Origin of the sequence: Candidatus Uabimicrobium helgolandensis, assembly GCF_041508025.1 — a bacterium.
In the GTDB taxonomy this organism is placed as follows: domain Bacteria; phylum Planctomycetota; class Uabimicrobiia; order Uabimicrobiales; family Uabimicrobiaceae; genus Uabimicrobium; species Uabimicrobium helgolandensis.
The window spans coordinates 8,260,245-8,490,930 of record NZ_CP165719.1; the positions used below are offsets into that span (position 1 = coordinate 8,260,245).

Below are 230,686 nucleotides of genomic sequence, written 5' to 3' on the forward strand. Positions count from 1 at the left end.
TCATTTATGTGTATTTTAAAGATATTACTACAAAATTTAGTGCTAGGGGTTAAAATGTTCATTCGATTTTTACTGTGTTTTGTGTGCTTTTCTCTACTATATTCTCAAGAGAAAAACATTATTGTTGATGCTGAAAGTTTGGCTAATATAGTAATGGAAGTCAATGAACTTAAAGAAGATAACAAAAAACTTACGAAAGAAATTTCTTTTTTAAAACAACGAGTGCTAGGAACCACTAAGCCCTTTTCTGTCTTAAAAAATGGTCGCTATATCTTACCACTAGTAATTCGCACACCTAAAATTGCCACAAAAGGAATAATTGACCCACTAAAATTAAGACAATTTCGCGAAAAAATAAGCCCGCACCTGACAAATGCAAAAATTATCGATCACAAAGAGCTAACAAAACCAAACAGTACAGCTATACTACAATTCTTAACTACCTACACAAAAACTTTGCCTTATCATTTTTGGTATTCTCGATTTTCTTTTTCTTTGCTTCGTCGAGATTGGGAAAATGTGCCTTTTCGCACAAAATTATATACAAAAAACATGGCAAATAAAAGTCGCGTTTACTTAGCAGTTAAAAATAGCGGTAAATGGCACGAATATTACAAAAGAGAGCAAAGAACAACAATCAAAGCATCTGAAAACTACAACCTTCGCGAATTTTATATAAACAACACATGTTTGTACGCCGAATTTCCTTACGATATCAAAACAAAATATCGCTATACATCTCTTTTTTATGAAAAAGAACAAGGGCAGGAAGCTATTCTTGAAAATCCTTTAGCACTTCCTGGTTATGCTCTCTCTAGCGTCCAGCTACACCCTCAAAGCATTGTTTTATTGGAAATAGAAAAAAATAATCGATCACTACAAAAGTATATAGAAAACATTCCTAACATTACTGTTGGACCATGTTTTATTTTGCCAACTCAATATGATGAAACTCGAAAAAAAATGTTGTGTTTTACCTTAGAAAAAAATCGCGGCAGAATTGATGATATTTCTTATCAGTACACATTCGAAATAGACGGATTTCCTGTCGATAAAAAAAATATTACCGTACAAAAACACCTCAATTATTTCATATATCGAATTTGGATCCCGCAAGATGGAAAAATACTAACAATTCGCTCAGGCTTCTTATATAAAAAAATGGAATGTAACAAAATATGGCCAAGCATTCACCTTGGAAAAGCAAAAACAATATCTTTACCAAAACTAACAATCCACATATCTCAATTTACAAAAGTTAACAAAAAACGCGATGTACTTCTTCGCCACTTAGGGATGTCAAGATCTACAAAGAAAATAGACACTAGTCGTGTTGAAGAAATAAAAGAATTTATCATCTATCTAAAAACCTGGAATATAGCAGACTCAAATGTCAATGCGATGATCCAAAAACTTACACAAGTAATAAAATAGAGATTTTACTCTCAAACAGGAGTATTTAAATGAAAAACCTATTCATTTTATTGTTATCAACAGTTTTTATTGTACAAATTGCTGCAAAAGATTTTAGTAAAAGCGATAAAAAAAAATTAGATAAAGCTTTTTCTGGAGCAGAGCTAGCTGCAAAAGGCAAAACTTCAAAAGACTTTAAAAAAGGATACAAAACTGTAAAAAGTGCCTTAAAAAGCCTAAAACGCAAATATGCAAACCACCCACAAGTAATAGAACTCGGAAAGAAATTCACAGAGTTAGAGAAATTAGTTCCAGATGAAAATTCTCGAGCAGATCTCGAAAAGAATTTAAAAAAAATGCAAATAAGCCTCAAAAAAGTGAGTAATGGTGTTGCGTCTGCAAAAAAGAGGCTACAAAAGGATGCAAACACAGTGCAAATGAAAATGGTTGCTCTCAAAATGACCAAAAACAATCGTTTTTCGCAAAATATCACAGTAGCAGAGGCAGCTTTAAAACAAGCCAAAGAAAACGGTATTGAGCTGCGGTCAGAAGATGAAATTGTTGAGGAAATCAAATTACAACAAGCAATGCTCGGCTTAACAAGATCACAGCTAAAAACAATCGCTAAAATAGAAAAAGCTATCAAAAAAGCTGAACAAAAAGATCAATTTTCTCAAATTAAAAAAGAAATGGAAAATGCCCAGAAGTTGCTAGAACCTATCGCAGAAGTGTTAGCCGAAAACCTCAAAGTAGTAAGCCTACAAAAAAGATGTGAAAACTTAGAGGGAAAATTAGCCAAGAGTAAAGTGGCGTTTGATCTACGAGATGATTTAAAAATGCTGGAATCAAATCTCAAAGCCGCCGATGGAGCAAAAGATTTCAATAAGATGGAACGTGCAATGTCAAGCGCAAGATCTATTGTAGCAAAAATTTCGCGCCAAGACTTAAGCGATAATGAAGAAATAGAAAAACAAGTAAATAAGTTAAGGGAACGAACTGAAAATTTCGAAGAAAAATACAAAAGTTTACAGGTAGTTGCCGAGACAAAAGACGATCTTAAAAAACTATCTTACAGAATACCGTTTTCTGAGGAATCTTACGACTATCGCAAAATAAAAAAGGCAATGGAAGATGCAAAACCTGTCTTAGGTAAACTAAATAACAAAGAAAACTTAAGTGACAACAAAGAGATTTTTGCAAAAGTCAAAGATTACAGTGAGCGATTCGAAAAACTAGAGGAAAAGATTGTTTTTTGTAAAAAAGCTTACGATTTAGATGAACAAACAGACTCACTTGACCGCGAAATGAGAGATCTATTTTATTCTGCTTTGAAAGGGAATGAAGCAAAAGAATTGCCAATCACCGCAAGTACAGATAAATATCAAATAATGGGTAATGCCAAAACTCTTAGTAAAGCAATAACAGTCATCCCTGAATCAAGAAAAAAATACCAATCAAAAATAGATAGTGTTAAAGCAGAAGTCGAAATATTAAGCAAAAGAAATGCAGATGCCTTTTCAAAAACAATTGAAAATAGTGAAGGACTTTTAAGTAAATGGCAAAATGCCTTAGAGAGCGAAAAACCGCTACACAATCATTCACTACAACAAGCCAAACAACTTTATAATGAACTCGACAAAGGGATAAATGCGATATATACCAAAATAAACTCTTTTGCGAAGTATCCTAAAGAACACCACCAAGAATTCGAAACATTCCAAAATGAAATATCTACAAATGTATGGAACTACATGACCAACTTTAAAGGTCAAAAAGATTTCGAAACTTTGGTAAAAAATACAAACAAGTATCATGAAGATGGCAAAAAATACTTAGAGCTTGTCCGCACGACAAGATATATGCATTCTGATCTAGAACGCGGAGGCAATCTAGGAACTGCAAAACATCGCCTGAGCGAAATACGCAATACCAAGCATAAGGAGTCCCTAAAAATTATCGCTTTCTACGATAAATATTTAACACGTTGGGATTCTGCCGCAAGCGATTTGAAAAAAATACGCAGTCAAATGCTAACAAATTTAGCAAAGTCATCATCGCAACTACACAAAGATTTCGAAAAACACAGCTCAAAATACACAATAGTTGCTGCCAACCGCGTTAGTATACTTAAAGACCTAAACGCGAATGTAGGCAAAGCAATAAAAGACCTTACTCGTGAAAAATTGACCTACTCCTCAGCATGGAGACTAAACCACGGCAATGATCTATTTTACTACGCTCTAAAAAATACTATCGTCGAACGTATTGATGCTTTTTACGAAGACCTAAAGGCACAATTCAACAAATACAAGCAACAGGTAGCAAAAAAATATGATGTAGAACAGGACGGTTTACCATACTGGAGTTTTCCACACTATCTAAGTATGAATATGCTACCAGTCATAGAAACATCGGTAACCTATACACCAAAAGTTGCGGTACGCGATCAGTGGGGAAGTGTTAAGGCGTGGATTGATGGTACTCCAATACAAATTGTAAAAGTACGCGTGGTAGGATTTAAGAGCAAATACTTTACAATTTGGGAAAACAGTCCTCAACAAAAAGTGGAAATGACAGGACTTTATAAATAAACTTAACTAAGCTATTTAGACTTCACAGCAGAGCTTACTCCATTGACCGAACTTTTACAGCGCTCTGCTGTATTTTATTTACTTGAAGATTCGTTTATACAGGAAAATATCTTTCACAAATTACCTTAGAATAATTTTAGCAATGTTTGAACTTCTTCATTTTATCAACAATTTCCTTATACTCAGCTAAATGCCTTATACCAGCAAGATCCTCATCTTCTTCGATAAATTTCCAATTATTATATCCTAATCCAACCACTTTGTCTAAATGCTGAACAGATTCAGATAAGCGATTTTGAAGTGCATATAAACAAGAGACATTATAATGTGCATTTTCAAATCCAGGATCTATGTCTATTGCCTTTGTACAGTCACTTAACGCTTTATCATATTTCTTTAAATTCAAATACACAGTGCCCCTATTGTCGTACGCTTTTGCAAATTCTGGATCTAATTCTATTGCCTTTGTGTAATCATCTAATGCCTTGTCAAACTCTCCTAACTCCCCATAAGTAACACCACGGTTACAATATAAATCCGCACCTTCAAGATCAAGCTCAATGGCTTTTGTTTGATCAGATAAAGCCTTATCATATTCTTTTAAATAAGAGTACACAAGACCACGGTTACAATATGCTGATACCTTGTCATCACAATCAAGTTCGATTGCTTTTGTGTGATCCATTAGCGATTTGTCATATTCTTCGAGATTTCCATACACAACTCCTCGGCACGAATAAGCATGAGAGTTTTTAGGATCAAGTTCAATTGCCTTAGTATGATCAGCTAAAGCTTTTTTGTAATAACTTAATTCGTTATATACAGTGCCTCGACCATCATATGCGTATGCATCATCAGGGTCAAGTTCAATTGCTTTTGTGTAATAAACAACAGCTTTATCATACTGCCCCAAATCACCAAATTCCAAACAAGAGTTACAATATGCATCTGCAATAGCATTAAATTCCATCACATTTTTTAATTTTTCCACTTCGCTCTCAATCATATCCGCTATTTTTGCAATTTCTTCAAAACCACACCCTTCAGATATCATAGATTTAGCTTCAGCTTTTTTTATACAATCCAACTCATTTATCATACCTTGCTCCAAACTATCTAACTCCACTAGGAGTAATTTCAACTATCCACCATTCCTAATCGAAAGTAAACTACCCAAATCTGCTGTGCATGTAAAACCCCCATAACAAGAACATTAATAGAAAATATATTGCGCTAAAAAAAACAATTTTCTTGGAATAACCAATCTGAGGATAATCGTTGGGTAAAAAAATAGCTAACATTACAGGTGGATATTCTTCTCTAACTTCAGATATCATTGCTAGTTTCATTAAATGATAACCCAAAAAGAACATAGGAATATTTAAAAAGATTGCCATTGTAATGTCTACTATATTTGTTGGAATGCCAAACACAGTACTGCCAAAAATATTAATCATAAACTTCTGCATATCGGCAGTAAAATGAATACTTACAAAAGTAATATATAGCATAGCTCCCATAAGCAAACCAGGCACATAAAATTGATCATTCATAATTCCTTTTATTTGTGCTTCTTCTGCTTCTGTGAAATTTTTTGCAATAGCTTTTCTCTCTGTAATTTTCACTATAATTCCATGCTCTTCTATTTTCAACAACAGCGCCATTATTTCTTCACCACTAAAAAGAGATGATATTATCCCATTCTTTTTACCTGCAGCATCAATAACTTCAAATTTTATATAATCGTAGTGAATTTCTTCAACCTCTTGTACAGAGAAGCTCATATCGGTAACACGGACGAAATTGGAACTCGAAAAACTTAATTCTCCACCATCAAATTTAATATAGCAATTACGATGCTTAGCAAAAATAAAAGTCCAAAATAAGATTCCCAAAAAACCTGTTGTAGTAAGCAGTACTATTACACTAATTTCATCGTTACCTACCAGAAAAGACAATAACCAATTCATTAAAATTAATGCGTAAACAAAGAATAATAAAATCACTGAACATAGTTGCGGGTCTTTTAACATATTTAACCAGTACCGTGGTTTACTCTGTAGTTCCATAATCTGTTCCTCGATTAGAGCTTTACAAAATAAGAATTAAACACAAGTGGGTTTTAGGCCATTTTCAAAGTCTTTTCACTATAGACGTCAAAAATATATATGTGTTTGCACTTTCCCTTAGAAAGGGAGTGTAAAGTCAGTACTTGTAAGTATATTCAACCTAAACAAATCTTTTATATAACGAAAAAATCAAAAATTTATAGTAGTTTACTACTGGTGGCTATAGTATCTAAAACTTCAAAAATTTTTGAGGCTTGGTCGTTAACAGGCGAGAAATTCAGAGCTACTCTTGCCAAATTAATTATTTCTAAATCTTTTGCCGAGCACTGGCGACATACGGCAAAAAACTGAGCGACAATAGCGGTTTTAAGTACTTGTGCTCGAGTACGAAAAGTGTTGGGAGAAAAGCGGCCTGGATGAGCATGAATAAATTGCTGCGGATTATCGGCAAGTCTTAAAGTAATTTCGGTGTTATCACTTAATGATAGCATTATATAATAACCAATGCGTTTTATTGTGCCATGCGCTTCCAAATATTTAGTATATTCAGTGCAACTCGTAATGTTTTTTCCATGCACAAATTGTAAAACTTCTTCTTTGATTTGAGCAGCGCTTAGTTTTCCAGTATAAACATCAACAGTTCCTTTATAAACCTCCCGAAGCCCAGCATCTTCTAAATCTTGGCAAAATTGTTCGGTTGCGATTTCACCTTTTTGTGCATAGTAATGAATTTGCGCAATCATAGCTTCCAGATGGTGCTTTGTTGCATTAAACATCACATTTTCGTTACTAATCATAATTATCCTCTTAATTGTATTTTACAATTTACAAAGTTTTGTACTACTAATTAAAGTACTCTAGAGAATTTATTATCAGAAAATTGCCAAAATTAGAATACAAAAAAGTATTATTTTAAATAACGTAAAAAGACAACACAATTAGGTTTTCTCATAAAAATCTTGGAACTAAATAAACACTTCAAACTCTAAAACTCAAAAAAATAAAAACTATTAGGAGAAACACTGTGAAAAAAAATAATTCAGAACTAATTGTAATCGCAACATTTATCTGCTTATTTCTATTGTATGCAAGTATATATATACTACAAACAAGATTTTATGCAGAAAAAATTCATCCTAAAGGAGGAGCATACACAGTAATGCGATTACTTAATCCAACAAAAATGAACAAGATATTTCTCACAATCTACAAACCAGTGGTATGGCTAGAGCAAAAATGCACTAATACCACAGTGACAACTGGTGCAATATACCTTAACGGTAAAAAAGAATAATTTCCGCACCATCGCTTTGATTCCGAAATCATTATAAATGAGGTTATAATGAATCGTTTCGATCATGAACGTCTTGATGTTTATCAAATAGCTCTCCAGTTTGTTATCCTTGCACATAAAATTGTGGAGAATTTCACAAAAGGCCACTCTCGCCTTTGTAATCAAACTCCAGCGCCCTGCTTTGTTAATTTCTTTAAATATAGCAGAAGGCGCTGCTGAGAAAGCTCGTTTTTATAGAATTACTCGTCGATCTGCCACTGAATGTGTTTCGATTATTTATATCTGTCGATGTTTAAAATTCGTAGAAAAAAATCTTCTAGTTAATGAACGAGAACTTCTTTTGCGAGTTGCAGCAATACTTACTCGTATGATCAAAGTTCAAGTAAAAATGGAAGATTCAAACTCTTAGATTAGGTTGGACTCGGACTCGAAAAAAAATAGACAATACTTTGAATGATGACAGGCTCTAATCACAACTTATACTTTAATATACAAAAAACACAAAACGGTACAAACTATTCGTGATCTCTGACCGAAGACAAAGATACATTTTGAAAATATCGTTAACGATGATACAATGAATTTCGAGCATACTACATACAAAGAGCCAAATAAAACAAACAATTGAAAAACCTATTTTAAAAAAAACTATACGCAACAAAAGCTTAGTTAAATTTTGTATTTTAAAGCCACTTTAAATCCAACGAAGTCGCTTGGATTAATTTCCAGATAAAAGTAGAAATTAAAATGAAAAAACATAACATTTTGCAAATTATATCTGAAATACAGAAAATGTATATTGATGAAACTAAACCAAACATCCTATTTGACAAAATGCTTAGTTATCTTCTTGAGATGACCGAGTCAGAGTATGGATTTATTGGTGAAGTTAGATATAACAAAGATGACATTCCTTTTTTAAAAACCTATGCTTTGACAAATATTGCCTGGAATAAAGAAACCAGAGACTTTTACGATAAAAATGCACCTACAGGTTTAGAGTTTCATAATTTAAATACTTTATTTGGCTACACATTGATTAATAAAGTAACTGTAATTAGCAACGACCCAGCAAATGATAAAAGAGCTCAGGGAATACCTCATGGACACCCACCACTCAATAAATACCTAGGGATTCCTTTTTTTTTAAGAAAGCGCTTTGTTGGAATGATTGGTATTGCGAATAGAATCAAAGGTTATGACAAAACAATAGTCGAATATCTGGAGCCAATTACAAACACATGTTGCCAGTTAATTGCAGGTTATCAAGAAAAAGCAAAACTCAATTTATTAATTGATGAGCTACGCATAGAAAAACAAAAAGCTATAGAAGCAAATAAAATCAAAGATAACTTTATTGCGAATATATCACACGAAATTCGTTCACCTTTACAATCAATTATAGGATATGTTGATCTTCTTTCACTCGATACTACTGTACAAGAAAATAAACAAATAAAAGACAAGGTTGATGTCATAGAGTCATCAAGTGAACACCTTTTAAAAATGGTCAATAACATACTTGATTTTTCAACAATCAATAGCGGTAAAGTTGACCTAAACATAGAAAAAATCGACCTAAGTGAATTTACGAGTAAAATAGAACTATATGCCCAAACTTTAAACCGAGAAAATAAAAACAATTTTATAGTAAAAAACCAAAGCCAATATAAAAAATTCGATTCAGATTACACAAAACTTTATCAAGCAATTATTAATTTAATATCCAATGCAATGAAGTTCACAAAAAATGGAGAAGTAATTTTTCAAATTAAGTCAAAAGAAGAAAATGGTCTACCATACATATTGTTTATTGTTCAAGACAATGGAATAGGAATCAAAAGCAATTATTTAAAAGACATATTCAATGAATTTTCACAGCAGAACGATACTATAAAAAAATCTTATGGTGGAACAGGTTTAGGGTTGGCTTTAGCTAAAAACATTATAACCTTGCTAAAAGGAGAGTTATATGTACATTCAGAAGAAGAAAATGGCTCTGTTTTTACAATAAAAATGCTGGTAAGTAACTAAAATTAAAGGTATTAAAATGAATATTTTAATTGTAGATGATGATAATTCCACAGTAAAATTGTTTGAATATTACTTATTGCAATTTCACTACAGCAATTTTGAGTCTTTTACAGATTCTTCAAAAGCCATAGCATCATACTCATTGAAAGAATATGACATAATCATTACCGATTTACAAATGCCGCAGATAGATGGCATTGCATTCCTGCAAAAAATAAACGAAATAAATATAGAGCTCAAAAAGAAACAACCTTACATCATTGTTGTAACAGGTAGTATTGTAGAATCACTAAAGCAAAAATGCATGGAGCAAGGGTGCAACGAGTTTCTTGTAAAACCTGTTAGAATAAATAATTTCATAAATGCTGTTCGCAATCACTCGAAAATTTGAAAAATTGCTCTATTTTATACTTTTCGTAATAAAAAGAATACTCAGCATCTACGAACAAAATCTGTCTTATCTATCAAATGAGAAAAATATTACTTACCTTAACTACAATTTCCTTACACTGACTTAAGGAAAATTAGATTCCTATAATAATCGTCAATCAAAATAATTTATTTAAGGATTTATATTGTGAATAATTTTGCTCATTACAAAATAATAAGCCAAATAGGCTCAGGCGGAATGGGCAAGGTCTACAAAGCTTATGATTCCAAATTAGAACGAACTGTTGCTTTAAAAGTTTTGATTTCACAACACTGTAATAAACAAAGAGAACGATTTTTGCAAGAAGCAAAATCTACAGCTCGTTTGTCACACCCTAATATTATACGTTTGTATGAAGTTGGTGAATATAATAATCTCTGTTTTTTTTCAATGGAATTTATTGACGGATCAACTCTAAAAAGTTTTATTACAGACAACAAGATTTCTTTGCGTAAATCGTGTAAAATTCTAAGCAAGATCGCATATGCTTTGCAATATACCCATAAAGAAGGTATCATTCATCGTGATCTAAAGCCATCGAATATCATGGTTTCGCCAAAAGGCGAACCAATATTAATGGATTTCGGCATTGCAAAAGATTTTCGTAAGAAAGCGCACACAAAAACAGGAGAAGTAGTAGGTACTTTATATTATATGTCTCCTGAACAAGCTGGCGGCAGAAAACGAGAAATCGATTATCGCACAGATATTTATTCTTTAGGTGTTATATTATATCAGGTTGCCACAAAAAAACTTCCATACCACGCAACAACACAATACGAAATCATCACAAAAATCATCCAAGGAAAATTAAAAATACCTTCCCTTATTAACCGCCGTTTACCTAAAGCTATCGATGCGATTTGTCTTAAATCAATGGCAAAAAATAAAGAGCGACGTTACGCATCTGCAGAAGCATTTGCTCTAGATTTGGAGAAAGTATCGAAAGGAGAAAATGTCTCAGTTTCTGCCCGCAAAAACCAAGCTAAGTTTTATCTAGGTGGACTTATTGTTCTGCTATTACTAGCTACTTATTTTTATTCGAGCGATGTTCCGAAGAAAAGAGAAAGTCCCAGCGACAAAAAAATGCGACATTTGCATTCAAAAGTAAATACACTGTCAAAAGAAGTTGACAACATCTACAATCAGCTAAAATGGACAGATGTTCCTGGGTGGTATGTAGAAAGTTTTGTTTTAAGAGCTGAAAACCTCTCGGAATTGAAACTTGTTGGAGTAACGGGTTTGTCCCACCTAAACAAAATCGTTGATCTATATGAAAACATATTGTTTACACTAAACTCTATAAAAAAACTATCTCCAAACGATATCGAAATCAAGAGACAAATAGATCACTTTACCTTGCAAAAGAAAATAACAAAAGCAAACTCCTTACTAATCCAAAGAAACGATAATTTACTACATACGCGAAAATTATATAAAAAAGCGGAAATTATACTAACCCAAACCCCTCACCAAGACGTACGCAGTTTATGGATGCTCGCTTTTTTTGTTTATGCTGCTCTTGATGTCAATTATCAAAACGAAGAAAAAGAAATACTTAAAGAATCCTTGGGTTATCGCGAAAAAATAGAAGCAAACAGACGTTATCAAAGAGAATACATAGAAAAAAGTACTAACGCATTATACAAATTAGCACTTGAAGTAAAAAATGTCGATCTTGAGAGAGGATGCCTGCAAAGAAATGCTTATCAGTGGCTACGTTTTGCTATGTTAATGAGAAAACATAAAAACAAAAATGAAATAAAAGATGCTTATATCCAATCATCTGAATATTTTCAACGAGCATTTGCTTTGACTCGTCAACATAAGATGCTTAAATCTAGCGGAATTTTATTTAATCACGTTTTTGTTTATACTAACCTATGTGCTATTGATAAAAAAGAAAATTTAAACAATAAAATTCAATATATAGAAAAAGCGTTAGTGCTAAATCTTGGAGCCATTTTTTTATTTTACCAAGAAAACAAAAACGATAAAGAGCTCCCCAAAGATTACCATGGTCCATATCTTTATATATACCAACAAATTCTTCCTCGAATAAGTAAACATATAAAAGGAAAGAATAAGACTTTTGAGATGATAAGCCAATCAATTCTCTGTATACAAGATAGAAAAGTATTAAAAAAATATAGAAAAATTGAAGAAATTCCTGGTTTACCTCAACAGATTATTTTAAAGGTTAAAGAATTACTCAAATCTTCCTGAATCATAACGAGGAATCAAAAATGAAAGACAACTTAATCATATTCGATCTAGACGGGACAGTAAGAAAAAGTAAATCGGGAAATGTAGCCCCAAGAAATAAAGATGACGTAATAACGTATCGTTTTTCATTAGATAAAATAAAACTTCTAGCCAATGAAAATGTTTTAGTTGCTGCAAGTAACCAAGGCGAAGTTTCTTTTGGCTATCTCTCCGAAAAAGACGCATGGGAAGCCGCACACGAAACAAATAAACAACTGGGCAATCATTTCCAAGAAATATTATTAGCCTTTTATCACCCAAATGGAAATATAGCTCATCTCTATAACACTCAGGCTCATATGAGAAAACCAGATACAGGAATGATTGACTATTACAAAGAAAAATATAAAGGATTGTATAACAAAATCGTGTATATAGGAGATGGAGAAACAGATAAAGAGTGCGCTAATAATTCTGGTATTCAATTTATCTGGGCACACGATTTTTTTGGTGTTTCGGCCCGAAAAACATCATGGGGATATAAATACCTAGACTAAGTTTTTCAACACTAAAGTCGGCCACATAATCCTAACGATTTTGCTCTGACACGTTTTTGCTCTGTCCATTTTTATGCTCACAGTTTTGTTTTAGAGCAGTTCGAATCGGCAACCTTAGCTCCTAGAAAAGAAAAAATGGGAAAAACAGATAGACCGCACAACAAAAACCATGTTGGATGAGGAATAATTATTAGATTTATAATGGTTGCCAATAAGAAAAAAATACCGACAGTAATTCCAGATATCATTTTATTTTTATTAACTTTTGTCGCAACAAAAGAGCCAAAACCAACTCCTGTAGCCCAAGCCAATAAAACAAATAAGAACGCACCAAATGGTAGATTTTTAACATATTCTTTCATTTGTTCTTTATTGTTTAGATCCAAATCCGTAGGTACAGGATACACTAAATGACCAATATATTCGACTAAAGCAACTGTTGCTATTCCAATAATCAATCCTAAAAGAATTCCTCCGATTAACCTTTTCATCATTACCTCTCTTTCGATAAACTCATAATTTTTTGTAAATTCAGCACAGCGCTTTTTTCTATATCATGAATCGTCAGAATTTTGTTTTTTAATTCCTGCAACATCATCTCTACTTCTTTTTTCCTAAGAGGAAAGTGATTTTTTATTTCTTTTTTTATATTCGCCAATTTGCAATCCATTTCTTGGATTTTTAGCAAGGCTTTCTGCCCCTGTTTGCGAAAAAGCGTATGTTTATTGAGTAATAAACATCTTGTCTCTCTAAAAATTTCTACCTCATCTGGCAATAACGAAAAAGCTAAAGATTTCCACATTTCGGCACTTTTTCGAAACTGTTTGGATACTTCTTTGAGATCCGGTTTGTTTAAAATAAGACTTGCTTCTTCTAAAAATTGAGAATATAAAACTCTTTCCGCATCAAATTTTTTTCCATTCTGACCAAAAAGAGCAATCCTATTAAAAGCAGATTGCAAGCCGCAATACATCTTAATTCCTTTTGGAAATTCTTTGGCCCAGCTCATTTTTTTGTTCGGTTGAGTTAGTAAATCAGCCCACCTTTTAAAGGCTAATAAGCCAAAATTATGTCTAGAACCTTTTGGCGGTTTCTCCAGATAAAGTTTTATACAATCCCAAATACCTTTTTGAATTGCCGCAATAAACTGCTCTTCATCAGGAATATCTAAAATGGCAAGGCGAAACTTCATCTTTTTTACCCGAGCCCTTGCAACCTCAAACTCTTGAACAGAAACAACAAGCGGTACTTGAGCACGATCAGCGATCCATACTTTGTCTTGCTTTTCATTATAACCATAAACAATCAAAGGAAACATTGCCCAATTACTTTCATCATATTCGCAGTTATTATAAGATAAACTAAACGAATCAGCCCAAACTATTGCTGGTATTCCTTCCTCCAAAGTCGATAACAAATTTTGAGTAGCCTTTTTATTTTTTGATGTTTGAAAAATTTCTTCTACCATAGCTAAGCGATTTATAATCGTGTTCCAAGGCCGAAAAGTATTTCGAGTTAAAAGTGCAACAAAGGGATCATATTCTTTGTAAGCAAAAGAAAAATACCCCATGGTAATCCCGCCACTTATACCCAATAGCATTGCTTCAGAATAAGGTTTATTGGTATGAGGAGCATTAAATTTGCGATAATGCAAATAATTATGTAAAGTGCCCGTTTCCCAATGAATTCCAGCAAAATGTTTGTAATCTTTCAATATAGGCATTTCAATTCCCCGTAAAAATCCAACGAATTAGAAAATTTTATTAATAATACCATAAGAAAAAATAATCATTAGAAAAAGGAGACATACTATTCCATAAAATTTTTTATTATTTCTTTTAGTCTTTGTTTGGTAAATTGTTATGCGTATTAAAAATCAGTTTTTTTACAGGAATTCGTAGGCATTCGCGCCATCAGCGTCAAGGTATAAAAATACACTCAAAGAAGCTTAACAACATTATTTCTTTATCAAACTTTGTCTCATACTTCTATCAAGACTAATGAGTTTTGGATAGTTACTAAGCTTTTTACTATGACTGGCTAAATTTTTTGCTTATAGAGAGCCTGCATGAGAAAATCAGAACGTTAAATATCAAGTAGTACCCATAACTCCCTAAGGAAAAGAAAAAACAATTCACAGGTAATCACTCATAGTTTTATGATCTGTACATTTTATAAACGAAAGCCACGACATAGGTCTAACGATTACCAATCTGAAACAGCGAATATGACTTTGTTTTACAAAAGTACTCAATACAAACAGTATAGAATATAGTTAAAGAAAGATAAGGATACCACAAATGGAAAAATCTCTAAATTCAAGATATACAAAAATAAAAACACTTGGAGAAGGAGGAATGGGAATAGTATACAAAGCTTTCGATAATAAATTACAAAGGCATGTAGCTTTAAAAGTTTTGATAAATAGTCAAAAAAATATGACAATTGAGTCAAAAGTAATGTCGAAACTTGAACACCCTAATATTGTAAGGCTATATGAATATAATGAACATCCGGTATGTTATATTGCAATGGAGTACATAAAAGGTATTACTTTAAAGCAATATATAATCTCTGCAGAGATGAACGAAAAAAAAATTATTGACATGATAATCCGGATATGCAAAGGGGTATCTTATCGCCAATTGGGACACAAAAAAAAGCAGACCTCCATTTTTCCTTATTTAAAAAACATCAGCAAAGAGATATTCGTTCAAAAACTTTCATTTTAAAAGAATCTAAAGAATAAATTCAAATGGTACTGTTAGCTTTAGTTTTTTGCACTCAGAATATATTTCAACAGTCAAGAAAAATGACGAAAAATCTTAATAAAAACATTTGACTGTCCTTACCAAAAAATCACAATATCTGCAGAAGCTAAAGAAATTTTGAATAAATATGTTAATGTTATCTAGGATTTTTATTATCTAGAAGGAATTGATAGAAATCATTAGATACTGACTTATAATCTACCTATTTTGACTTGTCAGAGTTATATTTTGTCTGCAGAAAAAGGAAAATAAATGATACATTATCGTCGTGGAAAATTCAAAGCGTTTTTAGTGAAGTATGACTGGAATAAGATGTTTCAGGCAACCGCTACTATATTGCTTGGTATAGGTGTGGGCCTATACCAATATGAGCAGGGGGAACTTCTTCAAAAATCGCGTCCATTTTTTATTGTTGGTGGAGTACTTTTAGTTGCATGTTTACTTACCAAGGCTACTCTTTATTTGGGGTTGTGGAATGCCAATAGTCTAAAAGGCGCAGTGACTGGAAAAAAACAACAAAAAAGGAAACGAGGTATTGATATTAATGGAATTTTGCAAGAAATTTTTACAGTTCTTTTAGGTCTCGGTATCGGAATGTGTTCTACACCAGTTGTCAATAACGCGGTTATCTTTGAGAGTACAGAGTACCCCGATCCCACTCCTGGACTTATTCTTATTGTCTCTTGTGTCTTTTTAAAAATTATTCTTTATTCTGAAGCTCTTAATTTTAGCCAGGAAAATTTTATCCAGTTGAGAAAGGTTAAATCGTTTTTAGCTCGCTATAATTGGAATAGTGTCACTCATGAAATCTCATCTACGATGATTGGTATTGGTGTTGGTTTTTACATGTACGAAGCTGGATTTAAATTGATTTTTGATAAATGGTTTCCAGGTCTAACCAAAGAACTTTGGGGAAGTGGAGTAGCGCAATCTTATTTATCCGACGAGTTAGGAATCTTTGGTCTTTTTGCCACAAGTTATTTAGACAATATGTTGGAGACGCAAAAACCATTAGTGATTACTGGTCTTATAATCATTGGGGCATGTATTCTCGTTAAAGTTCTGTTGTACCTGCGACGGCTCAATATGAACAATGTACGCGATAGTTTATTGGGACAGCGCTCAACAAAAAAAGCAAGTAGTGTAGACTATAGAGGGATTGCTGATGAAATTGTTAGTTTGGCTTTCACTTTATTTCTTGGCGTGCTTATAACACCTTATATTAAAAATGCAGTAGGAGAAAGCGATCCCTATGGATACCAAGTTTTCGCCATTTGTGGTACAATTCTTTTTGGATGGATAAAGTTGGCGCTTATAGTAGATGCTCTAGAATTTGGTCAACGTCGAAAGTCTAGAAGCAAACGTTAAAGATTATTGAGTTTTTGAAATTATGTTACAAGCATACAACAAAACATATGGAAACAACAGCGCATTTTTGCATAGGAAAATACCACTCAATTACTATTTTCGCCACTATTCGCTTTTTCTTAAATTACATTGATTATCCAATCAACAAAATCTTTATTTATGTATATGACCCTGTCTTCGTGGTTAAGGTCTGTCCCTTTTAAAAATGAGCAAAAAAATGATGTTTCTAGAACAACTTTACTCTACTTTATTAAGACGAGAGGAATTGACTGAGAAGCCATTTATAGCAAGAAAATACTCTATATTGTTGAACAACACATTCTCCGAAAGAATACGCATTAAAAGGATGATATTATGTTGCCTAAAAAACTTACTATGAAATGTAAAGATTGTGGTATGTTAAATGAAAAGATTCCGAAATGTCAGATGTGTCAAGGAATCCTTTTTGAGCATTTATATGAATTCAAAGTTATAGAAGCTAACGAGAAGAAGTATGTTAAGCACTTTTTCTGTCAAGATATCAATACAAAAGAAAAATATACAGTTTACCGAGGAATTTTCTATACTTGGGCTTTTAATGAAGTTATAAGTCAAATTCGTTTTGCTTACAGTCAACAAATACATAAAATTGCCAAATTAAAAGGTTGGTACTATGGTCATTATAGTAAATATAACGGAACGGACCTGTTTTTAATTCAAGAATATATTCCTGGTATAAGCCTTGCTCAGGCTGTAAATCCATCGCATCTATTTGAAATAAAAAAATCTGTAAATGTTATTTGCGAACTTAGTAAGATAGTCGAAAACACCTGGAAATATAATGATGAATATTTTAGCTTGAAACCTAGTCATATTATCGCTAACAACAGTGATCTATATTTAATAAACCCATATTTTAGTGAAATATTTAATAAAGCCAGCTACAAAGATCCTACTTCTAGAATAATAACAATTAACTATTGCTGTGCTCCTGAAGTTCTTGAATGTGGTGAAGAGGATGTACTTTCAATGATATACTCTCTAGGAGCAATGTTATTTTTTCTGCTATGTGGACACCAACCTTTTTCTGAAAAAAATGATGATGCTGTTGGTGTTATAAATGTGCTTGAAACAATACTTGATAAAGAGTCAAAATATATTTCTCTACACGAAAGAAACAGTAAGCTTCCCATAACATTGGTTGATATAGTTGAAAAAGCAATGGCTCATAGTAAAAACAATCGTTATAAAAATCTCAAAGAAATGAGAGAAGAGCTATTATGCTTTTTAAATCAGAAGTCTGCTTAGAATTATAAATGGAAATGCTCAGAATAATAATAGGTTCATGGCCACTTTTGGTGAATGTCTACGAAGGCTATATTGGAAGGATAAAAATTTCCTAAAAAGTCTTATCCTATCCTATACCGGTTGAACGGACTACCCTATCAGGTAAGTGTTCACCCTTATCGAACAACCATGATTTTACCAATTGAAATGTTTGTTCAAGATCTAATAAAGTACCAGTTTCATCCCAAAATCCTCTCCAAATAGCAGCTGATTTTTTATACTGGGATGGCAAGATGCTTACTTGTCCTTGTAAGTTATAATGAAAGATACCATTTTTTTTGTAAATGATGATAAACCGACCATCTTTCACAAAGAGACCATGTTTCCCTATTTCACTCCAATCGAAACCTTGTTCAGCAGCATAAGAGATGAGTTCCTGATGTGTTTCCAATTTATTCATATAGTTTCCTACAGATTTATTCCTGTTGATATAAGACTCTTTTTCTCAACAGATCAAATTTAGCTCTTCCAAACATCATACGTTTAATCAGCTTTAGTTTGTTAATGTGGCCTTCTGCCAATCCGTTGCTATATGGGTAAAGAAAAGCATTTTCTACTTCTGTAAGATTTTCCTTTATACCTGTAGCAAAACGAATTATTTCAGTAATATTGCTTTCTAACGCCTTGGATAACCAAGGATTCAAGGAGCTATGATCTTTGTCCCTAATCATATTTCTAAACTCAAGAATAAGTTGATACATTACTTTTATTACGGGAAGCCTTTGAAAAATATCATCTCTGACTTTTTTATCTTCCTGGCAAAGTTTATCGCTGTAAGTCCACAAACATTTGATAAATTTATCATGCGGCATCCAAATAATTTTTTCTGATGGCTCAATATGTCTCCGCTTTGAAGGCTCATCAATATTTTTGTTATTTTTGATTTCTGCAATCCACCTCCTCAAAGTAGATTTTCCTCCTTTAAAACCACGTCGCCTTAATACAGATAGTATTTCTATCGAGTTCTTTCCTTTTTTTAATAACTCATAGATGTTTTTTTCGTATTGGTGGTAGCTGATAGATTTCCATCTTGATTTTCGACGAACAATAGCAACTTCCTCATCTAATTCAATATAACGTTTCGCAGTAGCCCAGCCTATACCTAGCTGATTAGCTATTACCATGATAGGGCATTTTTCTAAATGTAATTTTTTGGCTTTCCTTACTAATTGCCTTTTTTCCTCACGTATTTTGAATCGTTCTTCTATTTGCCTTGCTGAAAGATGTTTTTCGTCTGAAATTTCTCTCTTTTTTACCATTTCTTTACTCTGAGGTTTTGCAGGTTTTTCAAAACCGACAGGTACTTTGGTTTTGAAAATTCTTTTGACAAAATCTCCTAAAGAATCTAGTAAATTTTGCACTAGATGAAAGCGGTCTGCGATCTGAATAATCTTGCTATTTGCTTCTGATAAAGCTTGCCGGTAGCTATTTGAGCGATCTCGGGTTGCAATGACAATGGAAGGATATTGCTTTAACCATTTTTCTAAAGCTTCTGATGTTCTTTCTGGAAAGATATCTATCACTTGATGAGTCTCATGATTACAGACAATAGTTCCGTAGTTGTTGCCTTTACGAAATGCCCAATCGTCGATCGCAACAACTCTGACTTTATCAGCAACTTGTGTAGGTGTTTTTCGGACGATTCTTAAAAAGGTGTTTCTACTTTTTGGTAATGCCAATTTAGCCGATAATCTCTCACTACCTTTAGCTGTTGTTGAAAATACCAATGCTGTTAAAGACATACTTAATCTACAAGTAGTCCTGGCATAACTTTTTAACCTAGTATTGGTGCCAGGCTCAGTAAACAAAATTCGCGATCATCTTGCGCTCTCGAGTATTAATCAAAACTTCGTATCGTTACACCTACAAATATGCTTTAACATTTCAGCACTTGAAATCACTCGAATGAAACCAACGGAAGTATCTTGGTGTTTTCCATTCAAAGCAAGCCGTGCCGCTTATCCGAGAAGCCGATGGATTTTGCGAATCGGGCAAAAATTATAGTATAAAAATATTTATTATTATCAATAGTTATCACTTTTTAATAGAAATACTATTGAGGATAATCCTTTAATGAAGCGGCACTACTAGAAAGAATGCTTCCCATTCCCCTATTATTTCAAAAAATGATTTAGTACCCGCGAGTATACATAACATCCGAACGAAGTACATATTTTCGCCCTGAAACAATTGTGGCTCCTTCATGAATAATCTCATGTTTAAACAATAATGCCATTCCAGTTTGCGGTTTTATAATAAGTTCTTCTTTTTGATCCAACAAAGGCATAAAGAAGAACTTTGTTTCTCCTCCTTCACAGTCTTCATTTAAATAAATAATGAAAGTAAAAAGGCTATGCTCACCATTTTCTCTAGTGTAAATATCATCACTATGAGGAGCAAAGCGCTGCCCTAGATCATATCTATAAAAACGAAATCTCTCATTCAGTCCGAGAGATTCTCTTCCTTCACATTTTTCAGGAACAAATACTTTTACGCGTTCCCATAGTTTTTTCGCCATATCTTCATCATTAAGTATTACCCGAGTATTGTTGCGAATTTCAGGGCTAAAGCCCATGACTATTTATAGGGGCATCAGCAAAACCAATATTCTCAGTATAATCGATATATTTTCGGCACTCTTCTTCAGAAAAAACATTGGTCACTGTAAAAATATTACTAGTCCATTCTTTTTTTTCCACTGTATTTTCTCCTAAAATAAAAACTAAGTCGTTGTAAGAAAGCAATCGAACATTTTGACGCTGAAATTTTGAATTTTTAGTAGTACTTCAGTAAGACGTATTATAAATATGAACATGACAAGCGTATGCTTTTACTTAAATTCCACAAAATTGACAAAAATATTTTTTTCAAAACCAGTATTCATAAGAAATACATGAGATTTGTTAGGACTTTACACGAAGTGCGCCCATGCGCTAAGCAATGGCAATGCGCTTGAGAAAAGCCTACCTCGGCGGCCATTTCGGTTATTGCTATTTTCTTTTTTCCCTCTTTTTCAGCAATATTTTGTCTAATTTTTCCAAAAAAGAACCAAAAGTATGACTTGTCTTTTTTGCCATTGTAGCCTCGATAACCATGTAATGAAATTTAAAAAATTTGTTCACTTTTCTTTCACTACTATAGTGGTTGAGATTTTATTCACAAAATGAATAATTTACCATCCGCTTTTATAACATTCTTTTTGAGGTAGTATAAAGTTGCTTTGGTAATTTACAAAAAGGAGAAAATGAAAATGAAAGAGTTACTTCAAGCAATAAAAGAAGCTTACAAAGAAGATTCAACAATGAGTGTTATTAGTGACACTGAAATCGAAATACATGTTCGTTGTGAATGGGTTTTTCTTATATTGAGTTATTCCTTTTTTCTATTTTTTATTACGATTGCACTATTAAATATTAGCCAAAACATAGCGCTGGTTCCCTCATTTCTTTGGCTAGGTATCGTATTTTTTTTTGTTAGAGGGTCTATTTATTATGAAGGATTAAAATCTTTTTTTTTAGGGCACATAAAGCTATTAGCAACAAGACATTTTCTTACAATTGATCATAGCAATGAAAAGCCTATTTTGCAGTTCGGTTATGAATTGTGGGGAAAACGTTTTTATTGTTTTCAAACAAGCGTAGATAATCTTGCTATTGTTAGCTGGTCTTATGGGCAAGGAAGTCACCGCTTAGGCTGGGATTGCGGAGATTGGGGAGTAACTTTTTGTATAAATACATCTGCATGTGGCGAAAAAAAATCTCAAGAAGTTTTTTGTATTAATGAACATGATTTATCACGTAAAAATTGCTTTAAACTAGGAATTGCTATTGTCATTTTTTTACAGAGAAATGGAGCGCAGCTTACACAAATAAGTGAAAATAAATGGGCATCGATTGATTGTCCAAGTTATAAAAAAACCGAAAATAATAATGATTTAGACAAAGAAGTGATCTGTAGCGAAATAATGCTGTTTCAAGAAGCTAACGGAGTTTTTCCTTTAATAATAAACTTGGTCTTTTTTTGGGCGATAGTTTTTAGTTTTTCTTTAGGAGATCAAGAAGTGACTAAAATTTTTATATGTATGCATCTATTGTTTATTGAATATCCGTTATCTAAAGGATGCGTATTTAAAATTTTGGTTTTGTTTTTTCTCTTTGCCATTACTTACACAAATGTTTTGTTGATCTTATGTACTGCTGCGATTTATTTGTTTTTAGTCTATTGCTTTGCCTTAAAATATAAAGAGAAAAGCCATACATGTTTGGTAAAAGCATTTGCAAGAAAAATTATTTTGTCTATAGATAATAACGCGCCCCAAGAAACAATTTTATTCCACTACAAACTGTGGGGAAATCGTTATTTCTATCATGCAGAACAAGCGAGCAATGTTGTTGCTATTGAACAAAATCGGGATAATCTATATCTGAAAATGTGTATATTAGATAAAGAGAAGGCAACTTCAAATTCTGAATACCCAGAGAAGAAATTGTTTTTTGTTTTAGGGAAACAAAAGACATCAAACGTTATTGCTTTTTTGCGCAATAATGGAGTCAATCTTGTAAAAAAAAGCTCATACTGTTGGCAAGTTACACATCGAAATCACGACATCACTTTTATTCGTGATTTTCAAAAAACCTTGGGATAGGACACTGTGAATACTTGGTAGATTAAAAGCTAGGGCGATCTAACACAAATAATATTAAAGTTACACACGTTATCCATATGATTATTTATTTTTAGTATCAGGTGTTCGTGCCAGACTACTGACAGCAAAACATACTCATATAAATTCAAATTAATAATTGTAAATCAAAAAAGTCATACAAGCCTTTCTATTTCAAAGAGAAAATTTTGTAAATCATTTTTGGCAGAGTAAATAAGTGATCTTCTTTCTAGATCAAACAACAATTTCTTTTGAAAAACGATCTCACTATGTGGAAAATCAATACAAGAAGAAGGAGATAGTTCTAAATCAGAACAAAGAGCATAAGAAGCAGCAACTCCTGATGAAAAAAGAAAAAGATGTTATAATAAAGTGTCAGACTCGTGTCAGACTCGAATGTCATTCAGTTAAGCTTATGAGCGAGTAAAAATTAGGTATACAAAGGTAATTGAAAAAAGAAATCTTTCTTCCTAAAATGGTTAAATCAGAAAAAACAAAAACCAAGAAGGAAGAAAGAGATGAAATTATACAGAAGAAACGCCTTTGAAAAAATAGAAAAAAAATTTGCAGAAGAACAAGGCTTACCATTCATAAAACTACTAAGAAAAAATTTAATAGAAGAAGTGATAAAAGAAGAGAAAATCAAGTATCGAAGTAGAGTATTTACACCAGCAATAACATTGTGGGCATTTCTATCGCAAATATTATCAGATAACAATAGTTGTGAAGAAACGGCGGGAAGAGTGAGGGCATTTTTTACGAAACAAAATAAGAAAATGAGTTCAATATGCGCAAGCGCTTACTGTCAAGCAAGGCAAAGGCTACCTAAAAATTTGATATCGAAATTAGTGAGTAAAGTTGTCGCAGAAACGAGGGAAGAACTACCAAAAGAAAGATTATGGAGAGGACGGCGAGTAGCGATAGTTGATGGCAGTTGTATCAATGCACCAGATACAATTAAGAATCAAGAAATGTATCCTCAAATCAAAAGCCAAAAAGAAGGTTGTGGCTTCCCAATTATCAGAATAGCAGTGGCTTTTTGCTTAGCAACAGGAATGGTAATTAAAATTCGTTTTGCCAATTATTCTATTCATGAAAGAGTTTTATTTCGCCGTTTATATGAAAACCTTGAACAAGGAACAGTTGTTTTAGGTGACAGAGGATGTTGTTCTTATTGTGATTCTGCCTACCTTCAATATCTTTATAAGCATGATTTTGTTTTTCGTGTTAGAGGTAAAGCCAATACTCGCTTAGCAAATACTACTTATATTGTTGAAAAACAAGAAATAAAAAAATGGCATCGCCCTAAGAGACTACCTGATTGGGTTGAAATGCCATATTTAATTCCTGAATCAATGGAAGTTCGCCTTGTTCAGTACAAAGTTAATACTCCTGGCTTTCGTTCCAAAGAGTTTATCATAGTCACTTCTCTACTTGATTTTGACGCATATACTTTTGGAGATATTGCGCAGTTGTACTTTCTTCGATGGAATGCAGAGCTTTATCTACGTACTTTGAAAACTAATATGTGCATGGAAAAACTAAAAGGCAAAACGCCTGATATATTGTATAAAGAAATCTATGCCTATGTTTTAGCCTACAACCTTATCCGTCTTGTTGTTTTTCATACTGCTGTTGCACACAACCATATTCTTTATTTAGTTAGTTTTAGGCATTCTCAATACTCAATTCTTTCTTTCCTTGAGCAGATGAGATCTAGTTCTATCGCGGCGCAAAACTTTTTGTTTAAAGCACTTATTTTGGATATTTCAAAAAAGCTTTTACCTGTCCGTACTACTATGCGTGTAGAACCTCGTCGGATTAAACAACGAATGAAGAGATTTACTTTACTTACTAAGCATCGTAACGAGTACAAAGTCCTTATTATTCAAGGGATTAGTACTGAAAAACCTTAGCTTAACTGAATGGCATTAGTGTCAGACTCATTGAGATCTTATGAGATCTTAAACTAAATAATATTCCAAGATAAGTGAAATTAGGCAATTGCATGGTATATGTGTGAGTCTGGCCCCCATTATCTGGCCCCCCATTATCTTGTCCTCTTAAATCCAAATGTTTTGACGGAAAATACAACAAGTGGAGAGGACGTTCTCTCAGAGTCCGCGAAGGCGAATTTTTTCAAGATCAAAAAAGAAAAAAAATGCGAACTTCACAAGGCCGAGCAGAGATCAGAAAAAGAAGTCTTATTGAGCACCGCATCTCTCATCAAGTTAAAAGTCAGGGACGTAAAGCTCAATACAGTGGTTTGCGCAAAAATCAATTTGATGGCCGATGTCACGCTGCTATTCTTAATTTGCATCTCGCTCAGCAATATTGGGAATCTCAAAATCTATTGGCTGTGGCCTAGATAAAACTATTCAGTGTTCTAGTACTACAGTTGTAATTAAAATAACAAATAGGTAGCTATAAAAATTAGACACTCTGTAGGTCTTATTTTATCGATAGCTCTTCTCAAATAGCAAAAAACACTGTTATTTGTAAACAGCTAGAAACACCGAAAAATAAGGAACTGTACTTAGTTACAACTGTAGTACTAACAGAGGAAGAAATTTGTATCATTTTTGCAGAAAAAATATCTAGTTGACAGCTTCCTATTTTGATTTCATAATAAAAACATATAAAAAACTGAATGGCGTTTGATTTGGGGAAATTTATTAAGGTTTTTCGATGAAAATACGAAATAAATCTCTAAGAGAAGTAAAAAACAACGTAAAATATTTCGCGTGTGCTTTTTATTTAGACAAAGATATAAAACACAAAATAAGTAATTCTTTTTTTGATAACTGCAGCTTTAGATCTAGGTTTAAATTAGGATATATAGAAAATTGTACATTTCAAAATTGCACATTTCCAAATGGACTAGAGTTCTCTTGGAATCACCGATCAAAAATACCAGAAGAAGTATGGCACCTTTATAGTCTTACTCATTTAGACCTAGAGTATGAACCCGAATATACAAACCAAAGTTCTTACGAATTGGGTCCGTTTTATACAGCTAATAGAGAAGAATTACCAAAAGAAATAGAGCAACTTTCCAATCTTACTCACCTAGCTATACGTCAGAACGGATTAATAAAAATATCAAAAGAAATAGGACAACTTTCTAATCTTAGGTTTTTAGATTTAACTCATAACAAAATAAAAGAATTGCCAAAAGAAATAGGACAACTTTCCAATCTTACTCACTTAAGCCTAAGTAACAACGAACTAGAAAAGCTACCAGAGGAAATAGGACAACTTTCTAACCTTGAATTTTTAGATTTATCCCGTAACAGATTAGAAAAATTACCAAAAGAAATAGGACAACTTTCTAATCTCACTTACTTAAGTCTATATAGCAACAAACTAGAAAAGTTACCAGAAGAAATCGGACAACTTTCTAACCTTACTACACTGGATATGATCCGCAACAAACTAGTAGAGTTACCGAAAAAAATAGGACAACTCTCCAATCTTAATCGTTTATGTTTATCCTCTAACAGATTAAAAAAACTACCAAAACAGATAGGACAACTCTCCAATCTTAATCGCCTGTTTTTAAGCTACAATGAATTTAAAAAACTGCCAAAAGAAATAGGACAACTCTCCAATCTTACTCACCTGTCTTTAAGGTACAATGAATTTAAAAAACTGCCAAAAGAAATAGAAAAGTTTCCGAAACTTGCTAACTTAGATTTGAGAAAAAACTACATACAAAAAAGGCCAACGAAAATTCATCGTGGGATTAAGTGGCTGCCGCAAAGAATATAATGCACCTCCAAATTTAGACCAAAAAATGAAAGTCTAGACCAAAAAATGAAAGTCTAGACCAAAAAAGTCCTGTACGTTCGAAGCTGGCATTCGTGTCAGCTGGCATTCGTGTCAGCGGTAGCTAATGAGACATTAGTTTTTTTTGGTATGAAACTGAATCAACAATAGAATAGTTAGTGCAAAGTACCTCGCTGTATTGTTAAAATTTAAATTTTAACCCATAAAATATAAGCGAGGCACAACTATGAATCCTACAAAAAAAGTTGGTGAGAAAAAAGCTAAAAGCATAGAGACATTTGATATTATTAATCCTGATGCGGCAGGAATAGACATAGGATCAAAAGAACACTGGGTATGTGTACCATCAGACCGAGATTCAAAAAATATTAGAAAGTTCTCTGCCTTTACGTATGTGTGAGTCTGGCACGAATGTCGTACATTCATTTTCAACTATTACTCCAAGAGATACACCTCTCGGATATGCCAAGTTTTTTATCATATTTTTATTCTCTATAATATTTATTTCAAGGTATTTCTACGACAAGATTTTCATTGAAACTTAAATTCGAAAAGATTTTTCCTGCTGGATTACACAAAATACGAGTACCATTAGGCCTAGTTATATCTACACTATCATGTAAATGACCATGAATCCATAGAACTATCCTACCCGTATCAGTCAAATTGGATAAATCTGAAGCAACATTTCCTGCGATCCAAGTATTGTAAAAATTTTTAGGTAAACAGTCGAAGTGCGGAGCGTGGTGTGTTACCATCACAATTGGAAGGTTTAAATCAGTATTGTTAATGTGAAATTCTAATTTATTACGAGCTTCTGTATGTAATGCAATTGAATCCCCTATAGTGAAACAGCGATTCTTTATTTCTATCTTTTCTCCTGTTATAAAATCATTTTCTACCTTTTCTGCAGAAAATCGATAATCACTCCAAAGGGTGCCACCAATAAAGCAACACTCATGTATTACTTTACAGTTATTGTTTAAAAGATTAATACCGCGCTCTTGAGCTAGAATTTCGGCGCAGTGTAAATTCTTATGAAATTCACCATTCCAATGCTCGTGGTTTCCCATAACGAAAACTACAGGCTTGCCCTTTGCAAGATTTTTTACAAAAGCTAGTCCTTCCACATAGTTTCCTTGCCACACATCGCCTGCTACAACCAAAATATCAAAATCAGAGCATTTAGGCTTGAATCCATATGGATAAGGAACACTCTCAAGATGCAAATCAGATATAATCCAAAGTCTTGGCAATTCAATTCCTTTCTTTTCAACTGCTATAAAGTCCAAGTAAATAAAAAATTTATTCTTGTAAAAAATGAGGGATGTTTCAAGAAGTAGCAGAAAGAAAAACCCCCCTGTAATTATCCATTCTAATTGTATCTTTCCAAAATTCATATCAATTTTTTATTGAAATCAATTTTTAACATTTTTAACTTAGTTAACATTTATTATAATGTCTAATAAATTAAAGAAGAACATATACACATGTCGTTTAGTATCGACTCTGAAGAATCGCGTACAAAAATAAAAAGGAAGATTTTTACGATGCAACTATCGCCTCAGCAAATGGAAGAGCTAGCGGAGAAATGCCTAAAAAGCCTAACAAAAGAAGATGCTAATTTCGCAATGCTAGCAATTAATGTACAACCAGAGGAAGTTATTCAATCACTTCACCTTAAAACCTATTTCCTAAACATTGTTAGGTTTTTACAAGCACGAGATAAACTGAAAAACTGGTTACTACAACTTAGTACTGTTAATCAACTTACATTTGCAAAAGAATGGCTACAAAGTTACGAGGAGAAGAAAACAGAAGGTAAAGAAAGCAATAAGAACCAAAAAGTAGACACAAGTTACCAATTAGGTATCTTTGCCTCTTACGTAAAATCAGACGATAGCAAAAATACAGCCGGTTATCACAACTACTGTGGAGTAGTTAATTCTTTATTAGAGTTATTAAAATTAGATAACCTTTCTTACAAAGATATTCAACATAACAGTCAAGTTACCTTTGCAACGATTATAACTCTTTTAGAACAAAAATATGATGAAACTTGCTCTCAATCTTTTTCCATTGCCATATTGTTAAGTGAATACATTTTAATTCAGAATTGTTATGGTTCAAGTGACGAAAGATTAAAAAGCTATAGTAAGCAAATTTTTTCTTTTGACAAATCTCCTTATTGGGAGGCATCTACAGAAATTCTAAAAGAGATAGATATATATTTCACAAGAGATACTTCTGATAATGGTGTACACAAACTTTTAGATAAGGTACGGACACTATCCAGAAAAAGAAAAACTAGGCGCGTACACCAATTTTTAGATAAAGTACCTAAAAAAAGAAAAATCAGAGGGCGCAGTCATAGCCAAGTTAAAACCGTGAAAAAAAGTATTTTTATAAAAAGTTTTCGGTTTCTTTTTATATTTGTTCTGACCACCTCAGCTTTTTTATATCTTTCTGAATTACACACCCAAAGCTTATTAAAAAATAAACTTGTGGTAATAAAAAAAATGAAGGAACCATGGAAGAGAATTTTGGCATTAAAGTCATTGTATAAAGAGCATCCAGATAATCGACAAGTCAAAGATTTTCTAAAAAAAGAAGAGTCTGTTAAGCAAAAACAACTTGCTGAAATAGAAGAAGTTGAACACATTTGGAGTAAAATTAAAGCATTAAGAAAATTTATCGAAGATTACCCAAATGACAAAAATGCTAAGAAAAGCTTTCAATACGCTCAAGAAATTTATAAAAATCAATCAGAAGGCTTAATAGGGTATTGGTCAGGAAATAACGAATTAGATTCTTCAGGTTTCAACAACCACGGAGAACTTATGCATGGAGCAAAACTAACAAAAGGAAAATTTGGTTCGGCCTTTATTTTCGATGGCGTAAATGATGGTTTTTATATAACAAAGCAGCAACAAAATTTTGACAATCTAAAAGATTTCACAATTTCAGCATGGATAAAATTTTCCAGCTTACAAACCGCTCGTAACTCAGCTATTTTATACAATTATTCAGGAAATGCATTTTGGGGATTATTTATCGACCAAAAGGGCAAAGCAATGGGAGCTATCCGTAAAGGTAGCGACCTTAATACAATATACATTAAGGGACAAAGAGCACTCAACGATAATAAATGGCATCAATTGGTCCTTGTACGAAACGGTAGTAATATAACGCTATTTGTAGATAATCGATCTGTAGCAAAAGAAAAGTTTTTCACAGGATCTATCGATATCAATATACAATTCCTCACAATAGGAGGAGCATATACTAGTTCCGGTTATAAAACTTTAAAACAATTTCACGAAACGCCCTTTAAAGGTATAGTTGATGAAGTTAAAGTTTATAATAAAGCACTCAAAAAAATACGCGATTAGATTGAGTATCGCCAGACTGCGAAAAATCCTATAACCTTTACAAATATTGTCTTCACAGAATAGGGTTAGATGAAGATTTATCAAGCGTATTAATCTGATGGGTTTGGTAAGGAAATAAAACGAAATATCGTAATGCAGTATATCTCTATTTGTTAGTTGCAAATAGCCGTGAATTGATCATTTGATGTTGAATTAGTTTTGCGGTATGAGTATCTCACAACGGTCGGGACCTTCCAACTTTGCGTTTCCAACTTATTGCACCTACGAAACTCTTTATCGATCTATTTTTTTGTTTTCTAACCGCGCTTGCATTTTTCACATCTTGGCCAAGCACACTTTACTTTGTTACGCTCTAACAATTCCATCCCTAATAATTTACATGCTTTATCTTTTCTAATTTGTTCTGGATCTTTATTTCATTTTCGCTTATTATTTTTTTTAGACACAGCATTTTTGACTCCTTTGTTTGTGGTGGGGCGGAGATATCATTTTTGTGCCGTATTCATATTATTTTCCATCTTCTTTTTTAACCTTTACCATTAGGTATTCGTAACTTTACCGTCCCGCCTTTTGTTACATGCTCCCGCGTATCATTTTAGAGAGGTTTTTCAATGAAAATAGTAAGTGTTATTTGTTGCTTTATTGCAATTCTCACTGGATGCGATCAAGAAGTGGATATAAGTAAATTAAATATCCAGTTTATGGCTTTACACCAAGATAACGGAGTAAGTTTGTTAGATCCAAAGATCGATTATGCTTTAAATGTAGATACAGGAAAGTTAACTAATGCAAAAAGTCCGCAGTCCGCAGTATATGGAGAGAAGTTTTTTGCTATTGCTAATTTGAATAGCAACAACATCACATTACTTGATCCTACTAATCCGCAAACCCCAATGGAAGTAGTTGTTCCTCATGCTACGAAACCGTATGAGATAGCTTATGGCAAAAAGGTTTTTGCTATTGCTAACCTGCATAGCAATAACGTAACGCTTCTTAATCCTCAAAATCCGCAAAATCCTACGGAAGTAAAATTTGCTCGTGCTAAATCGCCACAATCTATTACATTTGGTCATAAATTCTTTGCTGTTTCTTGCGGATATAATGGATATATCACTTTTATAAATCCAGATGATCCTAAGAATCCCATAGAAATAAATGTTAGAAAGCGTATTGAAGCTAAGTCGCCTAATCAAGTTGCTTTTGGCGATGTTTTTTTTGCTTTTACTGATGATAAAATTTTGATTTTGGTCAAAGAAGACAACCTAGAAGATGTTATTCAAATAAAGTTACCCGGAGATACATCAAGAAGTGTTGTTTTTGGCAATGGAATTTTCGCTGTTTCAAACTATCATGACAACCATGTTACATATGTTAATCCAAAAGACCGCAGTACAGTTACGTTAAATATTGCCGGTGGTTCGAGTATAGGGTATGGAAATGGTTTTTTTGCTTTCGCAGATGAAATAAAAGCTGTGGTAACATTTGTTAATGCGAAAACGAAAAAGCCAATTATCATGAATCTTTCTAAACTTATTGGAGCCCAATTGATAGGAACTCCAACTTTCGGAAATGATTTGTTCGCAATTCCAACAATCAATAAAATTATCTTTGTTAATCCACTTAAAATAAAAAAATTCACACAAATTCGCGTAAAAAAATCTATAAAAATCGTCGCAAAATAAGTTCGCAAAACAAAAAATTCAAGACCTACATTAAAATTTGAATTACAAAAAAAGAGGACAGACCTTAACCGCGAATCACGAAGAGCGCGCATCTTGAAAAAAAAGGGACGGACCTGAATGCCATTCAGTTAAGGACATTCGTGTCAGACTCGTGTCAGACTCATTGAGATCTTATGAGATCTTAAACTAAATAATATTCCAAGATAGGTGAAATTCGGCAATTGTAACAAAAAAAGTATGCGGAATAAAAAATTATAAGTGTGTATAAAGTTACAACTAAGCCAAGTAAATGAGAAATGTTTTTCTCACTTGGGAAATAGAGACAGACTTTCCTGTAATTATCGCTATAGAAGATTTAAATATAGGTGAATTAGGTAGAATTTAGGTTTTAAATTTCCTCAAACAAGATGTATTTTGGTCTAAGATGCAACTTTTAGAAATAGTATAAAGTGTCAGACTCATTGCCAGTTATCAAGCAGTTGTCAATTTAAGGATAGTCATATTTATACCGATGAGTTTGGTATGAAGTTTGAGGATAGTCATATTTGTAAATTTTACCATCGATAATAGTTTCTGGGAGTAATGCCATTATCAAATATTGTTCATCATTACTTATTAGATTGTCACTTATTCCTAGAGAAACTAAATGCTTTTTTAGATTCATAATTTCTATTGGTAACTTTTTTAATTTGTTATTACAAAGAGATAAATGTGCTAATTTTCCCAAGTAACCGATTTCGATTGGTAAGTCTACTAATTTGTTTTTGTCAACAATCAAAGAATGAAGAGAACTTAAGTTTTTGATTTCAATTGGCAATTTTTCTAATTGATTATTGCTTATACCTAAATGACTTAAGTTAGTCAAATTTCTAATTTCAGCTGGTAATTCTTTAAGCTGGTTGCTTTTCAATTCTAGCAAAAAAAGAGAGGTTAAATTCGTTATCTCTTGTGGAAGTGTACTTAAATGATTATTTGTAAGAACAAGGCATGTCAGAAATGTATATTGGCAGACTTCTTTTGGTAATCGACAGAGCTCATTAGAGGATAAATCTAAAATAAAGCAACCTGAATAATTGCAATTTACAAATTTAGAATTCTTTAATAGTTTAAAATTTCCCCCATTTGTAAAAGCACAATTGTAAACTGCACTATTTTCTACTTTGTAATATTCTTCAGGTGAAAGCTCAAAAGTACAATTTACATATTGTGTATTTTTTTCTATTGTGCTCAGAGTTTGGTTTATCATCTTTTCCAATTTTATATTCCGCTTTTACTATTGTTGATAGAATTGTCCTTTAAACTACGACAAGTCTGGAAGCCAGGCATTCCATGAGTTGTTGTAAACAACTTTTCTGTGCTAAAGACTCTATAACTTTTTGTAGTAGCTCGTAATTTGAGACTTTTAGAATTTTTGTTAATGGACTGTGACAAGTCTGGCATATTCTTCACCACTGTTTACTCTAATTATAGAAAATCTGAAAAAGAGGGACAGACCTTTATAAAAAGAGTAAAAAGAGGGACAGACCTAAAAAAAGAGGGACAGACCTTAACCACGAAGACAGACTTAATAAAAAGAGGGACAGACCTTTATAAAAAGATAAAAAGAGGGACAGACCTTTATAAAAAGAGTAAAAAGAGTAAAAAGAGGGACAGACCTTAACCACGAAGACAGACTTATATACAGAAATAAAGATTTTGTTGATTGGATAATCAATGGAGTTTAAGAAAAAAAGAATAGTTGCGAAAATAATAATTGAATAAAAATTCAATTATGAGGATATTGTGTGCAGGAAATGTCACATTAATGAGCGATTGACAGACTTTGAGCGTTGTGAGTTTTCGTAGTCATTTTGCTTTGGGATTGCCGTATAGTAGCTTGCTAACTGGTATCGATATTCGTTTTTCTTAGAGTATATATATCTTTTTCTTGTGTTTTGTAATTTTTGCGTTTTTCATAGTATTTATGATTGGCATGTTTCTGAATGATGTTTTCTACAAATTGTTTTGAACCGTATATAATGCCATAAGTAATTGGTTGCTGCTTTTTTAGTAAGCCTTTTTCTTCCATCGCTAACTGCATTATTTGTCGATATTTTTTTTGTCTTTGTTTAGGTGAAGACCCTAGTTGTAAATATTGATCATGATAATCTATTTTAAAGATACTTTTTCCATATGCATGTTGTTTATAACTAGAGTATTTCCAATCTTTAGGATGTTTAGTTACGCCGTTTCTGGTCATGTTTAATTCAACATAAAACAGACAGTTCATGTAATATTCTTCTGACTCTATGATTGTTGAGTGGTATCTTCCTGTCCAAAAATGTCCTGTTTTTCCATGTTTTTTATTATATGCTTTTGCGAAATTACCTTGGCTATACTGCATAAAAAGAGATAAATTTTTGTTTCGTGGTGTACCTAAAATCAAATGAATATGGTTATTTGTCATACAAAACCCATAAATACTTACATCGTATTTATTCCGGGCTTTATTTAGCATTGTCAGATAGAGATCAAAGTCTTCGTTGCTGTCGAAAAAGTGCTGGCGATTATTACATCGTGCAATCACATGGTAGACCCCGCCAACATAAATTAATCTTGGAGCGCGCATTTTTTCTCCTGTTCTTAGTTATCGAAATTTTAATCTCATTATATCACTTTTTTCGACAATTTTTGAAAAGGAGTAAACTGTGCCAATAAAAATACAGTAAAAAAAGCGAACAGAAATTAAAACAACATAGAATTTTCGCGCTATTATTTGGATTTTTGTTGATTAGGTTGGTTTGTTAAAGTGTAGTTATCTCGGGATTGAGGAGGAAAAGAGCAGGGGTACCAGGATTCGAACCCGGACTATTGGTTTTGGAGACCAGTGTGCTAGCCGTTGACACCATACCCCTGTAAGGTATATATACGCTCGGCGGGATTTGAACCCACAACCCTCGGTTCCGAAGACCGATGCTCTATCCAATTGAGCTACGAACGCTGCTTTCGCTAGATAATACTAGAAAGTGTTTTTCTTTTCAAGAATTATTTCAAAAAAAACATTGTTATTTGTCATTGAAATTTTGGCTTCTTGGTTTAGGGGCGTTTCTTTCTTGTATTCTATCAGTTTATCATTTACGTAAATATTGCTATTTTCTTCGCTTGGTTTTATAAAATATTGATCGTTTTTGTATGTTATTGTTGCTTGATTGCGAACGCTTTTTTCTATAAAAATGCAACTTTCAGGTGATGTTCCTACTGTAAAGTCTTCGTAAAACAAAAAGTAAGATTCTTGGGGGGTGTTGCCAATGCGTTTTAGTAGCATGTTATTTTTACGCATACTGATTTCTAAGTCTAGTACTCCACCAACGTCTAAAATTTGTTTGTCATCAAGACTTCTTTCGCGGTTGAGAACAGCTAAGCAATCAACGCTTGTTCCGTTTGTGGAACCGTCATCTTTTATTGTATATTGCGAATTTTTTCGTTCTATTACGAAATGTTTACGGCTGATATCAGTCGTTGCCCACTGGAAAGAAATTTCTTCAAGTGGATACAATGCTAATTTTACATCATTACTTTTGTCACGTCCAAATTCCACAGTACTACCAGGAAGTAACAAAATTTTATGGCTAATATTTTGTTTTTTAAATCTTAGATAAGCATTTGTCATTGTTTGCCACTTTTGTTTAGGTTTGTGGTCTCATTTTTTAAAGAGATCCTGTTATTTTTGTATTTTCTACTTTTTTTTGCATTGTAATTTGATTAATATGCATTTGTATAACACAATTAGATGTATCGAAATTTATCTTAAGAAAATAATATACTCAGTATACTTTCCACCATGAATAGGAACACCCTACACGCCAGTACTCTGTGAAGATAGTTTTGATTACTTTAAGTCTGACTTAAATATTAAAAAAGGTAGTTTAATATTTCAAGAAAATTTTATAACAGTTATTTCTAAGCAGCTTCATCGCTTAAAATCTGTTAGGCAAGGAAAACAAAATGTTAAAACGATTATTTATATTTTTATTTTTTGCTGCTTTCCTGCCAAATTTATTGCTAGCAAAAGGTAACAACGCAAAAAAGTTACCAACAATGCCTGTTTTTTTGACTGTAAAAAAGATTTGGATCGAAGGAAAAGCAGGTAACTTGCAACCACTTTTATCTCACAAAGTTTCTCTCAACTTAGGAAAACAAAAGGGTCGATTTTCTAAAGGACAAGCAACAGCTATTTTAAAAACATACTTTCGAAAAATGCAAGTTACGGAGTTTAAATACTACCAAAAAAAGATGCAGTTAGCAAAAGCAAGCGCTCTTTGTTGTTATAAACTAAAGCGCTCTGGCAAAAAACGGCAAAAAATCATATACATCTATCTTGTGCTCGATACTAAAAACCGGAAATGGTTGATTAGTGGTATTAGTATTATTGGATAGGAAAGCAGCGTCCATAACCTAGTTCTTCCACTAAATGCTCTATGAAATTAGTTTTATTTTTAAAATATTGTAATTTCACAATTTTAAACTAGCGGTGTTCAAAGTAGCCAACCACAATGAAGATTAAATACGGACACCCTAATACCGTTCAAATTTATCCTTACGCGCTCTGTTTAAATTATTGACCAACAAAGGAAGATGCCGAATGAAATATATAAGTATTTTTTTGTCATTCCTGATGATAAACACTTTTGTTTTTGGAAACCAAACATCTGTATCAGGTACAAAAGGTTTAAGATTTCCTAATATTTCACCTGATACCAACTCAATTGCTTTTGTACACAAAAGTGATATTTGGACAGTCAATGCCAAAGGTGGGCAAGCAAAACGCCTTACAACACATCCACAGCATGATACACGTCCAATATGGTCTCCCGATGGAAAGTGGATCGCGTTTGCTTCTAAACGAGGCGGAGATTTCAACGTTTGGGTAATTCCATCTCAAGGTGGAGAGCCAAGACAAATTACTTGGGACAGTACTTGGGACTCTCCTTGTAGTTGGAGTAAAGATGGCAAAACATTATATTTTTGTTCTTACCGCGATGGAAAACCAAACATTTGGAAAATACCAATCATTGGTGGTTTTGCAGAGCAATTAACCTTTGATGGTGGACGATATGCCGCGCCTTTGCAAGATCAAAAAAATATGATATTTGCGAATGGGAGTGTCACTTTGTGGCAGCAAGGATATCGTGGTAGTAGTAATTGGGACCTCTTTCAAAAAAAGAATGGCACAAAGTCAGCAACTGCTATTACTAATTTTGAAGGCAATGATATTCGTCCCATTGTCGTTAAAAACGAAATTTTTTATTTACGCGAAGCAACACACAAAACAGGAAAAAAGAGTTTTCCCGTTTACAATATATGGAAAATGAAAATAGGGGAGTATAAATCCAATCCTGTAAGCAATGTTTCTATAGATATCCATTCTTTTGATATTGCAACGAGCAGCAAATTTTGCGTTTTTGAGATGAACTTTGTTTTGTGGAAATTAAATTTAGACGGAACAGGGCCACAACGAATTTCAATACAAATAGATGACAAACAGCACGAAACCAAGACAAAAAACATAAACATAACATCGGGAAGTGAAATGGGGCACTGGTCTCCGGATGGCAAGTACATCACTTTTGCTGTAGATGGCGATTTATATATTATGAATTCCTCTGGGGGTGCAGCACAACAAATTACAAATACTACCGAAAAAGAGGAATGGCCGCGATTTTCTCCAGATGGTAAAAAGATCGCTTATTGCGTAGCAAAAAATGATAATAGTGATATACACATCTATGATATTACTCGTAAAAAACACAAACAAATTACTCACCACGCTAGTAATGATTTCTACCACAGTTGGTCGCCAGATGGACGCTTTTTAGCATTTACTTCAGAAAGAAGTGGAAATCGCGACATTTGGAAGCTGCAACTAGAAGATGGTTCCGTACAGCAAGTTACTCATGGTAAAAAATCAGAAGACGATGCGGTATATTCTCCCGATGGGCGCTGGTTAGCATTTGATTCAGGAGAAAGTGGAACACAAGAAATATGGGTTATGCCAACAGATGGCACTTACAAAGAAGCAAAACAAGTTACTAAACACAAAAACTTAACTCAGGTGGCTTCTTGGTCAGCAGATAGTAAGTGGCTGGTGTACGAAACTCACGACAAGGATAACAACAGTTTCATCCGAATGATATCGCGTAACGGTGGAGAAAGTATGCTCGTCGAAGCCGACGCTTCTGTCCCTTGCTGGTCTCCTCTGGGAGATAAAATACTATTCGAATCTCGTCGTCATGGAAAAGTGAATATTTACCAAATAGAAGCTCCTCAATACGTAAGATTTGGTAAAAGAATTCCATTTCTCATCGAAAAAAAAATTAGCGAACTAAGTGAAAAGCAACAAGTATTCAATCAAGCTCTCGATTATATCAATCGAGGATTTTATGATCCAAAGCTACATGGGAAAGATTGGAAAAAACTTGGCGAATCTTACCGAGATGTGTCAGTCAATTCCGCTACAGAAGAAGAAATGTATTTTTATATGAATCGTATGCTTGGTGAACTAGAAGCTTCGCATCTTGGTATTTCAAGAAGTACAAAGTCATCGATAAAAACAGGACAACTTGGTTGGACACTACAAAAAATACCTGGGCAAAAAGGATTACGTGTAGTAAATGTTGTAAAAGATGGACCAGCCGACAAAGCCTGGGTTCGTAAAGGAGATTTTGTATTTCAAATTGAAGAAACAATCTTAAGTGATGCAACAAATTTATCCAAATTGCTAAACAATAAAATTGGAAAATCTATACGAATTTTTGCAAGTCCGCGGTACAATGTTGAAGATGGTCGTTATATTAAATTAAAACCTGTTTCAATAAACAAAATTTTATCATTGAAATATAACGAACATCTGCGAAAGCGTATGGCATTGGTGCGTAATCGCACCAATAACAAAATTCTGTATTTGCATTTGCGAGATATGAGTGCTGCTACTTTACAACAGTTTAGGCAGGTCATGCAGCGCTATAGTAATTCATCTAAAGGTATGATAATGGACTTAAGAGATAACGTTGGCGGGAATATTCACCAGCAACTTCTAACTATCTTACAACAAAAACCTTATATTACAGTGCAAACAAGAGAAGGAAAACCACAATCTCAACCTGACGTATACTGGGGGAAACCAGTGGTTGTCATTATTAATGAAAATTCTTTTAGCGACGCCGAAGTTTTTGCGCATGCTTTCAAACAACTAAAACTCGGTGATGTTGTTGGTATTCCAACTTCGGGAGGAGTAATTGGAACAAGAGATATTCGCTTGAGCAATGGAGCTACTTTTCGTATCCCTGTGGTAGGCTATTATACTACGGACGGTAAGAATATGGAAGGGCTAGGTGTGAAGCCCAATCATGTAGTAAAAGAAACTTCGCAAGATCGTTTACAAGGTAAAGATCCGCAATTAGATCTCGCTATTAACTTGATTCTCAAACAAATAAAAGGAAGTAAATAAAGTGACTGAAGGACGTTATGTTTTAAAAGTAGCCAAGGATAATCACGAAAAAACTTTTATCTTGAAAAGTAACTTTACAGTCGGCCGCGACGAAGAAATGGATCTTTTTATTGAAGATCACAGTGTATCTGGACAGCATGCAGCAATCTATGCAAATGAAGACCAAGTTATTTTAGAAGATTTTGGATCTACAAATGGTACTTTTGTAAACGGAAAAAAAGTCGAAAACAAACAAGAACTCCATAACAAGGATGTTATCGCTTTTGGAAATTTCAAGTGCCGTTTTCTAGATACACATGTTAAACAAATCAAAAAATACATTACAGTTTGCTCTTCAGTTGTGCATACAAAAGAGCATAATGTAAAAATCGCGATTACTGACAAGAAGTTATCTCTAGAAGAGATAGCAAAAGTACAAACGTCTTCAGAACCAACTGAAAAAAGCGATTTCAAAATTGTACCTATTTGCCCTAGTTGTGTATATAGCCCTGGTTATATCAATGCTAATGTATTAAAAAACGTTTTTTCTACCGAAGTCTTTATTACACCTCTTTCGCGAAAAGTCAACGAGATATCTCTTTTATTTCAGCGAGAAAATATAGTAGTACAGAAACTAACTATGCGTCTCAACCACAGTAGATATTACGCTAAAAAATTAATTATGTTTGCTTGGTTGATACCAGTATTATGTTTTTTTATCGATGGCATTGCGTTTAAGTCTGTAGGTATCTCTTTTATTACAAGCTGCATATTAAAAATTGTAAACCTCGTTGGAGGATTTACGGTTTTTGGAATACTGTGCGGAATTACTTTATCAGCGTTTGGTTTAGTGATGAATGCTCGTTCACAAGTAATAGATTTATACTACAAAGATTTAGAATTCGAACTTTAAAGACACATTTCGATTTAGGCAGTACTGGCGTTCTAACTAAGCATAAGTGACCTGACAAAAGTAGTTATCTCTTGGATGCAGAGCTTGAAATTTTTAGTTTTGGTAGGTCACTTAGCAAAGTTGCGATCTCTGAAAATATTCACAGTTTTTATAAACGATGTGCCTAACCCAATACTCGTCATTCGTTTTGTTAAATCATCGAAGTTATAAACAATTATAACATTTTTTGTATTTCTCCAAGTCGCAACTTGGGTTAATTTATATTGCAACCATCAATGCCATAGGCTAGAGTGCAAACCTCATAATTGCGTAGATGGGTTTACGTTGTACAGCACAAACTTAAAAATGATGTTTCTTTTACACAGTTATGGGATTGTATTCATTCACTTTATTAAAACATGTATTGATAAGGAATATGATGGATAAAATAAGCGAGGAACTCAGTACTTTTAACGAAGCTAAAATTTTCGAGCAAGACGGAGATTATAATGCCGGATCAGAGATATACCAGCATCTTGTAACTCTAGAAAAAATAAAAGACGATGCAGATTATTCTATCATCTTAGATTATTTAAACCGCGCAGGTTACTGCTATCAAAAAAGTAATGATATGAGAAGCGCGCAAAAATGTTTTGATGAAGCTCAAAAAATAAAACAAGAGAATCCTATCCTAGGAAAAGAAATTTCAGCAAACCTTGATTACAACCCTGGCTTATACGAATCGCTTAGTGATTTTGATAAAAGTTTTGTGAATAAAAATGAACTAGAACTCATTGATCTCGTTTCACCTTTACAAGCAAAAGCACAAAATTTTCATGAAAAGAAAAAGCCGAACTTAGCGGCTGCGCATTATGCAAAATTAGCAGAACTATTAAAGCGTATTCGTCCAATCAACGCAGAAAGTCTTGCAAAATATACAGAGCAGGCAGCTTTTAATTTTCAAAATGCAAAGTGTTATCGCCAAGCTTTATATTATTACAGTGAAGCGGTCCGCTTAAATATCCAACAAAAAAAATATAACAGCATTGCAATGAATTACAATAATATGAGTTATTTGTACATGCAGTACCAAAACTTTGGAGCCGCTCTTAAGTATTGCCAACAATCACTTAAGTTTAATAAAAAAGTCAATAACACATATCAAATTTCATTAAATTTAAGTAACTTAGGTCAAATATATCGTAAACAAAAATGTTATGAACAAGCATTAAACAGCTTCGAACAAGCTGTCGCCTTAAAAATCAATCTTGGTAAGAGAAAAGATATTGCCCATGAAATGTACCATATTGCAGCAGTATACCGCGATCAACAACAATACAAAGAAGCAATTGCAAAAATAAACAATGCTCTTAGTTTAGTGAGTGATATTGAAACTAGAAAAATAGCCATTTATAATGATTTTCTTGGAGATGTATATGCTAAACAAAAGTTACCTGAAACGGCCATTCAATATTTATCGAAAGCATTAGATACTTATGCTATTCATAATAAACCCAAGGCATGCGAAGTATTAGCTAAATTATGCACTATCTACCAAACGCAAAATAATCAAGAAAAACTAATCGATTCTTTACAGCAAAATTTACAATTAAACATAGAATTACAGAACGACAGTGAAATAGATCGCTTATATCGCGAAATAGCAATTGCTTTATACTCTCAGGGCAAAATAGAAGAAGCAGTAGAATACTTTACAAATATTGTCTCTTTACGAGAAAAAAAAGGGCGTGCTAAGTCTTTTTCCCTATATTACCAAGATTTGCATTTACTTGCGCATTGGCATCAAGAAATAGAAGAGTACAATGAAGTTTATAGTTATTTACAAAAAGCTTTAAATACCGCCCAAAAAATCGATAACGGTTATGTGGAAGAAACTCTCCATCGTATAGGTGATGTTTATTTCATTCAAAAAAACTACACTCATGCACTCAAAATGTACGAACAAGCACTACAAGAAACACAACAGTGGTATATGAAAGGTTTGCACTCTATAGCTATTGCAGACGTTCATGTTCGTTTAAAAAACACAGAATTAGCTTTCAAACATTATGATATAGCTCAACAAATACATATAAAAGAGCGCCAAACTCAAAGTATTTTATTTTTAGGAACTTTAAAAGACGAAGAACAACGATGTGTTGAGTTCAAAAGTTATTATTTGCAAACGTATATCGATGCTAAAATTGCAAATGTTTACAGCGAAGATAATAGCGATGCAATCCAATTTTATCTAAGAGCAATTAACCTACTAAAAGATATTTGCGCAATCGACGCTAAAGACATCTACGAAAATCAATGCCAAAATAGCAAGTTGAGCATTGATATTACAATCGACAAAAAACGCCACTTGATTGAGCAAATAAACCAACTAACAACAACATGTCAACTTTTAATAGAGAAAAAGGAAACTTCTACAATAATTGAAGCAGCCAAGCAATTGTTCGATACAAACGACAGTATTTATGGTATTGAATACTGTTCAGAGTTATTAGAACTTTGTTGCGATATACTTCCTCCAAGAGAATTAGGTAGTTATCTTTCACAAACAGGCTTACGATATTACCAATTACAAGAATATGAAAAATCTATTGTTTTTTATACAAAAGCTCTCGATATATTTAAAGATATTGATAATGAAAAAATCAATTACGGCTTAAGCAAAGTTAAATTAATACTCGATAAATCTTCTTTAGTATTCACATCCGAAGTTATAAATAGTTTGGAAAAATGCGTTGATATTACTAGAGATACAGATATAGATATAGATAATGAAATTTTTCATGCATTACTAATGGCCCTTTGTCTATTTTATAAAGACAGTGAAACCCCTGAAAAAGGAGCTTACTGTGTAGAAATAGCTAGCAAAGAACTCATCGATAAAAACAAAGACTTTGTCATAGAGTTACTACAAATTTTAAGTAATCGCTATGCTGTAATAGGAAACAAGAATAAAGTTTTGCAATACCAAGATACAATATCACTTTTGCAAGACCCAAAAGACAATATTTCTTTCTTAGAAGAATTGGACTGCGAAAAATTAGAACGGATGGCTCAAACATTCTTATCATTAAATGATTACGATAAAGCACTAGAAAATTTTTCGTTGTTATTGGATGAGTACGAAAAAAAGAAAAACCCTTCTTCCATTGCAAGAACTTATTCTTCATTAGGTTGCACTTACAACTTTATGGAAAATATCCAAAAAGCACTCGAAAACTTACACAAAGCTCTTACCATTGCTCGCGAAATAAATCATTATGAGTTAATTGGCGATGTGCTTCAAAAAATAAACGATGTATACATCAATAACAAAGATATTGATGGAGCACTTAATTATAATTTATCGATGCTAGATCTAGACCGCCGTTACAGTATCGTACCTCTCATCACCCTAGACTTGTACCATATAAGCAAAGTCTATTTTGTAAAACAAGAATTAGCGCAAGCGACTTTTCATGCAGAAGAAGCATTACAAATAGCACAATCTTCTAAAGAATGTTTGGCAATAGATATCATTGCTATTTTAAATCATTTAGAAAGCCTATATATACAAACAGATAACTCATCCAAACTAATAAGTACTTATACCAATCTCATATTGATATATGAAAAAAATAATGAACAACATCTTGTAACAACATATAAGGATCTACTCTTTAAAACTTGTCAAATTTATTACAATAAAGTTCAGAAAATGACTCCTGTTGAAAAAAGTTTAGAACAGCAACAAGATTTATTTAATGCTTTTATTTATTTGGCTCGTACAAAATCTAAAGAAGGACTTGTTGAAAGTAGTTCATATGAAAATTCGGTTTCTCATCTTCGCGAAGCTTGCCAAATTTACCAAGAATTAAAAAACTACGTTTCTTCGCGAAACAAACAAGCTATTTATGAAGAAATGATACAATGCCAAGAAGGCCTGAGTCAATCACTTCTAGCATTAGGTGATTACCACATGAATTTTAACTCTTACGAAGACTCCACCTTTTTTTATAAGGAAAATATCCAAATACGCATACAAATGCAAGATAATAGAAGTCTCATCGAGGGATTTTTGCGTTTAGCAAGCGCTCATGAAAAACAGAAAAAAATACAATTGGCCTTGGACGCACTACTAAAAGCACTTGAGTACTGTCAAGATAGCAGTGTTGAGCAAGAAGAAATGAGACTTTTGAATAACATATCTCAATTATACCTAAGTTTGGGCAACGAAGAACAAGCTTATATTTACAGCGAAAAAGTGGTAAATTTTTATAAAGAAGTAGCGCAAACTGCTCCACTACACGTCAACGAAGAGTTACTACTAGAGGCAAAACAAGTCACCGCAAGTATTAAAGAAAATACTCAGAAAAAAGACCGCGACTTTACACTGAGTATTGAGGGAAAATTACCAAAAAGAGATTAAGGTGTTAATTCATGGAAGAAGAAGCATTATCGCAAACAACGACATACAATAAAAAGCTTGCCAAGACTTTAAAAAATAAGGGTATTTTAAATGAAAATACTCTCAGTAATTTTTTAAACAAGTGCAATCAAACAGGTATTAATCTTGGTCAAGTTCTTGTACAACAAAAAGTAATTTCTGCCCACAATCTTGTTGAAGTAATCCGCGACATGAATACTGGTGGTGGTAAAAACTCTCAAGAAGTAGTACCAACCAAAAAATTCGGTAAATACAAAATAATAAAAGAACTTGGCCGCGGTGGAATGGGAGTTGTTTACTTAGTAGAACAACCAGACATAAAAAGAATTTTGGTTTTAAAAACACTTTTACCTGCTGTGGGAAGCGATCCTGTACAAGTTAAGCGTTTTTACAAAGAAGCGGAAACGGTTTCAACGTTACACCATCCAAATATAATTCCAATTTATGAATTTGGTAAAGAAAAAGAAATGCCCTATTTCACAATGCAATATATTGATGGAATTGATTTTCAACAACTACTTGACAAGGAAGAACAAGATAGAGACTTATATCTAAAAATATTAGAAAAAGCTTCAAGAGCTCTACATTATGCGCACCAAAAAGAAATTGTTCATCGCGATATAAAACCAGCTAATATTATGTTAGACAAGAATAACGAACCTTATCTTGCAGATTTTGGCTTAGCAAAACATCAAAATAAAAAATCTTCATTGACACAAACGGGAGCAGTTATTGGTACTCCTTTTTACTTATCTCCTGAACAAGTAAGAGGAAGTAGAAAAGCAATAGATCACCGCACTGATATATATAGCTTGGGAGTTATTCTCTATAAAATCCTCAGTGGACAATTTCCCTTTACTGCAGGTGAAATGCCTTCTTTGTATCGAAAAATACTCAAAGAACTGCCTACTCCACCAAAAAAGATAAATACATCTATTCCGAGTAATCTCAATTATATATGTTTAAAAGCAATTGCCAAAAATCCTGAAGATAGATATCAATCCGCTCAAGCACTAGCCGAAGCACTCAAAAACTTCCGTCAAAAAAAAGCCATAAAAAACGAAGAGCGCATAAAAATTTCTTTTAAGTACTGGTGGGCAAAATATCACAAGTTAGTCTCAAGAGCCCTGATACTTGTTCTCAGTACAATTATTGCAACCACGATGTGGATGTATAGTAGCAGTAGTTACTCTTCTACACTAAAAAAGCATCAACAGATATATTATGATGTCATTGATTTTGTTCGCGAAAATCAATACCAAAAAGCTATTCACAAGCTTAAGTCATCCAAAGAAAACACCCCTTTTATTCTCGCAGCAAAAGCACAAATCGAATATGAATGGTTTAATAACCCTCAAAAAGCACATAAATACTTTTCTTTAGCTATAAAGCAAGACAAAAATAACAACGAAATTCTATATGCTTTTAGTAATTTCTTCTTCCAAGTTAAAAAATACAGCAAAGCCCTGTCCATGGCAAACAGAGCTATTGAAAATAGCACTCCAAATTCAGAGTACTACCGTTTTCGAGCGCAAATACATCGTAAAATGCGTCATAATAAAGAGTTCAAACAAGACGTTGCAATTGCAACTCAAATAGAAAATTCCAGCATAAATAATAGCCTGGAAAAGCTTAAAAACCATAAGAAAAAAAAGAACTGGACAGGAGCATTGGTGGTTTTAAACGAAATAATAGGTAACTATCCTCATTGTGAAATAGCCTATTATGAACGTGCGCAAATTTATAATTTGAGAAAAGAAACAACAGCCGCGATCAACGATATAACCCATGCTATTTCATTAAATCCTTCTTCGGCAAACTATAGATTGCAAGCGGAATGGCTCTTAAAAATTGGCCAAAAAGAAGATGCCCTAAAAAGTTACCAGTATTTACTATCAAAAACTTCAGAATCATATATATACCAAAAAATACTACAATTGCAGATTGCCACGCAAAAATTCAATGAAGCAATAACTTTTTATTACGGTATACCAAAACAACTACAAAATATCGATAGTAAGTTACATCTTGCAATTGCATACTATCACAAACAGAAATACAAAAAAGCATCTGAGTTTTTACAACAAATTCCTTCGCAAAAAACATTAGTAAACTACTATTTAGGTATCTCTTTATATCAACTAGGAAAACATAAACAAGCAAGCTCTATACTAAAAAAGCTTCTTAAAATTGCTAGTGATAAACAAAATACATCTTTAACAGTAAGTCAACGAGTAGATATTTTTTATTTTTCAGCAAAGATACTACAACAAATAAAGAAATACAAACTATCAAAAAAATATCTATTAAAAGCGCTAGAAATAGACAGTAGTAATGTACAGATAAATTTCTCATTGGCTCAGTGTTACAAAGAGCTTTCAGAGTATAAGTCTTCACTAAAACACTACTCTATCTGTATTGACTTACAACCCTGGAAAACTAACTTTTATTTACAACGGGGTTTAGTATATCGACAAATGAAAAAGTGGGCTTTGGCAAACTATGACTTTTTAAAGTGCGTGGAATTAAAAAGCAACAACGTCGATCTAATTTCTTATATTTATGAATGTGGCTATAGAGAAAAAGACCCTTTCAAAAAATTCACAATACAAAATACCTTGAAAGGGCGACTATTAGATATCTATGATAGGGTCAATCTCGATCTACTCCAAGACATTAAGCACGAACTAGCGGCAAAATTACTTGATGTTACTCTACCTCAAGAGAAAAAATACGACCAAACAAAAATTTCCTTAGCACGGAGTTTCCTAAAAACTATAGTAAAAAATTCATCGGCTGACGTCATACAAATAGCGAGCAATGGATTACAAGGACTATACTATATCCATCAAGTTCAAGAGCTTGTAAAATTGAGATCCGAAGACAAAATGCTAGGAATGAAAACGCGTCTTTATCTTCAAGAACTTTATCAAAAACTACGCCAAAAGTATTTCAAAGATAGCGAAATCTATGTAAAACAAATATTGGCGAGATATTTTATCGCGTTAGACCAAAGAGCATTACTTGAATTATATCAAAAGCGCAACAAGATGATCGATGTTCTTAAATACCTTATCTACAACGAAAACAAAGAAATTGCGATTCGTTTTTACGCTGCAGAAGCACTAGCCTTACTAAAAACCCGTAATGCAATTAATCTTCTTCATGAAGGCAAAAATAGTGAGCAGTCGTCGGTTAGTCTCATATGTAAAATAGTTTTGGCAAAATTAAAGTTTATAGCTAACCCAAACATACTTTACAAAGAAATCAAAACACAATCTTATTTTCTTAAAATAAAATGCATTGATCATGTAGACTTGAATAAACAAATTATCAATAACTTACTAGAAGACTCAGATCCAAAAGTACAACTAAGTAGCGCTAAAAAAATGTGGCTGGCAGGAAATCAAAAGCCTTTACGATTATTATTGCGTTCTTTAAAATCCCAAAACCCGCTATTACAAAAATTCACTCTCGATACATTCTGGACAATGGAAAATCACACGCGCGCTTTTCGGAAACAGTTAGTTGATCGTTATTTACAAAGTCTATTTCATTTTGCCGATAACAGTGACCCTATTCTACGCAAAATTGCTATTGCTAAAATGAAAACAATATCTTCCCCCTTGATAATACCCAAAATTCGCAAGAAACTTCAAGACGAGGATAAAGATGTGCGCGCTCAAGCTATTTCAACTCTTGCAATACGTGGAGAGATTATTCCACTTCTAAAAATTACTCAAGATTCCACCAAAGATATCACAATGCGCTTAGCACCTTTTTCTTATTTCGAAACAGGACAAAGTACATCAAAAATACCTATTTTTAAAGTACTTACATTTGTTAGTAAAATACTAAAGGATCCCGACCCACGTATTCGCTTTATTGTTATTACTTATCTCATGCGCGCAAATGATGGCAAAGGAGCACGTTATTCTATTTCCCTTATTAATCTTAAAGATAATAATGATCGTTTTGCTGTCGCTTTAGGGATAGCTCAAAGTGGTCCACAAATGTTGCCTTATGCCGAAAAGTTTCTAGAGACAGATAAAGATCGCGATGTTCTTTTAGCATCAGCAGCATCAGGTATTTATATACTACTGACCTGCAACGACATGAATAAGCTACAAAAATTTCACGCAAAAGTTAAGAGCTACAGTCCCTTCGTTCAAACGGGAGGTGCTTTTGGCTATTCTTATTACTTATACGAACGCTATTACAGGATATCAAAACTAAGCTCTTCTATCTTTCATGAAGTTAATAACGAATATTATGACAATTATCTTCTCAATATCGAAACAGAAGTTCCCGCGTTAGTTCCAGAAGAAAAGCGTATTATGCTTATGTGTGCGCAAAGAGCACATGAGTTCAATTTGAAAAGTAACCGTTGCTTGCTAGAACGAGCAGTAATGGAGTATACTTGTGGAAAGCACGCACAAAGCAGTAAAACGCTTTCTTATATTACCGGAATGGAAAAAAATCCGTCTTACTTATATTGGAAAGCAAGAATCTACTTCAGTAATGGAGAATTACAAAAAGCACAACAACAAATTATAAATGCCCAAAAACAACGCCCATGGAATAAAAAATATGTTTTACTTCACGCAAATATTGAGAAAGCTTTAGGGAATTCGAAAACATACGTTGAATTAATGGACCGCGTTAAACTGTTAAATTAGAGGAAATTATGGACGAATTAACTACTCACATTTTCAAAATTACTTCATCTAAACCATATAACGACAATCATAAATACTATTGTATAGAATGTCCTGACTGGGTAAATATAGTTGCAATTGCAACAACAGGTGAGATTATTTTGGTAAAACAATATCGTTATGGTATTAACGATATGACTTTAGAACTACCAGCAGGTATGGTTGATAACGAAGATAACAATCCACTCGAAGCGGCAAGAAGAGAATTATTAGAGGAAACGGGATATGGTAAAGGTCAATGGATTTCATTAGGTTGGATGCACCCCAATCCAGCAATTCAAAATAATCGTTGCCATAGTTTTTTGGCAAAAAACGTGGAAAAAATCGCTGATATTAAAAACGATTTGCATGAGAATACGGAACCAGTACTTATTTCACCAACAACTATGGAGGACTGGATTTGCACAGGGAAAATAACTCATAGTTTAGCAATAAGTGCTTTTTATTTGTACCAAAATTTACGTAAGTAATTCTTAATTCAGACTTTTAATGACAAACCAAAAGTTTATCAATTAATGAGCTTGGCGTTGTTGTTTTAATTTTCGAAAGTCCCAAAAACACAAAACAGTTTCACCAATAAGAAAAGAAGTCCCACTTTCTATTTTGCGCTCACTTATTTTTTGCTCGTTTATCTTTGTACCGTTACTGCTCCCTAAGTCTTCTAGAATACATACACCATTGTCTAACGTAATTTTTGTATGTTGACGCGATATTCTATTATCTCCTGGTATATTAATATCAGCAGTACGACCGATAACAAAAGTTTTATTATCCTTGAGGGCACAAATCTCACCACGAATAGGTTTTACTGAGGAAATAACTTGAAGACCGTAAAAAACATTTTCTTCATCCATATTGAGAACATTATGCCATAATTTGATATCATAAATATCTTTTAGCCAATCAAGTACCCCGCTAGGAGTCGGCCTCTTTTGAGGATTTAAAGACAACATTAATTCTAAAAAACTAGCAATTTGAGGGGTTATATAGCTAGATCCTTGTTCAATATTTGACTTAGAGAGAGAGACTCCGTTTTTTATATGGTTCCTATATTCTTCAATATCCTGAAAAGGAAATTTTCCACTAATTAAACGATAAGTCATAATGCCAAGAGAAAAAACATCCGTTGGGAAAGAAAGAGTCTCTTCTCTAATATATTCAGGACTTAGATAAAAGAAATCACCTTTTTTTTCTGGTAGAACTGTATCCGCACTACCAAAACCAATAAACTTTATTTTTTTACTTCCAGCACACAAAATATTGTTAAGCGATAAATTTTTGCAAATATAATTTTTTTCGCGAGTATGTTTTAAAAATTCGGCTATTTTTTTTATGACGAGAAATGTTTCTCGATATCCAATACGCCCTTTTTTTGCGAGGTAATTGGCGAGAGTCTCTCCGGGAAAAAATTCTAATAGTACATGAGGTAAATCAGCGTAAGCAGCCTTAATCTCGCAGAGTAATTCATCATTGATATCACTAGTAGCCTTTGCTACTTGAAAAAAGTAATCAATTTTCACTTGATCTTTATTCTGGTAAGGATGAAGAATCTTTGCAACCCTATCTTCATTTATTTTGTAAATCAAATGGCGATCATTTTCGCTAAGTTTTCTTACTTCACCATATTTTGTTTCTAAATAGTTTTCTATACTTTCCTTTTCTATACCCTCTTCAAGAGTTACCTTGCCTGAAATTTCAACATAAGGATGAATAATGATTTTCCACTCTAAAAGAGTATAAAAATCAATCAATTCATTAGGATTAAAAGGTACAGTGTACAAATCACCTTCTTTTAACAAAATTTCTTTATCTTCGTACATTAAAACAGTTTCGCCTATAGATTTTATAAACAGAGCGTCTTGTTGAAAATTAAAAGAACAATGAGCAGAATCAATATTATCAATAATAATAGACGATTTACTACCACTACCGATTGTGATAAAAGAGGTGGGTGTCCGCGTAAAAAAATTATCAAACGTACTTACAAAAGTATCGCGATTTTTAATACTATCAGGTACATTGCGAACAATGTCTATTTTGCAGTGAAAAGCATTGTAATCCATATTTTCCCTATTTTTTTTGTAGATCTAGGTATAGTTGTGCATGACGAGGAGAAATAGGTGTATTAATTAACATTTCATCCTGTTTTTTTAACATACCCCATACTTTTTTACGATGAAAGTAGTTGTCACTCGTAAGAAACTGAGCCATAAATTTTTTATTGTAATTTTCGCCTAACATATATAGTGAATAATTAGCTTGAAAAGCGATAGAGCGAGCTAAAGAATAAATTTGGCTATTTGCAGGGTTGTAATACTGCTGACATTTTTTCATAATAGGTATAGCAGGCTTATATTTTAATTCGCCAAGTTTCCATAGTAATAGGTTGATAGTTATATTGTCATTGCGATACTGCATTTCTGAATTTAATTTTTGAAATAATTGCGCCGCATCGTTTGTTTGGATTATTTTTTGCCATTTTGCCATTGAACGTACATAACGACTAAGTAATTGTTCCGTTGCGTAAGAGATCTTGAAGTCTCCAGAGAGGACCATTCCATATTTTTCACCACGACGAGTAACATGAAGAGCATCGTGTTCAACAAGAATAGGAATATTAAAAGGTACATTATTGTTTAAACTAGCTAAATAGGCGTACGGAGCACCGTTTAAAGGTGAAGATGTAAACTTTGTCGAATTAGATTCTAATTGAGAAAGATGTTGCGGAAATTTCCCTTCTTTTTTAGCATATTGTAGTAAAGAAGTTCCTAGTTTCTGTAAATTTATATAACAGAGATTGTTAATTTTTCGTCGGGCACTTTTTTCTTCAACATTAAAAAAGATAGGAGCTACAAAAAGAATCATAAATCCAAACATTGCCAATGAAGTCCACAATACTTTTTTGTTCTCAAAAATTGATTTTTTCATTATGCGGTCTCGAAATTTTACATATATTTTGGAAATTGCTAGAATGCGTCAATCCTTAAATATATAGCATAGATTTATTTTGTACGCAACGGTAAAGTTACCAAGCAGATTTTTTTAACCACTGTAGATGTGCTAATACAACAGGCGCGTCCTTAACAAAATTTTGAACGAATGTGAAAGGCTTTATATGAAACGACAGTTAATATACTTGTTATGTATACTTATTTCTGGAATTAGTGCCCAGAATTTTACGCCTCAGGATATCGCAGTAAAGGTTTCTCCAGCAGTCGTAGGAATAAACTGTGTCCTTGTAGATAAAAGCGGCGAAAAAAATCGTCCCAAACTTTTGTATTACTACGGTACGGGGGTAATTATTTCCAAAGAAGGTTTGTTGTTAACAAACTTAACAGTGGTTCCCAAAGTGCCATACAGCATAACACTATACTTTACTGATGGTCGAATTGTTTCTGCATCTTGCGTAGGTATACATCCTGAGCTAGAGACAACAATTCTTAAAGCTAACGGTAACAATTTTCCACATATTCCCTTAGCCGACTCAACAAAAACAACTATTGGTGATCGCGTTTATACATTTGGAAATCCTTTCCATTCCATTGAAAATGACAGTGAAGTTGCTATTTCAAAAGGAACAGTTTCTGGAGTATACCGTGTTACTAAAAATGTGGAAAGCGAATCGAAATACACAAATACTGTGATTGAGACAAATGCAGCACTTAATCCTGGTTCTGATGGTGGTCCTTTAGTAAACCACCGCGGCGAACTGTTAGGTATTCTATCTTTAGCAATGCAAGAAGAAAGAAGAATGGGAACAGCAATTCCTGTTCACTTAATGCTGGAAAAGCTTTTAGATTTAAATAGTTTTGTTTTACAACCATACGAAAATAGTATGGAGAACGACGAAAAAACTATAGCAAGTAAAGGAACTGAATATTCTGAAAATGTCATTTCCCTAGAAATAGTTCGCAAGGATGTAAAAGTAAAACAAGCCAGACAAAATAATCAAAGAATGAGCGCGCAACGTAAAGCTTCAATCATGAAACGACCAAAAAGCTGGGTGACAGGAACGATTATCGAGGAAGGCCAGTATGTATTAACCAGCGCCTACCAAGTTACTAGCCAAGAAGGCGAAGGAGCAATACAAAAAATTACGATTCATACTCCTAAACAAAAAATAGACGCAGAACTTATTGCTATTCATAAACCTTATGATATTGCACTTCTTAAACCACAACAACCAATAAAGTGCGCTAAATATTTTTCTATTGGTTCTACAACTAATCTGAATGTTGGACAATGGATAGGAGTTTGTGGTAAATTGCAGGCTAGTTTTGATATTACTTGTGATATTGGTATTGTCAGTACAATAAAACGCAACTTAAATTTAATTCAAGTATACCAAACACAAGCTTTCATCAATTACGCCAATAGTGGTGGACCTGTTATCAACACTCTAGGGCAACTTGTAGGCATTGCAGGACATATATATCCTCAGGCTACGTGGGGGTTAAATTCGGGCGTTTCAATGTTCACAGGAATTGAAACTTTACTCCAAATCCTTCCAGACTTAAAAAAAGGTAAATCAACCCAGAATCCATCACTACCATTTCTCGGAGTTAGCTTTTGGGAGAATAAAAATGTTCCCCAAGGAGCGATCATATCAACTGTAAGTATGGATTCAGCAGCGTATAAGGCCGGTCTCTTACCAGGTGATATACTTATCTCCCTCGACAATACATCTGTCGGAGAATGGGCAGATTTAGTTCGCTTAATTACCTCGAAAAAGATTGGGCAAAAAATCGAATTTGAAATCATTCGCAATAACGAAAAGAAAAAACTAACGGCTACGCTAGGGGAAAGACCATGGTAAAAATATTCCAAATAATGTTGCTACTGCTCTGTACTGCTTTTTCGCAAGACATAAAAGAAGTCCAGGAAACGCAAGACTTACAAGATATAAAAGAGGTCCAAGAAACACAAGACTTACAAGATGTAAAACAGGAACCTAAACAAGCAGAAATTCAACAAAGTAAATCACCTCTAGAAGAGGCTATAGCAAAAGCTTTGCAGTCTTACGTATTTGTTGACGCAAGTGGTTCAGGAGTAGTGATTAGTAGTGATGGTTATGTCATTACTAATGATCACGTTGCTGGAGACGCAGCAACATGGCGCATCCGAACCACTGATGGCACAATGCACTATGCTGACTTAATAGGCACAGATCCATATGGAGATATCAGTTTATTGAAAATACGCAATGTCAAAGATCTTCCTCACATAAAAATAGGTAATTCCGATCTCCTCAAAGCAGGCCAAAAAGTTATTGCGATTGGCAATCCTTTTGGAATGGGTAACCTCGATGAGAAACCAACTGTAACTGTTGGTATTATATCCGCACTTCGCCGCTTTCATTTTAACTATACAGATGCGATAATGACCGACGCACCTTTGAACCCAGGGAATTCTGGAGGCCCTCTTATTACAATGGCTGGAGAGTTAGTTGGAATTAATGGGCAAATTGACAGCCGTTTTCAGATTCGCGTAAGTAGTGGAATAGGCTACGCTATAACCAGCAACCAAATCAAACGCTTTCTACCGTTTCTAAAAAGCGCGAAAGGTGGTTTTGTCTACCATGGACACCTAAAAGGTGTTCGACTTCCACGAATTAGCGGTGAAGAAAAGAAACCGTATGTCCGTTACTTAGATAAAACAAGTGGTCTCTACGTAGCAGGTATTCGCAAAGGAGATCTCATTACTCATGTAAACAATTATCCTGTGGCCACTGTTTCGCGTCTTACAGGACTGGTTCGTAGTTATCCAGCTTACAGTAGTCTTACATTTGATATTTTGCGACAAGACAAGAAAAAAACATACAAAACAATGCTCAATATTTACAATATACGCGGACGAGCACAACTCGAAATTTCATTTTATCCTTCGCGTGGGTTTAGAAAATATCAAGCAAAAACATTGCTTGTTAAAAGCGTTGTTCCCGAAAGCGCTGCTGCAAAAGCAGGTATTTTACCAGGAGACATAATTGTTTCTTTTGCTGGTAAAAAAATTACTCCTAACATCATACAACGTTTTCCTAACTACTTCAATTTACTATTCTCTTTGTACTCTTCTCCACGTAATAAAGGTGCGCTTGTTGAGATTTCAGTTATCCGTAAAGGCATCGAAAAAGTTTTAGTGGTTACTATAAAAGAAGGGGTCAAAACATTTGGAATTGAACTACAGAAAACGCCAAGTATTACAGAAATGAAAAAAGATGAAAAAGAATTAACCATCTTAAACGTACAAAAAGGAATGTTGGCATATCGCGGCGGACTAAGACGCGACGATGTTTTACTTGAGATAAATAAATATAAATTGCGTAATAAACGCTCTTATCATTTACTACTCAATCGCCTAAAACCAGGCGAAAAAATAGACATCAAGATACTGCGTAACGGAAAAACACAAAATTTACAAGTAACTCTCGGGTTAAAGAGAAACTATGGTGGAGGATTTTAATTGGATATACGTTTTGACACTTACTATAACTTTTCCGAAATAACCAGTCGTATAGATTGGCTCCAAAAGCAATATCCTCATATACTAGAAATTGTTGAGGTAGGAAAATCATACGAAGGGCGTAGCATTCCTCTAATAATAGTGAGTAATAAAAATAAGAGTTGCCATAAAAACAAGCCAGCATTCTGGATAGACGGCAACATTCATTCTATCGAAATTACCTCGTCAGCGATGGTTTTATATTTTATACATCGCTGCACAAAAGAGTATGGTCAAAATAAGTTCATTACAGAACTTATAGATAACCTTACTTTCTACTGTGTTCCCTGTATTAACCCTGATGGAATGACAAGAGCCCTCGCGGAAAAACCAGCGTTTTATCGCTCTGGTGTGCGAAAATATGGCGAAGATGGAAATTACCTCTACGTAGAAGATATCAACGATGACGGTCGCATTTTACAAATGCGTATAGAAGATCCAACAGGAGACTGGAAAGTCTCCCCTAAAAATCCCAACTTTATGATAAAGAGAACACCTACCGATTTTGAAAGTGCAGGTCCTTTTTATCGTTTATTCGCTGAGGGAACCGTCCCTGAATACGACGGATGTAACATACCAAGTATCTTTCCACATCAACTAGATTTTAACCGTAATTTCCCAATAAAATGGCGTCCAGAAGGTGAACAGCAAGGGGCAGGTGACTTTGCAGGCTCTGAGGTCGAGATTCAAAATATTGTACGCTTTATTGCTGAGCATCCCAATATTTTTGTTGCAATAACATACCACACGTACAGTCGCGTTTTTATACGGGCATTTAGTGATCGTCCAGATAGCGACATGAACACCTCTGATTTGTGGATATTCGAAGCTTTAGAAGACATAGCAAGTGACACAACAAAATACCCTACAGTATCAGGCTACCACGACTTTAAATATCACCCAAAAGAAATCATTTCAGGAGCATTTGACGATTGGGCATATGAACATCGCGGTATATTTACATTTACTGTAGAACTATGGGACCTTCCTACTGCTGCGGGAATAAGTGAAAAAAATGACGAAAAAAACTTCATAGATTGGTTTCGTAGACACCCAATAACTGACGATGACAAAATTCTTTCATTTATTGAAAAGAATGCACCTCACACCTTAGTGAATTGGGAAAAATTCGATCATCCTCAGTTAGGGGAAATAGAAATTGGAGGACTAGAACATTTATTTTCTTGGCGAAATCCTCCGCAAAATCTACTTGAAGATGAACTAGCTCCTCATTTTGACTGCATTATGCAAATGGCTTCTTTGGCACCAAAGTTAGAAATATATAACCACAAAATATCTTTGCTAGGGGATGGCTTGTATAAATTTGAAGTTATCTTGCAAAATAGTGGTTACTTCAGTACATATGTGTCACACCAAGCAAAGAATATGCACATTACAAAACCAATATACATTGATATCGTCCTTCCTGAAAATGCCACACTTTTATCAGGGCAAAAACGCGTAGAAATAGGACATTTAGAGGGGCGCTCAAATAAAAACAGCATGACTTATTATCACTCTCCTACAGATAATCGCAAAAAAATCGAGTGGATTATACGCACTGTTAACGAAGATAAAGTTACAATAACAGCTACATCTTGTAAGGCTGGCAATATCGAACAGTCGTTTTTTTTACATAAGGGACATGATCATGTCTCTAAAGATACATAAAGGAAATCTTCATGAAATTTTTAATACTACTAGGTATTTTTATAATGCCTACCATTGCCCAAGTTTGGCATCCATCTCAACAAACAGTAAATATTGACCATTACACATTAGACATACGTGTAGATGAAAAGCAAAAAAAAGTTTGGGGCAATGTAACATACACTGTTTTTCCTCTTTGGGAGAATGTAGAAAAAACAACTCTCGATGCTGGAGATATGACCGTAAATAAAGTTACATCAGGCAGTAAAGACCTGCGTTTTTCGCATGAAGGACGTAAACTCACAATTCAATTTTCTCGTAAATACCGTCGCGCTGAATCAATTAACTTTACCATTCATTATACCGCTTTCCCAAAACGAGGAACCTATTTCGTTCAACCTAATCATAGTTATCCTAACAAACCATACCAAGTTTGGACACAAGGGGAAGCAGAAGAAACTCATTACTGGTTCCCATGCTATGATTTCCCAAATCAACTGTGTACAAGTGAAACAATGGTCAGCGTTCGCAAACCATACACTGCGATTTCTAACGGTAAATTACAAAAAATAATAGAAGAAGCTGATGGTTGGCGCAAATTTCACTGGAAAACAAGTGTCCCTCATGTTTCCTACTTAGTTAGTTTAGTTATTGGCGATTTTGTAGAACTCAATGATAACTTTGAAGATATTCCCCTTCAGTATTACATGCAAAAAAAAGATGTTCCCAATGCTTTGCGCTCTTTTGGAAAAACACCGAAAATGATGGATTTTTTCTCAAAGCTCACAGGCACAAAATATCCTTATGAAAAGTACGCACAAACCCCTGTTGAAGAATTCACTTTTGGTGGAATGGAAAACGTATCAGCATCAACATACAATCAAAATACGATTCATGACAAGCGCGCACATTTAAACTGGAGTAGTGATTCTCTTGTTGCACACGAATTAGCGCACCAGTGGTGGGGCGATCTTCTGACTTGTCGCGATTGGTCACAAATATGGCTAAACGAAGGATTTGCAACATACTACACTGTTCTATGGCTAGAGCATGATATGGGCAAAGATCAAGCCAAAGAGGAACTATTAGGCGAATACGAATGGTATATTGGTTCTGATCGTCACCCTATGGTATGGAAAACATTTAAACATCGCGACGATGTCTTCGACTCTCATGCATATGCAAAAGGGGCATGGATCCTACACATGCTACGCAAAACATTTGGCCACGACTCTTTTGTACGCGCAACACAATTGTATTTAAATCGTCATCGTGGACGTGCAGTAACTACAATCGATTTACAAAACGCTTTTGAAGATACTTTAGGCAAGAATCTCGATTGGTTCTTTAAGCAATGGATTTATGGTATTGGTCACCCACAATTCCAAGTAAGTTGGAAATGGGATAACAAACATCAAATGGCTGTTCTTCATGTTAAGCAGACGCAAAAGCAATCGCCATTTCGCGTAACACTCCCTATCGAACTTACCACTAAATCAGGAAAAAAAGTATACACTGTAGATTTAGAAGGTCGCGAGCAACGTATCTATTTACCAAGCAAAGAACAACCTCTTTTCATCGCTTTTGATAAAGATGGTACAATATTAAAAGAACTAAAGATGGAACAAACTCAACAACAATGGATAGAACAATTATCAAAAGATTCGGATTTTTATGGACGACTAAACGCTGCCAAAGCTCTTGTAAAATACCCGAGTGATAAAGCAATCACTGCTTTGGGCAAAGCGCTAAAGAACGATAGTTTTTATGGAGTGCGTTCACGTATTGCAAGTTTACTAGGAAGTGTCCACAGTAAAGAAGCAGCAAGCCACTTAATTGCCGCAATCGCAGACAAAGATGCTCGTGTACGCGCAAGTATTGTAAACGCTTTAGCTAAAAATCGTTTCAACCGCAAAACAGCAGTTCCTGCTCTCAAATCAATGTTCCACAATGACATGTCATATCGCGTACAAGCAAATTCAATTAAAGCTTTGAGTAAATACACCAAAAATGGCACTGACTTAAGTACCAAAGACATGATGGAACTATTAAATGAAGCTCTCAAGATGGATTCACATTTGAATGTCATTCGTCAAGCAGCATTAAGCGTTGCAACAGATGTAGAGAAACATGAAGGTCTTGAGATACTACGTAGTTGGGTAAAACCTGGAAAACCAATACGTTGCCGTACAACAGCAATGAATGAAATTTTCAAAGAAGAAAAAGGCAAAAAAAGTTTAATGTTAAATAGTTTAATAAAACAACTTGGCGATTCAGATCATCGTATCCGCAGTGCGGCTATCTCTCTTCTAGAAGAGCTAGGCTCAAAGAAAGCAATACCAGCTCTTATTAAAATATCAGAAAACGATGACTTACTTAGTCTTCAAAATAGTGCGACAAAAGCAATTACTAACTTAAAAAAATAATTCTTATAGCGTACCAAAAATTGGTACGCTAAATTTTCTAATTTAGTGATTTCGCAAACAGTTTTATTGATTGTACGTAAAACATAGTATAGAACTATACTTTAACCACAGAAACTGCTTTGTTGAGAAATAACAATGACATCTAATTTTTTTTCTGAAATAAAAACCGAAACACCTGTTCCTAAACATTTTGGGAAATATGTAATTGAGAAAGAACTTGGACGTGGTGGTATGGGGGTTGTATATAAAGCTTATGATCCTCAATTACAAAGACACATAGCCTTAAAAATTATTTTAAAAGCTAGTCAAAAAAGTATTGAACGATTTGAAATCGAATCAGCAGCTATGGCGCAATTAACTCATGTTAATCTAGTAAGTATCTATGAATTTGGGAAAATTCCTCAACCATATTTTGCAATGGAATACATCGAAGGTCAAACCTTAGAACACTTAATAGAACAAAAAAAAACTAAGCCACTTTTTGTTGTAAACATACTAATAAAAGTTTGTAGTTGTTTACAACAAATGCACGAGCTAAACATTATTCATCGCGATATAAAACCCGCAAACATAATGATTGCAAAAAACGGCGAACCAAAAGTTATGGACTTAGGACTTGCAAAATTTGTAGAACACGATAATGCTTTATCTACAAACGGAGAACTTTTAGGAACGCCTAGTTATATGCCCCCTGAGCAGATTTCAGGACGGGTATCTAGTGCAACAGATGTATATGCTCTTGGTGCAACGATGTATGAAGCTCTTGTTCATGAAAAAATGTATAAAGGTAGCTCCTATCTTAGTCTACTATTTAAAGTGCTCAACGAAGATCCTATCCCTCTGCACCAGATAAACCCCAAAATATCCCCAGTATTAGAAAAAATCTGTTCAAAGTGTCTACAAAAAGATCCTGAAAAACGCTACAAAAATTGCACAAGCTTGAGTAAAGCTTTGAATAATTTTAAAAACGCACGTAAAACTATGCGTAGTGAAATTAAAAAAAAATCAGAAAATAATTTACAAAAAACAATTATTGCAGGCCTTACGATTTTAACTTTTATGTTGAGCGGTTTTTCGTGGTGGCTTTATTATTCCTACAGAAAATTACAAAATAAAAACAATGTAGTAACGCAAAGTAGTAAAATTGAAATAGACAATAAAACGAAAATAGACGATAAAATTGTAGAAAAAACTAATGCGCGTACAACGAAAAAAATTGACAGTTACAACAAAGCGAACAAACATTTCAATAAAAAAGAATACACCTTAGCCTTAAAAAACATCAATCACGCAATAACACTTAATTCTACAAATGCAAAACATTACGCTTTACGAGCTCGTATTTACATAAACATGCAAAAATACAAAGAGGCAAAACTCGACTACGACAAAGCTATTAACATAACACCAAAAGTAAGTTATTATTTTGAAGGTAGAAGCCTAGCATATCGCTGCCTGAAAGAATACCCACTTGCCTTAAAAGACATAAACAAAGCCATAGAGCTTGATAACTCTATCGACGAGTATTACATCGCCAAAGCTAAAATATTTGAAAACACTTATCAAAACAAATTAGCCTTGGAAAGTTATAATAAAGCAATAAGAATATCTCCAAAGAAAGGCGAATATAGAGATGCAAGAAGTTTTCTTTACAGTCGTCTTGGTAATTATCCAATGGCACTCCAAGATATCAACATTGCGATAAAAATCGATAACACAAAAGCTAAGTACTACGAGACAAGAGCTACCACCTACAGAAAGATGCAAAAACACAAACTAGCACTACAAGATGAAAATAAAGCCATTGAAATATCACCTAAAACAAGCATATATTTTAAAAATAGAGGTTTAACCCAGTACCGCCTAAAAAACTACCGAGCAGCGATAGATGATATAAATACTGCAATAAAACTCGATAACACTAAAGCAGAGTACTACTCAGTAAAAGGTGCAATACTTCTTTATCAAAATAAACACAAAGATGCGATGGAATGTTTAGACAAAGCTCAACAGCTTAATAATGAACTAGACAATGTTTATTTTTACAAAGGAGAAATATTCTTTGTAGAAGCGCAGTACAAAAAAGCACTGGTTCATTTCCAAAAAGCATGCCAAATAAATCCTAAATACCACAATGCCTACGATAGTATGGGGAAATGCTATTCCGCTTTATCTGACCACACAAACGCAATTGTAAGTTGGAAAAAAGCAAGAGAATTGAACTACAAAATAAAAGAAATGACAGCTAACATTGCAAAAGCTCAAACGCTAATAAAAACGGAGGCGAAAAATCAAAACACTCAAAAAGCTAAAGAATACTTTTTACAAAGTAAAAACTTATACCTGCAAAACAAAACAACAGAGGCACTTCATTACTTAAACAAGTCTATCGCAGAAGACATAAACTACACTGCTTCTTATAATCTTCGAGGAGTTGTGTATAAACGTCTAAATAACCTCCCAGCTGCTATTGAAAATTTCAGCCGTGCTATAGAATTGAAACATCAAAACCATAATAGTTATTACAATCGTGGTGTAACCTACAGAAACGCTAAGAAATATAAACTATCTATGTTAGATTTTAACAAAGCTATAGAAATATCACCACAAAACAGTGAATATTTAAACGGTAGATGTTTACTATTTTACCACTTAGGAAAATATTCTCAAGCGCTAGAAAATATCAACATCGCAATAAAGTTAAATCCTAAAAAAGCCCTCTACTATGCCACAAGAGCAAATATTCTTCACAAAACAAAGCAGCATAAACAAGCACTTTCAAGTAATAATAAAAGCATTGAACTTGCACCAAAACTAAGTCGATTTTGGCACGAAAGAGGTTTAATATACTTAGCCTTACAAAAGAAAAAATTAGCGCTAAAAAATATAAATCGTGCTATAGAACTCGACAACTCTCAGGCAATATACTACACCAATAAAGCGGTAATTTTACTACAGAGTGATCAATTTCCAGAAGCAATTAAAAATTTAAATATCGCAGAAAAACTCGATAACAAATCGCATATCATACCTTATCGAAGAGGAGAATTTTTTTTAAAATCTAAAAAATATACATTGGCTCTAAAGAATTTACAACATAGCCTAAAACTAAATAAAACACACTCTTCAACATATGCGCTTATCGGCGACTGTTATTATTCTTTACAGAAATACAAGCAAGCTATTGACAATTGGCAGCAAGCTATTAAATTAGGACTTGCAGACACAAAGAGTACCTTACAAAAAATAAAAAGTTGTAAAAACAATTTACAACAGCAAAATTAGTCACTTCATTAAGGTAGGATATCTTTTACTTTATTAATGGGATTGTTTTCTAAGTTTAGATATCCTATCTCTTTTGGTAATACAAACCTTCAAGAGAAGAAATATTCTTTCTCGACAAGTCAACGGAAAGTCCACTCCCACGAAAAGAACAATTATCAAAACTAACTCCTTTGAATTCGTCAGGATCTAATATGTCAAGATAAAAACAACAGCGAGAGCTTTTTCATTTTTTTACTGTAATTTAGTATTGACAAATTAAGATATTGTGCATAAAATAAAAATGAACATTCATTCATAAGGTATTTATTTTGGCAATTAATAAATTAGAAAAACGATTGATTATATTTGAAAAGACACTAGAGCTAATATCTGAAAACGGCTTTCATGGGACTCCTGTGTCAAAAATAGCTGACGCGGCGAATTTAAGTGTGGGAACAATTTATCGTTACTTCAAAAATAAAGATGAGTTAATTCGAGAACTATATAATCACATCAAACAAAAAAAATACCAAGCACTTATGACTAATGATACTCAAGAAAAACCAATAAGAGAGCGGTTTTTCAATTTTTGGTTTAATCTAACAAACTACTATCTCTCTAATCCTAAAGAGTTTTTGTTTATAGAACAATACATTTATTCTCCTTATTCACAAAACAATGACGAAAAAAATATACAACTAGAGAAATTTTTTCAGTATGCACAACAACAACAAGTTTTAAAACTCATTCCTATAGATGTAATGATTTCTTTCATTCAAGGTTCTATATCATCATTAGTAAAAAGACATGTTTCAGGAATTGCGCATGCTGACTCAAACGCAAAACAGTGTGCAGTTAATTGTTGCTGGGATGCTATTAAACTATAATATTTTTTTTGCCAATAAAAGGAATGAACGTTCACTCCTTACAGAAGAATCAAAATAATTTGTTAATAACAATTTAAAAGGAAAAACACATGAATAAAAAGACCGTTATAAGTATATTTGTTATAGTATTTTGTTTTACTTTAACGTATGTTCAGATCGCAAATGCACAAGAACAAGAACAGACTACATACAACAAAAACCTAGTATCAAACTTCTTTGAACTCCTCAGTAATGGAGAAATAGACAGAGCATTTTATTTAGTGAATGATGATGTATCATGGTGGGTACCAGGTGATTTACCATTTTCTGGTACAAAAAATAAAAACCAATATCTACAGATAGTAGGAAATATCCAAAAAGGTTTTCCGCAAGGTTTAAAGTTAAAAGTAAAAAGTATGATTTCCGAAAACAACAAGGTAGCAGCAGAGGTAGAATCCGACGGAGTTCACATAAATGGTAAAAAATACAACAATAAATATCATTTTCTAATAACAATTGAAAATAATAGCATCATTGCTGTTAAAGAATACATGGATACTTTACATCTATACCAGCTAATTCAATAAATTTCCAACACCTTTGCCTTCAATTAAAACATTCTCTATAGGTAAAAAATGCGCACCAAAAAGGAGTGAGTATTCACTCCTTTTTGGCGATATATTTTAATTGTTTTGTAGATTTTTTGCTATCGCGCATACAACAATAACTTTGTAAAACATTAGCTCAGAGATGTCTTTTTTCGTTTTCATTGGTTGCCGTTTCATACAACAACTCCCCTCGCTGAGAGTTATTTTACGTTTGACGCCATTTATTCTAAATGTTATTATCCCTCTAATAATCCGAGACGCGTTATCTCTTCTATTGCTCCATTTTGTAAATAACTGAGCGTATTTAAATTCTGTTTATCACTTATAAATACCAAATTATAACGTTTTTCATCCACATAATTATTTCTACCAAAAACACTATACTTTTAGGGGACCATGTCATGTATAAGTGCTTTCTATTCTTGTTTTTTTTCATCTGTTCGTCTTTAACTGCATCAGAACTTAGTAAAAAATCCTATAAATGGGAAGATACATTGGAGAAATTTATTGAAATTACAAATACATTCCTTTCCGATAATAGGAAAGTTACGAGTGCTTATGCTCGTTTACTTGTAGAGATTAAAGATTTTAATGACACGCTTGATGAGGGTGAAAACTTGTCTAATAGAGATATTGATGAGATTGAAAATATTGAAGATATTAGTGATCTTAAAGATTTTTTAAAGATGAAAAAAAATATGTCTTCTTATTTAAAAGAAATCAAAATCGCAAAAAAGAAACTGCAAAAAAAAATGTCTTCTTATTTAAAAGAAATCAAAATTGCAAAAAAACCTGACAAAGATACAAAGGAAAAATATCAAGAAATCGAAAAACTAGCAAAAATTTTTAGTACTCTCGAAAACAGCATTCAAAAAATTCATTCCAAAAACCTAAAGTTACTAATAAAAACTTTAAAGATATCTAAAAAGCAAATTAAAGCAAAACAAAAGTTCGAGGAAGCTCAAAAAAAAGAATCGGATATATATGATAGTTTCGTAAAACTTAGGCTCATTAAATTTAAAAAGAATTTATCTAAATTTGACAGGATGTTAGAAGCTATTGATAGTGTCCTAAAAAAATTAGATAATATGGAAAGTGATGAAGAAAAAGTAGATTACTTTACTAAGGAAATGAGTTCTATAAAAATAGGAGAACATATTTTAAGTACGTTGGAGTACTTTATGAATACTTATCAAAATATTAAGCTTTCTAAGGACAAAAAGAAGTATATGCAACTGGTAAAAAAAATAAGAAAACATCACTTTGATTTACTGTCAATATATGAGTCAACAAATAGAGGTTGGTGGTATTCATTTGGTAGCAAAAGTGAAGAAGAACAAAAAATGAAACAAATCCAATCACTCATTATAATTTTGTCTCGACTGAATAAGTGGCTAAAAAAAGCACAAAAAACAAAATGGCGAAAGTAATATTTTTTGCAACTTTATATAGAGCGCATGTAAAACATGGTGGGGACGGTGAAGTTACGGTCAGAGAATAACTTATCAAAACGCTAATTGACCCAAGCAACGCGAAGAGAGAGTAAATTATCAAAACCAGAAAAAGACCAACGCATACCAGTACCTTTGAGTCGTTGTTGGACCAACCATTTACAGGACGACTCCACCATGCCGCTACCTATAGGCAAATCAACTTAAGAGCTACATACATTTTATTCTGGGTATCGTAAGCTTTATACACAATTCCCATACCACCTCTACCAAGTTCTTTTTCTATTTGATATTTTCCAAACATATTTTGTTGATTCGGCACAATTCAACCTTTCTTGTTGAGATTGATCAGCGATCATTCCTTTTGTACAGCGTATTTTAGTTTTTTTGTAGATTTCGCCAACAACTCCAAAAATCAAGTTAAAGTAGATATTATAATAAAAATAGAAGCACCTCCGAATCCAATCGTTGTTATTGTAAAACTAACACTAGAAATTATTCCAAACGCAGAATCTAAAGATTTGTTAACATCTGGTTTTATTGACATTACTAGAAATAATAGTGGATTGGTAAATGCTCCTATTACCATTATCCAAATAATCGTAGCGGGTAATTTAGAATCTATCGAAGAGAATGCGAATAATAGCAGTGACATCAAAAGGTAATCAATGTGACATTTTATTAAATTAGAACTCGATTTAAAAATATTACACAGCCAACTAATTTTTAAATATTTTACAAATGAAGCTATCCACGCAATAATCAGTGATAAAATCATCAGTACACAACCAGTGATAAGTAAAATTTTCATAACAACATTCCTAACTATGGTTTTGGATATTCTTAAGTGATCTGATAAATTAATTACTCGCTCAATACAGAGTTTTATATCTTGTGTATCGCGATTTATAAAGAGCATGATACAATATAAAATTTATTAACTTAGTGATATTGATTCCTATTCTCGCAGGAATGATAAGGCAAATAATTTATAATATTCAATTCATTAGTATATTGAGGTGCAAATGGATTTACTAATTTTAATATTGTTAGTTTTTATATGGATGTGGATAAAACTAGAAAAAGAGGTCTACAAAAAGGTTCTAGTCTTTTTAGCAAAAGTAGGAATATTCTATTGTTGTTGTTATGGCCTTGCAGAACTCTTATTATATTTATCACATTCATACTTTACAAACTTTCCTCCTCATCTATTTTCCTATTATCATCTTATCTCAGTGTTATTTTGTCTATGCTTCATATTTGCTCTACGCGAATTTAAAAGTGAATGGAATACGAAAAATAAATTAATATTGTATGCTGTTATTCTCGGAGTTTTGGGTTCACTGTATCTACAAATTAGTAAGGCAAGAGACCTTTGGATGCCGTACTATAAAACGAAAGTAAGGTATAGTAACAAATCTCATTTCGCTTATATTTATCCTCCTACGATCTATTTGGTTCCAGGTTATGCGGTTGTCAAAATCTATGTTCGGCTTTCCGCATTTAAGTGGAAAATTTTTTACATAAGAAAACATACAAGACTTTGCGGTAGCTTGCGATCAGTAGAAACTATAGGCTCCACTATTACTCTGCGTTGGGAAAAATCAAGACTCCGGCGAGATGCAAGAATTTACACAGAACACTACACACTCACAAAAGATGGACCAAAAAAAATACAACTCAATAATAAAAAATAGAAAAATCAAATATTCTTATTTTCTGCCAAAAATACTATACGAAATGTCATTTTGACATAAACGATTATTATCACAATAACGTTCCTCCTTTCAGACTGAAACGTTAAACCACTGCAAAAAAAAGACTTAAAACAAACATCTCAGGTTTGGCACACTAATTGCTTATTACTCTAGCAACAACAACATAAACAAAATATCATAAATTTAATAAAATACAAAAAAGGAGTACGTTATGTTTTTTACTAAAGACTTACACAGTATAAATAACCTGCAAGAAGAAATGAGCAAAATTTTTGATCACTTAAATTTTCAATTTATACAACCAACAACTACGCGAAGCCAAAAAAATCTACCAGTAAACATACAAGGAAATAAAGAAGAAGCTATAGTTAGTGTTGAAGCTCCTGGAGTAAATATCGACGACATAGAAATTAGCATTGATAAAAATATTCTTAATATTAACGTTTCTCGAAAAGAACAAGAAATGGATAGTAAAAAATATTATTTAAAGGAGCGAAAAATTGATAGTTGGAAAAGAGCTATTCAACTTGGGTTTGATATAAACGAAGAAAAAGTAGATGCAAATTATAAAAAAGGTATTTTGTATATCCATGTTGCAAAACAAGAACAAAGTGTTCCAAAGAAAATCATCGTAAAAAAAGTTTAGATCACTTAATCAAAATATAGGAGATACAAGAGATGAGTACAGATATTAAAGATGACACAATGATTTTTGTCCCTGATACAGATGTTTATGAAGAAGATAATATCATCACCCTGGTTGTTGATCTACCAGGTGTAGATGAAAACTCGGTTGATGTTCAATTAGATAAAAACCAACTACAGATTTCAGCGAAAGCTGAAAAATCGCAATTTAAAAAAGATTACAAAATTCAACATACAGAATATTATACGGGAGATTTTAAACGGACGTGGGCAATCAAAGAGGCTCTTGATCCTGAGAAGATTGATGCGCAAATTAAAGATGGTGTTTTAACTCTTCAACTTCATAAATTAAAAAAAGATACAGCGAAAAAAATAGAAGTTCGTTCTGCATAACTCAAATGAAACGACTCTACATACAAGTATTGTTTTGACTAAACATACTCAAAAAAAAGACCTAATATACATTAGGTCTTTTTTTATAAGCTGAACTACGTTTACACTTGTTCGTCGTCTTGCTTTTCTTCTTCTTTTTCAATGACATTCAAGTGGAGCTCTTCCAGTTGGTCGCATTCAATTGGTGTTGGACTACCATCGTATAAAAACATACCGTTACTTGCGTTAGGGTATGCAATAACTTCGCGAATATTCTCTAGTTGCATCATTGTCATCACTAAGTTATCAAATCCCATTCCTATTCCACCGTGCGGTGGACTTGCATATTGGTAAGCATCTAACAAAAAGCCAAACTTTTTCTGTGCCTCTTCTTCGCTCATTCCAACGAGATTCATAACCCGTTTTTGTATCTCTGGATAAGAAATACGAATAGATCCACTACCCAACTCTACACCGTTCAAGACAAGATCGTACAATTGCGCTTTTACATTGCCTGGATCTTGTTCAAAGTTATCAATAAATTCTTCTTTTGGCATTGAAAACATATGGTGCATTGGCGTCCATGCTTTGTTCTCTTCATCCCATTCAAAAAGAGGAAAATCAGCAACCCACAAAAAGTTGTAAACACCTTCAGGAATTAGGTCGAGTTCTCGCGCTAAGTAGTTACGCAATTCACCAAGAGAGCGATGAACAATATCTGCCTTACCAACGCATAGTAAAAGCAGGTCGCCATCTTTTGCACCAATTTTATCATAAAGCTTTTGTACACTTTCTTCGGTCATTTTCTTAACTGGACTTCCGTCTAACTTACCATCATTTACTTTGAAAGCGACAAGTCCTTTTGCTTGGAATTGATGTATATATTTTTCTAATTTCGAAACTTGTTTACGTGAATAGCCTGCACACCCTGGAGCAACAATTCCTTTTATTACACCGCCATCTTTCAAGATGTTATCAAAAAGAACAAATTCGCTGCCATTAACTGCTTCTGTACAGTCAATAAGCTCCATTCCAAATCGCATGTCTGGTTTATCTAAACCAAAACGCAACATTACCTCATCGTAAGTATAGACAGGAAAAGGTGTTTGCAATTCAACATTTAGCACTTCTGAAAAGATAGTTTTCATAACATGCTCTACTGCGCGAAAAACATCTTCCTGTTCTGTCGTTGCCATTTCTACGTCAATTTGGGTGTGAACAAGCTGGCGATCTCTACGTGCATCTTCATCGCGAAAACAACGAGCAAACTGATAATAACGATCTAACCCACCAATCATTAACATTTGCTTGTATAACTGTGGACTTTGAGGCAATGCGTAAAATTTTCCATGGTGAACGCGACTTGGTACGACAAAGTCTCTTGAACCTTCAGGAGTACTCCGCACTAAAACAGGCGTTTCTACTTCTAAAAAATTTAGCTTCTCAAATGCCTTGCGAATAGATGCAGCTGTTTTACTACGCAAGGTCAAACGTTCAATCATTTGAGGACGACGCATATCTAAAAAACGATACTTTAGTCTTGTTTCTTCTTTTACATCAATTTTATCAAATAACTCAAAAGGAAGCACTTTCGAACGCGAGAGAATTTTCATCTCTTTGCACACGATTTCTATTTCCCCGGTTGCCATTTCAGGATTAATTTCTTTTTCTGGACGCGCTTTAACTTCACCCTTTAGTTGGACGTAAGCTTCTTTTTCAAGCTGCGATTTTAAATTTTCATCGAAATATACTTGGCAAAAACCATAACGGTCAGTCAAATTAACAAATGCAAAATGATTGTGGTCGCGAATAGATCGAATCCAACCACTTAAAACCACTTCACTGCCAGCATGCTCTTTGCGGAGTTCTCCACATGTATGAGTACGTAACACTATCTTACAGCCTCTCTAATTAAGTTTTGTAGGAAAACCTACAATAAACTATTGTTGCATAGAACGCCGACATTTATATGTTATTATAATGTAGATGTTTTAGAGCTTATTACAAAATTAATTGAAGGTGAAAAATTTGGGCATTTTAGCTTCTAATAAGGCATTTTTTTAGTGTAAAGTAGTAATTTTATAATAAAAAAATAACGAAATTCGAAGTTAAAAGGAACAATTTTGCACCTTCAAATAATTTTATAACAGGCTCTTAGGGAGTAGAAGGCACTTTGAAAGTACATAGTTGCGCTCTACAATTAAAAAGTAACAAAGCTAGTCTCTAGAATAACCACATTATAAAGAAAATGATGTCAACGCCTTTATTTTTAAACAGATTTATTTCACTTTGCCAGATCAAAAAAACGACGTAATTGTTTGATCGCAAGCCTTGTTGATAGTACTACGTATAACGGTAAAAATCAAGAAAATATGTTTGTGGCAGTGCTAGTTGTTCTTCTCAAAACTTTTCTGTAGTTTTTGAAGTACGGCATCCCAGATTTTCTCGTAATCTTGGTAAATTTCTGTAGATGTTTCATTCCAACCTTGATGGTACAAACGCAGAGAGGTTATGTTGCCCGCAACTTGCGACATTTCTATAACAACAAAGGTGTCGCAAACTGTTTCTTTCTTTGAAATAGGAGAGATATTCCACTGAAAAGACAACATTTTGTTAGGAATAACTCAAGTTGCGACCTATAAAAGTTATCGTACAGTCTGATATAATTACTCTTACAAATTCGATGTGCGCGGTTCGAATCTCGTGAGACGCAGTCGTGACACACGGCACGAAGTAAGGGTAATGCAATGAATTTTAATCATGAAAAATTAGATGTATATCAAGTATCACTAAAATATACAAAAGAAACATTTAATGTGATGGAGAAAATGCCATCAGGTTACAGCTATTTAAAGGATCAGCTAAAAAGAGCATCGCCTTGAGTCCCTCTTAATATAGCAGAAGACAATACCAAATTTAGCAAAAAAGAGAAAGCAAGGTTTTTCTCTATAGCAAGAGCATCAGCAAATGAATGTAGTGCAGTATTCGATGTTGCTAAGATAGCCCACAAATAATAGACTCAAAAGAAAAAGAGAAAATCAAAAAACTACTCTATAGAATAATTTGTATGCTTTCAAAGTTAATAGTCTAATTTCCGCACATGGAATATCAATCCACGACCACGAACCTCAAAAATCGAATTACACACATCGTTTTTTTATACTGTTATAACGACTCTTCTCTTAAAGTAGGAAAAACAAGAACGAGAAAGTCATGGAAAAAGAAATTATAAGTGTTTTCTGTATATGTGATGAGATAACACAAGCACTCAAGATTGTAGAAGATCCTCAAGTTAAAATGACTAATTCAGAAATTACAAATAGGTAGCTATAAAAATTAGACACTCTGTAGGTCTTATTTTATCGATAGCTCTTCTCAAATAGCAAAAAATACTGTTATTTGTAAACAGCTAGAAACACCGAAAAATAAGGAACTGTACTTAGTTACAACTGTAGTATTAGGGCGTGTCATCATTCAAAATATTGTGTGTTTTTTCGAGCCCGAGCCCGTTTCCGAAACTTTCACTAACAATTTATCAAAGAAGCAAAGTTTCTTTTTCCATCGCAAAAAACTAGTATTGAACCAATAAATCACTTTCTGTCACTCTCAAGTTTTCGGGCGCGGGCTCGGGCTCAATACTACTGGCGTATCATTAAATGAATCCGTTATATTTTTATCTGTATTGAATGATGACACGCCCTATTCCGGTCTGTGACAATATTCGCATTAGTCGAAATATACAATACACAAGATCATCGGGGTTATATTGCAAGCAAACGTCGTTATTTTTTTCGGCTTGCGGGTTCATATGCTCGTCACCAAAACTGGTTTACCAGTTGAGTTTTTGCTTGCTCCTGGTGGCTGCAATGATTGTCGTGTTCTCAAACAATTTCAATTAGATATCCCATGTTTGCCAAACATCAGAAACAAAAGTGTCAACAAGAACTTCGCACTTCCTCTCTCAATACGATACGAGAAGTATCGTAGCAACTCCAGAATGCTGGGATTGAAAATCTGCTTATTTCCCACACATAAAAAAAGCCTCTACGTTTTGTAGAGGCTTTTATGTATTACTTAGTTATTAATTATTCAATAGCAGTTAGAGCTTGTTTCGCTGCTTCGCTAAATTTAGGATTCGGGTCGATAGCCATTTCTCTTAATACAGGAATCGCAGATTTTGCGTCTTGTTTTAAGATTTCCAAAATACGAATAGCCGCAACCACATCAATACTTCCATAACGATTTCGAATAACTTGTTTTAAGTATTGAACTGTGTAACTCGCATCAATCTCACGTAAATTTTTAATGATAAACATTTGATTTTGCGGTTGGTTTTCAAGCATAGCAATTAATGAGTTAATTGCTTTTTCTTTCAAGCCAACTCTTGCAACAATTACCCAAGCAAGTACTTTGTGATCGTTAGTAAAGTTCTTACTTTTCAAAATAAGCTTACATGGTTTTAACACATACCTACGCTCTCTAGGAGTTGCAATGTGAGCTATTGTTTGCAAGGTAGTAGTTCGCATTGCTGTTGATGATTTTCTCAACAATTTAACTAAGCTACCTGTTGCTGTACTAGCATTTGCGCCCATTTTTCCTAGAGTTTCAATAGCAATCATCTGTAGTTGTTGTTTAGATGATCCTGTATATCGCAAAATAGCAGAAACAGCAGGCTTGCCTACCTTAACCAAAACTTCCGAAGCTTTGACTCTCACTTCTTCTGATTCATCATCAAGCCTTTGCGCTACTTTATTAACAAGAGAAACGTTTTTAATACCTATATTACTTAATACAGATACTGCAACTAAACGAATTTCCTCATCTTCATCTTCTAACCACTTTACTATGAGGTTTAGATCACCAGAGCCTTCGCTTTCCAACACCAATTTTTGAGCTAATTTACGAATTTCAGCATTGTCAGAACTTTGTAAAGTTTTAAGCGCAGAGAGAGCAGCTGACTTTTCTCCTTCGACATTTTCTATTTCTTCTAACGCCGCGAGAACAGTATCCTCATCATCACTACTAAAAAACTTACTTAGATAAATCATTGCATCAGCATCATCTAAGTCTAATTTTTCCTGAACTTCGTATACTGTTGGTATTGCAGATTCAATTAGATGATCATTCTCATTTGCAATATCAAACAAATAATCTAAACCATTCAAAACGCCAACGGTATAAAGCGCTGCATCTTGTTTATCTAGTTCACTTGGCTCTTCATCACCTTCGTCGTCTTCATCATCATCGCCATAGTCTTCATCATCTTCTTCGTCGTCGCCTTCGTCATCGTCGCCTTCGTCATCGTCGCCTTCGTCATCGTCACCTTCGTCATCGTCGCCTTCGTCATCGTCGCCTTCGTCATCGTCGCCTTCGTCATCGTCGCCTTCGTCATCGTCGCCTTCGTCGTCTTCATCATCATCGCCGTAATCTTCGTCATCATCGCCTTCGTCGTCGCCTTCATCATCATCGCCATAATCTTCGTCATCGTCACCTTCGTCGTCGTCGCCTTCATCATCATCGCTGTAATCTTCGTCATCGTCACCTTCGTCGTCGTCGCCTTCATCATCATCGCTGTAATCTTCGTCATCGTCACCTTCGTCATCATCGCCATAAGGATCAGCAGCTTCTTTTTGCAATATCGGAAGTAATTTCGCAGTGATTTGCTCTTTTCTATCAGGAAAATTTGCTAGGATACGAATTGCAGCAGCCGAAAGTGCAAAGTTTTCACTATCAATAAGCGACATACACATTGAATACATCTTTTCATGACTTATATCAAATGCACTACTCACTTCTAGAATAGTTTTTTGTATCTCTATATCGCGATCTAATCCAGAAACTAATAATTCTGCATCTTCTGGTGTGGCGCTATAATCACCGCTTTCCAAGTCTAATATCTCAATAATACTTTGACGTGCTTCTGCATTTTCACCCAATAAAAAAGGTAAAAGATGAGGCACAATACCTTCTGCATCATCATTTTTGTATTTTGTTAATATTGACAAAGCTGTAACTTTTGCTTGGTTGTTATCGTTAACAATTCCAACCAAAGATTCCACAAAACTTCTTTTGATGTTGTTGTCAAAGTCTTTACCAATTACTGAGTTTTCGTATATTCGTTTTGCAAGACTTGAGATCTTATTATCACCATGTCTTAACGCTTTATCTAAAACAATAGCAGCTCCGCTAGAAATACGATCTCTACCTAGTAAAAAACTATTCGCAACAGCTAATTGATCTAACTCAGTTCCCTGTTGCCAGCGAGAAATAAAGATGCGAGTTGCAGGTTCAATATTTTCATCCCAGCGTTCATGGAAATGCAAATACCAACTTGCAGCAACAATTTTAGTTTGCGCATCATAAGAATTCATTAGTTCTAGCATGCGTTTTTTAAGTTGCGGCCTAACTTTATTTGGCTCCAAATCTTCATCACTTGCTTGTACCCGAATAAGCTGTAAAGCGCTCCATCTACTACTTTGAGCATCTTGACTGTTCATCAATATATCAACGAGAAGAGGAACCACATCATCCTTAATTGCGAGGTAAGCTTGTGGATGATTACTCGATAGCTCGCGTAAAGCTTTTATTCGTAGTTCTGTGTCTTTCTGGCTTTTATCTGCAACTAATTTTTGAAAAACGGATGCAGCAGCACTTTTTTCGATATGAATTACCGCAGCAAATGCCGCATCGCGAACAGTAATTTTTTCATCGTATAAAGCTTTTTCTAACGCTTTTGCGGCTGGAGTAGCATCGATTTTCATTTTTGCTAAAGCATAGCCAGAATCACGCCTTACGTATTCATCCTCATTTTCTAGCGCTATAACCAAAGGAGCAACTTCACGTAGGATGCTTAGAACTTTAACAGCACTACGACGTACCAATTCTTCCTTACTGTTTAGCTCCTCGATAATATTGTCTTTAAGTTTTAAAGATGCTTCGCGAGGAAGAACCTTTAAGTTCTCTAGAGCTGCTGTTTTTAGTTCAGCATCATCACTTTTCAAGGCAATAGTTATAAGAGATAAAAAATCATCGTTGTTCAGAGAACCATGAGAAGCGATAGAGTTTAAAGCTGCTATTTTCTCATCTTGATATTTAGTGTCGAGTAAGAATTTCAAAGCATCAATCGTTTTTTGTTGTGGATTGATCTTACTTTTAATTTGCTCACGTACAAGTTTATTTAAATGAGAGAGGTAAACATCATTAAAAAATAACTCACTTTGGTAGGATTTACCTTCGAAACGAACCTGTAAATTCTCTAATTCTTGTTTTGCTTGCATAACTTCTGGTAGAGAGTTTAAATTTAATTGCACACAACGGCGCCAAAAAACAGCAGCTTCATCATGTTTCTTTGCAATAGCTTTTATTACACCTAGATAGTAATAGCAAAGTGTGTGCTGCTTTTCTGAAACACCAATATTCCAGCTTTGTGCTTCATCTAAAAGTTGATCAGCACTTATTTTCCCAGCAATATAATTGAGAATTTGCTGCCCATATGCCTCGCGAATATCTGTATAGTTTGTAATAACTTTTTGGATATTTTCTTGCGCGGCAGCAGTTTCTTTTCCATGCAAACATGCTGTTGCTTTTGCAAGTAAGGCCATTCTTCTTTCATTTACAGGAGTATTACTATCATCGAGAATTTTATCGAGCACTACTTTTGCATCAGTAAACTGTCCACGTAAACTATAAAGATTTGCCATACCAAGTAAGGCACTGTATTTTGCTTTTCCACTATACAAATCGTTATCGTATACTTCTTTGAATAGTTTAGTTGCTGCTTCATAATTTTTTTCCCCTTGCCTTACAAGTGCATGGGCAAGAGCATTGGCAAACGCAGGATATAAAGTAGTAAATGATTCTGGTTTACCTTCTATAACTGGTTGCAGCTGAGTAATAAAAGCAGTAAAGTCTTTGTTGGAAGCCGAATAAAGACTTTTCAAAAGGGTTTGAACATATGTAAACTTGTATTCGAGATCAAAACCAAGTTCTTGGGTTGCCAAAGCAAAATATTCTGGCGCTTGCGGTGTGAATAAATGTAGCGAAGCGTTATACAGTTGTATATCAAACAACATTCTACGTGTATCTAGAGTTTTACGTTTACGCAATTCTTCAAGAGCACGCTCAATATCATTTTGTAAAAAAAACAGTCTTCCGCGAATCGCGTATGCTTCTCCTGATTTTTGCAACAATTCTTTTTGATATTGTTGCTTAAATGCCGCGTTTTTGTCTAATTTACGTAGATATATAAATGCGTCATCAACATCTTTTTCTGCTTGTTGATAACTAAAAACTCTTTCGTTGAGTTCTGCTAGTTTTAAATAGTTTTCTGAGGATTTTAGCATTGCCTGATCGTGATTTGCATCTTTTTGCAAAACACGTACATACAATTGCTGGCGCCCAATGGGATCTTGGAGGAATGTTTGCGATTCCGCCTTTTCCATGAGCTCCTTTATTTCGACCTTGATAATTTCGTCGATAAAGTATTGTATTCCCCATATAAAAGCGAAACTCCATAGAGCGACACAGGTTAACGACAAAGCGTTATTATACCAAGGATTTTTGGCCACCGTTTTTCCTGTTTGCTCATCAGCATTAATACCCGAGAGTTGATTTAAACATTCTTGCGCTTGAATACGAGATTCAGAATCATCCATTTGATGAACGTTTTCGGCATATGGTCTTACTAAACCAAGAACGCGCATAACTTCAGATAGCTTTTCTCGAACCTCTTCTATTTTACTTGGATTACCTACAATAACTAGATTCTCTAAATCAAATAAAGTTTCTTTTGAGCTAACATCTTTTATCTTGCGACCTGTATGGTAGTAAATCCAAGTACGACGATAACTTTCAACGCCAGCTTTGATAAGAAGCGAAATTACCGCAATATCGAGCAGTAAACGCGTCACAAACGTTGCACCTAGAAAAAGGTATCCACTAACTTCTAAGTTTGCAATATTTACAGCGTCAAGTAAATCGAGGAAAAGTTGCGTACGAATAAAGTTTTGAATTCCCAAAAACAAGAAATCAGAGCGATCAGGAACTAATATAGCTGCTTCGGGAGAAAACAAAAATGCCCAACGAAATATTTCAACCATGCTTACATAATAAAGAGGTATCATCAAGAAAACTACACTTTTTTGATAATCCATGTCCTCTGATTTTCGCCGAGCAACGATTGTGTATATTATATAAAGCACTACAGCAATAGCACAAACAAGTCCCATGATATTATCTTGCCCTAAGAGAAAAATCAAAAATGGGATTGCACCAAAAAATAAAAAAATTTGTAAAATAAAAGTAAAAAATTTAGAGATAAATCCTTTTGAAGTTTTGTACCCTGAACGCCAAAAATGTTGAAAAGTAATGGTGCGAAACATAGGAATTAATATTTCGCCAAACAAAAAGTTATCAACAAAGTAAAAAACAGCTTTTACTGGATTTACTCCACGATGTACAATATAACCTTTCTCACATTTGGGGCAAATTGATTTTCCCCAAGAGCGAAAATGCTGTGGAAGTTTGTACACAAAGAATGCATACAAAGAAAAAACCGCAAATCCAATAAATAGAGCTAAAGCTTCTTTTATCCATGGAGTGGATAATGAAATATTTTGTTTTAACGCTTCAAGGTCACCCGATAATTTCCAGCCAACAAAAACTAAGCCACCAATAACTGCCGAAAATAAAGTGCAGATAAATAAGGTAGCTAGTTTATATTTGCTTGGGTAAACCCGCCAGTCGTTACAAGAGCATTTTTTATGCATTTCCATAAGTGTTTGTAACAAGAATTTTCTTGTCGTCTCCTATACATAAAGTTATGGATAATAAGTGACGAGGATAAGTGATTTTTTAAGATGCGTAATTATTCTCTTTCGCAACCATTATTTGAGGCATTTAAATAATGACGCGTCCTAATAAAACACATAACAATAATTGATAATATCAATACACAGCACTATATCATATTATAGAAACATTTCGCTAATGAAATGGAAATAATATGTATTTACTAATGATATTTAGGTGTGTTCAAATAAACTATCGTTGCGTGTACACGAGGTCTTAATAGTTTTCACTACTAGAAAATTTATCAAAAGTAAGATCGAAAGTGTTTAATACACTAGTGTGTTGTGGTGGTATTCGCAATATTTCAATCTGTAGCGTTAATTATAGTGTATAATTTTGAGCTTTGCAAAACTTACTCATAAAGAAGAATAAAACATTGGTAAACAAAATTTTTATTTCAGCGGTTATACCTACTTATAATCGATCTCAAAGCATAAATAATTGTTTAAGTCATTCTAAACTATCCACAACCGCTTTTCGAAGTAAAGAGCTTGTAGAAATTATGCCCTCTTTCCTTCTACACAATCACGTAAATAGTCTCAATCCTTCTACAATCTTTAACAAATAAGTTTTGTAACCTTTTGTTTCATTAATTTAAACAGTACATTCTACTATGTAAGAAAATTCATGCGAAATTTCACATTAGCGAATATTAAGCCGATTGGACATAACACATGTATATAAATTCGCAGTATAAATCTATTAACTTGATTCTTTGTTTTTTTGCAGGGGCAATTATTCCTATACTAATATGGATAATGATACCTAACAACTTGGAAGATATTGCACCCGAAGAACATCATACAACATTCAAAGGACGCAGTACAAAAACCGATACTTCAGATAATGGACAAAGTAATCGAAAAACGGCCTCTTTGTCAAAAACATATTTTACTGAATCTGTAGAAGCGTATAACAATGGTAACTGGTATACTGCCTGGCAAAAAATAGAAAAGGCATACGAACTAGACCAAGAAAACCCTCATTATTTATTTCATCGAGCTCGTATGCTACATTCTGGTAGAGGCGTAGTACAGAACACTGTTCTAGCGCAATCTATTGCAAAAGTACAGTATAATACTTTGCGCGCTCGTGGAGATGACTTTAGTGTATTTGCTGTTGCAGTAATGAACTATTGGGGACTTGGTACTGTAAAAAATCTCAACTTAGCAAAAGAATTGTTTGAAAGACTATCCCTCCAAAAATATTCTCCAGCACTCACAAGCCTTGGATCAATGTATGCTTCTGGGCAAGGAACACCTGTTAACTTTCAATTAGCTGTAAATTACTACCGCGAAGCTGCTAACAATAATAGTGGTCTTGCAATGGCAAATTTGGCTCAGTACTTTATAACTTCCCAAAGTCCTTTGTTCAATTTGCAAAAAGGACTAGCTTTATACCGCAGAGCGGCAAATTTAGGTAATTTGCAAGCTATTCGTTTATTTGGCCGTCTAAACATGTTTGGACAACTAATACCAAAAAATTCACAAAAAGCGCGTATGTGGCTAGAAAAAGGAATTGAATTATCTGATCCTCATTGTATGTATTTATTTGCTAATTTTTGGATCGCACGTAATGACTTCCTGAAGGCAAAAGAATGGTTGGAGAAAGGTGCTCAACAACATAACCCTTCTGCAATGTACACACTGGGAAATTTATATCTTTACGGACAAGGGGTAATCACAAACTACCAACAGGCGCGCAAATGGTTTTCAAATGCTGCAAATCACAACTTTGTACAAGGATGGACAGCACTTGGCCGAATGCATTTTTATGGACAAGGAGTTTTAAAAAACTATAGCACGGCGTACAAATGGTTTGAGAAAGCAGCTAACTACCGCGACGCTCAAGCAATCGAATTCCTGATAGAGATGTACAGTACAGGTTTAGGAGTGGAAAAAAATGAAGGTAAAGTACGGCAGCTACGACAATTACTAAGTAAGTAATCCTGTTATTAAATATTGACAACGCTCAGAAAATATGATAATCTTTCACCAAATCAAAACTAATTTTTTAATTTGTATTGGCACACAATGAAAAAAGCACACGGAAATATCAAAATTATTCTAAAAAACAAAAAAGCATTTCATAACTACAATATTCTTGATAGATTTGAAGTGGGAATTGCACTTGTAGGTACTGAAATCAAGTCTATTCGCAATTCAAAAGTAAATGTAGGCGACGCTTTTTGTAAAATAGATAAAAATGATGAGATTAGCTTATTCAATATGAATATTTCGACATATGAAAAAGGCGGATATTCAAATCATGATCCATTGCGGCCAAGAAAACTGTTAATGCATAAGCGCGAAATCAGACGCCTTAAAGCTAAACTACAGCAACGAGGTTTTACTCTTGTTCCCATCAGTGTTTATTTAAAAAACGGCCGAGCAAAAATAGAACTAGGTCTTGGAAAAGGGAAAGACGCTGCTGATAAAAGAGAAACTCTCAAAAAACGCGATGCACAACGTGAAATTAAGAAATTTGACTATTGATTATATAACAGCTAGTCCAATGCGGGGGCGAATATGGTATCGACTGGGCAAAGTGCTGATGATAGTTGCGTTTCGAGGGTCCAGGCGGCCTCGTAAAACACCTGGAAAAAATTTAAGTGCAGAAAATAACGCACCACTAAGAATGGCTGCTTAATTGCAAGCCTGGCTCCTGTGTCCTTTCTTACATGATACAGTCGTAGCTTAAAACAATTAGTAAGATAATTTTGTTATTTACGCCTGAGAATAACAAAGTGAAACCTTTGATGGCTAGCATATATTAAGTTTGTCTGTTTACGACATATATGCGAAACTTTTAAACAGAATATAAACGTAGACGCTGTTATCAAACTGTCGCAGGACGTGGGTTCAAGTCCCACCGCCTCCACCACTTTCAACAAAGAGCAAGATAATCACTATCTTGCTCTTCCTCTAAAAAACAACCAAACGTACTTGTACGTTTCAATCTATTCACTTCAAGGAAAAATTATGGCTAGAGTATTACTAAAACGCCTTGGATCTTCCATTGAGAAATTCACCTCCACACAAGTCTTTAGCGAAAACAAAGAGCACATGGCAAATTTAGAAAAAGACTATGATGCTAAAAGACAAGAAGTATTTTCTGGCTGGGGAGAAAAATATGTCGAGCGTATACACAAAAAAGAAAAGCTCACGGCATGGGAGCGAATTGAACAACTAAAAGATCCAGACACAAAGGTGTTTCCAATAGGTACTTTTGTAAATTACGGCTACGATTTCGACGGACGCACTTCTCCAGGAGCAGGTGTTATTACTGCCTTTGTAAAAATCACAGGCAAGTATGTCGTCGTTATTGCTAATGATAACACTGTTGCTTCAGGTGCATGGTGGCCGCAAACACCAGAAAAAATACAACGTGCACAAAAAATAGCACTAAAATTAAGAATACCTGTCGTTTACTTGGTTGATTGTAGTGGACTCTATCTTCCTGAACAATCAAAGTCGTTTCCTGGCTTCACTGGAGCTGGTCATATTTTCAAAATGAACAGTTTACTAAGTAGTCACCAGGTTCCTCAAGTCACAGGTGTTTTTGGCGATTGTATTGCTGGTGGTGGATATATGCCAATCATCAGCGATATTGTATATATGACAGAACAGGCATACATGGTAATTGCTGGCGCTGCGCTGATCAAGGGTGCAAAAAGCCAAAAGATAACATCTCTTGGTATAGGTGGGCCTGACATTCATGTTCACATATCAAACTGCGCTGACTATCGCTGCCCTAACGATGAAACCGTTTTAAAGAATATTCGTAATGAAATTGAGAAACTCCCCTCCTCTGCAGCCGATTACTACCGATATGGTGGAGAAGCCGCAGATCCTCTTTTTCCTGCAAAAGAATTACAAGGATTATTCCCTAAAGATTACCGAATTTCTTATGATGTCCGACAAGTTATTGCGCGTTTGGTTGACTCTAGTTTGTTTTGGGAAATAATGCCAAATGTAGGTACAGAAATGATTTGTGGTATAGGAAAAATTAACGGACTATACATGGGTATTATTGCAAACAATATTGATTTAACAGATCATCCTCAAACAGGAAACAAAAGGCCAGGTAGCATTCTCTACCAACAAGGTATTGCTAAAATATCTACCTTTTCAAGAGCTTGTAACTCTGATGGAATTCCGATCATATGGTTACAAGATATTTCTGGATTTGATATAGGCGCTGAAGCAGAAAAACAAGGACTTCTCGGTTACGGCTCGAACTTACTTTACACAAATTCAAATAATCAAGTTCCAATGATTACTATTTTACTACGTAAAGCATCGGGTGCTGGTTACTATGCTCTAGCAGGCGCACCTTTTGATCCAGTGTTACAACTTTCGACACCTATCACTCGTCTTTCAGTAATGGATGGTAAAACATTAGCAATCGCGACTTACAATACACGTTTAGACGATAATTTTGAAATTGCAACTTCCGATCCAGAAGAACGGGCAAAGATCGAAAAAGGTATGGCAGATGTAGAATCCCGCATCCAAAAAGACATGGACCCAATCATATCCGCTCGTCAAATGGACACAGATGAAATTGTATATATGCACGAATTAAGAGAGTACCTGGAAACAATTAGCGAAATGTGCTACCAAACAACAGGATATCGCACAGTAAAGAATCCACGTATTTGGTCTATCCACGATATAAATGCATTACAAGGTTAGGAAAATATGGAAACTGTAATATGCGAAGCTACTGAAAATGGCTTCATTGTAAAATCTCCTCTTGTCGGTGTTTATTCTAAGGCTCCACAAAATGGGGCTCTGATTAATAATAAAACTTGTTGTGGTATTATCACTATATTAGGTAAACAATTCCTTTTAGAGCTTCCTGTGAAAGTTCAAGGGGTTGTTAAATTTGACAACTGCGAAGAATCAAAAAATGTCGAATACTTGCAAGAGTTATTTCGTATTGAAAAAATTGAGAGCCTAGTGTCTGATGGCGAAACAAGTAGTGATATACAACAAGACAAGCAACACGAAAGAGTTGTAGTAGCACCTACCGATGGTATGTTCTATAGACGTCCAACACCTGATGAGCCGGCCTACGCAGAGATAGGAGATCAAGTAAAAAAAGGACAAGTATTAGGACTTGTAGAAGTGATGAAAACTTTTAACCAAATTCTCTATTCTGGCGATTCATTGCCTGAAACAGGTAAAATAAAAGATATACTTGTAGAAGATGGTGGAGAAGTTAAAAATAAACAAGTATTATTTGTAATAGAGTAGGAACTTTTTTGTTCCTAATTTGTCTAAATAAACCATTCGAATACAAACCTTCGAATTAATATTACAAAAATACCCGACAAAATAGGACATGTAGAAAAAAATAGTATATCATTTTGCTAGATCATTCATAAACGTCGTTATTTCTCATTTACAGAAATAGATTTTATACACCTAAAATGCCTAACTATGTTGTTTTTTTCTACGCCTAAATTCTCGTATATAGGATTTTTTTATGAAAAAATTTTTAATTGTTTTGGTAATGTTTTGTTATACTGCGATTTTTGCTAATGTTTTAGAAAAAGCGAAAATTCTAGAAGCTGTGCCTAACGATGCTTGGGTTGCGGTAGTTGCAAATAACGTAAATGATCTTACACTTCGCTTGGGAAAAGAAGATATTCTTGGCAAATATAGTGAGATGTATGATCAAGTCGTAAATCAAGTTACTAGCATGACAGGAGCAAACTTACTTTCTCCTGAAGGTTTACTTGAAAAAGGCATTGATGTTAGCAAGCCTTGTGGTTTCGTACTTTTTGATGGTGTAAAAGAATATTTTGCTTTTACTGCTACGCTTAGTGACAGCGAGACTTTTCGTAATTTTGTTATCGAAATGTCTGAAAAACAAAACGTTGCACTAGAGATAGAAAAAATTGGCGACGCTAGCATTATTTATCCTAAAAAAGATCAATTCGACGCAGCAGTTATTTTGCGTGGCGACCAACTAATCTTTTTCATTGCAGATCACTACCGTTATCGTACATCTGCTTTGGATTTTGTCCGTGGTCTTACAGCTGTAAAAGTCGAAGATTCCCTAGCAAAAGATAGTGTTTTCCAAGAAAGCACTGCTAGCTTAAACTTCGGTAAGGACCTTGGCGCTTACATTAACATTCAAGTTATGCTAAAACACGGTCCTCTAGGTCGCAACGAACAACTTATTGAACAAATGTCGGGTAATCCTGCTTTGGCTATTGGTGCAGAAGTGCATAACAGTTCTCTGCAGTTCAAAAGTTTTTTCCACATGAGTGAACGCGCCGTACTAGGTACTTACCTACAAAGTAGCCATGTTCCACACCTTCTATTTGCTTTAACAGACTCACCACTTGTGTACTTGAGTTATGCTCTAGACATTCCGTCTTTAGTTGAATCTCTAAGCTCTTTTGCACCTCCTGGACAGATGGAACAAGTCGATGCTGAATTCCAAGGAATGTTGCAAATGTCTTTCTCTGAATTGGTTTCTCTCTTCAATGGAGAATTAGGTTTTGCAGTTACAGGACAAATGAATACCGAAAATCTAACCCCACAAGCACTACAACAACTAGATGCTAGTATTGCTATCGGTATTACTAATCAACAAAAAGTGCAAGATTTGTTAACTAAAGTAGTTGAAATGCAAATGATTCCTATGCCAGTAGAAAACAACAATGGTGTATTTCAAATACAAGTTCCAGAATGGAAGACAGTTACTATAACAGTAACAGAAAATCACATTGTAATTTCAAGTAGTAAAAGTGTGGTGGAGAACCTAAAAAGTGGGGCGAATAACCAAGTTGCAAATCAGTTAGTACAATTGACAAGTCCAATGGCTGTCTTTAGTATGGATATGCGCAGCTTGGGCTATTTTATACTAATGCAATCAATGCATGGTAAAGAAGCTGTAGGCTCTTCAAAGATAGGTAAAAGCTCATCAACAATAACCTCTTCATACGATGAAAACGTACCATTCTCAGAGAAATACCTAGCTAAGAAAGCTGAAATTGACGCTCTTTCGGTTGCTGAAGAAAAAGCTCTACAGGCTTTAGAAGAAAAGCGCGACGAAGCACTAGAAGCTTTAGCAAATGAAGAAGAGAAACAAAGAGAAAAAAATCAACATCAGATTCAAAACCTTGTTATGCAAATTATCAATCGCCTAGGAAATTTGACAATAACATCGCAAAAAACTAGCAAAGGAATTGTCACAAGCGGTGGTCTTTTTATGAGAGCTGGTTCCAAACAATTTGTTATACAATTAGTAGATGGTGTTGCTGAAATGAACTCTCTCGATCAACTTCGTAGACAACAAAGAAGATCATATTGGCAAAAGAGAAATGAGATTGATGACAATTTCAATCAAAACCATGAAGCAACAAGAAAAGAGTTTAACGCAAAAGAAAATGCATTGAGAGCAGAATTATCAGAAATAAGACAACGCGATATCGATGCTCACAACAACAAGCAAAAAGAAGATAAATAGTATCATTTCATAAATTTTAAAATAAAAGCCCAACCTTATACAGGTTGGGCTTTTTTTGTAAGTATACCACTCGTGGCTAGGGCCTGTCATCATTCAAAGTATTGTCTATTTTTTCGAGCCCGAGCCCGCTTGCGAGCCCGATCTCGTCTAGCAATTTAAGTCTTACGTTTTTACTTGAGCTTTGACCAAACGAGTAAGCATTGCTACAACTCGCAAAAGAAGTTCTCGTCCGTTGGCCAGAAGATTTTGTTTTACTAGTTTTAAACATCGACAGATATCAATAATAGAAGCACATTCAGTAGCAGATCGGCGAGCAATTCTATAAAAACGAGCTTTCTCGCCTTCTGCTATATTTAAAGAAATCGACAAAGCAGCACGCTGGAGTTGATTAGAAAGGTGAGAGTGGCCTTTTGGTAAATACTCTACAATTTTATGCGCAAGGATAAGAAATTGGAGAGCTACTTGGTAAACATCAAGACGTTCATGATCGAAACGATTCATTATAACCTCATTTATAAGATTTCGGAAGCGGGCTAGGGCTCGGAAACGGGCTCAAAACGTTCGGTCGTATAATAACACGAGGCAACGACATCTTTAGCGAAGATCAATTGAAAAAAGTATTGCTATGGATATAATCTCTTAAAAAGGAGATTGTTAATGAGGTATTGTGTCCTGAGAGATGATCAATGGAAAAAATTAAAACCGTTATTATTAGGAAAAAAGACAGATCCAGGTAGGACAGTAAAAAATAACAGATTATTTATAGATGCTATATTATACAGATATAGAGTAGGTATTCCCTGGCGCGACTTACCCGAATCCGCATAACACATGTGCAATTCAAGTTGTAATTTCATTTCAAAATGAATAAACAGCAAAAATTCTTGTCGATAGTTATATCAACATAGTTTTATGTTTAACAAGGTGTAATTTAAGGAATTTTGTTTTGAAATACATATTTTTTTTAGTACTTTTTCATACTATGTTATTTTCACAAGTAATTGAAAGTAAAACTGTCCTATTTGAAATTGTCAAATTTCGCAATTCGCAAAAAATAGTACCTGATAAAATCACTCTAAACAATCGTACTATTCAACCTTCAAATAAAGTAATTATCTCACCTGGCAAGTATAGAATGATTATCACAAAAAAAGGTTTCGCGACAATTGATAAACAGATAACTATTCCTGTAAGTAAAACATCATACAAATTAACAGAAACAATGATCGAAAATGGGATAAATGGCTTTCATGTTATTCGTGGAGATTTTGATGGAGAAATGCCAGTTGAGCATTTTTATGTAGATGGAAAACCTTGGGACAATAGAAAAAACATTCCAACAGGAACCCACTTCATATCCATTAGAAAAGAAGGTTACACTAGTATTGAGCGCAAAATAAAAGTATTACCCAATGATAATTACTTTTTCTTATTCGAAGAAATGATTAGTAAATCACGTCAAATTGAATTCAACTTTCTTAACACATATACAAGAAAAAAAATTTATCCACAACAAATATACCTTAACGGACTAAAACACAAAAACACCCAAAGATATAAACCTGATACTTACACACTAGTTGTTAAACATCCTGGTTATCACAATTTCAGAAAACAACTTATTGTGAAGCCTCAAGAAAAAGCACTTTCTTTTCATACAGAACTCCAAACCACTCCTCGGAAAATAATGTATACATTTCTAGATAGCCGCTCTTTAAAAAAAATAAATCCAGATGTGTTAACTATAAACAACAAACACTTTTCTCACGAAAAATATTATCAGCCAGGAAAATACAAAATTGTTGTTGAAAAACGCGGCTATGAAACCAAAAAAATAGATATCAATATAAGGCCTAGTGAAAAAGATTATTGGATAGAGGATAATCTTTGCAAGGCTAACTTACGAACTATCGAATTATATATCTCTGGTGATTTTCCCAAAGGAGAACGTGTATCCTGTGAGGTAACAACACTAAACAACAAAAAAATAGGTAAAAAGAAATTTGCTCCTGGAGAGTACGAACTTTACATAAGCCAACCTGGTTATATTCCTTTGCGCAAAAAAATATTGATTGAGCCAGGCAATGGGCCTTTTGAAATAGAGGAAAAGTTAGTAACAACAAAGCGCAAGATCGAAATAAAAATAAGTTATTATATCGATCCGCCAACAACACTTTTTGCGCATAAAATAACAGTAGCTCCGTTAAGTAATCCATCGCAAAAGCGCGAGGTATGGAGTGGAGATATGATAAAACCAGATTCTTATCTTCTTGAAATTACCCAAGATGGGTATCAGAAAATTGAAATAAAACAGCATGTGTGGCCTGATTCTCGTCCATACGTGATAGACCAAAAACTCTATCCGAAAAGTATCCCTATTTCGTTTACTTTAAAGCATGACGTTCCGCCACACAAAGATAGCTGGTTTCCTTACCAAGTTTCTATTATAAATAAGAAAACTAGAGTTCTCGGAATTGATATTTACAGACAAACCATTCGTCCTGGTTTATATGAAATGAGAGTACATCAAAAGGGATATTTCTCACAAACTCATGAATTCAAAGTGGTTCCAGGGCAAAAAATGGTTCTCCTTTCTGCGCATCTCAAGGCATGTAAGCGTAAGATTACTTTTGCTATGAAAGACAAAGATCAGAAAACCACCAATATTTCGCAACTAATAAATCTAAAAACGAGGAAGTTTATTTCCGACAAAGATGCGTTCCAACCAGGGCAAAAATTATCTCTTTGCGCTAAATTTGCGAACTATAAGACGATCTATTGTAAAATAAAAATCTATCCTGGAGTAGAACCACAGTCTCTACCTGCAGAATTAGTACGCTTACAATCACTTTTATTTTCTGTGGCAGAAAATAATTTTGTTTTTGATAACATTAAGTACAAATATAAATTTCTTGTTGATGGTAAAGAAATAGAATCACACCACTTACACGTAAAAAAACAACAAAAATATAACTATACCATGATGGTAAGTATAAACGCTGAAAAGTTACGCTTTTACCAAGGATATTTTTTCACAGAAAAACCTATTTCGACATTACACTATCGTTTGGTATTACCACATATGGATAGAATTTCTATTCCGCGCTTAATCGAACACCTCAAATTGATTGAGCAAAGCGACCCAAATCAAAAAACAAAACGCATTGACGTATTAACAAAGTTAGTTTCTAGATCTACATATCGCAACATGCTAAAAAAATGCTCAAAAGATAATATTCAAGTATTGGAAGAATATGTACAAAGTATAGTTAATAGCAAAAAAGTGCTTAAACGTTTACAAGAAATTCACCGAAATTAACAACTTGATAAAAGTAACTAAAATCAATCGCTCAACTATCTAGAGCGATAAAATAACGGGCTAGATCCTTTTAGACAGGGCACTTACTTTGCTCCTAAATTCCACTCTACAAAGTCTCTACCTACAGTTATTAATTTCTTAGAATCTTTCAATGTTTAACCCCTGCATTGCATTGTAATAATGAAGTAAGTAATTTACGATATTGTATTCCAAATATCGTTGAGAATGTTTTTTGATGTTTTGCGTGTTTTTATGAGATTATAAACATATTCATTCACTGGTGTTGCTACATTATATTTTCTACCTCTACGAATCACTTCTCCGCAAATGGCGTCTATTTCAGTTAGCGAATTCCGCTGGTAATCGCAACACATTGATGAATAGTTTTCCGATGTTTTTTGAACGACACTGTTAATGTGCTGTTTAATGTTCATAGCAAAAGAAATATGTAACCCTTGAGCTTTTGCTACATTGTAAGTTTCATAAGCTAATGTATGCATTATTTTTTGTGCAAGAGAATCTTCAATGAGGTAGCCATTTTTTTTTTGTAATATGGCAGTAAGAGGATTGATTGCTGAATTGATAATTAGCTTTTCCCACAGTGTGTTTTCAATATTATCTGTTATCTTAACATCAAAGCCGCTTTTTCTAAAATTATTAGCGACAATTTCTATTTGTTTGTATATTTCAGGCGTATTCCCAAGTAAAATACTACCATCACCTGAGTTTTCAACTATTCCAAGAGAAGTAATTCTAGCTGCTTGTGTTGTTGTTCCTACACATAAATATTCTTGTGCAATATGTTCGCGCAAAGTTTTCCAATTTCCAATACCATTTTGTAGTGTAACTACCATATTATTTTGATGTAGATATTTAGCTTGTTTGGCTGCACGCTCCGTCTGGTAAGTTTTTACTAAAATTAAGATCATGTCAACATGGGGAATATTACTGATATTGTTTGTGGCAAAAACTTGGTGATGCGATGTTGTTGTTTTCTTTGTCAAATAAAGCCCCTTGCTCTGTATAGCTTTAATTTGGGGCACCCAAGTACCGAGAAGATGCACCTCGGCAATATTTGACAAGCGAGCAGCAAAAAAACAAGCCATTGCTCCTGTACCAATGATTGCTATTTTCATTAGCTTTATCTTTAATGAAAATAAGTATGGGGTAGTTTTTGCTTAAGAAATTCAATAGATTCTTTGGTGATAGGATTTTCTTGTAAAGATATCTCTTCTAGCTGACAAAGTTTGTCAAGTACTGGTGGTAGCTCACTCAAATCATTATTATATAAAGAAAGTTCTTTTAAATTGAGTAACTCACTAATACGAAGAGGAATACTTCCCAGCTTGTTATAACTTAATAATAGGTTTTCTAAATTTTTGCAATCGCCAATACTCGAAGGAATTTCCTTCAGCTTATTTTTGCGTAGATCGAACATTTTCAAATTTGTAAGCGCATTTATTTCATTCGGTATAGATGACAAATAATTACCACTAATATCAAATTCTTCCAAGGAACAACACCCACTAATTTTATGTGATACTGTAGTTATATGATTATTCCATATGTGAAGTTTTTTCAATTGTGGCCAATAAAGCCCATCGGGAATTTCGCAAATATGATTTTCACTTAAATCCAAGGTTATGAGCTGAGGCAATTTTCTTAAACTATTTGGAATAATCGGTAATTTATTACAACTTGCAATTAAACTTGAGAGAGTACTTACTTGTTCCCAGCTACTGTGGATTTCTTGCAAATTATTATGCGAAATCCACAAGGTCGTTAGTGAACAGCTACTCGTTAGTTCTGGAAGAGATTCAATTTTATTATAACTGAGATAAAGACGCTCAAGATTTGGCAATTGAAAAACCTCACAGGGAAAATCTTGAAAACAGTTACCAGTAAGCCATAAAATTTTTAAATTTTGTAAATCTTCAATTGTTGGTGAAAGATGTATTAACTCATTACTACTAAGGTCAAGCTCAACAAGTTTTGATAATCTATTCAGATCATCAGGTATACGATCGAGTTCTTGATGGCTCAAATCTAAAGTAAATACATTATCAGGCTCTTTAAGCGCCTTATCAAGACAAGAGTATATTTTTGAACTTGCCATAGTTATCTCCCATCTGTCTTCCATTTAAATCTTGGCATACGGTTAGGTGCAATAACTTTCTTCTCGCGAATATAGTCACTAAGAACATCGCATAACAAAAAACTAGTATCCACTTTTTTGTTTAGAGTTTTAAAAATAGAAAAACCATCCCCACCTTGTGCAATGAATGAGTTTACGGCAAGAGTGTATTTCTTGTGAAGCTCTATTTTTTTGTCTGCAACAAATATATCTTGTGCTTTTCCATTTTCAATGCGAAAGCGTATACCTGAAACTTCAAAAAATCTTCCAGTACTAGGATCAAAATCGGCCATCATTTGTAATATATCGACAACATCTTGTCCTGTTAAAGTATAAATATAAAGAGAGTTGGCAAAAGGAAGGATTCGTTTAATATCTCGGTAGGTAATATTTCCACGCAACAAATCAGCGCGTATTCCTCCTACATTATGTAGAGAAATATCAGTTCGCGTACGCTGACGTAATGCATCTGCAATAAGATTTCCAAGTGAAGATGATCTTGGAGAACGCCTTCTACCTCGTTTAAAACTTTTTCGAGCAGTTCCAATAGGTTCATCTAATAATTTATCTACTTTTTGGCGGTATGGTTGGAATATTTTTTCAACTTCTTCATCTAACTCAAATTTTTTCTTAGAAGGATAAACCGCAACTTTATCACTAATTCTACTCATAAGAGGCATTTTTAAATTTATACCAATATTACGATGCCGCCATTTTACTAATTTCTTTCCACTAAAAGATAAATTGAATTTTCCCATAACAAGCCCATACGATCCCGCTTCTGCAATTAGTGTTTTTCCTACTTGTATTGGTTCGGGAGTGATGATATGAGAATGCCCACCGATAACCAAATCAATACCAGGAAACTGCTTACATAAATGAATGACTTCATGCAAAGAGATATGGAAAACACCGATTAGAAAATCAACTTTAGGGCGTAATTCTGATATTATTTTTGGAATAACATCTTCGTGTTTTAGAAATACTAAACGCGGATCATTACCATAAGTACTTACGATGGGAGTATCATCTGTCGTCATGCCAAAAATACCAATTTTAACATTGCCCTTTTTTACAATAATGTAAGGACGAAACAGCAGTTCTCCCGTATCTTTATATACTACATTTGCAGAAAGATAAGGAAATTTTGCTATTTTTTCTTGTTGTCTGAGCTCCTCTAGATGTAAATCAAACTCATGATTTCCAACAGCCATGGCATCATATTTCATTTTATTCATAATACGAATAGCTGGTTCTCCCTTTAACATATCAGAAAAAGGGTCTCCTGTATTTAAATCTCCCGCATCAAGAAGAAGCAAATGCTGATTCTTTTCTGCGATTTGTTTACGAATTTTTTTCACATATGTCATTCGTGGCGATATTCCTCCTACGCTTTCTTGATTAGCGATATCGAAGGGAAGAACATGTCCGTGACAATCGTTGGTGTGTAATATAGTAATCTCGGTGTTTTTATCTTGTGCAAAAGTCACTGTAAGCACAAAGCATAGCAATATAAAAATTCGCTGCATAATTCTTCTTTCTATTGATAATTTATCTTTGTAGGAATATTATAAATATTATAACACTATTTTGCGTACGGTTCCCATATAAATTTATTACGAATAACCGAATCTATATCGAGATTTTTCGGAACAAAAACGCTCGTTCCATTTAGAAATAATAAATTAACTCCACCGTGTCTTGTCAAATTAATATCCTTATACGGTTGATGTATTCGCGTATCAGTATGATGATTGAGCGGTGGCTCTGTTGTTCCATCTACAAGAAGAACTGTACGCGATTTCTGCTTTATATACCAAGTATTTGGCCAATACCATTTATTGTTTTTTCCATCTTTTTCATGTAGACTTTTGCGCTCGCGATTACAAAGTGCGCCATTCATTTTTATGCTATGTTCGTTTTGCATTTCTTTATTTTTATAACCTTGCCAAGCAGCGCACTGTTTCACTTCACTTAAATTACGTACAGTCAAATATGGATCAAGAACATCAAACCAACAATGATTTCGACCTAAGTCACTATCACGATCAGAATGAGGCAAAATGCCGTCATAATCTAAAGCGTACATTAAAAACCCTTTACTCAGTGTCTGCATATTTAAACGGCAAGAAATAGTAAGAGCTTGTTTATGTATTTGGCGAACACTAGAGTAAATAATAGAAACTAGCACAGAGAAAACAAACAGAACAACGAGTAATTCACTCAAGGTAAATCCACTCTTTTTCTTAGTATAATTCATTATGATCTCCACGATAAAAGAATGCAATTTTGTTTCGCAAGTCTCAACTTCAATTACCATTATAATAGCGAAAGCGACAAATTTAAGTAACTCGCTAAAAGTATTTATCTATTAGCATTTGCGTTTTTAATTTCTGCTTTTGTCAGGCCACTTAGAAGACGAGTTGCCGCTATTAGCGTTTGCGTTTTTCACCTTTCTCTGTTACAATCAAAAAAATATGGATCTGATAAAAATAACGCAATTTCGATTCCACAATCTTCGTTCATCTACTCTTATGATTTTATTGAAGAATGTTAAAGGAAAAAAAATGAGGCTACTACTATTACTCTTGTATATGTGCGCAATACTTGGAGGATGTACACACTATCACGCGACATCCGAACCGTATGCATTTCCAAAAGAAACAATATGGAAAACAGCGTATAAAATTATTGAAAAGCGCTATGATATCCAAACAGCACAAAAAGAAGATGGAACTATTGAAACAGAATGGGATTATAAACTATCTCCAATGTACCTCGAAAGCTATCGCGATCGCATTTCACTTATGGTAGAAGTATGTGATAACTGCGAAGAGCAAAAAGAAGAAAATAGATCTGAGGCGCTAGAGGAGTTAGGTCTTGAATTACCAAAAGAAGAAGACCCAGACGAAGGAAAAGAAAAATTCGTTGTTAAAATTAGCGTTGAAAGACAACAAAACCGCAGTTTAGATAATCCCAATTCCAAAGATGAAGCATTTTGGTTTCCACAAGGTTATAATGCTCTAGAAGAGCAACGGATTATTAGCCTAGTTCAATCACAACTATATATATTAAAATACATGGATAAAGATGAAGAAGTGGACCCCTAACATACTATATTTCTTTTTCATTATTCAAATATGCAGCTGTAACACTCACTCGCAATTAACTGTTACAGCCGATACCCAATCTGTACAAAAATTCTGTAAGGATATACTTATTCAAGAAGGATTTGAAATCGACATAGATAAGTCAGATTATATTAATACAGATTGGAAGATAAATCTTTCGCCATATCAAAAAAAAGGTCGGAAAGAAAAAGCAGAAATATTTATAAAACCGTATAATACGCAAGTAAAATTGGAAGTTATTGTTGCTCAATACATCAACTATACTACACAAGATTACTTAGAAAAGAAAAATGCTGCATGGGTAAAAAATGGACGTAATCGTGCGCGTGAAAAATGGTTGATTGCTTTGATAAAAAACAAATTATTGCTAACAAAATAAGGAATCCCTTAGAGCCTGTTATAAATCATATAACAGGCTCTTATATATAATTTTGGATTGGGGTATGACGTGTCAAAATACCAAATTGTTTTGACGGCTGAAAATGTAGATTGCTGTCCTCTTTATAAAGCGGGAGATCAGATTGTTTTAGATTTTCCGCAAGTTGATTTAGAAAAAACCAATAAAGTTTGTGCTTTTGTCATCGCGGAGCTAATGAAGCACCAGATACAAAAAGATAAAAATATGATATGTGAATTACGCGAAGATATGGTTGATAAATCTGAATTTTTGGAAGAGTATGGCCTGGAAGAAGGAACAATTACTTGCCCACGAATGACAACAGGAGTTTCTTTTCGCCTTGAAGTAACACAACAAGAAGAAGACATATCATTAATTCACGACGAAATGTTCTCTGGACGACAAGATAAACGCGAGATGATTAGTAAATTGCGAAAAATACCGATACTCTCAGCGGTATCTAGCGATCATCTTTTTGATGCCTTGGGTGAGATTCGTTTAAAAAAATACGACGCCGGAGAAACAATATTACAAAAAGGTGATAAAGGGCGGAGCTTTTTTATTATTTACAACGGTGAAGTAGAAGTTGTACAAGTTTATAAAGATGGCATGGAAAGTGTTATTATTAAGCTTGGTACCGGAAATTGCTTCGGAGAAATGTCTCTATTGACAAATGAAGCTGTTTCTGCTACGATTCGCGCCTCCGTTCCTTCAACTATGTTGTCTATATCCAAAGAAGGTTTTCGGCAATTAATGGACAGCACTCCTAAAATGCGTTTGATGATAACAAAGCTACTCGCACAAAGAATTAAAGACACAAATCACCGCGTGGGGCTTGTTGTTGCTTCCGGGATGGTTGGACAATTGCAAACAATTGCTTTCCCCGAATTGGTCCAAACACTTTCCTCCACAGAATCGAGTGGTATTTTGTATTTAAAAAGTGATAAAACACAAGGAAATGTGTATTTTCAACATGGCCAAATAGTTGACACCGAATTAGGGGATACTAAAGGCGAAGAAGGCTTTTTTAAGATGCTAGAATGGAAAAAAGGAGATTTTCGCTTCTCGCAAAAAGAAGAACTAGAGCGTGAAAGAACCATTCCTTATGATACAATGGGACTACTTCTAGAAGGAATGAGAAGACTAGATGAACAGACGCGCAAATGGAAATCTTCAGACGTACAACTGTAGGCACTTTTATTGGAAAGAGAGAATAACGTGTTCAAAAAATATGACCCTTTAAAAGGTGAAATGCTCGAAATTATGGATAAAAAGGGCAAAATAACCAATAAGGAAATGATGCCTGAACTCGATGACGAAAAAGTTATTGATGCATATAAGTTGATTCACTACTCACGAATGGTGGATTTAAAAGCGGTATCTTATCAACGTCAAGGACGTATGTATACTTATCCTCCTAACTTAGGTCAAGAAGCCGCTGCTGTTGGTGTGAGTACAGTTATGCGCGATATTGATTGGCTAGTTCCTGCATATCGCGAATTAGGAGCTTACTTAACCAAAGGTGCTACACCAAAAGACATTTATTTGTACTGGGGTGGTCATGAAGACGGAAGTCGTTTTCCTGGAGCACCAAATCTTTTACCAATAGCAGTACCTATTGCTACTCAATTACTACACGCTGTAGGAATTGCTCATGGACTAAAATACCAAGAAAAAGAAGGTGTTGTTTTCGCATGTATTGGCGATGGTGGTACATCTGAAGGTGACTTTCACGAAGCGATGAACTTTGCTGCTGTATGGAAAGTTCCTGTTGTATTTCTATGTCAAAATAACCAATATGCCATTTCTCTACCTACAAAAAAACAAACAGCTGTAGATTGTATCGCAGTAAAAGCTGTTGCATATGGCATGCCAGGCATACGAGTAGATGGCAATGATTTCTTTTCTTGTTATGCTGCGGCCAAAGCGGCGCATGATCACGCACAATCAGGAAATGGACCTGTATTTATTGAAGCTTTAACATACCGCCGAGGAGCACATACCACTGCTGATGACCCTAGTAAATACCGTAGTAAAGAAGAAGAGCAAGCTTGGGAAGACAAAGACCCTGCTATACGCTTAAAACAATACTTAATGGATAAAAAATTGTGGTCTGATGAACAAGAAGAGGAACTTTTAGAGAAATATAATAAAGAAGTAGAAAGACAATTTCTGGAGTTTGAAAACTATCCAAAATATAAGCTAGAAGATGTCTTTCAATATATGTATACGGAAATGCCTTCCCATTTAGTGAAGCAAAAACAAAAGTATGAAGAATTTCTTGCGTGGAAGGAGTCACAATAATGGCTATTATGAATATGGTACAGAGCATTAATTCTGCTTTGGATATAAAACTAGGCGAAGACAATAAAATCTTGTCTTTTGGTGAAGATGCTGGAGTAGAGGGCGGTGTTTTCCGCGTTACCGAAGGCTTGTATCAAAAGTATGGAGAAAAAAGAGTTTTTGATACTCCTCTTGCTGAGTCGGGGATAATAGGAACTGCTGTTGGTATGTGCGTTTCTGGTCTACGTCCAGTTGCGGAGATTCAATTTTCTGGCTTTGTTTATCCTGGTTTCGATCAAATAATTTCTCACGTATCGCGTATGCATAATCGTTCTAGAGGTAAATATAGAATGTCTATGGTAATTCGTATGCCTTACGGTGGTGGAATTAAAGCTATAGAACACCACTCAGAAAGCATGGAAGCTTTATTTGCACATATCCCTGGGCTTAAAGTAGTTATTCCATCTACTCCATATGATGCAAAAGGTCTTTTGATTTCCGCGATAGAAGATAATGACCCTGTAGTCTTTATGGAACCAAAAAGAATGTATCGCGCGATTAAACAAGAAGTTCCTGAGGATAAATACACTATTCCATTGGGCAAAGCCAAAGTTGTTCATCAAGGAACTGATATAACAGTAGTTTCTTTTGGAGCACTTATGAAAGAAAGTATTGCCGCTGTAGAAATCGCCAAACAAGCTGGAATTAGTGTCGAGCTAATAGATCTAAGAACCATTTCTCCTATTGATCGCGAAACTGTAGCCGCATCTATTTGCAAAACCGGGCGTTTACTTTCAGTCACAGAAGGGCCAACCTCTTTTGGAGTTGGTGCTGAAATGATTACTTTAGCAAATGAAGAAGCATTTTTATATTTAGAAGCTCCTCCAACGCGATTAGCTGGTTTTGATACTATCGTACCACTTCCTAAAGGTGAGCACCTTTATTTTCATTCCCCTGAGCGTATTTTTTACGAAATCAAAAAGCTAGCTGAATACTAAAAGATAGGAGCATTTTATGCCATTTGTATTTAAGTTTCCTGATATTGGCGAAGGCATAACAGAAGGTAAAATTTTAGAGTGGTATGTAGAAGTTGGACAACAAATAAAGTCCGACGCCAAAGTTGTTAAAATGGAAACGGATAAAGTTGTCGATGATATTCCTTCTCCACGTACAGGCACTGTGATTGCTCGATATGGAAACGAAGGCGATGTTATTGATGTAGGGCAAGTACTTATTGAGATTCAAGTCGAAGGTGAAAGTGCAAGCACACCAACACCAAAAAAAGAAGAAAAGAAAAAAATCGCGTACGGAGTAGTTGGTAACCTCGAAGTAGCAAGCGATAACGATGTACTTCCATCAAGTAGCGAAGGTAGTGCCGAACAAGTTGTGGCTACATCGACAAAGAAAAAAATTCTAGCAACACCAGCTGTACGTGCTCTAGCAAGACGATCGCAAATAGACATTCAGCAAGTCAAGGGAACAGGACCAAACGGACGTGTTACTAAAAAAGATATACAAGAGTTTACAGGCACAAAAATATCGACAAGTGTTCCTATTGCATCTCGCGAACCTATTAGTATAGACAAAGAAGCATCTGTTACTATTGAATCTTTGTCGCAGATTCGAAAAACCATCGCAAAGAGAATGTTGCAATCCAAGCAAGTATCAGCTCATATGACTGTTTTTGAAGAAATAGAAGTTTCTGAACTAGAAGATCTTCGCAAATCTCAAAAACAAAAATTCAAAGAGCGTGGTACGGGGCTGTCTTACTTGCCTTTTATTATTAAAGCAGTCGTTGCAAGCTTAAAAGCCAATCCAGTACTCAATAGTCAGATGGATCTAGCAAACGATCGTTTAATTTATAAACACCAGTACAATATTGGTATTGCCGTAGATACCCCAAGCGGTCTTGTGGTTCCGGTTATTCGCAATGCCGACCAAAAATCTATATTCGAGCTTAGTGTAGCAATACAAGATTTGGCTACGCGCGGACGCGAACGAAAACTATCAAGAAATGAATTTCAAGATGGAACATTTACAATATCAAACTTTGGTTCTATCGCTGGAATTTATGGTACACCTATTCTAAATCAACCAGAAGTAGCAATACTTGGTGTTGGGCGCGCACGACAAATGCCAGTAGTCAAAAATGATGAGTTGGCAATTGGGCGAATACTACCTCTTTCTTTATCTGTAGACCACTGTTTAATTGATGGTGGAGATGCTACAAGATTTTTAAAAGGTGTGATGGATTTGCTTAACGATCCTATGGCGCTTTTAATGATGTAATTTTTTTTGTTGGACGACAATATGTCGTCCAACAAAAATAACTCAATATTTTTGGATACTACACTGTTTTAAGATTGCAAAAATATTACTCCAACCCTGTTTGTTTTAAAAACGCGTGAAGTGTAAGGTCGCGGGCTGTAACAACGATTATTTGCGCTTGTGTGCGTGCCTTTTCATCGCTATCTACATCAATCATTACTTTGATAAGGCTTTTATATTCTTTACTATCATCACCAAACGCCAACGCAAAAGCTTGTTTAATAACAGGAACTTTCTTTGTTTGAAAATCGCTATAATCAGCAGTTGTAAGAGTACTTGCTGACTTTGCGAGATTATCAATCATTTTATTTGCCGCTTTCCACGCTGTTTTTGCTCTTTGAGCCATACGCTTTCTTGTATCTTTAAAAACAGCTTTTATTCTCTTTTTAAGACCTTTTTTACCAATCTGCTTTTTAAATTTTTCTGCTGCTTTCAAGGTTTTGCCTAAATCTTTTTTATCACCTTTACTAACACTCTTGTCTTTTTTCCATTCTTTTTTTGCACTTTTTAACTCTTCAATTACTTTGTCTAGTTTTGCACGAGTTTTATTAGGGTCTTTGTTTGCACGTTTTATTACTTCTTTCTCGAAGTTGTGTAAATCGAGAAAATTCCACTCCTTAGTTGACTTGACTACCAAAGGTTCGAATTCTGCTAGCTTGATTTTATTGTAAAGTTTTTTAAAATTTTTTAATAAATCTCCAATACTCTCCTCTACTTCACGCGCTTCGTCATCCTCATCTCCGTCAATTTCTTCTATATCAATAGCTTTATCCCATGTTTTTTCTTGTAGTAATTTTGGGTAAGCAGGGAATACAGTCTCTATACTTGCATGCATATGAACAAATACTACACAAAACAATGATAACGTAGATAATAATTTTTTCATTGTTGCTCCTTGATTAATATAAACATAAGATAAAATTTTTCTTTTAATTAAGGTAATCTCAATTTTTTAATTTCTTTTGCTATTTTGACTTAATTCAAGTAGTTTGACAAAGAAATTTTTGGTTATTTTTGTGCAAATATTTTGTCTAGTCTTAGGGCCTGTCATCATTCAATACAGATAAAAATATAACAGATTCATTTAATGATACGCCAGTAGTATTGAGTCCGAGCCCGTTTGCGAGCCCGCGCCCGAAAACTTTTTGAGAGCGACTGAAAGTGATTTATTGGTTCAATACTAGTTTTTTGCGATGGAAAAAGAAACTTTGCTTCTTTGATAAATTGTTAGTGAAAGTTTCGGAAACGGGCTCGGGCTCGAAAAAACACACAATATTTTGAATGATGACACGCCCTAGTATAAATTATAAATATAAGGAAAAAATATGGACTTTCTCGAATATAACTTACCAGATGTAGACATGCTAAATAATGAAGAAGTCGTTTTTCGCTATCTGCTATGGCAACCTCAGGATACTTTGGTCATACTAGGACGAAGTAACAACAATGTAGAAGATGTTGTATTTGTAGAGCAAGCGCAAAAAGATGGCGTTGACATTTATCAGAGACCAACAGGAGGACAATCCGTAGTGATATCTCCTGACATGTTGTGTATTTCTATTACCGAGCCTCTTGATGCAGTACGCGCATCTAAAGATTACTTTTTCGCATATAATCAGATTACTATTAGCGCTCTGAAAAAGTTAGGCATAAAAGACCTTGGAGTCAAAGGAATTTCTGACATTGCGATAAAACAAAAAAAAATAGCCGGTACAGCTATGTACCGCAATCGTTTACGAGTATTTTATCATGCTGTTCTTAATGTAGCTGGAGATCTGGATCTTTTTGAACGCTATTTAAAATACCCTCCAAAAGTACCAGATTATCGCGAAGGACGTAGCCATAAAGATTTTGTAACATCATTACGTATTCAAGGTTACCAATTTTCAGTTGATAATATTAAGAATGCTATTGAAAATGAATTGTTCCAGTATAAAAAGACTAAAAATTAAGTGACCTTGTATGGTCACTTAATTTACTTTTCATCTACCTCGTAATTTGGCATTATTTCATCTATCATTTTTAGAAATTCATCTAAGCTTGGGCGTTCTTTGTGATCCGTGGTCATCGCGTGGGTAATTATATTGGCAACTTCGTTATGAATATCACCAGCCGCTTCATGAACGGGAGCAAAATCACCATTTATAATCGAAGACATGATTTCAACTTGCGATTCATGTTGCTGAAAAGGATTAACTTTCGAGAGTAATGTGTACATTAAAACGCCCAAAGAGTATACGTTTGACTTGGTGTTTTCAAATTTACCTCTGATTTGCTCAGGGGATAGGTAATAAAGATACTCGTCGTCCATTTCGCGAAACTCATCTAAACCAGTGTAGCGAAAAAATAGCGACATTACTTGCCGGTTAAACCAAGTTGTTTTTGGATTTATGTATTCTATAAAAAAATGACGTTGCTCAAGACGAAGTAATATTTTAGATAACAATTTGATAAAACGTAAAGTCCATTTTACGGAAACGGCTCCGCTATTTTGCTTTTGGGTTTCGTATAAACTACCTAAATTATAGCATTTTAAAACAGAGAAAAGGTGACCATCTGTATGTCCATAGTCAATTATCTCTAATAAATCTCCCTCTAAAGTTGTGGCTTGCTTCATTTTTTGTAAAAATTGCACTATTTTTTCAGCAGAAAGATTACTATTTTTTATTCTCTTCAATATAAGATACTTATCAGTGTTTAAATGTTGTGCAAGATACGTTTGCTCTTGGTGGTTTTCTCCCCACTTACTGACAAGTTTATAATCGGCAAATTTTTCATCGATTTTTTCTCCTTTGTCTAAAGAAGGACCGCTCCAGACGTTAAAAACGGTATTGATAGTTTCCACCATTTCTGCTGCTGTTTGAAAACGATTTTCTTTTTCATAAGCCATTGCCTTTGCGATTACTGTTGCTGTATGTTTATTTATATCGGGATTTATTTCTTCAATAGGAATCAGTTTTTTTTCTAAAATTGCTGTAGCAATATCTATAAGTTCTTTATGCTCTGCATACGGAGGATGACCAGCAAGCATATGGTACATTGTTGCCCCTAATGAATAAATGTCATCGAGATGACTGCCTTCTTCTCCTTGAAGTTGCTGAGGTGAAAAATAGTAAGGGGTCCCCATTACTGTTCCCATTACTGTAAGTTTGTTGTCAGATTCAGATGTACATTTTCCTAAGCCAAAGTCTAGTAATTTCACTGGGTAATACATATCACGGAAGATAATATTCCCTGGTTTAATATCGCGATGGATAATGTTTTTCTCTCGTGCTAGCTCCAAAGCTTTTGCTAATTCGCGGGCGAGAACCATGGTATTTTTTTGGTTTAGTGGACCTTTTTGGGTTATATAAGTTTCTAAGTTTTTGCCTTCTGTGTATTCCATCACAATGAATGTACACTTGGTTTTTTCACATTGACCAACTCCAAAGAGCTGAACCACATTCGGGTGAACCATTTGCATTTGTACACGAGCTTCACGTAAGAAGCGCTTGTAGAGATTGCTTTGTTTGCTATGTCGACCATTTAAAATTTTAATCGCTACTCTTTTGTTAGGGTCTTCATTTGTATAAGCTAAAAAAACCGTACCCATTTCTCCTTGACCAAGTTTTTCAATAAGGTGATATTTATCAATAATTCGGCGTTGTGGAACGTTTAGATTATTAGAAGCATACATAAAGTGTAATAAATGTTCGTTATCAAAAATAGCTTCTCCAAACGCTGTACTAGAAAGTGGTAAACGCCAACGTTTTTCTTCTCCTATAGGTTCTTGAATTTCCCATTCAGACTTGCTAATGCTAGTAAGTATTTTTTCTAGATCTTGTTGCGTAAAACTTGGTAGCAGACCTTGTGTTTTTATAGAGTTTGCATCGATGAGAAATGACGAAACTAAATTTTTATGTACAAGATGATATAACTCGGACGAGTGGTAAATTTCTAACTGATAGCGAAAATATTGATCACTACTTGAACTTGGTGGAAGCAGTACGATAATACCTATTTGGTTTTCTACGGGAGGAGCAATACCTTGAAGTTGTTGTTTTATATCATTTATAGTATCACTATTTTCTTGATTTTCGTTATCAATAACCCCTGGCTGACTTTCTGATAACGCATCTTGTAATACCGTAAAATCTTGACTTGGTGATATAGTTCCAGTGTTGTAAGTTGTTTTGTAAATCGTTTCCCAAATTTTTTGTTGTGATTTATTGTGAAAACGCATTGTCGACAATGTAGTTTCTGCTCCCTTGCTATAAAATTTTTGCTCGCGGTCTGGATTCCACCTTCCTTCTTGAATACATTGTACAGGTAAATCTGTAGTTTGTTTAGGTGAGAGCACAAAGCTATGTTGTAAATGACGATTTTGACCCCCACCTCGTAAAATATTCCCACGATAACCAAGAAAACGTTTTCCACTGTAGTTTTTTGCTGTGATACTTTTTACAAGATATCCACTTGCTCGTTCCTGCACTTCTACAGAACCATCCATAACACCTTGCCATAGAAAAAAATTTACCTTCGATGAGCTTTCTTTTTTTTCACAAAGAATAGGTATAATTGTTACTTTTGGATAAGACTGAATATTATCAAAATCAGCATCAATATTAGGTAATTTCACAAAATGCATCCTCACAATAACTATGTTTTAATTTTCAAGACATATATCTAGGGCATGTTCTCATTCAAATAAAAAAACGTGACCGTGACCTTAACCGTAATCGTTGTCGTTATCGTAGCCGAATAATTATAACATTTTGGAGAGCATAGAAACAATACGAGTTGACAAAAGTTTTCCATCTTGCCATTGTTGAGAATCAAGAACTTGCATAATATGAGCAACATCAAGAATAGCACATTCAGTGACAGAGCCACGAGCAATATGATAGAATCGAGCTTTCTAGAAAATAAAAACGCTCTACAATCACTGACAATAATCCGTCTTTTTTTGGCGATTTTTCGCCTTTATTCCTTACAAAATAACTTTAATAAGTATATTACTTTATTTTTTTTTAATAATGCTCTTATATTAGGGCGTGTCATCATTCAATACAGATAAAAATATAACGGATTCATTTAATGATACGCCAGTAGTATTGAGCCCGAGCCCGTTTGCGAGCCCGCGCCCGAAAACTTTTTGAGAGCGACAGAAAGTGATTTATTGGTTCAATACTAGTTTTTTGCGATGGAAAAAGAAACTTTGCTTCCTTGATAAATTGTTAGTGAAAGTTTCGGAAACGGGCTCGCAAACGGGCTCGGGCTCGAAAAAACACACAATACTTTGAATGATGACACGCTCTAATATTTTTTTTCTTATATTTTTAAGTCGCCACATCACGAAAACAACTTAAGTATAAGCTCATTTTTTCAAAATAAACGTTTTTAAAACTATTTGGGCATAAAATTTGATACCTTTGTTACATATACTATAAATTTACTATAAATTTACTATAAATTATTATTAAAGGATTAAATATGGATAAAAAATGGATTGGCCGTGTAGTCGGCGCACTAGTAGTTACAGCAATAATTCTTTTCCTACTATCTTTTACTACTTTTGGTGCACAGTACTACGAATCACAAGCAGGTAAAAATCCTCTAGCAAAAGGCGCTGCAGAATCACAAATGAAAGCCGCTAAAATTTATAGTTGGTGGGGTAATCATTTATCAGCAGCGAAAGCCTTTGAAAAGTATTATATTAACTATGGTGAACAGGATGTTAAAAAAGCTGTAGAAGCTCAGTATCTTGAGATGTCAGCGCTGCATTCAGCACACCAGTACGCAACTTGCATGAAAAAGATCGAATTATTTCAATCTCAATACCCAAATGGAGAACACGACATTTGGTCTAACAAAGTAACTAGTTTATACAATAGTTTGAAGATGAAATCATCGTCCTTAATTGTTGATGAACCTGTAAAATAGTTTATGTTTCTAAAACAACCCATGCCAATTCTTCTGAGTTGGCATCTTCAAGGATGCGTATGGAAAAAGAATTTAGAGTTGAATGCAAATTTTGCCTTAAAGCAATTATGGCTCCACCTAGTCTTGGCGGTAAAAAAGTAAGGTGTCCTAGTTGCAAAAATCCTATTCTTGTACCTAACAACCAGTCTGGTAACCAACCAATAAGTCCATCACCAGATAACGAAAAAAAGGATATTAAAAACAGAGCAATTGCTTCGCGTCACCAAAAAGGACAGATCACCCGAATTATTAAATATATTGCTATTCTTGTGTTGGCTTACTTTGCCTACACTACTTATGTCGATTTGAATAACAAAAACGATAAAACAATAGAAACTCTTTTTGAAGAGTATTCAAAAAAAGAAGATAGCACTACTAGTTTTTTCATAAAGAAAAAAGTAACATCAGCAGATTTAGAAACCTTAAAAGAGTATTCAAAAGCTTCTGAAGAACATGTACAAATTGTTGTTGCTGAATGTCTACCTAAAATGCAATATTCTGAATATATACATGAATTACTAACTACTTATTTGCAAGATGGCAGTAATAAAATAAAAATGGCAGCAGCTGAAAGTTGCGGATATATAGAACAAATTCCTATTGTTGAGCTTCTCATCACTCAACTGGAGAAAGAAGAGGATAAAAGCGTAAGAGGATCTATTGGCAGTGCTTTGCGCAACCTCACAGGTGTACGAGGAAACACCGTTAATTCTCAGAGATGGAGAGTGTGGTGGCAAGAAAAAAAACGCAACTATCGGTTTCCAAAAATAAAGTAAAGCGATTATATATAAAATAACATGATTTATCCTAATTATAAAATTAGGGAATTGATGACACTCTGCGGTCTATACAGACCGCAAATTTTTTACCTTCCTTAACTCTTCAAAATAAACAACTCCCAAAATCCTAGAATTTTTATTTAAATCAGGAACTCACTTACTGTAATTGCACTCTAAGTTTTTATAAGTGACTTACGAAAAGTATTCACCTCATCTATTATCTAACGACAAATATTCGTTTCGCTGCGCTAGAAAATAAAATCTCTGCGTTAAGTGAATAAATTTTGTCAAGTCACGAAGTACATTAAAAATGTGAGCGAAATTCATTCAACTAAAAAGCGTTATAATATTGGTTCTCTGGTGTTTTACTAAAGGATTTTTTTATGTATAAAGTCATTATTTTTGTTTTTTTATGCTTATTATGCTCTTGTCAACAAAATGAAATAACTAGAAAAATTGTAGAACAACCATACTGGTGTCTATCAGAGGCTACCGAAAATGGAAACAAAATTTCTATTAACCAGGGAACTGGTTTTACTCTTTACTCTGACAATAATTTATCTGGATATTTGCCTGTTAACGGCTTTGGCGGCTCTATGAAAATAACAAAAAATGGAGTGGTTAAATTTGTAGATGTTTCTTGGACATCAATGGCCGGTGAGCCTAAAATAATGAAAGAAGAAATGGAACTACAAAAACTCATTTTTGAAGTAAACAAAGCGCAAATAGATGGAGAAAAACTTATTCTAAGCAATGAAAATATAGTTTTAGCATATGTTCCTTGCGAACTAGGTTATATCAAAAATCTAAGAAAAAATAGTTGGTCGTTGGTTGGAATTGAAAAACAAGAGCCTTCTGACATTGTCTCTATGCACACCGACCCTAAGGAGCAATATAAAAACCTCACAGCTTCTAAGCAGAACATAACATTAAACTGCAAACCTGGATATAGATATGACTCAAGTTCAAATAGCATTGTCTATGAAATTTCAGGAAGACTAGGACAAGAAACTTACACTGCCGAGTTAAATGTAAGTAAATCGACAGGAAGAATGAATATAAATAAAGTGAAAAGTAATTCGCAGAAAAATTCTCAACTAGCTGAGTACTTACAGGACTTAGGCGCATTGAGCAATTTTTCTTTTATGCACAACAATCTACATGTGGATACGAATAATAATACCTTATTAGTGTTCAAAAAAGAAAATTAAGTAGCATGCTTGCAGGGCGTGTTAATACGCCCTAAGTAAAACCTGGGCAGTAGACCACTAAAATCTACCTTAAAATCACTTAGATAGAAAAAAATTCTTTTGCTGTGCTGGTTGTAATTGCTGCGACCTCTTCTTCTGATTTTTGTAGTGATCTTGCTAAACTCTTTACCACAAATGGTAAAAATGCAGGTTCGTTTCTCCCGCTTTTGGGACGTGACTTTATATTACGAGGTAACAAAAACGGCGAATCAGTTTCCACCATTAAACGATTTTCTGGTATTTTCTTTACAATTTTCCACAGATGTTTTCCCCTTCTTTCATCGCTAATCCATCCAGTGATTCCTATATAATAATCCATCTGTAAATAGCGATCTAATTCTTTCTCTGTCCCTGTAAAACAGTGAACAACCGCTTTAGGAAGATTTTTTTTATAATCGCTTAGAATATCGATAAAATCATCATGAGCATCACGTTCATGCAAAAAAAGAGGAAGTTGTAACTTACATGCCAATTCAATTTGTGCAATAAACCACTTTTGCTGTACAGGGCGCGGTGAAAAATCACGATTATAATCTAAACCACATTCACCTATTGCCACCACTTGTTCTTTTTGGGCCAATTTCTCTAATACGGTAATGGTATTATCATCGCAGTCTTTGGCATCATGAGGATGGACACCAGCGGTAGAAAATAATTTTTGAGGATACTCACTGGCTATATCAGCAGCTCGCTTACTACCTTTTAAACTAGTTCCTGTTATCACCATTTGCTCAACATTCGCTTCACAAGCCCGTTTTATTGTTTGAGGTAAATCATTACTAAATTTGCGATTTGTAAAATTAGCACCTATATCTATAAGTCTCACATTTTTTCCTTTGTCAGTTTTATTTTGGCCCTAAGTAGCTACTTTTTTGCGTCGCTTAGATTTTATCATTAGCCCAAAGTTAGTGCCATGGAGCATAATTCTTAATTTAAAGTCCAAGGTCAAAACCATTTTTCTATTTGTTTTTATTCAAATGCCAAACTTTTATATAGTGGTCCAAACCCCCGGAAACCATAGTATTGCCATCGCTACTAAACGATAGTGCTTTTACCCCTTTGTTATGGGCTGGAATCGTTAGAATAGGCTGAGATTCTTTTTCTTGACCTATTTTTTTCATATTCCAAATGCGAATTGTTCCATCGTGACTTGCAGAAGCCAATCGATCAGGGTAATTAGGAATAAAAGCAAATACTTCGACGCGATCGTTATGACCCGAAAATGAGTGAATGATTTTTAACGTTCTACTATCACGTACAACTAAATTTTCTTCTCCTGAACTTGATGAAACGAGATAACGCCCGTCTTTGCTATAAGCACAAAAAAAAGTTTCTTGCTTAACTGGCATTCTCTTTATTGGTTGTAGTCGAACATTTCTCTTGCCATTATGGGGATTCTCATCAATATTCCATATAAAAATTGCGCCATAACCACATCCTGCAATTGTTTCATTTTTAGGATGAAAACTTGCGACATTTAAATCGTCAGTAGCTCCTTCAAGAACAAAAATGGGATTTCCTTCGTTTTTGAATGACTTATTCTTTATATCAGAATTCCAAATGCGTATAGTACTATCGTAACTTGCTGATGCGAGACGTGTACCATTATCGTTAAATGTGCAGTGGCGAACGTGTTTGTTGATCTTATGTCCTGAATACTTACGAATTCTTTCACCATTTTCAGTATTAAACAACATTACGAGTCCAATATCACTCCCATTTGCAATTATCTGTTTTTGAGGATGAAATTGTAAAAACCGTACAGGTCCCATACTACCAGAAAATGCCTTCATCTCTCCTGGATTATCTTTGTAAATCAGAGACTGTCCACGAAAATTAGTTATAGTAACTGCAAGACCATATTCTGTAGCAAAAGCAATATTTTGTTTTCGCGGATGAATTTTACAATCGGTAATCGCGTACTGCTCTTTAGGAAATACATAAGGATTACCTGTTGTTATATGCTTTTCTTGAAAATTAACATTCCAAAACTTTACACCATCAGCACCACACGAAATAATTTTATTTTCACCACTAAAAGCACAAGAGTAAATAGACTGTGTATGCCCTATAAGAGTAGTTATTCGCGAAAAATCTTTCATTGACCATACTATTATTGTATGGTCATAACTTACCGATAAAAGATACTGGTTATTAGGACTAAAAACACAATAAGATACGCCACTTTTATGTGCTTTTAATTGACGAATAGGTTGTAATTTTTTGTTCATGATAATGATCGAGTTATCCTCACTCACTGTAGCCACAAATTCTCCAACAACAACACGGTTAATTTTGCCTTTGTGGTATAAACGCGGCGCCTTGGATATTTTTTTTTCTTTTTGTGTTTTTGGATTCCATATAGTTAATAGTTCGCGATTGTATTTTTCCTGAGTGCGATGAGAATCCCCTCCTACAAGAATTAAATTATCGCCTACAAATGCCATAGAATTAACATCATTATCAAAATATGTATTTGCGCTACGAAATTTAACAACTTTTGCATTTGCGATATCCCAAACAACTAAATTTTGTTTTTGCTTTTCTGAAAGTGTTTTTCTATCACGAAAACTAATATTTTTTATTTCGTAGCCTACAATCAAATAACGTTCTTCAAAAAAAATACACGTTAAACAAGTATTCTCGTGCTTTAATTTGCTTTTGATACGCCAAGTCTTGGTATCAAAAATAAATGCCGTTGCCTTAGATAAGACAGCCAAATATTGTCCAGAATTACTAAACAAGCAGTATTTAATTTCTTTGTTAGTTACCTTAAGAATTTTTTTCGTATCTCGTTTTGTATTATAAACTATAACATTTCCCGCTTTATTACCTATTACAATTAGATCAGAGTATGCTGCTACTGTTATAGGCTGTTTAATTTTAGCTATAGCATCTGGTACAATCGATGAAGTATCACTCATACTTTTTAACCAGGACCATTCCCAATTACGCAAAAATTCAGGGCAGTTTTCCAAAGTTCTCATAGCTTCTTTACTAGAAAAGTCTTTAACGTACTGATTTGCGAGATGAATGTTAGCGTAATATTCGCGAATTTCTGCTTGTTGCTTTGCTTCTTTCTCTGTTTGTTGTGATTTCTGCAATTTTTTATTGAGTTGGAGAAGCTCTTTTTGTTTTACACTCAGGTTTTTATTTATACTTTGCAATTGAAGATATTGATAAACTATATACACCGAAGAGTTAATAATAACTAACGCTAAAATAAAACATAGAGAAAAGATAAGTTTGTTGCGCTTGATTGATTTTAGCAGACGTGATATAAAAGTTATAGGAGAAGCGTGTACAGGCTTATCTTTTAAAAAGTTTTCAATATCTTTAGCGAAAGATATTGCCGTTTGATAGCGTTTACTTGGTTTTTTCTCCAAGCATTTCATACAAATCGCTTCTACTTCTAGAGGGATATCAGGGTTTAAGCTGCGTGGGCGCATTGGTTCATCAATATGAAGTTTTTTAAGTACTTTCCAGTAACTGTCAGCTTGAAACGGAGGGCGTCCAACCAACATTTGGTACATTGTTGCTCCAAGAGAATATACATCACTACGCGCATCAACTTTAACTCCACTTGCTTGTTCAGGAGACATGTATGCGGGCGTTCCCATAACATCTCCTTGGCGCGAAATTTTTTGATCATTGTTCACATCTTTTGCTAATCCAAAATCCATAACTTTGGGATTTTTGAGTCTATCAAGCATTATATTGGAAGGCTTAATATCGCGATGTACAATACCTTCATTATGAGCAAAATCAATGGCTGATGCACATTTATTCATAATGTATAGTACTTCTTTTAGTTTCAAACCTTTTCCAACATAATCGGAAAGAGGTTTGCCATCAACATACTCCATTGTAAAGTAATTCACAGGCGTATTATTGATTTCGTATAAGCTAATAATATGCGGATGTTTTAGGCGTGCTGTGGCTTTTGCTTCTTCTAAAAAACGTCGTATTTTTTTTTCAGTTAAGGTTGTTCCAATTATCACCTTGACAGCAACTGTTCTACCTAGTTTTGTATCAGTTGCTTTAAATACAACGCCCATTCCTCCTCGCCCTAATTCTTTTTCTATATTATAATGAGCGATAGTTTTTTGCTGCTGAATATTTTGGATTACCTGCGTTTGAGTAAATCTACTGGCATTCATCACTGGTTGTTGTGTGGTAAATGGCATTTGTGTACTGCTTGACATTACACTACTAATCATGTTTACAGCCGTTTGTAAATTTTGCTGTGAAATATAATTATGATTAAGTAAAAAACTTTCAATTGAAATTTTTTGCCCTTGTTGACGTTGATGCTTTATGTACTCAAGGGTTTTACTCATGACCTGTGATTGTACCCAATTTTTTTGCATAAGTAGTTTTACAAGTGCTTGTTCATAGCTAGAAAATACCATATATTTCCTTTGTTATTTGAACTAAAACAGCAAGGCGGATATGAATTCTTTGGCCGTAATTACTTTTATAGTATACAGTCAAACTGATAATCGCGAATCACATCTTGACTTAGGTAGGTAAAACTTATGATAGGTCTTTCTCTTTTACTTAAACACTTTTCAGGTAATAACCCAACGACATACCGTTTATTAAAATCCTTTGCGCTGTATAGCACTTAGTATTTCATTTATTTGTACGGCGTTATATTTGGGATCTGCACCTTTACATGCTTGTAAATCCATTTTCGCTTCTCTATATTTTTTCATATCAAAAAATAATTTACCTCGGGCATATAGAAATAAAATATTTGGTTCTATTCGTATGGCGGTATTGTAAGCTTGTAAAGCTGACATCCCTTTTCCTAGAGCAATGAGAATAAGTCCTTTTTTGTGATAAAATGTAGCTTGTGGTTTCATTTTTATACAAATTTCAACATCGCGAATCGCTTTTTGGGGTTGTTTTAATAAATAATAGCAATACCCACGTTGATCATACGCGTTTAGCAAATCCTTTGGAGCAACTTCATTCTTATTGTTAATAACAAGGTTTAAAGTTTCAATTGATTGATCTGGCTTAGTAGTAATAAGAGCTTTACTTTTATTTAAGTGCGCAACCCAATGTTTAGGGTTCAATTTAATTGCTTTTTCAAAAGAACCCAGTGCTGTTTGAATATCACGTGCTATATTTAATTGTGCCACACCTGTGTTATTATATAGTAACGACAGCTCTTCATCGCTAATTTTATCACTACTACTTTGTTCCTTTTTCTGCGTTAATTTTTCTTTGAGAACGCTTGTTTCAATCTTCAAAGTTTCAATTTGATCTTTGTAACCATCTAGTTTTTTTGTGGCATTCATCAACTGAGTATATGTATTGTTATATTTGCTTTGTTGCGAATTAAAATCTGAAGACATCCAAGCCAAAACCATACAAAAAACTGCAGATGTTACTATTACGCCCAAAAACATAGGTTTATTTTGACGAATAAATTTACCTAAAATTTCTGTAGGAGCAGATCTCTTCGCTTTAATCTCATCACCTTTAAGAAAACGTTCTATATCACGGATAAGAGCTTTGGCGTTAGGATATCTTTGGTTACGGGTTTTCTTCAAGCACTTTAAACAAATTGTTTCTATCTTAATAGGAATACTTGGAACTTCTTGTCTTAAACGAACAGGTTCTTTTGTTAAAATCATTTGTAACGTTTCGGCTAAAGAACTCCCAGAAAATGGAGGTTGTCCACAAAGAAGTTCATAAAACACGGCGCCTAGAGAATAAAGATCGCTGCGCTGATCTATTTCGCGAATACGTCCCTCTGCTTGTTCTGGAGACATATAAGCTGGTGTACCAATCGCAACACCACTCATTGTCAAACCATCTTTACCATCTTTTTGTCTTGCTAGCCCAAAGTCAGTTAAAAAGGGTTTTCCTGACTTGTCAACAAGAATATTACTTGGTTTTATATCACGGTGGATGATACCCTTTGTGTGAGCTGCTCCCAAGGACTCTGTAACCTGAAGTATAATTTTTAGTAACTTACGCAAAGAAGGGCTTTGTTCCTTAACGTAGTCAGACAACGAAACTCCATCAACAAAATCCATCGTGTAGTAGTGAAGATTCTCTTGTAGCCCAATCTCATGTATCTTTACAATATTTGGGTGCTCTAACTGTGATGTTAATTTAGCTTCTCGCCTAAATCTCTCTGTATCAATAGAGTCAGCAGCTTCTCCCCCAAGAATAGTTTTCAAAGCAACAATTTTGTCTAAATGAGGGTCTTTTGCTTGATAAACAACTCCCATTCCTCCGCGTGCTATTTCGCAAATAATTTCATAATTACCAATAGTTTTAGGTACATTAGAATTATTTAAATATATCTTATTATCGTGTTGTTTTAACGACAAATAAGTTAAGTTCAATGTTTTGCTTTTTGTGTTTTGTTGCACTTTTCGATTAATTTCAACGAACTGCTCTGAAGAAATCACTCGTTTCTTTAGCAAAATTTGTCCCAAATTTAAGGTAGGATTTTGTTGGCATTCTGAAAGAGCACTATTTATATCCTGCAAAGAAACAATATTACCTTTAACTAACTCTTCCGCGAGAAAAAGTTGGCGTTGTATTATGGGATTTAACTTGTGAATACTCAGGTCTTCACCATCATTTTGTTGGTGAATAACAGGAGCTTTTTGTACGATTAACCACAGCATTTTAGCTAACTCTGGATCAATTTGATGTTTACGTATTAAATCCTGGAGTTCTCCCTTAGCGCGCCCCATTGTTGTACGCAAACGATGTTGGGTAGACAGAGACTCTTTTTTTGTAATAAACCCCGTCACCTCTGATAACTTAATAAACAAGTTAACTTTTTTTTGCTCTTTAAAATCAGTTGGAGGTAGCATGTTTGTCTCTTTCTTTTTAGACTATTATCACTTACAGTAACACTTCCCACTAAAAATCTGTTTTTCCCACTCAGAAATAGGAATTTGAAGTTTAGAAAATCTTTGTAGTAATGTTTCCCGGTCTTCATTCATTTTTGCAATAAGTTCTTGTATGTTGTCAAATTTTATTTGACCTCGTATTTTATCAAGAACAAATACTTCTAAATGATTTCCATATATCTGTTTATCAAAACCTTCAATGTATACTTCTGTACTTGTTTCTTGTCCATCAAATGTTGGATTTGTTCCTACACTGATGAGGCAAGGGTAAAATTTGCCATCATCAAGCAAAGTTCCAATATAAACACCATCACCAGGTACTAATGTGTGATCTAATTGTAAATTTGCTGTTGGAAATCCTAGTTCTCTACCGCGTTTTTCACCTTCAATAACAATACCACACAGTGAAAACGGCCGCGATAACATCTTGCGCGCACTATGGCAATCCCCTATCTTGATAGCTTGGCGTATTTTCGTACTTGAAACAACTTCGTTTGTGCTCTTTTTATGAGCCTGTATATCGGTAAGAAAATTATGTTCTTTTCCTGTAGATTGCAGTAACAATGGAGTGCCTTTTCCTTTGTGACCGAAACGAAAATTTTCGCCAATAACAATGCCCTTTATTTGTAAATTAGTAACTAGAAATTTTTCAATAAAATATTCAGGGGAAATTTGCGCTATGTCTTTATCAAAATGAATAAGTAAAGTGTGTATAATGCCTAACTGAGCAAACAATTGTAAACGCTTTTGTAAGGAAGTAATCGAAGAAGGAGATGAACCTGTAATTGTTTTTAGCGGATGCTCAGCAAAAGTAATTACAGTGGGTTCTCCTCCTCGTTCTTTTGCACAATTTACAACTTGTTGAATCAGTTGTTGGTGCCCAATGTGGACTCCATCAAAAAATCCCATTGTGACAATAGGATTTTTTATTTGTTGTGGTTTGATATCGAAAAAATTAAGCGTTTTCATGATTCGATTCGTATTTTTGCTCCAGCTCTTTTAATTCAGGTTTAATAGCTACTTGTTCTATAGGTTGAATTTTATTAATAAACAAAATCCCTAACAAGTGATCTATTTCGTGTTGTAATACTCTAGCTTCAAAATCTTCCGCCTCAAAAGTTACTTGCTCTCCGGATATAAGAGTTGCAGTAACTTGAATCCAAGTAGATCGTTCAATATTGCCATAAATACCTGGAAAAGATAAACAACCTTCTTCTCCTAATTCTTTGCCTTTACGCTTCAACACCTTAGGATTAATATAGACCGTTTCTTTTCCCTCTTCCGCAGTAGGGTTCACTATCATTATTTGTTTTGAAACACCTACTTGCGGCCCAGCTAAACCTACTCCATTTGCATGATGCATTGTCTTGATCATTTCCTTTGATAACTGAACAATCTCATCATTAATGTCTTTAATTGGCGCTGTTCTTTGTTTTAACACTGGGTCAGGATATAGTACAACTTCCATAATTTACATTGTTCCTTAATTTGAGCGAATATCGTCGTCTGTACTAACTTTCATGTCTTTACCAATTGAAATTATTTGGTATTTGCCATAACCTGCAAAATTTCCTGTTTTTGATTTTCCAGCATATGGTTTAGCTGTTTGTTGCTGACCATTTATCTGGTAAACCTGAGCTGTTTTTGCATTTAAATCTCGGTAATGAAAGTAAATATAAGGGTTTCCCCAGGGATCTGTTATTTCTAACAGATCTTGCGTAGAAAAAACCGACCCCGTCAAGGTTTTCAAAGGGACGGGAGAAGTATCAAAATCAGTGTTTTCTAACTGGTCATCACGAAACTCATAATAAGTATCCGTTTTTAAATTACTTGATAAACACAAAGTAAGGGACTCATTGCCAGAATTAATATTATTTTCATCCTTTAGTCCCAAAGCTTTTACTGTAGAAGGTGGAAAATCGCGAAAATCACTATCATACGACTTTAAAGCAATTTCTATTTGACTTATATCTACTTGGCAAACTTTTTCCTGACTTTTGAAAACGACAGAAGATAAAGCTGGTAGAATAATTCCCATAAGTATAGCTAAAATAGTGATAACAACGAGTAGTTCTATTAAAGTGAAAGCTTTAATTTGCGAAGTCCGATTCGGTCGCATTTAATGCCTCCTTTCGAGAAAGTTTTATCTTTCCTCGATCAATACCTAAAACTTTGACAACAATAGCATCGCCTTCATTAACAACATCTGTTACTTTTTGAACGCGACCTTTTTCTAATTCAGAGATATGAACTAAACCTTCTTGTTCTCCGAAAAATTTTACGAAAGCTCCAAAGTCTTTTACCGAAGTGACCTTACCACGATAAATTTTTCCGACTTCTGGATCTCCAACCATTTCATCGATCTTTTTCAGAGCATCATTGCAGTCTTTCATGTTACTTGCGTAGACTTGTACTTCACCATTTTCAGAGTTAATGTTTATATTAACATTGCAAGCTTCTTGGATAGATTGTACGTTTTTTCCACCTGGGCCTATTAAACTGCGTATTTTGTCTTTGCGGATAGTTGTCGAAACAATTCGTGGCGCTAAATCAGAAAGACTTCCTCTTGTTTCAGAAAGAACTTTTGACATTTCATCTAGAATGTGATGACGTCCATCTTTTGCTTGAGCCATAGCTTTTTCTAAAATAGAAAACGGTAAACTTCCTATTTTATTGTCTAGTTGTAAAGCGGTAATTCCCTCTTTAGAACCAGTTACTTTAAAATCCATGTCCCCTAAGTGATCTTCATCTCCCATAATATCAGAAATAACAACCGTTTCTCCATTATGTTGAATTAGTCCCATTGCGATACCCGCAATAGATTTACTCACAGGAACCCCAGCATCCATCATTGCTAAACATCCACCGCAAACGGTAGCCATGGAGGAAGAACCGTTGGATTCTGTAACATCTGAAACTAAACGAATTGTATAAACAAAATCTTTATGACTAGGTAGAATATTTGTCAAAGCACGTAAAGCAAGGTTCCCGTGACCAATTTCGCGACGTCCTGGCCCACGCAAAGGTCTTACTTCTCCAACACTATATGAAGGAAAATTATAATGAAGCAAGAATCGCTCGCGTCTCTCACCACCAAGACTTTCCACAAATTGTTGGTCTTCTGGAGTACCAAGAGTACAAGAGACAAGTGCTTGGGTTTCTCCTCTTGTAAATATAGAGGATCCATGAGTATTTGGTAGCCAACCGACTTTGCCCGTTATTGGACGAATATTGTCAAAATCGCGCCCATCAATTCTCTTTTTTTCATTGATCATATAATCGCGAACAAGGTTATAGTGCAAATCGTCAAGGATTTTACCTACGTGATGTTCTTCTTCTGGATACTTCTCAACAAAATTTTCTTTATGTGTAGAAAGTACTTTTTTTATGTTTTTGCTACGTAACTTTTTCTGAGGAGTGAGCACAGCTTGAAGTAGTTCTTCTTTTACCGCTGCAACAATATCATCTTGCATTTCTTGTGCCGCTTTTTCAGGTTCTACATACTCTCTTTTTTCTACACCTTCGCCCCACTCATCCATCATATCAAAGAAAGGCTTCATTGCTTGCTGCGCTTTTTCTAAAGCTTCTAGAACATCAGATTCTTGGACCTCGTGAGCTATACCTTCAGCCATGATAAGTCCTTCTTTACCACATGAAATCATTAAGTCTAGCTGTGGTGTTTCACGTTCACTACGCGTAGGTAAGACTGTATACTTATCATCATTTTTTGCAATCTGAATCCCACAAACAGGTCCTGCCCACGGAATATCAGAAATATGTAATGCGGCAGCAGCGCCCATAATAGCTAACGCTTCTGGATGTGCATCATCGTCATAACTAAAAACCGTTACCATTACTTGAGTTTCACACAAGAAAGATTTTGGAAAAAGAGGTCTTACAGAGCGATCTATCAAGCGACTAGCTAAAATTTCACGATCTTGCGGACGAGTTTCTCTCTTGATAAAGCCTCCTGGAATTTTTCCAGCAGCAGCAGATTTTTCTCTGTATTCCACAGTCAATGGAAAAAATCCCAAACCTTCTTTTGCTTTATCTGCGGCAACAACGGTTGCTAATAAAACTGTACCACCTTGTTTTACAATAACAGCCCCGTCAGCTTGTCTAGCAATTTCGCCGTACTCGAAGGTTATAGATTTTCCATCAATATCAATTGTAGTACTTTTCACTCTGTGTGTACCTTTCTGTTTAGGGACATACCTAATCTAAATGGCCTTGACCTTAATCGTAGTCATAATCGTAAAAAATAATTATATTTCTATAAGAGAAGATAAAGATCGGCAACAGTCACGGTCACGGTGGCTGTTACGATTAGAAATAATATTTTAGGACATCCGCTATTCTAATCTTGTTTGTTTTATACAGTGATGATAATACTCCATGCTTTGTTGTAACTGCTTTTGCAAATTTGTATTATTCGGTTGTAATGATAAAGCTTCTTGGTAATATTTACAAGCTTTTTGAAAATTTTCTTTGGCCTTGGCAAGCTCACGATCAGCGTTTGGTTCGCCAGGAAAAGATTTCTTTAAGTGCTTGAAAGCTACTCCATAATATTTGTTAGCTTTTTTTGTCTTGTCGGAAGCTGCACCAGCTACTTTCGGTAGTCTTTTTACCGTTTCGCGTTGCACTACGCGCACAGGTGGTGCTACTCTTTGCAAAGATTGTTCTTTTATTTCTCTTGCTGCTTGAGAATTCGGATATTTATCAAGTATTCTATTACGAAATTTTTGTGAGCGCTGTTTTTGCCCCATTGTTTCACACCACAGATAAGAACGATAAATTTTTGAAGCCTTGTATTCTATTAGATCTTTAATAATATCTATATTTTTTCTTTCTAATCTTTCTACGGCTTGAACAATCAAATGCGGCAAGTTATTTTTATAAACATCTTCGATAAATAAAACAACTTGTCGGTGATTTTTGGGAGATAATGATCTTATTTGTTGTTTAAATTTTTTTGACAACTGCTGTCTAAATTGCTCACTATCAAGACTTGTTTTGTTAGCAATACGACTTTTGGGAAGAGGAAAAGTTCCCCATTCACTTTGAAAGTCAATATTCTCTACTCCGTTAGCCACTATCTTACCAATATATTCTTTACCATTCGACATTTTTATAACGGTTATTTTACCATGAAAACTAGCTTTTTGTGACAAGTCTTCGATCAGTAAAATGAGGCGCATACATTTTTTCTTTAGATTTTTTAGTTCAAAAGAATTTTGTTTGCGTTGTTTAATTTTGTGTAGACATGTGTAAAAATCACCGCGCTTGTACAAAGGAATAATTTCATCCAATATAGGAGATGATTGTTTTTTTTGCGTTGGCTGCTGTTTTTGCGTTGGCTGCTGCTTTTGCGTTGGCCGTGGTTTTTTTTGAGATGTTTTTTTTCGAGTAACTTGTCGTTGTTTTTTATCTGTTTGACGTTGAACTTGTGGAAAATCTTCCTCAATCTCCCGTTCTTTTCTTTTGCGCTGTCCTAATTCTGCGATATCTACTTTAGTTGTAGAATACTCTTGTGGTAGGGACAACTCTTCGCCAAAAAATATCTCTATTGTCCGATAACTAAAGAGTCCGTTTTCGTCGAGTCCCCATAATATGCTAAAAAAAACAACCCACAATATAATAAAACCCGTTAATTTTTTCGTCATAATAAATACCTCTTAACTAGAGCGTGTCGACATTTGAAATTTTTAGAAATAGCAAAGTCGCTCCTGATCTCGATCCTAACTTCGTTCCCGAAAACAAAATATATTCTCTCTTTTGTTAAAGTAACTTCTATAACTTCTCTTGTTCATTTTACGACAAGAGCATGACCCCTTTGGTTATACAAAAACTTAATATTGACAATGTTTCTGTTACTATACTTACCAAAATCATTCGGGATCATAGTCTATATTTTAACTCGCTCGATTGTATTATTTTAGTTATTCTTTTAAATGCCAACGCGCCCTAAGAGCCCTTATAGGTTTCTAAAAAGTGGGACATAAAACTTTGAAAACGATTTTCGACAATGGCTTGACGAATATTTTTAGTAAAATCGTGGTAAAAATAAATGTTATGCAAAGTTAGTAACGATAGTCCCAATATTTCTTCTACTTTTTTCGAAAATAAATGATGAAGGTAGCTACGTGTAAAAGTTTGACATGTATAACAACCACACTTCGAATCTAAAGGAGAATCATCGCGTATGTATTGAGAATTACGTATTTGCTGTTTGCCATCCCACGTGAAAAATCCTCCGCCGCGTGCGTTGCGCGTTGGCATAACACAATCAAACATATCCACTCCACGAGATATAGCTTTAATTAAATCGACAGGAGTCCCGACTCCCATTAAATAACGTGGTTTATTTACAGGAAGTATTTTGTTTGTGTGCTCAATCATGACTTGCATGACATCTTTGGTTTCACCTACTGCAAGTCCACCAATCGCATATCCTGGTAAATCAAGTTTTACCATTTCTTCAGCACACCATTCGCGCAAATCGTTATAACCACTCCCCTGAACAATACCAAATAAATTTTGATGAGAGCTTAATTCGTAATCTTGAGAACGTTTTAACCAGTCAATGCTCGTTTGGGCCGCTTTTTTCGCTTCTTCTTTAGTACATGGCCACCCAATACAATGATCAAGTGGCATAACAATATCAGAGCCTAGACATTTTTGAATTTCCATCACCCTTTCAGGAGTAAACTCAAAAAGAGCTCCGTCAATATGAGAACGAAATGTCACTCCATTTTTTGATAGTTTGCGTAAACCTGCGAGAGAAAATGCTTGAAATCCGCCACTATCAGTAAGTATAGGACCATCCCAAGCCATAAATTTATGAAGTCCGCCCATCTCTTCTATGAGCTTTTCACCTGGACGTACAGCCAAGTGATAGGTATTTCCTAAAAGAATTTGCGTTCCCACTTCACGCAAAACTCTTGGTGTCATTGTTTTTACAGTTGCTCTTGTTCCGACGGGCATGAATACTGGAGTTTCAATATCTCCATGGTGAGTGCTTACTTTCGCAACACGCGCTTTGCTACCTGTCGTATCTTCGTGTATGATTTGAAATTTCATTTTGCGATACTTTTTTAAATAACGTTTAAGATGTGTTTAGGGCCTGTTATAAAATTTTATTGAAACAGGTCTTCGAGGTGTCCAACCTTAGTTGTCTTCCTTTTTCTTTCTTTCAAGCTCTATCTGTTCTTGCGGAGTCAAATAAGGACGTACTCTTTTTTCTAAATCTTGATTAAGTGCCATTAATTTTTTATTGTCTAATTGGAGTTTTTTGTGATTCTTTAACAAAAGAGAGTGTTCATTCTCAAACTCAGCAATTCTCGTGCTTATTTCTCTGATTTGTTTTTTCTGAATAAAAATTCGCGTCTCATAATCAGTAATTTGTTGTTTGTATTTTTGTGCCAATTGTTCTGAATTTCGCGCTAATTGTTCTGAATTTTTACGAGCTTTTTCCATTGCAAGGATAATATCTTTGTAGTATTTTTCCATTTCTTTAAACAGAATATCTTTTTCTTTTTGATTCTTTATATTCATTTCTGCTGTTTTTTTATTTAAACTGTCTTCTATTTCTTTGCGATATTCTTGCGCTAACTTAGTAAAAGTAGCATTGAATTCCTCCATGGAAATATCTGCTTTCGAAGGATTTTTTTTATTCAATTCGCCAAAAAACTGAAGAGAGAGAAAAAATATTATTGCAATAGCAGCAAATACAATCAACAATATGATTCTATTGTATTTATTTTGATTGTGCATCTGACTGTGTAATAGTTGCGTTTGTTTGCTAGATTGTTCTATTAGAGCGAGTAGTTGCCCTTGATGATCAAGACTCAAACCTTCACTAGCTTGTACAACATCATTTTTTCTATTCATAGATAACCTTGGTATAAATATCCTGATAAATGCAATTTTAGGAATGGTATAAATTCAAAAAGTAGATAAAGGTACTAAAAATACTTGGTAATAAACACCGTGAATTGATAACATACCCAAGTCTTAAGTGAATCGTGAAAGTTTCGCAATTCACTTAGGGCGTGTCGATATTCATCTTCTGTATAATCCGGCTATATTGGTACTTTCACCGTTATTTTTCAACGACAAAGCGGCACTATGTACTTTCAAAGTACCTTGCTACCGACCAATATACCTCGTGTTATATAAAAACTCGAATGTAAACATGCTCTAACTATAACAAAAATAAAGAGTTTTGTCTACTGTTATTAGAAAGGAGACAAAAACAATGGAACGTCTCCAAAAAGTACTCGCAACTGCTGGACTTGGCTCAAGAAGAGCCTGCGAACAATTGATTTTACAAGGTCGCGTTACAGTAGATGGTAAAACCGTAACCAAACTAGGCGTAAAAGTTGATGAGAGTGTGCAAAAAGTTGCATGTGACGGTGAACTACTACGAGTTCCCAAAAAAGTATACTATATGTTTTTCAAACCACGCAATGTTTTGTGTACTAATGACCAAAAACAGAACCAAAAAACAGTGATTGATTTTTTTAAAGGTTTAAGTTTCAAGATTTTTCCTGTAGGACGTTTGGATAAAGATTCAGAAGGAATGATTTTAGTAACAAACGACGGCGCATTTACCCAAAAAATTCTCCACCCGAAATACGCAATAAAAAAAATATACCTTGTACGCGTTAAAGGACTCGTCACGCCCCAAACTATTGAAAAAATGGCTAAAGGAGTGTGGTTTAAAGAAGGCAAGATGCAAGTAGAGCGAGCAAAAATTATCGAAGCGCGCAGTAAATATTCTGTACTAGAAATTCAATTACGCGAAGGCAAAAACCGCGAAATTCGTAGAATTATGGCGCGAATGGGGCACGAAGTAAAACGACTTGTTCGCGTAAAAATAGGTAAATTAGAACTAGGTGATCTAGAGCCTGGAAAATACAGAGCACTCGAAGAAAAAGAGATACAAAAGATATTTGCAAAATAGGGCACCAACACCTTTACCAAGGTGTTGCCTTCAAAATCTATTCTTTGGTTACTTTTCCTGTTTCGCCTTCATCATGCGTAAGAAAGTAAAAAAACATGACTGAATACAACAATTCATATGAAATTTTAAATATACAAGAAACTAGTCTTGAAAACGGCCTTAAAGTTCTAGTACTTCCAAGACACTACTTACCTATTGTTACCGTGATGCTCGTTTATAGAGTTGGAGGTGTCAATACGTGGAATGGAAAGACAGGAATAGCCCACTTTTTAGAACACATGATGTTTAAAGGAACGCAAAAGTATCCCAAAGGTAGCATTGATTTAATTACACAGAAACTAGGTGGACATAATAACGCTTATACCACATGTGATTATACATGTTATTATTTCATGTTAGCGGCAGATCGCTGGCAATACGCACTTGAAATAGAAGCAGATCGTATGAAAAATTGCTTATTATCTGAAAAGGATTTTTTAAGCGAAAAGAAAGTTATCTTAGAGGAATTAACCACTTCGCAAGATAATCCGATTGAATTTTTAGATCAAGAAGTCGAAGTAATGAGTTTTCATCGCCACTCTTATCGAAATCCCATTCTCGGATGGCGCGAAGATATTGAAAACTTAACGCTTAAAGAATTACGCGAATTTTATGAGCACTACTATGCGCCAAATAATGCTGTTGCAATTATTGTGGGCGATACAACAATGAAAAAAGTCTCGCGTGCTGTTAAACAAAACTTCAAAGATATTCCACCAATTACTTTAAAAAAAGAAAATCGCATTGTCGAACCCCCTCAAAAGTGCCAGAGGCGTACACAAATTATTTCAGAAGTACAACTGGCAAGATTTGAGATTGCCTTTCCTACATGCCGCGTTGGAAGTAAAGATGACTACACACTTGATATTATTGACACAATTTTAACAACGGGAAAAACTTCGCGCTTATACAGACGTTTGGTAACAGAAGAACAATTACTACAGATGATAATTTCTCTTAACGACTCTCGTAAAGACCCTGGATTATTTCGCATTGTAGGTGAAGCGCATCCTGGAGCTTGTGAAGCAACAATCGAAAAAATCATGTTTTCTGAGATCGATAAACTAAAAAAGCGACCTGTAAGTTCCTACGAGTTAACTAAGGCTAAAAATATTATTATTGCCGAGTTTATAGGGCAACGCGAAACAAACTACGAGTTAGCAGAAAAAATTGCCCAATTTGAAATGATGTCTTCTTACAAAGAGATAGATAAACTGATTGAAAAAGTTGAAAGTGTTACCACCGAGGATATTCATGAGATTTGTCAAAAATATCTCAATGTTCATCAATCGACTATTGGTTGGTCGCGCCCTAAGAAAAAGAAAAAATTTCAAGGAAAAAAAGAAAAACCTTTGTCTTTAAGAGGAATGCGTATACCCAAAACAATAGGCCCTATATACCAATCGAAAAAACCATACAAAAACACCAACATACTCAAACGTCCTATTCATGAAAAACGTTTAGAAAATGGTTTAACTATTTTGTTTATGGAAAATCACAATTTGCCTAATTTCTCAATGTCTCTTCATGTAAAAGGCGGCTATTTATACGAAGACCCTAAAAAAGCGGGTGTTGCTCATTTAATGGGACGATTACTTAGCGAAGGGACGCGAAAATACAGTATGTATAAACTTGCATGTACTTGTGAATTCCTAGGAGCGGGATTCAAGACTTCATCTACGTTTTTAGAAACAAGAGGTTTTGTTCGCGATTTTCCAAAACTATGTGATATTACCGCTGATATAGTGCAGTACCCTAATCTAGATGCAGACCTTCTACAGACTCACAAACAAAAAGTAATTACCAGCCTTCTTTCTTTCCAAGATAATACTTCCTATCAGGCCCGTAAACACTTCATGAAACTCATATACGCAAACCATCCATATGCTCGTTCTCCTTACGGAACACTCGAAACTATAAACGATATTACACGTAATGACATCACTAAAATGCACAAAAAATACTTTGTCCCTAACAATACAGTAATTGCTTTGGTCGGCAACATGGACAAAGACAGTGTTTTTGGCGAAATAGATTCTCATCTGGGAAAATGGGCGGCGCATGATATTACTTTTAATTCTCTACCTGTACTAAAGCATAAAAGAAAAGCATCAACCAAACTAATTCCACTAGACAAAAAGCAAGTCAATGTTTACTGGGGCCACTTAGGAATAAAACGTAGTAATCCCGACTATTACACTCTATTAGTTCTTGATCACATTCTTGGAATGGGATCGGGGTTTACAGATCGTTTATCGAAAAAAGTACGCGATGATTTGGGATTGGTGTACAATATATGGGCGTCTATTACATCCTCAGCAGCCATTCAACCTGGTGCTTTCTCTGCTTTTTTTGCAACAGATCCGCGCAACTATCAAAAAGCAATTGATGTAATTAAAAAAGAAATAAAAGATATGCAAAAGGGAAAGATTACTAAAGAAGAAATAAATAATGCCAAAGCATACTTAACAGGGAGTTTTATTTTTTCTTTTGAAACAAATAGTTACTTAACTGACTATTTAATTTCTGCATATCGCTTGCAGTTAGGCTTCGACTATGTACGTCGCTTTAAAGAAAAAGTAGAGAAAGTAACGCAGGACGATTTAGTGCGGGTAGCCAATGAATATTTATTTCCCGATAAAGCAATTACTGTTGTTGCTGGGGCAGTAAAAAAATGATGAAATCTATTTTTATTGTTGGTTGTGGTGGATTTATTGGAGCAATTTTGCGTTATACTCTTGGATTGTACATAACAAGAGTATGTGGAGCCTCGTTATACGGAACTCTCACTGTTAATGTTATTGGTTGTTTCTTTTTAGGCGCATTAGCAGGATTAAACACACGCGGAGATATTGGCAACACTGTTTATTCCCCTGAAGTACGTTTAATGTTGCAAACAGGTCTTCTCGGAGCATTAACTACATTCTCCACTTTTATTTCTGATATTTTTCAACTTTTTTTAAAAAAACAATTACTGTGGATGCTATGCATATTGCATTTACATCTTGTTATCGGGTTTGTATGTTTTTGGATTGCTTACGCACTAACAGCTACAAATCAGTAGAAGGAGAACACAAGTGAAGGTACTTTTGTTTAGCTGCTTTTTTATTCTTGTAGGATGTGCTACTACTCATACACGCATAGTAGAAAAAATCGATAATTCATCAATAAAAAAAGTTCTAGTTCTTACTCCAGAAATAGTCACTAAAGTAAAATACATCGATATACCAAAGTTTTTTCGCAACAAAAAAGTAGAATCGCGTGTAGTGCAGCAATCAATAGATGGTTATAAAGATTCTCTGAAAGAAAAAGGATACAAGACATATAGTGAAAAGGATATTCTACAAACGTCTTTATACAAAAGCTACTCTGCGAAAATAAAAAAAAATTTACGTTTAGAAGGTGAAAGAGTCATTGCGAATGATTTAGAACACAATTATGAAACGATGCCAAAACATTTTTGTAAAAAGCTAACTAATCCTTTTCCTGAAGAGTGGAAAAAATACGATGCTGTTATTTTTTTATATGGCAATGCAAAAGTAGAAACAGATAAAGAGTTTTGTATAAGATGGCGGGGAAATTTTATTTATAATACACTAGCTATGCCTTTAAGTGTTATCACTCTTGTTTTTCCTTTCCTACTACCTATTGCTTTTATTGGCTCAGGAGAATATTCTTTTGATAAAAGCCCTGATGAAACTTTTCTTAATATGGTGGTTGTCGATGTTTTTCGTCGCAAGGTAATTTATCAACACGATTATTTTATTAGTGAGTGGGGTTTTAGTGAAGATGCTTTTCACACAATTGCCTTTGACTCGTTGGGTAATTTCCCTAAGTAATTGCAAAAAAAGGATTAAATTATGACGACTAAAATAATTGTATACATTATTTTGTTTGTTGTTGGAGTAAAGTTTTTTTTCTGGGGACGCAAACAACAAAAAAAGCATTCTCCTAAATGGGGATGGCGGCTAACTATATTCTTTTTTCTAGCGCCTCTTATCGTATACTTTATTGATAAATTACTTCCCGTGCCAGATGAGGGAATCCATATACTTAAAGCTATTGTCAAATATATGGATTATCCAATTATTTTTATTTATGAGAACGTGAAAGAACATCTAGGGTGGTGGGCGTGGTTCGCAAAACCAGCCATTGCAGCGCTATTTTACGGTATTATTGGATTTTTTATTGGAACAATGCTCGACTCATCAAATGACGAGGAAGAGGATGAAGATTAAACGCCCCTTTGCCATTGTACTTCCAGGAGGTGGTTTTCGCGGAGCTTACCAAGCAGGAGCAATAACAGAAATCGGTCGATTAGGAATCGAAATTGATATGGTCGCGACTGCATCAGTAGGTACTTGTAATGGTGCAGCGCTAGTTCTTGGTATGTGGGAAATGCTTTCTGAGCTATGGGAAAGAGCTGTTGATTTAAAAATTTTTCAACCCTCTCTGTTACTCAAAGGCAAAAGCCCTTTCGCTATTTCTGATGTACTTGGCCAATTTTCAGAAGAATATGGACGCCCAGGACAATTCAATGAAGCGCAGTCAGATTTTTTAGTTTCCGTAACGAACGCAACAAAAATGGTCAACGAGGTAATTGATTTTAAAAGTACTCAGTGGAATTTTAGCGAATTACAAAATTTGTACTTAGCCTCAAGCTGTATTCCATATATTTGTAACCGTATAGAAGTTCGTGGAGATTGGTATGTTGATGGTGGTTTTACAAATAATTGTCCTATCAACTACGTTCTAGAGCGGGGTGCAAAAGAAATATGGGTCATTGGAATGGGACAACCTGCTACTCTAGAAAAAACTTTTTTTAGTGTAGTCAAACACTCACTTAAAATATGTCCCAAGAAAAAGTTTCGCACTCTGCAGTTATTAAATCACATGGTAACAGAACAACCTATCTTATCACCTCAAAATATCACTTTTCATAACATAACCCCATCCTCTCCTCTGGATTTAGGCCACTTGCGTCTTACGCGCCAAAAAATTAAATCAGCAATCGATTTAGGGCGAAGAGATATCAAGCAAATTTTAATTAGTAAACACTGTTAAGAATGATATGTCATGATAAATAGAAAACAGCAGCTTATACAAATGTTTCTAAATTCTTTAGCGACTATTACACCAAACTCTTTATTGAGCAGAGTAAACCATTTAGCAAATTTACCTGAGGAATTTTATCTATTTGGCAGTGGGAAAGCCGCAGCTACTATGGCCAAATCATTGGAGGAATCTTGTTTATCTCAAATTCAGGGAGGAACTATTGTTAGCAATATGCCAAACGTTTGTTTACAAAAAGTTCAACATCTACTTAGTAGTCATCCGATTCCTAGTAAACAAAGCCTCATAGCAGGTGAGATTTTGCAAAAAGAATTAAACAATTTAGGTAAAGACGATCATTTTGTGTATTTATTGTCTGGAGGAACTTCTGCTTTGATTGAAAAATTGCCTCCCGAAATTACACTTCGCGACTTACAAAATCTTACAGAGCAGTTACTATACAAAGGTGCAGATATTCATGAACTCAATACGACTAGAAAACACTTTTCTCTTATTAAAGGTGGAAAATTAGCACAGGATATTGTTGCTCAAGGTATTGTGTTAGTCATTTCTGACGTAATTGGAGACGACCTTACAACAATTGGGTCTGGCATTCTTTATGGCGACAACACTACCAAAGAAGATGCTAAACGAATTTTAGTAAAATACCATTTATGGGAGCAACTTTCGTTTAGCATGCAACAAGTAATTCAAAAAAGTAAAGTATTATGTGAACCCAAAAACAATATACGACATATTGTTATTGCAAATAATCAGTTCGTCTTAAAACACCTAAAAACACAATTACAAGAACAGAAAATATCAACTCGTATTGTAACCACAAAAATGCATGGTGAAGCAACATGTATCGCGGAATCGATAGCTAATACAGCCAAAGATGCTTTATCACAATCTTCACCATTCTCTCTTCCTTTATGCCTTCTTTATGGTGGAGAAACTACAGTCACAGTTACTGGAACAGGTAAAGGTGGTCGTAATCAAGAATTAGCTCTGGCAATTTTATCGCACTTACAAAATGTAAAAGGAATTTCCGTACTTTGTGCAGGCACTGACGGTATTGACGGAAATACAAACGTTACTGGAGCAGTTGTTTGTGGAGAAATGTATAATACTCAGATTGCAGAATATCTGCAAAATAATGATTCTTATCATTTTTTTGATAAATATGGAGGTCATATCACAACGGGAAAAACAGGTACGAACGTAATGGACATTGTTATGATTTTTATTGAGAAGGAAAATGACATATGAATTACTTAGATTGGATCGTGGTTGTTGTTTATTTAGCAGGAATGATTGCTCTTGCTGTTCACCTTGGAAAGTCACAAAAAAATGGTGGTGATTATTATCTGGGAGGAAATGATGTTAATTATTTTGCCATTGCAATTTCAACAATGGCGACCCAGTGCTCTACAAATAGTCTATTAGGGGCACCTGCCTTTGTCATTGCATCAGGAGGTCTTTTGTGGTTACAAAATGAACTTGCAGTACCGTTAGCAATGATAGGTGTCATGATCTTTCTTCTACCGTTTTTTCGTAAACAAAATATTATATCTGTTTACGAGTACCTTGAAAAACGTTTTGGTGTCGGAACGCGTACATTCATGTCTGTTGTGTTTCAAATCTTACGTGCTTTTGCGACAGGTGTAACTGTATACGGTATTTCTATTGTTTTGCAAGAGATTACCGGTATGGAGTTTTGGTTAGCTGCTCTTATTCTCGGTGTTATTACTATTATATATGATATGTTTGGTGGTATGAAAGCTGTTATTTACTCTGATATTATTCAGATGGTTGTTTTATACGGTGGAATCGCTATTTGTTTATACTACGCTGTAACTTTGACCGGTGGTTGGACAGAAGTGTGGAATTTATTACCTGCTGATAAAGCAAACGCTCTGGACTTTTCTCATCATGGTCTTGGCGATGGAAAGGACTATGCATTCTGGCCGATGCTTATTGGCGGATTTTTCCTATATGTGAGTTACTACGGATGCGATCAAACGCAAGTGCAAAGAGAACTATCCTCTAAAAGTATCGACGACACCAATATGTCACTATTTATAAATGGAATTTTGCGTTTTCCTTTAGTGATTACATACTGCTTAGTTGGAGTTGCGATTGCAGCATTTATTATAAAAAACCCCGAGTTTCTAAATGCTATTCCCAAAAACGCAGATGGTGCTATTAACTACAATTTAACTGTCCCGCAATTTTGCATTATGTATCTTCCTCACGGTGTAATAGGTCTCATCATGATTGCTTTGTTTTCCGCAGCAATGTCATCACTTGATTCTACTATTAACTCCTTATCAGCAACAACAATGCGTGATATTGTCGAACGGTTTTTTGTAAAGGAGCCTCTTTCAGAGGAAAATCAATTATTTATTTCTCGCTCTTTAACTGTGTTTTGGGGTGTTGTGTGCGTAATATTTTCTTTTTTCGTAGGTAATATTGGCGACTCAATTATAGAAGCAATTAACAAAATTGGTTCTTTAGCAAATGGCTCAATTCTCGCAACATTTTTACTTGCTATTCTTACAAGACGTGCAAATGGTCGAGGAACAGTTATTGGCATTATTTGTGGTTTTGCGTTTAACGTATACTTATGGCTATACTTCCCTAAGGTATCTTGGTTATGGTGGAATCTTTTTGGCTGTGTAATTACATTTGTTAGTGGATATGTATTTAGTATACTTTTAGGTGGAGAAAAGCATAATCCAGATGAAATAGATGACTTAATTTTTTCTTCTAATGCAAAAAGTTTTTTCAACTATAAGAAAAACTGGCCTGTTTACTATGCTATTCTAGTAGGATATTTTGGTTTTATGATTTATATGTTAAGTGTAATTAGTTCACTAGGAGCGAAGTAATGAATATTGCTCTAATGCATTTTCGTGCAGGAGAAACCGACGGTGTTTCATTAGAAATGGATAAATGGAAAAAAGCAATGAAGCACCTTGGGCACGAATGTTTAATTGTGTCCGGTTGCGGAGGTGATTACAATCATCCATACTTAGATTTTCGTCACTCTAAGGTACAGAATTTTTTTGCAAATGCTTTTAGTGCTTTAAATGTAACACCTTCTGCTCTCGAAGAGTTAGCACAAGAAATTTATGATAAAATTTCTATTTTTTTAGAAGAAACTTTTCGCAACATTTCTCCGCAAATTTTGATTGTTAATAATGTTTTTTCACTACCATTAAATATCCCTTTAGCAAAATGTATTGTGAACTTAGCACAAAAATATAATATTAAAATTATTGGTTTTCACCATGATTTCTATTGGGAGAGAGAAATATACGATACGACATGTTCATATATCGATAATGAACTACAGCAATATTTCCCTCCTTGCTCTTTAGAGAAACACTTAGTTATTAACTCTATAGCTCAAAATTCTTTGGAAAAACAAAAGAAGATGTCATCGATAGTTGTTGATAATTATTTTGATTTTGAGAAAGTTACTTTTGAAAAAGACAACTATAATGTTGAACTTCGTCAAAAATTAAACATAGGCGAAAATGACATTTTCGTTCTCCATGCAACGCGTATTGTAAGACGCAAAGGTATTGAATTTGCTTTACAGACTTGTGCTGCAATACAACAAAAACTAGTAGATGAGAATGATCCGCGCAAAGTACATATTGTATTTCCTGGATTACAAGAAGATACAATCTACTTAGAAGAGCTAAAAAAATATGCTGAATTTTATAAAATAGAGCCGCAGTTTATTCCCGATCTATGTACACATACGCGAGAAAGTGGTACCTTTTCTCTATGGGATTTCTATGTAGAAGCGGACTTGGTTACCTACACAAGTTTATATGAAGGATGGGGAAACCAACTAATTGAAGCAATTGCAGCGAAGAAACCTATTATTCTTTATGAGTATCCTGTATTTGAAAGTAATATTAAACAGCTTGGATTCGAAACTTTTTCTTTAGGAAACAGCTACAAAGAAGAAAATCATATTCGTTACATCGACAAGCAGATTATTGATAAAGTAGTGATAGATATACTTGAATTTCTAAGGTCTCCAAATGTGGGTATGCTAGAACGTAACTATGAAATAGCAAAAAAACATTTATCAATTGGTGCTCTAGAGCAGGTATGTGAAAAATTGTTAAAATGCTGAAAATAAAGTGTTTTTAATATGGTGGTAGACTGCTAAAAAAATGTTTAGGGCGTGTCATCATTCAAAATATTGTGTGTTTTGTTGAGCCCGAGCCCTTTTGCGAGCCCGTTTCCGAAACTTTCACTAACAATTTATCAAAGAAGCAAAGTTTCTTTTTCCATCGCAAAAAACTAGTATTAAACCAATAAATCACTTTCTGTCGCTCTCAAAAAGTTTTCGGGCGCGGGCTCGCAAACGGGCTCGGGCTCAATACTACTGGCGTATCATTAAATGAATCCTCAGTAATTTGTAGCGAAATTTTCAGGAAAAATGTAAATGCGTTCTGCACAATATTATACAACTGTAATCTTAATATTTCTAATAACTTCAATACATTTTGATACAGCAAATACCAAAATGATTCGCCCTATTTTTTTGATTCAAAATAAATTGCAATTTCTTGCAAAGTAGTTCCTGCGGATAATCTTTTAGCTGTAAGATTATAGTAATCTCGAAAATCAAAACAAACAGGATAAAACTTTTTTATAGTTATTTTCACCTTTCAAACTCCATTTCCTAAAATTTTCTGACTTTTGCTAAAAGTTCATTCCAAAGCTGAAACAATGGTACATGCGTTGCTCCGCAAAATTGTCCGTCTCCCATTTCGATAACAATCCATTTTCTTGACTCCAGTTGTCCAATATCAATAGCAATATATGGAGTTGATATTCTTTTCGCAGCCTTTTGAGCTAAATATAATACCTCACTTTCTTCTGTCGCTGACAGTTTGGAAAGCTCATCTTCGCCATCCCAATAGTACCCATATGATAATACTTCTCCTTTATATAAAAAAACTCGATACTCTCGCCCAAAAGGAAAACCTAATTTTGAAGTGCGTACATGACGTAATTTCGCATACTCTCGCACAATCACATTTCCCACCGTTTGTTTTTTATATTTACAAAATAAGTCATGAGCAACTTTTCGCAGTTGCTCTTTATCGTGAACAATTCCTATTCCTAAAGATTTTAGCGAAAGTATCGTGCCTTTTACAAAAACAGGGAAAGTAAGATCAAGTTCATCAATCATTGTTTCATCCGTAAGAAAATAACTTTTAGGGGTTAAGTCTTCTATCGATGAATAATACAAGTGAAAATGTTCTGCTAAAGCGTATTCTTGTGGTGAATTGACGAGATATATGTTTTTTTGTTTTGCGGCGTTGTAAATTTCGTTATAACGCTCAATAGTCGGGATATAACCAATGTAAACAGCTTTTTTTGGTATTTGTTGTTGAGGAACATAACAGAGTGCACCTTCGGCATCACCACAATCGTCAAAATCACTTGGAATAAAATAAACACGGCAGCCTGACGCTTGCGCAACTTTTGTGACTTGTTCAAGGTCGCGCGCGCTTTCTGAATTGAGAGTGGTATGTTCGCTAAATACAATCATTTTCTTTTCCCATGTCTACAAAGAATTTGTTGTAAAAAAATACAGGCGTTAAAATAGTACATTTAATTGTAACGAATAAACAGAAACTAAGGCAGCGTAATTTTACAATATTGTTACAGTAAAACTTCTTTGCCCGTGCTAAAATATAAGTAGGATTTTGAAAAAACATATCTTACAAGGAGTTGCATTGTGGCTAAACACATTTTGGTTGTGGAAGATGATTTTGCTATTCGTCAAGGAATTGTTGATGCACTTGAATTTGAAGGATATCAGGTATTAGAGGCTGATCGTGGTGATGTTGGTATGGAAATGGCTCTTTCCTACGAATATGATTTATTGCTTCTCGACCTAGTTTTACCTGAACATAGTGGTTTGGAAATTTTACAAGAAGTACGAAGTGCTAATTCGACGCAACCTGTTATTATTCTAACTGCACGCGGAGAAGAAAATGATCGCGTTCAAGGTTTACGTCTAGGAGCGGATGATTACGTAGTAAAACCATTTAGTATCAAAGAGCTTTTAGCGAGAATTGATGCCGTATTGCGACGTTCACCAGAAAGACCAAATAAACGACAAACCGCAACTATCAAAAATGGAATTATTGATTTCTCCAAATGCGAAATCCGTTTCGATGATAAAGAAAGCGTTGTACTTTCTGAAAGAGAAGTTGCATTACTTCAATACTTGGTTTGCCATGCAAATCGCGCAATTTCACGTGAAGAAATATTAACAAGAGTATGGAAGTTTTCTCCTGGTGAAGTAGAAACAAGAACCATTGATATGCACATTGCACGATTACGAGAAAAGCTGCGCGATCGCAATTCTAAAATTATCTGTACCGTACGCGGCAAAGGCTATATGTTTGGAGAATAATTATGCGTCCTCTGTATATTTGGATTGTTTTTGGTTCATGCTTAGTAGCAATGATTATAGCTATGTTGTGGGTAAACAATGTAATTCTAGATCTAGAAGAAGCTCAACAACAAGCAAGTCACGAAGCTATTGTCGAAGAAAATGTACGTTTAGCCCTATGGCGGCTTGATTCTTATTTGGCACCAATTATCGCCCAAGAGAATTCTTCCCCATATTTTTTTTACAGCTCTTTTTATCCACTAGAACGGGCTTATAGCAAAATGTTTGACGAGGTGTATGCTGGAGAGTTCTTGGTTCCATCACCGCTAATGACAACACCATCTGAAAATATACTACTGCATTTTCAAATACACCCAGATGGACGTATTACTTCACCACAGATGCCTTCTGTTAATATGCACAATATTGCTGTACAAAAATACACTTCGGACAAAAAAATAGATATTGCATATAACCTTTTAAGCGAACTACAAAATAAAGTAGACATACACCGTTTACAAAAAACACTACCTAAAAAAATTCGCCAACCTAAAACAGCGATCGTGCATAAATCATTGCCAATACAAAAAAAAAATAAGTGGCAACAAAAAAATAAGTGGCAACAAAAAAATCAATCAGAGTTTCGCGTAAGAAAAAAATACCAACAACTATCGTACAACAACAGTATAAGAAATCGTACTCCACAAACAAATGTTGGTGAAGGGGTTATGAAGGCTATATGGATTAACAATGAGTTACTATTTATTCGTCCAGTAATGATCGATGGCGAGTACTATTTTCAAGGTTGCTGGATTGATTGGGATAAATTACGCGGTAACTTGTTGCAAAATATAAGCGATTTACTACCTGAAGCGAACATAAAACCTTCAAACTCAAAAAAAGAGCAACGCATTCTTGCAATGTTACCTGTTCAGTTGCTTCCTGGAAATGTAAATATCGACAGTAACTTACAAATGTCTCCACTAAAAATTTCATTACTTGTTGCATGGGGATTTATGATTTTGGCAACAATAGCGATCACAGTACTTCTGTTTGGAGTTGTTTCTATCAGTGAACGCCGCGCTTCTTTTGTGTCTTCAGTTACACACGAATTGCGAACCCCCTTAACAACATTTCGCATGTATGCTGAAATGCTAAATGAAGGAATGGTGAGCGAGAAAAAGCAAAAACGTTACTTTGCAACGATGTTAGCTGAAGCAAAAAGATTAACTCATTTAGTTGAAAATGTACTAGAATATGCACGCTTAGAACGAAAACGCACTGGAAGAGATCCAAAACCAGTAGCGGTAAACAACCTAATTCATCATATGCACAACCATATTGAGCAACGTTCAATACAAGGTGGAATGAAACTATCTATTAATATAGATGAAAATCTACAATCAATAGTCACCTATACAGATGTTACTATTATAGAGCAAATTGTATTCAATCTAGTAGATAACGCTTGTAAGTATGCATCAAAAGGATCAGACAAACGAATAGTTATATCTGCAAAAGAATTGCCGCACTACTTTTTGCTTACCATAAGAGATTACGGCCCCGGGATACACAAAAAACAAAAAAAGAAACTATTTGGTGCTTTTAGTAAATCAGCAGAAGAGGCAGCGCATTCTGCTCCAGGTGTTGGATTAGGCTTGGCCTTGAGCTACCGATTAGCAAAGCATCTTCATGGAAAACTAGTGTACGACTACAAGGTAAAAGACGGTGCAATGTTTACTCTGTATATACCAAAGCACAAAATATAGAATCCTAAGTAAACAGAACTACGAGGAAATGGTACTAGTTCTTCGTTTTTTTTTCTTGTTTTAAAGTGAAATTTTTACCTGATAGAGTCATTAAAAATTTCACAATATATCCAACATCCATTTTGTTAAGTTTTTTGTTGAGTTGAAGGTAAGTTATTGTTTCTACAGCTTTTTCTAAAGTTTTTATTTTGCCATCGTGAAAATATGGTGCTGTTAAAGCAACATTACGCAGAGATGGAACTTTGAACATGAATTTGTCTATTTCGTTCTTTGTTTCATTAAAACGTCCAAAATCTTTGTTGTTTTCATATACATTTAAAAGACCTATTTTATTATAAGAATTTCCTCCTAAGAGTGGTCCATTATGACAAGTAACACATCCTATTTTTATAAATTTGTCAAGACCAATTAATTCGTCTTTAGTTAGAACATCTAAACTTCCTTTTTGAAAATCATCAAAACGATCCGTTGTGATTAATGTCCTTTCAAAAGCAGCAATAGCAATTGCAATATTATTATAACTAATCGGTCTTTTCGTTTTAGGAAAAACCTTTTTAAAAAGTTTTCTATATCCTCTTATCCTACTAATTTTTTTTACAACAACCTTTTTATTAGGTATTCCCATTTTTATGGAATTCAATATAGGTTCTTTAGCTTGTTCTACAAGATCTTTTGCTCTACCGTCCCAAAACTGAGTAATATGAAATCCCGCATTGTAAACTGTCGGAGAATTACGAGTACCTGTTTTTCCCTTTGTCCCTGGAGACGTTGGTAGATTATCAACTCCTGCTAAATTTTTGTCAATTCGGTGGCAACTATTACAAGATATCGTATTGTTTTCAGACAATCTCTTCTCAAAGAACAATCTTCTTCCAAGTGAAACAAGTTCAGGAGTGTCATTCTTACTGCCAGGCATTTTACTTGGTATTACCCCAAAGTATTTGAGGGCTTCTTTTTGTAATTTTACAGCTTTTTCTTTTAATTCCTTAGTGTTTTCAGAGGTATTTTGCTTGCATCTGATAAACAACCCAAAGAAAATCATAAACAATATAATATGTTTTCTCAACGTTTTATCCTTAGTATGTATTAGTACATAAATTATAATATAAAAAATGTGCTTGAAGGCAAATTAATTTACCTTCAAACCCTCATCAAACAATCCTTGTCACATCCAAAATAGAAAGAAACTAAGGTTTTGTAACTTTCTTTTTGTCTGTAAGTGTGCTCAAAAAAACAACAATCAAATCTACCTCTTCAGAGTCCAATTTTTTTCCTAATTGCATCCATGCCATTTGTTGTACAGCCTTTTTTAAAGTATTAGTACCACCATCATGAAAATATGGCGCTGTAATAGCAATATTTCTCCAAGATGGTACTTTGAATTTTTCTTTATCTAATTCATTTTTAGTAATTTCGAAACGCCCCATGTCTATTTTTCCTGGATAACGATTTACTAAACCAGCGATCTGAAAACTATTTGCGCCAAGTAAAGGTCCATTGTGGCAGCTAATACAACCCTTTTCAATAACAAGCTTTAATCCTTTTAATTCCTTATTATTAAGAGCAAGAGGGTCTCCTTTCAAAAAATCATCAAATCGATCTCTAGTAATCAAGGTACGCTCAAAAGCAGCAATTGCGGATGCCATATTTCCATAAGAAACAGGTTGTTTATCTCTAGGAAATGCTCGACGAAAAAGTATTCTATATTTTTTTATACTTCTTAATTTTTTTTCAACATATTTTTCATTTGGCATTGCCATTTCAATAGGATTTAGTACTGGTCCTTTTGCTTGTTCTACAAGATCTTTTGCTCTGCCATCCCAAAATTGAGCAATATGAAAACCTGCATTTAATACCGTAGGGCTATTACGTCCACCCTTATCACCAAAAGCACCAGGAGATACGGAACGGTTATCAACTCCAGGTCCATTTTTATTCAAATTATGACAACTATTACAAGACTGTTTATTATTTTTTGAAAGGCGTTTTTCAAAGAACAAATGCTTTCCTAATTTTCGCATGTTTGGAGTATCCTTTTCTCCTCCAGGCATTTTTTCAGGAATGGCTCCAAAAATAGTTTGGGCTTGGTACATTAAAGCCGCTATTTCATTCACAGACAATACTTGTAATTTTGTTTTTGTATCTATTGTGTTATTTTGAGTTGAGTTATTCGTTGAACTTTCTGAATCACACCCTAATAGAAATAAAATAACAACCATGATGAAAACCAACTTTTCCATAACAAAACTCCTATTGTATTTTCTTTACTACTCTAAATCCCAAAAACTGCACACGATAAGAAGCAGGATTGCGATCTCTGTAAGAAGATCTACAAACACGAGGACTAGACCAAAAGCTGCCTCCACGATAGACACGAGTATTTTTAAATTCTTTTTCATTATAACTACTCAACCAACGATCCTGACACCATTCAAAAACATTGCCTGACATATCATACAAATCAAAACTATTTGGTTTTGTTTTACCCACTTCACTAATTTTGAATTGTGAACTTTGAGAAGACCAAGAATACAAACTATCAAACTTATTTCCCCAAAAATACTTTGTGGTACTTCCCGAACGACAGGCATATTCCCATTGTTCTTCTGTTGGCAATTGAACATCCATTTCTTTGCAAAACTCTTGACAATCATTCCAAGAAATGTTTGTCGATGGAAAAAAACTTTGGTTTGTACTTGCTTTACCCATTACTTGATTCCAAATAGCATTTGTTATTTCATATTGGCTCATCCAAAATGCTTTTTTGATGATTACTTTATGTCTTGGCCCTTCATTTAAATCTCGTTCTTCTTCATTACTTGGAGACCCCATCCAATATTGTCCAGGAGGTAAAAGAATCATATGAATTTTTGTTTTGTCATCAGGTAGTACAATACTATCTTTCAAAGACAAGCCATGATTGTATGCAAACCATTTTTGATATTCTCTGGTGTAAATTTTCTTCTTATCGACTGACAAATTTTCCCAAATTTTACTAGTAAAATCCAACCATTTACCATTCCAGCAATCTTTCCACAATTTTGCAGACCACTGCTCTGGTTTATCTTTGAGGGCGTTTAGTTTAAAGGACAAGGTATATGTCTTATTGAAATCTTCGATGCTAGCATCTACTTGTAGTTTATATTCTTTTTCTATCTGCGAAATTTTTAATGGAATATATATGGTTTCTTTTCTGGTGTGTTTTTTAGAATGCCAAGTAATAGGCTTTAGCATTCCCTCACTACTCACTTTTAATTGTAGTTTTTTCTTTACATATTTTTTATATTGAAATCCAATATAAATTTTTTCATTCAATAGAAAATGTTTTTTTGATCTTTTTTTATCGTCTACCAATCGCATTCTAACTCGAAAGATATCAGGGTTTTTTATCGTAACTTTTGCATACCCAATAATATTACTGGAACTTATACGAATGACTCCTTCACCTGGTTTTTCCGGTGCTACGAAAGTCCCTGTATTATCTATTTTACCAATAGATGTACTCCAAGTAACAGATGAGGGAAAATTGGTTGGGTAACCAAACTTATTATACGGTATAGATTGAAATTCATGGCGAGTGTTCGGTTTTAGAGTGATTTTATTTGGAACTATTTCAATGTACTTGACTTTTTTTATCAGTGCTAAGTTATCAGTTTCTTGCTTTTTGTTATCCTGTATCGTGTTTATCGTAGAATTTTCTTTCGCATTTTGCTTTATCAACTCATCAACAAAATATATTGCAACACTTACTACAAATAAGATTATCGCAGCTGCATAAATCCATCTATTCTTTTTTTTCTTTAAATCAGGATCGATTTTAAACGTGGAAGTCTCTAAAATTTCTTCAAGACTACGCTTTTTTTTATGGGAATTCGTTTCTGTTTCCACGATATAAGAAAGGGCTTCGTAAAACTCTTCTGTATCTTTAAAACGATCTTGTCGTTCGCGTTGTAGAGCTTTTACAATAACTCCTTCTACAGATTTTGATATTTCTGGGTTTATAGAAGACGGAAGAGGAAGTTCTAGAGTAAGTCGAGAAACAAGAGTATCCACGTGGGTCGATCCTTTAAACGGGATCTTTCCTGTTGCCATTTCGTAAAATATAATTCCTAAAGAGTAAAGATCAGAACGAGCGTCTAATTCTTCTCCTCTTGCCTGCTCTGGAGCCATATAGTAAGGCGTTCCAATTGTATGTTTCCCTGTAAGTTGCGTATTATCTGAATCTTTTTCATATATCTTTGCAATCCCAAAATCGAGTAACAAAGCGTGATATTTTTCGTCGCGTATTTCAATAAAAATATTTTCAGGTTTTAAATCGCGATGAATAATCCCTTTAGAGTGAGCAACTTGCAAAGCGGACAAAACTTGTCTCATGATTGATATAATTCTGGCCTCTGGCAGTTTAGCTTCTTCCATCATACTTTTTAGAGATGAGCCGTGCGAATAGTCCATAGTAAAGTAAGGATTACCATTTACTTCATTAAATTCTCTAATAGGTAATATATTTTCATGATTGAAACTCATACAAAGCTGTGCTTCGCGAAAAAATCTTTTTTTGTTTACTTCACTTTTTAACAGATCAGAATGAAGTATTTTAACAGCAAAGTATTTTTTTAAAAGAAGGTGTTCAACTTTGTAAACACTTCCCATTCCACCTTTTCCAAGTAACTCTATTACTTTATACTTATTGTCTATTACTTTTCCTATAAAAGACTCATTTTCCTGATCATTATTAGAATTTGAAACTTTTGTCTCATAATTTGTATCTGTAGATCTTTGAGAAACTTCTTCGAGCTCAGCAGCGTTATACCTTATGGTACTTTTTCTTTTTTTCGTAAAATTTTCCTCAACAATATTATTATTATTTGAAGACTGATTATTCTTTTTTTGAGTGCCATCTATAGTAAAACTTTCTACACCTGCATCATTTAAATTTGAAAATTGATTATTCTTTTTTTCCTCTTCGTCGTTGTTTAAATTTGTATATTCATCCATCTTATTCTCCTATTATTTATACAACGAGATATCATGCAATTGAAATTTTTAAATTATTTTAAATTACTCTAATTTAGAGTAAATGGTACTGGAGTTAAACAATACTCAATATCAAGTATACAATTACCTTTAACTTATATAAGTAATAAGACTTTATGTAGTATTTAGAGTATTGTAAATTGCAGCAAAATCATGCTACAATTTATAATATAGCAAAAAACGCGCCAAAAGAAATTGGTCTTCTAGTAGCTGGCTGTATTTCTTTGTTTAATTTCATTATTAAAACTCTTAGACAAGTTAAGATAAGTTATGCTTAGTTGATCGCTGTTGGATTGATAATTTGGGTTTTATTTCGAAGATATTAGGGGCATCAATTAGTCAAAAAACTGTATAAAATCTAAAATTAATTTATTATAAAACTATAACTGTAATCGCAATAGTAACCTAATATATCAAGATTTCGTTTTAGACATAAAAAGTATCTTACTATTTATCGAGTATGGTTGTATTCGCATATTTTTTAGTATAATATGGCATTTAAAATTGATTACACACCTTGGTTGTTTGCTAGTGATAATATGCTATTTTTTATTTTTTTTTTAAGGTAAAACCGTTTTATTTTTTCCTATTGAGCAACTCCTCTTGGCTTTTAGACGATTTTTCGTCTACAAAATACTTTTGTTGTTTAAAAACAACAAGGTCGTTTCTAATCCATTCCAAAAATAAGTATGTTTACTGTTTTAAAGAAGTTACTTTATTTGTTTTTAATCACAAAATTTTATTAAAGCGTGTCGACGTTTAAAATTTTTGGTTTTATTTTAACAAAATAATGCAAGAAGCTTGAAAAATAGCGCCTAAAAAATGATAGCTTTTTTATTATATCTGGTTGCAATAGTTCGGGGCCATGAAATGGAAAAATAGGATCTTTCAAAAGTAGATGTCAAATCTTTACAAGCACTTTGTTTTAGCCACCATTCATTTTTAATATCTCAAGAGTCTTTAAATTTCTTATTTCTGTAGGAAATCCATCTAATTGATTATTTTCTATCCAAAATGCTTTTAAAAATCTCAACTTGCTCATTCCTTTTGGTAAACTGTACAATTGATTATTACCTAGGTACAAAGTACCCAAAGAAGTTAATTCACAGATCTCCTTAGGTCGAATGTTTAACTGGTTAGAGTCGAGATAAAGATACTCCAGAGAAACTAACTTACCAATTTCTTTGGGAAGATTACTAAGTTTATAGTGTGCCGAAGCTCTTTTTAGATGGCGAGTACTATTTTCAAGGTTGCTGGATTGATTGGGATAAATTACGCGGTAACTTGTTGCAAAATATAAGCGATTTACTACCTGAAGCGAACATAAAACCTTCAAACTCAAAAAAAGAGCAACGCATTCTTGCAATGTTACCTGTTCAGTTGCTTCCTGGAAATGTAAATATCGACAGTAACTTACAAATGTCTCCACTAAAAATTTCATTACTTGTTGCATGGGGATTTATGATTTTGGGAACGATAGCGATTACAGTGCTTCTATTTGGGGTTGTTTCTATTAGTGAACGACGCGCTTCCTTCGTGTCTTCGGTTACACATGAACTGAGAACGCCTTTAACAACATTTCGTATGTATGCTAAAATGTTAAATGAAGGAATGGTGAGCGAGAAAAAACAAAAGCGTTACTTTGCAACAATGTTAGCCGAGGCAAAAAGGCTAACCCATTTAGTTGAAAATGTATTAGAATATGCACGCTTAGAACGAAAATGCACTGGAAGAGATCCAAAACCAGTAGCGGTAAACAATCTAATTCATCATATGCATAGTCATATTGAACAACGTTCAATACAAGGTGGAATGAAACTATCTATTAATATAGATGAAAATCTACAATCAATTGTAACCTATACGGATGTTACTATTATAGAGCAAATTGTATTCAATCTAGTAGATAACGCTTGTAAGTATGCATCAAAAGGATCAGACAAACGAATAGTTATATCTGCAAAAGAATTGCCGCACTACTTTTTGCTTACCATAAGAGATTACGGCCCTGGTATACACAAAAAACAAAAAAAGAAACTATTTGGCGCTTTTAGTAAATCAGCAGAAGAGGCAGCGCATTCTGCTCCAGGTGTTGGGTTAGGCTTGGCCTTGAGTTACCGATTAGCAAAGCATCTTCATGGAAAACTAGTGTACGACTACAAAGTAAAAGACGGTGCAATGTTTACTCTGTATATACCAAAGCATAAAATATAGAGTCCTAAACAAATAGACCATGCGAAAAACGATTAAGAATTCCCGAACAACATTAAGGATATAACATTATGTCAACTGTACAATATCCGTGGGAAAAAGACAAAAGAATGAAAATTCAAGGTCTTTTTTTACAAGAATTACTACAGCAGCACATGGCAAAAACAATAAGAATAGAAACGTTCATTCATGGTAAGTTCTTTCAAAAAGTAGATGTCAAATCTTTACTGAAAGCATTTTTCATGTTTTTAATTGGAATGCCTCTACTTCTTGTTACCGGAGTACTTGCATTTACTTTTGGCTGGATTTATGTGTTGTATCTTCTCATAAGTGAATGGAAAAGAGCCCGCGAATTAGAAATTATTACCAAATGGACAAAACCCTTAGGGGCTATCTCATGTATAACATTAATTGTTCCTGCATGTACCGTTTTAACTAGAGTATTACGAATGTTTCCAAAGGTTTATTTTTTTGTATATCCTTACTACACAGTTGTTAAGACAATAGATGAATATATTATTGTTGGCTGGAATATGTATCCAGGATTATTACCTTGTTATGGACCTATAAGAGATTGTTTTCCTGTGTCAACAGCTAAAATCACGAAGCTCCCTAATAAACTTACTGAGCCAGACACTAAAATTGAGCACAACGGTAATTGTTATGAAATGATTACATTTGGAATTGGTCTTAAAGGAGCAGCATTAGAAAATTTCAAAATGTTTTTTGTCAATTCTAACACAACAGAACTTCAAGCGAATAAAATGTAGCTTAAAATACGCCAAGTACTACCTAATTTTATAATCCACCAAGCAGCGCAATAATATCACTTTGTTTTTTATTGTGCGCTAGTTGTTTTGCAGTGAGATTTTCATCATTGAACACATCTGAATCAGCATTCTTTTCTAATAAGATTTTTACTATTTCTTGGCGCTTATCTTTTGGAATGTCCGCTACTACTGCGACATGCAGTGCCGTATCTCCAGAAACGTTCTGTTTATTGATCTTAACTTTCGCAGATACAAGTACTTTAAGAGTTGCAACATCACTGTTCTTGACCGCAATATGAATGGGATAATTTCCAGCGCTATCTGGTACGTTGATATCTGCTTTAGCGACAATTAATCTTTCTGTTACAACAACATCCTGATTTTTAACGGCAATAACTATAGGAGAACCCTCTAAGACAACTGACATATTAACATCTACTTTAGGAATTAAATATTCCACCGCTTCAATATTACCATCACTTACTGCACGAATAAAAGCATTGTCGAAATCGAACTGATTGTTAAGGTTTTCATAGCCTTTTGGTGCAAAAGAACACGAAACAATAAATACAATCACCAAGAACATACAATATTTCATAAAAATTACCTCTAAAAGTCTTAAGAAGTTTATTTAATACAAGTCGTTTACAGATATTTATTGTAGCAAATTTAACTATCTCCGCGTAAAATTTTATTGTAAAACGTGGCAAGATGTTGCACACTAATATAGCACTATTTTAGTTTTTTCCAACTATCCTGCTGTTGTTTGCGTATAATTTAAAAAGATGACCACTTAGCAATATTTTGTTTATTATGGAGAAATTTATGCATAAGTTATATATAGTTTTGTTGGTACTGTTTTCAACTATATTGTTTGCGAAGGAACCGATTACTGATATTGCTCTTGTGTCCAAAAAAGTACAAGAACTTAAAGACTACGCAATATCTAGGACTGTGGGGATTCGTATCATTATAGGTGATAAGCAAGGTTATGGCTCAGGAGCGTTAGTTTCCGCAGATGGGCTCATCGTTACATGTGCTCACGTTGTAGAGCCAGGTGATTCACTTGTTGTTGTTACTTCTGATGGGCGTGAATATCCCGCTCAAAAACTAGGGCTCAACTCAGTAAATGATTACGCTCTTATCAAAATAAAAGGAAAAGAATTTCCTTATTTTGAATACGGAAATTCAGATGAGCTATCTATGCTAGAATGGGTCGTTGCACTAGGACACCCAGGAGGTCCTTATTTTGATGACCAGCCAGCCGTCGCGTGTGGAAGAATTCGCGGATTTCATAAGAAGTTGCCTATCCAAATGGGCGTAAAGTTCTACGATGATGCAATCCAAACCGATGTACCTATCTTTGCTGGGAACTCTGGTGGACCGCTTATCGATCTTGATGGCAAACTCATTGGTATTAACGGTGCAATTATGCTTGTAAATGAACTTGCCTTTTCAGTTCCAATCAACGAAATAGTTGCTGATATTAAAACCATGACAGCCGGACGTGATGTCAAAGGACGATCACCAGGAAACATTTTTGACGTATTTATGGAAATGCAAGAAGATCTATCTCCTGAAGACATGATGAAAGCTTTCGACAAAAGCCCTATAGGTAAAATATTCAAAATGTTTAGCGGTACGCAACAAATGCCAAAGAAAAAACCAAGCTTAGGAGTTGTTGTTCGCGAGGTAGAACCAGAAGGTTTACAAGTAACAGACGTAGATATTAACAAAATAGGTTCTCTTGCTGGTGTTCGACCAGGAGACATTATCGTTCGCGCCAATGGTATCCCTCTACAACTACGCGAAGATTTAAAAAGTATCGTTGCATCCGCTCCAAAATCCGGCAAAGTATTTTTAACCATTAAACGCGATGGTAAAAAAATACGCATACCTGTTTTTATCTCCGCTCAATCTTATTCACGAGATAACTATTTTCGTCGTCATTTCGTATACAAAGGTTTAGAATTAATGGAAACCACTGTAAAAATACGAAAGGGCCGCAAAGTTTATGGTTATGGTGTTGTTATTTCTGAAGATGGGTGGATATTAACCGCAAATCACATACTTAGTAAAGTGCAAGGTGCTGTTGATGTGCAAATGCAAGATGGCACACGACGTAGTCACATAGGTATAGTCAAGGGACGCAACGGAGTTTTAGACATCGCACTCATAAAAGTTACCTCTGCTAAACCTTTAAAAGCAATGAAAATAGGCGATGATAGCAATGTAAAAATAGGAGAATGGCTTGTTTCTGGAGGAACTGCTAACGGCATTATCAACGCTGGTATGCTTAGTGCTAAAAATAGACAAGTTTCCCACAACCGTCGTGTACCAACTCTTGGACTTTTTGGTATGTTTGGTCAACCAAATAAAAGTCCTGTTCGTGCCTACGATAAAGTATTCCAACACGATACTAATTTAGAGAAAAAGCAATTTGGAACACCTCTTGTTAACATGAAAGGTGAACTTGTTGGGATTAACGTTGCATATTTCTATCGCGGAACAGCTTTTGCTATTCCAATCTCATCAATCATGAAAATTCTACCAGATCTAAAAGCAAGTAAAGTAATCTCTGTTCCTAGCCGATACAAACCTCGCCCAGCGCAAGTCGATAACTTTTCTAAAATTTTACGCCGATTTCTTGGAGATGGGGATGATAACGAAGAGCAGAAAAGCGATCCATTCGAAGAAATCCTAAAAGATTTATTTGGCGGTGGAGAAAAATCTTCGACCTCTAAAGGATTTATTGGAGTTCAAGTCGAAAATCATCCAAATGGTGTAAAAGTTGTTCATACAGTTTTTGGTAAGCCAGCACACCAAGCAGGTGTTAGAAATAACGATGTGATTACTGCTGTGGGTAAGAACTCAATATCAGGAACACAAAGTTTAGTTTCTGTAGTTTCAAAGCTCAAACCTGGTAGCAAAACAACAATATCAATACTACGCCAAAAAAATAGATTTAATCTTCCCATAACTATCGGTAAACGCTAATCATATCTGTATAAAAAAAAGATAATCTTCAATGGCATTTGGGTTTCTTAAACTAACAATAGGAGGGAGGCCCGACTATTATTAGCCTAAGGAAGCTCAAATTTCGTTGAAAGTATTGTAGATGTTAGTCAAAAGAAATCGCATAATCATTTCGTAACTATGCGATTTCTTTACTTTCAACGCAGCCCTGAGAATAAAGATTAGGAAGATTCATTTCGTGTTATTTTTTACATATATAAGTAAAAGCTGGAGGGACATTTGCCCATATAACAGGTGATTTTTCTACCTCAGAAAAACTACGACTTAGTAACTCAGAAAACTTTTTTCCTCGTGGTAGAGGTGCACCGTGAATATAAGCAAAAGAGACAAATATTCCTCCTGGCTTTAACGCCTCAACAGCAGCATGCAAAATTCTTTTTTGCAAATTGTCAGGAAAGCCAGCCCACGGCAAACCTGAAACAATGCAATCACACTCTATAATGTTATGTTTTGCGAGATACTTTTTCACATTACTAGCATCATCATTATAAATCGTTACCTGCGGACAACGTTTTTGCGTTAACTCCATAAACTTGGAGTTGATTTCTATAGCAATGAAAGTTGCTTCTGGAGATTTTGCATTATAGATTTTTTCTGTAAATACCCCTGTTCCAACACCAAATTCAACAATAGAATTGGCTTGAGAAACTTTCGCGCTTTTTACCATTAAATCACCTAGTTTTTTTGAACTAGGTGCAACGGCTCCTGTATTCACTGGGTTTTTAAAAAAAGCTTTTAAAAAATCAATGGTACTCACAGAAGCTCCCTTCTCTATAAAAATAAATGTTATATAGTGCTGTAAAGAAAAAAAGTTTTCTAGGATATATCACTGCATTTCTCGGCAATTTTACCAACCAAACCATACTCTTTTGCTTCTTCCGCAGACAACCAAAAATCACGATCGCAATCATCAGTAATTGTGTCGACATCTTTATCTGTTTCTTTCGCGATAATTGTATTGTAACGTTCTCGCAATTTTATGATTTGATTAGCATTGATTTCGATATCAGAAGCTGTTCCAAATAGCTGCGTTGATGGTTGGTGCAGTAAAAAACGCGAATTTGGTAAAGAAAATCGTTTGCTTTTTTCAGCAGCCATATAAATAAGAACAGCTGCACTTGCGCAAATACCAGTACAAATCATATGGATAGGTGGTGATACAAAACGCAAGATATCATAAATAGCAAAGCCAGAATCTGCAGAACCACCTGGAGAATTCACATATACTGTAATAGGCGCGTCTTTATCTTCTTCTTGCATGAGTATACATTGAGCCGTTACTGCTCTAGCGAGTTTATCAGTAATTTCTTCAGAGATCATAATTACTCTAGCTTTTATTAAACGTCCTACTAAAGCTTCTCCTCCGTCTTTTTTTTCTTTTTCTTCTTGGCTCATATTCAGTTCCTTATTTTAGGTTTCAATCAGTATGTTTTAAGTGACTAGTATACTATTACACTAGTTTGAATATTTGTAATACCTAATGATTAATCTAACACCAAACTAGTCACTATCATTTACACAGAATATTAGTATGTTTACTACTCGTAGTCAAACAAAATCCTCGCGTAATCATTATTTCATTTTCTATATTCAACAATAATTTCGGCACCTATCTTTACTTGTAAATTTTTGGCTGCATTCCCTAAGTTCTGTGCAATTTCAAGTAATGTATTACTATTAATAAGCGCTAGGTACTTTTTATAGTCTGCGTTACTATAACTTGTTACAATTTCATTTACAGACAAATTGTTTAAAGTAATTTGTACTTTTTTGCGATTAACCACCAATTGATCGATAATATCTTCTGAAATATTTGTAGTAATATTACCGAAATGATCAATATCAATAACTCTACCATAGATACGGCAAAGGTCTGTATCTAGTTTGACAGGTGGCAAAGAAAATTGATTTATTTCTTCATAACTAATTTCTCTCCCAAGCAAATAAGGGTCTAATCCATTTGCTAAGTGTCCTGCCACAGGAGCAAAAATATCACGACCGTGAAATGTATCTGACACCTCTGGTAAGAAATACTCTTCGTTTGAGACTTCTAAAATCACATCGATATTATCAAAATCAAGAGATGATAAGACTCCATTATCAGGAGCTAAAAATTGTTGTTCATTAGCCTGTACATAAAGTATACGCCTGGTAGAACCCACACCAGGATCAACGATAACAACATGCAAAGTATTTTTCGGATAATAGGGAGTAATAGATGATATTGTTAAATCTGCCTTGCGAATATCTTGAGGAGGAATGCTATGCGATATATCAACAAGATTTGCATCAGGGGCAATACTTAGGATAACGCCTTTCATTGCCCCTACAAAACTATCACGTAAACCAAAATCAGTAGTGAGTGTCACAATCATTATATTTATCCCGAAGATAGTATGTTCACACGTCTAATGTAGAAGACGCGTTAAGTAACCAATTTTAAGGCACCTATTTAATTTTTGGAATGCTTTCAATGTTTCTTATGGCTTGGTATCTACACCTTAGCAAACAACAACCGTGCTTTTTATTATAGTATCAATTATTAGATTTGACAATCATAATTAGACTATATCAATGTATAGTAAACTCCATCTGCTTTGTGTAAAATCGACTTGTTTTTATTTTAGGATATGAGTAAAATAAATAATAACTTTTGGCAGATCGCTTAAAAGCCTGTTACAAAATTAGTTGAGGGTAAAAAATCTAAACGTTTTAGCTTCCAATAAAGTAGGGCGTGTCATCATTCAAAATATTGTGTGTTTTTTCGAGCCGGAGCCCGTTTGTGAGCCCGTTTCCGAAACTTTCACTAACAATTTATCAAAGAAGCAAAGTTTCTTTTTCCATCGCAAAAAACTAGTATTGAACCAATAAATCACTTTCTGTCGCTCTCAAAAATTTTTCGGGCGCGGGCTCGCAAACGGGCTCGGGCTCAATACTACTGGCGTATCATTAAATGAATCCGTTATATTTTATCTGTATTGAATGATGACACGCCCTAATTCGTGATAAAAAATAACCAAATTAGAAATTAAAAGAAACAATTTTGTGTCTTGAAATAATTTTATAACAGACTCTAAAACCAATCGAAATAATTCGTACATTCTAAGTATCTTAAAAAAATTTTGCAACGAACTTAAAATAAAACCACTAATATCGAAAACTGTGTAGGTATTTTGTCAGGTTACTTATGAAAAAAATTGTTTGCGAGTGCGGAAAAAAAATTCGCGTTTATGAAAAAACCTTAGGAAAACAGGGGAAATGCCCACGTTGTAATAGAATTATTGCTATTTCAGCACATATATGGAAAAATTCTCCTGAAACCCATGAAATTAACGAATACGCTGTTATCCGTGAAATCAGCCGTGGGCATATCGGTGTTGTTTACGAAGTAATCGATAAGCATGAAAAAAGATTCGCTGTAAAAATTGCTTATTCTGAAAACGAAAATGAAATGCTGCAACGCGAATACGACATGCTTAAAGATATCTCTCACAGAAATATTATTTGCTATCATCAAATAAACACATACAACAAACGAAAATTTGTCGTAATGGATTTTATCGATGGAAAATCTTTACAGGATATATTACTAGGTCTTCCAGGACAACTACCTGTTTTTATCTGTCTACAAATCGCACAACGGTTGGCAAAAACACTTGGCTATTTACACGACAAAAATATAGTTCACTGCAATATAAAACCTTCTAACATATTATTTACAAGTCACTATGAACTTGTAATTATTAATTTTTCTATCGCACAAAATGTAAACAAGGCTTTAGAGATTCCTGCAGAATTTGGTAGTAGCCCACGGTATACATCTCCAGAACAAAGGCTACGTTGTAAAGCACAGCCGCAAAATGATATTTATTCACTAGGATGCATACTTTTTGAACTTCTGACAGGAGGATCTATTGTTTGCGATGAAGATTTGTTAAAAAGTCAGCATTTATTTCATTCATCACCACATGAAATCAATATCACTATTCCTCAAGAGATCAATTCTATTTGTCGCAAAGCAATTCATCAAGAAATTGACTATCGTTATTCAAGTACAACTCAACTTGTCTACGAAGTCGAAAACTATATCGGTAGCTCTTGCGAAAGTTTAGCTTTACAACTGCAAAAGTTTTTTAATGAAGTAACCTTTGAAGAACCACTACAATCTCTAAATCCACAAGTAACTGTGGAAAATGAATTTGCGCATTTTCGAATCTTGCAATATTTCCGTAGAGACCACTACGGCGTTACTTATAAAGCCTTAGACACGCATAGTAATAAAATCATTACTTTAAAAGTACTTCTTAACGCACAGGATAACAATAACGAAGATTTCCGTAATTGTATTGCAAATGTAAAAAAAACCCACCATCCTTATATTGCCCAAATCACATCTTATGGGGTCAGCCCTCAAAAACATTATGCCACTGAGTATATATGGGGGCAACCACTTACAAAATTAATTGGTACTCACAAATACAAGAAACTAGCAAAAATTTTTTACAAGATTGCTCTTGCTTTAGATTTTTCTCATGAAAAAGGTATTTATTGCGGTTTACACCCCCAAAGTATATTTATAGATGAAAACCTCGACCCAAAAATATTTGACATAAATTTACGATATTTTTACGAAAAAGAGAGCATGCTCGTCAATAATGTACTTTGCTATACATCTTCACAAACTATTGAACAAAACTCTATGACACCACAAGACGATATATACACATTTGGAGCTATTCTATATAATATCCTTACAAAACGACCTCTTTTTGAGGGTAAGAATAAGACTGTCATTGCTCAAATTAATCGCGGTGAATTTATTTCCTTGCGCCAGATAAATCCCGATATTCCTGTTGATTTAGAATATATCTGCACAAAGTGTTTAAATAAAAATTTAAATAAACGCTATTCGGCGGCTAGTTCAATAGTATTCGATTTGAAAAAATTTCTCGATGGAGATATACTTCCAGAAGTACAGAAAAGTACTAACAACAAGAAAAAATTACTATCGATTTCCTTATTTATGGTCGCAACAATCACTAGTTTATTCATCTACTTACAGTTTTATACAAATACGGAAAAAAACAATTTCTTACAAAAACAACTTTCCGAGACTTTAATACAAAATGCTCGCATTTTTTATCAGCAAAATCAGTGGAAACGTTCTGGAGAACTAAGTCTAAAAGCCTTAAAAATAGAAGAGCCCAACTCAGTAGAGATCGCAAAAAATATTTTTCATAAATCATATTTGAATTCGCATATAAAATGGTCCAACTCTCTTTCTACACAACAAGTAAAATTCAACCCTAGTGGAAATGTTATAGCCTTTGTATCGGAACAAAGAGTTTTCATCGTCAATTCTCACAATGGCAAGATTATAACTCAACGTGAATTTCTTCAAAAAATAGACCATTTTATATTCAGTAATGAAAAAGAGTGTTTATTTTTTCTCGCTAACGGTGATTGCCAACGATGGAACTACGTTACAGAAAAAATAAATAAAAACAATAGTTTTTCATCGCAAATTTTAGCTGTTGGTGGTTGTATTGTTGCTCATCAAATAAATAACCAATTTTGTTTATTTGATTTCCGAAATGACAAAGAAATTGCATGTTGGGATGGCACTGGCGAAGATATAACTATTAGCTCTACGGAAGGAACTGTTGCATTTCGCAATGAAAAAAAAGTTGAAGTATGGAGAATAGCCGATCAAACGCGACTTTTTTCAAAAGATAGTCATTTCAGAATTGCTATTTCCGATAAAATTCTAGCTCTATACAACAATAATGATATAGTTCTATACGATCTAGAGTCAGGCAAAGAATTAAAAAAAATATATGTCGAAAACCTTGTCGATGTTTCATTTTCCAAAAACAACAAATCTTTGATACTCAAAACAACGCAAGGAATACAGATATATAACATCTCTCTTAAATTTATAGAGCATTCATTTCAAAATGCCAACGCTTGTCTTTACCATCCACATAAAAAAGAATTAATTCTAATTGAAAAAAATGCTCACTATTTAGATTACAGTGGTTGGCGTTTTTTCAAAACGCAATTAAATCAAAAAATTTCTATAAAAAAGAAGTTATTTCCAAAATACATACAAGCTTTTCATCCTCGCGCAGAGTTTTATAAATTGTCCCCAAATAAAAAGCTAGCAATTGTTGTGGAAGACAACGTTATTTTTATATGGAAAGTGCAGAAAAGATATCCATCAATAAGCATTTCTAATTTTGCGCTCAACCAGAAGATAAAAGACTGTGTATGGATGTCTCAGTATCAATTTATTATAAAAAATTATGGTATTGGTGTATCTGTCGACTTGCAAAATCTCCGGCAACCACCTTTGTCATTTTCTCAAATAAAATCAAAACGAACATTTATCACTAAATAGGATCTTTTATGAGAAAATTAATCTTATGGTTGCCTTTTTTAGGCTTCATTATATCTTTTGCAATTTGCTTTTCTTATATAAGCTATTTTGTATTTAATGAACGAATACGCGATAACCCACTCATTATTATCATAACTTCTTTTATCGTAGGACTTATAGCTACTTATGGCGCTATATCCACTATACATAAATCTTCAAAGAAAATATTAAAAATTGCCAACTTTATTTTTGCATTGTTAGCTTTAATCTTCCCACTAATATTCACTTTTTTTACGACAACACTTTCTTATGATTTACCTGACCAAAACTTAGCCTTGCAAGGGGATGTTGTCGCCCCTGTTTTTACTCTTATCGATAGTAATGAGCACAAGGTAAGTCTCCAAGATTTCTCAGGAAAAAATTTACTAGTGGTTTTTTACCGTGGTCACTGGTGACCTTTTTGCCTCTCTCTTTTGCAAGTTTTGCAAAAAAATTACGATAAGTTTAAAACTCTAAGTACTGAAATAATTGCTATTAGCGTTGATTCTCCTGCCGAAAATAAAAAAGTACGCGATAAGTTAGGATTGAAATTCGAAATTCTATCAGACAACACACACCAGACAATCAAAAATTATAAACTTTTTCACGATATGCGAGGTGGGGTTGCGCGACCAGCAGAGTATCTTATTGGAGCTAATGGGAAAATTGTTCACACATGGCTTACAAATAATTTTCGCGTACGAACGCGAGCAAAAACTATTTTGCAAAAAATCAAAGAATTGCAAAAAAAACTAAAGGACAACAAATGATTCCTGTTCATACAACAGCTCTAGTAATCATTCCCCCTAAACATTTATGGGAACCTATTCAAAAAATTCGCGAAGAACATGATCGCAATATACGGCGTTGGATGCCACACATAACATTATTCTATCCATTTGTTCCTCGCGAACATTTTCAAGACACAAAAAAAGATTTACAGAATGTTTGTCAGAATATAAAACCATTCAAAATAACACTTGATGCTGTGGGGAAATTCAAGCAACGCAAAGGTAATTTTATTTTATGGGTAGGTTGTGAAGAACAACAAGAAATTCAAAATCTCTACAGCTCTCTAAGTTCTGCTTTGCAAAACACCATGGAAATAAAAAAGCGTCCTTTTCATCCTCATTTGACCATTGGTCGTATGCGCGATGCAAAAGTATTTGATGAATTGAAGAACAATGTTCAGTCTACTTGGCAACCCGTAGAGTGGCAGGTTGACAATGTTAGCTTAATTTGGCGTAATAATTCACCAGATGATATATTTCGTATTGAACACGAAATACCGTTGTCATAGTTCCACAAGAATACCAAACACTAGGGCGTGTCCCTATTTAGATTTTTACAAAATTCGAGTTATTTTAAGTAGTAGCGAGGCACTTTGAAAGTGAATAGTTTTACTATGCGCTTGAAAAGTAACAAAGTTAGTCATTAAAAGCACCGAGTTATGAGAGATATGAATAGGGACACGCCCTAAGATAAAAATATATTTTCTATTGGTCCAATTCATAATATGTTGCAAAATGTTTAGCGTAAACTTAAAACACCTGCCTAAAAGTAAATGTATTATTTAAATAAGGATAAACTATGTATCAAAAATATTTATGTATCGCTATTTTTATTTGTTCAGCGGTAACTTATACTCAGCAAAATGAGCAACTATTAGAAATGATGTTACCCAATGAAAATCATTCTAAACTGGATTCTTTGACTGGTTTTTGGGAAGCAACATGCTCTGTGTATAACGGAAGTGGAAAAATCGTTTATGAAGAAACAGGTTTTTGCGAGAACAAGTGGGTCTTAGGAAAACGCTTTGTATTATTAGAGCATATGTTTACCAGTTTTCACACAGCAGCAATAGTAGGGTATGATAATTTTTTACAAAGTTATACTGCGGCTCACATAGATAGTGAATCAACAGGGATTCATCATTTTATTGGTAATGTGAGCCAAGAAAACAGCAAAACAAGTTTTATTCTACGCGGAGAAAGTATTGGTTTTGATGGTGAATTGGTTTCAACGGTTTATATTATTGAAATTTCAAATCACAATCACTATAAATTAAAAGTGCATTATGAAATAGATGATAAACATTTAAAAGTAATTGAAATTAACTTTGTACGTCTTGATGACGCAACGATTAGTCGCGCTCAAAAGCAAATCGATCAATTTGTAGCAAATTCATTTGCAAGAATGTCAATAAGCGATCAAAAACTGCAACATCTAAATCCTCTTGTAGGTCAGTGGAAAGTTGAATCACTCATTTACGACAACGCTGGAAATATCATAAGAGTTGTAGAAGGTGCAAGTGACCACCGCTGGATTATGATGCGCAAATTTGTAATGATGGCAGCGAAAATGGGAGACTACGAAAGTTTATCTATCATTGGCTACGATAAAACCAAAAAAGCTTATGTTGCAGCCCATGCTGATAATGTCGGAACCTCTATTTATCACTCTGAAGGTGGTAAGGTAAAAAAAGAATTCAAGATGTATGGAACTGCGATGGACTACTCTACCGGTGAAAAAACTGAATTAACTCAAACAATAAAAATAAACAATATAAATTCTCATACCAGCGAAATGTATCGTCAAAGAGATAAAGAAGGCTTAGGAATTAGTACATTGCAAATGAAAGCCACAAGACTACAAAAATAAAAACCTCATTTGTTGAATAAAGATAAACTACAAATTACAGTCTATTTTAAAATGCCTATATTCACATAAACATAAATATAGGCATCTTAAATTTTAATTTTATCAAGCTTTGTTACTTTGGTACACTTTCTCTACGCTATCCCAACAAAGTTCAAGATTTCCGCCGCGTTTTTCTACTTGTGCTCCGTGCGATTTCAGTAAATCAATACATGCATGATCTATATAGTTGAGTCCATCAAGAAGGATATGAATTTGACCATCCCATGGTAACGATTCTAACTGTTGAGCTAACTCTGGAATTTTCAAGAATGTTGCTGAGCCTTTGAAACGCATTGTGTAAACTTCTTCTTTTTTTTCTACAGTAATGCTCAAGTGATTCATGACATAGAGCATTTTGCATAAAGCCAAACCAAACCCAATTACAATCCCAGTCAAAAGATTTGTAACAACAATACCAACAATAGTTGCTATGTATATAAATACTTCACTTTTTCCGTATTTTTTAAGTTCTTTAATAAAGCTGATATTGATAAGCTTTATACCAATGTATACTAATATTGCAGCAAGACTTGCTTTTGGGATTAAGTTAATTATCTGAGGAAATATCACTATAAATAATAGTAACCACATACCATGAAGTATCGCAGAGTAACGAGTTTTTGCACCCGAATTTATATTTGCAGAACTGCGTACAATTACTCCTGTCATTGGTAATGCGCCAAGGAATCCACATATAACGTTTCCTACACCTTGAGCAAAAAGTTCTTTGTTATAGTTCGTTCTTTCACCATCATGGAGTTTATCCACAGCAGTAGCGCATAGTAAAGTTTCCGCACTTGCAACGATAGCGACAGTAAAAGCCAAAGTAATTCCTTTTGATGTTGTTAATATCGAAAGAGCTTCCCAGCTAAGAAAACTTGAACTACTAACAAGAGTTTCAGGCAGTTTAATATAGTCGATTTCTAATTTAAAGCATTGTGCAAAAACAACAGCTGCAACTACACCTAGTAGAGTCCCAGGAATAAACTTTAGCTTTTCTGGGCGAAATTTATTCCAAGAAAGAAGTGTTACAATAGTTATTATTCCTGCGTAGGCGGCTAAGTGGTGATTATCAAGCCCTGGAGGAAATACTACTTTAATAAATGCTTCTGGAATCGAAATTAAGTTGGCAACCCCACCAGCTTTAACCGGATCATCGATCATTATATGGAATTGAGAAGAAAATATTAAAACCCCAATTCCTGATAGCATACCGACAATAACAGCAGGAGAGATAGCTCGAAACATTTGCCCAAAACGCAAGGAACCGGCAATAAGTTGTATTATACCACCAGCAAAAACAATGGCGCCTAAACCCTGTAGGCCAATGCCCGAAGTATTGACTAGTTCAAGTATAATAATAGCTAAACCTGCAGCAGGCCCACTTACTTGTAATGGACAACCAGCAAGAAAACCGACAACTAAACCTCCGACAATCCCCGTGATTAGTCCTTTTTCTGCTGGTACACCAGAAGCTACAGCAATTCCTATACACAGAGGTAAAGCTACAAGAAATACTACAACAGAAGCTAGTGTTTCTCTTAATATACTTTTTTGATCCATTTTGTATCCCATCAATTATCTTTGTTGAATGTGAATCTTATTTTAACCTAAAACTAAAAACAAAGTAACGCATTTGCAATTGATTTCTCCGACCAAAAAACAGGGTAAAATCCGAAAATTTTTTGGCGTAAAATAAATTGCAAGCATGTTCTTTGTTTTATCCATAGAGTTTGCTCAAAATTTTATTTAGGGCGTGTCATTATTCAAAATATTGTGTGTTTTTTCGAGCCCGAGCCCGTTTCCGAAACTTTCACTAACAATTTATCAAAGAAGCAAAGTTTCTTTTTCCATCGCAAAAAACTAGTATTGAACCAATAAATCACTTTCTGTCGCTCTCAAAAAGTTTTCGGGCGCGGGCTCGCAAACGGGCTCGGGCTCGCAAACGGGCTCGGGCTCGCAAACGGGCTCGGGCTCAATACTACTGGCGTATCATTAAATGAATCCGTTATATTTTTATTTGTATTGAATGATGACACGCCCTAGTTCATATGGATATTTTATTTGTAAAATGGAGAGGAAAAAGTATCTGCATTTACTTTTTCAACTCCACTCTATACATCTTACATCAAACAAAATACATCAGACGCACAGGTAATGACCACGCGCGTTTATTAACGTTAAATATTATCTATTGATTTTTCATCTAAGATTTTCCAATCTTTGTTTGAAAAATCGTAAGCTTCAACAATTCCTTTACTAATATCGTAAACCCACCCGTGAAATTCTAGTGGCTTTCCTTGCATAAAGGAATAGCTTTTTAAATTATCAATTTGCTGTAATACATTGTGTTTAATCAAGCCCTCTAAACGCTGCTTGTTATCATCTATATCTTTTAAAGATTCTAGATACGACTCCTCTATGTTTGATTTCTTCAACCACGAACAAACATGTGGAAGAGATAAACTGTCGATGTTTATAATACCTTGCATCGCACCACAGTTAGAGTGTCCCATAATAATAACGTGCTCTACATTCAGAGCTTCAACACAGTACTCTATACTAGCAATTTCACCAGACCCCTCTTCTGAAATAGGGATCATGTTCCCAGCATTACGAATAATGAACAATTCTCCAGGATCGGTACTGGTAACTACGTGCGGACAAATTCTTGAGTCTGCACAAGTGATAAGACAAATTTTGGGATCTTGTTGGCTTTCAAGAGAAGAGAATACACTTTTTTTCTCTTCGTAAACACCTTGTTGAAAGTTTTTTATCCCTACTTGCAATTTATTTATAAAATTCATTTTACATCTTTCTCTTTAAATTATAATATAAACATATTAAAGAAATATAAAATGTTTACTTGTTAAGTAGTATAATAACTAAAACATAATTTACAACTATAAAATTTTTTTTCAGAATAAAAACTAAAATTTGCATATAAATTAGAGCGTATCATCAATTAAAACATTATATTAAAGACTCGCGACTTACACATTTGCTCTTATATAAATATATTATGTTGTTATCATAACAGAAAATGTTAAAATGATAATAAACAGACAGAAATAATTTACTTTAAATGTTAGGTAAGTAAATTTTTAATGTTGAGTGGCTTATAACTTTATTGTTACAGATAGGTAAAAATATGACGGCAAGAAAAATAGTCGCTGGAGAACTAGCCTCCTTATTTAAAGTACTTGCAAACGGAGACCGAATCAGAATCATTGAAGAGCTGCGGATAAGTGAAAAAGACGTTAATACTTTACAATCTATTTTAGGAACTTCTAGCTCGCGCGTTTCGCAACATCTGTCGCAATTAAAGTCTCACAAACTAGTAAAAGAGCGACGTCAAGGAAAACATAAATTTTATAGTTTAGCAAAATCGGAAATAGCTGATTGGTTAATGGGCGGTCTTGATTATTTAGAAAATGAGCTTGTTAACACACAAGCCTTGTGTGAGGCTGTTATAGAAGCTAAAAAATTATGGACCGCTAAAAATAAGTAAAAAAACACTTGCATAATTTTGTGGGGTGTGTTTTAAGTATAGTTATGAAAAAAATAGTTTATCTAATTACATTAATTATATTTGCTGCCCCATTAAATTCTTACATACATCATGTTTACAGTTGTAAAACACACAAAAATCAACAGAGTAAGTGTGGTCATGAGCATACTAACAAACATGAATCAAAAAAAGAGCATAAGTGCTCTGTGTGTCTGCTTTTAGATAGTAACTATTTTGATAACTCAATTATCATTCCACATGTAAAACCAACAACATTCACTTTAGTAACAATTTGCTCAAAAAGCACTTTGGGTTACTACTATCCTGATAAAGATTCTAGATCTCCTCCTGCATAATATTTCTTGTTTGTTACTTATAAATTCGAAGTAAAGTTTCAAGAAATAGTTTTCTATGACTTTCGTTTTATTTTTTAAGAAAAGTTTTTCTCGTATTCATTTATCTATCTAGTAGTTTCGAGTCTATTTTCGAAAAAACTTTAGATTTTTTATTTGAATGCATCTTGATTAATTTCTCTTAACAAATAATGCCAACTCATCGAATTTCAAAATCGAATTGCCATTGAATCGAGCAAAAGCTATCTATTTCATCAACTCAAATTACAAGTAAAAAGCTTTTATATTAATTAGACTTAATATAGTTTAGATAAGGAGTAACAAAAACTCTGACATCTAATCGGTGCTTTAGCTTAACTCGCTCCAAATAGCTTAGTTTTGAGTTACAAACAAAATCAATTCTTAATAAAAACCAGAAAATCTGTACTAGCATTAAATGCTAGCAGATTTTCTAATTTAAATTTCAAAAAACGGTTACTCTTTGTCCGATTTTTTTTGAAATGCATGGTTATAAACCTCCGTAAAATAAAAATAACCTCAAAACTCCTGCAACTTACTTCATAATTATAAAGGCATATGATGAAATATATTGTTTTAATCGCATTTGTCGTTTCTTTTGTCGTAGCACAAGAGAATGTCGAACAACAAATGAAAGAAATGTTAAAGCGCATAGAAAAACTAGAACAAGATAATAAAGAGCTAAAAACACAAGTTCGACACCAAGAAATAAAAGATGACATAGAAGACGAGGTTGATGATCTACTTGGAGATATAGAAAACGTAGAATCGACACCAACAAGGCAACCCGGAGATCCTCTTTTTTCTTTCCAAATCGGACAAGGAACATCCTTGCAGCTTGTTGATCTATCATTCATTGGTTTACTTAGTGTAGGGTCTTCAACAGCAGATGAAGATGAACTTTTGTTCTTACAAGGAGGAGCTCATGACCCACGCCGCCGCGGTTTTACTCTTCAACAATTTGAAATTCACGGTGAAGCGGCTATTGATCCTTATGTTAGGGCTTTCTTTACATATGTAATGCTTATCGACGAAGAAGGAGAAACTGTTCTCGAATTAGAAGAAGCTTACTTTGTAACGCAAATGCTTCCATATGGTTTGCAATTTAAAGCCGGACAATTTTTTACTGAATTTGGGAAATTGACTCCTCACCCTCACGATTGGGCGTTTGTCGATCAACCTGTAATATACTCGCGTTTTTTTGGCGGAGATGGCCTTAGAAACCCTGGAGCTAGTTTATCGTGGAACGCACCTCTACCATGGTACTCTGAAGTTATTGTTTCTGCGCAAAATGCTTTTGGTGAAACTGCGACTAGCTTTTTGTTTGAAGAAGGAGAACAAGTTGTAGACGGACACGATCTTGTAGAACGTGATGTTGAATCGTTAAAAGACTTGATCTATATGCTTAGTTGGAAAAATGTTTTTATGCCAAGTGAAATTTTGACATTAGAACTAGGCTATTCTTTCCTTATTGGTCCAAATGGTACAGGAGATGATACAACAACGATAATACATGGTCTACAGTTTTATGCTAAATGGAAACCACGAGACAATAAAGGGCGTTATGTGACTTGGCACACCGAATTTTTATTGCGTAACTACGAAGCTGATGCAGACCCTAACAATGCCAATGATAATGAAGTACTTAACGACTGGGGCTTTTTTACACAAGTCATTGTTGGCTTGAATCGTTTTTGGAATGTTGCAGGTCGTTATGAATACGCTGTTGGAGATAAAGGGGAAGCTGACCGCACTGAATTTCGCGATGAAAGACACCGTTTATCAGCAAGCGCTACTTATTACCCAAGTGAATTTTTTAGCATCCGTTTGCAATATAACCTTGATAAAGCACAATTTCTGGGTGATTCTTTTGAACATTCTGTTTGGTTGCAATTTGGCTTTTTGGTCGGTACCCATGGTGCACATAAATACTAGGAGAAAACATGTTCAAATATATAATTTTACTGTTGGTTTGTAGCTCATTTTTGTGTGGGCAGGTTTCTATTATTACTTCCACTCCTAACCAAGCGTTTTTGGTAAAAGAAATTGGTAAAGATAAAGTAAAAGTTGAATCTCTACTAAAACCTAGAGAAGATATGCATTTTTTGGATGTCAATCCTGTTTTCATGAACAAATTATACTTTGCTGATATTTTTGTAGAGACGGGACTTGGTGCCGAACCTTGGGTTCTTCCTCTTTTACAGGGCGCAAAAAATCGTAAGATTTTACGCCAAAATATTGGCAATGTAAATGCGGCAAGGGGTATTGCACCTTTGGGAATTCCATCTTCTATTAGTAGAGATCTCGGAGATGTTCATCCTCAAGGCAATCCTCACTATTTACTCGATCCTGTAAATTCGAAAATAGTGGCTGGTAACATTTATAAAACTTTGATTAGGATTGCTCCACAACACACAAATTTTTTTAAGCAAAATCTTATTTCTTATAATAAAAAACTACGTTCTTCACTCATCAAATGGTTAAAAAAAGTAAAACCTCATAAGGGAAAAATAAAATTCGTTAGTTATCATGAGCTTTGGCCATATTTTTCAAGAAGGTTTGGTCTTGTACAAATAGGAACAATAGAGCCGAAACCGGGTATTCAACCATCTTCAAGGCATATTCAAAATTTAATCGCACAAATGAAAGCTCAAAATTGTCGGCTTATTATCGTTGCCAAAATATACCCATTAAACCAAGTTCGGTATATAGCCGAAAAGACGGGAGCTAAGATTATTCATGCATCGATTGAAGTTGAAAAGAAAGATGGATATCTTGCAATGATAGATGAACTTATCAATGGAATAATCCCTGGTGAATAAAGTTATTGATTTTCAAAAAGTAGATTTAGGATATGGTAAGGTTAAGATTCTTTCTGATGTTAACCTTACCATATATAATGGTGAATATTGTAGTATTATTGGAACAAATGGTTGTGGAAAAAGTACTCTACTAAAGAGTATGATGAGTATTATCAAACCATTAAGTGGGAGTATTGTTATATCACAAACTAAAATGGGTTACGTTCCGCAAAATAATGTTCTTGATCCATTATTTCCGTTAACCGTTTTTGAGGTAGTTAAAATGGGCTTATACGGACAAATGGGCTTATTCAAACACATAAAAAAGAAACATACCAGTGCTATACTACAAGTGATAAAAGATGTTCAGTTACAAGGTAAAGAAAACAACTTGTTTCGCGATCTATCTGGTGGGCAAAGGCAAAAAGTTCTTATTGCTCGTGCTCTTATTAGTCAGCCTAATTGTTTGATTTTAGATGAGCCGACATCTGGTATTGATATTCCAAGTCAGCACGAGATTCTTAATTTGATAAAACAATTACATCAGGAACAAGATGTTACTATTATTATGGTTAGCCACGATCTTAATATAGTAATGAAATATTCGCAAAGTGTAGCAATCATTCATAACGGTGTTTTACAACATGGGCAAAAAGAAGAAATAATGACTACGGAAAAACTGACAAAAATATACAACTATCAAATGCAGGTTGTAAATCAAGTAATAGTAGGTATTAATTGATGGATTTCTACACCCACTGGAGTTTATTTGGAAATGCCTATATTACTTGCCTTCTATTGGCAACATGCTGTGCATTTTTAGGCGTTTATGTTGTTCTTCGTAGAATTATTTTCTTTGGAGTAGCAGTAATTCAGCTTGCTGCTCTCGGTGTTGCCTTCTCTTTCCTTTTTGCTTGGAATCCAATAATTTGCGCTGCAATAACATCATTTGCTGGCATCGCATTATTTCTAAAACTGGATAACAGTAGAATTTCCAAAGAAAATTTAATAGGTATTATTTATATAGCAGCAGGAGCTTTTTCTCTACTTATTATCAAGCAAAGTGCTATTGGAACTGAAGAATTAAAAGATTTTTTTTACGGCAATATTTTACTAACTCAACCACAACAAATTCAAACTATGTTAATTATGTTTGTAGTAGTTCTTTTGTATCATATTGTTTTTTTCTCGCAAACGATTTTTGTTGCTTTTGATCGTACAATGGCAGAAACATTAGGAGTGAAAGTTAAATTGTGGGATGCACTATTTTTCTTTTCTCTTGGTGGGGTTATTGCAGTAAGTACAAAGGCTGCTGGATCGCTTCTCGTTTTTGGTTATTTGATTTTGCCAGCTACAACAGCACTCATTTCTACCAAACGCGTCAAAACAATGTTTGTGGCTTCCATTTTTTATGCAATACTTGCTTCAATTGTAGGACTGTATATTCAACACCAATGGGAATTTCCTCCTGCTCAAAGTATTGTTGCTGTTTCAACTGTGCTTCTCATTGTCGTTAGTAGTTATTGCTACCGTAATTTTTATGGTATTCTCATTGGATTTTGCATACTGCTTATTTTAGGCTTATTACTCCCTACAAATACAAAACAAAACCAACATTCCCATTCTCACTCTCCAAAAATACAAGCAGAAATAGCTATTACCACTTCTACAACTTTTAAACAGCTACAAACCAAAAAACAACTAAGTTTACATATCGAAAATTACCAGCATAAAGATATCGTTACCTATTTACAAATAGATATCTCTATTGAGATCTATACTATTAAGGTAAATGTGAAAGCAGACCAAAGTATTAGCATTCCAATCGATATTTCGCCCAATGTAATTGATTTATTGGATAAAGAACAAGATTTGCTTTTATCATGTTGGGAAGACAAAGAGGCTACTATACCAGATGATATTGTACTCACGTCTGCAGTGATTAAAGTTCGTTAACGGTGCTAAAAACTTTCACGCATTTGGGCTATTGATTTTTCAATAATTGCGCTTTGTTCACTTTTGGTTTTTCTCATGAGTAATACCTGTAAAGCATTTAAAGCTTGTTTACTTGGGCATATTGCTAAAAACTCTATAGCGCGCTCACTCACTTGAGAGCTAGGTTTATTTAGATTTTCGAGGAGGATAGGTTCTAAGATTTCTTTTGGACATCTTTCTAAAAAGGGAATAAAAAGAATCGACTCCAAATGGCTATGAAGTATTTCTATAAACAACTCTTCAAATATTTCTTGTGCATTTAATTTAACAATGCTACTAATAATAACATCGGCCGTGTTAGTGATTGATATTTCAAGTAAAACATGTAAAGTTTCATCACCTAAATATGTTCCACGTTGCTGTTGAAGAAATTGAATCAACAAATCAATTTCATTATTAACTGTGCAAAGTGTAACATGAGCAAACTGCCGCAAAAATTTATCAAGATTGTTATTCTTCAGAATATTTTTTAACTGTTCTATAGCATACGGAGTGCGAATTTTTCCTAAAAGATCTATTATTTTCATTCCAATAGCAGTCGATGCGCTTTGTAATTTTTCAACTAAATGTGGAACGGAATCATCAGCTATATCAATTATACATTCCTGATAAATCACAGCATTGACTGGTTGAGGCAAAATTTTGAGATCTTGAACACCAAGTTTTCCGCTCAAAACAAGTTGCGATACATGCAGCTCCCAAAGATCGCACCACGCCTTTACTAAATAAGGCGCACTCTTAACTGAAAAATTGCTAGCGAGGATTTGAGCACATTGTACCGAAAGTTTTGGTGATAGTTCCAACAATTTACATACAAGAGCATAAAAGAATTCAGGCATTTTTAAATCTGTATGCGTTTTAGAAACCAAAAATTGTTGGAAAATGTAAAAATTTTCAATACGTTTGTGTAAATAATTTTCGAGTAGTTTTTTTGTCTCTTGCTTATTAACAATGCAGTATAATTTTATCAGTTGTTCAAGAGCAACATTCTCAATGAATTTTTCAAGTACTTTATTTTCTAATTCTACGATTAGCTTTAAAATATGTTGTTCAATAGAACGATCGCAGTATTTTAGATCTTCAAATAAACTGTTTATAGCTTTTTCGCTTTTGGTAGCCACTAGAATTTCTTGCACTCGTTGACGAATATAAGTAGTCCCTTTTAGAGCAGGAAGTAACCATTCTTCACATTGTTGTTTTTGAATAACCATGTTATGTTTTACAAGATCATAGATAATTTTGTACTCTTCGCTTAAGTAAGGAAGTAACGTACAAATAGCCTCTTCACCACCTATAATTCCCAAAATTCGAATAATACTTTTTTTATCTGCTAAATCATCACTACGCTCCAAAAACGATGTCAATGGAGCTACTGCTTCTTTTCCTAATGATTTAAAAATATTACTTATTGGATTCTGTAACTCTTCATCACTAATATAAGGAATCAATTCTGCAACAGCTGCTACTCCAATCTGTATAATAGAGTTTTCAGCTTCTTTTCTCAAAGAACGATTACTAGAATATAGAGTCTCAATTAAAAATTGTATCCCTCTCGCGATTTTCTGCTTTCCAAAGATTTGACAAGTGATAATTCTTTCTTCATCTTTAGGATTCCAACGTAAACTCCAGATATATTTCAAAAAGTTATCATCCAAAGATCCGCGTAATAAATTCGCGACCAAATGAGCTATTTCATTACCTGCAAAATTCATTATTTGTAACAAGTAGGCTATTTTGTTTTCTTTTTTCAGCAACAATATATATTTTTGAAGTAAAGTACCTGTCCCTAACAGAAAAAAGGCGTGTCCTGCCAGCCAACGAATATTTCGATTTTTTTCACGTAACAATATATTTAGGGAAGCAAGCACAAAAAAATATAGATTTGGTTGCTGCTCCAAGTTTTTCATCATAGACTGCCATGGAGCATCATCACCTTTTTTTAGACTTGTAACAGCGTCAACAATAACAGTAAAGTTTAAATCTACAAGAATTTGATGTATCAGTTTTAATTTTCTTTTTTTATTTTCAAACAACAGAATAAAAAGAGGAGCGAGAATCTGTTCTTTGTTTGTCTGTAAATATTTTTGTAAATACTCCTTGTTTTGCTGATTACTAGACTCTACTATATTTAAAATATGAAGTAGCGATATATTCGCAGGAAAAAATAAAAGCGTTCGTGTTATCCTTCGACGTATGTTCTCATCCCTATTCTCAATGAGTAAATTCAACTTGTTTGTTGGAATTAAACTTATTAGGCTCGCAGGTAAAGACACCTTGTAAAGAATTTCTTGAATCCATACAGAGCGTAAATCTTCATCAACATTCTTAAAACTTGCAATAGCAAGTACTTCATTCTTTTTAATTGCTGCATGGAGAAAAGTTTGAATTTTAAAAGACAGGTCTACATTTTTTTCGCGGCATAATATAATAAACTCTTGAACAGCATCCGCCTTTTCTGGGTCTACCTTATGCAAACTACGCAAAATTCCAACAAAGTCATGCTCTGCACCCAAAAATATTTCTATTTGATCAAATAAGATACTGCGATAAACAGAACAGAGGTTTTCAGACACAATTTTCATACTACTTGGCCGTTCATCAACATCTTCAGCAAGCATCTTTTTTAAAAAACGCGATAATCCTGTTGGAATAGAAGGCGCAAAATTTTCAGGAGAGATAAGTTCATCATGAATTAATCTATCTTTGTAACAACCAAAAGGAGCTCGTTTAGTAACTAAGTGATATAATATTGCACCTAAAGCAAAAATATCGCACAAAGGGCTTTGTCGTTGGTTACATACTTGTTCAGGACTAGAATAAACAGGTTCTTCTACAAACTCTAGTTTAGGAAGTCCGTTTGTAGTGCTATTTGGCCGAACCTTATACGACAGACCACTGAAAATTAAACATGGTGACAATTGTTCGCATACAACAATATCTCTAGTTGTAAGGTTACCATGCATGTATTCACATTTATGTACTTTAGTTAAAATATTTGCTAGCTTAATAAACAAAGTAAGTATCTGTAAAATAGATAATTGTTTTTCGCCAAGAATGAAATCAGACAAAAATTGTCCAGGATGATATTCTACAGCACTATAACTATAATTTTCATATTCTCCGACATTATAAGTTCTTAATACCGACACGGAATCTAAACTTATTGGGAGACGATAGTCTACAATGCTTTTGTGCCCTACAAACAAATAAATAGTTCGCTGTTCATTTATATCAAGTGCTTTATATGTTTGTATAATGCTCTTAGTGTGAATCTCAGTAATTATTTGATAACGTTGGGCAAAAATATAGTTTATTTTTGGAATTTGAGAATGTGGGATTCTAGGGTCTAAAAATCCTTTGTGCCAGCTTTTATTTTTTTCGTCTAGCGTTTTTTGTAAAAAAGCAAAAATTTCGCTTGTGCCTAAAGTGTTACGTTTTTTTGTTTTTTTTACTTCTTTTAGGTGAACTTGATGTTCATTAATTACAAAATTGTAAAATACTTGGAGTTCTTGGATAGTTGATTCCCATTTGAGAATATTTTTATTCCAGGTAAATACAACTTCAGAATCGCGAGATATCTCTCCTTTTTCGATTAAGGAATCATATATCTTACGCAAAGATGTTTCTTCAGAAACATCTAATTCGAACACTTTGTTATTAGTTTCATGATAAATAGTAATCAACATGTTCTTTGCTCACCCGTAAGGTATTTCTAGGAGTTTAAGGCGTGTGACAATAAATAGCATACTTATTTTGTACTAGATTTCATTCATTAAGTTAGACGTCTTGAACGCCTTAAAATGAGAGTAATAGTACTAATAAATAAAAGGTTAAAACAAAATGGGTATATTCTTTATTTCTATACACCTAATTTCTAAAGTTCAACAAATATACAAATACAGTTTACTTGCTATTTGGTCAATGTATTCCAAGCAACAAATAAATAAAAAAGTAAATTTATAGAGGATATCTCTCATAAAATATTTTAAACCGAGTTGTTTATTTGTGATTGTACCCCTTAGAGTATACAAAAACGCTGGTTCTTTGTATAAATAAAATTTCACTATAATTTATGACAAAGTAGAATCTATTAAATTCTGAGTTGATTGACAACTAGGAACATCAATGATAAAATGTTTACAAAATCAAAGCTTGCCATCGTTATTATTAGGGCATAACCCTAATTACATCACAGCCAAAATATATTGGTAAAATTAGATCCTTACATAGGAGGTTGGGCAAAAGCAATTTAGAGTATCTATTTTTTTAAAGATGTTTTATGGCCAAAAGCAGTAAAAATATACTCTAGTACATCGCCCTGAAAGCTTATGAAAGAAGATTTGTTATTTGGACGTATTGCTTTACTAAACAATATAATCAATAAAGAACAGTTGGAAGAGGCTATCAGTCTTCAAAAAAACTCAGAGCCCTTGCGTTCGATAAGTTTTATTTTACGACAAAAAGAACAAATAAAACGCAGCCAAGTAAAAGCAATACTTCAGGCACAAAAAAAAAATCTACCTCGCCCAGTAAAATCGCCTGAAGAACGTAAAGAAGATATGGCGTTTGGTTATATAGCATTTCGCCACGAATATTTGACTATTGATGATTTAGTAAAATGTTTAAAACTTCAAGGCGATGTTGCGAAAAGAGGTTTGTTATTTAGGCTTTCAGAAATTTTATATAATGATAAATACCTTACCTACGAACAAATAGAAGAAGTTATACAATTACAGCAGGATAAAATTTTACCCTGCTCTAAATGCCAAACTCCTTACAATATTGTAGGATTACCTGCTAAAGCGCGTTTTCCATGCCGCAAATGTCAAAATATTATAGAAGTTCCCGAAAGCCTAGCAAGCGAAGATGAATCAGAAAAACTCGAAAAATATAAGATTGATATAGAAGAAGGTATTCTTCGCATACAACAAATGCCTGTTGTACAAGCGATCATTGAAAATGATCCTGAAGATGAAGATGCTGAAATCAAAGAAAACGATGATTCTTCTCCAGAACCTAGCGCACTAGAAGCAAGCGAAACCACCGAAAAAGATGACGATGAATTCTCTGAAACCAACGAAACAACCGAAACAGATGACGATGAATTCTCTGAAGTCGACGAAACAACTGAAGCAGATGACGAATTCTCTGAAACCGACGAAAATACCGAAATAGATGATGATGAATTCTCTGAAATCGACGCAACGACCGAAACAGATGATGAATTTTCTGAGACAACCGAAACAGATGATGAATTTTCTGAGACCAACGAAACGACCGAAACGGATAATGAATTTTCTGAAATAGATGAAACGGATGATGAATTTTCGCAAATGGAAGAAGAATTTTCCGAGACTACTCACAGCATGGAAGAAGAAGTTTTTGCAGAAGTGGAATCATCCACACCAAGTAAAACAAATGATACTTGGCCACGCGAAATCTCACTTGATACAGACGAAATGTATGCACAAGAAATGCCAGACCTCGAAGATGTAACGGCTAAAGCAACGCAAAAAATGAAAAAGGATTACAATAATCAATTAAAACGTAAAGCCGAATTTTCTATTACAACTTCTGATTTAAGTTTTTTTCCTGAAGATACAAATACTACTCATCTTGAAATTGGCGCTGTCCAGTCTTTAACAAGTTTTTCTGATGATGAATTTTCTGTTACTGGAGATGATTTTTTCGAAGAAACGGTTTATAAAAAAGATAAAAGTGAGCTACCTGATATTGAGATGGTAAACCTCAACAGTGATCGTTTTTCATTTACTTCCAAATTTAAAGTTGAAACTAAAAACGAAGATGATGTTATTTCTTTAAGTTCTTCAAGTAAAAAAGCAAAGAAAAAAGTAAAAACAACAAAAAAAGATCGACGTACTCAGATATTGAAATTGGATTTAGATTTATCAGACGAAGATCCAAATGCATTATTTGAAGATGAAATGATTTCTATTGGTCCTGATGCCATAAAGAAACACAAAAAACGTAAAAAGAAAAGAAAATAAGGTGTGATATGAAGTTAATCTTACTCATCTTGTGTGCTATTTCAACGGCAACGAGCCAAACAGAAGTGACCCCCTCTTCTTGGGATTTGAAAACAATTTCTCATAATAGCTATCATAGTAAAACATTTACACTTCATAACAAATCATCAAAGCAATTACAGCTTAGTTTACAACCAACAGGCTGTAATTGCATTCGTTACAAACTACAAAACAGCCAGTTATTGTCAGGAGAAAAAACGACAATTAATGTTATTGTAGAACCAAGAGGTCAACATGGAAATTTTAATTGGAAATTAAAAGTAAAAACAAACAACGAGCAAAACATTGAAATTCCAGTAGCAGCGAAAATATTAAAAAAATACACTGTATTCCCACCACAAATAAATCTAGGTTCTTTAAAACAAGGTATATCAAGTCAGGAGACTGTTATCTTTGTTCAACCCCAAATAAATAATTTCTCCGTAGAAAAAATTACAAGTTCCAACAAGACAATTTCGGCAAAATTCCAACAAAAAACAATTGAAGATCTTTATCCAGGCCCACAAAAAGGTTATCAAATAATTGTTTCCTTAAGCAATACTGCACCTGTGGGACGCCACAGTGAACATATTACCATTCACACAAATAACGGCAATACATTCAAAGTCCCTATTTTTTTTCAAATTACAGGTGAATTAACAACTGTACCTGATTATGTAATGTTTGGCATGCTTTCGCAAAAAAAAATCACGACAAAACGAGTTGTCGTCTATCACAACAACTCCAATAAATTCAAATTAACAAAAATTAATACTAAAAACTCTTTTGTTAAAACGCGTATTGAAGAAGTTGTTTCTGAAAAATATTACTATATCTACATCGATATAGACACAACAAACGCCCCTCGCGGTGAATTCCGCGATGTAATCAACATCACCACAAATTATTCTCCTCAAACAAACATACCAATATACATACACGGATTTATAAGATAGACGTGTTAGACGTCTCCGAATCTTAGAACCACTTAAGTTTAGCTAACACTTTCTACTCAACGTCATCACCGACGAATAATTGTCCATAATCAACGAATATTCGTCTATCCTTAACCAAAATACGTCTTTTTTGTTCTACAATATCACAATAATCGAAATCAAAAACAGAGCATACTTTTACCTGTATTCTAAATTTTATAAGTAATACAACGATATCATAATCTTAATCATAATTACCACGGTTATAGGTAATCACACCTATGGCTAGAGTCCAGGCCGAGGTCATGCCATCTAATGATAACACTCTCTTCTGATAAAGATTTTCAACCTAAATTATATTTTATTTATCAAAAATACAAATCGAGGCAAGTTTTTTGCTTATATGCAATAGAAGGTATCTCTACATTTGCCTTCCTTGTAATTTAGCTATTTTAGAGATAAATTCTTTACAAATATTAAAACAGAATTCAAACAAACCTCATTAGGTTTAGAACTATTTAAATCATTAATAATTTAAATGTAATTCACTAAGTAAAGCTCAACTCAAGAGTATTCAGTGATATATACTCCACTGAATATATTTAAGTACCTCAACTTGTAAAAGTAAGGGTCTTCTCTAGCATGTTAATGCTAAACTCTGGTACTTGCATGTTTGCTGAGCCATTTAAGATAAAAATATGATAATACAAAATAGATATAAAATAATAAAAATACTCGATCAAAATGATATTAGTACAGTTTATAAAGCTCAAGATCTTTTCCATGAATACGAAATTGTCTTAAAAGAATTGACAATTTCGGAAGAATACGAGAACTATGAATTTGAATTAAAACGTCGTGCGGAATTAGAATATAAACTACTTTCAACAATTAATCACAAAAACGTAGTTAAAGCTCATCACTTTTTTCACGAAAACAATTCTACATACTTAGTTATTGATTATGTACCAGGCAATTCATTAGAAGAAATACTGAACACACAAAAAGATACTTTTTCTTTGCAAGAAAAAATCAAAATATTCATGCAAATAGCAAATGGACTTTCTGCAATACACGATGCACAGGTAATACACAGAGATATAAAGCCAGGAAACATCATCATTAAATATAAAACCCAACAACCAATGATCTTAGATCTTGGTGTAAGCAAATCATTTTCTGGTGATTTTTCAAATATTACAAAAAACGATGATATTGTTGGAACTGTTTTTTACATGAGTCCAGAACAAATCAAAGGGGACACCACTATCTCTTCAGATATTTTTTCTTTAGGAGTTAGTATGCACCAGTTCTTTCTGTGGAACAATTGTTCGCCATTTTTTGAACGCCAACAAATGAAAGCAATAGATAAAATTTTATATGAACGGATTCCTTCTGTGGCAGAAAAGCTTAATACTGAAAAATCCAATCAAACATATATAGAAATTTCAAATCTTATTGATCAGATGCTGGCAAAAACGCCAGGTGAGCGTATTAACATATCAAATGTTCTTTCTGTATTAGAAACGCTAATATGATGCTTAGACATCTAGCAATTTTTCAGAGATTGCTAGACGTTTAAATAGACAGTTATTTAGTAGAATCCAATGACAGGTACTAACGTTTTGTATTTCCAATTACACTCAAAATGTTATAAAATAGAAAAATACTGGATTTAAATTACTGTTTTAAATTCGAAGTTATTTTCTTTTAGAAAGGATGGTCAGGTTTTGAAAAAGCTTATCGTTCTACTTATGGTGTTTAGCTGCGCTGCTCTTATTGCAGAGGATCAAATACCATTTTCAAAACAACCTGTTGAGTTAAACTCAGGTGTTATTAGCGGTAGTCGTTCACTTGATAACGTAACATTTCGCCAAATAGTAAGCATTCCTGATGCTCAATGGCTACGTGTTCATTTCTCTGATTACAATCTTGGTAGTAAAAGTTATGTTAAAATAACATCTCTTAAAGACCATGGTGTACAGACTCTTGATGGCAAAAACCTAAAAATGTGGCACGACGCTTCTGCTTATTTCAACGGTAGTCGTGTACTAGTTGAGCTATTCGCTTCTCCACAAGATGTTGATGTATTTATTCAATGTTCAGAAGTAAGTGCTGGAGAAAAAGGCGGAGTAAACTCAAGAAGCATTTGTGGAAATACTGATGATCGCAAAGCATCTAATGACAAACGTTCAGGCCGTTTGGTTCCTGTAGGTTGTACTGGATGGATTATCGGTAATGGTTACCTAACTGCTGGTCACTGTGTGGATGGTCATTCTGTTGAATTGTTAGAATTCAACGTTCCTGCTTCTGATCCAGATGGTTCAATCAATCACCCTGCTCCGCAACATCAATACCCAGTTCTAGGAACTACTGAGTACAAAAATGGTGGTCAAGGAAACGACTGGTGTACTTTTAAAGTAGGCGCAAACTCTGTAACTGGTTTGACACCTCTACAAGCACAAAAGTCTTTTTTCAAAATAGCTAACGACATCAATCCAGAGCAAATTAGAATCACCGGATACGGTGTTGATAACATGCCAAGAGGTAGCAGTGGTAGTCGCAATAAAGACAGTCAAACACAACAAACTCACGTTGGTCCTTTTGTACAACTAAGTGGTGGACAAACTCTACGTTATTCTACTGATACTACAGGTGGAAACTCTGGTAGCCCAGTTATCAGCGAAACTCACCAAACAACAGTTGGTATTCACACGCACGGTGGATGTGGAAGTTGGGGCGGAGACAACGCAGGAACAAGCTTCAAAAATCCTGCCCTAAGCAAAGCTGTTCAATTATTAACAGTTAACACTATTTTCGTTGACAATACTCATCCATCAACAGTTGAAAATGGTGATATTTTTCATCCATACCATTCAATAAACAATGCAATTGAAAAGACCCAAGACAAGTCTATTCAAGTAGCTCCTGGCGTTTATACAGAAAGCCTAGCAATCAACAAAGGTATTGCTATCAACGCAATCACCGATGTTGTAGTTATTGGTGAAGTAGTAGAAGCAAATCCTACTATTCTAAATAATGCCATCAGTGGCAACCAAGAAATTAACACCGACGTTGTTCAAATCGGTTCAGATTTCAGAATACAAAAAGGTGCAAACATCGTTATCAATGCAAAATCAATCAGTTTTTCAAGTATCAGCATTCCAGATGGCGCATCTCTAACAATTAATATTGTTAAGTAATAAAAAGTGTGGGGAATTCTTCCCCACATTTCCAACTCTTCACTTAAACTACTTTACTTCACCAAAGAACGCCTCAAAATCTGTGAGAGAATGCATGTTTCCAATTACTTTTTTATCCTTGGACTGTATAATTTGGAAACGACCTTCTTCATCTTGTACAATAAATTTTCCATCGATAAATATTCCGTTTTTAGTATTAGCAAAATAAGTATAACTATCTACTTTTTTTGTAATAACATTAAGCCAGCAAATCTTATCTTTTGTCAAGACCATTACATAAAGATCACCATAAATCAATTTGATGGTGTGTTCAAGATTTTCTTCAACCTCAAAAAATTCAAATTTACCATCACTAAAACTAATAAAAGTGATATTGTCAATATACTCGACAACATAAAGATTTTCTGTAGTTTTCTTTAACGTATCGTATGGACCCTTCTTCTGTAGCAAGATATTTCCACTTTTGATATCAACAACCCAAACTTCATTACCGACAAGAGTCCAGAAACAATCACCATCAACGATAATTTTTCTTTGGTTATCTGATCGTCCTAATCCAAACCCAAAAGATTGCACTATCTCTTCTGTTTCTAGATCAATAATTTGTATTTGATTTGCAGTAGCAACAATCATCCGACCTTGTGCTATTTCAAAGTCGCGTATTTCATCTGAAAAAGACATCAATTTTTGGTTCTTTTTGGAGTCAATAATAGCTATTTCACTATCATATGCAATGAATAATTTTTCACCAAACCTTCTAATAGTGTCACTAATTCCTGCCACGGGTATTTGATCAATTTCTTTTTTCGACTCAACATCGACTATACGACATACATCTCCATCTATTGAAGCGATCGAATTTTTTCCAAAGAGTAAACAATCATATCCCTTAGTCTTAACAACTTGTGACATGTTGTTTGCATCTATGATGCGAATTGTATTGCCATCGCGAATATAAAAATATCTTTGGGCATTTATATTCGCCGAACGAAGAGCATTTATTTTAAAACTCCCTACAAAATAAGGAAAATCCTGAACTTTTTTCTCTATATTTTTTGTATCGATAACAAAATTTTGATTTTCTAAGGTAGAAATCACAAAATGGTCATTTATGAAATTAATGCGCCCAATTTGCGGAATTTCTTGCTCAAACATTCTTTCTGTTGAAGCCGCGTGAAAAATACGAATTTTATTTTGCGACGCAGCAACGATACAACCACCTCCATAACACAATTTGGTAGGTCTTTCATTTCCAAATAGAATAGAATTCTTTTTATGCCCTTCATCCACGGAAACCTTATTGATGTAATTTCCATTCAACAGTTCGTAGTAACAAGAAAAAATAAAATGATTGTCACCATATACAATGCTAGTAGATTTTATTTTAAAAGGCTCCATAGATATATCTTTTGTTTTGAGTTCTCCATTTTTAATATGACAAATCACCAAAGCATTTTTTTTCTTATCTAAAAAAGCAAATGAATTGTTAGCAACTGCAAGATGTTCTATAGACAAATCATATTTATAAATTTTTTCTAAATCATCCAGGTTGACAACAAAAGGCCTAAAGTGTTCATCAATGCTTTTTGCTGTAAAAATTAAATAGTTCTGAAAATGATAAACGCTATCTGGTTCAAAAATTAACAAAGGTAATCGCTTTATAACAAATTCGCCCAAATGAGGATCAACAGAAATCAACTCATTAGATGACATATAGTATAAATGAAAGCGACCTTTGTAGAAAAAAATATCAAACATAGCAATCGCAGGTAACTTAACACTACTTATTTTTTTATATGTCACTGCATTTAAAAAATGAATATAGCCATCAACTGTTACTAGTGCAAGAAAGCCATCACCGTAAGCTGCTGTTGTTAAGCTCGAAAATTTATTTAGCCTAATCGGGTATTTTAGATTATTCATATTCAAGATATAATAGTCAAAATCTTTTTTAACAAGCAAACTTTTCGGTGGTTGTATTTTTATGCGAATTTTCAAAACAGCTGCGTCTATTTTTTTTACTTTGTTACCGTTATTCATCGCCTTAACAGTGTATTCTCTAAGGGCCTGTACTTTTTTTACCGTACCAGAAATAAAAAGCTTATATCGTTCTCCTTTTTTCCCTTGCCTCAATTCTAAACCTTGCGGCAATTCTGGTTTTATCGACCACTCTGTTGCAATAACAGCTCGTTGATTTTTACCAATCGTTTCGATAACCACTTCGATTTCAAAACCTTGTGTAAAAACTATTGTTGGATCCTGCTGTAGCTTTAATTCAGCAACATGTGGCGTGCCAGCATATATGACTACTGACAAAAAAAGAAAAAGAAAAGCTCTCATGATGATCTCCGATTTCAACATTCATTTTTGTTTTTGAAACACTTGAGTTTGCGTTATTTCTAACTTGATTAGAAATAACGCAAATTTGAATTCATTATATAAACAATTGTGCCCTGTTACCAAAAAATACAACGAAAAAGTTTTGGTACATTTATTCTCTAAACGATCAACAATAAGCTAAGGTGCAAGGAATAAAGTTCTAAAATAAATGCGTAAAGCCTCATCCCTTGCACTCGTAATATCAAAGAAGAACCAGCACCTTCGTAAACAAGCTTTAATACACAAACTTAGAAAACGACAAAGGAAATAAAATTTTAAATTTTCATCTCTTGCGTGAGTAGTATTATAAAGGAATATGAGGATTAAATGTCAGTAGCTTTAGCACAATTAACCTCTACTAAATCATTTTTTTAATGCTTTATAACAAAATCCTTCGTAAAATTTTTATAAGAGGTTTTAATATATTCTAAAGATCAATACAATTAATTGAGAGGTGAACAACGGTGAGGTATGAAATTATTTTGGTGTTTGTTTTTTTTGTTGGGTGTTGTAGCAGTCGTACTCAACAAGTAACTGCTTATCCACATACAGATAAGCACTCCCTTGAAATGGGAAAAGTAGTGGTGTATCCAACAACGATGAAACAAGTGGACTTAGGAAAAAGTCGATTTTCATTAAATTTTTTGCTAGAGCCAGAACGAATTTTTCACTATATCGCCCACGGACGCCAAGGATCTACTTTTCAAAGTAAACAACAACAAACAGATATCAGAATCAATACCAACAACGATAAGAAAACTACTAATACTCAAGGTATTGCACCTGGAGAAATTTATCCTTCGGATAACATAACTCCACCTTATCATCAAATTTTGTACGACACCGCAAACACGATTTTAGGTGGGCAAGTGCTTGAAAATCTTTATAAAACAGATCCTCGTGGTACATACGTTGAAGATAAGAGTTTATTTATCATTCCAATTTTAATTTCCTTTAAACCAGGAACTATTACACGTAAGAATTATAATATCGAAATTTTTCTAGATTTTTCTAAGTTAGCAGGAAATACTTTATCGCGAGATGATTTTAAAGTTCTTGCTATTGCACCTCATGGCTATACGCAACTTATCACTGAAAATTTGTCTTCATTTAATCAAATCGGACTTGGATTAGGTGCAAGTGGGCAGGTCGGAGCAGCAAATGTTTCAGGACAATTCGAAAATATCCGTAGCGAATTGAATGAAATCGCCCGAGTAGTTCAGTACCCGCATTTTAAAGCAAATGTAGAATGCCATGATACTATTTCTTTAAATTATTACGGGCAAAAAGATCATAATGAAGATATTCACCTTGTTCACTCCGATTTTCATATTGAAGTTATAGCTTTGTGCAACCAATTCGAGCTCATCACACAACGCAATTTTGATCAAAATAAATTTGATATAAAACGTAAAAAACATCACCGACATGACCACCACTATCAAAACAACCCCCATGAGCACCAAGAGACAAAAGTAAAAAACGGTCAACAACTGGCAGAGTTTTACGATTTGTTAGAATACATTGGTTATTTTGATGGTTCAGATCCTGTGAATAAAAACTTGGAAAATTTGGTAACATCTCTTTACAACATCGACTTTTCTTTGCTCAAGCAAGACGAATATCTAGCCTTAGTAAATAAAGTTGAATATGTAATTAACAATTTATTAAAAGAAAAAGAATACGACCAAAAATTTTTAGAACTTCGTAAACTGGTGCAAGACATTAAAAGGTTAAAGCTTGGTTACTCCTATACCTGGGCTTTTAAACCGTATTATCCTCTTTGTGGCGAAAATTGGAATCTAGAAGCCTATAGCGGCTATGATAGCGGGCAATTAGAAGCTCTGTTTCGCAAGCGCAGTCCAGTAATTGAAAACATAGAGAAGATTTCACGCAATAAGATTTTACTCACGGGAAACAATTTTGATTTATTTCGCAAATACGGAGCGATTTTCACTCTGGAAAGTCAAGGCATGGAAACGTTAGTTTCAGGAAATATAGAAACTTCAAATTCCGCACTAGTAATTGAGTTTAATGGCGATATTTCTGGAGAGAAAGTATACTTGTTTGCTAAAAATCGCGACAACAATATCATTATCCACCAAAAATTCACAAACCAAAGAAGAAAACCTCCAGCACCGTTAGTCAACATAATACACCTTGCCGGAGAAATGAATCGTAAAGATGTAGTTGTTAACCTTAAATTCAAAGAAATGTTTCCAGGAGCAGTAAAAAGGATTCTGATATTTGGCAAGTATATTGATTTAACAAATTCCACACAAACAACTGTAGATGGCGTAAAAATTTTATCACAAAAATCACAAAAAGGAATAAATGAATATTTACTGCAACTAGTGGATGTTGTTAGCGATGGAGTAGAAGAAAAAACAATTAGCGTTGAATTATTTGCTGCTGGTCAAGTGTCACTAAATAAATCTAAGCTGGTATTAGAGCGCTAGTTTATCCAACCTTTTACACCCATTTTTCTCAAAAAAGAAGAAAAATTTGGCGCCCATTGTTCCCATATCCAACCGTCATTTTCGTGTTTATCAAAAACCACTCGCGGTTTTTTTTGGTTATTTTTTTGTCATATTTTTAGAATTTGCATCGATCTAGAATAACTCACTTCGGTATTTATATCAATTACATATTTATATCTAGAACACAGAGATATAGTCTTTATGGCTGTCTTTATAACAGTGCGATGTAGGAGATCTTGTCGCCGTACTACAAATACAAAGGAATAACGCTTGCCATTTTTGCATTTGTCAGTACCATCTTAAATAAGTTTTTACTAGCCTACTTCTTTATCAATACACTCTATTTTCTTCTTCGCGCTTTGTTAGAAAGTCATCAATATTAGCAATAGTGATATTCGCTTTTCTTAGCAAGGCTTCTTTTGTACGAAAACCGATATGTGGCATTAAAACTACATTTTCTAAATTTTGTAGCTCTTCATCTCGCGGAGGTTCACTAACGTATACATCTAGCGCTGCTCCGTAAATAGTTTTATTTTTTAGCGCATCTATTAATGAGTCGCGACAAATAACTGGGCCGCGCGCAGTATTAATTATAATAGAGCTGTTTTTCATCGCGGTAAATTCATCTTTAGTTATACTATTTTTGGTTTTTTCATTTAATGGTAAATGAACACTTATTATATCAGACAATGTGAATATCTCTTTCCACGTAACATAGTTCCCAAATTTTTGAAAATCAGGTTTTTCGCTGCGTGAGTATCCTAATACTTTGCATTTATAAACTTTTGCTAGCTCAGCAACGCGCATTCCTATCGCTCCTGTGCCAATAATTCCAATTGTTTTATTTGCTAACTCTTGTCCAACATAAGGTTGCCAATCACCCAATTTCATTTGGCCATGTGATTGTGGAATTTGCCTTAAAACAGCTTGCGCTAAAGCTATTGTTAGTTCTGCTACAGGATCGGTTGAATATCCTGCGGCATTATAGACTGCGATATTGTTTTGCGTACAATAATCGCGATCAACACTATCGAAACCAGTGAAAGATACGGAAATCATTTTTAAATTAGGGAAAGTTTGTAGAGTATCAGCGCTCATTTTCTTATTCACTACAACAATGATCTCTACATCTTCTTTGTTGAATGTATTTTCGTCTTCAGCAAAAACAGGTTCGTATTGAACATTGTATTCTTTTAGAAGACCTAATATTAAAACTTCATCTATACCAATATTTTGATAAAACAGAATTTTTTTCATCAATTTTCCTTCAGTGATATTTTTAGAAAAATATTTTTAATGGAGTAGTTTATCAAGACTACAAATTTTCAGCCTGAGTTATTGTAAAAAAAGTAAAAACAAAAAAAATCATAATATATTTCATTTCACAGCCTTATTCTTTTTATCCAAAACGGCCATTATCAAATGGTTGTTCTCTCGAACTACATGCATAATTCTAAGAAAAACAAATATCGATACTAGTTAGTAAATTATTCTACTGTAATTGAGCCAACATCTATACGTAATTTTGAAGTTTCTGAGTAGAGTATTTTGAGCCAACTAGCAAGAACTTCATCTAGGTTATTAAAAATATCGGTGCCAGACTCAGCAAACAAAGAGAAACAAGAATTAAATGCATCATACTAGATAACAATGACAACTATTATAATTAATTTATACGGCTACAACGTAATTTGATTATTAAAAATATCGGTGCCAGACTCAGCAAACAAAGAGAAACAAGAATTAAATGCATCATACTAGATAACAATGACAACTATTATAATTAATTTATACGGCTACAACGTAATTTGATTATATATTGAAATATCGGTGCATTTTTTCGCTTTGACAATCGGGCTAGTTTTCTTGATTCATAAAATACTGACAAGAGAAATTTGTCATGGTGCTTCTCCTCACCGCACGCAGAAGAAAATGGCTATCGTTAAGATGAGTAAAATGCTTTTCTGTTAAAATATTTATAATCGGACTATAATCATAGAGAAGTACTTTATTAGAATAAATATTCCAACATTTGTCTGCTTGCACTTTTGAAATGAGATTATATTCTATGGCGATATTGAGTATTTTTTTTTGTTCATCTTTGAATAAAATGTCCTGCAGTTTAGTATAAATTACTTTGCGTTTTTCTTCATCTTGTCCAACATAATCTATTATTGTAAAACGGAATTGTTTTTTACTATCGGTTATAACATTTGGAGAAATCTTCCGTAAGACTTGTTCAAATTGTTCATTTATAAAATGATTAACTGTTTTTTTGAGTATTCTCATTTGAGGTAATGGTATAAATTCGTTTTCCAAAATAATGTCTTCTAGCAAGGTCGATATTCCTATTAAAAACAGTTGCTCTTGCTGCTGTAAACACAATTCTATTTGCTTTGTTTTTATAATGCGATTGTGTAAAGCGACTTTTGCGAGCAGTGTTTCTCTATATCCTGGTACATAACACTTTTTGTATTTCGCAATGATGCGACTACTTGTTTTTATACTGATACAGTTTTCTAATTCTGTACAAACTTCTTTAAAAGAGCGATATCTTTTGCTGCGTTTTTTTTCCATCATTTTTGCCACTAAAGCACAAGTTCGATTTGAAATTAGAGAATTCCATTCTTTGATACTTATAGCCTCTGTATCTTCAACATTTGCCATAATTTCGATAAAATCCTTCCCTCTGAAAGGGGGCTGTCCAGTTAACATGTAATACAAAGTAGAGCCTAAACTAAAAATGTCTGTTTGCTCGTCTAGGTCTTCACCTCTTGTTTGCTCAGGTGACATGTATTGTGGTGTTCCTAAAACGGTTCCTGTAATTGTATGTTTATTGGTATCTTCGAATGATTTGGCTAACCCTAGATCACATAGTTTAGCTGTTCCATCTTTTGTCAGTAAAATATTATCTGGTTTGATATCGCGATGGATAATTTTGAAAGAGGCAGCGTATTTTAACGCTTTAGCTATTTGCAAAGCGATTCTCAAGGCTTTATTTTCATTATAGAACGACAATGAAAGAAGTTCTTTTCGTACACTACATCCATTAATATACTCCATTATATAATACAAACGTCCTTGATATTCTCCTGCAGTATAGCCACTAACAATATTGGTATGCTCAAGTTGAATTGTTTGGTAAATTTCTCTTTGAAATCGAGCAATTGCTCGACTATTTTTTAGTAAATCATACGCAATAATTTTGATCACAACTTTTTCTTGAGTTTGATAATGGCAACCAAGAAAAACGTCTCCCATTGTGCTAGAATCCATTTTTTCTAAAATCTTATAGTCTCCTAATCTCATTTCATCTCCTCCAATGTTCTCGTTTTTTGCATCCAAGTTTCAAATTTATCAATTCTGAAACAATCACACGTTGAGAAAACCTTCATTTTTGTAATACTCCGAACGCCTCTATAAATTTAATTACTAAAAATGGAGAATTCCTGAGAGATAAAAAAGATTTTGCGAAATTTTCTTTAGATATTTACCGTGATAAAATGCAAACATTGAAAAAAGAGTGCAGACTGAAAAAATAAACAAGAAGCAGTAAGCCGTTTTTTATTAGTAACTTACAGTAGGTGAAAATGATGAGCGTAATTTTTTGCTTCGCATCACTTTTTATTACCACTACAACATTTGTCTTATCTTGGAAGATTATTACGTTTTAAGTTATTACGAGTCTGGTATATTAAGCGTCATTTATTACCACTACAACATTCACGAAAAATACATATTCAGTCTGGCACAATTCTATGGCTTATTGCACAATTCTATGGCTTATTATTTATATAATAAATAACATATATTCAAGTGGTCTTTCTCCTAAAATAAAAATATGTTATTATATAACGTGAGAATAGCACGAGAAGTTATTCAATTTAAGAAGATCAAGTAACGCGTCAGTCTGTAATCTACCTTTGAGTCTGGCACTAATTACTTCTAATTACTTAAAATCAACTCTATTCATGCAATTACATCTCAATATGCTGTGAGTTGGTTTAAATCTGTGGTTTTACATACCGCACTTAAATGAAGAACGCTGTAAACTCTTTTTTAGAGTATTTAACGGAACAAGAAATTTAAACGTCTCTATATAAATTAAAGGAAATTTTTTATGAGCAGATATAGTGAATATCTAAAAGAGATTGAAGAAAGAAAAGGTCAAGAACTTCATGCGAAGCCGATTGACTGTGCTGAATTATTAAGCGAAGTTATTACGCAAATCAAGGATTTAGATAATGAGCATCGCGAAGACTCTCTTAATTTCTTTATTTATAATGTATTGCCAGGGACCACTAGTGCAGCTGGCGTAAAAGCTAAATTTTTAAAGGAAATTATTCTTGGTGAATCTAGCGTAAAAGAAATTTCGTCTACTTTTGCTTTCGAGCAGTTATCACACATGAAAGGTGGACCCTCTGTCAAGGTTCTGTTGGATTTGGCATTGGGTGATAATCCTGCTATTACAAGTGAAGCAGAAAAGGTGTTAAAGACCCAAGTGTTCCTCTATGAAGCGGATATGGAGCGTCTAAAAGAAGCCTTTGAAAGTGGTAATGAAACTGCTAAAAATATTCTTGAAAGTTATGCTCAAGCTGAATTCTTCACTAAACTACCGGAGATAGAAGAAGAGATTGAAGTTGTTACTTTTGTCGCTGGAATAGGAGATATCTCTACAGATTTGCTTTCGCCCGGTAGTGATGCACATTCTAGATCAGATCGTGAGTTACATGGTCAGTGTATGTTTGAGCACAATAAAGAGAAACAAAATGAGCTATTGGCTCTACAAAAAGCACATCCTGGTAAGAGAGTCATGTTACTTGCCGAGAAGGGGACTATGGGAGTAGGTTCTTCAAGGATGTCAGGTGTAAATAACGTAGCACTTTGGATCGGGAAATCTGCAAGCCCATATGTTCCGTTTATCAATATTGCTCCGGTAGTAGCGGGTACAAATGGTATTTCTCCTATATTCCTTACTACTGTTGGTGTAACAGGAGGTATTGGTTTAGATCTCAAAAATTGGGTAAAAAAATACGATGAAGATGGCAATCTAGTAGAGAAAGATGGAGAACCAGTTTTAGAGCAAGCATATTCTGTTGATACAGGTACAGTTCTCACGATCAATACTAAGACCAAAAAACTGTATAATGGTGATCAAGAATTAATGGATATTTCTTCTGCTTTTACTCCTCAGAAAGTGGAATTCATGAAAGCTGGAGGCTCATACGCAATTGTATTTGGTAAGAAACTTCAGACATTCGCAGCAAAAACACTAGGAATCGAAATGCCACCTGTATTTGCTCCTTCGCAGGAAATCTCTCACGAAGGACAAGGTCTTACAGCAGTAGAAAAAATATTTAATAAAAATGCCGTTGGAACTTCAGGTGCAACATTACATGCCGGTTCATATGTTCGTGCAGAAGTGAATATTGTTGGTTCTCAGGATACCACAGGTCTTATGACTTCTCAGGAACTCGAAATGATGGCCGCAACAGTGATTTCACCAATTGTTGATGGAGCTTACCAGTCTGGCTGTCACACAGCTTCCGTGTGGGATGTGAAAGCGCAAAAAAATACTCCAAGATTGATGAAGTTTATGAATGATTTTGGTCTTATTACTGGTCGCGACCCGCAAGGGAAATATCATGCGATGACCGATGTTATACACAAGGTACTCAATGATCTTACAGTAGACGATTGGTCAGTGATCATCGGTGGTGACTCTCATACAAGAATGTCAAAGGGTGTTGCTTTCGGAGCCGACTCTGGAACTGTTGCACTTGCGCTTGCTACAGGAGAGGCCTCGATGCCAATCCCTGAATCTGTGAAAGTGACTTTCAAAGGAGAAATGAAAGATTACATGGATTTCCGCGATGTTGTACATGCTACACAATCCCAGATGCTCAAAAAGTTTAGTGGAGAAAATGTATTTCAAGGCAGAGTCATTGAAGTTCATATAGGAACACTACCTTCTGATCAGGCTTTCACCTTTACAGACTGGACAGCAGAGATGAAAGCGAAAGCATCTATCTGTATTTCTCAAGATGATACTCTCATCGAATCACTTGAAATCGCAAAGGGTAGAATTCAGATAATGATCGATAAGGGCATGGATAATGATAAGCAAGTCCTTCAAGGTCTAATTGATAGAGCAAATAAAAGAATTGATGAGATTAAATCAGGTGAAAAGCCTCCATTGGCTCCTGATGAGAATGCCAAATACTATGCGGAATTTGTGGTTGATTTAGGCATCATTGATGAGCCAATGATTGCAGATCCTGATGTTAATAATGATGATGTATCCAAACGTTACACTCATGATACCATTAGAGAGCTTTCTTTTTATAAGGGAGAGAAGCACGTAGACCTTGGTTTTGTAGGATCTTGCATGGTTCACAAAGGAGATGTCAAGATTGTTGCCAAAATGCTAAAAAATTTAGAGGAACAGTCTGGAAAAGTGGAGTTTAAGGCACCTCTAGTAGTTACAGCTCCAACCTATAATATCATTGATGAACTCAAAGAGGAAGGGGACTGGGAAGTGTTACAAAAATACTCCGGTTTTGAGTTTGATGATGCTGCTCCTAAACTTAATGCTCGTACAGAGTATGACAATATCTTGTATCTTGAAAGACCAGGTTGTAATCTGTGTATGGGTAATCAAGAAAAAGCGGAAAAAGGTGATACCGTAATGTCTACTTCTACGCGTTTATTTCAAGGTAGAGTTGTAAAAGATTCAGATCGTAAGAAAGGAGAATCATTACTTGCGTCAACACCTGTCGTGGTTCTTTCTGCTATTCTTGGTAGAACACCTACAATTGATGAATATAGAGCTGCTATAAAAGGTATTGAATTAACTAAATTTGCACCTCCTTTGAAGCAATTAACCTCCCCATCTCATCTAATTTCTTATTAGTTTTTTGAGTATCAATTGGGTAATGGTTCAAACAATAAATTCACTATTGTTAGTAGGCTAGAGATAGTCGAAGTAGATGACTACCAAAACGATGGAATTTTGAAACAGTCCTTTGTTAGCTAGCTAAATCTTAATCAAAATGACAAAAGCCGCAGAAAAATAACTGCGGCTTTTGTTTTTATTTAAGGCTTATTGGCAGTCCAAATAATGCAGAGACGAAACTCGTCAGTTTTGAGACCTCCGTCGGGATAATTGTCGAGGCGTAACGCTAAACATCCAAATTTTTCAGCGACCCGTATGTTAAGTATAAGCGAAATAGCGGATCCTCGTAACAACCACACAGGACGCTTTTGTGTATTTGTGGTTATTACGAGTCTGGCATCTTAAGTGAAGTAGACCTTTATCTACCTTAGAAACTGGTGAAAAAATGATCTACCACAAGCCTGGCATCTTAAGTGAAATTTCTTCCTCATTATATTTCCTTTATTATTAGTAACTTCCGTTTCTAATTTTGTCAATAGTTAAGTGATGTTAAATGAGAAATAGACTTTCAACCTTTATCTACCTTAAAATTACCTCTGGAGTTGTAAAGTGAGAATAAATATAAACAAAAACGGTTTTACACTAACAAAATTAATTCTTCTACTGGCAATCATTATGTTTAGCGTAATTACAGTTTTGTTCCTTTTAAAACAATCTTTTAAACAAACAGTTCAAAGTTCACGCCATATTGCTTGTAAAAACCATATATCGTATTTTGGAAGAGCACTAAATCTTTATCTTTTAGATTATGGTAGACAAGTCCATTATCCTCAAAAGAACGGACAAGGATTTATTACAGTGCTATACCATACTAAAATTATTATAGATCCCAAAAAATATCTTTGCCCTGAATCTGGCGATATCAACACAGCACTAGAAATACAAACAGCGCCTGATCTTGGTGATACTGATGGACCTGTGAGCTATGCAGGACGCAAAAATGCTAATCAGAATATTTATCCTGGTATTTTTCGACCGACAGAAGAGACTACAACAACTCCAATTATCTCTGATGATATTGGCCAACCATCTAATCATGAAAATGGTACAATGATGATTTACTTATTTTTAGACACCCATATGGATTGGGTGAGAAACAAAAACGGTAAATTTCCATTTTTAGATGTTCTTACAAATTAAGATATACATGTTCTCAAACATAACATATATCTGTTTAACTAGAATAGAAAACTACGAGTAACAGCTTTAAACCTTTCTGATGGTAAGTTGAAGTAAATGCTATCGGAGTAAGAGAAGTCTTGAATTTATCGATGCATACAACCAAGACCCTTTTAGATGGACAAAACCGCCGATGAAATTCTTAATCGTGTTTCTAATTTTTGTCAAAGAACTATTGATCATAATCACTAATTTATCAAGGAACTTCTGTTACATACTACTAGGGGCTGTTTGCAAACTCCCTTCTAACCTAAAATTGTATCTTTTAAACTCTAAGAGGATAGACAAATGGAAAAAAAATTTATCTATTGGTTACTGTTTGTTTTTGTACTACCTGTTTTTGCTCAGGAGAGTATAAAAAGCGCTATCGATGAAATAATCGCAAAGGAAAAGACAGAAGAAAACACTCTACTTCGTTTAAAACAAATAGACCCTAATTTAGATGACAGCCTTTCCTATCTTGCCGAGCTTATGGCAAAAAAAGAGACAGCAAAACAAGCGATTCGTGTGTTGAAAAAAATAGATCCTCATTGGAACAAAACAAATGCTGTAAAAAAGATTGTTCCACAGTTAGCGGCCAATTTTAAAGCAGCAGACGATTACAAGACAAGAACTTTGTTTTGCGAATGCCTGGGAGAAATTGGGTGTGGAGCATATGAGGCCATACCAGAATTGGTTTTCGCTCGTGTAACTCGTCGAGGAGTGTGGGACCCACCAACAGGTAGTACACTTGAAAAAATAGAACCACAGTGGCACAAACTACCCATAGCAAGGCAAACGATGTTACAAGCTTTAAAATCAACTCCATACGATTTTTTTACCAGCGTAGATCACATGATACGTGAGATGTATTACATTGATCCAAACTGGCCAAATGCAGCGGATGTTCGCGATGCCATCCCTGATATTGTTAGAGGTTTGAAAGTCACACAGGAAGGTTGTGCTAGAACAGCTATAAAACTTCTCAAAACAATAGATCCCAAATGGGCAGAATTACAAGTAAAAAATTCAATGCCAGACTCGTTTAATTCAATGCCAGACTCGTAATAACTTAATGCCAGACTCGTTTAATTCAATGCCAGACTCGTAATAACTTAAAACGTAATAATCATCCAAGATAAGACAAAAGTTGCCAGACTCGTTTAATTCAATGCCAGACTCGTAATAACTTAAAACGTAATAATCATCCAAGATAAGACAAAAGTTGTAGTGGCAATAATTTAAAAAATTCAATGCCAGACTCGTTTAATTCAATGCCAGACTCGTAATAACTTAATGCCAGACTCGTTTAATTCAATGCCAGACTCGTAATAACTTAAAACGTAATAATCATCCAAGATAAGACAAAAGTTGTAGTGGCAATAATTTAATTCAATGCCAGACTCGTAATAACTTAAAACGTAATAATTATCCAAGATAAGACAAAAGTTGTAGTGGCAATAAAAAATGATGCAAAACAAAAATTATTAGCGCGAAAAAAATTGCAATTTAGATAGATAAATGTGAAGCGTTTTTCTCACTTGAGAAATGGAAACAGATTTTCCTTGTAGACTATCATGTAGAAAATATAGGCTAGTAAATGAGTCAAAACCTAGGTTTTAAATTTCCTTAAACAAGATGTACTGCGATCCAAAGTGTAGCTTTTACGTTTCTGGTAGTATTTATGAGATGTATACTTACTGATAATTTCTTTTATAAAAGACTCTGAGCCAAAAACCAAACCATAAGTAATTTGTGGTTGTTTGACCAGTAAACCTCTTTCTCTCATTCTTTCTTTCATCATTGCAACATACTTTTCCTGCCTTTGCTTTATAGTCTTACCAAGGTTCATATAAATTTCGTGATAGTCAATATTGATAAGGCCTTTATCTGTTGCATGTTGACTATAGCTGCTCCATTTCCACTCTTTTGGATGCTTCGTAACTTTGTTCCTCGTCATGTTAAGTTCAATGTAAAATATACAATTAAGTAGCTGAGTCTCCGAGTCAATAATTGTTGAATAAAACCTTCCGCCCCAAAAATGCCCTGTACGCTTGTGTCTACGGTTGTAGTTCTTTGCGTACTCACCATTGATATATTGCATTATCTTTGACAGATTGTCTTCTACTGGAGTTGATATTAACAAATGGGTGTGGTTGCTGGTTATGCAGTAAGCGTGTAGCTTAAAAGAGTATTTTTCGCGGGCTTTTTCTATTACCTTTAAATATTCTATGAAGTCCTCATCTTCTTTAAAATAGAAGTTTTTATTATTACATCTTGTTGTTATATGAAATAAACCATTGATCATTGATATTCTCACTGGGCGCATTTGTTTTCCTTTATAAAATAACTTTATTTAACTATATTATTCTATAAGTTCGTTTGACAAAACACACTACAGCCACCATCTTTATTTGGAGTAAGTTACTAATAAAGATCAACTTACTGCTTTTTACTTCTCTTTATTTGTTGAACTTGACACCGATATTGAACCAACTAAGGAAGGCGATTGAAAATAATATACAGAATTTTACACAGAAATTTCATTCATTAACTAGGCATTTTTAACACGCATAGCCGCAGTGAAGAATAACGACGTTGATGGATAAAATAGCACGTGAAATGGTAAATTATTTTCAGCCGCCTCCCTTAGACAAATATTTAAAATTTGCAATGGGTTATAAGCCAAAGCTCATCTAAAATTTCTCAATATCTATTTTTACTTTTTCTTTCTTGGCATTACTGTTCCACCTGCACTAATAAAATCCATCACTTCATAGCGATCAAACTCTGTAACATTTACATTTACTCGATCTTTTCCTACACTAATAAAATCCATTATTTCATAACGATCAAATTCTTGATCAACTGTGACTGTTCCACCTACACTAATAAAATCCATCACTTCATAGCGATCAAATTTTGAGACATTTACATTTACTCGATCTTTTCCTACACTAATAAAATCCATTATTTCATAACGATCAAATTCTTGATCAACTGTGACTGTTCCACCTGCACGAATAAAACCCATCACTTTATAGCGATCAAATTCTGAGACATTTACATTTACTCGATCTTTTCCTGCACTAATAAAATCCATTATTGCATAACGATCAAATTCTTGATCAACTGTGACTGTTCCACCTACACTAATAAAATCCATCACTTCATAGCGATCAAATCCCGAGACATTTACATTTACTCGATCTTTTCCTGCACTAATAAAATCCATTATTTCATAACGATCAAATTCTTGATCAACTGTGACTGTTCCACCTGCACGAATAAAATCCATCACTTTATAGCAATCAAATTCTGAGACATTTACATTTACTCTATCTTTTCCTGCACTAATAAAATCCATTATTTCATGATATTCGCTGGCTAATAAAGATGAAAGAAATAAAAGATAAAAAAAGCTAGAGTATATCTTGTTTTTCACTTGTATATCCTTAATGAGAGATAATCACTTTTCAATTGCAATGACAAAATTGCTTGTACTATTAGAAATCATAATTGTTGGGTCAGTTATTTAAATCGTCTGACAGCTTTACATATCTAGCTCCACCAATCAAACCATCATCGCCCACTTTCCCCCTGACTGTACCTCTAAAAAGATACCATAAATTTTGATCCAATGCAAAGTTTGGATGGAATTGGATAGATTTTGCAAAAGTTCAAAGCAAAATTCAATGCCAGACTCGTTTAATTCACTCGAATCCAACAAGCATATTTACAAAATAAACTCTTCTCTTCTTGGGAAATGGGAATATTGTCAGGTATAAGTAATGTTTCCCTAATTTCTTGCAACAAAATCGTTGCAAATAGATCCTTTGCCGTTTTCATTCTCTGATAAATTCGATCTTCCACCTTTTTCTTTTCTATGTTGCTACATTCCTCGGAGATTTCATTAAAAAAAACGGCTAAGTCAAAAGCCGTCTTTTTATTATTTTCTTTAGAGAAAAATTTATACTGGAACATACGAAACATAATTTTATCTGTGGATCGATCTTGATCCTTTAATTTTACAAGGGTAGAATTCATCAGTGTTTCAACATAGTCAATTTCGAAATCTAACTCTGTAGTGTCATGAGAAAAGTTAGCCTCCATTACTTTAGGATCTAAAAAAACAGTAGTATTTACATACATACTGACTTTCTTTTGAAAATATCGAGTAGCAATAGTAAACATCAAATTTCTCAATTTTCCTTTTTCAGGGTCAGCGCTGCGAAATATTTTTTTTCTATTTTCGAATACGTATGAGAAAAATTGAGCAAACATATCTTGAGCATAATTCTTATCGTAATATCCCATTTTCCTAAATTGTCGACTAAATAGATTTGTGATGGGACTTTGAAAACGTTGGAATATAGATAAAAGGGCTTCGTCACGCTCACTTATATTGTAGTTAGTCGTGCTTACTCCCGCTGTGATTACTTTAAGCCAATCTGTCTCTTTTTTCATATAAACCTCCCTTTCTACTAGTTTCTTACCTTGATAGTGAGCTTCAGCCGCGCCAGACTCATGTCGAATTTGGCATTTATAGATAATATAATGAACGAACAACGGATTCCTAATTGCACTTTATTTGTCAAAAATTACTTTTTCGTGTAAATAAAAACACAGCAAAAAAGGGAGTATCAATTTTAAATTCAATTAACTTTATCCAGATTAAAAACTAGGAAAGCGAAAACGCACAATGCAATATCCGAAGCTAGGTAAATAGCGCCTAAGTAAAATTCGGGTCAGAGCAAAATTCGGGTCATTATCCAGATTAAAACTAGGAAAGCGAAAACGCACAATACAATATCCGAAGCTAGGTAAATAGCGCCTAAGTAAAATTCGGGTCAGAGCAAAATTCGAAAATATCTGCCTCATCTTCAACAACAAGAATTTTTTCTGCTAACATTGTGATTTCTCCGTAGGAGTTAGGATATGGAATTCCTGTAAAAGCCATATTTTGCTGAAATGCATCTCGAATTACAAGAGAAATTGTCAAACATCTCAAAAATTTAACAAACACTTCTTTATTTTGTAAAACTTGCCACCAATTAAAATAGTGCTGAAAAATTCATAACTATGCCCATGATCTTAGCCATAATAACGATCATAACCAAACAACTACGATTTCTTTTTCAAGAAATACTTAAATATTCGGTCGCGGTCAGGGGCTACGATTAGAGAAGTAATCTTCTTTTACGCAGTGCATACTGGTAATGCATTTTTGCACTCACATAAAAATACGCTCAAAAGTCGTCTTAATTGCAACTGAGATAAGAAATTGTAAAAACGATAAGTACTTTAAAATTTTCCCTTTGCATCAGAAAGATTTGCCAAAGCCATTGCATCCTGAATTTGACGCTCTATAGTATTGATAGATAAAGCTCTCTTCAAAAAATATTTAGCTCCCTCAAATAAACTGATGTGGCCAATTTGTAAAACTTCATCACCTTCCTCGAAATTAATAATACTTTTATAATAATTATTAACATATTTTTGTCGATGGAAAAAACGGAGGTCATCAGCCTCTTTTTGAAAAACAGTATTTTTGACACTACCACGGAAAACGAAATTCTTATCATCAAAATTTGCTTCAGCATCAATATGTATTTTCTTGCGATATTGATTATTTATTGTTTCTGCAATTTTTTTATGGGTTTCGCTTGGAGTAGTAAAAAAAGGAGAAGGATATATATCGCGGAAATATATGGAGCAATTCCCTAAACTACTGAGTACGCAAGCTACATTGCTAATCCATTGGCATCCAATTGGTCGATAAAACAATAAATATTTAACTAAGACTTTAGATGTCAATACGTGAGTTAAACCAAAACCTCTAGCTTGTGGAAGAACACAAGTCAAGCCTAAATGAAAAATAGACCCCATACCTGGGATTGGTAACAATACAGCCGAACAAAAACCAATTAATTTTCCTTTATCATTACGAGCAATAGTAATTACTTTATCCGATAATTCTTCTCGCGATCCAGAAATACATTGGTAATTCGGTAACTCATCAAAACAACAAGACGCAACTTCCTGTAACTCTGAGATTAGTTCTTGTAATTTTTCATCTGAATAGTTAAGTCCAGGACGGTACAAAAAATCAACTTTATATTTACGCATAGATAATCTCCTTCATAAAAATAGAACTGATATTTAAATTAGATGCCTGTCGTCAATTAATACATTCGTGAATGCGGCTCTAGTCGAGATCCTAATCACAACCGAATATGCCAAGTGTTTCTTAAAAAGAAATCGTAGTTGTCAGGAACATAGTTTTTGTCTCTAGTACCAAAATCAGAAAATACAAGGTATGCGATGCCCACATCGGCTAAAGCCGATTATTTCCCCACAGGAAGAGCTTACATATACCAAAAAGAACTGAAAAAACGCAACCTCAGTTTGAAGCACCGAAGTATAGATATTTCAAAGTTGCGCACTGACATATTTCAAAGTTGCGCACTGACATGTCATTTTTTCAGATTCAAAGAAACATACGTAAGTCCTCCTATGGGATAACAGTTGGGTGTACCAACAGGAGGACATCATAAACCATTGTAATTTCTATTTCTCAGAGTTAGCTACGTATTAATGTTCCAGAGTACTAGGCGTAGTTAGATTAATTGACGACAAAACCCAAATTAGTATAAAGCTATACAAATAGCGTTCTATATGCCTAAATGAGAATATATATTACTTATATTATTTAAAAATGAATTGGAGATTAAATTAACATAAAAAAAAGTTTAAATTTATGTATAAACTTTATTAAGAAATGATGAAGCTTAAGACAAAAGCTTCATCATTTCGGTCTCAGTGAGACTCAGAATTAGAGAATTAGTGTAAAACTCAATTTGGCAATTTGGTTGGTTAATTTGAAAGTCCAAGATAAACGCTGGGTAGTTGTTTCTCTTCCTCGATCATCAGCAAAAGTATTACTAGCTCGAGCTGTAGGAGATGAACAAAGTTCACACATTGGAAATCAAACCAGAGAATTAGTGTTACTAGCTCGAGCTGTAGGAGATGAACAAAGTTCACACATTGGAAATTAAACCAGAGAATTAGTGTTACTAGCTCGAGCTGTAGGAGATGAACAAAGTTCACACATTGGAAATTAAACCAGAGAATTAGTGTCAGACTCAGAATTCGTGTTAGACTCTGAATTAGTGTCAGACTCTGAATTCGTGTCAGACTCTGAATTCGTGTCAGACTCTGAATTCGTGTCAGACTCAATTCTCGTGTCAGCGGTAGCTAATGAAGCATTAGTTTTTTTTGATATGGAACTAGTATCTACCAATTTTTATTTATCTATATATAAAGTATAGACTTAACATCAAATATGGTTATCATACGAAACACTAGTTCCATAGAAGCAATAGCTAATGAAGCATTAGTTTTTTTGATATAGAACTAACTTCTACCCATTTTCATCTATCTATATATAAAATATAGACTTAAGATTAGATATGTTGTCATACGAAATACTAATTCGACAGAAGACTCAATTCTGGTGGCAGCATAACAAAATATTAGCTTTTTTAACTTCTACCCATTTTCATCTATCTATATATAAAATATAGACTTAAGATTAGATATGTTGTCATACGAAATACTAATTCGACAGAAGACTCAATTCTGGTGGCAGCATAACAAAATATTAGCTTTTTTGGGATAAAGTTAGAGGATTCGAGGAATAAAACAGGAGATTTGGATTATCAGAATTCGTGTCAGACTCAGAATTCGTCAGAATTCGTGTCAGACTCAGAATTCGTGTCAGACTCAGAATTCGTGTCAGACTCAGAATTCGTGTCAGGCTCAGAATTCTTCATGCCGGACTCAATTCTCATGTCGGACTCAATTCTCGTTGCCAATTTCAAGGCTCAGAATTCGTGTCAAGCTCAGAATTCGTGTCAGACTCAGAATTCGTGTCAGACTCAGAATTCGTGTCAGACTCAGAATTCGTGTCAGACTCAGAATTCGTGTCAGACTCGAATGTCATTCAGTTAAGCTTATGAGCGAGTAAAAATTAGGTATACAAAGGTAATTGAAAAAAGAAATCTTTCTTCCTAAAATGGTTAAATCAGAAAAAACAAAAACCAAGAAGGAAGAAAGAGATGAAATTATACAGAAGAAACGCCTTTGAAAAAATAGAAAAAAAATTTGCAGAAGAACAAGGGCTTACCATTCATAAAACTACTAAGAAAAAATTTAATAGAAGAAGTGATAAAAGAAGAGAAAATCAAGTATCGAAGTAGAGTATTTACACCAGCAATAACATTGTGGGCATTTCTATCGCAAATATTATCAGATAACAATAGTTGTGAGGAAACGGCGGGAAGAGTGAGGGCATTTTTTACGAAACAAAATAAGAAAATGAGTTCAATATGCGCAAGCGCTTACTGTCAAGCAAGGCAAAGGCTACCTAAAAATTTGATATCGAAATTAGTGAGTAAAGTTGTCGCAGAAACGAGGGAAGAACTACCAAAAGAAAGATTATGGAGAGGACGGCGAGTAGCGATAGTTGATGGCAGTTGTATCAATGCACCAGATACAATTAAGAATCAAGAAATGTATCCTCAAATCAAAAGCCAAAAAGAAGGTTGTGGCTTCCCAATTATCAGAATAGCAGTGGCTTTTTGCTTAGCAACAGGAATGGTAATTAAAATTCGTTTTGCCAATTATTCTATTCATGAAAGAGTTTTATTTCGCCGTTTATATGAAAACCTTGAACAAGGAACAGTTGTTTTAGGTGACAGAGGATGTTGTTCTTATTGTGATTCTGCCTACCTTCAATATCTTTATAAGCATGATTTTGTTTTTCGTGTTAGAGGTAAAGCCAATACTCGCTTAGCAAATACTACTTATATTGTTGAAAAACAAGAAATAAAAAAATGGCATCGCCCTAAGAGACTACCTGATTGGGTTGAAATGCCATATTTAATTCCTGAATCAATGGAAGTTCGCCTTGTTCAGTACAAAGTTAATACTCCTGGCTTTCGTTCCAAAGAGTTTATCATAGTCACTTCTCTACTTGATTTTGACGCATATACTTTTGGAGATATTGCGCAGTTGTACTTTCTTCGATGGAATGCAGAGCTTTATCTACGTACTTTGAAAACTAATATGTGCATGGAAAAACTAAAAGGCAAAACGCCTGATATATTGTATAAAGAAATCTATGCCTATGTTTTAGCCTACAACCTTATCCGTCTTGTTGTTTTTCATACTGCTGTTGCACACAACCATATTCTTTATTTAGTTAGTTTTAGGCATTCTCAATACTCAATTCTTTCTTGCAAAAAATTCAATGCCAGACTCGTTTAATTCAATGCCAGACCACTCACAGCAAAATGTACTCATAAAAAATTCAATGCCAGACTCGTTTAATTCAATGCCAGACTCGTAATAACTTAAAACGTAATAATCATCCAAGATAAGACAAAAGTTGTAGTGGCAATAAAAAATGATGCAAAACAAAAATTATTAGCGCGAAAAAAATTGCAATTTAGATAGATAAATGTGAAGCGTTTTTCTCACTTGAGAAATGGAAACAGATTTTCCTTGTAGACTATCATGTAGAAAATATAGGCTAGTAAATGAGTCAAAACCTAGGTTTTAAATTTCCTTAAACAAGATGTACTGCGATCCAAAGTGTAGCTTTTACGTTTCTGGTAGTATTTATGAGATGTATACTTACTGATAATTTCTTTTATAAAAGACTCTGAGCCAAAAACCAAACCATAAGTAATTTGTGGTTGTTTGACCAGTAAACCTCTTTCTCTCATTCTTTCTTTCATCATTGCAACATACTTTTCCTGCCTTTGCTTTATAGTCTTACCAAGGTTCATATAAATTTCGTGATAGTCAATATTGATAAGACCTTTACCTGTTGCATGTTGATTATAGCTGCTCCATTTCCACTCTTTTGGGTGCTTTGTAACTTTGTTCCTTGTCATGTTAAGTTCAATATAAAATATTGTATTAAGTAGCTGACTTTCCGAGTCAATGATCGTTGAATAGAACCTCTCGCCCCAAAAATGTCCTGTGCGTTTGTGTCTACGGTTGTAGTTCTTTGCATACTCACCATTGATATATTGCATTATCTTTGACAGATTGTCTTCTACTGGAGTTGATATTAACAAATGGGTGTGGTTGCTGGTTATGCAGTAAGCGTGTAGCTTAAAAGAGTATTTTTCGCGGGCTTTTTCTATTACCTTTAAATATTCTATGAAGTCCTCATCTTCTTTAAAATAGAAGTTTTTATTATCACATCTTGTTGTTATATGAAATAAACCATTGATCATTGATATTCTCACTGGGCGCATTTGTTTTCCTTTATAAAATAACTTTATTTAACTATATTATTCTATAAGTTCGTTTGACAAAACACACTACAGCCACCATCTTTATTTGGAGTAAGTTACTAATAAAGATCAACTTACTGCTTTTTACTTCTCTTTATTTGTTGAGCTTGACACCGATATTGAACCTATGCTTTTCGCCAGCTCTACCTCAGACCAAGGAGGAACAGTTCCGTTAAACAATTTCATGTCACCACCATCGCGTAAAGTAGCTATGCGCATTGTTTTATTTTTGTAAACGGCTTGGAGATCCAACATCCAACCAGTTGTATCTCCATCCCAAATAGCTTGAATAGCGACAGGCTTTTTCTCTAAAGATTTTATTTTTTCAATAATTTCCGACTTCGATAACATTCAAGCTCCTATCATTACGAAGAAATCATAATTATACTACGCAGATAGACTATATAAGAAAAGTGACAAGTCTGATATTGTATACTAGTACTTTGATATATTGACACGTTTTTGAGTGACACGTTTTTGAGTGACACGTTTTTGAGTGCGCATGACACGTTTTTGAGTCTGACACGTTTTTGTTTGGCTAATGTATACTAGTACTTTGATATATTGACACGTTTTTGAGTGCGCATGACACGTTTTTGAGTGCGCATGACACGTTTTTGAGTGCGCATGACACGTTTTTGAGTCTGACACGTTCACGTTTTTGAGTCTGACACGTTTTTGATTGACATGACACGTTTTTGAGTCTGACACGTTTAGGGACACGTTTAGGCACGTTTTTACACGTTTTGGCTAATGTATACTAGTACTTTGATATATTGACACGTTTTTGAGTCTGACACGTTTAGGGATACGTTTAGGACACGTTTTTGAGTCTGACACGTTTTGACCTTGGTTAGTGCTGGATCTCTGATTAAATCAGGGATGGCACTTAATTGATGACACCCCTAATCAAAATAAAACAAAAGCCGCGGTTATTTTCTGCGGCTTTTGTTTTATTTAAAGCTTATTGCGCCTTTTAATCACCTACTTAATTTCGGTTACAGCACTTCCTATTTACCAGCAATGTTTATAACTCTTCCTTTTAAAGTGAGAGTTATCTCATCATCTTCTATCTGGATACAGTCATTGTTTTCAAGTTTGCCAAGTGTTTTTTTGATAGTACCTCCAGAAAGTTTCGAATATTTCTTTTCTAGTTCAGCAACTGTAACATTGTTTTCCTTTTGGTGTTGGCAAAAACGTAAAAACTCTAGATCGCGATATGAAACACCGCTATTGCCAATCGCATGTATAGCATTTCCTTCGCGATAAGCTAAATTCAAAAAATTTAGAAAATTTACCAAAGAGTAGATTTCACTACCAGTATTGTTAAAGTAAGTTTGAATTTCCATTCTTTTTCCAGAAAATTCAATTTCTTGGACCGCTGTGTGTCTTCGCGGAATACCTTCTCGGTCTTTGTAGTTAGTAATAAGCTCTTCAATTAAAAGTTTCGTTGCCTCATTAGCTACCGCTGACACGTTTTTGAGTCTGACACGTTTTTGCGCTTTGTCTTGCTTTACTTTGGAGACAAGATATAATTTAGGTAAAGCAAAATCTTAATGTTAGAAAAAGAAGTGGTAACAAACTATGACAAAAATAATTATTCAAGACCGGTATCAGATCCAAAAGGAAGCAGAAAGTATTTCGGACTATACACGAAGTTTTATCGCACGCGATTTAGAATCTGCAAATAGCGTACTTATTGAAATATTTACCAAAACTGTAATAAAAAAAACTGCATTAGAGGGATATTTGGATGCCCAAATAAAATTACAGCATCCGAATATTTTTAAAATTGACAATTGGGGAGTTCATAATGGACTTTACTATTTTGTATCAGAGTACTCAAGAAAGGTTACTCTGTCTGCCATAGTTTCTAGCGGAAAATGTGTTCTTCCCAGAAAGGCACAACAGTTAGCAATACAGATCTTAAAAGCTCTGGAATACACACATAGTTTGAATATCGCCCACAAGAGTATATCATTAAGTAATATTCTTATCACAGAGAATAAAGAGATTAAGGTTCGCGGTTTTTTTGAATATGATTTTTTAAAAACATTAAAGGAAAATATTTTCACATTTTCAGGAAGTACGGTTTATATGTCTTATGAAACTCTACTTGAAGGACATCGAACACAAGCAAATGATATATATTCGCTTGGGATATTAATGTATTTTTGCCTTTGTAAACACTATCCTTTTCAAGGTTCTTTTCAAGAGACCCTTGCTCAAAAAAGAGAAGACAGTTATATGCGCTTACAAGAACATAATCCACAATTGTCTTCTCCACTAGTAAAAATCATAGAAAAAGCTATGCATATTGATCCAAAAGAACGATATACCGCGACGGAGATGATAAAAGAACTAAAATCTTTAGATAAGTCTTTGTAAAGAGCATAAAGATACAATCTAATTGACACGTTTTTGAGTGCGCATGACACGTTTTTGCGTTTTGAGTCTGACACGTTTTTGAGTCTGACACGTTTTTGCACGTTTTTGAGACATTCTATATTTCCGAAATCTGTCTGGTATTTTTTGTTTGGAAGACCAAATAGTAGTTCTACTTCTTTTTGACGTTGTCCAAACTTCAAAGAATAAACACCAAAACCAATTTTTATATCCATGCCACTCTATTCTCTGTAAAAAATTACAATAATCGCAATAAATTAAAATTATTATAATATGCTCAAAGCAAAATTACTATTGAATGTAAAATACCCCGATGGAAAATCTCTTTGAATTTCTCTAGTTTTTTCTGGATCTCTACTTTATTTTCTTTTATTATTTTTTCTATACACAGTATTTTTCATCCTTTGCTTTTTCGCGAAGCAAGGATATCATTTTTATACGATGCAACTCTTTTTTATTTTCAATTTCATTCCCCCTTTTATTATATACCTCTTAGAGTAATACTGACTAAACACCTTAACATAGAAGATATCGGCATGGTTAGCGATCTAATTATAAGAATAATATAAGGAAAAGTATTGGGTATGGATTGCTGATGAATTCGTCAAAGAAAAATAGAGTAGGAGAGTACAGTTATGTTAGAAAAAAAAGGCGGTATTTTTATCTCTTATCGTAGAGTAGATACTGAATATATTGCTGGCCGTATTTATGATAAATTGATAGAGCTTTTTGGAACAGATTTAGTTTTTTTCGATGTGGAAAAAATACAACCAGGAAGAAATTTTATAAAATGCTTAAAAGAGGTATTAAACGAATGTGAGACCTTTGTTCCCTTAATTGGTACAGATTGGCTCTGTCAAAATAAAAACGGAGATGTGCGTCTTCACGACGAAAACGATAACGTGCGCATGGAAATACGGACAGCTTTGGAAAGAAATATTCGTATTATTCCCATACTTCTAAAAGGAGCTCAAATGCCAAGTGCAGAAAAGCTTCCTAGCGATATCAAAGAAATTAGTATCAAGCAAGCCATTACAATAAAACCTGACCCATATTTTCACGATGGCACATTAATATTAATTAATGCCATTAAGGAACGACATCGATTTTACCTAGACTTAACAAAAATAGAGGCTGTTGTAAAAATATTTCCAGAGTGCTTTTTTCTCCAAACTCCAATTGGCAAAATTTTAAAAGCAAATTATTATGGTAATTGTAAAAATGGTGTTCCTCATGGTAATGGAAGCTGCACTTTCTTATGTGATGATAGTTGGTATCACTACGAAGGAGAATGGAAAGAAGGATGTTTTTACGGTAAGGGAGAATTAAAAAAAGATAGCGGAGAAACTTACAACGGTATATTTTGCAATTGGGCTAAAGAAGGTGATGGTGTATTTACTAAAATTTTAGAAGGCTCACCAGAAGGAAAATATGAAGGCGAATGGAAAAGTAACAGAAAGCACGGGAAAGGAGTTCAATATACTCCTACAGGTTGTAAATATGTAGGACAATTTAAAGAAGGTGTGCGTCACGGATATGGTATAGAATACGGTCCAGAAGGTGAAGTGTGGAATAGTGGAACATGGAAAAATGGACGTATTATAAAAGATTAAGACCTAATCCTCTAAGAGGAATTAACATGTTTAGCCGTAGATGTCAACATAGTGCGAAATGCTGGTGCAAATAGCGAAAAGTAAACATTGAATATCAGTGCCAGGCTCAGTACAAATATTACAAATATCGGTGCCAGGCTCAGCAAACCACTACACATGAGTCTGGCATGTTAAGTTTATTAAATGGCCCTGACCAAAATTTGTAATGGGTTATGAGCCAAAGCTCATCTAAAATTTATCAATATCTATTTTTACTTTTTCTTTCTTGGCATTACTGTTCCACCTGCACTAATAAAATCCATCACTTCATAGCGATCAAACTCTGTAACATTTACATTTACTCGATCTTTTCCTGCACTAATAAAATCCATTATTTCATAACGATCAAATTCTTGATCAACTGTGACTGTTCCACCTGCACTAATAAAATCCATCACTTCATAGCGATCAAATTCTGAGACATTTACATTTACTCGATCTTTTCCTGCACTAATAAAATCCATTATTTCATAACGATCAAATTCTTGATCAACTGTGACTGTTCCACCTGCACTAATAAAATCCATCACTTCATAGCGATCAAATTCTGAGACATTTACATTTACTCGATCTTTTCCTGCACTAATAAAATCCATTATTTCATAACGATCAAATTCTTGATCAACTGTGACTGTTCCACCTGCACTAATAAAATCCATCACTTTATAGCGATCAAATTCCGAGACATTTACATTTACTCGATCTTTTCCTGCACTAATAAAATCCATTATTTCATAACGATCAAATTCTTGATCAACTGTGACTGTTCCACCTGCACTAATAAAATCCATCACTTTATAGCGATCAAATTCTGAGACATTTACATTTACTCGATCTTTTCCTGCACTAATAAAATCCATTATTTCATGATATTCGCTGGCTAATAAAGATGAAAGAAATAAAAGATAAAAAAAGGTAGAGTGTATCTTGTTTTTCACTTGTATATCCTTAATGAGAGATAATCACTTTTCAGTTGCAATGACAAAATTGCTTGTACTATTAGAAATCATAATTGTTGGATCAGTTCTTTAAATCGTCTGACAGCTTTACATATCTAGCTCCACCAATCAAGCCATCATCGCCCACTTTCCCCCTGACTGTACCTATAAAAGGGTACCATAAATTTTGATCCAATGCAAAGTTTGGATGGAATTGGATAGATTTTGCAAAAGCGTTAAATCAATTTTTTCTGTACTATTAAAATTTGGAGATCAAGCATTAGTATTGGTTTCAGCAAAGATTCCTCAGAAAAAGTCATCTTTGCATTGCAATTTGAATAACATCTCCATTTTCCAATGCGCGAAAGACAACTCTTTTTCCGTTTATCTGAATTCCATTTGCGAAATTCAAATCCTCTAAGAAAATACTTTTTTCATCTTTATAAACTTGGGCGTGTCAACGTGAAATAGATTCATCTAATAGTACAACGTCATTCTCCTAAATTTCATTTACTCGAATCCAACAAGCATATTTACAAAATAAACTCTTCTCTTCTTGGGAAATGGGAATATTGTCAGGTATAAGTAATGTTTCCCTAATTTCTTGCAACAAAATCGTTGCAAATAGATCCTTTGCCGTTTTCATTCTCTGATAAATTCGATCTTCCACCTTTTTCTTTTCTATGTTGCTACATTCCTCGGAGATTTCATTAAAAAAAACGGCTAAGTCAAAAGCCGTCTTTTTATTATTTTCTTTAGAGAAAAATTTATACTGGAACATACGAAACATAATTTTATCTGTGGATCGATCTTGATCCTTTAATTTTACAAGGGTAGAATTCATCAGTGTTTCAACATAGTCAATTTCGAAATCTAACTCTGTAGTGTCATGAGAAAAGTTAGCCTCCATTACTTTAGGATCTAAAAAAACAGTAGTATTTACATACATACTGACTTTCTTTTGAAAATATCGAGTAGCAATAGTAAACATCAAATTTCTCAATTTTCCTTTTTCAGGGTCAGCGCTGCGAAATATTTTTTTTCTATTTTCGAATACGTATGAGAAAAATTGAGCAAACATATCTTGAGCATAATTCTTATCGTAATATCCCATTTTCCTAAATTGTCGACTAAATAGATTTGTGATGGGACTTTGAAAACGTTGGAATATAGATAAAAGGGCTTCGTCACGCTCACTTATATTGTAGTTAGTCGTGCTTACTCCCGCTGTGATTACTTTAAGCCAATCTGTCTCTTTTTTCATATAAACCTCCCTTTCTACTAGTTTCTTACCTTGATAGTGAAAATCCTGAGAGATTTTTTTATTTTTTTTAAAAATTTATTAGGGCGTGTTCATCACTTAGACCTTATTTAAGGTCTACAAATATCGGTGAATATCGGTGCCAGGCTCGAATGTCCAAATATCGGTGAATATCGGTGCCAGGCTCGAATGTCATTCAGTTAAGGCTGTAATTAAGTAAATACAAAGTATATAGGAGTAATTGAAAAAGGAAACCTTTCTTCCTAAAATGGTTAAACCAAAAATAAAGAACATAAACCACAATAAGGAAGAAAGAGATGAGATTATATCGAAGAAATGAATTTAGAAAAATAGAAAAAAATTTGCAGAAGAACTATAGTGCTAACGTTTGTCACCCATACCATGTCAGAATAATTGATATCTAAATCTTTAAGTAGATATGGATATTTCTTGTGATTCTTTCTTGGCACTACTTTAACGTTCCAAGCATCATTGGTATTGCAAGAGGTCCGAGAGGTATAAACAGAATAGCCCGCATAACATCACCGGGAGCGCTCAGTACTTCTCCAACAACTTTTACAGGAGCCGTTATGTACGAAAAAGCACTTTTTGCACCATCTGCCAAGCTTGTTTCTTTTTCTTTTGGTTTCTCCATGTAAAAGCTCCCTTCTACGACATTTACGGTGTCAGGGATTAGAGGAGTAGTAATACCCGTAATTTTAATTTCGTGATAGCAAGAGATTCCTTCCCCCCATAAACACTCTCGTATTTTTTTGGGATAATTTTTGAAAGAATATAGGTACTCTTTACCTTCTTCAACAGGACCGTCATAACTCTCTTCAGAAGAAAATTCATCCCCATAGTCTGAAAGCAAAATTAAAGAGCTGTTTTTTAAAACAATAGAACACTCTTTGTAGTTTTTAAAAGTAAGCCAAACCTTTAAGAGTTTCTCTTTTTTGTAATGCGATACTTTTACAACATTAGCGTAACCACCTACATATTCTTCTTGAGTCAGATGACCTGGGTTGTCTGTGCTTATGTTTTTAGATGAACATGAACATGAACATAGTAAGAAAAATGTAGTAAACAAAACGTAATATATTCTCATGCTAATTACTCCTTGGTTAGGTTTGTGTGTTTCGTATTTAACCCTATATTACCACAAAAGCACTAATTTGATTGTAACGTTTGTGTAACATTATCACATCTTGTTGTTATATGAAATAAACCATTGATCATTGATATTCTCACTGGGCGCGTGCGCTGTTGTGTATTATATAAGGTTACCTCAGGAGGTAAACATTAGAAAGAGATGTTTTAAAGTACTCACCTTACTCAGACCAAGTAACTGGCTGGGGAACATAACATGGTGAGAAAGGCTCAAGTTTGATTAGTCCGCAATCAACGACTGAGAGCCAAGCTAGGTTAGATATGAGATCAAGCGAAACATAATTTTATCTGTGGATCTATCTTAATCCTTTAATTTTACCAAGGTAGAATTCATCAGTGTTTCAACATAGTCAATTTCGAAATCTAACTCTGTAGTATCATGAGAAAAGTTCAAACATCGGTACCAGGCTCAGCAAACAAAAAAGCCAAATCCTAAGAAAGAGAAGTAAGAATCTTCTTGTAGCATATTTACGATTTTAGTTTTATCCATTTCAGGAAGAAAAATTTCCTTTTTCAATTACTCTTGTATACTTTGTATTTACTTAATTGTAGTCTTAACTGAATGATATTCAAGCCTGGCATATTAAGTGATTGATTAGTTTATATGTCGTGACGCGGTGTAATTTTATGAATTGCAATCAGAAGAACTTAGTTATCTTACTCTTGATCTCTCGCAAAAAATCCTGCTAAAAGTTACGGCTTGTTGGCAATTTTGTCACAGATCCTTCTTGAGAGCGAGGAACATTGGTAAACTTTTCGTGCAAAACTACATTTTGATGCGAATCTAAGAACTCTTTTCGGAACTCTGTTATACTGGTATTTGTTAAATCCAGTTGAATAAGAGAAAAAAGTTGGTCAATTTCTTTTGGTAGTTCTGATATCTTTGTACCACTCAAGTCAAGATAAATAAGAGAAGAAAGTTGACCTATCATTTTTGGTAAGGCTGTTATTTCTGTTCTCTCCAAATTAAGATGTGTAAGAGAAGAAAGTCTTCCTATCTCTTTTGGTAACTCTGTTATTTGGCGTGAATAGTCCAAATCAAGATGAGTAAGAGAAGAAAGCCATCCAATCTCTTTTGGTAACTCTGTTATGTATGATTGTCTTAAAATAAGACGAGTGAGAGAAGAAAGTTGTCCTATCTCTTTTGGCAACTCTGTTATTTTTTTTAAATCTGTTAAATTTAGCTCTACCAAAGAAGAAAGTTGTCCTATCTCTTTTGGTAACTCTGCTATCCATGTACCCCCTAGATTAAGATGAGTAAGAGAAGAAAGTTGTCCTATCTCTTTTGGTAACTCTGCTATCCACGCGTTCTCTAAAAAAAGATGTGTAAGAGAAGAAAGTTGTGTGACCTCCTTTGGCAGTTTTTTCATCCTCGAGCCCTCTAAAGAAAAATACGTAAGAGAAGAAAGTTGTGTGATCTCCTTTGGCAATTTTGTTATTTCTGTACCCCATAGATCGAGGTGAGTAAGAGAAGAAAGTCGCCCGATCTCTTTTGGTAACGCCGTTATTTCTGTACCCCCTAGATTAAGATGAGTAAGAGAGGAAAGTTGTCCGATCTCTTTTGGTAACTCTGTTATTCCTGTTCGATACAAATCCAGGCAAAATTTATTAGAAAAGTTACAATTTACAAAATGGCTATTTTCTATTCGCCTAAAAACTACATCTGTACGAAAACTACAATTTTTAAAAACACAACCATCTATTTCATATTCTTCATTCTCATTTAAGAAAAAAGCACAACCGTAGTATACGGTATTGTTCCTTACTGCTTCTCCCTCTGTGCCATAATAAGTGAGACACCTTAAAATATCAATTTAGAATAGTAGGGTGAAAAAGGAAAATACAGGTGTCGCAAAAAAATGAAGAAATCCCAAACCCAGAATTCCAAGAAAAAAAGCTTACAAGACGAAAGCGAACAATAGAGTACAAAAAAGAGATAATAAAAAAAGTGGATGCATTAGCCGGAACAGGTAAAATAGGAGCATTCTTGAGAAAAGAAGGCTTGTATTATGCCGCAGTAAAAAAGTGGAGAGGCAATTACGAATCGGGGAAATGGGAGCAAACAAAGTTGAAAAAAACAGATAGAAAAATAGACACTTCAGCAGAAATAACCAAATTGAAAAAAGAAAAAGAAGCTTTAGAAAGAAAATTAAAACGAGCAGAGCTAATAATAGAAGCTCAAAAAAAAATATCCCAAATATTAGAGCTGTCAGAGGAAGAGAACGATACGAAATAATGAAAGCAGTAGCTATTTTAGCGAACGATATAGGAGAAGCTTGTAAAAGTTTTGGCATAGCAAGAGCAAGTTGGTATCGTTGGAAAAACGGAGGAAAAAAGATAAGGAAAAAGGGTTGCTATCCCCATGCGCTAACAAAAAAAGAAAAGGAAAATGTTTTAGAAATTTTAAACTCAGAGCGTTTTGTTGACATGTCGCCGCGAGAGGTTTATGCGATATTGCTAGATGAAGGAAAATATCTATGTTCTTACAGAACAATGTATCGTTTATTGCACGATCAAGAGAGCTCGCAAGAAAGGAGAAAACAAAGGCAGCATCGTAATTACGAAAAACCAGAACTACTGGCTACGGCTCCGAATTGCTTATGGTCATGGGACATCAGTAAATTAAAAGGTCCAAGAAAGTGGAACTACTTTTATTTATATGTAATTTTGGATGTATATAGTCGCTGTGTTGTCGGTTGGACAATTGCCAAAAAAGAATGTAAAAAAATAGCTAGTGATTTAATTGAAGAAACGACGGTAAAGCAAAAAATCCCTAAAGGACAACTTACAATACATGCTGATCGCGGAGCCTCAATGAGGTCGAAAAATGTTGCACTTTTACTCTCTGATTTAGGAATAACAAAAACACATTCGAGACCTTACGTTTCAAATGATAACCCCTTTAGTGAAAGTCAATTTAAGACTTTGAAGTATCGACCAGATTTTCCTGAGAGATTTGGTTCTATACAAGATGCGCGAAGTTTTTGTCGGACATTTTTTCTGTGGTATAACAAAGAACATCGGCATACTGGAATAGCTCTTTTTACTCCTGAAATGGTGCACTATGGACAAGTTCAGCATTTTTATAACATCAGAAAAGATACTCTCTATCAGGCATACTTACAAAATCCTGGACGTTTTAGAAAAGGTATATCTATACCTAAATTAGTACCTGATGCTGTTTGGATTAATCCTCCCAAACAAAACTCTATATAGTTTTTTTTCTTCCCTTGCTTTTATTGGGAAGGAAAAAAATAACGAATATTATTTACTTGTTTTGAGAATAAAGGTTCGTAGCTGCTTTTCGATGAAAGCAAAAATCTTGACAGATTTTCTGGCGAGATTTTTGACTCAGCGAAAAGTTGCGGAGATGCTTTATGGCCGCAATACTTATCACTTATGATGGAGAATTTTTTAACGAATTTGTTTTTTAGTGTCTCATTTTTCTTGACACATTCCGCTAACGATTTAGATTTTACTTCCATATTGAATCCCTATTCATTTTCAATCCCTATTCATTGTCAAATTTAACAGTAGATTGTAATGGGCCTTAAACATTCTATATACTTTCTCATTTTTTACAATCAAGGTCTTATAAAAATACCATGAATAAATATATATACTTTGCTGTCCATTTATTAAAGTTTTAATATGTTGCTATCTGCACTTTGTGTCAACAACGATAAAGCCACAAAACAATACACACAAAAAGTCAGAAAACAGCAAATTCAACTTCAACACTTTTTAAAATACATTTATAGGATACATCAATACGTTCTACCAAGGAGAGTTTTAAAATGTCTAAATATTTTCTACTATGGATAATCACTTTAGGATTATGTTGTAATCTACTATATGCCAACCGATCATTGCAATTAAATTTAACATATGACGTAGCTCCTTTTAAAAATGAGTTAAAAGGAACAACTCAAATTTCTACCGCCGGTGAAAAAAATTGGAAAGATATTCAAAACGGCGATGTCATTACACCTGGCGAGTACATAGTACGTTTTTTATATGATGGATATCAACAAACACAACAAAATTTAAGTATTACGCATTCCAAAGAACCGTTTGTCGTCAAACACAAACTGACTGCCAAATATCGTAACATTCGTTTCATCATCGATTATGATGTTTTTCCGTCTACAGAAGCTTATTCTTCTCATTCAGTATTAATCGATAAGAAAATACCTTATTTCATTTCTAACCAAACACAGGTCAAACCAGGAAGTTATTTATTTTCAATAAAACAGCCTGGATACGACGATACACCTTTTACAGTACAAATTATTGCTGGTAAATACTCATTTTTTTATAAAAAAAAATTATCTAAAACAGAAGATATTTATATGCACGGAAAGAAAAGACAACTTATCTTTCAAAGTACTGCTCCCGGTACAAAACAATTAATGTTAGCACAATCTATCTTGATTAATGGTAATCCTGTTAGTCATGTAAATGGCTTTACAATAGGTAGTCAACTTACTATTGAAGCAACTTTTAAAAAATATGGCTCAATTAAAATACCATTAACTATACCAAAAGGGTATGGACCTATAGTTGTCAAAATTCCACTAGAAAAAAAGTCTATATTAGTATCTTCTCTTTTTTCTAAAGAAAACAAAACGCTAAAACCGCCACATGCAGAAAGCAGAAGATTATATCGCCATGGGCACTATCTTTACCCCATCGTAAAATTGCAAAAACAAGAGCAACGCTACCTCTTGTCTCAACATAAAAGCTCTTACACTCAATTACTAGGTGTATATTTTTCATACATAGGACACTATCAAAAAGCTCTTGAATATTTTGACAACAACAAGAAGGAACAAAAACCGCAAGCCATTGATCTAGATAAATATCAGGTACTAGATGCTGCTAAGGCAATTTGCGAAGTAGCAAGTACTAAAAACGTAATATTTATTAACGAAGCTCATCACATACCGCAACATCGCGTTTTACCAATTATGCTATTAAAGAAATTATACAAACAAGGATTTCGTTATTTTGCCGCAGAAACTCTTAATCAGTATGATAAAATGGAAGAACGTGGCTATCCTGTTTTTTCATCTGGTTACTATACACAAGAACCACTATACGGAGACTTAGTTCGCACTGCAATCAAGTTAGGCTATAAAGTAGTTGCTTATGAACATATGGGTCCTAGAGGTCAAAAGCAACGCGATGAAGGACAAGCGCGCAATCTTTATGAAAGAATATTCAAATCCGACCCAAATGCGAAAGTTTTGGTTCACGCAGGCTATGCTCATATCTACGAAAAAGAGACGCCATACTGGTCCCCAATGGCCAAATATTTTCGAGAAATTTCAGGTATAGATCCTTTTACTATTGACCAAACAAAAATGTCAGAGTGTAGCAAAATAAGTATTGAAAACCCTTATTTTCAATGGATTCAAAACAAAATTGCACCGCAAAAAGCCATAGTTTTGCGGACAGCAAAAAATACTTTTTGGGTGAATAAAGAGGAATTTTACGATTGCCAAGTATTTCATCCACGCAGCAAATACAAAAAAAATCGACCTCAATGGCTGTCTTTAGGTGGACAAAGAAAAGAAGTGATTATTCCAATTGAAGATGTAAAAACTTTGCCAATATTAATTCAAGCACTAGATTTTTCTGAAGAAGAGCAAACGAAAAATTTACCAATTCCTATAGACCAAATCGCTATTTGGAAAAAACAACAAATTTGTCTATACTTGCCGAAAGGAAAATTTTTAATTCGATTTATGGATGAAAATGGAAATGTATTCAAAAAATTTACTCATTTCGTAAAATAGTTTCAAGTCAACTAAATTTTTTGCATAGCAAAAGGAAATATCATGAAGATTTTAGTTTATATAGCAATAACTATGATGTTCGCTAATTGTCTTAAAAGCCAAGAAATAATAAGGCTTAAAAACGTCAAGTTTGTTGATATAAAAAAAGATTTTAGGTACTGGGCAATTGATGCTATTTCTAAATCTAAAGATAAGCAACTACTTATCAAGATGCTAAAACATAGCAGACTAAGAAGTTTGATAAAACGTAGACTCGATGACCCTGTCTTAATACGTATTTTGGTGAAAGAAGCAATAGAAAAACAAGAAAAACATATGATTAAGACTTTATACGATGTTAGCGAATATTCATTCAATAAAGAAAGTGTTGATGTAATAGCAGATACTCTTATTAAAAATTTTTCAAACTTATCACCTGAATTACAGATAAATGTTGTAAGAACGCTTAGTAATCTCAGTAAAGATAACCAAAAAATCCAAGCATTTTTACTCTCTCTACTACGTGATCCTCAGCCAAGTATTATAAAAATTGAAATTGTAAATGTTCTATACACAACAAGCTATCTTTCAAAATTGATTCCACTTGTAGATGAGTATTTACAAGGAAAGGATGCGATACTCAAATATCATATTCTGCGAATTATTGGAAATGCTAACTTGAAACGCTTTCTTCCAAAGCTGTATTTGTTAATAAAAGATACAAATTCCGACATTAGGATTGGAGCATTATCTGCTTTAAACATAATGATACCCAAAACGGAGAAGTTACGAAGTTATGCTGAAGATATGTTTTTTAAAGATGAAGATCCTTGGGTAAAAAACGTCGCACTTGAAATATTGCACAAAAAATTTTCTGGCGCGATTTCTTATTCTGATGAGTTTTATCTAATAGTTACAAGTGATAAAAATTTATTATCATATACATGTAATGAAATTTTAAAAAGTAAAAAAATATTAATTAAAAAAGATATTAAAATTTTAAAACGTTACCTTAATCAAGATGATTTTTTTGAAGAGGCAACTATTTTATTACTAAGTAAAATAAGCGAGTATGACAAAGAAGTAGTACAATTACTTATTAAACACGCCTCAACACAAACGATTATCAAAATAGGAAAAAAATTTCCACTTAAAACAGTAGAAACTCTAAAAGAAGAGTATTCTAGACAGGGAAGCCTAGATGAATATGATTTTAACGAAAAAAAGTACAACATATTGTATATTTTTGAGTCGTTGGGGAAAACAAGTGCACCTGCATTAGATTTGCTTTTAACAGAGTTAAAAAGAAAAAATGACTGGGTATTGCACATGTTAACTATTACAGCCTTGTGTGCAATAAAGCAACCATCGATTATGGATAAAATATTTGATACTATAGATTTAACCATATTGAAAGGTGAACAAGAAAGAATAATTAAAGCTCTTATCTCTTTGGCGCAAAACAAATCACAGTCTAAGGATGTTGTTAGATTTCTAAGTAAATCTTTTTTAGACGCAAAAGATGCTCCTAAATTACTCATATTAGAGTTTATTGAACAAGTACAGTTTTTTGATGACGCGGTTGCAAAGTTTTTATTTAGTTGCTTAGATTTGCATCATGAGCAAAATCTTCAAAAGAAAACTGTTGAAATCATTTCACAGTTAGAATCTAAATATATTAGAATGCTATCTAAAAAAGTTATTGAAGAAATAAAAAAGAATTAGAATGCACTAAAAAAACTTGAATGCTTCATTTCTCCTTGACTAAAACCCGACAGTATTTCCTCTAGGCTTCATCTCTCCTATAACATTATAAGTTATTGGAGAGATGATCGATCATCTATATCAGAGCAAAGGAGCTCGCAAACATAACAATATAAACGTATAAATCAATATCAAAAAAAATTACTTCTTCAAATTTCAACATTTATTTGACTTGCGTAAAAGTAATTTACTTCGCCAAACAACATCCTTCTTTAACAAATTTAAAAAATTTTCTACTTTTTAATCACTAAATATTTCATAACAATAGTACTATTGTTATGAACAAATAGCTGAAATAAAATTTTTGGCAAATTTTAAATCGATAACAATCTCACAAAATTAGTAAAAGAACATTTTTTAGGAGTTTTGTATGAGCAAATTATCTTTGAGAGCAAAACACTCATCGAAGTCTTTTTATGCTTCGATTGTACTACTCATAGTGAATTTCTTTTTCAATCCCATTTTTGCAATGTGACCATCGGGAGATATAGCTGGTTCAGTTATAGGAATTTCATTACTTGTTTTTGGAACATGGACATCAATAAACGGTTTATGGTTTCGTTATAAAATTATTCCTGGAATAATTTCACTTATTAACATCGCGATCATTTATTTTATAATATATCGCGAAATTTTTTATAAAGGCTTCATAGAACATTATCTTCCACTATTTAAAGCTTACTATGGTTTAATTTAATAAGTTAAGTAGGTAGATTATTATAATAATTATCGCAATTTTAATATAAATTACTATTCAATGAGCCGTTGGTTAAATTTAATCAACGGCTCATTTTTTTTGTTTCCTATAATTGTTTTTATAGTGCGGTTTTGTAAAACGAAGATTGGATTTGAAGTTCAGAAATGCAAAAAGCCCTTCTTAATTAAGAAGGGCTTTTTGTTTGTTTTATATGGTAGTGAAGGAGGGGCTCGAACCGTATCCATGAATTACCGTTCGTCGCTTGTCTTTATTTTATCTGCATTTGCGCAATTTAATTTTCGCTGTTTATTTTTGCTGCGCGGATGCTGCGCACAAAATGGGTATTAAATGTCCGACAAATTGTACTAAATGGTGCAAGGGGATTCAACCACGTTACCGAAACTGGCTGTTTTTTGCACTTTTTTCTTTGATGACTTTTACATTTGCTAGGGTGTAAATTGTTTTATCGATGGAATATCAACGTGGACATCGCATTTCAGTATTTATCGAAGCCTGTAGGTTATATCCCTGTCTCAAAAAATAGCCATTTATTTTAAATGGCTATTTGTAAAGCAATATCTCACAAGATAAACTGTAAAATATCATAAAATAAGCGTATTTAAATCGTTGTGTTACTACCAATATTTATTTCTTCATTTTCTTCAAATTTTTAATCTCTTTTTTCCAAGATTTGAGGATGGTAATAATCGTTCTCATATCATCACTCTTATAACTAGATGTATACGGTTTTATTTTCTCTACATCCTTTAAAGCGTTTTTGATTTTCTTGAGCAAATAAGTCTTAACATCAACAAGACTCTCCTTTGTAAAGCCTGCTCCTCCTATTTCGTTTTGGAATTCTTTTATTTCACTTTCAATTTTGGCTAATTTCTTTCGTAGCGAAGACAAGTTCTTTTTGTGTTGTTTTTTCGCTTTTTCTACCTCTTTGTCAAATTTTTTTATTTCATCATCTTTGTTTTTCTGTTCAGCTTCTTCTTTTTTATTTACAAATGCCTCATATTTTGTTGCTGATTTTTCACATTTTCTGGCTTTTGCTTCTAATGCTGCTCTTTCAGATTCTGCTTTACAACCGATGAGTACAGATGATACTACCGAAAAAATTATAATTAAGTTTTTCATGTTAATTTCCCTGTTTTGTCTAGAATAGTTTTGTTTTTTTTGTTAAATAAATGCTGTGCAAATATTATGCCAAAGTTTCAAAAAGTACATAGTACATTTTTGAATATAATACTAGATAAATCAATAGATGGTCAACATAAAATAATGAATTTATTTTTAGATAAAATAGGGCGTGTCATCATTCAAAATATTGTGTGTTTTTTCGAGCCCGAGCCCGTTTGCGAGCCCGTTTCCGAAACTTTCACTAACAATTTATCAAAGAAGCAAAGTTTCTTTTTCCATCGCAAAAAACTAGTATTGAACCAATAAATCACTTTCTGTCGCTCTCAAAAAGTTTTCGGGCTCGGGCTCGGAAACGGGCTCGGGCTCAATACTACTGGCGTATCATTAAATGAATTCGTTATATTTTTATCTGTATTGAATGATGACACGCCCTAATGTCTATTGATAATTCTTATCAAGAATGTGTATACAAATAGGAAATATTATCAACATTTAATGACAGTATTTCTTCTGTTTGTAGAGCTATATTTTCAAAATACGAACCATCTAATAAATAAAGTATCGACAGAGTAATTTTTACTCGATTTTGAATAACCCTCTCCCCAATGACACAACCGAACTTGTATAGAGAAAGACAGGTATGTTAATTGATATGCTGTATCTTTTATCATTTTTGGTGTTTTGTTGCTTTGTTGCTTTGTTGCTTTGTTGCTAGAAGGTGTTTGTTTTCTATAGATATAAAATATGAAATTAGATTCTGTTTAAAATCTAATTTCATCAACAACATTATTTCCATTGAACCAAATATTCATTTTACTATCTTAACTTTTTAAACCGAAAAGTTAAAATTAAAACGTAAATGTGATTATAGAGTATTAAATTAGATATTTAACTAAGTGTATTTGATCCAAAAAGCATTAAATTATACTCAGTTGAACAACGGATTCAAAGGTAGATTTTATCTGTTTTTGCTGCGCGGTAGCTCCGCGCCTGGACGGAAAAATTGGGTGAATTTGGGGGACATAGGATATTTTTCGTCTCATTTTGGAGGTTGGGGCGTAAAACACGAAAAGCCCGACATCTCTGGATGCCAGGCTTTATCTATGGTAGTGAAGGAGGGGTTTGAACCCCCGACCGATGGATTATGATTCCATTGCTCTACCGACTGAGCTACTTCACCTTTTTTGTTCGTATGGAAAATATATCATAAGAATTGTTAAAGTCAAGATCATTTTTATTTTTTTTACAAAAAAGGTTAACTATCTTTTTACATAGAACATCGTTGATCCAGCTAATCCCAATAGCAATGATCCTGATATAGCAAGCCACATACCACTACCAAAAATTTTTATTTGTTCAATATAACTAAAGCCTAGAGTAACTAAGATTATAGCTGCTAAAATCATGTAAATTGTTGCACTAAACTTTCCTGCTTTTGCGCGCCAGTATTCTACGAATACTATTAGCATGAACGTGAATATTATTGTTAAATGTCCACCAAAAATAAGAGAGTCTTGTTGTGGATGATAAACATGCTCAATTACTTTACGCTCATTTTTTGTTTGCCAGATTTGCTCCAAACCCTTTGTTTCACCTATCCATGGCATAAACAAAGAAGCAAAAATTGCCAGGCCTGCAAAACAAGCTAGCCAGTTGCGTTTGAGTAGATTATTTGCTTTGTTGCGTTTTACTACTTTATTACGTTTTGTTTTTTTGGCTTCTTTTTTCATTTTTTACGGTCCACATAATTTTGCAAAATTAGCGTTGCTGCAACAGCGTCTATAATTTTTTTTCTTTTTTTTGTCGACATACCAATACTTTTAAGTGAATTTTGAGCTTCCCACGTGCTAAGGCGTTCATCGCAAAAATCAATCGGAAGCTCAAATTGTTCTTCGAGCTCTTTAGCGAAGACTTTTACTTCTTCCACCATTTCACCTTCGGTATTGTCCATATTTTTTGGAAGACCAAGGACAATTTTACTTATATCGTTCTCTTCTATAATCTCGGCGAACTCTTTTAGTATATCATTATTTTTGCGCACAATAACTGTTAAAGGATTTGCAATTCCAAGCGGTCCACAAACGGCAACTCCAATACGTCGACGTCCGTAATCAATACCCAATATTTTCGTAAAATTCATCTTCTTTTTCCCATTTGTTAACGATGGCCTTTTTGCGTTTTTTTTGTTTTGTATAAGCTAGAATAGTCAAAATTGCCATTATACTAAAAAGAGAAAACAATTGCGTTAAACGCCAAAACCATTTGTATTCGGGTGTAATGGATTCAATCCAATTTTTTTCAAGTTGCGCTAGAGATATATTAGTTACTTTTTGCACTGCTGCTGAGAAATTTTTTGTCGTTTTGTAATGATCGATAATTTGTGTAATATTTTTTTGTCCGTATTTATTCGCCATATAGATAACGATATCACGCGCCTGAACATAAGCCAGTGCTGCTTTTTGAGCACCACGAGGAAAACCATCTTTAAGATCATCTAAGGGAATAAGTTGATCCCAAATAGCGCGATCAAATATTTGAGTATTGTGCTGTAAGTGAAGACGACCTGATATCCATTCACAAATACCTTCATTAAACCATTGTGGTAATTGTAAATTGTTTTTTATTTCCCACTTCCCTAGATAAAGGTGGCAAACTTCATGCTCAAGTAATGAAGGTAGACTATTTGACATTGTATCGACATTTGTATAATTAATTAAAATTAGATTTCTCGATGAAAATGCCACACCTAATGCCCACGAAGGCAACTTATGTCCTGAAAGAATATTCATTTCTTTGTTGGACGCACAAACTACAATACGTACTTTATTAGGCGAAGGTAGGTGTAATTTTTTCTCTATGTTTTTACACGAAACAGTATAAAGATGATCAATATCTTTTTTAATTTTTAATGTATTTAATTTAGGATTGATTTCGATGGATAACTTATTCACTTTCTCTTGAGAAAAAATGAATGAAGTTACTGCCACCAAAAACAATAATATATTATTTTTTTTCAAAAACATCATCTGCGTATTTTATCTCTTTTGCTAAATCGTCAGCTGTTTGCTGGCCACGAACGCGCCAGTTATTAATTGGTTCTTCGTAGTAGCCTTGATCATCTTTTGTCACAACGCCTGTACGAACCGTCATTTCAAATTCCCCATAAGCTCGAATAACTTTACCAATAAAAACTGTTGTTCCTTCATATTGAGAGATTGTGTTATCAAAAACATCAGGTGCCATCTCAACAAATTGTTTACCACTAAACCATTTTGCTTTAGCTGCTTTTAATATCGATGCTTTATCTGCATCTTCAACTAAATCGTTTGTTGTTAAGATAAGAATAGTCTGTCCTGAAGATACATTTGCATTTGCACTTGTATCTACCGAACTACTTGTTTCATTCATTGAAGTTGTTGAGTTATCAATAGCTTCATTCATTGAAGTTGTTGAGTTATCAATAGTTTCATTTATTGAATTTGTGGTGTCATTAGCAATTTGATTAAGATCATTGCTCGCTTCATTAACTGCGCCATTACTTTCCCAAGTAGAAGAAGCAGATAAATCTCCATCTGTGCCTGTAGTATTGTCACTTGAAGCTAATGTCTCGCCTGAAGTCGAAGTGTCGCTTGGAGCTGAAGTATCACTTAAAGCTGAAGTACCGCTTGAATCCGAAGTATCACTTGAAGCCGAAGTATCACTTGAAGCTGAAGTATCACTTGAAGCTGAGGCATCACTTTGCTCTGAAGTATTGTTTGTTTCTTGCACATTATCACCTTGATCATTATTGCTTGCGCAACTAATACAAAAAGCAACAATGAGTAAAACTGCTAGAATTTTTTGCATTCTTAATCTCCCATTTATCTACATTTCTAAAATTTGTACTTGAAGTAAATTTTAGCTTGAGATCTTAAAAAGTCAATGAATTTCGACAACATCAAAGGTTTAGTGTGTAGAGTTGGAGTGTAATAAATAAAACAACAAACCTCATATAAATCCTTGAAGAGGACTGTCATTAATTAGATCATAGGTTGGGTTATAGCGACAGAAACGTACAATTATCCATTTTGTTTTACAATGTAATTCCAAAAAATAAATGTATATCTTCTCTTTTTGACAAACAAGAAGAGAAAGAAATAACAATATTTAACGACATCTGCTCATCTGAATGATAACAAGCCTAACAACAGAGTGGTTATCACTTTAATTGGACACCGCAACAGTTAATTGAATTTCTGAGGTTTACGTTTTTATTTCAACTAGCACAAGTCGTAACTGTTATAAACTCAATATCTAAAACTTATCCACCAATGTGATACATTTCTACTTTATTTTTTTTAGTCGTGCTAGAACGTTCTTCAGAATACCGGTCAGAACGATTTTTCCAAATATTTGATAAATATTTGTGTACTTCATCATCTGATTCATTTAGAAGACATTTTAAATCATGTCCTTCCGTAGCAAACAAACACGTGTACAACTTACCTTCTGCGGAAACACGTGCACGTACGCAACTACTACAAAACGGCTTTGTTACTGAAGAAATAAAGTTTACTTCTCCAATACCATCTTTATGAAAGTAACGATCGGCAACCTCTCCGTATTCAAGCCCGTGGGCAACAAGTGGATATTCTTCTTCTATTTTTTGTAAAATTTCTTTAGAAGTAACGACTTGTTGCATTTGCCATCCATTAACATTTCCAACATCCATATACTCGATAAAGCGTATTGCATAGTGCTGTTTTTTGAAATACTTTACTATATCTAAAATTTCTTTATCGTTGTAATTTTTTATAAGAACAACATTAATTTTGATAGGAAAAAGTTGAGCTTGTTCAGCAGCACTAATTCCCTGAAGTACTTTTTCCAAGCTATATTTACGACCAATGATCTTTTGGAAATTATGCGGTTGCAAACTATCTAAACTAATGGTTACTCGGTGAAGGCCAGCCTCTTTTAACAATTGCGCTTTGTCAGCTAAAAGATATCCGTTTGTTGTCAGTGAAATATCCTCAATTCCGGGGATTTTGGATAAAGAAGATATAAAATCGCAAATATTTGCTCGCAACAAAGGTTCTCCACCTGTAATCTTGATTTTTTTAACGCCCAACTTCACAAAAACCTTTATTAATCTTATAATTTCAGAAAAAGTCAACAACTTGTTCTTTGGTAAGAATTTATAATTTTCGCCATACTTATCGACAGGCATACAATAAGTGCAACGAAAATTACAAGCATCAATCACAGAAATTCTTAATGAGCTTAGTGGACGTTCTAAATGATCTTTTAGCATAATTTGAGTTTCTAGAAAAATTTTGCATGTTTTTGGTGTATAACGCAGTCTGACAAAAGTAATTGAAGAAGACCTTTAGCGAAGTTTTCTTTTCCGCAAATTACAAGGCGTAGAATATAGCACTATACAATATTTTATTTAAACACACAATTGTTTTATTCAAACGCTACACACCAGTACATCTCAATGAACTGGCTTAAATAACACTTTGTATTTTTCAAAAAAAGAACATTACAAAAACATTATTGTTCTTTTTTGAAAAAAAACAGAAGATTTACTGCAAAATAATAAAAAATGTGATAAGCTATTAACCTTATTACAACCAATGGTTCTTAGAAGCATATTATGAAAGGAACACAATGAGATTAATGATTTTTTGCATTCTGTTTGTTTTCCTTGGTGCAGGCTTTGCTGATACGCTCTATATAAAATCAAAAACTGCTCCATTGAGAAAACATCCACGCAAGAAAAAAACGGTAGCTAAGGCTAAACGTGGCGAAAAAGTAAAAAAAATAAAAAAAGTCCGTAAATGGATTCGCATCAAATACAACGGAAAAAAACTATGGGTATACAAAGGTAAAGTATCTAAAAAAGCTCCAAAAAAAGACACTAGCCTTTTGACAGCAAATTATGCAGATGATGTTGCTGCTGGTAGCGCTGTACGTGGTTTAAGTAAAGTTGCCCTTAAATTTTCTTCTAGCCAAAGTGTTTCCCCAAAACATCAATCGTTTATGGACTACCACCAATCATTTATTGCTACAGATAAATCAGATTTTACTCCTCAGCTTGCGCGTGGTATTCAATTAGTAAAAATAACATCTGAAATGTTAGAAAAATTCCAAGAAGATGGCAAAGTCGGAAGTTACGCTGATCCAGGAGACGAAGGTGAATTTGAAGAAGAATAAAAAATTTATTATTGTTGTTTGTGCATTATCCATACTATTTACTGTAGCATGCGAAGCCGCATCCAAAATGATGGATTCAGCACTAGATAACAAACTAGTAAAAGACCAAGTAGGTGGTGAAACAGTAAACAACCTAAAAGCAGGCAAAGAAATTGGAGGCAATCTTGCAGAAGCAGCGAAAGCAGCTATTAGCTCGATGCCTTTAGAAGACGAAAGAGTTCTTGGCGAAACCGTTGGTGTACAACTTTATGCTACACAGGGTTTCGGAGAACCTGTTAAAAACCAAGACTTGATGCTTTTTCTCAATACAATGGCGAATGTAATCGCTCAAAACAGCGCTCGACCAAATATACCTTATCATGTTGCTGTTGTTACTTCTGATGAGAAAAATGCGTACGCACTTCCTGGAGGTTATATATTTTTAACATCGGGATTAGTTTTATCTTTACAAAATGAAGCACAATTGGCAGTAGTCATAGGTCACGAAATCGCACACATTGCAAAAAAACATACCTTAAATGAAATGCAAAAATCTAAAAGCTTAGGTAGTTTAGTTGATGCTGGTGGTGGTGCATTAAAGGCTTCTTCGTTTGGAAGTGATAGCCAAATGGGAGTTTTTACTGACTTCATCAAAGACCTAGGTAAAAAAATAGCTGCACACTCATTTTCTAAAGAACTGGAAATAGAAGCCGATATGGAAGGTGTCCGTTATGCTTATGACACTGGATATGATCCGAAAGCTATACTTGGCGTCCTAGATATTCTACAAGCTAAAGATGCAGACGTTAGCGGTGATCACGCAACTACTTCTGATCGTAGAGCAGCTTTTCAACAAAAACTGCAAAATGAATTTGCAGAAGAAGGCATGAGCGGGCTTGTAACAACAACAGGCCGTATGCAACAAGTAAAACAGTGGATACAAAGCGGCAATGCTGGTTGGTAGATTCACAAACAAAGAAATATTTGGTGATACTCATCAAATATTTCTTTAACTCATCCAAATATACAAAGTATAAATTTAAATATAAATATACATTCCCAACTTCTTTCCCAACTCCAAATCACTCAATCAAAAGTAGTACATTTACATATAACCGTCAAGAAGAGACGGCAAGTCGTCTTTCTAGCAATGTACTTGTTGCAAAAAAAAGACGGCTATTCCAAATTTTTTCTACTTATACCTCTAACAATACTACTAAGTATGGCTACAGGAGAAACAACATTTTATTCACAATAACTTTTCTTGAGAATTCTATTTAATGGCATGATATTCGCTAGATAAAACATCAGGGATAAGACATATTCCATTCACAATTCCAAAATTTTACGCATATTTTATATTTCGAAAGTTATATCTCGTATAGTACTTTTTTAGTTAGAAGCATCACAAAATATATTTTCATAAACAACAAACTCAATAAAGTACTGTAGCTATACAAGACTCATAATTAAGTGGGATTTGTCTTAAAATTAACAAGCGAAAAAAATCGCTTTAACAAATTTCCGAATCCATTCGGACATGGTATATCTATTTGTTAACCACCGGTAGATTATACCTTAGGAAACAATGCAGGAATGAATTGGATGCCAACACATCCAAACAAGTGCTAGTAAAAAATATTATTCACTCTAAATATTTTTATTAGCATTTTTTATTAGGTATGTCGACATTTAGCTTTTTGTGTAACATCGGTTATTTTAAGAAGTAGCAAAACGATACTCTTAAACACAGGAAGAGAAATGTTGATACGCCATATTTATAAAGGAAAAAAAGATGTATCTTCTTGAAAATACATGGCAACTAGACTGGCAACAAGTATTAGCATACGCAAAAAAAATTGCACTGGAGTATGGGCCAAATATATTATTATCTTTAACTGTTCTTGTTCTTGGACGTATGGTATCTGGTATACTACGCAAAATATCAATGCGAGTTATGAAAAAAGCGAATACTGATGCCAGTATTCAATCATTTGTTTCTAGTTTAGTATACATAACATCAATGATTTTCGTAGTGATAGCTTCCTTAAATATACTAGGAATACCAACAGCTTCTTTTGTCGCCGTAGTCGGTGCAGCAGGTTTAGCGATAGGACTTGCTTTCCAAGGTGCTCTTTCTAATTTTGCCGCAGGCTTTCTTATAATAGTATTCAAGCCATATAAAATAGGTGATTTTATTGAAGGAGGAGGAGAGTCAGGGAGTGTAAAATCTATTCAATTGTTTACAACTACACTCACAACAACAGATAATAAGACAATTATTATACCTAATTCACAAATGACAAATGGCAATATAACGAACTATAGTACAGAGGAAAAAAGACGCATCGACCTAGTTGTTGGTATTGGATATGATGATGACATTGATCACGCCAAAAAAATTCTTACTCAGATAACCAAACAAAATAGTTCTGTATTAAAAGAACCAGAAACAATTATAGCTGTTGTAGAGCTTGCCGATAGCAGCGTTAATTTTGTTGTACGCCCATGGGTTAAAACTGCGGACTATTGGCCAACATATTTCAAACTACAAGAAACGATAAAAAAAGAATTAGATAAAGAAGGTATTAGTATACCTTATCCACAACGCGATGTTCATATTTACGAACACAAAACCGAATCGAAAAAAGCATAAAAAAGAGAGGGCATTTCTTGTTAGAAATGCCCTCTATATAGAAATCTAACTTACAACACTATTTCAATCTAATTGAAAAAATAGTTTCTGCCCAAAGTAAATCAATTTCTTTACCTAAAGATAGAAATTTTCCTATTTTTGGGTACTTCTTGAGAAGAGAAAAATATTCATTGCTTAGATAAATAATTTTCTTCTTTTCTTTTTTATCAATGTTAAGCGATTCACTATCACACCATACACCATTTTTCATATAGAATGTTTTAAAATCTACGCGACGAATTTGTTGTTTACCATTACCTTTTTCTGATTTTTTCTTGTAGGCAACCTTAGCATTTTTCATTTCTTTAATATCCTGTGAAGCCTGAATAGCATCTTTTCCACTTTCTGATTTCATTGCTCTCTCAGCAGAAGTATTATCACGCCTCCCAAATAAGCTACCTCGTTCTCTTCTTGGAGTAGTTGGAGTTAACCTTACAGTTTGAATATCGTCTTCAACAACAAGATAAGAGGTATAAGGAGTAACAATACCGAACTTTTTAGCTAAGCGCACAACTTCTTTTTTTAATTCAGCATTTTCTCCATTTAAACGTATTTGGTCTAGTAAAAATCCAACCTTCCGAACAGCCCATAATCGCGGTACATGGCTATTTTCTATATTTTCTTCGGGAAAAGACACTTCATAAACAAATTCCTTACTTTCTCCGCCAATCATCCCGCTTACCTTAATAACTTGATCTCCCTTACCTTCATAACGCCCTAAAAGAGTAATACTAGCTCCTCTAAATAAATCGGGAAACTTTCGAGGGTAGATTTCGCTAATTCGTAAATTGTCTGAAGAAGGAAACTTTATCTTAATATCACTTAGTACTGGAGAAGAAACTTTATCTACGAAATTAGATATTTTAATTTCAATATCTTCTTTTGCACTTACATATTCCCTTGTTCCATTGTTTTCTTCCGCCAAGCGATCTAAGAGTTTTGCGTTGAGTTGATCACCAATTCCAAAGGAAAATAAGCGTAAATTCTTTAAACTTGCTTTTTGTACCTTCTTAATAATTTGCTCTGCATTTGTAACTCCAATAGTAGGTTTACCATCTGTGAGTAAAATAATCATATATGGACGTACACTGTTTTTAGGAGCCATATCAATTGCATAGCTAAGTGCCTCTTCGAGGTTAGTTCCTCCGCGCGCAAAAATTTCTTCATCTACATAATCAAGAGCTTCTTTTACATTGCTTTTCGAAGCTTCCAGTAACTTATCTTTGTAAGTGTTAGCTTCTGTAGAAAATGAAATAATATTAAAACTATCTTTAGCACTCAACTGATGCAAGCAGTACTGTAATGCTTTTTTAGCTTGGTCCATTTTATCACCGACCATCGATCCCGAAGTATCGAGAATATAAACTATATCCTTGGCATTAATCTCACTAGCATCTATTTTAGTCTTTGGCGATAACATCATCAAGAAATGGCCTTTTTTACCCTGCTTTGCAAACGGTATAAAACTCAGGTCAACGCGCTTATCAGAGTTTGACATATACAAAACTAAATCGCGATCAGTATCAACGTGATTTCCTGAAAAACTAACGCTCGCTGTTTTTCCTTCTTTTTTTACTTTTATCTCGTGTGTTGGTGAAAACACCGATTTAATAGCGTGCTCTGCTTCTATCTCAATGTTACATGAGAAATTTGTAATATTATCGTTATGCCCATTTCCCACAGCCGTAAGTGGGTACTCATAACGAATAAGATTATTGTCAGCAGTTAGAATTTGTTGGTAAGTCAACTTGATTTTACGACTACTTCGTGCTGGAAAAGGAAAAATACGCATCTTGAATGTTTCACGGCCCACAAATTCTAAAAGAGCAGGATCAATCATTTTGCGAACAATACTAACATACAAATCTTCAGCTTTCTTCGCATTGAGCAATTCAGCAGGCATTTCTTTTCCATTTATCCATAATGAAAAACTGCCAACAGAAGCTCCTTTAGGTAAAGCAAACAAATAGGTACCTTCAAGGATACGATTATTTGGATTGTAGTATTCAGTTTCTAAAGTAGTGACCGCAATGTTGTTCTTTATTTTTGTTGTTACCGTATGAGACTTTGCTTTGATAGGAAGTAAAGCTACTGATGGGCGCACTGTTGTATTAGGAATATTTGGAATAATTCGCGCGTAAGTCGTTACGCTCAACAGGACAACTATAAAACAAATTAAATTTTTTTTCATGATACGTCCTTTAGTAAGAGTTTATTTTCTTAGAGAAGTATCACAAGAAAAAGTTCCCAAGCTACTATTATTTTTGTAAAATATTTATACTACCGTAGACTCTAAATCTTGTAATTATACTAAGTGTAGCTCTCATAAAATGTAAAAACAAGATATACAAAAAATTGGTATTGGTGCTGCATTAAGCATTATAGGAATGTTTTTACGAGGATTTGCCAAATTTTTTATAGTTCCTATGCAAATATATTATGTTGGCTCGGAGCAATTCGGTATTTTTATTACTATCACCAAGCAAACTTGCCTACCTATTATTATTTTTTAGAGATATTAAAAATGCCATCAATTATATGAAAAAAAATCAGATAGACATCAAAGTATAATCTTATTTTTCCAATAACGCAGCGTTTTTTTTACCCAATACTTACTATACCAAAATAAATAAAGTAAATACCCTAATAGACCGATATTTTCTATTTGTACTTTTTCATATTTATATTTCTCCATTTCTTGTTTTGCAATCCTTTGTAAAGAATAGATTTCATATTTAGAAAGATGTTGCCGCCACCTTTCTATTTTGTTAAGGTTAGGAGAAGCATTAATTCCCGAATGTAAATGTTGTTGTTCTTTAGGAATTTTTAACGAATAGTTTTTGTTCTCTACTTTTTCATGAGTAATATTTAAAAATTTACATAAATTTTCCAACTCAAGGAAAAGATCCTTTAGCATATCCTCATAACGAAGTAAATAAAACCATGAATTGTGATTATAACTTTGCGCAATAGAAATTGCCTGGCGGTAATACATAGCTGTTTCAACAGGGTTTTTAGCCATTACCTTACCTGTTTGGCTATTTTTCGCTGTTTTTTGAGAGTTATAGATAGCCCGAATATCACGTACAAGAAAAATTATTTTAGCATCGGGAAATAAAGCTCGAATTTTACCAACATGGAAAATATAGTGCCCGCATTTGTATATATGAACTTTAGTTTCTTGTGATGCACGCATAGTTAAAATAGTCGATAGAATTGTATTAAAATTTATAGGAAAAGACTTGCATGCTAATTCAGTGTATAAAAAATCTTTTTGCACACCCCACGCTAGAAATTTTTGCTTTGTATACAAATTTTCAATAAAAGACTCTAATTCAGCACTGTTATTTATTTTAAAACTACCATAGTGAACATTGTCTGGTATAGGTGCTTCAAGACTAACAAAGATATCTTTGTATTTATACAAATTACTGGCTAAAAAAGTAGATCCTGAACGACTAAGATACGTTAAAAAAACAATAGACATTTTTTCCTCACACAAAAACAAGTTTATAAACTCAGGTAACATAAATATTCAAAAAGTCTACGCTACTACAATAGCCAAAATGTAAACACAGTTTTCAAGTTTTCACTCTTATTTTACCATCAGATTGTATGCAATAAACACTTTTAGAATTAATACCACTCCGCAACAGACTTTAAATAAAAATTGCAAATCTTACTTTTTTAGAAATTTATTAAAATGAATAGAAAAAACTCTAATCTACCAGGAACATTAATCCACATTTTTGTATTATTATTTACACTATTGTTAATAAATTTTATGTCTCCTATTTTTTCGTTATTTATTACTTCGTGGCTTGTTGTAATTATTTTTATCTTAGCTATTTCATACAATCACTTTATTCTCAAAATGCACCTACTATCATTTCCCCAAGTATATCTGGCTGTTACTTTTATATTTACAAGCGGTACTCTTTTATTATACGCACTTGGTATGGACACAGCCTTTGATAAATTCAAATGGTTCGATGAATTTTTTCTTATCAAGGCTAACGAATTGGTTTTTTTATCCATAGTATGTTTTCAATTAGGGCTTCATTTTCCAATAGTTTCATCGAAATTCTCAGATAACGATTTTGATTATTCTTTTTTACGAGTTGTCGCACTTACTTTATTTATAACGTCTTGTTTCCTACTCATCTTTGTTTATCCTTCTTTTTTAACCATTATGTTAAAATCAGGATATCAAAACTTTGTTTTTTTTAGACAACAAAATGATGTGCGAATTCCAATAACAATCCTTCACTGGTTACTACCTCTTACTTGTATTATACTTGCGTGTACTTGCGAGTCTTCTCAACAAAGAAAAACCGCATATGTAACAGGCGCAATTACATGTACAATGTTTTTACTAACGGGAGATCGCGGAGGATGCTTTAGTTTTTTACTTGCCTTTTTAGTAAGCGTTAGACTATCAGGAAAAGTATTTAGTAATTTCAGGATAATACTTTTAGCTTTATCCATTATTTTTATTATCCCCATTCTTTTTGAACTTAGAAATCTAAATGACTTCCAAATTGACAATCCGTTTGAAAAAGCTTTACAAGAAACAGGAAGCAGTTTACAAGTATTACTAGGTACAATGATGATTATTCCTGAAACGGAGAATTACATGTATGGAGAAGCATACTTATCAGCCGTACAGAAAATAATACCTAACTTAGGTAGCTGGAAAGCTTCGGACGAAGTAACTCTCTCTTTGTGGATTAAAAACTATATGAATCCAGAGAGATCAGGACTGGGGTTTTTGAAAATAGCAGAGGCATACTCTCAATTTGGAATAATAGGGGTGTGTGTTGTTTTTTTATTATTTGGAATTTGGATGAGTAGTTGGTTTATAAAATTGGAACAGGGCAAAAAAAACACGTATGATTTTGCGTGGAAGAGTTTCAGTTTTTATATTGTTTTAATTTGGATTAGAAATCACGCAGTTGTTTCTGTACGTCCTATTATTTGGACTTTCCTACTCCTACTAGTAATTAAATTCTTCGCGAAGTTAATATGGAAACAGAAGTAGGCTACTCCTTCTTTCTCTTTGTATAAAAACAAAAACCCAAAAATAACAAGAGCAAATATGTTGTAGGCTCTGGTACCGTAATATTTATATTACTTCCAGCGGTACTATTAAAATTTGCATCAAGAGTAACAATATCACCATCGGAGTTTGTAAACGTCAAACCTGATACAGCAGTCCGAACAATGATTATTTGATTTTCAGATACAAACTCACCACCTGTTCGACTAAAATACTGAGCAAGATTTTCTCCATCTAACGCTGGTCCCAATTCATTTACATCTCGTGGTAAAATACGAATGCGGTTATCGTCACTTAGTAAATTGATTCCATCATTAACATCTACATCACGGAGACCTTGGTTAAATGTTCCGACATTTGCAGTAAACACATCTTGTAAACCTGGAAAAATTAGGCTAAAACCAAGAACAACAACTTCTCCGCTAGCATCAAATGAATTGTTATTGAATGTTGTCAAATCTGCATCAATTTCAACTTTCAATATAAACGGAGTTCCTGAAAAATCAGCTGCTGGACCTCCATTAACGCTAAAAGTTCCTGTACTAATAGTATCACCAGTTACAGTAAGTACTTCTGCTGTTGAAATCACTGACATAACGAACAAAAAGATAATTAAATATATACTACGCATAATATTTCCTTGCAAAAACACAAAAATATCCCTAAGTGCTAGTATATCATAAAGAACTGTAATAAAACAATAACTTTATTGACGAGATAAATCACCAATAAAGTCGGTAGGGCAAAACGTTTAAGGATACTAGATATACCGCGCTAAAAAAATTTATGCCGTTTTCTCATAGAGAAACAATAGTTCAATATTGCTTTAATTTTTGAAAAATTTCTGATTAAACCTTACTCTACACTTTTAAAAACTTCGTCGATTAAACGGCGAAATAGCCAAGCTTTATCTATAG

At 34.0% G+C, this 230,686-nt stretch carries 172 protein-coding genes, 3 tRNA genes, 1 other RNA gene and 4 pseudogenes (1 of these 180 running past the window's edge); 101 read left to right on the forward strand and 79 right to left on the reverse strand.

Features of this window, described 5'->3' with window-relative positions; all coding sequences use genetic code 11:
- The first annotated feature begins 54 nt into the window (after nucleotides 1–54).
- Complete coding sequence (locus tag UABHE_RS30435) at nucleotides 55–1,434, forward strand: hypothetical protein (RefSeq protein WP_372367166.1); 1,380 nt, start codon at nucleotides 55–57, stop codon at nucleotides 1,432–1,434.
- 29 nt (nucleotides 1,435–1,463) lie between these two features.
- Nucleotides 1,464–4,004, forward strand: a complete 2,541-nt coding sequence (locus tag UABHE_RS30440) for a hypothetical protein (protein ID WP_372367168.1) — start codon at nucleotides 1,464–1,466, stop codon at nucleotides 4,002–4,004.
- A gap of 136 nt (nucleotides 4,005–4,140) precedes the next feature.
- Here the strand turns inward: UABHE_RS30440 and UABHE_RS30445 are convergent, their stop codons facing one another.
- From UABHE_RS30445 to UABHE_RS30455, 3 genes are all read right to left on the reverse strand, one after another.
- Nucleotides 4,141–5,103, reverse strand: coding sequence for a tetratricopeptide repeat protein (locus UABHE_RS30445; protein WP_372367169.1), 963 nt, complete (start codon nucleotides 5,101–5,103; stop codon nucleotides 4,141–4,143).
- A gap of 70 nt (nucleotides 5,104–5,173) precedes the next feature.
- Nucleotides 5,174–6,073 (reverse strand): hypothetical protein, encoded by a 900-nt coding sequence (locus tag UABHE_RS30450; protein WP_372367172.1) that lies wholly within the window; start codon nucleotides 6,071–6,073, stop codon nucleotides 5,174–5,176.
- A 197-nt stretch (nucleotides 6,074–6,270) separates the two neighbouring features.
- Nucleotides 6,271–6,870: a hypothetical protein gene (locus UABHE_RS30455; protein ID WP_372367173.1), complete on the reverse strand. Its 600-nt coding sequence runs from the start codon at nucleotides 6,868–6,870 to the stop codon at nucleotides 6,271–6,273.
- Nucleotides 6,871–7,097: 227 nt separating this feature from the next.
- Between UABHE_RS30455 and UABHE_RS30460 the strand changes: the two genes are divergently transcribed.
- The 6 genes from UABHE_RS30460 (at nucleotide 7,098) to UABHE_RS30485 (ending at nucleotide 12,593) form a co-directional block, all read left to right on the forward strand.
- A complete protein-coding gene (locus UABHE_RS30460) occupies nucleotides 7,098–7,367 on the forward strand; it encodes a hypothetical protein (protein WP_372367174.1) in 270 nt (89 codons plus the stop codon).
- A 121-nt stretch (nucleotides 7,368–7,488) separates the two neighbouring features.
- Complete coding sequence (locus UABHE_RS30465; RefSeq protein ID WP_372367175.1) at nucleotides 7,489–7,776, forward strand: four helix bundle protein; 288 nt, start codon at nucleotides 7,489–7,491, stop codon at nucleotides 7,774–7,776.
- 338 nt (nucleotides 7,777–8,114) lie between these two features.
- Nucleotides 8,115–9,401 (forward strand): ATP-binding protein, encoded by a 1,287-nt coding sequence (locus UABHE_RS30470; protein WP_372367177.1) that lies wholly within the window; start codon nucleotides 8,115–8,117, stop codon nucleotides 9,399–9,401.
- A gap of 16 nt (nucleotides 9,402–9,417) precedes the next feature.
- Nucleotides 9,418–9,792, forward strand: coding sequence for a response regulator (locus UABHE_RS30475; RefSeq protein WP_372367178.1), 375 nt, complete (start codon nucleotides 9,418–9,420; stop codon nucleotides 9,790–9,792).
- Nucleotides 9,793–9,978: 186 nt separating this feature from the next.
- Nucleotides 9,979–12,057 carry a serine/threonine protein kinase gene (locus UABHE_RS30480; protein ID WP_372367179.1) on the forward strand — a complete coding sequence of 693 codons (2,079 nt, stop codon included), beginning with the start codon at nucleotides 9,979–9,981 and terminating at the stop codon, nucleotides 12,055–12,057.
- Between the two features lie 20 nt (nucleotides 12,058–12,077).
- A complete protein-coding gene (locus tag UABHE_RS30485; protein ID WP_372367180.1) occupies nucleotides 12,078–12,593 on the forward strand; it encodes an HAD-IIIA family hydrolase in 516 nt (171 codons plus the stop codon).
- 77 nt (nucleotides 12,594–12,670) lie between these two features.
- Here UABHE_RS30485 and UABHE_RS30490 read toward each other — a convergent pair whose 3' ends face one another.
- A complete protein-coding gene (locus UABHE_RS30490) occupies nucleotides 12,671–13,087 on the reverse strand; it encodes a hypothetical protein (protein WP_372367181.1) in 417 nt (138 codons plus the stop codon).
- A complete protein-coding gene (locus tag UABHE_RS30495; protein ID WP_372367182.1) occupies nucleotides 13,087–14,316 on the reverse strand; it encodes a BtrH N-terminal domain-containing protein in 1,230 nt (409 codons plus the stop codon). Before UABHE_RS30495 ends, UABHE_RS30490 begins: the two co-directional genes overlap by 1 nt.
- 577 nt (nucleotides 14,317–14,893) lie before the next feature.
- On the opposite strand from UABHE_RS30495, the gene UABHE_RS30500 reads away from it, so the two are divergent.
- The 3 genes from UABHE_RS30500 to UABHE_RS30510 all read left to right on the forward strand — a co-directional run bounded on the left by UABHE_RS30500 (nucleotide 14,894) and on the right by UABHE_RS30510 (nucleotide 18,019).
- Nucleotides 14,894–15,325, forward strand: coding sequence for a protein kinase (locus tag UABHE_RS30500; protein WP_372367183.1), 432 nt, complete (start codon nucleotides 14,894–14,896; stop codon nucleotides 15,323–15,325).
- A 291-nt stretch (nucleotides 15,326–15,616) separates the two neighbouring features.
- The gene (locus tag UABHE_RS30505; RefSeq protein ID WP_372367184.1) at nucleotides 15,617–16,732 is read left to right on the forward strand and encodes a hypothetical protein; all 1,116 of its coding nucleotides are present in this window, start codon (nucleotides 15,617–15,619) and stop codon (nucleotides 16,730–16,732) included.
- 354 nt (nucleotides 16,733–17,086) lie between these two features.
- Nucleotides 17,087–18,019, forward strand: coding sequence for a hypothetical protein (locus UABHE_RS30510; protein WP_372367185.1), 933 nt, complete (start codon nucleotides 17,087–17,089; stop codon nucleotides 18,017–18,019).
- 106 nt (nucleotides 18,020–18,125) lie between these two features.
- Here UABHE_RS30510 and UABHE_RS30515 read toward each other — a convergent pair whose 3' ends face one another.
- The 4 genes from UABHE_RS30515 to UABHE_RS30530 form a co-directional block, all read right to left on the reverse strand.
- Complete coding sequence (locus tag UABHE_RS30515) at nucleotides 18,126–18,458, reverse strand: hypothetical protein (protein WP_372367186.1); 333 nt, start codon at nucleotides 18,456–18,458, stop codon at nucleotides 18,126–18,128.
- A gap of 16 nt (nucleotides 18,459–18,474) precedes the next feature.
- Complete coding sequence (locus tag UABHE_RS30520; RefSeq protein ID WP_372367187.1) at nucleotides 18,475–19,866, reverse strand: ISL3 family transposase; 1,392 nt, start codon at nucleotides 19,864–19,866, stop codon at nucleotides 18,475–18,477.
- A 323-nt stretch (nucleotides 19,867–20,189) separates the two neighbouring features.
- Complete coding sequence (locus UABHE_RS30525) at nucleotides 20,190–20,576, reverse strand: 2OG-Fe(II) oxygenase (RefSeq protein ID WP_372367189.1); 387 nt, start codon at nucleotides 20,574–20,576, stop codon at nucleotides 20,190–20,192.
- 46 nt (nucleotides 20,577–20,622) lie between these two features.
- Nucleotides 20,623–20,757 carry a hypothetical protein gene (locus tag UABHE_RS30530; protein ID WP_372367190.1) on the reverse strand — a complete coding sequence of 45 codons (135 nt, stop codon included), beginning with the start codon at nucleotides 20,755–20,757 and terminating at the stop codon, nucleotides 20,623–20,625.
- Nucleotides 20,758–21,308: 551 nt separating this feature from the next.
- Here UABHE_RS30530 and UABHE_RS30535 point away from each other — a divergent pair.
- The 5 genes and pseudogenes from UABHE_RS30535 to UABHE_RS30555 all read left to right on the forward strand — a co-directional run bounded on the left by UABHE_RS30535 (nucleotide 21,309) and on the right by UABHE_RS30555 (nucleotide 26,910).
- Entirely contained in the window at nucleotides 21,309–22,703 is a 1,395-nt protein-coding gene (locus tag UABHE_RS30535) for a hypothetical protein (RefSeq protein WP_372367192.1), read from the forward strand.
- Nucleotides 22,704–23,239: 536 nt separating this feature from the next.
- Entirely contained in the window at nucleotides 23,240–24,637 is a 1,398-nt protein-coding gene (locus tag UABHE_RS30540; RefSeq protein ID WP_372367193.1) for an IS4 family transposase, read from the forward strand.
- Between the two features lie 149 nt (nucleotides 24,638–24,786).
- Nucleotides 24,787–25,089 (forward strand): annotated as a pseudogene (locus UABHE_RS30545) (hypothetical protein); the annotation flags it as partial.
- 320 nt (nucleotides 25,090–25,409) lie between these two features.
- Nucleotides 25,410–26,492 carry a leucine-rich repeat domain-containing protein gene (locus UABHE_RS30550; RefSeq protein ID WP_372367194.1) on the forward strand — a complete coding sequence of 361 codons (1,083 nt, stop codon included), beginning with the start codon at nucleotides 25,410–25,412 and terminating at the stop codon, nucleotides 26,490–26,492.
- Between the two features lie 244 nt (nucleotides 26,493–26,736).
- Nucleotides 26,737–26,910: a hypothetical protein gene (locus UABHE_RS30555; RefSeq protein WP_372367196.1), complete on the forward strand. Its 174-nt coding sequence runs from the start codon at nucleotides 26,737–26,739 to the stop codon at nucleotides 26,908–26,910.
- A 106-nt stretch (nucleotides 26,911–27,016) separates the two neighbouring features.
- On the opposite strand, the gene UABHE_RS30560 is transcribed toward UABHE_RS30555, so the two are convergent.
- Entirely contained in the window at nucleotides 27,017–27,766 is a 750-nt protein-coding gene (locus tag UABHE_RS30560; protein WP_372367197.1) for a metallophosphoesterase, read from the reverse strand.
- Between the two features lie 294 nt (nucleotides 27,767–28,060).
- Between UABHE_RS30560 and UABHE_RS30565 the strand changes: the two genes are divergently transcribed.
- The gene (locus tag UABHE_RS30565) at nucleotides 28,061–29,902 is read left to right on the forward strand and encodes a LamG domain-containing protein (RefSeq protein WP_372367198.1); all 1,842 of its coding nucleotides are present in this window, start codon (nucleotides 28,061–28,063) and stop codon (nucleotides 29,900–29,902) included.
- Between the two features lie 611 nt (nucleotides 29,903–30,513).
- Nucleotides 30,514–31,584, forward strand: coding sequence for a hypothetical protein (locus tag UABHE_RS30570; RefSeq protein ID WP_372367199.1), 1,071 nt, complete (start codon nucleotides 30,514–30,516; stop codon nucleotides 31,582–31,584).
- A gap of 487 nt (nucleotides 31,585–32,071) precedes the next feature.
- Here UABHE_RS30570 and UABHE_RS30575 read toward each other — a convergent pair whose 3' ends face one another.
- The 5 genes from UABHE_RS30575 to UABHE_RS30595 all read right to left on the reverse strand — a co-directional run bounded on the left by UABHE_RS30575 (nucleotide 32,072) and on the right by UABHE_RS30595 (nucleotide 35,233).
- On the reverse strand, nucleotides 32,072–32,830 hold the full coding sequence (locus UABHE_RS30575; RefSeq protein ID WP_372371698.1) for a leucine-rich repeat domain-containing protein: 759 nt from the start codon (nucleotides 32,828–32,830) through the stop codon (nucleotides 32,072–32,074).
- Nucleotides 32,831–33,463: 633 nt separating this feature from the next.
- Nucleotides 33,464–34,192, reverse strand: coding sequence for a transposase (locus tag UABHE_RS30580; protein ID WP_372367200.1), 729 nt, complete (start codon nucleotides 34,190–34,192; stop codon nucleotides 33,464–33,466).
- A 213-nt stretch (nucleotides 34,193–34,405) separates the two neighbouring features.
- A tRNA-Trp gene (locus UABHE_RS30585) sits at nucleotides 34,406–34,478 on the reverse strand.
- A 12-nt stretch (nucleotides 34,479–34,490) separates the two neighbouring features.
- Nucleotides 34,491–34,564: transfer RNA gene (locus UABHE_RS30590), tRNA-Arg, on the reverse strand.
- A gap of 18 nt (nucleotides 34,565–34,582) precedes the next feature.
- Nucleotides 34,583–35,233 (reverse strand): FHA domain-containing protein, encoded by a 651-nt coding sequence (locus tag UABHE_RS30595; protein ID WP_372367201.1) that lies wholly within the window; start codon nucleotides 35,231–35,233, stop codon nucleotides 34,583–34,585.
- Nucleotides 35,234–35,568: 335 nt separating this feature from the next.
- Between UABHE_RS30595 and UABHE_RS30600 the strand changes: the two genes are divergently transcribed.
- The 6 genes from UABHE_RS30600 to UABHE_RS30625 all read left to right on the forward strand — a co-directional run bounded on the left by UABHE_RS30600 (nucleotide 35,569) and on the right by UABHE_RS30625 (nucleotide 49,573).
- Nucleotides 35,569–36,000, forward strand: coding sequence for a DUF4783 domain-containing protein (locus tag UABHE_RS30600; protein ID WP_372367202.1), 432 nt, complete (start codon nucleotides 35,569–35,571; stop codon nucleotides 35,998–36,000).
- A gap of 205 nt (nucleotides 36,001–36,205) precedes the next feature.
- Nucleotides 36,206–39,070 (forward strand): S41 family peptidase, encoded by a 2,865-nt coding sequence (locus UABHE_RS30605; protein WP_372367203.1) that lies wholly within the window; start codon nucleotides 36,206–36,208, stop codon nucleotides 39,068–39,070.
- Nucleotide 39,071: 1 nt separating this feature from the next.
- Nucleotides 39,072–39,962, forward strand: coding sequence for an FHA domain-containing protein (locus UABHE_RS30610; RefSeq protein ID WP_372367205.1), 891 nt, complete (start codon nucleotides 39,072–39,074; stop codon nucleotides 39,960–39,962).
- A 415-nt stretch (nucleotides 39,963–40,377) separates the two neighbouring features.
- Complete coding sequence (locus tag UABHE_RS30615; RefSeq protein ID WP_372367206.1) at nucleotides 40,378–44,367, forward strand: tetratricopeptide repeat protein; 3,990 nt, start codon at nucleotides 40,378–40,380, stop codon at nucleotides 44,365–44,367.
- 11 nt (nucleotides 44,368–44,378) lie between these two features.
- The gene (locus UABHE_RS30620; protein ID WP_372367207.1) at nucleotides 44,379–49,064 is read left to right on the forward strand and encodes a protein kinase; all 4,686 of its coding nucleotides are present in this window, start codon (nucleotides 44,379–44,381) and stop codon (nucleotides 49,062–49,064) included.
- Between the two features lie 8 nt (nucleotides 49,065–49,072).
- Nucleotides 49,073–49,573 (forward strand): NUDIX hydrolase, encoded by a 501-nt coding sequence (locus tag UABHE_RS30625; protein ID WP_372367208.1) that lies wholly within the window; start codon nucleotides 49,073–49,075, stop codon nucleotides 49,571–49,573.
- Between the two features lie 42 nt (nucleotides 49,574–49,615).
- Here UABHE_RS30625 and UABHE_RS30630 read toward each other — a convergent pair whose 3' ends face one another.
- Nucleotides 49,616–51,166, reverse strand: a complete 1,551-nt coding sequence (locus tag UABHE_RS30630; protein ID WP_372367209.1) for an FHA domain-containing protein — start codon at nucleotides 51,164–51,166, stop codon at nucleotides 49,616–49,618.
- Between the two features lie 7 nt (nucleotides 51,167–51,173).
- On the reverse strand, nucleotides 51,174–52,031 hold the full coding sequence (locus UABHE_RS30635) for a hypothetical protein (protein WP_372367211.1): 858 nt from the start codon (nucleotides 52,029–52,031) through the stop codon (nucleotides 51,174–51,176).
- Between the two features lie 187 nt (nucleotides 52,032–52,218).
- On the opposite strand from UABHE_RS30635, the gene UABHE_RS30640 reads away from it, so the two are divergent.
- The 8 genes from UABHE_RS30640 (at nucleotide 52,219) to UABHE_RS30675 (ending at nucleotide 65,845) form a co-directional block, all read left to right on the forward strand.
- Nucleotides 52,219–53,919, forward strand: coding sequence for a S1C family serine protease (locus UABHE_RS30640; protein ID WP_372367212.1), 1,701 nt, complete (start codon nucleotides 52,219–52,221; stop codon nucleotides 53,917–53,919).
- Nucleotides 53,913–55,562, forward strand: coding sequence for a trypsin-like peptidase domain-containing protein (locus UABHE_RS30645; RefSeq protein ID WP_372367214.1), 1,650 nt, complete (start codon nucleotides 53,913–53,915; stop codon nucleotides 55,560–55,562). Before UABHE_RS30640 ends, UABHE_RS30645 begins: the two co-directional genes overlap by 7 nt.
- Nucleotides 55,563–57,272 (forward strand): M14 family metallopeptidase, encoded by a 1,710-nt coding sequence (locus tag UABHE_RS30650; protein WP_372367215.1) that lies wholly within the window; start codon nucleotides 55,563–55,565, stop codon nucleotides 57,270–57,272.
- 11 nt (nucleotides 57,273–57,283) lie between these two features.
- Nucleotides 57,284–59,677 carry a M1 family aminopeptidase gene (locus tag UABHE_RS30655; protein WP_372367216.1) on the forward strand — a complete coding sequence of 798 codons (2,394 nt, stop codon included), beginning with the start codon at nucleotides 57,284–57,286 and terminating at the stop codon, nucleotides 59,675–59,677.
- Nucleotides 59,678–59,812: 135 nt separating this feature from the next.
- The gene (locus UABHE_RS30660; RefSeq protein ID WP_372367217.1) at nucleotides 59,813–62,962 is read left to right on the forward strand and encodes a tetratricopeptide repeat protein; all 3,150 of its coding nucleotides are present in this window, start codon (nucleotides 59,813–59,815) and stop codon (nucleotides 62,960–62,962) included.
- A gap of 308 nt (nucleotides 62,963–63,270) precedes the next feature.
- On the forward strand, nucleotides 63,271–63,828 hold the full coding sequence (locus UABHE_RS30665; RefSeq protein ID WP_372367218.1) for a TetR/AcrR family transcriptional regulator: 558 nt from the start codon (nucleotides 63,271–63,273) through the stop codon (nucleotides 63,826–63,828).
- Between the two features lie 89 nt (nucleotides 63,829–63,917).
- On the forward strand, nucleotides 63,918–64,394 hold the full coding sequence (locus UABHE_RS30670) for a nuclear transport factor 2 family protein (protein ID WP_372367219.1): 477 nt from the start codon (nucleotides 63,918–63,920) through the stop codon (nucleotides 64,392–64,394).
- A 422-nt stretch (nucleotides 64,395–64,816) separates the two neighbouring features.
- The gene (locus UABHE_RS30675; RefSeq protein ID WP_372367221.1) at nucleotides 64,817–65,845 is read left to right on the forward strand and encodes a hypothetical protein; all 1,029 of its coding nucleotides are present in this window, start codon (nucleotides 64,817–64,819) and stop codon (nucleotides 65,843–65,845) included.
- A gap of 208 nt (nucleotides 65,846–66,053) precedes the next feature.
- Here the strand turns inward: UABHE_RS30675 and UABHE_RS30680 are convergent, their stop codons facing one another.
- Nucleotides 66,054–66,188 (reverse strand): hypothetical protein, encoded by a 135-nt coding sequence (locus UABHE_RS30680; RefSeq protein WP_372367222.1) that lies wholly within the window; start codon nucleotides 66,186–66,188, stop codon nucleotides 66,054–66,056.
- 22 nt (nucleotides 66,189–66,210) lie between these two features.
- Between UABHE_RS30680 and UABHE_RS30685 the strand changes: the two genes are divergently transcribed.
- The 4 genes from UABHE_RS30685 to UABHE_RS30700 all read left to right on the forward strand — a co-directional run bounded on the left by UABHE_RS30685 (nucleotide 66,211) and on the right by UABHE_RS30700 (nucleotide 68,622).
- The gene (locus UABHE_RS30685; protein WP_372367225.1) at nucleotides 66,211–66,531 is read left to right on the forward strand and encodes a hypothetical protein; all 321 of its coding nucleotides are present in this window, start codon (nucleotides 66,211–66,213) and stop codon (nucleotides 66,529–66,531) included.
- Nucleotides 66,532–66,891: 360 nt separating this feature from the next.
- Nucleotides 66,892–67,563, forward strand: coding sequence for a hypothetical protein (locus UABHE_RS30690; RefSeq protein WP_372367226.1), 672 nt, complete (start codon nucleotides 66,892–66,894; stop codon nucleotides 67,561–67,563).
- A gap of 232 nt (nucleotides 67,564–67,795) precedes the next feature.
- Nucleotides 67,796–68,230 (forward strand): Hsp20/alpha crystallin family protein, encoded by a 435-nt coding sequence (locus tag UABHE_RS30695; protein ID WP_372367228.1) that lies wholly within the window; start codon nucleotides 67,796–67,798, stop codon nucleotides 68,228–68,230.
- A 32-nt stretch (nucleotides 68,231–68,262) separates the two neighbouring features.
- A complete protein-coding gene (locus UABHE_RS30700) occupies nucleotides 68,263–68,622 on the forward strand; it encodes an Hsp20/alpha crystallin family protein (protein WP_372367230.1) in 360 nt (119 codons plus the stop codon).
- 101 nt (nucleotides 68,623–68,723) lie between these two features.
- Here UABHE_RS30700 and aspS read toward each other — a convergent pair whose 3' ends face one another.
- Together aspS and UABHE_RS30710 are read right to left on the reverse strand one after the other, a co-directional pair.
- Nucleotides 68,724–70,493: an aspartate--tRNA ligase gene (gene aspS, locus UABHE_RS30705; protein WP_372367231.1), complete on the reverse strand. Its 1,770-nt coding sequence runs from the start codon at nucleotides 70,491–70,493 to the stop codon at nucleotides 68,724–68,726.
- Nucleotides 70,494–70,988: 495 nt separating this feature from the next.
- Nucleotides 70,989–71,210 (reverse strand): hypothetical protein, encoded by a 222-nt coding sequence (locus UABHE_RS30710; protein WP_372367232.1) that lies wholly within the window; start codon nucleotides 71,208–71,210, stop codon nucleotides 70,989–70,991.
- A gap of 138 nt (nucleotides 71,211–71,348) precedes the next feature.
- Between UABHE_RS30710 and UABHE_RS30715 the strand changes: the two genes are divergently transcribed.
- Both UABHE_RS30715 and UABHE_RS30720 read left to right on the forward strand, forming a co-directional pair.
- A complete protein-coding gene (locus tag UABHE_RS30715) occupies nucleotides 71,349–71,483 on the forward strand; it encodes a hypothetical protein (protein ID WP_372367233.1) in 135 nt (44 codons plus the stop codon).
- A gap of 12 nt (nucleotides 71,484–71,495) precedes the next feature.
- Nucleotides 71,496–71,615, forward strand: coding sequence for a four helix bundle protein (locus tag UABHE_RS30720; RefSeq protein WP_372371699.1), 120 nt, complete (start codon nucleotides 71,496–71,498; stop codon nucleotides 71,613–71,615).
- Between the two features lie 1,071 nt (nucleotides 71,616–72,686).
- Here UABHE_RS30720 and UABHE_RS30725 read toward each other — a convergent pair.
- Nucleotides 72,687–78,389 carry a hypothetical protein gene (locus tag UABHE_RS30725; protein ID WP_372367234.1) on the reverse strand — a complete coding sequence of 1,901 codons (5,703 nt, stop codon included), beginning with the start codon at nucleotides 78,387–78,389 and terminating at the stop codon, nucleotides 72,687–72,689.
- Between the two features lie 735 nt (nucleotides 78,390–79,124).
- On the opposite strand from UABHE_RS30725, the gene UABHE_RS30730 reads away from it, so the two are divergent.
- The 6 genes from UABHE_RS30730 (at nucleotide 79,125) to UABHE_RS30755 (ending at nucleotide 85,938) form a co-directional block, all read left to right on the forward strand.
- Nucleotides 79,125–80,396, forward strand: coding sequence for a tetratricopeptide repeat protein (locus UABHE_RS30730; protein ID WP_372367235.1), 1,272 nt, complete (start codon nucleotides 79,125–79,127; stop codon nucleotides 80,394–80,396).
- An 87-nt stretch (nucleotides 80,397–80,483) separates the two neighbouring features.
- Nucleotides 80,484–80,945, forward strand: a complete 462-nt coding sequence (gene smpB / locus UABHE_RS30735) for an SsrA-binding protein SmpB (RefSeq protein WP_372367236.1) — start codon at nucleotides 80,484–80,486, stop codon at nucleotides 80,943–80,945.
- 23 nt (nucleotides 80,946–80,968) lie between these two features.
- Nucleotides 80,969–81,333, forward strand: a transfer-messenger RNA (tmRNA) gene (ssrA, locus tag UABHE_RS30740).
- Nucleotides 81,334–81,431: 98 nt separating this feature from the next.
- Nucleotides 81,432–83,147 (forward strand): acyl-CoA carboxylase subunit beta, encoded by a 1,716-nt coding sequence (locus UABHE_RS30745; RefSeq protein WP_372367237.1) that lies wholly within the window; start codon nucleotides 81,432–81,434, stop codon nucleotides 83,145–83,147.
- Nucleotides 83,148–83,153: 6 nt separating this feature from the next.
- Nucleotides 83,154–83,711 (forward strand): acetyl-CoA carboxylase biotin carboxyl carrier protein subunit, encoded by a 558-nt coding sequence (locus UABHE_RS30750; RefSeq protein ID WP_372367238.1) that lies wholly within the window; start codon nucleotides 83,154–83,156, stop codon nucleotides 83,709–83,711.
- 232 nt (nucleotides 83,712–83,943) lie between these two features.
- On the forward strand, nucleotides 83,944–85,938 hold the full coding sequence (locus UABHE_RS30755) for a hypothetical protein (RefSeq protein WP_372367239.1): 1,995 nt from the start codon (nucleotides 83,944–83,946) through the stop codon (nucleotides 85,936–85,938).
- 162 nt (nucleotides 85,939–86,100) lie between these two features.
- On the opposite strand, the gene UABHE_RS30760 is transcribed toward UABHE_RS30755, so the two are convergent.
- Nucleotides 86,101–86,439, reverse strand: coding sequence for a four helix bundle protein (locus tag UABHE_RS30760; protein ID WP_372367241.1), 339 nt, complete (start codon nucleotides 86,437–86,439; stop codon nucleotides 86,101–86,103).
- A gap of 156 nt (nucleotides 86,440–86,595) precedes the next feature.
- On the opposite strand from UABHE_RS30760, the pseudogene UABHE_RS30765 reads away from it, so the two are divergent.
- A pseudogene (locus UABHE_RS30765) lies at nucleotides 86,596–86,757 on the forward strand (transposase); the annotation flags it as partial.
- A 127-nt stretch (nucleotides 86,758–86,884) separates the two neighbouring features.
- Complete coding sequence (locus tag UABHE_RS30770) at nucleotides 86,885–89,257, forward strand: hypothetical protein (RefSeq protein WP_372367243.1); 2,373 nt, start codon at nucleotides 86,885–86,887, stop codon at nucleotides 89,255–89,257.
- Nucleotides 89,258–89,451: 194 nt separating this feature from the next.
- Here the strand turns inward: UABHE_RS30770 and UABHE_RS30775 are convergent, their stop codons facing one another.
- The 4 genes from UABHE_RS30775 to UABHE_RS30790 are packed head-to-tail and all read right to left on the reverse strand — an operon-like array spanning nucleotide 89,452 to nucleotide 93,651.
- A complete protein-coding gene (locus UABHE_RS30775; RefSeq protein WP_372367244.1) occupies nucleotides 89,452–90,393 on the reverse strand; it encodes a ketopantoate reductase family protein in 942 nt (313 codons plus the stop codon).
- An 11-nt stretch (nucleotides 90,394–90,404) separates the two neighbouring features.
- Complete coding sequence (locus tag UABHE_RS30780; protein WP_372367245.1) at nucleotides 90,405–91,373, reverse strand: leucine-rich repeat domain-containing protein; 969 nt, start codon at nucleotides 91,371–91,373, stop codon at nucleotides 90,405–90,407.
- Nucleotides 91,374–91,375: 2 nt separating this feature from the next.
- A complete protein-coding gene (locus tag UABHE_RS30785; protein WP_372367246.1) occupies nucleotides 91,376–92,920 on the reverse strand; it encodes a bifunctional UDP-sugar hydrolase/5'-nucleotidase in 1,545 nt (514 codons plus the stop codon).
- A gap of 56 nt (nucleotides 92,921–92,976) precedes the next feature.
- The gene (locus UABHE_RS30790; RefSeq protein ID WP_372367247.1) at nucleotides 92,977–93,651 is read right to left on the reverse strand and encodes a prepilin-type N-terminal cleavage/methylation domain-containing protein; all 675 of its coding nucleotides are present in this window, start codon (nucleotides 93,649–93,651) and stop codon (nucleotides 92,977–92,979) included.
- Nucleotides 93,652–93,958: 307 nt separating this feature from the next.
- On the opposite strand from UABHE_RS30790, the gene UABHE_RS30795 reads away from it, so the two are divergent.
- The 6 genes from UABHE_RS30795 to UABHE_RS30820 all read left to right on the forward strand — a co-directional run bounded on the left by UABHE_RS30795 (nucleotide 93,959) and on the right by UABHE_RS30820 (nucleotide 99,491).
- Nucleotides 93,959–94,501 carry a hypothetical protein gene (locus UABHE_RS30795; RefSeq protein ID WP_372367248.1) on the forward strand — a complete coding sequence of 181 codons (543 nt, stop codon included), beginning with the start codon at nucleotides 93,959–93,961 and terminating at the stop codon, nucleotides 94,499–94,501.
- Entirely contained in the window at nucleotides 94,482–94,901 is a 420-nt protein-coding gene (locus tag UABHE_RS30800; RefSeq protein ID WP_372367249.1) for a hypothetical protein, read from the forward strand. The genes UABHE_RS30795 and UABHE_RS30800 overlap by 20 nt, the downstream gene beginning before the upstream one ends.
- Before the next feature lie 69 nt (nucleotides 94,902–94,970).
- A complete protein-coding gene (locus UABHE_RS30805) occupies nucleotides 94,971–96,110 on the forward strand; it encodes a cyclic nucleotide-binding domain-containing protein (RefSeq protein WP_372367250.1) in 1,140 nt (379 codons plus the stop codon).
- A 27-nt stretch (nucleotides 96,111–96,137) separates the two neighbouring features.
- Nucleotides 96,138–97,223, forward strand: coding sequence for a pyruvate dehydrogenase (acetyl-transferring) E1 component subunit alpha (gene pdhA, locus UABHE_RS30810; RefSeq protein WP_372367251.1), 1,086 nt, complete (start codon nucleotides 96,138–96,140; stop codon nucleotides 97,221–97,223).
- Nucleotides 97,223–98,200, forward strand: a complete 978-nt coding sequence (locus UABHE_RS30815) for an alpha-ketoacid dehydrogenase subunit beta (protein ID WP_372367252.1) — start codon at nucleotides 97,223–97,225, stop codon at nucleotides 98,198–98,200. Before pdhA ends, UABHE_RS30815 begins: the two co-directional genes overlap by 1 nt.
- Nucleotides 98,201–98,216: 16 nt before the next feature.
- On the forward strand, nucleotides 98,217–99,491 hold the full coding sequence (locus tag UABHE_RS30820) for a dihydrolipoamide acetyltransferase family protein (protein ID WP_372367254.1): 1,275 nt from the start codon (nucleotides 98,217–98,219) through the stop codon (nucleotides 99,489–99,491).
- Between the two features lie 85 nt (nucleotides 99,492–99,576).
- On the opposite strand, the gene UABHE_RS30825 is transcribed toward UABHE_RS30820, so the two are convergent.
- A complete protein-coding gene (locus tag UABHE_RS30825; protein WP_372367255.1) occupies nucleotides 99,577–100,416 on the reverse strand; it encodes a hypothetical protein in 840 nt (279 codons plus the stop codon).
- Between the two features lie 439 nt (nucleotides 100,417–100,855).
- Here UABHE_RS30825 and UABHE_RS30830 point away from each other — a divergent pair, with 439 nt between their 5' ends.
- Entirely contained in the window at nucleotides 100,856–101,482 is a 627-nt protein-coding gene (locus UABHE_RS30830) for a biotin/lipoate A/B protein ligase family protein (RefSeq protein WP_372367256.1), read from the forward strand.
- 23 nt (nucleotides 101,483–101,505) lie between these two features.
- Here UABHE_RS30830 and UABHE_RS30835 read toward each other — a convergent pair whose 3' ends face one another.
- Nucleotides 101,506–104,148: an ARPP-1 family domain-containing protein gene (locus UABHE_RS30835; RefSeq protein ID WP_372367257.1), complete on the reverse strand. Its 2,643-nt coding sequence runs from the start codon at nucleotides 104,146–104,148 to the stop codon at nucleotides 101,506–101,508.
- An 854-nt stretch (nucleotides 104,149–105,002) separates the two neighbouring features.
- Between UABHE_RS30835 and UABHE_RS30840 the strand changes: the two genes are divergently transcribed.
- From UABHE_RS30840 to UABHE_RS30850, 3 genes are all read left to right on the forward strand, one after another.
- The gene (locus UABHE_RS30840) at nucleotides 105,003–105,452 is read left to right on the forward strand and encodes a hypothetical protein (RefSeq protein ID WP_372367258.1); all 450 of its coding nucleotides are present in this window, start codon (nucleotides 105,003–105,005) and stop codon (nucleotides 105,450–105,452) included.
- Between the two features lie 59 nt (nucleotides 105,453–105,511).
- Complete coding sequence (locus tag UABHE_RS30845) at nucleotides 105,512–106,267, forward strand: HEAT repeat domain-containing protein (RefSeq protein ID WP_372367259.1); 756 nt, start codon at nucleotides 105,512–105,514, stop codon at nucleotides 106,265–106,267.
- 386 nt (nucleotides 106,268–106,653) lie between these two features.
- A complete protein-coding gene (locus UABHE_RS30850; protein WP_372367260.1) occupies nucleotides 106,654–107,481 on the forward strand; it encodes an META domain-containing protein in 828 nt (275 codons plus the stop codon).
- 79 nt (nucleotides 107,482–107,560) lie between these two features.
- On the opposite strand, the gene UABHE_RS30855 is transcribed toward UABHE_RS30850, so the two are convergent.
- From UABHE_RS30855 to UABHE_RS30900, 10 genes are all read right to left on the reverse strand, one after another.
- Entirely contained in the window at nucleotides 107,561–108,346 is a 786-nt protein-coding gene (locus UABHE_RS30855) for a TatD family hydrolase (RefSeq protein ID WP_372367261.1), read from the reverse strand.
- Nucleotides 108,347–108,479: 133 nt separating this feature from the next.
- A complete protein-coding gene (locus UABHE_RS30860) occupies nucleotides 108,480–111,932 on the reverse strand; it encodes a protein kinase (RefSeq protein WP_372367262.1) in 3,453 nt (1,150 codons plus the stop codon).
- Nucleotides 111,933–112,121: 189 nt separating this feature from the next.
- Nucleotides 112,122–114,368 carry a protein kinase gene (locus tag UABHE_RS30865; protein WP_372367263.1) on the reverse strand — a complete coding sequence of 749 codons (2,247 nt, stop codon included), beginning with the start codon at nucleotides 114,366–114,368 and terminating at the stop codon, nucleotides 112,122–112,124.
- Between the two features lie 27 nt (nucleotides 114,369–114,395).
- Nucleotides 114,396–115,376, reverse strand: coding sequence for a bifunctional riboflavin kinase/FAD synthetase (locus tag UABHE_RS30870; RefSeq protein ID WP_372367264.1), 981 nt, complete (start codon nucleotides 115,374–115,376; stop codon nucleotides 114,396–114,398).
- Nucleotides 115,363–115,875 carry a peptide deformylase gene (def, locus tag UABHE_RS30875; protein ID WP_372367265.1) on the reverse strand — a complete coding sequence of 171 codons (513 nt, stop codon included), beginning with the start codon at nucleotides 115,873–115,875 and terminating at the stop codon, nucleotides 115,363–115,365. Before def ends, UABHE_RS30870 begins: the two co-directional genes overlap by 14 nt.
- A 15-nt stretch (nucleotides 115,876–115,890) precedes the next feature.
- Nucleotides 115,891–116,526, reverse strand: a complete 636-nt coding sequence (locus UABHE_RS30880) for a type II secretion system protein (protein WP_372367266.1) — start codon at nucleotides 116,524–116,526, stop codon at nucleotides 115,891–115,893.
- Nucleotides 116,498–118,591, reverse strand: coding sequence for a polyribonucleotide nucleotidyltransferase (gene pnp / locus UABHE_RS30885; protein ID WP_372367267.1), 2,094 nt, complete (start codon nucleotides 118,589–118,591; stop codon nucleotides 116,498–116,500). Before pnp ends, UABHE_RS30880 begins: the two co-directional genes overlap by 29 nt.
- Nucleotides 118,592–118,759: 168 nt before the next feature.
- Nucleotides 118,760–120,070 carry a hypothetical protein gene (locus UABHE_RS30890; protein WP_372367268.1) on the reverse strand — a complete coding sequence of 437 codons (1,311 nt, stop codon included), beginning with the start codon at nucleotides 120,068–120,070 and terminating at the stop codon, nucleotides 118,760–118,762.
- A gap of 301 nt (nucleotides 120,071–120,371) precedes the next feature.
- Nucleotides 120,372–121,487: a tRNA guanosine(34) transglycosylase Tgt gene (gene tgt / locus UABHE_RS30895; RefSeq protein WP_372367270.1), complete on the reverse strand. Its 1,116-nt coding sequence runs from the start codon at nucleotides 121,485–121,487 to the stop codon at nucleotides 120,372–120,374.
- Nucleotides 121,488–121,574: 87 nt separating this feature from the next.
- Nucleotides 121,575–122,297, reverse strand: coding sequence for a hypothetical protein (locus UABHE_RS30900; protein ID WP_372367271.1), 723 nt, complete (start codon nucleotides 122,295–122,297; stop codon nucleotides 121,575–121,577).
- A gap of 367 nt (nucleotides 122,298–122,664) precedes the next feature.
- Between UABHE_RS30900 and UABHE_RS30905 the strand changes: the two genes are divergently transcribed.
- The 9 genes from UABHE_RS30905 (at nucleotide 122,665) to UABHE_RS30945 (ending at nucleotide 132,622) form a co-directional block, all read left to right on the forward strand.
- On the forward strand, nucleotides 122,665–123,372 hold the full coding sequence (locus UABHE_RS30905; RefSeq protein ID WP_372367272.1) for a pseudouridine synthase: 708 nt from the start codon (nucleotides 122,665–122,667) through the stop codon (nucleotides 123,370–123,372).
- A gap of 95 nt (nucleotides 123,373–123,467) precedes the next feature.
- Nucleotides 123,468–126,089, forward strand: a complete 2,622-nt coding sequence (locus UABHE_RS30910) for a M16 family metallopeptidase (protein ID WP_372367273.1) — start codon at nucleotides 123,468–123,470, stop codon at nucleotides 126,087–126,089.
- Entirely contained in the window at nucleotides 126,086–126,475 is a 390-nt protein-coding gene (locus UABHE_RS30915) for a CrcB family protein (RefSeq protein WP_372367274.1), read from the forward strand. Before UABHE_RS30910 ends, UABHE_RS30915 begins: the two co-directional genes overlap by 4 nt.
- A 13-nt stretch (nucleotides 126,476–126,488) precedes the next feature.
- Complete coding sequence (locus UABHE_RS30920) at nucleotides 126,489–127,250, forward strand: hypothetical protein (protein ID WP_372367275.1); 762 nt, start codon at nucleotides 126,489–126,491, stop codon at nucleotides 127,248–127,250.
- Between the two features lie 21 nt (nucleotides 127,251–127,271).
- A complete protein-coding gene (locus tag UABHE_RS30925; protein WP_372367276.1) occupies nucleotides 127,272–127,649 on the forward strand; it encodes a hypothetical protein in 378 nt (125 codons plus the stop codon).
- A complete protein-coding gene (locus tag UABHE_RS30930) occupies nucleotides 127,639–128,475 on the forward strand; it encodes a patatin-like phospholipase family protein (protein ID WP_372367277.1) in 837 nt (278 codons plus the stop codon). Before UABHE_RS30925 ends, UABHE_RS30930 begins: the two co-directional genes overlap by 11 nt.
- A 12-nt stretch (nucleotides 128,476–128,487) precedes the next feature.
- Complete coding sequence (locus UABHE_RS30935; RefSeq protein ID WP_372367278.1) at nucleotides 128,488–129,735, forward strand: glycerate kinase; 1,248 nt, start codon at nucleotides 128,488–128,490, stop codon at nucleotides 129,733–129,735.
- Nucleotides 129,732–131,357: a sodium:solute symporter gene (locus UABHE_RS30940; protein ID WP_372367279.1), complete on the forward strand. Its 1,626-nt coding sequence runs from the start codon at nucleotides 129,732–129,734 to the stop codon at nucleotides 131,355–131,357. The genes UABHE_RS30935 and UABHE_RS30940 overlap by 4 nt, the downstream gene beginning before the upstream one ends.
- Nucleotides 131,357–132,622 carry a glycosyltransferase gene (locus tag UABHE_RS30945; protein ID WP_372367280.1) on the forward strand — a complete coding sequence of 422 codons (1,266 nt, stop codon included), beginning with the start codon at nucleotides 131,357–131,359 and terminating at the stop codon, nucleotides 132,620–132,622. The genes UABHE_RS30940 and UABHE_RS30945 overlap by 1 nt, the downstream gene beginning before the upstream one ends.
- A gap of 406 nt (nucleotides 132,623–133,028) precedes the next feature.
- Here the strand turns inward: UABHE_RS30945 and UABHE_RS30950 are convergent, their stop codons facing one another.
- Together UABHE_RS30950 and UABHE_RS30955 are read right to left on the reverse strand one after the other, a co-directional pair.
- Entirely contained in the window at nucleotides 133,029–133,160 is a 132-nt protein-coding gene (locus UABHE_RS30950) for a hypothetical protein (RefSeq protein WP_372367281.1), read from the reverse strand.
- A 17-nt stretch (nucleotides 133,161–133,177) separates the two neighbouring features.
- Complete coding sequence (locus UABHE_RS30955; protein WP_372367283.1) at nucleotides 133,178–134,053, reverse strand: ATP-grasp domain-containing protein; 876 nt, start codon at nucleotides 134,051–134,053, stop codon at nucleotides 133,178–133,180.
- A 189-nt stretch (nucleotides 134,054–134,242) separates the two neighbouring features.
- Between UABHE_RS30955 and UABHE_RS30960 the strand changes: the two genes are divergently transcribed.
- Both UABHE_RS30960 and UABHE_RS30965 read left to right on the forward strand, forming a co-directional pair.
- Nucleotides 134,243–134,926, forward strand: coding sequence for a response regulator transcription factor (locus UABHE_RS30960; RefSeq protein ID WP_372367285.1), 684 nt, complete (start codon nucleotides 134,243–134,245; stop codon nucleotides 134,924–134,926).
- Between the two features lie 2 nt (nucleotides 134,927–134,928).
- The gene (locus UABHE_RS30965) at nucleotides 134,929–136,674 is read left to right on the forward strand and encodes a sensor histidine kinase (protein WP_372367286.1); all 1,746 of its coding nucleotides are present in this window, start codon (nucleotides 134,929–134,931) and stop codon (nucleotides 136,672–136,674) included.
- A gap of 34 nt (nucleotides 136,675–136,708) precedes the next feature.
- On the opposite strand, the gene UABHE_RS30970 is transcribed toward UABHE_RS30965, so the two are convergent.
- The 4 genes from UABHE_RS30970 to UABHE_RS30985 all read right to left on the reverse strand — a co-directional run bounded on the left by UABHE_RS30970 (nucleotide 136,709) and on the right by UABHE_RS30985 (nucleotide 142,771).
- Nucleotides 136,709–137,716 carry a cytochrome-c peroxidase gene (locus UABHE_RS30970; protein WP_372371700.1) on the reverse strand — a complete coding sequence of 336 codons (1,008 nt, stop codon included), beginning with the start codon at nucleotides 137,714–137,716 and terminating at the stop codon, nucleotides 136,709–136,711.
- Nucleotides 137,717–137,861: 145 nt separating this feature from the next.
- Nucleotides 137,862–138,914 (reverse strand): cytochrome-c peroxidase, encoded by a 1,053-nt coding sequence (locus UABHE_RS30975; RefSeq protein ID WP_372367287.1) that lies wholly within the window; start codon nucleotides 138,912–138,914, stop codon nucleotides 137,862–137,864.
- Nucleotides 138,915–138,924: 10 nt separating this feature from the next.
- A complete protein-coding gene (locus UABHE_RS30980; protein ID WP_372367288.1) occupies nucleotides 138,925–141,669 on the reverse strand; it encodes a bifunctional serine/threonine-protein kinase/formylglycine-generating enzyme family protein in 2,745 nt (914 codons plus the stop codon).
- 964 nt (nucleotides 141,670–142,633) lie between these two features.
- Complete coding sequence (locus tag UABHE_RS30985) at nucleotides 142,634–142,771, reverse strand: hypothetical protein (protein ID WP_372367289.1); 138 nt, start codon at nucleotides 142,769–142,771, stop codon at nucleotides 142,634–142,636.
- A 146-nt stretch (nucleotides 142,772–142,917) separates the two neighbouring features.
- Between UABHE_RS30985 and UABHE_RS30990 the strand changes: the two genes are divergently transcribed.
- Together UABHE_RS30990 and UABHE_RS30995 are read left to right on the forward strand one after the other, a co-directional pair.
- Nucleotides 142,918–143,922, forward strand: coding sequence for a sensor histidine kinase (locus tag UABHE_RS30990; protein WP_372367290.1), 1,005 nt, complete (start codon nucleotides 142,918–142,920; stop codon nucleotides 143,920–143,922).
- A 68-nt stretch (nucleotides 143,923–143,990) separates the two neighbouring features.
- Nucleotides 143,991–144,689, forward strand: coding sequence for a hypothetical protein (locus tag UABHE_RS30995; RefSeq protein WP_372367291.1), 699 nt, complete (start codon nucleotides 143,991–143,993; stop codon nucleotides 144,687–144,689).
- A 28-nt stretch (nucleotides 144,690–144,717) separates the two neighbouring features.
- Here UABHE_RS30995 and UABHE_RS31000 read toward each other — a convergent pair whose 3' ends face one another.
- Nucleotides 144,718–145,287, reverse strand: coding sequence for an ankyrin repeat domain-containing protein (locus UABHE_RS31000; protein ID WP_372367292.1), 570 nt, complete (start codon nucleotides 145,285–145,287; stop codon nucleotides 144,718–144,720).
- A gap of 227 nt (nucleotides 145,288–145,514) precedes the next feature.
- On the opposite strand from UABHE_RS31000, the gene UABHE_RS31005 reads away from it, so the two are divergent.
- A complete protein-coding gene (locus UABHE_RS31005; protein ID WP_372367293.1) occupies nucleotides 145,515–147,686 on the forward strand; it encodes a S1C family serine protease in 2,172 nt (723 codons plus the stop codon).
- Nucleotides 147,687–147,906: 220 nt separating this feature from the next.
- On the opposite strand, the gene UABHE_RS31010 is transcribed toward UABHE_RS31005, so the two are convergent.
- The 3 genes from UABHE_RS31010 to UABHE_RS31020 form a co-directional block, all read right to left on the reverse strand.
- On the reverse strand, nucleotides 147,907–148,482 hold the full coding sequence (locus UABHE_RS31010; RefSeq protein ID WP_372367294.1) for a class I SAM-dependent methyltransferase: 576 nt from the start codon (nucleotides 148,480–148,482) through the stop codon (nucleotides 147,907–147,909).
- A gap of 59 nt (nucleotides 148,483–148,541) precedes the next feature.
- Entirely contained in the window at nucleotides 148,542–149,120 is a 579-nt protein-coding gene (locus tag UABHE_RS31015; RefSeq protein WP_372367295.1) for a ClpP family protease, read from the reverse strand.
- Nucleotides 149,121–149,302: 182 nt separating this feature from the next.
- Entirely contained in the window at nucleotides 149,303–150,100 is a 798-nt protein-coding gene (locus UABHE_RS31020) for an S-adenosyl-l-methionine hydroxide adenosyltransferase family protein (RefSeq protein ID WP_372367296.1), read from the reverse strand.
- A gap of 812 nt (nucleotides 150,101–150,912) precedes the next feature.
- Here UABHE_RS31020 and UABHE_RS31025 point away from each other — a divergent pair.
- The 5 genes and pseudogenes from UABHE_RS31025 (at nucleotide 150,913) to UABHE_RS31045 (ending at nucleotide 156,804) form a co-directional block, all read left to right on the forward strand.
- Complete coding sequence (locus UABHE_RS31025; RefSeq protein ID WP_372367297.1) at nucleotides 150,913–154,125, forward strand: protein kinase; 3,213 nt, start codon at nucleotides 150,913–150,915, stop codon at nucleotides 154,123–154,125.
- 8 nt (nucleotides 154,126–154,133) lie between these two features.
- Nucleotides 154,134–154,559 carry a hypothetical protein gene (locus UABHE_RS31030; protein ID WP_372367298.1) on the forward strand — a complete coding sequence of 142 codons (426 nt, stop codon included), beginning with the start codon at nucleotides 154,134–154,136 and terminating at the stop codon, nucleotides 154,557–154,559.
- Between the two features lie 12 nt (nucleotides 154,560–154,571).
- A pseudogene (locus tag UABHE_RS31035) lies at nucleotides 154,572–154,913 on the forward strand (peroxiredoxin family protein); the annotation flags it as partial.
- Entirely contained in the window at nucleotides 154,910–155,443 is a 534-nt protein-coding gene (gene thpR / locus UABHE_RS31040; protein ID WP_372367299.1) for an RNA 2',3'-cyclic phosphodiesterase, read from the forward strand. The pseudogene UABHE_RS31035 and the gene thpR, both read left to right, overlap by 4 nt.
- Before the next feature lie 290 nt (nucleotides 155,444–155,733).
- The gene (locus UABHE_RS31045) at nucleotides 155,734–156,804 is read left to right on the forward strand and encodes a DUF1579 family protein (protein WP_372367300.1); all 1,071 of its coding nucleotides are present in this window, start codon (nucleotides 155,734–155,736) and stop codon (nucleotides 156,802–156,804) included.
- 102 nt (nucleotides 156,805–156,906) lie between these two features.
- Here UABHE_RS31045 and UABHE_RS31050 read toward each other — a convergent pair whose 3' ends face one another.
- Together UABHE_RS31050 and UABHE_RS31055 are read right to left on the reverse strand one after the other, a co-directional pair.
- Entirely contained in the window at nucleotides 156,907–158,406 is a 1,500-nt protein-coding gene (locus UABHE_RS31050; protein WP_372367301.1) for a SulP family inorganic anion transporter, read from the reverse strand.
- Nucleotides 158,407–159,023: 617 nt separating this feature from the next.
- Nucleotides 159,024–159,650: a carbonic anhydrase gene (locus UABHE_RS31055; protein ID WP_372367302.1), complete on the reverse strand. Its 627-nt coding sequence runs from the start codon at nucleotides 159,648–159,650 to the stop codon at nucleotides 159,024–159,026.
- 344 nt (nucleotides 159,651–159,994) lie between these two features.
- Here UABHE_RS31055 and UABHE_RS31060 point away from each other — a divergent pair, with 344 nt between their 5' ends.
- From UABHE_RS31060 to UABHE_RS31085, 6 genes are all read left to right on the forward strand, one after another.
- On the forward strand, nucleotides 159,995–160,354 hold the full coding sequence (locus UABHE_RS31060; RefSeq protein WP_372367303.1) for an ArsR/SmtB family transcription factor: 360 nt from the start codon (nucleotides 159,995–159,997) through the stop codon (nucleotides 160,352–160,354).
- Nucleotides 160,355–160,398: 44 nt separating this feature from the next.
- The gene (locus UABHE_RS31065; RefSeq protein ID WP_372367304.1) at nucleotides 160,399–160,710 is read left to right on the forward strand and encodes a hypothetical protein; all 312 of its coding nucleotides are present in this window, start codon (nucleotides 160,399–160,401) and stop codon (nucleotides 160,708–160,710) included.
- 573 nt (nucleotides 160,711–161,283) lie between these two features.
- The gene (locus UABHE_RS31070; protein ID WP_372367305.1) at nucleotides 161,284–162,660 is read left to right on the forward strand and encodes a hypothetical protein; all 1,377 of its coding nucleotides are present in this window, start codon (nucleotides 161,284–161,286) and stop codon (nucleotides 162,658–162,660) included.
- Nucleotides 162,661–162,668: 8 nt separating this feature from the next.
- Nucleotides 162,669–163,547 (forward strand): metal ABC transporter substrate-binding protein, encoded by an 879-nt coding sequence (locus tag UABHE_RS31075; protein WP_372367307.1) that lies wholly within the window; start codon nucleotides 162,669–162,671, stop codon nucleotides 163,545–163,547.
- Nucleotides 163,540–164,268, forward strand: coding sequence for a metal ABC transporter ATP-binding protein (locus UABHE_RS31080; RefSeq protein ID WP_372367310.1), 729 nt, complete (start codon nucleotides 163,540–163,542; stop codon nucleotides 164,266–164,268). Before UABHE_RS31075 ends, UABHE_RS31080 begins: the two co-directional genes overlap by 8 nt.
- Nucleotides 164,268–165,482 carry a metal ABC transporter permease gene (locus UABHE_RS31085; protein WP_372367311.1) on the forward strand — a complete coding sequence of 405 codons (1,215 nt, stop codon included), beginning with the start codon at nucleotides 164,268–164,270 and terminating at the stop codon, nucleotides 165,480–165,482. The genes UABHE_RS31080 and UABHE_RS31085 overlap by 1 nt, the downstream gene beginning before the upstream one ends.
- Before the next feature lie 5 nt (nucleotides 165,483–165,487).
- Here the strand turns inward: UABHE_RS31085 and UABHE_RS31090 are convergent, their stop codons facing one another.
- Nucleotides 165,488–169,207, reverse strand: a complete 3,720-nt coding sequence (locus UABHE_RS31090) for a serine/threonine protein kinase (protein ID WP_372367313.1) — start codon at nucleotides 169,205–169,207, stop codon at nucleotides 165,488–165,490.
- A gap of 642 nt (nucleotides 169,208–169,849) precedes the next feature.
- Here UABHE_RS31090 and UABHE_RS31095 point away from each other — a divergent pair.
- The 4 genes from UABHE_RS31095 to UABHE_RS31110 all read left to right on the forward strand — a co-directional run bounded on the left by UABHE_RS31095 (nucleotide 169,850) and on the right by UABHE_RS31110 (nucleotide 175,685).
- A complete protein-coding gene (locus UABHE_RS31095; RefSeq protein ID WP_372367315.1) occupies nucleotides 169,850–171,529 on the forward strand; it encodes a hypothetical protein in 1,680 nt (559 codons plus the stop codon).
- 8 nt (nucleotides 171,530–171,537) lie between these two features.
- Complete coding sequence (locus UABHE_RS31100) at nucleotides 171,538–172,503, forward strand: DUF1573 domain-containing protein (RefSeq protein ID WP_372367317.1); 966 nt, start codon at nucleotides 171,538–171,540, stop codon at nucleotides 172,501–172,503.
- Between the two features lie 677 nt (nucleotides 172,504–173,180).
- Nucleotides 173,181–174,020 (forward strand): serine/threonine protein kinase, encoded by an 840-nt coding sequence (locus UABHE_RS31105; RefSeq protein WP_372367318.1) that lies wholly within the window; start codon nucleotides 173,181–173,183, stop codon nucleotides 174,018–174,020.
- Between the two features lie 192 nt (nucleotides 174,021–174,212).
- Nucleotides 174,213–175,685, forward strand: coding sequence for a serine protease (locus UABHE_RS31110; RefSeq protein WP_372367319.1), 1,473 nt, complete (start codon nucleotides 174,213–174,215; stop codon nucleotides 175,683–175,685).
- 48 nt (nucleotides 175,686–175,733) lie between these two features.
- On the opposite strand, the gene UABHE_RS31115 is transcribed toward UABHE_RS31110, so the two are convergent.
- Nucleotides 175,734–178,025, reverse strand: a complete 2,292-nt coding sequence (locus tag UABHE_RS31115; protein WP_372367320.1) for a YncE family protein — start codon at nucleotides 178,023–178,025, stop codon at nucleotides 175,734–175,736.
- A gap of 503 nt (nucleotides 178,026–178,528) precedes the next feature.
- Between UABHE_RS31115 and UABHE_RS31120 the strand changes: the two genes are divergently transcribed.
- Nucleotides 178,529–180,523 (forward strand): hypothetical protein, encoded by a 1,995-nt coding sequence (locus tag UABHE_RS31120; protein WP_372367321.1) that lies wholly within the window; start codon nucleotides 178,529–178,531, stop codon nucleotides 180,521–180,523.
- A gap of 351 nt (nucleotides 180,524–180,874) precedes the next feature.
- Here UABHE_RS31120 and UABHE_RS31125 read toward each other — a convergent pair whose 3' ends face one another.
- Nucleotides 180,875–181,801 carry a 2-hydroxyacid dehydrogenase gene (locus UABHE_RS31125; RefSeq protein ID WP_372367322.1) on the reverse strand — a complete coding sequence of 309 codons (927 nt, stop codon included), beginning with the start codon at nucleotides 181,799–181,801 and terminating at the stop codon, nucleotides 180,875–180,877.
- A 600-nt stretch (nucleotides 181,802–182,401) separates the two neighbouring features.
- The gene (locus UABHE_RS31130) at nucleotides 182,402–183,853 is read right to left on the reverse strand and encodes a serine/threonine protein kinase (protein ID WP_372367323.1); all 1,452 of its coding nucleotides are present in this window, start codon (nucleotides 183,851–183,853) and stop codon (nucleotides 182,402–182,404) included.
- A gap of 811 nt (nucleotides 183,854–184,664) precedes the next feature.
- Here UABHE_RS31130 and UABHE_RS31135 point away from each other — a divergent pair.
- The 3 genes from UABHE_RS31135 (at nucleotide 184,665) to UABHE_RS31145 (ending at nucleotide 189,725) form a co-directional block, all read left to right on the forward strand.
- The gene (locus UABHE_RS31135) at nucleotides 184,665–187,457 is read left to right on the forward strand and encodes a bifunctional aconitate hydratase 2/2-methylisocitrate dehydratase (protein ID WP_372367324.1); all 2,793 of its coding nucleotides are present in this window, start codon (nucleotides 184,665–184,667) and stop codon (nucleotides 187,455–187,457) included.
- 591 nt (nucleotides 187,458–188,048) lie between these two features.
- Nucleotides 188,049–188,639, forward strand: coding sequence for a type II secretion system protein (locus UABHE_RS31140; RefSeq protein WP_372367325.1), 591 nt, complete (start codon nucleotides 188,049–188,051; stop codon nucleotides 188,637–188,639).
- A gap of 327 nt (nucleotides 188,640–188,966) precedes the next feature.
- Nucleotides 188,967–189,725, forward strand: coding sequence for a hypothetical protein (locus UABHE_RS31145; protein ID WP_372367326.1), 759 nt, complete (start codon nucleotides 188,967–188,969; stop codon nucleotides 189,723–189,725).
- A 544-nt stretch (nucleotides 189,726–190,269) separates the two neighbouring features.
- On the opposite strand, the gene UABHE_RS31150 is transcribed toward UABHE_RS31145, so the two are convergent.
- From UABHE_RS31150 to UABHE_RS31170, 5 genes are all read right to left on the reverse strand, one after another.
- Nucleotides 190,270–190,986, reverse strand: a complete 717-nt coding sequence (locus UABHE_RS31150; RefSeq protein ID WP_372367327.1) for a transposase — start codon at nucleotides 190,984–190,986, stop codon at nucleotides 190,270–190,272.
- Between the two features lie 390 nt (nucleotides 190,987–191,376).
- Nucleotides 191,377–192,102 (reverse strand): hypothetical protein, encoded by a 726-nt coding sequence (locus UABHE_RS31155; RefSeq protein ID WP_372367328.1) that lies wholly within the window; start codon nucleotides 192,100–192,102, stop codon nucleotides 191,377–191,379.
- 263 nt (nucleotides 192,103–192,365) lie between these two features.
- The gene (locus UABHE_RS31160; protein ID WP_372367329.1) at nucleotides 192,366–193,124 is read right to left on the reverse strand and encodes a hypothetical protein; all 759 of its coding nucleotides are present in this window, start codon (nucleotides 193,122–193,124) and stop codon (nucleotides 192,366–192,368) included.
- A 367-nt stretch (nucleotides 193,125–193,491) separates the two neighbouring features.
- Nucleotides 193,492–193,659, reverse strand: a complete 168-nt coding sequence (locus UABHE_RS31165) for a hypothetical protein (RefSeq protein ID WP_372367330.1) — start codon at nucleotides 193,657–193,659, stop codon at nucleotides 193,492–193,494.
- 302 nt (nucleotides 193,660–193,961) lie between these two features.
- Nucleotides 193,962–194,786 carry a hypothetical protein gene (locus UABHE_RS31170; protein ID WP_372367331.1) on the reverse strand — a complete coding sequence of 275 codons (825 nt, stop codon included), beginning with the start codon at nucleotides 194,784–194,786 and terminating at the stop codon, nucleotides 193,962–193,964.
- A 743-nt stretch (nucleotides 194,787–195,529) separates the two neighbouring features.
- Here UABHE_RS31170 and UABHE_RS31175 point away from each other — a divergent pair.
- Complete coding sequence (locus UABHE_RS31175; protein WP_372367332.1) at nucleotides 195,530–195,715, forward strand: hypothetical protein; 186 nt, start codon at nucleotides 195,530–195,532, stop codon at nucleotides 195,713–195,715.
- A 1,108-nt stretch (nucleotides 195,716–196,823) separates the two neighbouring features.
- The gene (locus tag UABHE_RS31180; protein WP_372367333.1) at nucleotides 196,824–197,987 is read left to right on the forward strand and encodes an IS4 family transposase; all 1,164 of its coding nucleotides are present in this window, start codon (nucleotides 196,824–196,826) and stop codon (nucleotides 197,985–197,987) included.
- 284 nt (nucleotides 197,988–198,271) lie between these two features.
- Here the strand turns inward: UABHE_RS31180 and UABHE_RS31185 are convergent, their stop codons facing one another.
- The 3 genes from UABHE_RS31185 to UABHE_RS31195 form a co-directional block, all read right to left on the reverse strand.
- Nucleotides 198,272–198,988, reverse strand: coding sequence for a transposase (locus tag UABHE_RS31185; protein WP_372367334.1), 717 nt, complete (start codon nucleotides 198,986–198,988; stop codon nucleotides 198,272–198,274).
- A 123-nt stretch (nucleotides 198,989–199,111) separates the two neighbouring features.
- Nucleotides 199,112–199,378, reverse strand: coding sequence for a hypothetical protein (locus tag UABHE_RS31190; RefSeq protein WP_372367335.1), 267 nt, complete (start codon nucleotides 199,376–199,378; stop codon nucleotides 199,112–199,114).
- A 659-nt stretch (nucleotides 199,379–200,037) separates the two neighbouring features.
- Nucleotides 200,038–200,502, reverse strand: a complete 465-nt coding sequence (locus UABHE_RS31195) for a hypothetical protein (RefSeq protein WP_372367336.1) — start codon at nucleotides 200,500–200,502, stop codon at nucleotides 200,038–200,040.
- A 109-nt stretch (nucleotides 200,503–200,611) separates the two neighbouring features.
- On the opposite strand from UABHE_RS31195, the gene UABHE_RS31200 reads away from it, so the two are divergent.
- A complete protein-coding gene (locus tag UABHE_RS31200; RefSeq protein WP_372367337.1) occupies nucleotides 200,612–201,415 on the forward strand; it encodes a serine/threonine-protein kinase in 804 nt (267 codons plus the stop codon).
- A 653-nt stretch (nucleotides 201,416–202,068) separates the two neighbouring features.
- Nucleotides 202,069–203,046 carry a TIR domain-containing protein gene (locus UABHE_RS31205; RefSeq protein WP_372367338.1) on the forward strand — a complete coding sequence of 326 codons (978 nt, stop codon included), beginning with the start codon at nucleotides 202,069–202,071 and terminating at the stop codon, nucleotides 203,044–203,046.
- A gap of 251 nt (nucleotides 203,047–203,297) precedes the next feature.
- Here the strand turns inward: UABHE_RS31205 and UABHE_RS31210 are convergent, their stop codons facing one another.
- The 5 genes and pseudogenes from UABHE_RS31210 to UABHE_RS31230 all read right to left on the reverse strand — a co-directional run bounded on the left by UABHE_RS31210 (nucleotide 203,298) and on the right by UABHE_RS31230 (nucleotide 208,046).
- Nucleotides 203,298–204,023, reverse strand: a complete 726-nt coding sequence (locus UABHE_RS31210; protein ID WP_372367339.1) for a hypothetical protein — start codon at nucleotides 204,021–204,023, stop codon at nucleotides 203,298–203,300.
- 316 nt (nucleotides 204,024–204,339) lie between these two features.
- Nucleotides 204,340–204,468, reverse strand: a pseudogene (locus tag UABHE_RS31215) (FHA domain-containing protein); the annotation flags it as partial.
- Between the two features lie 54 nt (nucleotides 204,469–204,522).
- Nucleotides 204,523–205,287, reverse strand: a complete 765-nt coding sequence (locus UABHE_RS31220) for a hypothetical protein (protein WP_372367340.1) — start codon at nucleotides 205,285–205,287, stop codon at nucleotides 204,523–204,525.
- Nucleotides 205,288–205,753: 466 nt separating this feature from the next.
- A complete protein-coding gene (locus tag UABHE_RS31225; RefSeq protein WP_372367342.1) occupies nucleotides 205,754–206,392 on the reverse strand; it encodes a hypothetical protein in 639 nt (212 codons plus the stop codon).
- A 748-nt stretch (nucleotides 206,393–207,140) separates the two neighbouring features.
- Nucleotides 207,141–208,046: a leucine-rich repeat domain-containing protein gene (locus UABHE_RS31230; protein ID WP_372367343.1), complete on the reverse strand. Its 906-nt coding sequence runs from the start codon at nucleotides 208,044–208,046 to the stop codon at nucleotides 207,141–207,143.
- A gap of 254 nt (nucleotides 208,047–208,300) precedes the next feature.
- Between UABHE_RS31230 and UABHE_RS31235 the strand changes: the two genes are divergently transcribed.
- Nucleotides 208,301–208,690: a hypothetical protein gene (locus UABHE_RS31235; protein WP_372366022.1), complete on the forward strand. Its 390-nt coding sequence runs from the start codon at nucleotides 208,301–208,303 to the stop codon at nucleotides 208,688–208,690.
- Complete coding sequence (locus UABHE_RS31240) at nucleotides 208,603–209,670, forward strand: IS3 family transposase (RefSeq protein WP_372371702.1); 1,068 nt, start codon at nucleotides 208,603–208,605, stop codon at nucleotides 209,668–209,670. Before UABHE_RS31235 ends, UABHE_RS31240 begins: the two co-directional genes overlap by 88 nt.
- 20 nt (nucleotides 209,671–209,690) lie before the next feature.
- Here UABHE_RS31240 and UABHE_RS31245 read toward each other — a convergent pair whose 3' ends face one another.
- Nucleotides 209,691–209,939, reverse strand: coding sequence for a hypothetical protein (locus UABHE_RS31245; RefSeq protein WP_372367344.1), 249 nt, complete (start codon nucleotides 209,937–209,939; stop codon nucleotides 209,691–209,693).
- Between the two features lie 312 nt (nucleotides 209,940–210,251).
- On the opposite strand from UABHE_RS31245, the gene UABHE_RS31250 reads away from it, so the two are divergent.
- Both UABHE_RS31250 and UABHE_RS31255 read left to right on the forward strand, forming a co-directional pair.
- Complete coding sequence (locus UABHE_RS31250) at nucleotides 210,252–212,255, forward strand: hypothetical protein (protein WP_372367345.1); 2,004 nt, start codon at nucleotides 210,252–210,254, stop codon at nucleotides 212,253–212,255.
- A 42-nt stretch (nucleotides 212,256–212,297) separates the two neighbouring features.
- Nucleotides 212,298–213,959, forward strand: coding sequence for a HEAT repeat domain-containing protein (locus UABHE_RS31255; RefSeq protein WP_372367346.1), 1,662 nt, complete (start codon nucleotides 212,298–212,300; stop codon nucleotides 213,957–213,959).
- A gap of 1,381 nt (nucleotides 213,960–215,340) precedes the next feature.
- Here UABHE_RS31255 and UABHE_RS31260 read toward each other — a convergent pair.
- From UABHE_RS31260 to moaA, 7 genes are all read right to left on the reverse strand, one after another.
- Nucleotides 215,341–215,835: a hypothetical protein gene (locus UABHE_RS31260; protein ID WP_372367347.1), complete on the reverse strand. Its 495-nt coding sequence runs from the start codon at nucleotides 215,833–215,835 to the stop codon at nucleotides 215,341–215,343.
- 1,107 nt (nucleotides 215,836–216,942) lie between these two features.
- A tRNA-Met gene (locus tag UABHE_RS31265) sits at nucleotides 216,943–217,018 on the reverse strand.
- Nucleotides 217,019–217,097: 79 nt separating this feature from the next.
- A complete protein-coding gene (locus tag UABHE_RS31270) occupies nucleotides 217,098–217,568 on the reverse strand; it encodes a hypothetical protein (RefSeq protein WP_372367349.1) in 471 nt (156 codons plus the stop codon).
- Complete coding sequence (ruvX, locus tag UABHE_RS31275) at nucleotides 217,565–217,978, reverse strand: Holliday junction resolvase RuvX (protein ID WP_372367350.1); 414 nt, start codon at nucleotides 217,976–217,978, stop codon at nucleotides 217,565–217,567. The genes UABHE_RS31270 and ruvX overlap by 4 nt, the downstream gene beginning before the upstream one ends.
- A complete protein-coding gene (locus UABHE_RS31280; protein WP_372367351.1) occupies nucleotides 217,950–218,855 on the reverse strand; it encodes a peptidase MA family metallohydrolase in 906 nt (301 codons plus the stop codon). Before UABHE_RS31280 ends, ruvX begins: the two co-directional genes overlap by 29 nt.
- Nucleotides 218,842–219,684 carry a hypothetical protein gene (locus tag UABHE_RS31285; protein WP_372367352.1) on the reverse strand — a complete coding sequence of 281 codons (843 nt, stop codon included), beginning with the start codon at nucleotides 219,682–219,684 and terminating at the stop codon, nucleotides 218,842–218,844. Before UABHE_RS31285 ends, UABHE_RS31280 begins: the two co-directional genes overlap by 14 nt.
- A 454-nt stretch (nucleotides 219,685–220,138) precedes the next feature.
- Complete coding sequence (moaA, locus tag UABHE_RS31290) at nucleotides 220,139–221,131, reverse strand: GTP 3',8-cyclase MoaA (protein WP_372367353.1); 993 nt, start codon at nucleotides 221,129–221,131, stop codon at nucleotides 220,139–220,141.
- 359 nt (nucleotides 221,132–221,490) lie between these two features.
- Between moaA and UABHE_RS31295 the strand changes: the two genes are divergently transcribed.
- The 3 genes from UABHE_RS31295 (at nucleotide 221,491) to UABHE_RS31305 (ending at nucleotide 224,671) form a co-directional block, all read left to right on the forward strand.
- Entirely contained in the window at nucleotides 221,491–222,036 is a 546-nt protein-coding gene (locus UABHE_RS31295) for an SH3 domain-containing protein (protein WP_372367354.1), read from the forward strand.
- On the forward strand, nucleotides 222,017–222,979 hold the full coding sequence (locus UABHE_RS31300) for a M48 family metalloprotease (RefSeq protein ID WP_372367355.1): 963 nt from the start codon (nucleotides 222,017–222,019) through the stop codon (nucleotides 222,977–222,979). Before UABHE_RS31295 ends, UABHE_RS31300 begins: the two co-directional genes overlap by 20 nt.
- A gap of 831 nt (nucleotides 222,980–223,810) precedes the next feature.
- Nucleotides 223,811–224,671 (forward strand): mechanosensitive ion channel family protein, encoded by an 861-nt coding sequence (locus UABHE_RS31305; RefSeq protein WP_372367357.1) that lies wholly within the window; start codon nucleotides 223,811–223,813, stop codon nucleotides 224,669–224,671.
- Nucleotides 224,672–224,729: 58 nt separating this feature from the next.
- Here UABHE_RS31305 and UABHE_RS31310 read toward each other — a convergent pair whose 3' ends face one another.
- Complete coding sequence (locus UABHE_RS31310; protein WP_372367358.1) at nucleotides 224,730–226,901, reverse strand: VIT domain-containing protein; 2,172 nt, start codon at nucleotides 226,899–226,901, stop codon at nucleotides 224,730–224,732.
- Nucleotides 226,902–227,270: 369 nt separating this feature from the next.
- Nucleotides 227,271–228,197, reverse strand: coding sequence for a sulfotransferase (locus UABHE_RS31315; protein WP_372367359.1), 927 nt, complete (start codon nucleotides 228,195–228,197; stop codon nucleotides 227,271–227,273).
- Nucleotides 228,198–228,413: 216 nt separating this feature from the next.
- Here UABHE_RS31315 and wzy point away from each other — a divergent pair, with 216 nt between their 5' ends.
- Nucleotides 228,414–229,751 carry an O-antigen polysaccharide polymerase Wzy gene (gene wzy / locus UABHE_RS31320; RefSeq protein WP_372367360.1) on the forward strand — a complete coding sequence of 446 codons (1,338 nt, stop codon included), beginning with the start codon at nucleotides 228,414–228,416 and terminating at the stop codon, nucleotides 229,749–229,751.
- A 1-nt stretch (nucleotide 229,752) separates the two neighbouring features.
- On the opposite strand, the gene UABHE_RS31325 is transcribed toward wzy, so the two are convergent.
- The gene (locus UABHE_RS31325) at nucleotides 229,753–230,400 is read right to left on the reverse strand and encodes a PEP-CTERM sorting domain-containing protein (protein ID WP_372367362.1); all 648 of its coding nucleotides are present in this window, start codon (nucleotides 230,398–230,400) and stop codon (nucleotides 229,753–229,755) included.
- Nucleotides 230,401–230,624: 224 nt separating this feature from the next.
- Nucleotides 230,625–230,686: the end of a CIA30 family protein gene (locus UABHE_RS31330; RefSeq protein WP_372367363.1), read on the reverse strand. Its footprint extends 1,129 nt past the window's final position; only the last 62 of its 1,191 coding nucleotides appear in the window; its start codon lies off the right edge, out of view — the gene reads right to left on this strand; it ends in the stop codon at nucleotides 230,625–230,627.

Excerpts from the sequence above, each read along its gene's own strand:
- UABHE_RS30435 (WP_372367166.1), top strand. The coding sequence starts at position 55 with ATGTTCATTCGATTTTTACTGTGTTTTGTGTGCTTTTCTCTACTATAT.
- UABHE_RS30440 (WP_372367168.1), top strand. The coding sequence starts at position 1,464 with ATGAAAAACCTATTCATTTTATTGTTATCAACAGTTTTTATTGTACAA.
- UABHE_RS30445 (WP_372367169.1), bottom strand. The coding sequence starts at position 5,103 with ATGATAAATGAGTTGGATTGTATAAAAAAAGCTGAAGCTAAATCTATG.
- UABHE_RS30450 (WP_372367172.1), bottom strand. The coding sequence starts at position 6,073 with ATGGAACTACAGAGTAAACCACGGTACTGGTTAAATATGTTAAAAGAC.
- UABHE_RS30455 (WP_372367173.1), bottom strand. The coding sequence starts at position 6,870 with ATGATTAGTAACGAAAATGTGATGTTTAATGCAACAAAGCACCATCTG.
- UABHE_RS30470 (WP_372367177.1), top strand. The coding sequence starts at position 8,115 with ATGAAAAAACATAACATTTTGCAAATTATATCTGAAATACAGAAAATG.
- UABHE_RS30475 (WP_372367178.1), top strand. The coding sequence starts at position 9,418 with ATGAATATTTTAATTGTAGATGATGATAATTCCACAGTAAAATTGTTT.
- UABHE_RS30485 (WP_372367180.1), top strand. The coding sequence starts at position 12,078 with ATGAAAGACAACTTAATCATATTCGATCTAGACGGGACAGTAAGAAAA.
- UABHE_RS30490 (WP_372367181.1), bottom strand. The coding sequence starts at position 13,087 with ATGATGAAAAGGTTAATCGGAGGAATTCTTTTAGGATTGATTATTGGA.
- UABHE_RS30495 (WP_372367182.1), bottom strand. The coding sequence starts at position 14,316 with ATGCCTATATTGAAAGATTACAAACATTTTGCTGGAATTCATTGGGAA.
- UABHE_RS30500 (WP_372367183.1), top strand. The coding sequence starts at position 14,894 with ATGGAAAAATCTCTAAATTCAAGATATACAAAAATAAAAACACTTGGA.
- UABHE_RS30505 (WP_372367184.1), top strand. The coding sequence starts at position 15,617 with ATGATACATTATCGTCGTGGAAAATTCAAAGCGTTTTTAGTGAAGTAT.
- UABHE_RS30510 (WP_372367185.1), top strand. The coding sequence starts at position 17,087 with ATGTTGCCTAAAAAACTTACTATGAAATGTAAAGATTGTGGTATGTTA.
- UABHE_RS30515 (WP_372367186.1), bottom strand. The coding sequence starts at position 18,458 with ATGAATAAATTGGAAACACATCAGGAACTCATCTCTTATGCTGCTGAA.
- UABHE_RS30525 (WP_372367189.1), bottom strand. The coding sequence starts at position 20,576 with ATGGCGAAAAAACTATGGGAACGCGTAAAAGTATTTGTTCCTGAAAAA.
- UABHE_RS30535 (WP_372367192.1), top strand. The coding sequence starts at position 21,309 with ATGAAAGAGTTACTTCAAGCAATAAAAGAAGCTTACAAAGAAGATTCA.
- UABHE_RS30540 (WP_372367193.1), top strand. The coding sequence starts at position 23,240 with ATGAAATTATACAGAAGAAACGCCTTTGAAAAAATAGAAAAAAAATTT.
- UABHE_RS30550 (WP_372367194.1), top strand. The coding sequence starts at position 25,410 with ATGAAAATACGAAATAAATCTCTAAGAGAAGTAAAAAACAACGTAAAA.
- UABHE_RS30555 (WP_372367196.1), top strand. The coding sequence starts at position 26,737 with ATGAATCCTACAAAAAAAGTTGGTGAGAAAAAAGCTAAAAGCATAGAG.
- UABHE_RS30565 (WP_372367198.1), top strand. The coding sequence starts at position 28,061 with ATGCAACTATCGCCTCAGCAAATGGAAGAGCTAGCGGAGAAATGCCTA.
- UABHE_RS30570 (WP_372367199.1), top strand. The coding sequence starts at position 30,514 with ATGAAAATAGTAAGTGTTATTTGTTGCTTTATTGCAATTCTCACTGGA.
- UABHE_RS30575 (WP_372371698.1), bottom strand. The coding sequence starts at position 32,830 with ATGATAAACCAAACTCTGAGCACAATAGAAAAAAATACACAATATGTA.
- UABHE_RS30580 (WP_372367200.1), bottom strand. The coding sequence starts at position 34,192 with ATGCGCGCTCCAAGATTAATTTATGTTGGCGGGGTCTACCATGTGATT.
- UABHE_RS30595 (WP_372367201.1), bottom strand. The coding sequence starts at position 35,233 with ATGACAAATGCTTATCTAAGATTTAAAAAACAAAATATTAGCCATAAA.
- UABHE_RS30600 (WP_372367202.1), top strand. The coding sequence starts at position 35,569 with ATGTTAAAACGATTATTTATATTTTTATTTTTTGCTGCTTTCCTGCCA.
- UABHE_RS30605 (WP_372367203.1), top strand. The coding sequence starts at position 36,206 with ATGAAATATATAAGTATTTTTTTGTCATTCCTGATGATAAACACTTTT.
- UABHE_RS30615 (WP_372367206.1), top strand. The coding sequence starts at position 40,378 with ATGATGGATAAAATAAGCGAGGAACTCAGTACTTTTAACGAAGCTAAA.
- UABHE_RS30620 (WP_372367207.1), top strand. The coding sequence starts at position 44,379 with ATGGAAGAAGAAGCATTATCGCAAACAACGACATACAATAAAAAGCTT.
- UABHE_RS30625 (WP_372367208.1), top strand. The coding sequence starts at position 49,073 with ATGGACGAATTAACTACTCACATTTTCAAAATTACTTCATCTAAACCA.
- UABHE_RS30630 (WP_372367209.1), bottom strand. The coding sequence starts at position 51,166 with ATGGATTACAATGCTTTTCACTGCAAAATAGACATTGTTCGCAATGTA.
- UABHE_RS30635 (WP_372367211.1), bottom strand. The coding sequence starts at position 52,031 with ATGAAAAAATCAATTTTTGAGAACAAAAAAGTATTGTGGACTTCATTG.
- UABHE_RS30640 (WP_372367212.1), top strand. The coding sequence starts at position 52,219 with ATGAAACGACAGTTAATATACTTGTTATGTATACTTATTTCTGGAATT.
- UABHE_RS30645 (WP_372367214.1), top strand. The coding sequence starts at position 53,913 with ATGGTAAAAATATTCCAAATAATGTTGCTACTGCTCTGTACTGCTTTT.
- UABHE_RS30655 (WP_372367216.1), top strand. The coding sequence starts at position 57,284 with ATGAAATTTTTAATACTACTAGGTATTTTTATAATGCCTACCATTGCC.
- UABHE_RS30660 (WP_372367217.1), top strand. The coding sequence starts at position 59,813 with ATGACATCTAATTTTTTTTCTGAAATAAAAACCGAAACACCTGTTCCT.
- UABHE_RS30670 (WP_372367219.1), top strand. The coding sequence starts at position 63,918 with ATGAATAAAAAGACCGTTATAAGTATATTTGTTATAGTATTTTGTTTT.
- UABHE_RS30675 (WP_372367221.1), top strand. The coding sequence starts at position 64,817 with ATGTATAAGTGCTTTCTATTCTTGTTTTTTTTCATCTGTTCGTCTTTA.
- UABHE_RS30690 (WP_372367226.1), top strand. The coding sequence starts at position 66,892 with ATGGATTTACTAATTTTAATATTGTTAGTTTTTATATGGATGTGGATA.
- UABHE_RS30695 (WP_372367228.1), top strand. The coding sequence starts at position 67,796 with ATGTTTTTTACTAAAGACTTACACAGTATAAATAACCTGCAAGAAGAA.
- UABHE_RS30700 (WP_372367230.1), top strand. The coding sequence starts at position 68,263 with ATGAGTACAGATATTAAAGATGACACAATGATTTTTGTCCCTGATACA.
- UABHE_RS30710 (WP_372367232.1), bottom strand. The coding sequence starts at position 71,210 with ATGTTGTCTTTTCAGTGGAATATCTCTCCTATTTCAAAGAAAGAAACA.
- UABHE_RS30715 (WP_372367233.1), top strand. The coding sequence starts at position 71,349 with ATGAATTTTAATCATGAAAAATTAGATGTATATCAAGTATCACTAAAA.
- UABHE_RS30730 (WP_372367235.1), top strand. The coding sequence starts at position 79,125 with ATGTATATAAATTCGCAGTATAAATCTATTAACTTGATTCTTTGTTTT.
- smpB (WP_372367236.1), top strand. The coding sequence starts at position 80,484 with ATGAAAAAAGCACACGGAAATATCAAAATTATTCTAAAAAACAAAAAA.
- UABHE_RS30745 (WP_372367237.1), top strand. The coding sequence starts at position 81,432 with ATGGCTAGAGTATTACTAAAACGCCTTGGATCTTCCATTGAGAAATTC.
- UABHE_RS30750 (WP_372367238.1), top strand. The coding sequence starts at position 83,154 with ATGGAAACTGTAATATGCGAAGCTACTGAAAATGGCTTCATTGTAAAA.
- UABHE_RS30755 (WP_372367239.1), top strand. The coding sequence starts at position 83,944 with ATGAAAAAATTTTTAATTGTTTTGGTAATGTTTTGTTATACTGCGATT.
- UABHE_RS30760 (WP_372367241.1), bottom strand. The coding sequence starts at position 86,439 with ATGAATCGTTTCGATCATGAACGTCTTGATGTTTACCAAGTAGCTCTC.
- UABHE_RS30775 (WP_372367244.1), bottom strand. The coding sequence starts at position 90,393 with ATGAAAATAGCAATCATTGGTACAGGAGCAATGGCTTGTTTTTTTGCT.
- UABHE_RS30780 (WP_372367245.1), bottom strand. The coding sequence starts at position 91,373 with ATGGCAAGTTCAAAAATATACTCTTGTCTTGATAAGGCGCTTAAAGAG.
- UABHE_RS30785 (WP_372367246.1), bottom strand. The coding sequence starts at position 92,920 with ATGCAGCGAATTTTTATATTGCTATGCTTTGTGCTTACAGTGACTTTT.
- UABHE_RS30790 (WP_372367247.1), bottom strand. The coding sequence starts at position 93,651 with ATGAATTATACTAAGAAAAAGAGTGGATTTACCTTGAGTGAATTACTC.
- UABHE_RS30795 (WP_372367248.1), top strand. The coding sequence starts at position 93,959 with ATGAGGCTACTACTATTACTCTTGTATATGTGCGCAATACTTGGAGGA.
- UABHE_RS30800 (WP_372367249.1), top strand. The coding sequence starts at position 94,482 with ATGAAGAAGTGGACCCCTAACATACTATATTTCTTTTTCATTATTCAA.
- UABHE_RS30815 (WP_372367252.1), top strand. The coding sequence starts at position 97,223 with ATGGCTATTATGAATATGGTACAGAGCATTAATTCTGCTTTGGATATA.
- UABHE_RS30820 (WP_372367254.1), top strand. The coding sequence starts at position 98,217 with ATGCCATTTGTATTTAAGTTTCCTGATATTGGCGAAGGCATAACAGAA.
- UABHE_RS30825 (WP_372367255.1), bottom strand. The coding sequence starts at position 100,416 with ATGAAAAAATTATTATCTACGTTATCATTGTTTTGTGTAGTATTTGTT.
- UABHE_RS30830 (WP_372367256.1), top strand. The coding sequence starts at position 100,856 with ATGGACTTTCTCGAATATAACTTACCAGATGTAGACATGCTAAATAAT.
- UABHE_RS30840 (WP_372367258.1), top strand. The coding sequence starts at position 105,003 with ATGGATAAAAAATGGATTGGCCGTGTAGTCGGCGCACTAGTAGTTACA.
- UABHE_RS30845 (WP_372367259.1), top strand. The coding sequence starts at position 105,512 with ATGGAAAAAGAATTTAGAGTTGAATGCAAATTTTGCCTTAAAGCAATT.
- UABHE_RS30850 (WP_372367260.1), top strand. The coding sequence starts at position 106,654 with ATGTATAAAGTCATTATTTTTGTTTTTTTATGCTTATTATGCTCTTGT.
- UABHE_RS30860 (WP_372367262.1), bottom strand. The coding sequence starts at position 111,932 with ATGGTATTTTCTAGCTATGAACAAGCACTTGTAAAACTACTTATGCAA.
- UABHE_RS30865 (WP_372367263.1), bottom strand. The coding sequence starts at position 114,368 with ATGCTACCTCCAACTGATTTTAAAGAGCAAAAAAAAGTTAACTTGTTT.
- UABHE_RS30870 (WP_372367264.1), bottom strand. The coding sequence starts at position 115,376 with ATGAAAACGCTTAATTTTTTCGATATCAAACCACAACAAATAAAAAAT.
- def (WP_372367265.1), bottom strand. The coding sequence starts at position 115,875 with ATGGAAGTTGTACTATATCCTGACCCAGTGTTAAAACAAAGAACAGCG.
- UABHE_RS30880 (WP_372367266.1), bottom strand. The coding sequence starts at position 116,526 with ATGCGACCGAATCGGACTTCGCAAATTAAAGCTTTCACTTTAATAGAA.
- UABHE_RS30890 (WP_372367268.1), bottom strand. The coding sequence starts at position 120,070 with ATGACGAAAAAATTAACGGGTTTTATTATATTGTGGGTTGTTTTTTTT.
- tgt (WP_372367270.1), bottom strand. The coding sequence starts at position 121,487 with ATGAAATTTCAAATCATACACGAAGATACGACAGGTAGCAAAGCGCGT.
- UABHE_RS30900 (WP_372367271.1), bottom strand. The coding sequence starts at position 122,297 with ATGAATAGAAAAAATGATGTTGTACAAGCTAGTGAAGGTTTGAGTCTT.
- UABHE_RS30905 (WP_372367272.1), top strand. The coding sequence starts at position 122,665 with ATGGAACGTCTCCAAAAAGTACTCGCAACTGCTGGACTTGGCTCAAGA.
- UABHE_RS30910 (WP_372367273.1), top strand. The coding sequence starts at position 123,468 with ATGACTGAATACAACAATTCATATGAAATTTTAAATATACAAGAAACT.
- UABHE_RS30915 (WP_372367274.1), top strand. The coding sequence starts at position 126,086 with ATGATGAAATCTATTTTTATTGTTGGTTGTGGTGGATTTATTGGAGCA.
- UABHE_RS30925 (WP_372367276.1), top strand. The coding sequence starts at position 127,272 with ATGACGACTAAAATAATTGTATACATTATTTTGTTTGTTGTTGGAGTA.
- UABHE_RS30930 (WP_372367277.1), top strand. The coding sequence starts at position 127,639 with ATGAAGATTAAACGCCCCTTTGCCATTGTACTTCCAGGAGGTGGTTTT.
- UABHE_RS30935 (WP_372367278.1), top strand. The coding sequence starts at position 128,488 with ATGATAAATAGAAAACAGCAGCTTATACAAATGTTTCTAAATTCTTTA.
- UABHE_RS30940 (WP_372367279.1), top strand. The coding sequence starts at position 129,732 with ATGAATTACTTAGATTGGATCGTGGTTGTTGTTTATTTAGCAGGAATG.
- UABHE_RS30945 (WP_372367280.1), top strand. The coding sequence starts at position 131,357 with ATGAATATTGCTCTAATGCATTTTCGTGCAGGAGAAACCGACGGTGTT.
- UABHE_RS30955 (WP_372367283.1), bottom strand. The coding sequence starts at position 134,053 with ATGATTGTATTTAGCGAACATACCACTCTCAATTCAGAAAGCGCGCGC.
- UABHE_RS30965 (WP_372367286.1), top strand. The coding sequence starts at position 134,929 with ATGCGTCCTCTGTATATTTGGATTGTTTTTGGTTCATGCTTAGTAGCA.
- UABHE_RS30970 (WP_372371700.1), bottom strand. The coding sequence starts at position 137,716 with ATGATTTTCTTTGGGTTGTTTATCAGATGCAAGCAAAATACCTCTGAA.
- UABHE_RS30975 (WP_372367287.1), bottom strand. The coding sequence starts at position 138,914 with ATGGAAAAGTTGGTTTTCATCATGGTTGTTATTTTATTTCTATTAGGG.
- UABHE_RS30980 (WP_372367288.1), bottom strand. The coding sequence starts at position 141,669 with ATGGATGAATATACAAATTTAAACAACGACGAAGAGGAAAAAAAGAAT.
- UABHE_RS30995 (WP_372367291.1), top strand. The coding sequence starts at position 143,991 with ATGTCAACTGTACAATATCCGTGGGAAAAAGACAAAAGAATGAAAATT.
- UABHE_RS31000 (WP_372367292.1), bottom strand. The coding sequence starts at position 145,287 with ATGAAATATTGTATGTTCTTGGTGATTGTATTTATTGTTTCGTGTTCT.
- UABHE_RS31005 (WP_372367293.1), top strand. The coding sequence starts at position 145,515 with ATGCATAAGTTATATATAGTTTTGTTGGTACTGTTTTCAACTATATTG.
- UABHE_RS31015 (WP_372367295.1), bottom strand. The coding sequence starts at position 149,120 with ATGAGCCAAGAAGAAAAAGAAAAAAAAGACGGAGGAGAAGCTTTAGTA.
- UABHE_RS31020 (WP_372367296.1), bottom strand. The coding sequence starts at position 150,100 with ATGATTGTGACACTCACTACTGATTTTGGTTTACGTGATAGTTTTGTA.
- UABHE_RS31025 (WP_372367297.1), top strand. The coding sequence starts at position 150,913 with ATGAAAAAAATTGTTTGCGAGTGCGGAAAAAAAATTCGCGTTTATGAA.
- UABHE_RS31030 (WP_372367298.1), top strand. The coding sequence starts at position 154,134 with ATGAGAAAATTAATCTTATGGTTGCCTTTTTTAGGCTTCATTATATCT.
- thpR (WP_372367299.1), top strand. The coding sequence starts at position 154,910 with ATGATTCCTGTTCATACAACAGCTCTAGTAATCATTCCCCCTAAACAT.
- UABHE_RS31045 (WP_372367300.1), top strand. The coding sequence starts at position 155,734 with ATGTATCAAAAATATTTATGTATCGCTATTTTTATTTGTTCAGCGGTA.
- UABHE_RS31050 (WP_372367301.1), bottom strand. The coding sequence starts at position 158,406 with ATGGATCAAAAAAGTATATTAAGAGAAACACTAGCTTCTGTTGTAGTA.
- UABHE_RS31055 (WP_372367302.1), bottom strand. The coding sequence starts at position 159,650 with ATGAATTTTATAAATAAATTGCAAGTAGGGATAAAAAACTTTCAACAA.
- UABHE_RS31060 (WP_372367303.1), top strand. The coding sequence starts at position 159,995 with ATGACGGCAAGAAAAATAGTCGCTGGAGAACTAGCCTCCTTATTTAAA.
- UABHE_RS31065 (WP_372367304.1), top strand. The coding sequence starts at position 160,399 with ATGAAAAAAATAGTTTATCTAATTACATTAATTATATTTGCTGCCCCA.
- UABHE_RS31070 (WP_372367305.1), top strand. The coding sequence starts at position 161,284 with ATGATGAAATATATTGTTTTAATCGCATTTGTCGTTTCTTTTGTCGTA.
- UABHE_RS31075 (WP_372367307.1), top strand. The coding sequence starts at position 162,669 with ATGTTCAAATATATAATTTTACTGTTGGTTTGTAGCTCATTTTTGTGT.
- UABHE_RS31085 (WP_372367311.1), top strand. The coding sequence starts at position 164,268 with ATGGATTTCTACACCCACTGGAGTTTATTTGGAAATGCCTATATTACT.
- UABHE_RS31090 (WP_372367313.1), bottom strand. The coding sequence starts at position 169,207 with ATGTTGATTACTATTTATCATGAAACTAATAACAAAGTGTTCGAATTA.
- UABHE_RS31095 (WP_372367315.1), top strand. The coding sequence starts at position 169,850 with ATGAAAGAAGATTTGTTATTTGGACGTATTGCTTTACTAAACAATATA.
- UABHE_RS31100 (WP_372367317.1), top strand. The coding sequence starts at position 171,538 with ATGAAGTTAATCTTACTCATCTTGTGTGCTATTTCAACGGCAACGAGC.
- UABHE_RS31105 (WP_372367318.1), top strand. The coding sequence starts at position 173,181 with ATGATAATACAAAATAGATATAAAATAATAAAAATACTCGATCAAAAT.
- UABHE_RS31115 (WP_372367320.1), bottom strand. The coding sequence starts at position 178,025 with ATGAGAGCTTTTCTTTTTCTTTTTTTGTCAGTAGTCATATATGCTGGC.
- UABHE_RS31125 (WP_372367322.1), bottom strand. The coding sequence starts at position 181,801 with ATGAAAAAAATTCTGTTTTATCAAAATATTGGTATAGATGAAGTTTTA.
- UABHE_RS31130 (WP_372367323.1), bottom strand. The coding sequence starts at position 183,853 with ATGAGATTAGGAGACTATAAGATTTTAGAAAAAATGGATTCTAGCACA.
- UABHE_RS31135 (WP_372367324.1), top strand. The coding sequence starts at position 184,665 with ATGAGCAGATATAGTGAATATCTAAAAGAGATTGAAGAAAGAAAAGGT.
- UABHE_RS31145 (WP_372367326.1), top strand. The coding sequence starts at position 188,967 with ATGGAAAAAAAATTTATCTATTGGTTACTGTTTGTTTTTGTACTACCT.
- UABHE_RS31150 (WP_372367327.1), bottom strand. The coding sequence starts at position 190,986 with ATGCGCCCAGTGAGAATATCAATGATCAATGGTTTATTTCATATAACA.
- UABHE_RS31160 (WP_372367329.1), bottom strand. The coding sequence starts at position 193,124 with ATGAAAAAAGAGACAGATTGGCTTAAAGTAATCACAGCGGGAGTAAGC.
- UABHE_RS31170 (WP_372367331.1), bottom strand. The coding sequence starts at position 194,786 with ATGCGTAAATATAAAGTTGATTTTTTGTACCGTCCTGGACTTAACTAT.
- UABHE_RS31185 (WP_372367334.1), bottom strand. The coding sequence starts at position 198,988 with ATGCGCCCAGTGAGAATATCAATGATCAATGGTTTATTTCATATAACA.
- UABHE_RS31190 (WP_372367335.1), bottom strand. The coding sequence starts at position 199,378 with ATGTTATCGAAGTCGGAAATTATTGAAAAAATAAAATCTTTAGAGAAA.
- UABHE_RS31200 (WP_372367337.1), top strand. The coding sequence starts at position 200,612 with ATGACAAAAATAATTATTCAAGACCGGTATCAGATCCAAAAGGAAGCA.
- UABHE_RS31205 (WP_372367338.1), top strand. The coding sequence starts at position 202,069 with ATGTTAGAAAAAAAAGGCGGTATTTTTATCTCTTATCGTAGAGTAGAT.
- UABHE_RS31220 (WP_372367340.1), bottom strand. The coding sequence starts at position 205,287 with ATGAAAAAAGAGACAGATTGGCTTAAAGTAATCACAGCGGGAGTAAGC.
- UABHE_RS31225 (WP_372367342.1), bottom strand. The coding sequence starts at position 206,392 with ATGAGAATATATTACGTTTTGTTTACTACATTTTTCTTACTATGTTCA.
- UABHE_RS31245 (WP_372367344.1), bottom strand. The coding sequence starts at position 209,939 with ATGGAAGTAAAATCTAAATCGTTAGCGGAATGTGTCAAGAAAAATGAG.
- UABHE_RS31250 (WP_372367345.1), top strand. The coding sequence starts at position 210,252 with ATGTCTAAATATTTTCTACTATGGATAATCACTTTAGGATTATGTTGT.
- UABHE_RS31255 (WP_372367346.1), top strand. The coding sequence starts at position 212,298 with ATGAAGATTTTAGTTTATATAGCAATAACTATGATGTTCGCTAATTGT.
- UABHE_RS31260 (WP_372367347.1), bottom strand. The coding sequence starts at position 215,835 with ATGAAAAACTTAATTATAATTTTTTCGGTAGTATCATCTGTACTCATC.
- UABHE_RS31270 (WP_372367349.1), bottom strand. The coding sequence starts at position 217,568 with ATGAAAAAAGAAGCCAAAAAAACAAAACGTAATAAAGTAGTAAAACGC.
- ruvX (WP_372367350.1), bottom strand. The coding sequence starts at position 217,978 with ATGAATTTTACGAAAATATTGGGTATTGATTACGGACGTCGACGTATT.
- UABHE_RS31285 (WP_372367352.1), bottom strand. The coding sequence starts at position 219,684 with ATGCAAAAAATTCTAGCAGTTTTACTCATTGTTGCTTTTTGTATTAGT.
- moaA (WP_372367353.1), bottom strand. The coding sequence starts at position 221,131 with ATGCTAAAAGATCATTTAGAACGTCCACTAAGCTCATTAAGAATTTCT.
- UABHE_RS31295 (WP_372367354.1), top strand. The coding sequence starts at position 221,491 with ATGAGATTAATGATTTTTTGCATTCTGTTTGTTTTCCTTGGTGCAGGC.
- UABHE_RS31305 (WP_372367357.1), top strand. The coding sequence starts at position 223,811 with ATGTATCTTCTTGAAAATACATGGCAACTAGACTGGCAACAAGTATTA.
- UABHE_RS31310 (WP_372367358.1), bottom strand. The coding sequence starts at position 226,901 with ATGAAAAAAAATTTAATTTGTTTTATAGTTGTCCTGTTGAGCGTAACG.
- UABHE_RS31315 (WP_372367359.1), bottom strand. The coding sequence starts at position 228,197 with ATGTCTATTGTTTTTTTAACGTATCTTAGTCGTTCAGGATCTACTTTT.
- wzy (WP_372367360.1), top strand. The coding sequence starts at position 228,414 with ATGAATAGAAAAAACTCTAATCTACCAGGAACATTAATCCACATTTTT.
- UABHE_RS31325 (WP_372367362.1), bottom strand. The coding sequence starts at position 230,400 with ATGCGTAGTATATATTTAATTATCTTTTTGTTCGTTATGTCAGTGATT.